This window comes from Rhizobium aethiopicum (genome assembly GCF_014197535.1).
Classification (GTDB): domain Bacteria; phylum Pseudomonadota; class Alphaproteobacteria; order Rhizobiales; family Rhizobiaceae; genus Rhizobium; species Rhizobium aethiopicum_A.
This window is the reverse complement of sequence record NZ_JACIFV010000001.1, coordinates 390,545-567,507: the sequence shown is the minus strand read 5'-3', so window position 1 is coordinate 567,507 and position 176,963 is coordinate 390,545. Positions and strand designations below refer to the sequence as shown.

Genomic DNA, 176,963 nt, shown 5'->3' with positions numbered 1-176,963 from the left:
CCATGGCGCCAACGATGCACCGGTGCTGGCCGTCCAGACGACCACCCAGAATGCCACCGTCGGCTCTGCCTTCTCCTTCACGCTGCCGACGACCACTTTCACCGATGTCGATAGCGGCGACACGCTCGCCTATGCGGCAACGTCCGCCGATGGCACGGCCCTGCCTTCCTGGCTAACCTTCAACGCCTCGACACGCACCTTCTCCGGCACGCCGACGACGTCAGGCACTTACGGCGTCAAGGTGACGGCAACCGATCTCGGCAGCCTTGCGGCCAACGAGACCTTCAATATCGCCGTGTCGACGGCGCCGACGACCTACAGCCTGTTCTCTGCTTCCAGCACGCCGAGCCGGACCTTCAACGATGGTCAGCAGCTCGAACTTGGCGTCAAGTTCACGTCGAACGTTGCCGGAGATGTCACCGGCATCAGGTTCTATCGCAGCGCCAATGACAACGGCCAGAATGTCGTCGACCTTTGGACCACGACAGGCACCAAGCTTGCCACCGCCACCTTCACCACCACCACCGCGAGCGGTTGGCAGACGGTGAACTTCACAAATCCCGTCACCATCGCCGCCAATACCACCTATGTCGCCTCCTATCACACGACAGGCGCTTACGTGGCGACCAGCAATTTCTTTACGGCCGCCGTCACCAACGGTCCGTTGACGGCGCCGGCCAGCGGCAATGGCGTCTATGCCTATGGCGGTTCCGCCACCGCAGGTCTTTTCCCGACCAACAGCTACAATTCAACCAACTACTACGCCGACGTCGTCTTCCGGCCGCAACTGGCCGCGTGATGCAAAGGATAAGGTTAGGATCGATTTCGAATGAGGCTGACACGACGCAAATGCGGATCGCAGAGAGGGACGCGGCCTCCGCTCCCATTCAAGCGACAGCGATGAACAAGGGCCGGCTCCCGGTGACAGTGCTCGCCGGCTTTCTCGGCGCCGGCAAGACGACGCTTCTCAGCCACGTGCTGACCAATCGTCAGGGCCTCAGGGTCGCCGTCATCGTCAACGATATGAGTGAAGTGAACATAGACGCCAGTCTCATTCGAGACGGCGGCTGCAACCTGTCGCATACGACGGAGGCACTGGTTGAACTCAGCAATGGCTGCATATGCTGTACCCTGCGCGATGACCTCCTGACGGAAGTGCGGCGACTCGCCGAAGAGGGGCGATACGACTATCTGCTGATAGAGGGAACCGGCATTGCCGAGCCGCGCCCCATCGCTGCCACCTTTTCCTTCCGCGACGAGAACGGCGTTTCGCTCTCCGATTTTGCCAAACTTGACACGATGGTGACTGTCGTCGACGCCGCCAGCCTTTTGGCTGATTACAGCAGCGCCGATCTGCTTCGCGATCGCGGCATGCAGCGGGACGGCGAGGACCGGCGGACACTCATCGACCTGTTGGTGGACCAGATCGAGTTTGCCGACGTTGTCGTGATCAACAAGATCTCGGACGCGACCGAGGAAATTCGCGCAGAAGTCCGCAAGACGGTGGCTGCGCTCAACCCGGATGCGCACCAGGTGGAGACGGACTTCGGTAAGGTTTCGCTTGCAACCATTCTCAGTACGGGCCTCTTCGACGAAGCAAAGGCCGCCGCTCACCCGTTATGGCACAAGGAACTGTACAGCCCCGGTGCTCATGTTCCGGAGACGGAGGAATATGGGGTATCGAGCTTTGTCTATCGCACCAGGCGTCCCTTCGACCCGACGCGGTTTAGGGCATTCCTGGACGAGCCTTGGCCGGGGGTCATCCGCGCCAAAGGTCATTTCTGGTTGGCCACGCGACCGCGTCACGTGGGTCTGATGTCGGCGGCCGGAGCGCAACGACGCTGTGAACCCATGGGGCTCTGGTGGGCGGCCGTTCCCCGGCAGGACTGGCCGAGCCACCAGCAGTTTCGCCAGCATATCGAGCGCCGATGGGACAGCGCTTGGGGCGATCGTCGGCAGGAACTCGTGTTCATTGGTGTCGATATGGACGAGACAGGCGTCCGCAACGCGTTGGACGACTGCCTGGCAAGCTCGGATCCGCGGGACTGGTCGGCTCTCGAAGATCCCTTTCCGGCCTGGTAGCACGGGCGGAGCCGGAGTTTACCGGCTCGACCAGCCGGACCGGCAAAACAAGACCGACCAGCTTCCTCTCACACAGAGTCCGCGGCTTAGCGGAAGCACCGGACAGCTCCAGAACCGGATATGCGGTGAGGATCATCATATCGGCGTATGGAGTACCTCCCACATACCCAAGATTGCTGTCGTACGTTCCGCTCCGAAAGCTGGCAGGATGAAGCCATTCAATGCTGGTCGACGGGAAATGGGGACGCCGCTCTTGCTGAGATTTCATGTGAGGAATCGCAAATACTTGACTGCTGTCGGAGGCACGCCGTGCATCAGTCACGCAACCTCGGCCTGGGCCGCACTGCTTGGAACTCCGACCGTAGTGTCTTCGAGCACTCAGGGTTCTTCCGGCTTTGCCAATCAAGGCAGCGCAACCGTCCAATCCTCTTTCATCGGCACAGTCACAACTTCGCTGATGTCATCAGGCGGCATGCAATCGTCCCCCGCACCGTCGACGGCGATACCGGCGCCTGAGGCAGATGGCGGCGCAAAAGACAGTTCCACGAAGACGGCGTCGGCTGCGACGGTCTTCGACACGACCTCCTCGACATCGCAAGACACCGTACTTGCCCCAGATCCGTACGAAGAGGCTGCGACACTGCCTGCCGCCCCCGCGCTGACGGGGATTACCAGCGATGCCGACACCGGAAGCGCCACGACGGCGGCGCCGGTGACGTCTTCCAGCAGTCTCGACACGACTTCGTTGCGGCTTCAGACCTCGATAGCATCCCTCTCGGTGGAGCCCAGCCAGGACGCTTCGGCTGAGACGACGGCGGTCTCAGCGCTGGCCGCACCGGCGGCGGCTCCGGCTGCGGTGACGCTCAACATTATCGCACTGGAAAATCTGAAACAGGGCAACCCGATTAGCGAGTGGGGCCTGGAAGGCGACGGCAAGGGCACCATTCAGGGCTTCGCCACCGAAATCAGCACGAATATCGGCCAGACGGTCGATTTCAAGGTCGCCACCGATTCCACGCATTACCGCATCGATATCTACCGGATGGGTTATTACGGCGGGGCCGGTGCGCGCAAGGTCGGCTCGATCGAGCAGCAGCTGACCACGGCGCAGATCCAGCCGCATCCGATCGTCGACATGTCGCTCGGTCTCATCGACTGCGGCAACTGGTCGGTCTCGGCGAGCTGGCAGATTCCGACCGATGCCGTCTCCGGCGTCTATTTCGCCAAGCTGGTGCGTGAGGACGGCACCGAGGATGCCAGCATCATCCCCTTCGTCGTGCGCGACGACTCCTCGCACAGCAATATCGTTTTCCAGACCTCGGACACGACGTGGCAGGCTTATAATGCCTGGGGCGGCGCCAGCCTCTATTACGGCGATGTCCCCGTCGATCCCGCTGACATGATCGGCTACCTGCCGCCGAACTGCAGCTGCGGCCTGACCGCAATCGGTCGCGCCTCGGCGGTCAGCTACAACAGGCCGATCATCACCAATACGAGCCCGGTCGGCGGCTCGCACGACTTCATTTTTGGCGTCGAGCATTCAGCCATCCAGTGGCTGGAGCAGAACGGTTACGACGTGTCCTATGTTTCCGGTGTCGATGCGACGCGTAGCGGTAGCCTGCTGCTGAACCATGATGCCTTCCTATCGGTCGGCCATGACGAATACTGGTCGGCCGAGCAGCGCACCAATGTGGAGGCCGCGCGCGATGCCGGCGTGAACCTCGCCTTCTGGAGCGGCAACGAAGTCTATTGGAAGGTTCGCTGGGAAAGCAGCATCGACGGCAGCGGCCAGGCCTACCGCACCATGGTCTGCTACAAGGAGACCTACGGCACGAGCACGGACCCGAGCAATATCGGCACCGGCACCTGGCGCGATCCGCGTTACGCCGATGCGGAGCAGGAGCCGGAAAATTCGCTGACGGGAACGATGTTTCAGGTGGACGGCTACCGCCAGGATACGATCTCCATCCCCTACGACTATTCGAACCTTCGCTTCTGGCGCAATACCGATGTGGCAGAGCTGCAGCCGGGCGAGACCTACAATCTGGTGCAGAACCTGCTCGGCTATGAATGGGACTCGGATGTCGAGAATGGATTCCGTCCGGCTGGACTGATCGACCTGTCGCTCTCCTCGGTCGCGGTCAACACTTATCTCCGCGATTACGGCTCGACGGTCGGCGACGCGGTGGCGACCCACAGCCTGACCATGTACCGGGCGGCAAGCGGCGCACTCGTCTTCGGCGCCGGCACCGTCTTCTGGTCCTGGGGGCTGAACGATCAGCATCAGGGGCCGGCAACGTCAACCGATCGCAACGTGCAGCAGGCGATGGTCAACATGTTCGCGGACATGGGCATCCAGCCGACGACGCTCGATGCGAGCCTGATCCTCGCGACCCAATCGACCGACATGCTGAAGCCCACCTCGTCGATTACCTCGCCCATATCAGGCGCAAGCTTCCTCGAAGGGCAGCATGTGACGATATCAGGAACGGCGCAGGATTTCGGCGGCGGCATCATTGCCGGCGTCGAGGTCTCCACCGATGGCGGCCAGCACTGGTTCAAGGCCACGGGCCGCGAGAACTGGAGCTATAACTGGGTCATCCAGGCGAGCGGCACCTATGCGATCCTGTCACGCGCCGTCGACGACAGCGTCAATCTGGAGGCGCCATCGGCCGGCAAGCAGGTCACCGTCACGCTGCCGGGCACACAGGGCCTGTGGACGCTGGCGGAAAAGCCCGCGACCGAAGTAGCGGTCGATCGCGATTCCGTCGAGCTCGGCCTGCGGTTCCAGGCGACGACGGCAGGCTCGGTGGAGGGCATCCGTTTCTACAAGGGCTTCTATAACATCGGCGAACACGTCGTCAGCCTCTGGAGCAGCACCGGAACGCTGCTGGCGACCGGCGTAGCGACAGGGGAATCGCTCTCAGGGTGGCAGACGGTGATGTTCTCCAGCCCGATCCAGATCGCGGCCGGCACGACCTATGTGGCCTCCTATCACAGCAATGGCTACTACTCGCTCACCCAGAACTATTTCAACGAGCCCTATGCCAGCGGCCAGCTGAAGGCCGTCGATGGCGGCGGCGTCTTCGCCTACGGCACTACGCCCAGCACATTCCCCGGCCAGAACCCCGGCGGCAGCAATTACTGGGTGGACGTGGTCTTCGATGCCGGCCCCAACAGCCAGCCGGTCGCGACCGACGACAGCGGGCTGATCATCGGCCACAACGGAACGGTTGTTATCTCCATTTCCTCGCTCCTGGCAAACGATACCGATCCCAATGGCGATGCGATGACCATCACGGCCGTCGGCAATGCCGTCAACGGCTCGGTCGCTCTCAACAAGCAGACCGGCGCCATCACCTTCACGCCGGCCAACGATTATTCAGGACCGGCGAGCTTCAGCTATACGCTGTCGGACGGGCGCGGCGGCACGGATCAAGGCAATGTCAGCCTGACCGTCCAGACGGGTTCGGCTGGCGAGACACTGTTTACGGCAAGTGAGGGACCGACCGGCGGCAGCTTCAACGACAATACGGCGTTGGAACTCGGCATGAAGTTCGTGGCTTCCTCGACCGGCACCATCTCGGGCATCCGCTATTACAAGGCTGCCGGCGATACCAGCGTCCATACCGGCTCCATCTGGAGAGCCGACGGCACGCTCGTCGCAACGGTCACCTTCACCAACGAGTCGCTCTCCGGCTGGCAGACCGCGAACTTCGCCACGCCGCTGCAGATCACGGCGGGTGCGACCTATGTCGCCTCCTACCACACGACCGGCACCTATGTGGCGACCTCGAACTATTTCAACACGGCGCATACCAATGGCTCGCTGACGGCGCTTGCAGGCAGCAATGGCGTCTACGCGGTCGGATCGGGCTCGCCCTTCCCGACGTCGAGCTACCAGTCGACGAATTACTGGGTCGATGTCGTCTTCAATCAGTCGACGGGCAATACGGTGCCGGTGGCCGCCAATGACAACGGCTATACGACCTATACCAATACGGCTCTGTCGATCGCCGCTGCAAACCTGCTGGCAAATGACAGCGACGCCGATGGCAACCCGCTTGTCGTCACCGGCGTCAGCGGCGCGGTCAACGGTTCGGTGTCATACAACAGCCAGACGCAGACCGTCACCTTCACGCCGACGGCAGGATATACCGGGCCGGCGAGCTTCAGCTATTCCATCGCCGACAGTCAGGGCGGCACGGCATCCGCCCAGGTTGCGCTTACCGTCAACGCCCAGGGGAGCGAGCAGAACCTCTTCAGCGCCAATGAAACGCCTGCAATCGTCTCCGTGAACGACAATCACCCGGTCAATCTCGGCATGAAATTTCAGGCGGACACGGCAGGCTGGGTCACGGGCATCCGCTTCTATAAGGGCGCCGACAATACCGGCCCGCATAACGGTTATCTCTGGACCGCCTCGGGCACGCTGCTTGCCAGCATCACCTTCAGCAACGAAACGACAAGCGGCTGGCAGACTGCCACGCTCACCCAGCAGGTCGCTGTCGCAGCGGATACGACCTACGTCGTTTCCTACAGCACGAACGGCAACTACTCGGCGACGGGCAATTATTTCAGCACCGAGAAGACGAGCGGCGACCTTAGGGCGCTCAGCGGTGACAACGGCATCTACGCCTATGGATCGAGCGGGTTGTTCCCGACGAGCAGTTACAACAGCACAAACTACTATGTGGACGTGGCGTTCAAACCGCAGCTCGCGGCGTAAAGGCGAGCGGGGGTATCGATGACGGGTGCAGACAATCGACTTCCGGTGACGGTCCTGGCGGGGTTTCTCGGCGGCGGCAAGACGACGGTCCTCAATCATGTCCTGAACAATCGCGAGGGACGCCGGATCGCCGTGATCGTCAACGACATGAGCGAGGTGAACATCGATGCCGATCTCGTCCGTGACGGCGGCGCCAACCTCTCGAGGACCGACGAAACCCTGGTCGAGCTTAGCAACGGCTGCATCTGCTGCACATTGCGCGACGATCTCCTGAGCGAGGTCCGCCGGCTCGCCTCCGCCGGCCGTTTCGACTATCTGCTGATCGAGGGCACGGGGATCGCCGAGCCCCTGCCGATAGCGGCGACCTTCTCCTTCCGCGACGAGAGCGGAGCAGCCCTTTGCGACGTGGCGCGGCTCGACACCATGGTCTGCGTCGTCGACGCGGTCAATCTGCTTGTCGATTACCGGAGCGACGAGTTCCTGGCCGATCGCGGCGAAAGGCGTGACGGGGACGATGAGCGCAAGCTCGTGGAACTGCTCGTCGAGCAAATCGAATTTTCTGATGTCGTCATCATCAACAAGGCGGGCGACGTGCCCTCGACCGACCTTGCCGAGGTTCGCCGGGTCGTCGCAGCACTCAATCCGGATGCCCGCGTCATCGAGGCGGTCTTCGGCCAGGTGCCGCTTGGCGCAATCATGGAAACCGGGCTCTTCAGCGAGGCCAGGGCCGCCCGCCATCCGCTCTGGCACAAGGAGCTTTACGGCTGGGGCGATCATGTGCCGGAGACAGAGGAATACGGCATTTCAAGCTTCGTCTATCGCAATCGCCGGCCTTTCGATCCGGCACGGCTCAGCCGCATGCTCGAGCAGCCACTGCCCGGCATCATCAGAGCGAAAGGTCATTTCTGGCTGGCGACCCGGCCGGACGAGATCGGCCTACTGTCGATTGCCGGCATGCAATGCCGCATCGGTACCAGGGGTTTCTGGTGGGCCTCGGTGCCGCGCGCGCACTGGCCGCGCCATCCGCAATTCCGCCAGTTGCTTGACCGGCATTGGGACGATGTCTGGGGCGACCGCCGCCAGGAGCTGGTCTTCATCGGCTCCGGCTTCGACGAGGGCGCCATCCGCACCGCGCTCGACGATTCCCTGACCGGGGAGGAGACGGGTTTCGATCCACAGACCGCCGTCGGCCTTCGCGATCCGTTTCCGGCATGGCGGCACGATACGCACGCATTGGACCGAAAAGTGTGAAGCGGTTTTCGGATATCCGATGCGTCGACTCAAAGGTGAACAGGTTTTGATTATCAACCAGAGGAGAGAACAATGAGCAGCGAACTTTATGCAGACGGTATCGGCGAAATCACCGTCACGGGAACGATCGTGCGCATCGACCTGATGTCGCTCTCGGCCACCGATCGCGACGCCAACAACAATCCGAAGCCGGTTTTCCGCCAGCGCATCATCATGCCTGTCGAGGCCTTCGCCAATGCGGTCGACCTCATGCAGAAGGCGCTTGGCGGCTTGGTAGAGGCGGGCGCGGTCCGTCGCATCGGTGACATGTCGGCTGCAGCCGCCAGCGATATCCAGTCGGTGCAGGGCGGCGCTTCGAACGCATCGCCGAATTTCAACTGACAACGGGACAGCCTCGGTCTCGTAGTGTTTCGGGTGGGCCATGAGTGGTTTTCTGCATACCAACCTGCATTGTCTTGCGCTCGTCGCGCGTCACCACGGCGTCGACCTTTCTCCTGAGCGATTGCAGCACGACTATTCCGTCGGCAACGATCCGGTGGCCGTGCGGCAAATGCTCAGAATGGCCAAGGACGCTGGCCTTAGGGCCAGGCATCTGACCCTCGACTGGCGAAGCCTGTTCCAGCTCGGCGAGGCTTTCCCGGTGCTTGCCGAACTTTCGAACGGCAACTGGGTGGTCATATCAGGCGCTCTCGGGGAGGGCGAGGATGAGCGGATCCGCGTTCTCGACCCGCTCGCTACCCGTCCCGAAGTCATTCTGCTGAGCGAGGAGCAATTCGCCAAGGCCTGGCTCGGATCGGTGGTTCTGCTGAAGCGCAACTATCGCATGTCGGATGAGGACCGGCCCTTCGGCTTCCGCTGGTTCGTCCCCGAAATCATCCGCCAACGCAGCTTCTTCCGTGACGTGGCCCTCGCAGCTTTCGTGCTCTACGGCCTGGGGCTGACGACGCCGATGTTTTTTCAGCTCGTCATCGACAAGGTGCTCGTGCATCAGAGCTACGCGACATTGACGGTTCTGACGGCCGGCATCGCGGTGGCGCTCGTCTTCGACGCGACGTTCAGCTTCCTGCGCCGCTATCTGCTGCTCTACGCCACCAACAGGATCGACATCCGCGTGGCGACGCGCACCTTCGGCCATCTGCTCAACCTGCCGATTGCGCTCTTCGAACAGGCCTCGGCCGGCGTTCTCGTCAAGCATATGCAGCAGACGGGGCGCATCCGCGAATTCCTCACCGGCCGGCTGTTCCTGACGCTTCTCGATGGTGTTTCACTCTTCGTCTTCTTGCCGATCCTGCTTCTCTACAGCGTTAAGCTGACGCTCGTGGTGCTCGGTTTTGCGGCGCTCGTCGGGCTCGTGGTGATGCTGCTCGTCGGGCCGTTCCAGCGTCGCCTGCAGGCGCTTTATCAGGCCGAAGGCGACCGGCAGGCCCTGCTGGTGGAAACCGTGCATGGCATGCGCACCGTCAAGTCACTGGCGCTGGAGCCGCGCCAGCGCAAGGTGTGGGACGATTATTCGGCGCAGTCGATCTCGGTGCGTTTCCGGGTCGAAAAAATCTCCACCATCGCCCAGTCGATGACCGGGCTTCTGGAGAAGCTGATGAGCGTGGCGATCATCGGGCTCGGCGCACTCGATGTCTTCAGCGGTTCCATGACGATCGGCGCGCTGGTCGCCTTCAACATGCTGGCCGGCCGCGTCTCGGGACCGCTGGTGCAGATCGTCACCATGGTGCACGAGTATCAGGAAGTGGCTCTGTCGGTGCGCATGCTCGGCGAGATCATGAACCAGCGGCCGGAGCAGGCAGGCCGCGGCCGAGGGGTGCGGCCGCATCTGCATGGCCGTATCGAATTCGACAGGGTCACCTTCCGCTATGCTCCCGATGCGGCGCCGGCGCTCGACAATGTGTCCTTCGCCATTCCGGCGGGCTGCGTCTTCGGCGTGGTCGGCAAGAGCGGCTCGGGCAAGACGACGATCACGCGGCTCATCCAGGGACTCTATCAGAGCCAGGAAGGGCTGGTGCGCATGGACGGCTATGACAGCCGCGAGATCGACCTCGTGCACCTGAGAACCAGCATCGGCGTCGTGCTGCAGGATAATTTCCTCTTCCGCGGCACGGTGCGCGACAATATCGCCGCCGCCAAACCCGATGCCAGCATCGAGGAGATCATGGAGGTCGCCCGCATTGCCGGTGCGCAAGAATTCATCGAGCGGCTGCCACGCGGCTTCGACACGATGCTGGAAGAAAATGCCGCAAACCTCTCCGGCGGTCAGAAGCAACGGCTCGCCATTGCGCGGGCGCTGATCACCGATCCGAAGCTCCTGATCTTCGATGAGGCGACGAGTGCGCTCGACCCCGACAGCGAGGCGATCATCCGCGAGAATCTGAGCCGGATCGCCGCCGGGCGCACCGTTGTCATCGTCTCGCACCGGCTTTCGACCCTCGTCGATGCCGATGCCATTCTCGTCATCGATCGGGGCAAGGTCGCCGATATCGGCCGGCACGACCAGCTGGTGTCGCGCTGCATGACCTATCGCCACCTGTGGGCACAGCAAATGAGGCAGGTCGCATGAACGCGCGTGTCAGAAAATCCGGCGCGAACCTGCCCGTAGCCTCAGACCATGGTCCCTCAGACAAGGGGCCGCCAGGCAGGGGCGGGCAGCTCGTCGCCCGCATGCCGCTGCCGCCGGCAATTGCTGAATTCCAGTCCGACGCCGTCGAGCTCGAGGAACGTGCTCCGCCGCGCGTTGCGCGCATGACGCTCTATTGTGTGACGGCACTGATTGCTGCGACCATCATCTGGGCCTCCGTTTCTGATATCGACGAGGTGGTGATTGCGCCCGGTAAGCTCGTCACCACCCAGCCGACCATCGTCGTCCAGCCGCTCGAAACCTCGATCATCCGCACGATCGATGTGAAGGCCGGCGAGGTGGTACATGCCGGACAGACGCTCGCAACCCTTGATGCCACCTTCAGTCAGGCCGATGTCGGCCAGCAGCAGGCGAAGTTCTCGGCACTCGACGCCCAGGTGAAGCGCATCGAGGCGGAACTTGCCGGCGACGACTACACGATGATGGCGGGAACGACGCCCGACGAGATGCTGCAAGTGCAGCTCTTCGGCCAGCGGCGGGCCTTCTACACGGCGCAGCTGCAGAATTTCGAGCAGCAGATCGCTGGCCAGTCGGCAGCGCTTGCCGCGGCCAAGAACCAGGAGGCCGTGCTCATCGACCGACGCGACACGCTCTCGCAGATCGAAGGCGCGCGCGAGCGGCTCTTTAACACGCAAAGCGGCTCGCTGATCACCATGCTCGGCTCGCGCGACGCCCGCCTCGACGTCGAATCCGATCTGACTGCCGTGCGCGGCAAGGCCGACGAGGCCGCGCATGCCTTTGCCAAGCTGAAAGCCGACCGGCAGGCCTTCATCGAGGATTTCCGCCGCGCCGCGATGGAACAGCTGGTGGAGCTGCGCGGCCAGCGCGACATGGCGGATGAAGAGCTGAAGAAGATGGAGCTGCGCCGCAACATGGTGTCGCTGACAGCACCTGCCGACGCCGTCGTGCTCGATCTCGCCCAGCGTTCCATCGGCTCCGTCGTGCGCGAAGCCGAACCGATCGTCACGCTGGTGCCGATCAACGTGCCGCTCGAAGCGGAAGTCTCGATCAACACCCGCGACATCGGCCGCATCGCCGTGGGTAAGGAGGCCCGCATCAAGCTGGACGCCTATCCCTTCCAGAAATACGGCACCGCCTCGGGCGAGGTTCGCACCATCAGCCAGGACACGTTTATGACCGGCCAGCAGCAGGAACAGACCGCCACCCCGAGCCAGCCGGCCGCCCCCTTCTTCAAGGCTCGCATTCTGCTTGCCGATACGAGGCTGAACGCCTCGGACGTGCCGGTCAGACTGCTGCCCGGCATGACCGTCTCCACAGAAATCAAGGTGGGCAACAGGACGGTGATCTCCTATTTCCTCTACCCGCTGCTGCGCGGCCTGGATGATGCCATCCGGGAACCGAACTGAGGAAGGGCCTCCGACACACGCCGGGGGCATCCGATTCCGATTAATCAGCCTACCGGCAAAGCGGCGAGAAAAGCGTGGATTGCTGCAGGGATATTGCCGAGATGGAGGAGGGGCGCATGTCCTTGCCCTCCGGCGGAATGAAGGATCAGTCCGGGGTGCAGTCGGGTCATTTCGCTCGCGGTTTCCTGCGACAGCAGCGGTGAATTTTCGCCGCGGATCAGCATCAGCGGAAAGCGGCTCAGGCTTTCGAATTGTGCCCAGAGATCGGGCAGCGGCCGGCTGAAATCGATCGATCTCAGCGCCTCGGCGATCGCTGGATCGAAATCGGCGACTGGCCTTCCGCCGACGTCGCGATATAGCGCAAGCGCCATTTCGCGCCAGTCCTCGTCTGCAAGCGCGGTAAACGAGGCGCCGTGATTTTCCCGCAATAGATCGGCCGCCTCTTTCCAGTCGGCCGGCGCCTTGCCGCTGTTGAGGTAGTCGCGAATGAGCGCCAGCCCACTCGCCTCGATCGCCGGTCCGATATCGTTCAGGACCACGGCTTCGAGAAGATCCGGCCGTGTCGCTGCGATCAAATGCAGGATTAGGCCGCCACGCGAGGTGCCGATGAAAATCGCCCGCTCGATGCCGAATGCCGTGCAGGCGGCAATGATGTCGCCGGTCTCGACGGCGAGATTGTAATTGGCCTTGTTCTCATCCCATGCGGAATTGCCACGGCCGCGCGAGTCGAGCGCGATCACCCTGCGCGCGCCTGTTCTGTCGCGGCTGAGAAGCAGCGCAAGCGGATGAAAGTCCCGGGCATTGCGGCTCAGGCCGGGCAGGCAGATCACTGGCAGCCGTTCGGCGGCTGCCGCCTTCTCGGGCCGGTAGTCGCGTGCATAAAGCCTCAGCCCATCGGAGGAAGAGTAAAATCGTTCCTGGAAATCGCCTGCATCCACGTTCGGCATCGCATCCTCGAGAGCTGTCTGATCCGGAAGGTGTAGAGCATGTCTCGCAAAATTGTGCAGCGATTTTGCGATAAAGACATGCGGAAAAACAAAGACCAGCCTGCTTTTCAAGCCGTGCCGAATGGCTTCAGGAGGCGCTGCGTCCGCCGATCAGGTCGCGCTCGATATCCGCCGGCTGGCCGAGGCGGGCTTTGTAGACTTCGTAATTCTCCATCACCCGCTGCACGTAGTTGCGCGTTTCGGGGAAGGGGATGCGCTCGATCCAGTCGACGATCTCGTCGACTGGCCTGCCGCGAGGGTCGCCGTAGCGTCCGATCCATTCCGGCACCCGCTTCGGCCCGGCATTATAGGCGATGAAGGTGAGGATGTAGGAGCCGCCGAAGGCTTCGATCTGCTCGCCGAGATAATGCGCGCCGAGCGTCGCATTATAACCGGCATCGGCCGTCAGCTTGTCCTTCGAAAAGGTGATGTTGTGGCGCTTGGCCACCGCCTGGGCCGTGCCGGGCAGAAGCTGCAGTAGGCCGCGCGCATTCGCCGCCGAAACGGCGGCCGGGTTAAAGGCGCTTTCCTGCCGGGCAATCGCATAGGCGAGCGCCTTGCCGGAGCCGGAGATATTGGCATTCGCCGGGATTACGCCGACGGGAAAAGCGAGTGCTGCGACGTCGATGCCGCGGCCATAGGCGATTTTGCCGACCTGCAGTGACAGATGATGATTGCCTGACTGCTCGGCCTGCGCCGCAAGGATCGCCAGTTCACCGGGACTTTGCAGCTGATCGGCGAGCGCGAGATAGAGGATGTCGGCCCGCCATCCATGGCCGGCTCCCTCGAGCCGGGCGATTGCCTGCACGGCCTCGCGCGCCTGGAAACTCTGGCGGTCGGCTGCGCTCGGGGTGGGATAGCTGACGTTGAGCGTCTTGCGTCCAAGCCTTTCGGCCGCGAGCTGCCCATAGAAGGTGCCTGGAAAATTCGCGGCCTTACCATAGAATTCGCCGGAGTTGCCGGGGCCGCCGGCCTCGGCTGCCCGCCCGAGCCAATACCAGGCGCGCGACACCGAGATGGGACCGTTCGAAGTCGCCAGAATCTTGCGGAAATGCTTTTCTGCCGTTGTCGGGTCCTGCAGCCCGCGCAGCGCGTACCACCCGGCATGGAACTCGGCCTCGACGATATCAGTCGGGCTGGTTGCCGCGGATCTTGCGACGATGCGATAGGCAGGCTTGAATTGTCCTTGATCGACGAGGCCGCGGCTGACGATCCGCTGCTCGTTCCACCATTCTCCGGAATTGACGAGTTCGCCTGGCTCGCGTGGCATCTTTTCCAGAAGCGCCGCCGCTTCGGTATATTTGTCCTGCTTGCGCAGATATTCGATCCGCGCGAACAGCAGGCCGGCATCGCCACGCCATTTTGGCTCGACGCTATTGAGCAGCGCGTCGGCATTGGCAGCTTTGGCGTCGACGGCGGCCCAGGCCTTGTAGAGGGACTGCGCTTCGCCCATATCGCCGAAGCGCTTGGCCTGCGCTACCCGGCCACGATACATCAGATAATCCATCCGCGCCTTGTGGTCGGCTGGCGTCAGCAGGGCGGAAAACTCGAGGAGGATCTTGTCTTCGCTCGCCTTGTCGAGCGCCTCAGTGCGCCAGACCTTGCGGATATATCTTGCTGCCTGCGCCTGCTTGCCTGACGCAGTCAGCGCCCGCCCGAGAATGACGGCGCCCTGCATCGTCTCCGGCGCGGTATCGCCGAAGGCGGCGAGCACGGCCGACGGGGCGGGGTTTTCGTCGTAGAGCGCACGTTCGGAATAGGCTCGCAGCCTGGAAAGGCCGGGCCATCCCTTGAGCTCCTGCGCAGCACTGGCGATTTCATAAGAGGGAACGCCCTTCAATCCGGAGACGGCGATCGCCCAGGTGAGGATATGGCGGTCGAGCGTACCCTCGCGCAGGCTGTCGCGGATCGACAGAGCCAGTTGCGGATTCTTGGCGGAAAGCGCATCGAGGCCGCTTTTCAGATCATTGGCGACGGCCGCGACGGCCGGATTGCGCGGGATGGCGCCGGTTGTCAGCGCTTCCGGTATCGATGTCTCGGGAACGAAGCCGATCGGCTTGATGCCGGGCGTCGGAATGCTTTCGCCGGGAAGCGGCGACGCGAGGCTGCCCCACGCGGCGGCAACGAAGCCGAAGGCGGTCAGAATCAGGACAGCTTTCTTCATCCGGGATCTCGCAATGAAAACACGCCCTGCCCATTTGGCTAGAGGCATCTTAACGAAGCCTTACCGTACCAGGTAAAATTCATTCACATCTGCTATCGGAATTTGCCCTAAACCGAACTCTCCGCGCTTGTCGCGATGATTTCGGCGCTCTATGGTGCGCAAAATATTCATGGAATGCGGCCGAAGCAAGGATTTGGTCGTGAGGAGCTTTGCATGTTCAATGGGTCCATCCCCGCCCTCGTCACCCCCTTCACCGATGCCGGACTGATCGACGAAGCGAGCTTCGCCGCCCATGTCGACTGGCAGATCAAGGAAGGCAGCAGCGGTCTCGTTCCGGTCGGCACGACTGGCGAATCGCCGACGCTGTCGCATGCCGAGCACAAGCGGGTCGTGGAACTCTGCATCGAAGTGGCGGCAAAACGCGTTCCTGTCATGGCCGGCGCCGGTTCGAACAATACGCGTGAGGCGGTCGAACTCGCCCAACATGCCGAAAAGGTCGGCGCTGACGCCGTGCTCGTCGTCACGCCCTATTACAACAAGCCGACGCAGAAGGGTCTGATCGCGCATTTTTCCGCGATTGCCGAGGCCGTCGCCCTGCCGATCTATATCTACAATATTCCCGGCCGTTCGGTGATCGACATGACGCCGGAAACGATGGGGGCTCTCGCCAAGGCACACAGCAATATCGTCGGCGTCAAGGACGCGACGGGCAAGATCGAGCGTGTTTCCGAGCAGCGTATCACCTGCGGCAAGGACTTCAGACAATTGTCCGGCGAGGACGCGACGGCGCTGGGTTTCAACGCCCATGGCGGCGTCGGCTGCATTTCGGTGACGGCGAATGTCGCCCCGCGCCTCTGCGCCGATTTTCAGGCCGCGACGCTGGCCGGTGAATACACCCGCGCGCTCGAATATCAGGACCGGCTGATGCCGCTGCATAAGGCGATCTTCCTTGAGCCCGGTCTCTGCGGCGCCAAATACGGCCTCGCCAAGCTCGGCCGGATGAGCCGCAATGTCCGCTCGCCGCTGCTTTCGACACTGGAGCCGGCAACCGAAGCAGCGATCGACGCCGCCATGCGTCACGCAGGATTGCTGAACTGAGGAGACCGGCCTTCACAAGGCCAGGTCGGTCCCTTACATAAGGACAAGCAATGAGGGCGCGGCTTTTCGCGCCCCGAAGGAATATCGTCATGGCCCCCAAAGGCAGCCAGCGCGTGGTGAACAAGGTCGTGGCCGAAAACCGCAAGGCCCGCTTCAACTACGAGATCATCGATACTTATGAGGCAGGTCTCGTGCTGAAGGGCACAGAGGTCAAGTCGTTGCGCGAAGGCAAGGCCAATATCGCCGAATCCTATGCGTCGGATGAGGATGGCGAGATCTGGCTGATCAACTCCTACCTGCCGGAATATCTGCAGGCGAACCGCTTCAATCACGAACCGCGCCGGCGCCGCAAGCTCTTGCTGTCGGGCCGTGAAATCCATCGCCTGCGCTCCGCCGTCAACCGCGAAGGCATGACGCTGGTCCCGCTGAAGATCTATTTCAACGACCGGGGTCGGGCGAAGATGGAGCTGGCGCTCGCCAAGGGCAAGAAATTGCACGACAAGCGCGAATCCGAGAAGGAGCGCGACTGGAATCGGCAAAAGAGCCGCTTATTGAAGGATAACGGCTAACCCATCGCGCCACAGCCGATCGGCTCGCGGCGCTTTCGATTACTCCCCGAAATCGCTGGCCGGGGCGACTTCGACCGGGCGCGGCGCCCGCTCCGCGGGATCGCGACCGATCTCAGCCTTCAGCGACAAGAGGTCGATGAAATGATCGGCCTGCCGGCGCAAGTCGTCGGCGATCATCGGCGGCTGCGTCGCCATGGTCGAGATCACCGAGACCTTGCGGCCTCTGCGCTGCAGCGCCTCGACGAGGTTCGTGAAGTCGCCGTCGCCGGAGAAGATGACCAGATGGTCGACGGTTTCCGACTGCTCCATGGCGTCGATCGCAAGCTCGATGTCCATGTTGCCCTTGATCTTCCGCCGGCCCATGGAGTCGGTGAATTCCTTGGCGGGCTTGGTGACGACCTTATAGCCGTTATAGTCGAGCCAGTCGATCAGAGGACGGATCGATGAATATTCCTGGTCCTCGATCAGCGCGGTGTAATAATATGCGCGCAGGAGGTAGCCGCGTTTCTGGAATGCCTTCAGGAGCTTGCGGTAATCGATGTCGAAACCGAGGCTCTTGGATGCAGCGTAGAGGTTGGCGCCGTCAATGAAGAGTGCAATTTTTTCGCGTGGGTCAAACATCGCTTACCAATTCCAATGAGAGAAATCGAAATTCGCAGGGCATCAAATTTCAATAAATACAACGGCTTATTGTGATTTTTGATTTGATGCGTACTTTACTAAGTGTTCATATAAGGGAGATTTAGGGCACGGTTCCGCATATTCCAAGCAACCTTTGGTGGAATTGTCACATTCTCCATGGAAATTTAGCTCGGCTGCGGATAAAGACGAGGGGAGCCGGAACGAAAAACTTGTATTTGCCCGGTTTTAATTGTATCGGGCGTGCTAATCCCGAAATGACGACCGTAAAGGACAGGCAATGGCCCGTGTCACAGTTGAAGATTGCATCGACAAGGTGGAGAACCGCTTCGAGCTGGTTCTGCTCGCCAGCCACCGCGCCCGGCTGATTTCCCAGGGTGCCTCGATCACCATCGATCGCGACAACGACAAGAATCCTGTCGTGGCGCTGCGCGAAATCGCCGACGAGACGCTTTCGCCCGATGATCTCAAGGAAGATCTGATCCATTCGCTGCAGAAGCATGTCGAAGTCGACGAGCCCGAGCCCGATCCGGCCAGCATGATCGCCGCCGGCGGCGCTGCTGCCGCCGACAGCGAGGAGCAGGACGACTTGCCGGAGACGATCACTTTCGATCAGATGTCGGAAGAAGAGCTGCTTGCCGGTATCGAAGGCCTCGTGCCGCCGGAAAAGAGCGACGATTATTAAGCGTCTCGACCGGATCTGATTCGGAAAAGAGCGACGATTACCAATCGTCAATCTTGCGCCTTTATTGCTTAGGCATATTATTGCCCATGTGTGCGCCAATCGTTGATTGGCGCGCTTTTATTTTTGTCGGAGTGGCTTTGGAATGATGCGGCAGTACGAGCTCGTGGAGCGGGTTCAGCAATACAAGCCCGATGCCAATGAAGCACTGCTGAACAAGGCCTATGTTTACGCCATGCAGAAACATGGCCAGCAGAAACGCGCGAGCGGCGACCCGTATATTTCCCATCCGCTCGAGGTCGCCGCCATCTTGACCGATATGCATCTCGATGAATCGACGATCGCGGTCGCCCTTCTGCACGATACGATTGAGGATACGACGGCGACGCGCGCCGAGATCGACGAACTGTTCGGCGAGGATATCGGCCGCCTGGTCGAGGGGCTGACGAAGATCAAGAAGCTCGATCTCGTCACCAAGAAAGCCAAGCAGGCGGAGAACCTGCGCAAGCTGCTGCTCGCCATATCAGATGACGTACGGGTGCTGCTCGTCAAACTCGCCGACCGCCTGCACAATATGCGTACCCTCGATCACATGTCGGCCGACAAGCGTGCCCGCATCTCCGAGGAGACGATGGAAATCTATGCGCCGCTCGCCGGCCGCATGGGCATGCAGGACATGCGCGAGGAACTCGAGGAGCTTTCCTTCCGGCACATGAACCCGGAGGCCTACGAGACCGTCACGAAAAGACTGGAAGAGCTCTCCAAGCGCAACGAAGGCATCGTCAAGAAGATCGAGGCCGAATTGCGCGACCTCCTAGTCGCAAGCGGCCTGACGAGCGCTTATGTCAAGGGCCGGCAGAAGAAGCCCTATTCGGTCTTTCGCAAGATGCAGTCGAAGTCGCTCTCCTTCGAGCAGCTTTCCGATGTCTACGGCTTCCGTCTGATCGTCGAAGACATCCCCTCCTGTTATCGGGCGCTCGGCATCGTCCATACGCGCTGGCGCGTCGTGCCCGGCCGGTTCAAGGATTATATCTCGACGCCGAAGCAGAACGACTACCGTTCGCTCCACACCACCATCGTCGGCCCCTCCAGCCAGCGCATCGAGCTGCAGATCCGCACCAAGCGCATGCACGAAATCGCCGAATTCGGCATTGCCGCCCACACGCTCTACAAGGACGGCGCCACCAATGCCGATGGCGACATTCTTTCGCGCGAATCCAATGCCTATTCCTGGCTGCGCCATACGATCGAGGCGCTCGCCGAAGGTGACAGCCCGGAGGAATTCCTCGAGCACACCAAGCTCGAACTCTTCCAGGATCAGGTCTTCTGCTTCACGCCGAAGGGCAAGCTGATTGCGCTGCCGCGCGGCGCCACCCCGATCGATTTCGCCTATGCGGTGCACACCAATATCGGCGACACGACGGTGGGCGCCAAGATCAACGGCCGCATCATGCCGCTGGTGACGCGGCTGGCGAATGGCGACGAGGTCGAGATCATCCGCTCCGGCGTGCAGGTTCCGCCGGCCGCCTGGGAGGAGATCGTCGTCACCGGCAAGGCGCGCGCTGCCATCCGCCGCGCCACCCGCATGGCGATCCGCAAGCAATATGCCGGCCTCGGCCACCGCATCCTCGAGCGCACATTCAATCGGGCCGGCAAGATTTTCTCGCGCGAGGCGATGAAGCCGGCGCTGCACCGTCTGGGCCAGAAGGATGTCGAGGATGCGATCGCCGCCGTCGGCCGCGGCGAGATGTCATCGCTCGACGTGCTGCGCGCCGTCTATCCCGACCATCAGGACGAGCGCGTCACCGTCAAGCCCTCCGGCGATGACGGCTGGTTCAATGTCCGCAGCGCCGCAGGCATGATCTTCAAGATTCCCGGCAAGGCCAAGGCCGGGGCCGAAGGCGGCCAATCGGAACTCGATGCCGATGTCGATGTGGGCCCGATCCGCGGCCTGTCCGGCAATGTCGACGTCAAGTTCGCCTCGACCGGCGCCGTGCCCGGCGACCGCATCGTCGGCATCATGGATCAGAGCAAGGGCATCACCATCTATCCGATCCAGTCGCCAAGTCTGCAGCGTTTCGACGATCAGCCCGATCGCTGGATCGACGTGCGCTGGGATCTCGACGAGGCCAACAAGTCGCGTTTCATGGCGCGCATCATGGTGAATGCGTTGAATGAGCCCGGCACGCTTGCCAAGGTCGCCCAGACTGTAGCCGGGCTCGACGTCAATATTCGCATGCTGAATACGGTGCGCGTGGCAGCCGATTTCACCGAGATGATGCTGGAAGTCGAGGTGTGGGATCTGCGCCAGCTCAACCAATTGCTCGCCCAGATGAAGGACCTGGATTGCATCGCCACGGTCCGGCGGCTCTATGAGTAGGCTTTTGTTAAGCCTGCCATGGACCTGATCGACAAAAATGCACATTTTATGATCGGTTTATAATCGTGACGGCACAGCAATAGGGCGAGGAATGCGTTGAGCGCATAGCTGTGTCCATGTTGCAGCGGTGGTAATTAACCTTTGGCAGGACTATCTTCTGGTCATCGAAAACGTAAACAGAAGATGAGACAAGGTAATGTTTGACCCTATCAGGAAAATCGCTCGCGCCCTTCGCGCTCCGACTGCTCAGGAACGTGAAATGGCATATTTGAACGGCTCGCTTGATCGTATCGATCTCGAGTTTCGTCAGCGTCAGGTCGACCGCGGTCTGTTCCGCAATCGCTGATACCACCTTTATACTTGGTCGAGTGAGGGACGTTACGTATAACGAGCGCCCCTCGGCATGAAGATGCTCCTTTGCAAGAAAAATGAAGGGGCTGTTTCGGGCGGTACCATTTGCCGCTCTTGTCATGGTCCGGTGCACTGCACTAAATAGCGACCATGTTGTTTCGCCGTCGCAAGCCTGCGGGTTTCAAGGAAAAGATGCGGGAGCTTCTATGGCCCCGAAAAGGTTTCCTTCGCCCGATCCGTTACCTGACAATGCGCATCCTGCGCCTGAGCGCTTCGCCGCATGCGGTTGCGGCCGGCGTTGCCGCCGGCGTCTTTGTCTCGTGGACGCCGTTCATCGGCGTGCATTTCGTCATGGCTTTCGTCATCACCTATTTCCTCTCCGGCAATATGGTGGCCGCGGCTCTCGGCTGCGCCGCATTCGGCAATCCGCTGACCTATCCTTTCATCTGGGGTATCACCTGGGAGATCGGCCATCTGCTGTTGAGCCGTGAGGATCATCTGGCCGGTCAGATGGTGGATCTCGCCGCGCTCTTTCACAAGCTGAACTTCACCGAATTGTGGAGGCCGGTGCTGGAGCCGATGCTGATCGGCGCCATTCCGCCGGGAATCGTGACCGCCGTTGCGCTCTATGCGCTGACGTTCTACACCGTCAGGGGTTTTCAGGCCCGCCGCCGCACGCGGCTAATAGAGCGGGCGCGCCTGCGCCTGGCGGGTCCGGCCGGCGACATGCCGAGCGTATGAACCGGTGCAGAATTCTTAGGCGACGGAAGGTTCCGGCATGATCATCGGCATTGGCAGCGATCTGATCGACATTCGTCGTGTCGAGAAATCGATCGAGCGCTTCGGCGAGCGCTTCACCAATCGCTGCTTCACCGAGATCGAGCGCGCCCGTTCCGACCGCCGGGCAAACCGCGCCGCATCCTATGCCAAGCGTTTCGCCGCCAAGGAGGCCTGTTCCAAGGCGCTCGGCACCGGCATAGCCCAGGGTGTCTTCTGGAAGGACATGGGCGTCGTCAACCTGCCGAGCGGCAAGCCGACCATGCAGTTGACCGGTACCGCCGCCGTGCTCCTGGAAGCGATGCTGCCCGCGGGCCATCGGGCCGCCATTCATTTGACAATAACCGATGATTATCCCTTGGCGCAGGCCTTCGTCATCATCGAGGCGTTGCCCGAGAGCCCATGATCGTGACCCCGGGAGCGTTTCAACGGGACCTCGGGAGCGTTTGGCCGCGACCTCGGAAGCGTTTCAACGCGACCACGGGAGCATTTGATCGCGACCGCGGAAGCGTTTCGACGCGACCTCTCGTCGCTTTTCATGTTGTCGCCATTGCCGCAACCGGCCGAAGCCGCTAGAGAGAACGGCAGAAAGAATTGCGCCTTTACGGCGTCTTGAAGGAATGAGACTGCGTGTCCGAAAAAGTCGATACCAAGCCGAACGCCCTCTGGGAAAATATCAAGGTCATCATTCAGGCGCTGATTTTGGCGATGGTGATCCGAACCGTGCTGTTCCAGCCCTTTACCATTCCGTCCGGCTCAATGATGCCGACGCTGCTCGTCGGCGATTATATCTTCGTCAATAAGTTCGCTTACGGCTATTCGAAATATTCGCTGCCCTTCTCGCCTGATCTGTTCAGCGGCCGCATCTTCGGCTCCGATCCGAAGCGCGGCGATATCGTCGTCTTCCGCTTCCCGCCGAATCCCGATGTCGATTATATCAAGCGCTGCATCGGCCTGCCCGGCGACCATATCCAAGTCACCGACGGCGTTCTCTACGTCAACGGCAAGCCGGTTCCTAAGGTGGCGGATGGCAGTTTCACCTCGGATTACAAGCTCGATCCGGGCGAGGACGTGCCGGTATTCCGCGAAACGCTGGATAACGGCAAGACCTACGACACGCTCGACCAGTCGCCGGTGTCGCGCGGCGACAACACCCGCGAATTCATCGTGCCGGAAGGCCATTATTTCATGATGGGCGACAACCGCGACAACTCGCTCGACAGCCGCTTCGACGTCGGCTTCGTGCCGGCTGAAAATCTTGTCGGTCGCGCCAGCGTCATCTTCTTCTCGCTCGGCAACGACACGTCTTTCCGCGAAATCTGGAAGTGGCCGACCAACATGCGCTGGGACCGCCTTTTCAAGGTCGTTGAATGAGTAAGGCGCAGACGCTTTCTGCGGCGGACCGCGCAAAGCTCGAAAGCCTAATCGGCCATGACTTCGCCGAAAAGGCACGCCTGGACCGGGCGCTGACCCATGCCAGCGCCCGCACGGAAAAGGGCGGCAATTACGAACGGCTGGAGTTTCTCGGCGACAGGGTCCTCGGGCTCTGCATCGCCGAGCTTCTGTTCCGCACCTTCGGCACGGCGGGGGAAGGCGAGCTCTCGGTTCGTCTCAACCAGCTCGTCAGCGCCGAAACCTGTGCCGCGGTCGCCGACGAACTCAATCTCCACCTTTATATCCGCACCGGCGCCGATGTGAAGAAATTGACCGGCAAGCGCATGATGAATGTTCGCGCCGATGTCGTCGAGAGCCTGATCGCCGCGATCTATCTCGATGGCGGTCTCGAAGTCGCCCGCCGGTTCATCCTGCGCTATTGGCAGGGCAGGGCGGTCAGGGCCGACGGCGCCAAGCGCGACGCCAAGACCGAGCTGCAGGAATGGTCACACGCGAAATTCGGCGTCACACCGATCTATCGGGTTGATGAACGCAGCGGACCGGATCATGATCCCCGCTTCAAGGTGACGGTGGAAGTTGCTGGCATAAAGCCGGAAACCGGCGTAGAGCGGTCGAAGCGTGCCGCCGAACAGGTTGCGGCGACCAAGATGCTCGAGCGTGAAGGCATTTGGCAGCAATCGTCTGCCGGAAACTGACGGGACAATGACACAAGAAGAAGATATCGCGGCCGAAGCTGCCGTAGAAGCCAATGGTCCGACACATTCGGGTTTCGTTGCGCTAATCGGGCCGACCAACGCCGGCAAATCGACACTGGTGAACCGCCTCGTCGGCGCCAAGGTGTCGATCGTCAGTCACAAGGTGCAGACGACGCGCGCGATCGTCCGCGGCATTGCCATTCATGACAATGCCCAGATCGTCTTCATGGATACGCCCGGCATCTTCAAGCCGCGCCGTCGGCTCGACCGAGCCATGGTAACCTCTGCCTGGGGCGGCGCCAAGGATGCCGATCTGATCATGCTGCTGATCGACAGCGAGCGCGGTCTGCGCGGCGACGCCGAAGCCATTCTCGAGGGCCTGAAGGAAGTCCAGCAACCGAAGATTCTGGTGCTGAACAAGATCGACCGCGTCAACCGCGAGGATCTTCTGGCGCTGGCCGCGAGCGCCAACGAGAAGATTGCTTTCGAACGCACTTTCATGATCTCGGCCGAAACCGGTTCCGGCTGCGACGACGTCATGGATTATCTGGCCACCACCTTGCCGGCGGGGCCGTGGTACTATCCGGAAGACCAGATCTCCGATCTCCCCATGCGTCAGCTCGCCGCCGAGATTACCCGCGAAAAGCTGTTCCTGCGCCTGCACCAGGAGCTTCCCTACTCCTCGCATGTCGAAACGGAAAAGTGGGAGGAGCGCAAGGACGGCTCGGTACGGATCGAGCAGGTGATCTATGTCGAGCGTGACAGCCAGAAGAAGATCGCCCTCGGCAAAGGTGGCGAAACCATCAAAGCGATCTCCACTGCATCCCGCAAGGAACTGGCGGAGATTTTGGAGCAGCCGGTTCATCTTTTCCTTTTCGTCAAGGTCCGCGAGAACTGGGGCGATGATCCCGAGCGCTTCCGCGAAATGGGCCTCGACTTCCCTAAATAGGGATGGCAACGATTTCATCGGGCAGCCTCCAGCCCCTTGTTTCTTAGGAAAAAATCCGTCTCGTTGCGGAACGAATCTAAGCTTCGCGCATTCATCGGTCGGCGACGCGCCAGACGGGTCGTCGTATCCGCGACCGCAGGGCAGGCATGGCAACGTCGAAACGCATCTATTCTTTCAAGACCCCGTGCGAGCTATGTCCTTTGCGGCCTCTGCCGCATTTCAGGGAGTTCAGCCGCGACGAGCTGGAATTCGTTTCACGCTTCAAGCGCGGCGAGCTTGCCGTCGATGCCGGCTCCACCATCCTTGTCGAGGGCGCCCACAGCGCCCATCTTTTCACCGTGCTGTCCGGTTGGGGCTTTCGCTACAAGATGCTGGAGGACGGGCGCCGCCAGATTCTGAATTACATCATGCCTGGTGACCTGATCGGTCTGCAGGGAACGATCGCCGGCGAAATGCAGCATTCCATTGAAGCGCTTTCACCCGTTTCCCTTTGTGTCTTCGAGCGAGATCGGTTGATGACGCTCTACAACAAACATCCTTCGCTCGCCTTCGACATTACCTGGATTGCCGCGCGCGAAGAACGAATATTGGATGAGCATCTCCTCTCCATCGGCCGCCGCACGGCATTGGAAAGAGCGGCCTATCTGATCGCTTTCCTGTATGAGCGCGGCAGGAAGCTCGATCTCTTCAACGGCCGCAAATTCATCCCCATCACTCAACAGCACATCGCCGACACTCTCGGTCTTTCCATCGTTCACACCAACAAGACGCTGAGAAAGCTTGGAGAACGCGGTCTGATCCGCTGGCAGGAACGCGGCTGCGAAGTCCAAAACGGTGAGGAGTTAATGATGATGGCCGGCTGGGAGGGGCTGGGAGAGGGCAAGCGTCCCTTCATTTAGCCGAACGCCCTATGTCTTTTTTAAATGCAGTTTAGCTGTTGGGAAAATAAGGTCGGTCGTCATCTTTCCTCCGATTTTGATTCTTATCGACCGGGCAGAAAAATGGTTTATTCAGAACTGGTGGCGGAATTCACCGATAGCGTGCCATGCGGGGCACCGGAGGGCAATGATGTTGGCGAAAAGGCCGGGGCGCTGCGACAAGCGCCCGACGAGGGGCACGGAATCATGAATGCACTCCGTGTTTTGGTTCTCGAGGACAGTCTGATCATCGCGATGGAGGCCGAGGATATTCTGCGCCTGGCCGGTGTCGACAGCATCGATATTGTCGGCAGTCTCGATCAGGCAAGAGCCGCCATCGCTGCGGAGAAATACGATTTCGCCCTTCTCGACGTCAACCTCGGTGAGGGCATGAGTTTCGGATTTGCACGCCATCTTCTCGATGCCGGCATTCCCTTCGGTTTCGTCAGCGGTTATTCCGATATACGGGACTTCCCGTGCGACCTTCAGCATATACCGCTGCTGGTGAAGCCGTTCGACGAAAAGGCGATGCGCGAATTCCTGCAGAGGCTTCTGCCGGCTGCGGCCTAACATAGTCCGTGACGGAGGCGGGATCTGCTTGAGAGCGCCTGATGTTATCACTTTGAAACTGCGGGCAATCCTTCGGGAAATCGATTCCGGTTTCCCGACTTATGCGCTACGATAAGATAATCGGTCGCAGGAACTTCTTATGCAGTGGCAGGACCAGGCAATCATTCTGGGCGTCAAACGCCACGGCGAGACGAGCGTCATCGCCGAAGTAATGACGCGTGGTCGCGGTCGTCACCTCGGCCTGGTGCGTTCCGGCCGTTCGCGCGCCATGCAGCCGGTGCTGCAGCCGGGCAATGCCGTCGAGGTCGTCTGGCGCGCCCGGCTCGACGAACATCTCGGCGAATTCCGCGTCGAGCCTGTGACGCTGCGCGCCGCCCGTCTGATGGAAACGGCCACCGCCGTCTACGGCGTCCAGGCGATGGGCGCTCTGCTGCGGCTGCTGCCCGAACGAGACCCGCATCCCCACCTCTTCGACGCTCTGCAGGTGATCCTCGATCACCTGTATAACCCGGCCGATGCCGGTGAGCTTTTCGTACGTTTCGAGTTGGCGGTGCTGAATGATCTCGGTTTCGGTCTCGATCTTGCCGAATGCGCGGCGACGGGCGCCCGGTCCGATCTCGCCTATGTCTCGCCGAAATCCGGCCGCGCGGTCAGCCGCAGCGCCGGCGCGCCCTGGGCCGACAAGATGCTGATCCTGCCGCCCTTCCTCGGCGTTGAAGCCAATCACGCGGCGGACTTCGACAGCCTTGCAGCCGCGTTCCGTCTGACCGGGTTCTTCCTGCATCGCCATGTTTACGAGCCGCGCGGCATCGAGGCTGCGGCAGCTCGTGACGGTTTCGTGCGGGCGGCGCTCAGGGCGCTTGATCCAACCTCGCGGACGCTTTCCGATCCGAACGGCGTCCCTGCCTGACCTGGTTTTTTACTGCTGCAAAACATCCTCCGGATTTGGCGGTTTACCTGCCGATGGGCGGCACCTATCTCTTGACTGCCAATCAAGGAGGATCCCATGCTGACCAAGACCGCATCACCGACGACGATCACGCTCTGGAACGGTCGCGAAATCCCGCGCCTCGGCATGGGATGCTGGGCGATCGGTGGCCCTTTCTACGCTGGTGACACGCCGCTTGGCTGGGGCGAAGTCGACGACAATGAATCCGTCGAAGCGATCGATCGCGCCATCGGCCTCGGCATCCGCTTCTTCGACACCGCCTCGAACTACGGCGCCGGCCATTCGGAGGAGGTGCTCGGCCGAGCGATCGGCAATCGTGACGACATCGTCGTCGCCACCAAGTTCGGCTTCGCGACCGATCCGGAGACGAAGCAGGCAATCGGCGCCTTCGCCGATGAGGCGTTCATTCGCCGCTCGGTCGAGACATCGCTGCGCCGTCTCAAGCGCGACCGCCTCGATCTGCTGCAGTTTCACATCAACGATTTTCCGCTGGAACAGTCGGATGCCGTCTTCGACACGCTGGAGGCGCTGCGCGCCGAAGGCAAGATCGACGCTTTCGGCTGGAGCACCGATTATCCCGATCGCGCCGCCCGCCATGCCGGCCGCGCCGGCTTTGTCTCGGTCCAGCATACGATGAACGTCTTCGATCCGGTGCCGGAGATGATCGCGGTGATCGAAGGGAAGGGCCTGATCTCCATCAATCGCGGTCCGCTGGCCATGGGGCTGCTCACCGGCAAGTTCACCGCCGACAAGCCAGTGGGCGCCAAGGATGTCCGCGGCGCGGCACTCCCCTGGATGGTCTATTTCAAGGACGGGCGCATGGCTCCGGAATTTGCAGCAATGCTCGATGCCGTCCGCGATCTCCTGACGTCGGGCGGTCGCACGTTGACGCAGGGGGCGCTCGCCTGGCTCCTGGCGAGGTCGCCGCGCACCTTTCCCATTCCGGGCTTCCGCACCGTCGCCCAGGTGGAGGAAAATGCCGGCGCGCTGGAAAAGGGACCGCTGTCGGCCGAGATCATGGCGGCTATCGACGCCGCACTCGGACATGCGTGAGAGACGGTGAAACTCCTCCCCACGCTCTTTGCGATGGATAAGGGACAAAGCGCCCTCAGCCCTTCCGCAATTCGACCTACCCTCGTGTGCGAACCTTGATCGCCCAGCCCTCCGGCCGCGCCTCGATGATCTTCACCTCGTCGCCGATCGTGATCCGTCCGCTGCCGCGCGGCGTGACATTCCAGCCGAAGAGCGGCCCTGGCACACGCCGGTCGGCGGACATGCGGATGCGGCCCATGGCCGGCATCGGGTTCGGCCCCTCGCGCGAACCGGTCAGCTGGTCCTGCGTCGTCATGATGCAGCGGGAACAGGGCTTGACGAGATCGAAACGAATGCCTGATATTTCGATCGCCGCCCAGCGGTCCTCCGGCCAGGCCTCGTCGATATCGATGACGATGTTCGGACGGAAACGTTCCATGCCGACCGCGCCTTCGCCATGCGCGTCGAGATCGGCATTCAGCGCCTTCAACGAACCCGTCGTCGTCACGAGGATCTGGTAGCCGTCGGTAAAGGTGACCGGCGTGCCATCGCCGGCCCATTCGGCATTCGCCGTCCGCCGTGCCTGCCCGTCGAAGAAGACCAGTCGCACCTCGCGGCCGAGCCATTCGGAAAGCTGCCGGTTGCTGTCGGGATCGGCGACGGCGGCGCTGACGGTCGATTTCCAGACGGTCACATCCATGCGGACTTCAGGCCGAGGCGGCGGCACAGACAGTTCGGACTTTCCTTCCATCAGCAGCCGAAAGGCGCCTGCTTCCGGTCGTGTCGCGATGCGCGCGAGATCAGGCAATTCGCGCTGAGTGATGAAGTGGCCCTGCGGGTCGGTGATCATCGCCCGCCGGTCGCCGGCAAGCCCGCAGGCGTCAATCTCGGCGGCAGGCAAGGCAATGCCGCGGGCGCTCTTGAGCGGATAGATGAAGAGGTCGCTGATATGCATGTCGTTCTCCTGATCTGATCCCCTAGATTTCATCCATGAAGGCCGCGAGAAAATCGCGCAGGCCCTTGTCGCGCGCGGCCGCAATCCGGCGGCCGGTCTCGGTCTGGAATCCCTCCGCCAGTTTGAACAGCTTCGTCTGGAAGTGGTCAATGGCATAACGCTTGTCGTCGAGCGCACGGTTCGCACCCGCAGGGTCGAACGGATCGTAGAGCCCCGATCCCATTCGTCCGCCGATATAAAAGCAGCGTGCGACGCCGACCATGCCGATCGCGTCCAGCCGGTCGGCATCCTGCAGGATCTTCGCCTCGAGCGTCTGTGGCGCCACCCCCGCGGAAAAACTATGAGCGGTGATGGCGTGGGCCGCGGATTCGATATCCGCTTCGCTCCAGCCGAGTTCGGAAAGGATCACCGAAGCCTTTTCCGCCGCCAAGGCCGATGCTTGTGCCCGCAAGGGCGAGTTCTTCTCGACGGCAACGCAGTCGTGCAGCAACACGGCGGCGGCAAGAATCCGCCCATCTCCGTCTTCTCCCGCATGGATACGCATGGCGTTCCTGAAGACGCGCAGGATATGGGCAAGATCGTGTGAGCCGTCGTCGCCTCCGGCCGCGTGTGCGATCAGCGCCGCTGCCAGCGTTTCATGAGGGGAAAAGGCTTCGGCCTCGAACATTGCGCCACCTCTTGTCGGAAGAAAAACGTCGAAGAGCGCCGGCCGAAAGCGAAGGGAGCTTCACAGGAAGCGACGCCGCTATGAAACCCGGGGATCTCGAAGCCGGTTTGTAGCGGCTTAACGTGCGAGTCGCAATCGAGGGAGGTCAGCGCTCGAGCGTCGGAAAAGCCGTCGCGCCGCTGCTCTTCGGCGGCAGGGAGAGAAGATGGGGCACGTCACGGACCGGGCGCGGCGGACTGATGTGATAGCCCTGAATCTCGTCGCATTCCTCGCATTCGAGCAGCGTCAGCTGGGCGGCCGTCTCGACACCTTCGACTGTGACGCGCATGCCGAGCGCATCGCCGAGCAGGATGATCGCGCGCATGATCGCATGTGCCTCCTTGTTGTCGACGATGTCGTTGACGAAGGATTTGTCGATCTTGATCTTGTCGAAGGGAAAGCTCGAGAGATAGCTCAGCGAGGAGTATCCGGTGCCGAAATCGTCCATCGAGATGCGGATGCCGCGGTCCCTCAGGGCATGCAGGATCGGCAGCACCTCGTTCAGGTTCTCCATCAGCACGCTCTCGGTGATTTCCAGTTCGAGCCGCGATGGCGACAGCCCGGCGGCGGCAAGCGCTTCGCTGACGTCCTGCATCAGGTTGCCGCTGCGGAACTGGATCGCCGAAACATTGACCGCGACCTTGATGCTCTCCGGCCATTGGGCAGCATCTCTGCAGGCCTGGCGCAAAACCCAGCGGCCGATATCGACGACGAGGCCGACCTCCTCGGCAAGCGGAATGAAATCCATCGGCGGCACGCGGCCTCGCACCGGATGGTTCCAGCGGATCAATGCTTCGAAACCGCAGGTTCGCCGCTCGGCAAGATCGTAGAGCGGCTGGTAATGCAGTTCGAATCCCTCATTCTCGACCGCGACTCGTAGATCTACCTCCAGCGCATGGCGCAACTGCATCTGTGCTTCCATTTCTCCGGTGAAGAAGCGCTCGCGTTTGCGTCCGTCCGCCTTGGCATGCGACAGCGCCACGCCGGCATTTTTCAGCAGGATATCGGGTTCCCCGCCATTCTCGGGAGCGATCGCAATACCCATGGAGACGCTGAGCGTCACCTGTTTCTCGCCGTTCAGAAATGGCTCGGAAAGCGCGCGGCGGATCTGGTCGGCCAGCGCCGTCACGTTTCTAGGCTGCTGCTTGCCCGTCTGCAGGATGGCGAACTCGTCCGAACCAAGGCGCGCCAGCATGTTTTCCGACCCGGCCCAGGCTCGGATCCGCTCCGCGACCTGCTGCAGGATCTTGTCGCCGACCGACACCCCGATCGTGTTGTTGATCGATTTGAACCGGTCGAGATTGAGATGGACGAGGGCGATCTGCTCGTGCGGCTTGCGCTCGGCGAGCGTCGCATCGACCTGCTCGCGGAAATACATCCTATTGGGAAGACCGGTCAGGGGATCGTGATGGGCGAGATAGGTGATGCGCTGGGCGGCCTTTCGATCCTCGGTGATATCGGCATGAATGGCGATGCTGCTGCCGTCGGAGAGGATGGTCACCACGCTTTGAATGATGCGGCCATCATGCATCTGCCATTCGCGCCGGCGGATGCTGCTGCTTCCTGTCTTGGCGAGGGAAGTTCGTGCTGTCTGCCGGACGGTTTTGGAGGCAGTGCTTTCGTTGCCGCGCATTTTGCCGATGAGTTCGGCAATCGTCGCGCCCGCGGCGATATCTTCCGGTGTCAGGCCAAAGAGCTGAGGGAAGCGGATATTGTAAAGCGTCAGCCGCTGGCCGGCGTCGAAAACGCTGAGGCCGAGCGGCAGGTTGTTCAGGACTATCTCGAACAGTTTTTTCTGTCCGTCGAACGCTTGACTGAGCGCCGATAGATTCCCTCTCAGCGTCTGGTTTTCCCTCAGAAGCGTTTCCGTGCTTCTCTCGATTGCCTCATAATCGGTTTCATAGCTGTGATAGGTTGCGATCACTAGTTCCATCAGACGCTGCGCGTCGATTGATCCGTCGGCCATGACAGCCTCCGTACATTGCCGCCAGAAGAGCGCTTCAGCCTTCATGGAAAAGCATCTTGGCCGACGGCCATAGCAAAAGCCGTCAGCGTCTGATGGACGTGCCTCAAAATATCGGACATGAAAACCTTTCTGAGAGAGACGATTGAAATCAATTTTTATGAGTGACGTACGGGGTAATGCCTGATGACTATTTTGGAGCGGGCGGATTAATATTCGGTTGCAGTGCAGCAGAGGTGCACGTCGTCAGACAGGTTGCTTTCTATATTGAAAATTACTGAAATACAAAAGCGGGCAGCCGCGGAAACCGGGTCCGAGCGCGCTCCGTTAATTTCTGTCAACCATTGTTAATGAGAAGTTAACAACTTATTGACGCACTGCGCAAATCAGTTTAACCACCGAGTCAACAGTGATTTCCCACCTCGTATTGCGTACAAACACCACCGGCAAAAGGCGGTGAATGGAGGTTTGTATGACCCGCACCACATCCGTTTCAGACACTTCATATGCGTATCTTGCGACGCTTTCGCGGCTTGATCTAAACGGCGACGGCGTATTGAGCCGCGGCGAACGTGCCGCCGATGAAAAGCCAGGCATCATCAAGGAACTCCTGGAGGAAGACATGGGCAGCGAGACTCAGCCCAAATTTTCCGGCAGCCTGATTGCGCTGATGATGGATACCCACGACAGCGGCACGACAAGCAGCATCGCCGTGCCCTATCCGCTGCAGCAGAGCGCGTCTGCGACCGGCAGCCAATCCGACGATCTCTACCGCAACACCTACGGCCAGTTCGATTTCGACGCCGTCGCCTGACGATGTCTGAATTCATCTAATCTGCAAGCCGGCCGGTTGGTCGGCTTTTCTCGTTGGATGGCCCGCAGAGGAACACCTTCCGGTCTGACACGTTCAGAAGGACAACCGGAAGGAAGGAGATCTCCATGAAAGCCATGCGCATCATCGCCGCCCTGAGCCTGCTGGCGATTGCCTTGCCGGCAGGTGCTCAGGACAAGCAGACGGCGGTCGCCAATTTCGTCGGCAAGGACGGCAAGGAAAATGGCCGCGCCCAGTTGACGGCCGCCGCCAATGGCGGCGTCCTGATCGAAGTGGAGATATCGGGTCTGCCGGCGAATAAATGGGTGGCCTTTCATGTTCATGAAACCGGCCGCTGCGACGCGGCGAGCCATTACGAATCGGCAGGCGGTCATTTCAACCCGGGCTCGGCCGAGCACGGCCTCCTTGCCGCCAAAGGGCCGCATGCCGGCGACATGCCCAATCAATATGTCGGACAGGACGGCGTGCTCAGAGCCCAGATCTTCGACGGCATGGTCACGCTTGATGGCAAGAAAGACGGCATTCGCGGCCGCGCATTGATGGTGCACGCCAATTCCGATGATTATCGCAGTCAGCCTTCCGGTGACGCGGGGGAAAGACTTGCCTGCGGAGTGGTCGAATAGGCCGACGATCGCCCCGCGCTGCAATGTTTCACTGCCGTGTCGGCTTTTCCGTCGCCGTGCCGTTGGATCTTTTCCCCAGCGCGGAATTTCCATCATCCCGCATGGCGGCCGGATCTCCCTTTTCTTCGAAGGCAAGTTTTACCCGCTTCACCATGTCGCGGCTGACCTGCCACCAGTCTCCGGTCTTTGCCCAGTAGCGCAGCGTTAGTGATATCGTGCTGTCACCGAGGCTGTCGATGAAAACGCTGGGTGCCGGTGACGGCAGCACTCTTGGGTTGCCTTTGGCAATGCCCATTAACGTCTCCATCGCCAGATCGAGGTCATCCTCATGAGAAATGCTGATTTTCAGGTCGTTCTGCCGCGTAGGTTCACGGCTGAAGTTGGTGATCGGCGTATTCCACAGCGTTGAATTTGGCGCCAGCCGATAGAGCCCGTCGCCGGTTCTCAGTTCTGTCGCAAACAATCCGACCTCGCGCACCGTGCCGGCCACGCTGCTGGTCTCGATATATTCGCCGACCCGGAACGGCCTGAGGATCAGGAGCATGATGCCGGCCGCGATATTCTGCAGCGTCCCTTGCAGCGCCAGCCCGATCGCCAGGCCGGCTGCGCCGAGGGCGGCGATGATCGAGGCGGTCTGGACGCCGAATTGGCCGAGCACGGTGATGAACACCAGAATCAGCAGCGCATAACGCACCACATTGGTGAAGAAGCGCGCCAGTGTCTCGTCGATGCCATGGATGCGCGACAGGCCCTCATAGGCCCAGCGGCTGACAAAGCCGGCCAGCGTCCAACCGATGACGAGCAGGATCAACGCCCCGAGGACGGAGAAGGAATATTGGACTGCAAGCGCGCTTGCCTGGCTGAGTGCCGTGCGGGTGGCGAGGAGGACATCGGCTGCTTGTTGTTCCATGATCAGGCCCTGTGGCTATTGCGGGGTCGAGGCCAAGATGGAGCGGAGGGCGGCAGCGTCAACCGCAGGCGTTGTCGCGGAGCCCAAGCAGGAACGGCGCGTTGCCGTCGGCATCGGCGCCACGTCCGATTGCCTTTACGGCGGCAACCAGCCGGCCGCCGCGGTCAAGCAATGTATCACCGATCTCGATCAGCCGGGCGTTCGGCGTCGCGAAAGGCGAGGCGGCGCGCAACCGACGGGCAAGTCCTTCCTCGTCCTGATCCGGCGCGATCGACAGCGCGGCGATGAGTGCGGCGGCCGGCGATCGTGACACGCCCATCCAGCAATGGATGAGCAGCGGGGTGTCCTGCCGCCACGATGCGGCAAACTCGATGATCGCCTGCACATGCGTTTCGTCAGGCGCCACGAGACCGCCCGTGCCCTTGAAAGCGATGTCGTTCATCGAAAGGGTCAGGTGACGATCGGGCGCGACCACACCCGGCCGATGAAAGGCCTGTTCTTTGGCGATCAGGCTGATCATGTCGCGCGCCTTGTGGCGCACCGCCATTTCGGCAATACGCGAGAGCGGCGAGACGACGATAAAGCTCACGATACTATCCCCCGCTCGGCTTCGATCGCCGTAAAGCGCTCGCAGAACAACCGCTGTGCCTCGACCGCCGGCAAAGGTTCGATCATCAGCATCTCCTTGCTGATGCCGCGCGGCTGGCCGAAGAATTTCTGCGCCTCGGCGGGCGTGAAGCCGGCAAGGACCGTCGCCTCGAAATAGGCCGCGATCGTGTCGGCCTTCTTGATCCGGTCCTTGAGATCGCGCGATGGATGAGGCGGCAGGCCGAAGCGCAGGTGCACCGCGGCCTCCAGCCGCATTTCCACCGCCTTATAGCCGCCGCCGACCACGGATTTGAACGGCGAAATCATGTCGCCGATCACATATTCGGGCGCGTCATGGAGCAGCGCCATCAGACATTCCTCCGGCCGCGCATTGTTGAAGCGGCGGAAAATATCTTCGACGACGAGGCTGTGCTGCGCCACCGAAAAAGCATGATCGCCTGATGTCTGACCGTTCCAGCGTGCCACGCGCGCGAGACCATGGGCGATATCGGCGAGTTCGACATCGAGCGGCGAGGGGTCGAGCAGGTCGAGCCTGCGCCCGGACAGCATGCGTTGCCAGGCACGCGGGGCTTTGGCCGTCACGCGCTGGCCTCGTCGGCGCTGGTGGGGAAGACAAGGCCGGACCATTGCGGCAGGGCAAGAGAGACCGACGTTTGGCCGGCCAGCAGCGGCGTGCCTTCCGCCATCGCAGCACCGGCGCGGTCGATTCGCACGATCGCAAGCCCGCTTCCGCCCTCGACCGAACCGAGTGTTCCCACCGGCTTGCCGGCGGCCGTGATCTCCGTGCCCGCTCGAGGCAAGGCCGTAGCGGCGGACACGGTGACAACGCGCCGCCGCGCAGTGCCGCGGTGCTGCATGCGCGAGACGACCTCCTGGCCGACATAGCAGCCTTTCTTGAAGGAGAGGCCGTCGTTCAGATCCATCAGCACGTCATGCGGGAAGGCATCCTGCAAGGCGAAGTCCAATCCGGAGGTGACAATACCGTGGCGGATGCGCAGCGCCTCATAGAGCGCGGGCGCGTCATCGCCATGCCTTCCTGCCCGGCGGCTGAGCAGGACACCCGCCTTGGCGAAGCGGCTGTCTCGGGCACCCCCGATGCGATCGGCATCCTCGCCCCAGCAAACGGTAATGCCATTCTCAGGCTGGGGCGCAAGCGTGACGGCGGCCCGCAGCCTGTACATCGTCAGGCGCTTCAGCAGCCCGTCGCTCTGGCCGGCATCCGTTTCGATCAGGTAGCCCTCGCCGTCCTGCCAGACCATGAAGTCGAACAGGATCTTGCCCTGCGGCGTCAGCAGGGCTCCCGGGCGTGCCTCGTCGGGCGCCAGCGAAACGATATCGGTGGTGATCAGGTTCTGCAGGAAGGATTGGGCGTCCGCACCGCCGACGGAGAGCAGGGAGCGGTCTTTCAGGAATACGGCTGGCATGGCGGAACCTGTCGCGTTGGTCGTCACTCAGAGGTATGACTTCGTGAAGTGGATCGCAAGCGCCATGCGACATGTGGAAGACGCATGCGAGGCGGCGTCAGTCGCCCGCCGTGAAGAACTTCCACTTGCCGTCGGGCGTAATGCCGAGGCGGTAGAAATTATAGCCACCGAATTCCTGCATGTCGGAAAGGTCGCCGGCGGTAACTATGCGCAGCAGCTCGACTCGCTCCGGCGGCGTCAGCGACTTCAGATCCTTCTCGGCGAAATAGGGCCAGACATACATGTCGTCTGATGTGCCCTGGCCGACATGGACGAAACCGGTCGAAACGATATCGAGCATGATGGCGAGAATTTCATCTCCGTCGGGATCGCCGGAGAGGTCTTTCAGCGTGCCGATCGGGTCGTCGGTCGCTTCACCCACCGTCACCTGCGTCTGGTCTTTGCCGGTGCCCATCAGCGGCCGCAGCCGTTCGAGATCGCCAGAGGCGGCGGCCTCGACGATCTGTTGGCGCATTTTGCGAACCGGCTCGGGCGCCTTGTTGATGTCGTAAATCACCTCGACCGGCTTGGATGCGTCCTGGGCGCCCGGCGTCTTGTCGACGCCCTGACTGTTCTGGCTGTTGACCAGCGGCTCGGCCATGGGAACGCCGGGTGTGGTGCCCTGGGGCTGGTTCTGCCCCTCAGTACTTCCTTGTGCGGGCGGCGCATCGCTGGGGGCCTGGCCGGGGATCTTGTGGAGTTCGGAAAGTGCGTAGGCTGAGGGCGCGAGGAGGACGTTGCCGGCGGCAAAGCTCAGCGCAAGCATCACCGGCGCGAGCCGAATTCGCGAAACTTTCTCTTTACCGATGCGCATCGAACTCTCTGAAAATAATTATTGCAGGGTGCGGTTGGCGGAAAATTCGCCGGCAAGCATACGGTCGCGCAGCGAATCGAGCAGAGCTTCGGCGCTGTTTTCCCCGTGCAATCGGATGGTTTCGCGCAGGGCATGCGCGATGGCGGCATCAGCTATGATCTCCGGCTCGATCCCGTCGGCCATGCCGTCGGCCCAAGCCTCGTTCTGGTACTCCAGAGCCGCCTGCATCTTTTCGTGGACGATCATGTCGTCGATGTCGTTGAGGCTTGCTTCCATTGTCTTTTCCTCAGAACTTCTCATGTCTTACTGCACCGTTAATAACACTAACAGCCTTTTCCCAAAACGACACGCCCGCATGCGAAAACAGGTTAATTAAACGTCAATTTCCAAAGCGCGAGGTAATTTCTGTGGCGAGTGTTGCACCTTCGTTACGGTAGCGCTCTTCTGCCACGATGGCCGCCGGGGTGCAATCCGTATAGACGGAAGCGAAGGCCCGGTAGCCGCGATTGAAGGCGGCGGTGAGCCTTTCCTTGCGCTGCGGCTCACTGCCGGTCTCCGAATCGAGCAGTTGCTTCATGCCTTCCCGCCACTCATCCCCGCCCGGCGCCTTGCAGAGCGTTCTCAGATAATGCACCGAACCCAGCACTTCGGCGAGTCGCGCCAGCTTGTCGTCATAGGGTACGGTCGCGACCGGCGGCGCAATCTCCTCCTGCGGCGGCGGCGTATTCTTGCCCTGAGCCATGGCGGGGCCGACAAGCACGATCAGGGACAGGACAACGCGTCGAACGGGAATCATGCCGCCAGTTGATACGTTGAGCGTGACGGCAACAAGGCGCGCCTGAAAGTTTCCACTTCTATTCACCGCCCGCCAGCCGTTCCGCGCATTCGAGCACGCTTTGCGGCACATGTAGCCGCCGGATCTCCTCCACCGTATACCAGCCAAGCGCCGCCGCATCGTCGGCGGCTTCCGCCACCATTTCCCGGTCGGCGTCGACGCAAAAGACCGAGAGGAAGAAATGGCTCCTGATGCTGCCGTCCGGCCCATGTGTCTTAAGGTCATAGGTCGAAAACAGCCGCGGATTATGCGCCGAGATGCCGGTTTCCTCGCGGAACTCCCGCAGCGCCGTCTGCTCCGGCGTTTCGCCCGGCTCGGCGCGGCCGCCGGGAAAGGCATACATGTCGGCAGAGGGCGGGTTGCGTCGCAATACCAGAAGGAATCGCCCGTCGCGTTCGAGAATGGCGGAGGAAGCGGCTTTGGCGGTGGAGGTCATGGCTGCTCTTGCTGTGACGGCCTATTCGATCCGACGGGCTGATGATTGCGGGCCGCGGCTGCGGGCCAGCCCGATTTTCGTGTGGGATAGCTCCCGAGACAAGCCCCAAAATCTGCGCAGCGGTTCCCGAGATAACGACATCTGTGCAACAAGGAGTCAAAATATTCGAAAGGGCTTTGCGTGATCTATCTCATTTACGCCTTTGCCGCCGTTTTCGAGGTCGCCGGCTGCTTCGCCTTCTGGGCGTGGCTGAAGCTCGAAAAGCCCATCTGGTGGCTGGCGCCGGGCATGATCTCGCTCGCGCTTTTCGCCTGGCTTCTGACGCTGGTGCCGAGCGATGCCGCCGGCCGAACCTTCGCAGCCTATGGCGGCATCTACATTCTTGCCTCGCTCTTCTGGCTATGGCTGATCGAAGGCCTTGTGCCCGATCGTTATGATATCGGCGGCGGACTGATCTGCCTTGCCGGGGCGAGCGTCATCCTCTTTGCGCCGCGAGCCTGAAACACGTCATGCAAAAGCAAGTGCGCCTTGACCGGACTCGGACCGGGTGCAAAGACAGGCCGATGTGTGGACGTTTCGCCCTGACAAGCTCCGTTGCCGATCTGAGCGACTTCTTCTCCGGTCTCGATCTCGACGATTTCCCGGCGCGCTACAACATCGCCCCGACGCAGCCGATCCTCGTCGTCATCGCAGGTGAGGGCAGGGAGCGGGGCAGCAACCTGCCCGACCGGCGCGCCGTGCTCGTACGCTGGGGCTTCACGCCGGGCTGGGTCAAGGACCCGAAGGATTTCCCGCTGCTGATCAATGCACGCGCCGAGACGGCGATCGGCAAGGCCTCGTTTCGGGCGGCGATGCGTCATCGCCGCGTGCTTATTCCGGCCTCAGGTTTTTACGAATGGCATCGCCGGTCCAAGGAGAGCGGCGGCAAGCCGCAGGCCTATTGGATCAGGCCGCGCCAGGGCGGGGTCGTCGCCTTCGCCGGACTGATGGAGACATGGTCTTCGGCCGACGGTTCGGAGGTCGATACCGGTGCGATCCTGACAACGTCAGCCAATGCGGGCATCTCCGCGATTCACGATCGCATGCCTGTCGTCATCAAGCCGGAGGACCTCTCGCGCTGGCTCGATTGCAAGACGCAGGAACCGCGCGAGGTGGTCGACCTGATGCAGCCTGCTCGGGGCGATTTCTTCGAGGCCATACCGGTTTCCGACAAGGTCAAGAAGGTTGCCAATATGGGACCGGACCTGCAGGAGCCGGTCGTCATCGAAAGACCGCTCGAGGCGCCTGCGAAACAAAAGCCGGATCACGGCCAGCTCAGCTTTTTCTAAAAACGGGATCGGCCGCTTCCGGCACGGCCGCCTGTTCGGCTCAGCCGCGATGCTGAAGGCATGCACGAGAGCCATGCCGCGGTTTCGGGATGACGGCATGGCGGAAACCGGATGACTGCTGTTCGAAGCTCGGCGCTTCAAGCGGATTTCTTGACACTGTCCGGCTTGTTCTTTGTCATCAGCGATGCCGCGGCAACGGCCTTCAAGCCGACCGGGCGATAGTTGGCGGCGAGGTCTGGCTTGGCCGCCTGTTGTTCGCCGGTACTGCTCTTCTTCGAAGTCACGATACTCTCCTTGCGTGTTGCTTCCCTGGGTATTTTGTACTTTTGCTTTTCGTCGGAAATAGCGACAAAACGGCGGCGTCGCTTATCAGGATTTGTGAACGCTCACCATAATTCGCGAGGCTTAACTGAAGCCTACGTTGGTTAATACTTACTGAAGGGAGCGGTTCCAAAAAAATCGCAAAGCGGTTTTCCCCCCGGGAAAACGCGTGGGCGTATATCCGGGAACTAGGTGACAACAGGAGAGATGCAATTCCGTGGCCCGGGAGAATACGGAAGCGCGCCGAGGTCAGATGTGCCGGCCGATATCGTCGTCGCCGACGCCGGGTTCCTCGATCGTCAGCGTCCCATATTTGCGCCGCCATCTGCGTGCGCCGAAGGGAAGGGAGACGAGATAGGCGGCAACGGTAAAGACCATCACCTCCCAGGTGTAGCTCATCAGCAGAGCCACATAGAGCACGACGCCGAGCATCATCGGCAGCACCAGATCGCGCCGCAGGCGGTTGCCTTCCGATTTGCCCGACCAGACCGGCAGCCGGCTGATCAGCAGGAAGGCGATGGCGACGGTGTAGATGGAAGAGAGATAGGCGAAGGTGCGGTCTGTCGCCAGACCGAGAAAGCCGAGATAGACCGGCAGCAGCACCAGCATGGCGCCGGCCGGCGCGGGCACGCCGACGAAATATTCCGATTGCCAGCTCGCCTTGTTTTCGCGCTCGGCCATGACATTGAAGCGGGCAAGGCGAAGGCCAGCGGCGATCGCATAAATCAGCGCTGCGATCCAGCCGAGCGAGCGGGCCTGGTCGAGCGCGAAGACATAGACGACGAGAGCAGGCGCAACGCCGAAATTGACGATATCGGCAAGCGAATCCATCTGCGCGCCGAACTTCGAGGTCGCCTTCATCAACCGTGCCACGCGCCCATCGATGCCGTCGAGGAAGGCGGCGAGCAGTACCATCGCGACGGCGAGCTCGTAACGGTTCTCGAAAGCGAGCCGGATGCCGGTCAGCCCGGCGCAGATCGCCAGAATGGTGATGAGGTTCGGAAAGACGAGGCGGAACGGAATCTCGCGCAGGCGCGGACCGCGGGCGGAATCATCCGGCCCGTTTGGCTCGAAAGGCGGAAAGGGTGTTTCCATGTCGCGTTCCAATCGTTCCTAGAGCAATTCCGGCAAGGGCGCGGGGTTCCGCGGCTTAGCCGCGGCGACTGATAACTGGACCCTTGGCCGAGGCGAATTCGGCGATGACCGTTTCCCCGGCAATCGCCGTCTGGCCGAGCGAGACGCGAGGCGCTGCACCGGCGGGCAGGAACACGTCGAGCCGCGAGCCGAAACGGATCAGTCCGAAACGTTCGCCGGCGTCCAGCGGCTCGTTGGTGTTTGCCCAGCAGAGGATACGCCGCGCCACGAGACCGGCAATCTGCACGACGCCGATCTGGCCGTGCCGGGTTTCGATCACCAGTCCGTTGCGCTCGTTGTCCTCGCTCGCCTTGTCGAGTTCGGCATTGACGAAGCTGCCGGAGCGATAATTGATGCTGACGATGCGCCCACGCATCGGCGCCCGGTTCACATGGCAGTTGAAGACGTTCATGAAGACCGAGATGCGCAGCATCGGCTCGGAGCCGAGGTCGAGCTCTGCCGGCGGGGTCACCATCTGGATCGCCGAGACCTTGCCGTCGGCGGGAGAGATCACGAGATCGTCGTCCTGCGGCGTCACCCGCTCGGGATCACGGAAGAAATAAGCGCACCAGAGCGTGAAGATCATGCCGATCCAAAAGAGCGGCTTGAAGATCCAGCCCAGCACCAGCGATGCGACGAAGAAGGCGGCGACGAAGGGGTAACCCTCCTTGTGCACGGGCACGATCGTGTTGCGAACCGTGTTGAACAGGCTCATGGCTGCCGGTCTCCTTGCTTTTCGGTTTTTGCTGGTTAGCGAAAAACCGGCTCCTGAGCAATGCTGCGACCCTGGCCCTGGTTCCGTCGTCGTGGTTCTGAACAACAAAAGCCGGTAACGCTACCCAACCACTAACGTAAATGCGGAATTGCTAAGGTTTTATGATCCCACTTTGTAGCTTTTGACCGGCTTCGGCCCGATGCGGACATCGTCTAGGATTTCCGCAGCAACAGAAAGCTGCCTCAAAATAGCTTGCGAATCGCATAAGTACGTGCTTATGTGTCCGCATGATCGAGAATGACTTTTTCCGAGCTTTGGCAGACCCGACCCGCCGTGCGATCTTTGAGAAGCTGGCGGCAGGGAGCATGAATGCTAGTGCCTTGCGCGAGGGCATGGAGATTAGCCAGCCGGCGATGTCGCAACACCTCGCGGTTCTGCGCAGTGCAAAGCTCGTGAGGGAAGAACGACAGGGTCGCTTCGTGAATTACGAAGTCAACCCCGATGGGTTGGCTCTCATCGCCCAGTGGCTCGCAAAATACCGCGCCTATTGGCCGGAGCGTATCGCAGCACTCAAAGTCTTGCTGAAGGACATGGATCAATGAACGAAGGGAAGACCAAGGAGCAGGATAGCGGCGTCGAGTTGGAGTTTGACTTGGGCGATCCGCCGCAAAAGGTCTGGCGTGCCGTCACCATTCCCGAACTTCGGGAAAGGTGGTTGCCGAAGGATGCGTTGGCTGATCCCGATGCGATCACCGTCACCCCCGGCCAGAAAGTTCGCTACAAGCTGCGTGACGATAACCCGCCTTTCCTTGAAAGCACCGTGACGTTCACGATCACCCCGAATGCCACTGGCGGCACCTGCCTTCGGATCGTCCACGAACTGACGGACGCAAGATTCGACGGAATGGCAAGAGCGCCGGCGAACAGCAACAGCCCGCCCCTCATGCTCGCCGCCTGACACGGCGAGCCTCCCCTTAAAATTCTGAAAGTCTGGAGGTCGCCGATGCGCGCAGCGATGCAACTCGTCCCTATGGTCATAGAACAGTCCAGCCGGGGGGAGCGATCCTTTGACATCTATTCCCGGCTTCTGCGCGAGCGGATTATCTTCCTCAATGGCGAGGTGAACGATACCGTTTCGGCCCTCGTCTGTGCGCAACTGCTGTTTCTGGAAGCGGAAAACCCCAAAAAGCCCATCAACCTCTATATCAATTCGCCGGGCGGCGCCGTGACCAGCGGCCTGGCCATATACGACACCATGCGCTTCATCCGTGCGCCGGTTCATACACTTTGCATGGGGACGGCCCGTTCAATGGGATCGTTCCTGCTGATGGCAGGCGAACCCGGCGAAAGAGCCGCATTGCCCAATGCCAGTATCCTCATTCATCAGCCCTCCGGCGGCTTTCAAGGGCAGGCTTCCGACATGCTGATTCACGCCGAGGAAATATTAAAGACCAAGCAACGCATGACGCGGCTCTACGCGGAGCATTGCGGACGTTCCTATGAAGACTTTGAGCGCGGGATGGATCGCGACCGCTTCATGACGGCGGAGCAAGCGCTTGAATGGGGTCTTATAGACCGTATTCTGAAAGTTCGCGAAGACACGAGCAGCCTATAAGCGATGACCGGCCAACATTCCACATTTACGTACGGGCTGAGTAACGCTGCCGCCTCCCGCTTCAGCTTGCCGGGGCAAGCCGCGCGATCACGCCCATCTCGTCGCTTTCGCGCACCTGCTTCAGATGCTCCTCCGCCTGTGTCGCCTCGCGCTGGCGGTTCCACATCGAGGCATAAAGGCCGTTCCTTTCGAGAAGGGCGGCATGGGTGCCGCGTTCGGCGATCTCGCCGCTTTTGAGCACGATGATCTCGTCGGCGCCGATGACGGTCGAAAGCCGGTGGGCGATGACCAAGGTCGTGCGGTTCTTCGAAACCAAGTCGAGGGCCGTCTGGATTTCCTGTTCCGTCGTCGTATCGAGGGCCGATGTCGCCTCGTCGAGGATCAGGATTGGCGGCGCCTTGAGGATGGTGCGGGCGATCGCCACACGCTGTTTTTCGCCGCCGGAAAGCTTGAGCCCGCGCTCGCCGACCTTGGTATCGAAACCTTCGGGCAGCGCCTCAATGAAATGGGCGATCTGCGCCACCTCGGCCGCTGCAAACACCTCGCCATCACTCGCCGATGGGCGGCCGTAGCGGATATTGTAGGCGACCGTGTCATTGAACAGCACGGTATCCTGCGGCACCATGCCGATATGAGAGCGCAGGCTCTTCTGCGTCACGGTGCGGATATCCTGGCCGTCGACCGTGATGCTGCCGCTCTGGATATCGTAGAATCGGTAGAGCAGCCGCGACAGTGTTGATTTGCCGGCGCCCGACGGCCCCACCACCGCGACCGTCTTGCCGGCCGGCACGTCGAAGGAAACGCCTTTGAGGATCGGACGCGCCGGATCGTAAGCGAACTGCACATCCTTGAAGGAGATCGCGCCCTGCCGGATCCGAAGCTCGGCAGCGTCGGGGGCGTCCTTGACCTCGGCCTTCACCTCGAGCAAGTCGAACATCTGCTCGATATCGGTCAGACCCTGGCGGATTTCGCGGTAGACGAAACCGATGAAATTGAGCGGTGCGGAAAGCTGCAGCAGCATCGAATTGACGAAGACGAAATCGCCAACCGTCTGCTCGCCGCGCTGCACCGCCAACGCCGACAGCACCAGCATGATCGTCGTGCCGATACCGAAAATGACACCCTGGCCGAAGTTCAGCCAGCCGAGCGACGTCCAGACGTCGGTCGCCGCTTTCTCGTAGCGCTCCATCGACTTGTCGAAGCGTTTGGCTTCCATCTCCTCGTTGCCGAAATATTTGACGGTCTCGAAATTGAGGAGAGAGTCGATCGCCTTGGTATTGGCGTCGGTGTCGCTGTCGTTCATCGAGCGGCGGATGGCGATGCGCCAGTCGGATGCGCGGATCGTGAACCAGATATAGGCCGAGACGGTAAAGGCTGTGACGGCAAGATAGGAAAAGCCGTAGCCCCACCAGAAGATCACCGCCGTCAGCAGGAATTCGATGACGGTCGGAACGGAATTGAGGATCGTGAAGCGCACGATCGTCTCGATGCCCTTGGTGCCGCGCTCGATGATGCGCGACAACCCGCCGGTCTTTCGCTCAAGATGGAAACGCAGCGACAGCTCGTGCATATGCACGAAGGTCTTGTAGGCGAGCTGGCGCACGGCATGTTGCCCGACGCTGGCAAAGAGCGCGTCGCGCAGTTGATTGAGGCCGAGCTGGATCAGCCGGGTGACGTTATAGGCGATGACAAGGGCGATGGCGCCGGCAAGCAGCGGCGGTACCGCGCCGGCAAGATCCATCCTGCCGTTCAGCGCATCGGTGGACCACTTGAAGAAATAGGGGACGAGCAGCAGGACGAATTTGGAGATCAGCAGATAGACCGACGCCCAGACGACACGCATCTTGAGGTCGGTCCGCCCGGCCGGCCACATATAGGGCCAGAGGTTGAAAAGCGTCCGCAGCAGGTGCGATTCCGAGACTGTCTTGCCGTTTGCCATGCCGTATCTCCAGTCCGGATGATTTGCTTCGATGTCCGGCAAGGCGTGGGGCAGGGGCGCGCCTCTCGCGCCCACCTGAATCCCGAACCGCCACCGGCAGATAGGGCGTCGGGCCGAGGAATGCAACACGTGCAGGGGCCGGGAAAAGTGAGGCCGGGCGTTTCTCCCGCCCGGCTTCATCATGTCGCGTTGCGCTTAAGCTGCCGCCTTTTCAGAGGTGCTGCTTGGAGAGCCGTTTACGGTGCAGTTCCTCGGCATTCGGCAGCGCGTCCTTCGGCAGGCCGAAAATCTGGCCGGGACGAATGCGATCCGGGTCGACGATCTTGTCCTCGTTGGCGATGTAGATCGTCGTATAGCGCACGCCGAGGCCATAGGTTCGGCGCGAGATCTGCCAAAGCGTGTCGCCACGGCGGATGATGACCGCCGCATTGTTTGCCGTCAGCGGCGCCTGTTCGAACGTCTTCGGCTGATTGCTCGCAGCATCGTTTGCGGCGGGCGCGGCCGGTGCGGGCGTGTCGGTTAGTTCACCGATGATCGCACCCAGTCCGTCGAGCCCAGCGCCGACTGATTTTGCATCCTTCGGCAGATCCTGCAGCACCTTCAGCGCCTTGGCGGCGGTTTGCGAGGAGGCGCCGGAGGCCTGCTTGAAGCTGTCGGACGCATCTGCCGCCGGGCGGAAGTCGGCGACAGAGCGCAGCGCGAATTCCGTTGCCGAGCGCGCCGCCGCCAGCTGTTCGGCACCTGGCAGCTTGCCATCGGCAAACAGCCCCGTCAAAAGCCCGAACGCCTTGCCGGCTTCGGCCTTGAGCTTGCCGAGTTCGCCTTCGTCGAGCGGTACCATCGAGGAAGCGCCGTTTGCATCGGCGGGGCCGGCTTGAGCAGCAACCCGCACCTGGTCGCCCGCCGGGCGGTTGAAATTCACTGCGGCCCGCACGATCACCTTGCCCGTGGGATCGACAACGTCGACGCGAATCTTATGATCGCCGACCGAGAGGGCCGCGACACCGTCGATGACGAAATGGCCGTCGGGTCCGGCCGTGTCCTGGCCGACAAGGCTGTCGTCGGCATAACCGAGGACCTTGGCGTTGGCGCGCGCCGTGCCGGCAATGAAGATCTTGTTGCCCTCGATCTCGACAGCGTTGACCATCACATCCGGCGCAGTGGCCTTGTTGGTTTCGCCAGCACCGGGAACGGCCGGCGCCGCATCTGTCCCGCCGGCGGAGGCGTCGGGCAGACCGGGCGTCTGCAGCGCCAGCTCACCGGTCGGTGCTGCTGTTGCGGCAGGCGCGTCGGCTGCAGCGGTCCCGCCAGTTGCCGGCCTGTCCGCAGCCGGCGCCAACGGATTGGAGGCCTCGGCGACTTCGGTGTCCCCTGTCGGCGCAGTGATGATGCGGCTCGCCGCGCCAGGCTTGGAGACCATCGCGAGCAGGTTTGCGGCATTGCCGTCCTTCGGCACGGAAACGGTGGCGACTTCTTCGGAAAGCGCGGTCTTGCCATCCTTGCCCGTCACCTTGAGCACGAGCTGGTGGTCGCCGGCCGGAAGCGGATCGTCGAGGACGGCGGCGAAATCGCCGCTCGGGCCGATATCGGCCGTCGTCACCACCTTTTCGCCGTCGAGTACTTCGAGCTTGCCGTTCGGCTCGGCGGAGCCGGCGATGACGGTCGATCCATCAGGCTCGACGCGCAGGACGTCGAAGGCCGGAAGTTTCGGGCCGGCATTTGCGGCCGCCGGGGTCGCGGCAGAGGCAGGTTCGGGGGCACCGGTCAGCGCAGCTTCGGCCCTGGCAATCGCGGCAGGCGCATCCGCCATATTTTCCGGCAGCGACTGCACGATGGCGAGCGCCTTGGCGCCGCCTTCTTTAATCTTGATGGCAATGGCTTGTGTTGCGGGATCGATGCCCTCGGGAACGGTGAAGCCCACAAGTGCGGTGAGCGCATTGACGGCCTTGGTCTTGGCGGCGGTGAAGACATCGAGAGCAGGGCCTTTGCCATCCGCAAACAGCGCCTTCAGCTCGCCGAGCGCCACGCCGGCGTCGGCCGAAAGGCGTCTGACCTGATCGGCGACCCCAGTCGAGTCGGCCACGGCAGAGCGTGATGTCTTTGCCGCTTCGTTAACCGTGTTCTTGAGCTCCGTGCCCGCCTGGTTGATGGCGTCGCCGACTTTGGATGCATCGCCGCCGATGCGCGGCATGACGAAGAATACCATCAGTAGGATTGCGATTACGAGCACTGCAAGGGCCAGCAAGCCGGCACGGTTCTTCATCATTATGTCTCCCAAGGCGGCAATTTGCCGTAGTAACCGAAATTGCTAGCGATTTCCGATGCTTTTCACAAGCATTCAACGCAATTTCGCAAGCTCGGCACGCTGCTTTTCAGTCAATTTTCTTGACTGCATTGAAATGGAATAGTTGTTTTGCCCTATGACCGAACAATCTGTATCGATTCGATCCATCTGCGTTTACTGCGGCTCAAGGCCGGGACGCGATCCTTCTCACATGGCGGCCGGGCGTGCTCTCGGAAGAGAGATCGCCGAATACGGCCTGCGCCTCGTCTATGGCGGAGGTACCAAAGGCATCATGGGCGCGGTTGCGAGCGGGGTGCTTTCAGGCGGCGGTCAGGTCACGGGTATCATCCCGGAATTTCTGATCGATATGGAAGCGACTCGCCATTCGCTCGGTCAGCTCAACGAACTTATTGTAACCCCTGACATGCACGCGCGCAAACATACGATGTTCGAGCGGTCCGATGCCTTCGTCGCGCTGCCCGGCGGCATCGGCACGCTGGAGGAGATCGTTGAGATCATGACCTGGGCGCAGCTCGGCCGTCACGAAAAGCCAATGGTCTTTGCCAATATCAACGGTTTTTGGGATCCGATGATGGAGCTGATGCGCCATATGACTGAAGAAGGCTTCCTGCACACCGCCCATCGGGTGCAGCCGCTCGTCGTCGACGACGTCGCCGGCATCATTCCGGCGATCATGGCCCAGGCCGCCCAGCTCGCCGCCGATCGTGAGGGCGAGGACGAAGTGATTTCAAAGATGTAGGCGGCGTAGCAGTCCTTGGAGCAATCCCGCCGTTTCGCCGGCAAATTCAGCTATACGCCGAAACAAGCTGCGTCACCTGAGATCGCATCCATCGATTGGCGGGATCATTGTCGCCTGCCGCCGACCAGACCATCGATATCGGGCTCACCATTAGATCGAGGGGAACTTCGGCCATCGCTAAGCCGAACAGACCGGCATACCGCTTCACAATTCTGGTCGGCAGAGTTGCGATCAGGGGCGCTTCGAGGACGGTGGTCAGCACGGTGAGGAATTCCGGTGCTGCCACAGAGACGTCGAGCCGCACGTTGATCCGCTTCAACGCATCATCAATGCAGCCTTCGATGGCGTCCTTCTGGGAAACCAGGGCATGCTTCAGGCCGACATAGGCGTCGCGGTCCAAAGTTTCGGGAAGATCAAGAAGCTTCGGATTGTAGCAACACATCAGCGATTGCTCGAACAGCAGGCTCCGCCGATGTCTGTTGTTGCCGTCATCGTAGCAGCCGACGCCGAGGTCGATGACATTGTCGTCCAAGAGCTTATGGACCAGCTCGGGGTCGACCGCTCGCGCAAGCACTTTGATACCGGGGGCCGTCTCGCTCAACATAGCGGCGAGACGCGGCACGAGCAGCACCTCAAGCTCGCTGGAAAAGCCGATGCGGAATATTTGCTCAGCCCGGCCCGGCTCGAAAGTCGCCGGCGTTACGATCGCCTGCTGCGTGCGAGTGAGTATCTGCTCCACGGCTTCGGCGAAACGCAGCGCCCGATGGGTCGGCTGCATGACCTGGCCGACACGCACGAACAACTCGTCCTGAAGCAAGGTCCGGAGAGTGCCGAGATTATGGCTCATGGCGGGCTGCTGGATTTTCAGCCGGACAGCCGCCTTCGTCACGCTCCGCTCCTTCATGAGGGCATCGAAGGCGACGAGCAGGTTGAGGTCGAAAGACCACAAATTGAAATGATCGATGGAGACAATTTCATTCATCGATTTGATCGTTGCATGAATTTTCCCTACTGTCCATAGGCAACAGACAGCGCTGTCCCGGTCCAGTTCAACTCGAAAGGAAATTCCATGAGCGATCTTGGAAAGGAATATCGTATTGCCGGCGTGACGGTCAGAAAGGTGCAGGAGCAGTATCTGCACAACGTTCCGCCCTCATTTCTCTACCCGACTGCCGGATCTGAGGAGATCAAGGCGGTCGAGCCACGTCTTTCCGCCGTCGATATGGAAGAGGGCCGCGATGCCCTTGTGGTGAGCATCCACAGCTGGCTTGTCACGACGCCCGACCACATCATCCTCATCGACACGGGGTCGGGTAACGATAAGGAAAGACCGCGCAATCTGGCCTTCCATCAGCAGACCATCCCGTTTCTCCACAGGTTGCGCCAGGCAGGTGTCGAGCCCGAAGACGTCGACTTCGTCATAAATACCCATCTTCACGTCGATCATTCCGGCTGGAATACCGTGCGCGAGGACGGAAGATGGATCCCCACTTTCAAAAACGCACGCTACGTCTTCCCGCGTGCCGAGCAGGAATATTATGCGTCGACGGCAAGCCACAACGACGTCAACATTCCCAGCGCCGGTGTCTATGAAGACAGCGTGCGGCCAGTGATCGAGGCGGGGCTTGCCGATTTCATCGACGGTGCAGGCGGTCCTTTCCTGGATCACTTTACCTTCTTGCCGACGCCTGGGCACAGCATCGGCCATATGTCCGTTCTGCTGAAGGCGGACGATCAAGCGGCAATCTTCGCCGGCGATGTCATGCACCATCCGATCCAGGTCGAACGGCCCGACCTCAACACGGTCTTCTGTGAATTCCTGGATCAGGCTGCCCAGTCCAGACGGCGCGTACTCGAACTCGCTGCCGATAATCACGCCATGTACTTCTCCACGCACTTTCCCGGTTCGTCTGCTGGATATGTAACCCGCGACGGCGCAAAATTCAGGTGGTCCTATGTCTGACAACAAGCTCGCATCTTCAGCTTTTGACGCCGGCGAGATCGTATTTGACGAGCATTACGTTGATAGCGGGACCGACGGCATCAAGCTTTATCTCCGCAATAAGCGAAGGAAGGACCACAAAGTCTTTCTCGCAGGGAAAACGATCGTGATGGTGCATGGGGCGACCTTCTCGTCCGGAAGTCTTTACGACGTACCCTTCAACGGGATGTCCTTCATCGACTTCCTCGCTCATCGAGGCTTCGATGTCTTTGCGGTTGATGTCCGGGGCTATGGAAAATCGACCCGCCCGCCGGAGATGCAGGCGGCGCCCGATCTCAACCCCCCGCTTGTCGCCACAGATACCGGCGTCGCCGACTTCGCAACGGCCATCGATTTCGTCCTCCGACTTCGCGGCCTGAAGGCTGTTAACGTCTTTGCAATGTCGTGGGGCGGTACCGTGGCCGGTGCATATGCTGCGCGCAACCCCGACAAGGTCGTCAAGCTCGCCTTGCTCGCGCCGCAATGGCTGAGTGACGTTGCCATCCCCATCGATCAGGGCGGCGCGCTCGGCTCCTACAGGCTTGTTCCGGTCCATGCGGCCCTGGCACGTTGGCTGGGCACCGTACCCGAATACGCGCGTGAACGTCTTGTGCCTGAGGGCTGGTTCGACCTCTGGGCCGCACTGACCCTCTCGGAGGAGCCGTCGCAGGCCGACAGAGAGCAAGGCAAACTCCGGGCCACGAACGGGCCGATCCAGGACATCCGCACCTACTGGAGAACTGGAGCCCCCTATTATCGGCCAAGCGAGATTCGCGCGCCGGTGCTGCTGTTGCACGGCGAATGGGACATCGACGTCCCGCTCGATCTGGCGCGGGCCTATTTCGAACAACTGACCGGTGCCTCCTACAGGCGATGGGCGGAAATCGGGGAGGCGACGCATCTCGCTCTTATGGAGAGCCAGCGCATGCAGGTCTATTCCGAGGTTGCCCGCTTCTTCGAGGAAGATTTCAAACCGGAATAGAGTCCGAACGACGTGGCTCCGGGATCGAATCCGGAGCCCGCTTCTCCATCAAGCCGGCCGCGCGTTCACCGTCCATCAAACCAGTCGTTCCCATGACAATTCTGATCACCGCCATCCTGGATGCCGGACGAAGTGCCGTCGACATCGCCATATTCACCTTTCTGCCGCTGATGATCGTGACATTTTCGCTGATGCGCTACCTCGAGGGCATGAGCGCACTGCGATCAATCGCCGGCAAGGCCAACCCGCTCTTTAGAGTTTTCGGCCTAGACGGTTTTGGGGCCTTGGCGATCATCCAGCTCAGCCTCGTAAGTTCGGCTGCCCCGGTTGCTGCCCTATCGCTGATGGCGCACAAAAGAACATCGGAGAAATTTATGGCCGCCGCCTTTGCGGCGGTGCTTGCGGCTGCGCCGGCAAATGCCAGTTTCCCTCTCGCAAGTATCGGTATCGACCCCGGCTTGATCATAATAAACGGCGTTTGCGGAGCGCTCGTTGCGTCCACTCTCGCCTATTGGATCGTTGGGCGCCGTTCCTTGCCCGGAAAGCCCTGTTCCTGCGACAGGGCGAATGACCACGACGTGGCGAGGCGCGATCTGCTGGCGGCGATAAATCGCGGTGGCACAGATGCCATCGGCGTCGTTTCTGCGATCCTGCCGGTGCTCGTGATTTCACTGGCTCTGGTAAGGCTTACCCAAAGCACAGGCGCACTTTCCGCCTTCACGTCCGCTGCGCAGCCATTGCTTCAACTGCTCGGCGCCTCGCAGCAGGATGTCCTCTTCCTGCTCACAAAGTGCCTGGCAGGATCGAGCGCAGCGGTCACCCTGTTGCTTAACGCCCACAAGGAACTGAGCCTTCCGCCGGAGAAAATCATTCACGGATCCGCATTTCTGCTAAACCCTCTCGATCTTCCCGGCCTTTCCATTCTTGTCGCTTCGGTGCCGGCGCTCCGCTCGGTGGCGGGGATTGCCGTCTTGAGCGCAATGACCGGAATTCTCGTCCGCACAGCGCTGCTATCCTGGCTTTGAGCCAACGCTCCGGCTTGCGATGAGAGAACGGCTACATCCTTCCGCGGCTTCCCTTCAGCATCGACCAGCTATAGAGGAACAGTCCCGCCCAGATCAGCGGGAAGGCGATCATCCGCGCCGTGCCGAGCGGCTCCCGGAAGACGAAGACCGCGATCAGGAAGATCATCGTCGGCGCGATATACTGCATGATACCGATCGTCGAGAGCTTCAGGAGCTTGGCGCCGTTGGCATAGATCATCAGCGGCACGGCGGTGATGACGCCGCAGCCGAGCAGCAAGGTCGTATCGGCAAGGCCGGTACGGTAGAAATGACCCAGGCCGCTGCCATATTCGAGATAGAGGATGTAGACGAGGGCCGGCCCGCTGAGGATCAGAACCTCGAGGAAGAAACCCTGGTTGGGCCCGAGCGGCAGCGTCTTGCGCAGCAGCGCATAAAAACCCCAGCTGACCGCCAGCGTCAGCGCCACCCATGGAATGCCGCCGCTGTCCAATGCGAGAATGGCGACGGCAAGGGCCGCAAGCGCGATCGCCGCCATCTGCAGCGGCTGCAGCTTCTCCTTGAGCAGCACCGCGCCGAGGAAAATGCTGAACAGCGGATTGATGAAATAGCCAAGCGCTGCATCGAGCGAATGGCCGGCGCCGATCGCCCAGACATAGGTACCCCAGTTGACGGTGATCAGCGAGGCGGTGAGCGCTGCCATCGCCAGCATGCGCGGCGAGCGCAGCGCTGTCGCAATATCACTGGTGCGCCCGAGCACGATCAGCACGATGCCCGCGAGCGGCAGCGACCATACGATGCGATGGGCGATCACCTCGGCCGGCGGAATATGCGCCACCGCCTTCATGTAGATCGGCAGGAAGCCCCAGAGCAGATAGGCGGTCAGCGCGAAGGCGAAACCGCGCGGACTGTCTTCGTTCTTGGCCAGCGGAACGGATACATCGGTCGACATCGGGCGTTTCCATCTTTGTTCTTCTTCTGATCCGGCCTAGCTTAAGCGCCGTGAATAGGCCAATTCATTTCGTTGAATGAAGGGTAAGGGGATTTGAAACGGATGGCGGAAGAATGAACGTATGATAGCGGCAAAGGCTGGTATCGCCTCCCGAAATCCGAATCCTGTTCCAGCTGCTCCGCGGGCAGGCGACAGGCGGACCAATCGAGGGAACAAACTGGCAAACCCGCTGATACGATCTGCGCATTCAGTTGACAGGCCCGGCAGGTTCTTTCATCTGGAGCGCCAAGCGCCAGATCAGGAGCCTCTTACATGACCCTTACCGTACGTCCGGCAACGCCTTCAGACGCGGCAACGATCCTAAGATTTGTCCGCGAATTGGCCGATTATGAAAAGGCGATCCACGAGGTCGAGGCGACCGAGGAGAGCACGCGTGCGGCGATCTTCGGCGACGGTTCGGTCACGCATGCGCTGATCTGCGAACGCGAGGGTCAAGCCATCGGCATGGCGGTTTATTTCTTCAGCTATTCGACCTGGCAAGCGAAGAACGGTCTTTATCTGGAAGATCTCTACGTAACACCGGATGCGCGCGGCTCGGGCGCCGGCAAGGCGCTTTTGCGGCGCCTGGCGCAGATCGCGCTTGAGAAGGATTGCGGCCGCTTCGAATGGAGCGTGCTCGACTGGAACGAACCCTCGATCCGTGTCTACGAGGCGATTGGCGCGGAGCCGCAGAAGGAATGGATCCGCTATAGGATGGCGGGCGAGACACTGGCTGCGTTTGCCCGCGGTTAGCCGAACCGGCGGAACAGATTATTCCGCCGCGATCTTGCCGGCCAACTGCCGGTTCTTCATCAGCTTGTAGATGACGGAATCCATCAGCGCCTGGAACGACGCGTCGATGATGTTCTCCGAGACGCCGACCGTCCACCAGCGCACGCCATCGCTGTCAGTGGATTCGATCAGCACGCGGGTGATTGCCTCCGTGCCGCCATTGAGGATACGAACCTTGAAATCGGCGAGCACCAGATCGTCGATCTCGTGCTGATACTTGCCGAAATCCTTGCGCAGCGCCAGATCGAGCGCGTTGACCGGGCCTTCGGCATCGGCAACCGACATCAGCGTCTGGCCGTCGATGGTGATCTTCACCACCGCCTCGGAGACGATCTTCACACGGCCAAGACTGTCGAAGCGGCGCTCGATCATGACGCGGAAGCCGTCGATCGAAAAGAAATTGGGAATGGTGCCGAGCGTACGGTGCGCCAAGAGTTCGAAGCTTGCATCCGCGCCCTCATAGGCATAGCCGGAAGCCTCGCGTTCCTTGACAATCGAGATCAAGAGATCGAGCTTCGGATCGTCCTTGGCGACAATAATGCCGCGCCGCTTGAGGGCATTGATGAAGTTCGCCTTGCCGCCCTGGTCCGACACCATGACCTTGCGGAAATTGCCCACGCTTTCCGGCGGCACGTGTTCGTAAGTGCGCGGATCTTTCAGCAGGGCGGAAGCGTGGATACCGGCCTTGGTGGCGAAAGCGGAGGCGCCGACATAGGGCATCTGGTGATCCGGCGAGCGGTTGAGCAACTCATCGAAGGCGTGCGAGAACCGGGTGAGGTTGAGCAGCCGCTCCTCGTCGATCGCCGTTTCGAAACGGGTGTTGTAGGCGCTCTTCAGCGCCAGGGTCGGGATCAGCGTCACCAGATTGGCGTTGCCGCAGCGCTCGCCGATACCATTCAAGGTGCCCTGGATCTGCCGGACGCCGGCTTCGACGGCAGCAAGCGAATTGGCGACCGCCTGGCCGGTGTCGTTGTGAGCGTGAATGCCGAGACAGCGGCCGGGAACGCCTGACGCGATCACCGCTTCGACGATGGCGCGGACCTCCGGCGGCTGCGTCCCGCCATTGGTGTCGCAGAGGACGACCCAGCGGGCGCCGCTTTCATAGGCCGTCTTCGCGCAGGCGATCGCATAGGCCGGATTGGCCTTGAAGCCGTCGAAGAAATGTTCGCAGTCGACGATCGCCTCCTTGCCTGCGCCGACCGCCGCCTTGACGCTTTCGGCTATGCATTCGAGGTTCTCCTCATTGGTGCAGCCGAGCGCCACGGCGACATGATAATCCCAGCTCTTGGCGACGAAACAGATGGCGTCGCTTTTGGCCTGCAGCAGCCCGGCGATGCCTGGATCGTTGGAGACAGAAACGCCAGCCCGCTTCGTCATGCCGAAGGCGACGAAGGTCGCCTGGCTCGTACGCTTCTCGCTGAAGAAGGCCGTATCCGTGGGATTGGCGCCGGGATATCCGCCTTCGACGTAATCGAGGCCGAACTCATCCAGCATGTCGGCGATCGCAATCTTGTCCTCGACGGAAAAGTCGATGCCGGGCGTCTGCTGCCCGTCCCGGAGCGTCGTGTCGAAGAGATAGATGCGTTCTTTCATGTCGTTTCCTCCCGGCGAGCGGGTGTTGTTGTACTGCGGATGCTGCCCCTCATCCGGCTGCCGCCACCTTCTCCCCGTTCTGACGGGGAGAAGGCATATGCCGCACCGCCTCGCAGGGCACGTCGCCTCTCCCTGCGAGCGGGGAGAGGGCTAGGGTGAGGGGCTGCCTGCCCAATGATCAGTCCGGCTTCCCGGCAAACCTGTCCGTCGCCCGGATCAGTCGATCGAGAATCGCCGGCTCCGAATAGGCATGGCCCGCGCCCTCGATCAGGTGGAACTCCGCCTTCGGCCAGGCCTTGTGCAGCAGCCAGGCATATTTGGCAGGGCAGGGCATATCGTAGCGACCATGCACGATCACGCCCGGAATGTCCTTGAGCCGGCCGGCATCCCGGATCAGCTGCCCTTCGTCCATCCAGCCGGCATTGACGAAGAAATGGTTCTCGATGCGGGCGAAGGCGTAGGCGAATTCCGGCTCTTCGAATTTGCCGCTGGTCGACGGCTCCGGCAGCAGCGTGATCGTTTCGCCTTCCCAGATGCTCCAGGCCCGTGCCGCCGAAAGGCGCACGTTTCTGTCCTCATGCGTGAGGCGGCGATGATAGGCATGCATCATCTCATGCCGCTCTTCCGGCGGAATGGGAGCGACGAAACGCTCCCACTTGTCCGGGAACATTTCCGACACGCCGAACTGATAATACCAGTCGAGCTCTGCCTTGGTCAGCGTATAGATGCCGCGCAGGATGAGCTCGGAGACGCGCTCCGGATGCGTTTCGGCATAGGCGAGCGCCAGTGTCGAGCCCCAGGAGCCGCCGAACACCTGCCATCTGTCGACGCCGGCCATTTCGCGCAGCCGCTCGATATCGGCGACGAGGTGCCAGGTCGTGTTGGCATTCAGTTCCGCATGCGGCGTCGACTTGCCGCAGCCGCGCTGGTCGAACAGCATGACGTCGTAGAGAGCGGGATCAAAAAGCCGGCGGTGCGCCGGCGAGATGCCGCCGCCCGGGCCGCCATGCAGGAAGACGGCGGGTTTGGCGCCGGGTGTTCCCGAGCGTTCCCAGTAGATGACATGGCCGTCGCCGACATCGAGATGCCCGGAGGCATAGGCTTCGATTTCGGGATAGAGCGTGCGCAGTCTCTCGGTCATATTTTCACGCCTTTCGCGGGCCAGGCCCGGGTGTCGTGGTCGGGATGCTGAAAGGAGATGATCGCCTCCTGTCGGGCATAGAAATCCGGATCCTGGTGCACGGGCGCATCGAATATCGTCTCGACCCATGGCAGGCGGGCGTCATAATTCACCTGGATCTGCGGCGCGAGATCGTTGCGGTCGTCGAAGGTGCCGATCGCAAGCTCAAGCCCACCTGGATGGCGATAGGTCATCGGCGTGCCGCAATTGCTGCAGAAGCCGCGGTCGATATTGACCGAGGATTGAAAGTAGCTCGGTTCGCCGCGCGTCCATTCCATCCCTTCCTCCGGTGCTGTGACCAGCGCGGAGAAGAAGCCGCCGAACTGCTTCTGGCACATGCGGCAATGGCAGATCGAGGCCCGTCCCAACTGGCCTGATATGCGGAAGCGCACGGCGCCGCACTGGCATCCGCCTGTTCTGATCTTATCCGTCATGGAATTCTCCGTGGCCAATGGGAAGTGTCGTGATCCGGGTGCTGATGATTGCTTGCGGCGATCGCGTTCTCGCGGTCGGGCGTATCTGGCTCGGCTTCCACCGGCAGTCCGTCGAGTGCGTGGAACCAGGACATCTTGCGGTCAGTGTTGGATTGCATCACGGGCCTGACCGCATCGGGATCATCAAGCGAGCCGAGCGCGATGTTGATGAAATCCTCTTCAGGAATATCGTAGAACAGCGGTGTGCCGCAATCGCCGCAGAATCCGCGCCGGACGAGATCGGAGGAGCGGAACCACTTGGGATCGCCGCGCGTCAGTTCGAAATTCTCGCGCTTGGCCGCCGCAAGCGGCAGGAAATAATTGCCGGCCGCCTTCTGGCACATGCGGCAGTGGCAGATATGGGGATAACCGAGTTCGCCCAGCGCGCGATAACGAACCGCGCCGCACTGGCATCCGCCGGTGTGTCTCGCAGTTTCCATCAAGTGCGATCCTCCGGCGGCCAGACCGGCGTGTCGTGGTCGGGGTGCTGATAGGAAATCAGTTCGTGCAGGAAGGAGCCCGCCGTCAGATCCGCCTCGGTCCGTTCTCCCGGCAGTTCGTGTAGATGATCGACGAAGCCGATCTTTCCTTCCACACCCCATTGAATGGTCGGCGGCAGCTGTGACGGATCATCGAATGCACCCGCCGCAATCGCCATTCCGTCAGGGGCCTCATAGGTCAGCGGGGTGCCGCAATCGCCGCAGAAACCGCGGAGGACGAAATTCGAGGAGCGGAACGTCTTGCGCTGCCCCCGGGTCCATTCGAAATCGGCGCCGCGCACCGAGACCAGCGGCGCATAATAGGCGCCGAACGCCTTCTGGCACATGCGGCAATGACAGATCGACGAATCCTTGAGCTCGCCGCTGACGCGGAAACGGATCGCGCCGCACTGGCAGCCGCCGGTATAGGTCTTGGTCATGGACGATCCTTCCGCAACGATGCCGATGAGAAAAAGAAGACCCCTCCCAACCCTCCCCACAAGGGGGAGGGCTCTCCTGTGGCACCGCCTTCGCTTCCGCCTTGAATAGTTGCGATTGCGGTGAGGCTACTTTCGAGCAGCGCGGCAACGTAGCCCCTCCCCCTTGTGGGGAGGGGTTGGGGAGGGGTGTTTGCGGCGAATTCCCCGATCACCGCTTGACCTCCCACGTCGTCACCCGCTCGCCGGTCGCCGGATCCTTGCCATCCTTCAGCTGGATGCCCTTTGCCGCAAGTTCGTCGCGTATCTTGTCTGCCTCGGCGAAATTCTTCGCCTTCAGCATTTCGAGGCGCACGGCGACCAGCGCATCGACCGCTGCTGCGAAGGCTTCGTCGATTTCGACTTTCTTCGGCAGCACCCCGAGGAGCGCCGCACTTGCGGCGAAGACGGCATCGTTGCCGGCTTGCGCCAGCGCATGCAGCGCCTGCACGGCGGCGACCGTATTCAGGTCGTCGGCCAGCGCGTTCAGAACGCTGACATCTGGCGCCGCATCGCCGACCTCCGCCGTCGGCCATTTGGCGAGCAGGCGCTCAGCTTCCTCCAGCCGCTTGATCGAGAAATCGATCGGCTCGCGGTAGTGCGTCATCAGCATGGCAAGACGCAGCACTTCGCCCGGCCATTTGCGGCCGCCAAAGGTTTCCGTGTGCATCAGCTCGTGGATGGTGACGAAATTGCCTTCGGACTTCGACATCTTGCGGCCCTCGACCTGTACGAAGCCGTTGTGCATCCAGACATTCGCCATCACCTCGGTCCCATGGGCGCAGCGTGACTGGGCGATCTCGTTTTCATGATGCGGGAAGATCAGGTCCAGTCCGCCGCCGTGAATGTCGAAGATATCGCCGAGGTAGCGCCTGCTCATCGCGGAGCATTCGATATGCCAGCCGGGCCGGCCGCGGCCCCAGGGGCTCTCCCAGCCGGGTTCGTTGTGGCTCGAGAGCTTCCAGAGCACGAAATCGCCGGGGTTCTTCTTGTGCGCATCGACGGCGACGCGGGCCCCGGCCTGCTGCTCGTCGAGCGGCCGCTTCGAAAGCTGGCCGTAATCGGCCATGGATTTGGTGTCGAACAGCACTTCGCCTGCCGCCACATAGGCATGCCCATTGCCGATCAGCTTGTCGATGATCTGGATCATCTCTGCGATATTGTCGGTGGCGCGCGGCTCGACATTCGGCTCGAGGCAGCCGAGCTCGGCGACATCGGCGTGAAACTGCGTCTCGGTCTTTTCGGTGACCGCGCGAATCGCTTCGTTCAGCGGCAGGCCGGGATGATCTCTGAGCGCCCGCGCATTGATCTTGTCGTCGACGTCGGTGATGTTGCGGGCATAAGTGACATGATCTTCGCCAAAGGCATGGCGCAGCAGCCGGAACAGCACGTCGAAGACGATGACCGGCCGGGCGTTGCCGATATGGGCGAAATCATAAACGGTCGGGCCGCAGACATACATGCGGACATTGTCGGGGTCGATCGGCGCAAAGACCGATTTTTCCCGCGTCAGCGTGTTGTACAGCTTCAGTTCCGGCGTGCGGCCCATTTCACTCTCCCAAATGCACGATCAGAAAAATACCGCGACCGGCAGGCCGGGGCGTTTCGCATCTTGACTATTGGGGAGACGAAAACGGCCAGGCCAGCGCGTGCGCTAGCGAATAATCTTTCCGCAGATAATGCAGATAACCGTTTTCATGCCGCGTTTTATGGCGCGGGAACGGCGTTTGGTCAAGAGGGGCAAGGAAGGATCAGCGGCAACTGAAGCGACTTATCCGGTGCGCTGCGTCCGCTGAGGCTCGTCTGCCATTTTCGTGGCGCAAATCGCGTATAGCCGCTTCGGAAGCTGCTGAAAATACGGGAGGAATGAGTGGGAAGCGTTGTTCGATGGACGATCGGTGCGGTTGCAATTCTGGTGGTCGCATCCGCCGCATATTTCGCATACGATTTCGGCATGCTTCGCTTCAACAATCCGTCCTTATCGCATTATCCGATCCAAGGCATCGATGTCAGCCATCACCAGGGCGATATTGATTGGAAGACGGTGGCCGCCCAGCCGAACGTGCGTTTTGCAATCATGAAGGCGACCGAAGGCGGCGATCACAAGGATTCCAAATTTGCCGAGAACTGGCAGCGTGCCGGAGATGCTGGGGTGGTGAGGGGCGCCTACCATTTCTTCACCTTCTGCCGCCCGGGCAAGGATCAGGCGCAGAATGTCCTGGCGACCGTGCCGAAGGCGCCGCGAACCCTGCCGATCGCCATCGATCTGGAATTCGTCGGCAATTGCAACAAGGTCCCGACGGTCGAAGAAATGGTGACGGAGGTGAATGCCTTCGTCACCGAACTGAAAGCGATCTTTCCGGAAAAGCCGATCTTCTACGTCACGCAGGAATTTTTCGATCAATATCTGAAGGGCAATGAGGCTCGCTTCCCCGAGCATTATGTTTGGCTGCGAAGCGTGTTCCAGGAGCCGACGCAGGAAGGCTGCGGTCGTTGGTCGATCTGGCAATTTGCCGATAACGGCACCCTGGACGGCATCCGGGGACCGGTGGACCTCAATGTCTTATGCCCCGCCGAAACGGGTTTCGCACATCTGTTCCCGGCCGTTGCCGCGAACTGAAGCGTCCGTTTATTCCGGCAGGCGGTAGTCGACGAGCTTGTTCTCGCGCACGATGAACAACTTGCCGGTCTCAGTCACGCCGGGGCCGAGCAGCGGCAAGATCGCCTTGGCGACCTCGGAGGGATGCGGCAGGCTCTGCGGATCTTCGCCGGGCACGGCCTGCGCCCGCATCGCCGTGCGTGTGGCGCCCGGATCGACGCTGGTGATGCGCAGCGGCGTCGATTGGCTCTCGCCGGCCCATGTCCGCGCCAGCGCCTCGACAGCGGCCTTTGATGCGGAATAGGCGCTCCAGAAGGGACGGCACTTATGTGCGGCCCCTGAAGACAGGATCACGGCGCGGCCGGCATCCGAGCGGGCGAGCAGCGGATCGACCGAGCGGATCAGCCGCCATGTCGCCGTCACGTTGATGTTCATCACCTTTTCGAACACCTTCGCTTCGATGTGACCGATCGGCGAAATGACGCCGAGCACGCCGGCATTGGCGACGAGGATATCGAGCTTGCCCCAGCGCTCGAAGATCGATCCGCCGAGCGCATCGATCGCATTCATATCGGCAAGGTCGAAGGGCACGAGGGTCGCGCTGCCGCCGATGGCTTTGATCGCATCGTCGAGATCCTCGAGCCCGCCGACCGTGCGTGCGCAGGCGATCACATGGGCGCCGGCTTTGGCAAGTTCCAGGGCCGTGAAGTAGCCGATGCCGCGCGACGCACCAGTGACGAGTGCGATCCTGCCCTCAAGATTGATGTTCATCTGTCCGGTTCCGGATTTGCTTGCGAAGGTGAGGGGCGCAATAGGCCCCTCGGAAGCGAAAGTCAAAGCGGCAGCGGCTCAGCCGTTGCTGGCAAGCATCGAAAGCTTGTTGCCCATGGATTCGCCGTTCTTGTCGAGCAGCCGGGTTGGATAGTCGCCGGTGAAGTAGTGGTCGGTGAACTGCGGGCGGGCCGGGTTGCGGTCCTCGCCGCCGACGGCGCGGTAAAGTCCGTTGATCGACAGGAAGGCAAGCGAATCCGCGCCGATATATTTGGCCATGGCTTCGACGTCGGCATATTGGTTGGCGAGCAGCTTGTCGGCGTCGGGCGTATCGATTCCGTAGAAATCCGGGAAAAAGATCATCGGACTTGCGACGCGGATATGGACTTCGCGCGCACCGGCCTCGCGGATCATCTGTACGATCTTCAGCGACGTCGTACCGCGCACGATGGAATCATCGACCAGCACCACGCGCTTGCCTTCGATCATCGCCCGGTTGGCGGAATGCTTCAGCTTGACGCCGAAGGCGCGGATCTGCTGCGTCGGCTCGATGAAGGTACGGCCGACATAATGGTTGCGGATGATGCCGTATTCGAACGGGATGCCGCTTTCCTGCGCATAGCCGAGAGCCGCGGGCGTGCCGCCATCCGGCACCGGCACGACGACATCGGCATCGACAGGCGATTCCTTGGCGAGGTTCATGCCCATGTTCTTGCGCGTCGTATAGACGTTGCGGCCGCCGACGACCGAATCCGGACGGGCGAAATAGACATATTCGAACAGGCAGAGACGCTCCGGCTGCGGCTTGCTGGGCTTGCGGGCATCGACGCTGATCGAGCCGTCAGCCTGGATTTCGCAGATGATGACCTCGCCGTTTTCCACGTCGCGGATGAACTTGGCGCCGATGATGTCCAGCGCGCAGGTTTCCGAGCAGAAGATCGGCTTGCCGTCGAGTTCGCCCATGACAAGCGGACGGATGCCGGTGGGGTCGCGTGCGGCAATCAGCTTGGTGCGGGTCATGGCAAGCATCGAATAGCCGCCTTCCATCTGGCGGATGGCGTCGATGAACCGGTCGGATGTCGAAGCATGGCGCGACCGGGCGATGAGATGCAGGACGACCTCGGTATCGGAGGTCGACTGACAGATGGCGCCGGTGGCGATAATCTGGCGGCGCAGCGTCAGGCCATTGGTGAAATTGCCGTTATGGGCGACGGCGATGCCGCCTTCTTCCAGTTCGGCAAACAGCGGCTGCACGTTGCGCATCGCTACTTCGCCTGTCGTGGAGTAGCGTGTGTGGCCGATCGCTATGCTGCCGGGCAGGCGGGCCAGGGTCATTGGATTGGTATAGTGGTCTCCCACCAGGCCCATATGGCGTTCCTGATAGAAGCGCTTGCCATCGAAGGAGACGATGCCGGCTGCCTCCTGTCCGCGGTGCTGCAGGGCGTGCAGCCCGAGAGCCGTGAGAGCTGCGGCATCGGGATGTCCCAGAATTCCGAAAACGCCGCATTCCTCATGCAGCGTATCTCCGTCGAGCGGATCGTCGATTGGGAAGGAATGGGACTGGTTCATTTCTGCGGGCCTCTGCTCTCACAAGAATGGATCGGCATTACCAATAGCACGATACCGGAAATCTCGCAGGTTTCCGATAGCTTCGTGCTGAACGACATCTGCATTCAAAGCCCGTTCAGCGGGCTCTGAAACGGCTTAGGTCCGGCGGAGCTGGAATGCCCGGCCGGACCCTTATTTCACGTCCCGCTCAAATGGCAATTGCCGCGAGGCGAGTCAAGCTGCTGAACACTGCGTCAATTCGCCGGCTGCTGCGCGCTGCCTGCAGGCGCGTCTTCCGCCGGCGCTTGATCGGCCGCCGGCGGCGTGGCGCCTTCGCTGCCCTGTGCCGGCGACTGCATCTTATCACGGAAGCTCGCCTGTATCATCTGGGCGAATTGCTCCGGCAGCACCGCCTTCAGCTTCACGACCATAGAATCCAGAAAGGGCTTCGACTTGGCTTCGTTGACCCAGGCCGGTCGATGGTCGACATCAACAAGCCAGTTCCAGAAGGCGACGGCGACGACCATCAGCAGCAGGCCGCGGGCCGCGCCGAACAGGAAGCCGAGGGTGCGGTCAAGCGCGCCGATGCGGCTGTCGATGATGAAATCGGCGATCTTCATGGTGATGAAGGAGATGACGATGAGCGCGATCAGGAAGACGACGGCTGCCGAACCGGCGATCGCGATGCGATCGTCATCGGTGTATTTCTTCGCATAGGGCAGCAGGTACGGGTAGAGATAGTAGGCGGCGGCGGCCGAACCGCCCCAGCTCGCGATCGAAAGGATCTCGCGGGAAAAGCCGCGGACCATCGCCAGCACGGCGGAGAAGAGCACGACGCCGATGACAATACCGTCGAAAATCGTAATGGGCATGTAAATTCAACTCCAGGACTGCCGCTCGGCGGCCGAGTCGCGCCTTGTCGTGTGCCTCCTATATCATCACCATTCCCGGCAATGAAAGGATCAAACCTCGTCTTCCACACGCAGCGCCCCCTTCGAACCGGCGATGCGCGCCACCAGATCCGGCAGGCTTTCGACCTCGCTCCATCGCCCGCCGGAACCCTTCGGCAGCTCGGCGGAGGCGGAAGGAAGCAGCGCAGCGGAAAAGCCCAGCTTCTCGGCTTCCTTGAGGCGCTGGGAGGTGTGCGCAACCGGCCGGATGGCGCCCGACAGGCTGACTTCGCCGAAATAGACGCAATCGGCGGGAAGGGCAATACCGGCGAGCGAGGAAACCAGCGCCGAGGCGACGGCGAGATCGGCCGCCGGTTCGGAGATGCGGTAGCCGCCGGCGATATTGAGATAAACGTCGTGCTGGCCGAGCCTGACGCCGCAATGGGCCTCCAGCACCGCCAGGATCATCGACAACCGGGCCGAATCCCATCCGACCACGGCCCGCCGCGGCGTGCCGAGCGAGGTCGGCGCCACCAGCGCCTGCACCTCGACGAGCACGGGCCGCGTCCCCTCCATGCCGGCAAAGACCGCAGCGCCAGGTGATTTTTCGTTGCGTTCGCCGAGGAAGAGCTCGGAGGGGTTGGCGACCTCGCGCAGTCCTTTGTCGGACATTTCGAAGACGCCGATCTCGTCGGTCGGGCCGAAGCGGTTTTTGACCGTGCGCAGGATGCGGTAGTGATGGCCGCGGTCGCCTTCGAAATAGAGCACGGCATCGACCATGTGCTCGACGACGCGCGGACCTGCGATCTGGCCGTCCTTGGTCACATGCCCGACGAGCACCATGGCGGCTCCCGTCTGTTTGGCGAAACGGATCATCGACTGAACGCCGGTGCGCACCTGCGTCACCGTTCCAGGTGCGGAGTCGGCAAGCTCGCTCCACAGCGTCTGGATCGAATCGATGATGACGAGATCCGGGCGTTTGCCCTCGGCAAGCGTCGCCAGAATATCCTCGACATTGGTTTCGGCCGCCAGCATCACGTCGGTATCGGCTGCGGCAAGACGTTGCGCTCGCAGCCGGACCTGCGCCACCGCCTCCTCGCCGGAGACGTAGATGATCTTGTGGCCGCGCCGGGCGAGGGCGGCGGCCGCCTGCATCAGCAGCGTCGATTTGCCAATGCCGGGATCGCCGCCGATCAGTACAGCCGAACCGCGCACGAACCCGCCGCCGAGCGCCCGGTCGAGCTCCGACATGGCGGTATGGATGCGCGGCGCCTCCTCGATCTCGCCCGACAGCGCCGTCAGCGTCACCGGCCGGCCCTTCTTCGGCGTCTTGCCGGGACCGGCGCCGATGCCGCCCATCGGGTCTTCCTCGACGATGGTGTTCCACTCGCCGCAATTGTCGCATTTGCCGGCCCATCGGTTATGAACCGCGCCGCAATTCTGGCAGATGAATTGTGTCTTGGCCTTCGCCATCAATCTTTCTTTCAGTCGCGTTCCACAAATGAAGCCATCGAATGCTTCACCGAATCATTGTCGTGCTCGAGATAATGGCTATCGCGATGGATCAAAACTAATGATTTCCCCATCAGCCTTCGCCGTGCCTATGCTTTTCGCCTCTGATCATCAGGAACGGTGGAAGATGTTCGACTATTCGCTCGCGCATTGGCTTGCATTTCTGTCGGCGGGTTTTGCTGAACCTCTCGCCAGGCCCAGACATCGCCTTCATCCTCGGCCATACGATGAGAGGAGGGAAACGCGCCGGTTTTTCCGCATTGTTCGGCGTCTGGTCAGGCGCGTGCCTGCATGTTCTGAACGCGGCATTGGGCCTTTCCGCGGTGCTTGCCGCCTCTGCCTTGGCATTCTCCGCGGTCAAATGGCTCGGTGCCGTTTACCTCGTCTGGCTGGGCATTCAAGCTCCGCGCGCCAGCGGCGACAATGGCCTGATCAATGCCACTGGTGAGGAAGTCCCGGCCGCAAGGATCTATCGGCAAGGGATACTGGTGTCGCTGCTCAATCCGAAAGTGGCGATATTCTTCCTTGCATTCCTGCCGCAATTCGTTGTCGAGGGGGCGGAGCCGGCATGGGCCCAGCTGATGCTGCATGGCGGGCTCATCATCGCCGTCGCCGCCTTCATCGAACCGCCGCTCGTGCTTCTCGGAGGACGCCTCGCCGATGCGCTCAGGCGTAATGCGAAAATCGGACGATGGCTCGATCGCAGCCTCGGCGCGCTTTTCGTGGCGCTCGGTGTGCGTCTTGCCCTAAGCAGTCGATGACAGCGAGGCCTATTCCTCGGCGACGTAGCGCCGTTCGTGGCGCAGCCCCATGCTGGTGAGGATCTCGTAGCCGATCGTGCCCGCCGCCCGCGCCACCTCGTCGAGAGGCATGTTCTTTCCGAACAGCTCGACATAATCGCCGGCGCGCACGGCGTTCTCGGGCAGGTCGGTGACATCGAAGATCGTCAGGTCCATGGTGATCCGGCCGGCAACCGGCACCTTGTGTCCGGCGATGAAGCCTTGTCCGCCTTGCGGCACAGCCTGGCGCAGAGGCACGCCGCCGCTTGATTGGCTGCGCATATAACCGTCGGCGTAGCCGGCGGAGACGATCGCCAGCCGGCTGTCGCGGCGAAGCTGCAGTGCCCGCCCGTAGCTGACGGTCTCGCCGGCCCCGACGGTTCGCACCTGGATGATGCGTGCTTCCGCGGTGGCGACCGGCCGCATCGGGTTCGCCATGCCGCTGACTGCCTCGCCGCCATAGAGCGAGATGCCGGGACGCGTCAGGTCGAAATGATAATCCTCGCCGAGAAAGATGCCGGCCGAGGCGGCAAGACTTGCATCGATGCCTTCATAGGCGGCACTAACCCTGCGGAATGATTCGAGTTGCTGCCGGTTCATGGCATGGCTGGGATCGTCGCCGCAGGCGAGGTGGCTCATGACCAGCACCGGCGCGAAGCTCGCCGGCCGCGAGACGTCGTCGGCAAGGGCGATGGCGTCATCGATGTGCAGCCCCAGCCGATTGAAGCCAGTATCGACATGCAGCGCGCAGGGATAATCGCCATAATCGGCAAGCACCGCCATCCAGAAGGCGAGCTGCTCGTCGGAGGAAATCACCGGCACCAGATCATTGTCGAAGAACCGCCGTTCCGTGCCCGGCCATATGCCCGAGAGCACGAAGATGCGCGCCTCGGGCGCATAGAGGCGAAGGGTCACGCCTTCATCGACGGTCGCGACGAAAAAATCCCGGGCGCCTGCGAGATAGAGCGCTTCGCCCGCATCCTCGATGCCCGTGCCGTAGGCGTCCGCCTTGACGACGGCGGCGGCGCGCGCTGCGCCCGAGCGGCGCGCCATGTCGCGCCAGTTTTCCGTGAGCGCTGTCAGATCGACGGTCAGCCGCAGGCCTGCGGAAGTGAAAAGATCGTCGTCTTCGAAGGGGATGGGAAAATCTGTCATGAATCGCCGTGAAGAAATGAAGGAGCCGTGTCGCCCAGTCTAGAGAGCATTGTGGCCAAGGAAAAGCGCAGGCGGTCACATATCACCCTTTGCCTTTCGTCCGATCACTTTTGTTCAAGACGCGTGCCGGCTTCCCCGCTAATTCTATTGGATGCACAACGTATCGCAGAAAGAGGCCGCGGAGGCCATGCCGCTGGCCAATGTGGAATCGGCCCGCTTCTGGCGGGATACCCGTTTCCGCGGCATGGAGTGCCTGAGCGCCACCTTTCTCACGCACGAGTACGCGCCGCATGCGCACGATACCTTCAGCATCGGCGCGATAGAAAGTGGCACCCAGATCGCCACCCTCAGCGGCAGGCGGGAGGAAACCGGGCCGGGCGACCTTTACCTCATCGACCCCGGTGTCATCCATGACGGCGCTCCGGGCGGTGAAGGCTACCGCTACCGCATGATCTATCCTGACACGAAGCTGTTCGTCGATATTCTGGAGGATGTCACCGGCAAGGCCTTCCAAGCAACGCCGTCCTTCTCCGGCGCTCTTCCACGCGATCCGCAGCTTGCCAACGCCTTTCATGCCGCCCACCGCACGCTCGAAAGCGGCGCGGGCGCGCTGGAGGCCGATGAAGGCATGTTCTCGGTTCTGGCGGCGATCTTTGCGCGTCACGGCAGGACGATTGTCGTGCCTGTCGATACGCAGGAGCGAAGCGCCGTCGCCCGCGCCCGCGAATACCTGGTCGAGAATTTCGATAGCGACATCGGGCTCGAGGAATTGGCCGGAGTGGCGGGTTTGAGCCGTGCTCACCTCATCCGCGCCTTCCGCAAGGAATATCACATCACGCCCCATGCTTTCCTGACCGATCGGCGCGTGCAGGTGGCCCGCCGGCTGCTGCGGCAGGGGCGCATGCCGGCCGATATCGCGCTCGAATGTGGTTTTGCCGATCAGGCGCATTTCACCCGGCATTTCAAGGCGCGCACGGGCGTAACTCCTGGCCAGTTCCGCCTGGGCTGATCACTTTCGTTCAATACGGCCGTGGCGGGCTGGGCTACTCCTCCGCGATCTTGATCAGGAGGTTGCCATGTTGCAGCACAGCCGGCCATCCGGCGAATTTCGTCTTGGCGAATTTCTCGCCGGTATGCGCACCATCTTTCCGCTTGTCGTCGCCGTCTTGCCGATCGGCCTGGTCTTCGGCGCGGTCGCCGCCACCAAGGGCCTTTCGCCGCTGGAAACGACACTGATGAGCGCGCTTGTCTTTGCGGGTGGTTCGCAATTCGTCGCGATGGACATCTGGGCGCATCCGGCAAGCTGGATCGGCGTCGGCTTCGCGGCCCTGCTGGTCAATATCCGCCACGTGCTGATGAGCGCGTCGATCGGCACGAAGATGCAGTCCTTCCCCGGCGTCAAACGTTATATCGCCATGCTCTTTCTCGCCGATGAGCTCTGGGCCATGGCGGAATTCCGGGCCGGCAGCACGCGGCTGACACCCGCTTGGTATGCCGGCATCGTCACGCCCTTTTACCTCACCTGGGTCGGCTCGTCGCTGACAGGCGCACTGCTCGGCGCCTTTCTCGGCAATCCTGCCGTCATCGGCCTCGACTTCGCCTTTCCGGCTGTCTTCGTCGTGCTGGTCATGGGCTTCTGGAAGGGGCCGGAAACCGGCGCGGTCCTTGCTGCCAGTGGTAGCGCTTCCGTTGCAGCCCACCATTTCGTGCCGGGGGTCTGGTATATCGCCGCCGGTGCGCTGGCTGGGCTGGCAATGGCCCTCTGGCAGGGCAGGGCGCGGGAGCAGGCGGCATGACGCTGGATTTCGATATCCTTATCGCCATCCTCGCGATGGCTGCCGCAACCGTCTTCACCCGCGTCAGCGGTCTCGTTCTGATCCGGCATGTCGAGATCGATGAGCGCCGGAGAACGGCGATCGAAGCCATTCCGCCGGCCGTGCTGATGGCCGTCATCGCCCCGACCGCCTTTGCGACCGGCTGGGCGGAGACGCTGGCCTGCGCGGCAACGGCAATCGCCGCGCGCCGCCTGCCGATGCTTGCAAGCGTCGTGGTCGGCGTCGCAACGGTTGCGCTGTTGCGGGCTGCAGGGCTCTGAAGAAAATCGACGCGGGAAACCGCGTCAATGTTCCTCGTATTGGATGAAGGAAGGATCTGCGAGGTCGGCGAAGCGCGTGAATTCCGCCTGGAAGGCTAGCTTCACCGTGCCTGTCGGTCCGTGACGCTGCTTGGCGATGATCACGTCAGCCGTGCCCTTCACCTTGTCGAACAGTGCTTCCCATTCCGGATATTTGGGATCGTGAGGATCGCGCGGCTCCTGGTTCTTGACGTAATATTCCTCGCGGAACACGAAGAGCACGACGTCGGCATCCTGCTCGATCGAGCCGGATTCACGAAGGTCGGAGAGCTGCGGGCGCTTGTCGTCGCGGCTTTCGACCTGACGCGACAGCTGCGACAGCGCGATGATCGGAACGTTGAGCTCCTTGCCGAGCGCCTTGAGGCCGGTAGTGATCTGGGTGATTTCCTGGACGCGGTTGTCGCTTGACTTGCCCGAGCCGGTCATCAGCTGCACGTAGTCGACCACAAGCACATCGAGGCCGCGCTGGCGCTTGAGGCGGCGCGCCCGCGCTGAAAGCTGGGCGATCGAGATGCCGCCGGTCTGGTCGATATAGAGCGGCACTTTCTGCATCATCATCGAGCAGGCGACGAGCTTTTCGAAATCGGCATCGTTGATGTCGCCGCGGCGGATCTTCGAGGAGGAGACTTCCGTCTGCTCGGAGATGATACGGGTGGCGAGCTGTTCCGACGACATTTCGAGTGAATAAAAGCCGACGACGCCGCCGTTTTTCGCCTTCATGCTGCCGTCCGACTGGACCTCGCCTTCGTAGGCGGCGGCGATATTGTAGGCGATGTTCGTGGCAAGCGAGGTCTTGCCCATGCCGGGGCGTCCGGCGAGGATGATCAAGTCCGAACGCTGCAGGCCGCCCATCTTCGAATCCAGCGAATGGATGCCGGTGGAAATGCCGGAAAGGCCGCCGTCGCGTTCCTTGGCGACGGCGGCCATGTCGATCGCCAGCGCCACGGCGTCGTTGAAGGACTGGAAGCCGCCATCGTAACGGCCGTTTTCGGCGAGCTCGAACAGCCGGCGTTCGGTATCCTCGATCTGCGACTGCGGCGGCATATCGAGCGGCGCGTCATAGGCGATGTTGACGACATCCTCGCCGATGGTGATCAGCGCCCGGCGCAGCGCGAGATCATAGATCGCCCGGCCATAATCCTCGGCATTGATGACGGTGACGGCATTGCTGACAAGGCTCGCCAGATATTGCGAAACCGTCATGTCGCCGACTTTCTCGTCGGCCTTCAGGAAGGTCTTGATCGTTACCGGATTGGCGATCTTGCCCATGCGGATGATGTCGCCGGCGACCTCGAAGATCTTCCGGTGCAGCGGTTCGTAGAGATGGATCGGCTTCAGGAAATCCGACACCCGGTAATAGGCGTCGTTGTTCATTAGAATGGCGCCGAGAAGCGCCTGCTCGGCTTCGATATTGTTGGGTGCTTCGCGGTAATGCTGCTCCGACGGAGCAACGGCTGCAATCTTTCGAGCGGCGTCGTTCATCATCATCCGTTCTGTCTTTTTCCAATTCCGGATTTGCAATTCCGGATGGAGAAAATCAAGGGGCTGCGAAAGGAGCGGGGCTCGTCTCGCCTAAATCCTGAACGCTGTGCCCATTGTTCGACTTCTCCACAGTCCCGGGAGCCACAATTCAGAAATACTGGCAGTGTCACCCGCGGGACACGGGACGGAGCCGACTCAGCTCATCCGTTCCGGAGAAGGATATGTTAGCCCGATGACATCGGGCACGCAGCAAAAACATCCGGGTAATCCCCCGCTAAAAAGCGACCAACGGCTCCGCGAACCCGGAACGTACGGAAAAGAAAAAGCCCGGCGCGGTGGCCGGGCTCTCCCTCTCACGGAATTTCCGTCGAGAATTATGCTTCGTCTTCGTCGAGGCCGTCAGCTTCCGGATCGAAGAAATCTTCCGGACGCAGTGCGTCTTCGTCGACACCGTAAATCGCGTCGACCGAAGTGAGCTCTTCGCCCTTGGCCTGACGCTCTGCCTCTTCGGCAGAACGGGCAACGTTCAGCTCGACGCTGATTTCGACTTCGGCATGCAGCTGCAGTTCGACCTTGTGCAGGCCGATCGCCTTGATCGGCGTGTTGAGATGAACCTGGTTGCGGCCGATGTTGAAACCTTCGGCGGCGAGGATCTCGACGACGTCACGGGCAGCGACCGAGCCGTAGAGCTGGCCGGTTTCGCCGGCGGAGCGCACGACGATGAAGGACTTGCCGTCGAGGACGTCGGCGACCTTCTGGGCTTCCGACTTGCGCTCGAGGTTGCGGGCTTCGAGCGTCGCGCGCTCGGCTTCGAAGCGGGTCTTGTTGGCGGCGTTGGCGCGCAGCGCCTTGCCGAGCGGCAGCAGGTAGTTGCGGGCAAAGCCGTCGCGAACCTTTACGGTTTCGCCCATCTGGCCGAGCTTGGAGATGCGTTCGAGAAGGATGACTTCCATTTTCTTGTTCCTTTCTGGTGTCTCAGATTTTCGTGTCGGATTGTTTGGAGGTATCGGCATCTTTCGCCGGGGTGAGCGCGATCGCCTTGCGCGTATCGCTGAGACCCAGGACGAGGATGAGGAGCGCTGGCAGCAGCATGAGCAGCGAAGCCAGGTAGCCAAGGATGAGGGCCGGTATGCGCCAGTCCTTGCCGCGAGTGCGGAAATGCAGCGAGGCGAAGCCGGAGAGCATGAAACCGGCGCCGAAGGTGCCGATAACGGTGGCGCCGACGAGTGCCGGAACGCCGCCGAAGAAGCAGGCAGCAAGCCCGGCCAGGAAGATAAAGATCGAATTGCGGTTCATCCGCAGCGACGAAGGAATATCCTCGCGCGGCCGAAGGCCCCGGCCGGATGCGGCGACGATGCGCACGGCGAAATAATAAGCGGCAAACAGCATGCTGACCCACATGCCGCCCTGCACGGCCGGTAGCATCAGCAGGATCAGCGATTTGGTCTGCGCGGTTGCCGCCGGATCGGGCATGAATTCCGGCTGCTGCTGCTTGACCGAGGTGATCAGCAGATCGACGATCGGGTCGGTGATATCAGGTCCATAGCCGATCATCACGCCGATGACGATGACGGCAAGCGTCACCAGCCCGCAGAGATGCAGCAGGATATCGGAGAGCGGATACCAGGCAAGCAGATGGTCGGGACCGCCGAGTTCGGAGGCGGGACGCGCGAGATTGGCAAGATGGCTGAGCCAGCCGGCCGGCAGCAGCGTCACCAGCGTCATGATAAGCGCGAAAGACGGGGAGATGAGGACCGCACCAAGCGCCGCTCCCGTGACGACGGCCGAAATCGCGGCGGCATTGCCCCAGCCAAGTCCGACGATCAGGATCGGCAGTGCCGAGGCCGTGTAGAGGAGCGCGCTGAAAAACGACGGCTGCATGCTCGCGCCCAGCACCAGCAGGGCGGCGGTCAATCCGGCGAGTGCGCCGATCAGCAGCGTTTTAAGATCCGGTCGTTTCAAGGTCGCTGTCCTGCTTCATCAAGCAGTTAGAGGCTGTTGCTGAATCGAATTCAGAAACGTCTCAACATGGGTTTTGAGAATTCCGATCCGCGCCCATCGCGAAAGGGAGAAGGGAAGGCACGAATGCCTTCCCCTAAATCTGGTCACATCGGCCGATTAAGCGACGACGTAGGGCAGCAGGCCGAGGAAACGGGCGCGCTTGATCGCCTGGGCGAGTTCGCGCTGCTTCTTCTGGGAAACGGCTGTGATGCGGGACGGAACGATCTTGCCGCGCTCGGAAATGTAGCGCTGCAGCAGGCGTACGTCCTTGTAGTCGATCCGCGGTGCGTTTGCGCCGGAGAACGGGCAGGTCTTGCGGCGGCGATGGAACGGACGACGGACCGGTGCGGAGGAAGCTTCAGACATTCTTATATCTCCTTATGCACGGTCTTCGCGGGGAGCGCGGTCCGGACGCGGGCCACGCTGGAAATCGCCGTCACGGCGCGGCGGACGGTCGCCGAATTCGCGACGCGGGCCACGATCGCCACCTTCACGCGGGCCGCGGTCGTCGCGGTCGCGCTTCTGCAGCATGGCAGACGGGCCTTCTTCGTGCTTTTCGACGGCGATGGTCATGTAGCGAAGAACGTCTTCGCTGATGCGCATCTGGCGTTCCATTTCCTGGATCGCGGCGGCCGGGGCATCGATGTCCATCAGGGCATAATGCGCCTTGCGGTTCTTCTTGATGCGATAGGTGAGGGACTTGAGGCCCCAGTTTTCGATGCGCCCGACCTTGCCGCCGTTAGCTTCGATCACACCCTTGTACTGTTCTACGAGGGCATCGACCTGCTGAGCGGAAATATCCTGCCGGGCAAGGAATACATGTTCATAAAGAGCCATGACAGCTTTGCCTTTCTTGCGTTTGGTTCAACCCGATATTCGGCGGCTAAGCCTCAACGACTGCTCCTGATTGGGCGGACCCAGGCAAGAAAAGCGTTTCCGAGACGGTCGAGAGCGGAGACACGGGAGGCTGGAACGCTTCCGTTCCGAACGATTTCCGAGAGGAAACCGGCCCTCCGTTCAGCCACCAGCCAGAAGACCGGGTTAACGAACAGCGCGGCTTATACGGATTTTTGCGCGAAACGCAAGCGCAATCGGAGATTCGAACCCGACGCTGCCGACCCGCAGCGTCGGGGCAATGCGAGGATAGATCAGAGCGTCAGCGGATACTGCCGGTGCACCTTGGCGATCTCCGCCAGGATATCATCCGAAAGTGTCAGGTCGGCCGCGCCGATATCGAGTTTCAGCTGCTCCATCGACGTCGCGCCGATGATGACCGACGTCATGAAGGGCCTCGATCGGCAGAAGGCGAGCGCCATGACGGCCGGGTTGAGGCCGTACCGGGCTGCGAGCGCCAGATAGGCCTTGGTCGCCGGCTCCTGCAGCGGCTGCAACCGGCCGCCGATATCGGGATTGATCGACGCGCGCGAACCCTTCGGCCTCAGACCATCGACATATTTGCCGGTCAATATGCCGCCGGCGAGCGGCGAATAGGCAAGCAGCCCGACATCCTCGTGATGCGAGAGTTCGGCGAGATCGAGGTCGAATTGGCGGTAGAGCAGATTGTACTCGTTCTGGACGCTGGCGACGCGCGGCAGGCCCTTCTGTTCTGACAGCGTCAGATATTTCTGGATGCCCCAGGTGGTTTCGTTGGAAAGGCCGATCGCGCGGATCTTGCCTTCGTTCACCAGCGCGCCCAGTGTTTCCAGGATCTCGAGCATATTGGCGACGGCCTTGTCGCGATCCTGGGTGAAGGGGTTGTAGCTCCAGTTCTGACGGAAGTGGAAGTGGCCGCGGTTCGGCCAATGCACCTGGTAGAGGTCCACATAATCGGTCCTCAGCCGTTTCAGGCTGGCCTCGAGCGCCAGGCGGATGTTCTTTGCATCCGCGCCTTCGCCGCCGCGCAGATAATCCCGGCCGCGGCCGGCGACCTTGGTCGCAAGCACGATATCTCGACGCTTGCCCGATTTGCTGAACCAACTGCCGATATAGTCTTCGGTCCAGCCCTGTGTTTCGGGCGAAACCGGCGTGGTCGGGTAGAGTTCGGCGGTATCGAAGAAATTGACGCCCTTCTCGACGGCGTAGTCCATCTGCGCATGAGCGTCGGCTTCGCTGTTCTGCGAGCCCCAGGTCATGGTGCCGAGGCAGATTTCTGAAACGGAAATGTCGGTTCGGCCTAGGGAATTGTACTTCATGGAAAAACCTTGGGAGAGAGAGGGGAGCCTAGGAAGGGTCTGGGCAAATCTAGGCTGGATTTGACGGAGCGCAAGAGCAAAATCCGGGCTTTTGCGCGGGCGCGAAAGGCTTTGCGGAGAATGGAGCGCCACTTGACTCTGCCGGAAAGAATGTCAATTGGAGGCAAAACAGCCTTGAGGGGCACAGTCAGGGACATGAACATGACCATCGCTTTCACTTTTCCCGGCCAAGGCAGCCAGGCCGTCGGCATGGGCAAGGATCTCGCCGAGAATTTCGCCGAAGCCCGTGCCGTTTTCGAAGAGGTTGACGAGGCGCTTGGTGAAAAGCTTTCCGACGTCATGTTCAATGGTCCCGAGGACACGTTGACCCTGACGGCGAACGCCCAGCCGGCGCTGATGGCGGTATCGATCGCCGTCATCCGTGTTCTGCAGGCCGAGGGGCTGGATCTGCAGTCGAAGGTCGCCTACGTCGCCGGCCACTCGCTCGGCGAATATTCGGCGCTCTGCGCCGCCGGCACTTTTTCGCTCGCCGATACGGCGCGGCTGCTGCGTATTCGCGGCAATGCCATGCAGGCGGCCGTTCCCGTCGGCGTCGGCGCCATGGCCGCGATCATCGGCCTCGAACAGGCCGATGTCGTTGCCGTCTGCGAGGAGGCGGCCGCCATCGGCGCCTGCCAGATCGCCAACGACAATGGCGGCGGCCAGATCGTCATCTCAGGCGAGAAGCCAGCCGTCGAAAAGGCCGCCGGCCTTGCGACCGACAAGGGCGCCAAGCGCGCCATTCTGCTGCCGGTCTCCGCTCCCTTCCATTCCAAGCTGATGGCGCCTGCGGCCGAGGCCATGCACGCGGCGCTGGCAACGGTCGCCAAGTCCGATCCCGTCGTGCCTCTGATCGCCAATGTCCGCGCCGCCCCGGTGACCGGCGCCGACGAGATCGCCAGCCTCCTGGTCGAGCAGGTGACCGGTCAGGTCCGCTGGCGCGAGACGGTGGAATGGTTTGCCGCAAATGGCGTAACGACGCTTTACGAGCTCGGTTCCGGCAAAGTGCTGACCGGTCTTGCCCGCCGCATCGACAAAACAGTTAATGGCATCTCCGTCAGCGGACCGGCGGATATCGAAGCGGCCGTCGCCGCCCTCATGGCCTGATTGATATCTCCAGATATAAGGAACCTTTCCATGTTCGATCTTTCCGGCCGCAAGGCTCTCGTCACCGGCGCATCGGGCGGTATCGGCGAGGAAATCGCCCGCCTTCTTCATAAGCAGGGCGCCATCGTCGGTCTGCACGGCACCCGCGTCGAGAAGCTGGAAGCGCTGGCGGCCGAGCTCGGCGAGCGCGTCAAGATCTTCCCGGCCAACCTGTCGGACCGCGACGAGGTGAAGGCGCTCGGCCAGAAGGCGGAGGCCGATCTCGAAGGTGTCGATATCCTCGTCAACAATGCCGGCATCACCAAGGACGGCTTGTTCGTGCGCATGAGCGACGAGGATTGGGATGCGGTCCTCGAGGTCAATCTGACGGCGACCTTCCGCCTGACGCGCGAGTTGACGCATCCGATGATGCGCCGCCGCTATGGCCGTATCATCAACATCACCTCCGTCGTCGGCGTCACCGGCAATCCGGGCCAGGCCAATTACTGCGCCTCCAAGGCCGGCATGATCGGCTTCACCAAGTCCTTGGCGCAGGAAATCGCCACCCGTAACGTGACGGTCAACTGCGTCGCGCCCGGCTTCATCGAAAGCGCCATGACCGGCAAGCTGAACGACAAGCAGAAGGAAGCGATCATGGGGGCTATCCCGATGAGGCGCATGGGCACGGGCGGCGAGGTCGCTTCGGCTGTTGCTTACCTTGCATCCTCTGAAGCCGCCTACATGACCGGCCAGACGCTGCACGTAAACGGCGGCATGGCGATGATCTGAAACGACAAACTGTTGGCATGGGGATATTTCCCGCAATAGCATGTTGAGCAATCACGAAGCGTTGATTTTCTGGCTTTGCGGCAGACTTAAACCATGTTAAGCGGGCCAATGACTGTCAACAGTCGTCCCGAGAAAGCAGACGAACCGGCGGGCTTTTCGCAAGCCTGGGACATCTCTGAAGCCGGGTAAACGAGTTTGCCGAGGATGTCTGAAAACATCGCAGGCTGAAACAGGGTAGGGGTGCCGCAACGGCATTCCGATCAGGACATAAGGTCGAGGAAACCGACATGAGCGATATCGCAGAACGCGTAAAGAAAATTGTTATTGATCATCTTGGCGTCGATGCCGACAAGGTCGTCGAGAGCGCCAGCTTTATCGACGATCTGGGCGCTGACTCGCTCGACACGGTCGAACTTGTCATGGCATTCGAAGAAGAATTCGGCGTCGAAATTCCTGACGACGCTGCCGACTCGATCCTGACGGTCGGTGATGCAGTGAAGTTTATTGAGAAGGCCCAGGCCTGATCCTGTATATTTGAGAAAGGGCGGGCCTGGAGTCCGCCCTTTTCTTTTCGGCATATTTCTCCATAGAACATAAGAGACGGGGGAAAGCACGCGATGAGACGTGTCGTCATCACCGGTACCGGCATGGTATCACCCTTGGGATGCGGAACTGAGGTGACGTGGTCGCGGCTGCTTGCCGGCCAGAACGGCGCTCGTCTGGTTACCGAATTCGAAGTCGACGACCTTCCCGCCAAGATCGCTTGCCGTATTCCGATCGGTGACGGTACCGACGGCACCTTCAATGCCGATCAGTGGATGGAGCCGAAGGAGCAGCGCAAGGTCGATCCCTTCATCATCTTCGGCATGGCCGCCGCCGATATGGCGCTTACCGATGCCGGCTGGCATCCCGAGACCGATGAGGATCAGATTGCCACCGGCGTGTTGATCGGCTCCGGCATCGGCGGCATCGAAGGCATCGTCGAAGCGGGTTACACCCTGCGCGATAAGGGCCCGCGCCGCATCTCCCCCTTCTTCATTCCCGGCCGCCTGATCAATCTCGTTTCCGGCCAGGTTTCGATCCGCCACAAGCTGCGCGGACCCAATCATTCGGTCGTCACCGCCTGCTCGACGGGTGCGCATGCGATCGGCGATGCCGCGCGGCTGATCGCGCTTGGTGACGCCGACGTCATGGTCGCCGGCGGCACGGAATCTCCCGTCAGCCGTATTTCGCTGGCAGGATTTGCCGCCTGCAAGGCGCTGTCGACCCAGCACAATGACGATCCGCAGAAGGCTTCGCGCCCCTATGACCGTGATCGCGACGGCTTCGTCATGGGCGAGGGCGCCGGCATCGTGGTGCTCGAAGAGCTGGAGCATGCCAAGGCCCGCGGCGCCAAGATCTACGCCGAGGTCGTCGGTTACGGCCTGTCGGGCGACGCCTATCACATTACCGCGCCTTCCGAAAACGGCGAGGGTGCCGGCCGCTGCATGGCGATGGCGCTGAAGCGTGCCGGGCTGACGCCGGCCGACATCGATTACATCAACGCCCACGGTACTTCGACCATGGCCGACACGATCGAACTCGGGGCGGTCGAGCGCCTGGTCGGTAACGCGGCGTCGAAGATCTCCATGTCTTCGACCAAGTCGGCGACGGGACACCTTCTCGGTGCAGCCGGCGCGATCGAGGCGATCTTCGCCACGCTCGCCATTCGGGACAACATCGCGCCGCCGACGCTCAATCTCGACAATCCCGAACGCGAGACGGCGATCGATCTTGTTCCGCACAAGGCGCGTGAGCGAGAAATCAATGTGGCCCTGTCCAACTCGTTCGGATTCGGCGGCACGAATGCATCGCTCGTGCTGCGCCGTTACGCGCAGTAAAGGGTCCGCCTTAGCAGGCCGGGTGAAAGCACAACGGCCGGCAGCGGCTTCGTTGAACGGTGGCAGAACCTGCTTTTGCCGCATTGCTTCGCGAAATAGCGGAATGAGGGCTGAGTTATAGAGGATTGCCGGTGAGCGATACGACGAACCAGAGCAACGATACCCAGGCGCAGAAGGGACCGATCATCCCGAAGTCGCCGAGCGAAGCCCTGCGTCCGGAACGTGTTCCCGAGCCGCCGAAACGCTCCAAGAACGCTCGCAGCCAGATCGTCCTTTTCCTGAACTTCATCATGACGATGACGGTGCTGGTCTGCGTCCTCGCCGTCATCGGCTTCTACTACGCGACCTCGACCTATCAGAGCCCGGGCCCGCTGCAGACCAACACCAATTTCATCGTCCGCAACGGCGCTGGTCTCGCCGAAATCGCCTCGAACCTCGAGCGCAACGCGATCATCTCCGATGCCCGTATCTTCCGATATCTGACGGCGACGCATCTTTCCGCCGGCGAGAGCCTGAAGGCCGGCGAATATGAGATCAAGGCGAGAGCCTCGATGAGCGATATCATGGAGCTGCTGAAATCGGGCAAGTCCATCCTCTATTCGGTGTCCTTTCCGGAGGGCCTGACGGTCCGCCAGATGTTCGACCGCATGCTGCAGGATCCTGTGCTGGAAGGCGACTTGCCGGCCGCACTGCCGGCCGAAGGCAGCCTGCGTCCGGACACCTACAAATTCTCGCGCGGCACCAAGCGCTCGGAAATCATCGAACAGATGGCGGCTGCACAGCAGAAGCTGGTCGATCAGATCTGGGATAAGCGCGACGCCTCGCTGCCGCTGCGATCCAAAGAAGAATTCGTGACGCTCGCTTCGATCGTCGAAAAGGAGACCGGCATTCCCGACGAACGCGCCCATGTCGCTTCCGTGTTCCTGAACCGGCTTGGCAAGGGCATGCGCCTGCAGTCCGATCCGACGATCATCTATGGGCTGTTCGGTGGCGAGGGAAAACCGGCGGACCGGCCGATCTATCAGTCGGATCTGAAACGGGACACGCCTTACAATACCTATGTCATCAAGGGCCTGCCGCCGACGCCGATCGCCAATCCCGGCAAGGATGCGCTGGAAGCCGTCGCCAACCCTTGGAAATCCCAGGATCTCTATTTCGTCGCCGACGGCACCGGCGGCCACGTCTTTGCCGCTACGCTCGACGAGCACAATGCCAACGTCAAGCGCTGGCGCAAGCTCGAGGCCGACAAGGGTTCGGACCCGAATATCGCCGTCGACGGCCAGCCGGAAGAGCAGCCGGGCGACAATGGCGCGGCTGTCGTGCCGCCGAAGAAAAAGAAAATCAACTGACAGTTTTCGGGAGGCTCCCATGGCTTTGCAGTCGATGACCGGTTTTGCGCGGCGCGAGGGAACGAGCGGCCGCTGGCGCTGGGCATGGGAACTGCGCTCGGTCAACGGCAAGGGTTTCGACCTGCGCCTGCGCCTGCCGCCCGGCCTCGAACGCATGGAGGCGGAGGTCCGCCGCCTTGCCGGCGAAACCTTCAGCCGCGGCAACCTGCAGGCAACCCTATCTGTCACCGCCGATGAGAACCGTTTCGAGGCGGTTCTGAACAAAGAGGCGCTCGCTGCCGTGCTCGCCATGCGCGAGCAACTGGTTGACGTGATCGATCCGGCGCCGTTGAAGCTCGATACGCTGCTTCTGGTGCGCGGGATCGTGGAGTTCCGTGAAGGCGAGGATGGCGAGGAGGCGCTTGCCGCCCGTGATGCCGATATTGTCGCCGGCCTGCTCGCTGCGCTTGCCGATCTCAAGGCAATGCGCGCACAGGAAGGGGCGGCGCTTTCCCGCATCCTTCTCGATCACGTTGCGACGATCGAGGGCCTGACGCGGACGATCGAGCTGGATCCCTCGCGATCTCAGCCGGAGATCGCCGCCCGGCTTGCGGCACAGGTTGCCTTGCTGATGGACGGCATGGCCGCGCTCGACCGTGACAGGCTGCACGCCGAGGCCGCTTTATTGGCGACCAAAGCGGATCTGCGCGAGGAGATCGATCGCCTGAAGGCACATATCGCCGCCGCGCGCGATCTCCTGGCGAAAGGCGGGCCTGCGGGGCGCCGGCTGGACTTCCTTGCACAGGAATTTAACCGCGAATCGAATACCATCTGCTCGAAGTCGAATGCCTCGGCGGTCACCGCCGCCGGCATCGAGCTGAAAGTCGTGATCGACCAGTTCCGCGAGCAGGTCCAGAATTTGGAGTAGGACATGAAACCGGCGAAATCTTCGCCCGTACAGATCGCCCGCCGCGGTCTGATGCTTGTCATTTCGTCGCCGTCGGGCGCCGGCAAGTCCACCATTGCGCGCACGCTTCTGGAGACCGACAAGCATATCGGCCTCTCCGTCAGCGTCACCACGCGCCAGCGCCGCCCGAGCGAAGTCGAAGGCGTGCATTACCATTTCAAGAGCGTGCGCGAGTTCGAGCGGTTGCGCGATAGCGACGCACTGCTCGAATGGGCCGAAGTGCATGGCAATTTCTACGGTACGCCGCGCGAGCCGGTCGAGCAGGCTATGGCCGAAGGCCGCGACATGCTGTTCGATATCGATTGGCAGGGCGCCCAGCAGTTGCAGGAGAAGATGTCGGCCGACGTCGTCTCGATCTTCGTGCTGCCGCCGACCATGACGGAACTGCAGTCGCGGCTGCACCGTCGTGCCGAGGATTCCGAGGAGGTCATTCAGACGCGTCTGGCCAACAGCCGCGCCGAGATCGCCCACTGGCGCGAATATGATTATGTCATCGTCAATGATGATCTCAACACCGCCTTCGACGCCGTCCAGTCGATCGTCAAGGCCGAACGCCTGCGCCGCGACCGCCGCCACGGCATGTTCGATTTCGTTCGCGAGCTGCTGGAAGAGACGCCGTCGATCTAACGAGCTGATTGCGCGGATTCGTGCCCTGATGCGGCGCTCGCCGGTGACGGCCATGCCGACACTGGAATTCGCTGACGTCAGGTTTGAGACAGCATCGCGCCAGGTCACCTGCCACGGCATTGAAATGGCGCGCTCGCACCCTCGGAAAATTCGCTGGACGCGCCTGACCTCTCAGAAGGGATAGTGCTGGGCAGAATCCTCCACGGTGATCCAGCGCAGGTCGGTGAATTCGGCAATCGCTGCCTTGCCGCCGAAGCGGCCGTAGCCGCTGCCTTTTACGCCGCCGAAGGGCATTTGCGCTTCATCGTGCAGCGTCGGGCCGTTGATGTGGCAGATGCCGGATTCGATGCGCGCCGCAACCGCCATCGCCCGCTGGATGTTGCGGCTGAAGACGGCGGATGACAGGCCGTATTCGGTGTCGTTGGCGACGCGGATTGCTTCCTCCTCGCCGGAGACGCGAATGATCGGCTTGACCGGGCCGAAGGATTCTTCCGAATAGACGCGCATGTCAGGAGTGACGTGATCGAGCAGCGTCGCCTCGACCACGGTGCCGGAGCGCTTGCCGCCGGCCACGAGTTTTGCGCCCTTGGCTGTGGCATCAGTGATCAGCTCCTCCATCTTCCTGGCGGCGTCGAGGCTGATCAGCGAGCCGAGAACGACATGTCCGCGCGGGTCGCCGGCCGGCAGCTGGCTGGCGCGGGCGGCCAGTTTAGCCACGAACTGATCGGCAATCGCCGTGTCGACGATGATCCGCTCCGTCGACATGCAGATCTGGCCCTGATGCATGAAGGCGCCGAAAATCGCGGCATTTACAGCGCCGTCGATATCGGCGTCGTCGAGAATGACGAGCGGCGCCTTGCCGCCGAGCTCGAGCAAAGCGGGCTTGAGATATTTGCCGCAGGTCTCGGCGATGATCTTGCCGACCTTGGTCGATCCGGTGAAGTTCACGCGCCTGACGGCCGGATGGGCGATCAGTGCGTTGACAATCTCGGGCGCATCCTCAGGAGCATTGGTGAGAATGTTGATGACGCCGGCCGGCAGGCCCGCTTCGGCGAGAGCCGTGGCGATCAGCCGGTGGGTGCCCGGGCATTGTTCGGATGCCTTGAGAATAACAGTGTTGCCGCAGGCGATCGGCATGGCGATGGCGCGGGTGGCGAGGATGACGGGCGCGTTCCAGGGCGCGATCGCCAGGCACACCCCGGCGGCCTGGCGAACGCCCATGGCGAGCGTGCCGGGCTTGTCGGAAGGGATGATTTCGCCTGAAATCTGCGTCGTCATGGCGCCCGCCTCGCGCAGGATGTTGGCGGCGAGCATGACGTTGAAGCCGGCCCAGGGGGCGGTGGCGCCGGTCTCCTCGATCATCAGCCGGGTAAACTCGGCCACTTTCGAATCCATGATATCGGCGGCCTTCATCAGGATGGCGCGGCGCTGGCCGGGGCCGGTCTTCGACCAGGCGCCGAAGGCAGTGGAGGCGGCGTCGACGGCGGCGGCGACATCCTCCAGGCTGGCAGCGGCGGCGCGGCTCGCAAGCTTCTCGGTGAAGGGATCGATCCGGTCATAGGTCCGGCCGCTGGAGGCTGGCCGGTCGGCGCCGTTTATGAGCAGGGAAATATTCATCGTGGGGTCTCCTGGCAAAAACTAGAAGCCGAGCACTTCGGCGTTGATGGATGCTTCGAGGCCGCCGTCGGCGGCAAGATTGGCGCCATTGATCCAGCGTGCGCCGTCCGAGCAGAGGAAGAGCACGGCGGGCGCGATGTCGGCTGATGTGCCGGCGCGGCCGACGCGGGTGATGTCGCTCTCGACCCTGGCGTCGCCGAGCACGGCACGGAACTGCTTGAGGATCGGCGTTTCCACCGGTCCGGGGCTCACCGCATTGACGCGGATGCTGCGGTGTTTGAACAAGGGCTGGTGGGCGGCGCGCATGGTCCAGAGCAGCAGCAGTTCCTTGGAGAGCGGGTAGCCTTGCTCGTCCTTAAGGCCGTGCTCGGCGACGACGACCGCGACATCCGGAAAGCCCTCGATCGAGGTCAGCGATTTGGCCCGTTCGAGATTGGCGCGCCAGCCGTAACCGGCGATCGAGGCGACGTTGACGATGGCGCCGCCTTCGCGCAGGCGGGGCGCCACGGCTTCCGACAAAGCGCGCAGCCCGTAGAAATTGACGGCGAGCGTTGAGACGACGCCAGTACTGCCGGAAAGACCGGCGACATTGGCGAGCGCATCGAGGCGCGCCGGCAGCTGCGCGACAATCTCGGCAACGCCCGATGGCGTGGAGAGATCGCCCTTGATGAAGGCGGCACTTCCATTTGCCGGTTCGCGCACATCGACACCGATGACCTCAGCGCCCATCTGGCCGGCTAATTCCGCCGTCCGGGCGCCGATGCCGGAGGCGACGCCGGTCACCAGGATTGTTTTACCAAAAAGCATGGATTTCACCTTTCGCAAGAAAACCGGGAAGCAGGCGGGTTCATTCTTCCCATTTGATTTTCGTCGGGCCCGGCAATTTCAGCCGGTAGCCGACGGGCAGAAGCTGGAAGTCGAAACGGCGCTCGACTTCGCCCCAGAGGCCGCGCGGCAGGTAGAGCGAGAAGATCAGCGCGGTGGCGCCAAGCCCGATCAGATACCAGACCCCAGCGCTGCCGAAGAAAGTCTCGATGACGAAAAACAGGATGGCGCCGAGGATGGCGCCCTCGAATTTGCCGATCCCGCCGACCAACACCATGAAGATCATGTAGGCCGTCCACTGGACGCTGAAATAGGTCTTCGGCTGGAAGGTCGTGGCGGTCGCCAGCCACAAGCCGCCGGCGATGGCGATGCCGAAGGCGGCGAGCACGAAGAGCAGCCGCTTGGTGGCGGTCACCCGCACGCCGACCGAGGTCGCCGCCTCCTCATTGTCGCGGATCGCCTGCATCGCCGCACCGGCGCGGCTGCGCATCAGCATGAAGAGCGCGCCGAGCAGGGCGGCCATGGATGTGAGCGCAAGCCAGTAGATCGCCGCCCGCCGCGTGCCGGTGTCATAGACATTGAGCGAGATCAGCGAGGTTCCGGTTTCCCCCTGGATCAGCCGGTCGAGATTGACCAGCAGATGGGTGAGTTCGGCCACAACCCACATGCCGATCGCAAACTCGCCGCCCTTCAGCCGCAGCATGAACAGCGAAAGCGGGATCGACAGGGCGCCGGTCACGATCGCGGCGGCAAAGACCGAGACGAAGGGATCGAGGCCCGCATCGGCGAGCCGAATGGTGAAATAGGCGCCGAGGCCGAAGAACACCTGCTGGCCAACCGAGACCAGCCCGCCGAAACCGGCGAGTGCATTCCACATGGCGGCCAGGATCACATAGATGAACAGGGCGGTCATCCGGTCGATCGCACCGGCGCCGAGCACGGCGGGGGCAAGGATCAGGAGGGCAAACACCGCGGCCATGGAGCCGAGCGCCAGCCGCGACGAGGTCGTCCAACGCTCGATTGATATTCCGTTGGAGACGAATGTCATGTCGAGCTCCGAAGGCGTGCGCGAAGGTTGAGGAGGGCGCTGGGTTTCAGAAGCGCTGCGATCTTGTCGAGAACCGGCAGGCGGGACCGGGACAGCCGGATGAAAAGCACCAGCAGGAACACGGCATGGCCGCCGATCAGAAAGCCCTGCGGATGCAATTGCGCGCCGAGCGACTGGGCAAGGCCGAGAACGATGCCGCCGGCAAGCGTTCCCCACAGCGATCCCGCTCCGCCGATGACCGCGGCCTCGAAGGCAAAGAGAAGCTGCGGACCGCCCGCATAAGGGCTGAAGGTCGCCCGCATCCCGAGAAAGGCGCCGGCAATCCCGATCGTGACCATGGTGATGGCGGTGGCGACCGCATTCACCCTGCGCGCATCGATGCCGACGAGCCCCGCCGTATCCGGATCTTCGGCCGTCGCGCGGATGGCGCGGCCCAATGTAAAGCGGCCGAGGAAGAATTGCAGCCCGCCGAGAATGAGGATCGCCGTTACCATCATCATCACGGCAAGCTTGCCGACGAAGATGTGGCCGGGCAGCTGCCAGGATGCATAGGAGAGATTGCCGATGAAGGGCGCGAGCGATCGTGTGTCGGCGCCGAACTGTTCGAACAGCAGATTGTCGATGACGATCGACAGGCCGAAGGTCGTCAGGATCGGCAGCAGCGTGCCGCCGCGGGCGCTGCGTTCGAGGATGAAGCGCTGCAGCAGCCAGCCGATCACCGCCATGACGGGCAGCACGATCAAAAGGCCGGCGAAAGGTGGAATGCCGGCCTTGGCGGCGAGCAGCCACAGCCCGTAGGCGGCGGCGACCGCCAGGCTCCCATGGGCGAGATTGATGATCCGCATGACCGAAAACATGAAGGACAATCCGCAGGCGATGACGGCGTAATAACCGCCAAGCAGGAGGCCCTGGATCAGGGTGTTGATCATGATGCGCTCCTTTCGCCGGCTGTCCGGTGCAGTCCGAAATAGGCCTTGGTGACCTCGTCGCGGGTGACGGCGGCTGCCGGCCTGTCGAGCACGATACGGCCTTCCAGCATGCAGATGATACGGCTTGCGACACTCATGGCGCGGCCGAGATCCTGCTCGACCAGCACGATGGTCGTTCCCGAAGTCAGCAGCGCCTGCAACTGGGCATAGACGCGGTCGACGACCAGAGGCGAAAGCCCGAGCGAGACCTCGTCCAGAAGAAGAATATCGGGATTGCTCATCAGCGCCCGGCCGATGGCGGTCGCCTGCTGTTCCCCGCCGGAGAGGTGCCCGGTCTTGGCGTGACGGCGGGACTTCAGGTTCGGGAAGGCGTCGAGGATGCGGTCGATGCTCCACTCGCCCTTGCGCCCGCAGCTCTTGCCGAGAAGCAAGTTCTCTTCCACCGTCATCTGCGAAAACAGCCGCCGGCCTTCCGGTACCAGGGCGATGCCCTTGGCGATCCGCTTGTGGGAGGGCACGGCAGCCAGATCCTCATCGCCGAGCAGGACGCGGCCGGAGGCGGGCAGATGGGCGCCGGCGATCGATCTGAGCAGCGTCGTCTTGCCGGCGCCGTTCGCGCCGACCAGCGCCAGCACCTCGCCTTTGGCGACATCGAAGCTGACCCCGCGCACCGCCTGCAGCAGGCCGTGGCGGACGTCGAGATTCTCGATGGAAAGAAGGCTCATGCGGGCGTCCCTCCGAGATAGGCCTTGACCACCTCCGCATCGCTCATGACAGTCTTCGGCTCGCCATCGGCGATGATCCGGCCGGCATCCATGCAGATCAGCCTTTCCGCCACCTGCAGCAGGATATGGACGATATGCTCGATCCAGACGATGCCGATGCCGCGGCGGCGCAATTCGAGGATGGTTTCGACGAGTTCGCTCGCCTCCCCATCGGTCAGGCCGCCGCCGATCTCGTCGAGCAGCAGCAGCCGCGGCTGCGTGGCAAGCGCACGGGCAAGCTCCAGCCGCTTGCGATCCAGGAGACCGAGGGTGTCGGCCGGGCGGTTGGCGACCCCGAGCATGCCGCAGAGCGACAGCGAATCCACCACACGCTCATAGGCCTCGTCGCGGCTTGCCGCATTGCCGTGCGAAGCGGCGACGAAGACATTTTCGAAAGTCGTCATGCCGCTGAAGGGTTTGGGAACCTGATGCGTCCGCACAAGCCCGGAGCGGCAGCGCTCCGCCGCCGTCCGGCTGGTGACGTCGGCGCCATCGAAGGTGATGCTTCCCGCACTCGGCGGGTAGGCGCCGGCGAGCACGCTGAGCAGGGTCGTCTTGCCCGCGCCGTTCGGCCCGACGATGCCGACCGCCTCGCCATCGCCCATGGAGAAATCCAGATTCTCCAGCACCACAAGCGCGCCGAACCGCTTGTGGATCCCCCTGGCCGAGAGAAAAGCTTCCCCCGGCCGCCTTTGAGCTTCTTGCCTCTGCACTGTTGCTATCCGTTATAGGCGGTGAGCTTGGCGCCGACCGGAACATTGGGATCGGTGGCGTTTTCGGTGACGACGTAGTCGAGCGCGAATTTCGAGCCCTCCGGCGCTTTCACCCACTGCGTGCCGATGATCGGCCCGGGAGAAACATTGGCGACGGGACCGCTGGTGAAGTCGACCTTGCCGGCGATCGTCGTCGTCTTCAGCGTGGCGAGCGCCTTGGCGACGGCCTCCTTGCTCTTGACGTCGGTACTCGCCTTCAGCGCATCGAAGCCGGCGTCGAGCAGCGCAAGGCTGGCGCCGAGCTGCTGCGTCCACTGCTTGCCGCTTGCCGTTTCGTAGCCGTCGGCGAGTTCGGTTCCGGAGACGCCGGTCAGCGTCGATTTGTAAGGGAAGGCCTTGTGCCAATAGGCGGCACTGCCGATGTTGAGGCCGAGATCGCCGAGTGCCTCGATGTCGGATGGAAAGAGACCTGTTTTGGCGACCTGGCAGATCTTGATCTGCTGGGTCAGGCCTTGCTGTGCCGCCTGACGCCAGAAGGCGGCGAAATCGGGCGGGATCGGGAAGGAGTTGAAGATCTCTACGCCTTCCTGCCGGAAGAGAGCGATCTGCGCCGAAAAGTCGGTGGTTCCGGTTTCATAGGCGCCGGGATCGACGATGGTGAAGCCCGCCCTGGCAAGTGCCGGCGCCAGATGGGTGCGGATCGCATTGCCGTCGGCATCGTTCGGATACATGACGCCGACCTTCTTGTTGGTCTCGATCAGGTTCCACTGCGAGACATAGGCCTTGTGGAACTCTTCGACGCCGAAACCGAAATGATAGGTCCATTTGAACGGCGAGGGCGCGCCGGGCTTGGCGCCGCGGCCGAAATACCAGGCTTCCCAGGGCATCACCGTCGACAGGCAGGGAATGCCTGCCGCCTCGCAGGCATCGGCCACCGGATTGATCGTTTCGGGCGTCGAGACGGCGAGCATCAGGTCGATCGCCTCGTTGTTGATCAGGTCCTTCGCCAGCTGGCCGGCGCGCGAGGGGTCGGATTGGGTGTCCTGGTCGAGAATCTCCACCTTCCAGGTCTTGCCGCCGGCCTGCAGGCCGTTCGCCAGCGCCTTGCGCGTCAGTTCGAGCACATAGCCGTCGGTCTCGCCGAAGCCGCCGAGAGGGCCGGTGCGCGGGCTGATGAATCCGACCTTCAACGTATCGCCTTGCGCGAAAACCGTGCGGCCGGAAAGCGCCAGCGCCGCACTGCCTGCGGCAGCCGATGCGATGAAAGAACGGCGGGTCAGGGACGCCGCGTTGAGTTTGCCATTGCGGAAAATGCCGTTCATGAAATCGTTCCTCCCTATTGATGCGGGCCTCCCAGCCCGTTTCCTGTGTTCATCCCGATCTGAAGTCAGATCGGGTAGTGTCGTTTTCCCCCAGCCATGGTGATCCATCTGAGCTCGGTGAATTCATCGATTGCGGCCTTGCCGCCGAAGCGGCCATAGCCGCTTGATTTGACGCCCCCGAACGGCATTTGCGGCTCGTCGGAAACCGTGGCCTCGTTGATGTGGCAGATGCCGGATTCAAGCCGCATGGCAACAGCCATCGCCGCATTGATGTCGGCGCTGAAAACCGCCGCCGAGAGCCCATATTCGTTGTCATTGGCAACCGTCACCGCCTCATCGACGCTGCCGACCCGGACGATCGCCGCAACCGGCCCGAAGCTTTCCTCGCGGTAGATGCGCATGGCAGGCGTCACGTGATCGATGACGGTCGCATCCATCAGCGTGCCGTCGGGCCGGCCGCCGCAGACGAGCGCAGCACCCTTCTGCAGGGCATCGTCGACGAGCGACTTCACGCGGCGCGCCGCTTCGGCGTTGATCAGCGTGCCGAGCGGCGTATTGCCGTCCCCGGGATGGCCCGCGATGAGGGTTTCGGCCTTCGCCCGGAATTTGCCGACGAAATTATCGGCGATCTCGTCCATCAGAATGATCCGCTCTGTGGACATGCAGATCTGGCCCTGGTTCATGAAGGCGCCGAAGGCGGCGGCACCCACTGCCTCGTCAATATCGGCGTCGGCAAGAACGATGAATGGTGCCTTGCCGCCAAGTTCGAGAAGGCAGCGCTTCAGATGCCGTGCCGCGCTTTCGGCGATGATCCTGCCGACACGGGTGGAGCCGGTGAAGTTGATGCGGCGCACAGCCGGATGGGCGATCAGGGCATCAACGACGGCGGCGGCATCGCTCGGCGCATTGGAGACGACATTGACGACGCCGCGGGGAAAGCCGGCGTCACACAGGATGTCGCCGATCAGGCCGTGGGTTTTCGGGCAGAGTTCGGAGGCTTTCAGGACGACGGTGTTGCCGCAGGCAAGCGGCATGGCGACGGCGCGGGTGCCGAGAATAATGGGCGCATTCCAGGGGGCGATGCCGACGCAGACGCCGGCCGGCTGGCGCACCGCCATGGCGAGGTTTCCGGGAATGCCTGAGGGAATGAGCTCGCCCGAGATTTGCGTGGTCATCGCCGCCGCCTCGCGCAAAATATCGGCGCCGAGCCGGCAATTGATCGCCGCCCATTGCGTCGTGGCGCCGGTTTCCCCGGTCATGGCGGCAATCAGTTCCGGCGAACGGGCATCGAGAAGTTCGGCGGCGGCGTTGAGCAGTCTGCGCCGTTCGCCGGGGCCGGTTTGCGACCAATCGGGAAAGGCAGCAGCGGCGGCATTGGCGGCCCGCGTCATGTCGGCGACGGATCCTGCCGAAGCGATCGTCGCGACATCGCCGGTCAGCGGATCGACGCGTTCGAAGGTGGCCCCGTGGGAAGCATCCATCGCCTCGTTGTTGATCATCAGCTTTGCCGAAAACACGGTTTCACCCATTCGTCACATGCTGGCGCCAAGTGCTGACGCCTGGATTATTGCCACGGGAGAAGACGAGCGGACGCAACGGCCTAGAGGCCGCTTAAGCGTTCCTGTGTCTGATGAAATGCCTCCTCCCAAAGGCTAATGACGATAAGGTTACGCCGATCGATGGCGGATGGAATGCGATTTATTGGGTTAATATTGTAATTATCCGGCGACTGCGGCACTATTTGCAGGAGCGGAGGAGCGGCTTTGGCCACGGACGGAGGCATTCATCACTATGCCAGGGGCGAGTGGCATGCGCCGTCACTGTCGCATCGGCGTATCCGTCTGCAGAAAGGCCTCTATACCGATTTCCACCATTTCCTGCTGCTCGGCGACGGGGCGGCCGACCTTCATTTCGACAGCGGCGAAGACCGGCCGCTGCACGGGCCGCTGCTTGCCTTCCTACCGCCGCAGGCACGCTGCGATCTGTCGATTGCTGCCGGGAGTGCCGCCCATCTCATCGGCGCCTCGGCGCAGATCATGGTCGACGCGATTGGCGACAAGGTGGAATCCTACTCGCTGCGTCTCCTCACCGAGCAGCGCAAGCTGGTCGAGGCACGGGACCCCTTGCTGGTGGCCGAAATCAGTCCATTGATTTCGGGCTTCGTGCGGGAACTCGGCGATCCCTCCCGGGCCTCCTGGATGGTGGTCTCGGCCTATCTCAGGCTGATCCTCATGACGCTGTGGCGCGGCAGCGACAGCGAAAGAAGCGAGCCGCGTGGGCAGGGCGAAACCGGATCGATCCTGCAGCGTTATCGCCAGCTGGTCGAGGCCGGTTTCCGCCAGCACCGGCCGATCAGCGATTATGCCGCGGAATTGGGCGTCACCGCCGACCGCCTGCATTCGATCTGTCAAAGGACGCTCGGCCGCTCGCCGATCCAGCTTCTGCACGAGCGCGTGGTGCAGGAGGCAAAGCTGAGATTGGAGCGTTCGGCCCGCAACATCCAGGAAATCTCCGACAGCCTCGGCTTTCGCGACCCGACCTATTTCAGCCATTTCTTCAAGCGCAAAACCGGCCTTTCCCCCGCCGGCTACCGTGAGATCGCCCGTGCTTCCGCCGGCTCGGAAAACAGCATGCTTTCCTCGGGTTATGCGGATTGGCCTTAGGTTTGCGCGCATTGCATCGCCGGGGTTGCCAAGGCTCCTTCTGCTCTGGCAAGCCGGCAAAGGGCGGAAGCAGGTTTCAGTCGCGCTTATATATCCGCTTCAGCGCAGCCAGCAGAGCATCCATTTCATCTTGCGAAAACAGGTCGATGAAACGCTGTTCGTGTGCATCGATCAGCTTGCGCGCCCGCGCGAGCATGGCGTGACCCGCCATCGTCAGATGCAGTTCCTGGCGGCGCCGGTCCGCAGCTGAAGGGCGGCGCTCGATGAGGTCGCGGCCTGCGAGCCGGTTGACGAGCGCCATCATGGTCGCGCGGTCGGTGCCGAGCGTATTGGCAAGGTCGATCTGCGATGCACCCGCATTGACTGCAAGGAGCTCCATCACCGCGAGCTGTTTTTGCGTCAGCGCCAGCTCTTCCATGGTTTCAGCGAAGTCGCGGTAGATCGCGACATGCGCCATACGCAGATGAAAACCGAGGAGATCGCCAAGCCGGCCGACGTCGAGAGACGGCGTCGCCGGAGCATCCTCGCTCTCAACATCATCCCGCGGTGGTTTTGTAGCCATTATTCATTCTCGCCTAGTCAAGGCGCTATAACCATCAAAATCAGCAGGTTAGTCAATATCCGCCCGAAGATTTCCCGGAGCTTGTCGGAGTGGATGGATTTGCCGCGAGCAGCCTCTTGCATCCTGCTCAAAAAATATTAGTATGTGTTGCATACAAATTTGTCGGCCGCGGAGGAGCGGCTGGCATCGGAGGAAAAATGGCGCGTTCCCTTTCCGGAAGGTCTTCGTCGGTCGATTGTGGACTGGTGGCGGAGGATCCGATCCTTTACTGCGCCCGTGTCGCGCCGGATCGACAGGCCGTGTTCGAGATCGCCACCGGCCGTCAGCTCAGCTATGCCGAGCTCAACATGCGGATCGCCCGATGTGCCGGTTTCCTCGATAATATCCTCGGAGCGCGCCGGGACGGGGCGCGGATCGCCATGCTGGCGCGCAACTCGATCGATTCGATCGTGCTGGCTTTTGCCTGCCAGCGCGTGGGCGCCGTTTATGTGCCGCTCAACTGGCGTCTCGGCGCCGCCGAACTGCGGCCGATCCTTGCCGATTGCGCGCCGGCGCTCCTGGTCTACGACGAGGAGTTTTCGGAAGTTGTGGCGAGCCTTGCAGATGCCGATCCTGACATGGCGGTGATCTCGACGGCAGATGGCCCAGCCGGGCTTGCGGCCCGCATCGAGGCGAGCGTCACGGCCGATCCGGTGTCCGAAGATGCGGATCGGGCGTGCGTCCTTCTCTACACCTCGGGCACGACAGGGCAGCCGAAGGGCGTCGTTATCACCGGCCGCAATGCTTTCTTTGCCGCCGTCAATTTTTCCTTCGTCGGAGAGATCGGGCCGGCATCGGTCGCTTTGTGCGATCTGCCCTTCTTCCATACGATCGGGCTCATCGCCGTGGCGCGAACCACATTGATGCTGGGTGGTACGCTCGTCATCTCCGACCGCTTCACCCCGGCGCGCACGCTGGCCGTCTTGCGTGAGCGTGCCGTCACCCATTATTTCGCCGTGCCGCAGATCGCCCTGGCTCTGCGCAACGATCCCGCCTATAGCGCCGCGGCTCTCTCTGGCCTGCATGCGCTCTTCGTCGGCGGCGCGCCGCTGACGCAGGCGCTGATCGAAAGCTATCTCGATGACGGCGTTGCGCTGGTCAACGGTTACGGCATGAGCGAGGCCGGAACGGTGCTGCATGTGCCGATCGACCAGCGCGCGGTGCAGGACAATCCCGGTAGTGTCGGTCTTCCCGCACCATTGGTCGACATCCGCATTGTCGGCGAGGGTGGCCACGACGTCGGCCCCGGCGAGATCGGCGAAATCTGGCTGCGTGGACTGGCGGTGACGCCAGGCTACTGGAACAAGCCTGCGGAAACCGCCGCCGCCTTCACCGACGGCTGGTACCGTACCGGCGATCTCGGCCGGCGTGAAGCAAACGGCTTCTATCGCATCGTCGACCGGCTGAAGGATATGTATATCAGCGGCGGTGAGAATGTTTATCCGGCCGAAGTCGAGGCTGTCCTCGCAAGCCATCCCGATATCCTCGACGTCGCGGTCGTCGGCATTCCCGACAACAGGTGGGGAGAATGTGGCGTCGCCTATGTCGTGCTGCGGCCGGGTGCCGTGGTGACGGGCGAAGCGATTGCCGGCCATTGCGCGGTAAGGCTCGCCGCTTTCAAGCGCCCGGCGCACATCCTCTTCGTCGAAGCCGTTCCCCGCACCGCCTCCGGCAAAGTGCAGAAACATGTCCTGCGCCAGCTGCATTCCGACGAAACCCTTCAACGACAGGCCTGATGAAGCGGCCCCGGCTTCCATGCCGAAACCAATGGAGTGATCTGATGACTGAAGACCAATCGCCGGTTCTGGTCGAATTCGATAACGGCATCGCTTTCGTGACCCTCAACCGACCGGAAAAGCGCAATGCGATGAATCCGGCCTTGAATGCACGGATGCTGGAGGTACTCGATGAGCTCGAGGGCGATGAGCGCTGCGGCGTGCTCGTCCTGCGCGGCGCCGGCGAGTCCTGGTCCGCCGGAATGGATCTCAAAGAATATTTTCGCGACAATGACGACAAACCGCGCGATGCTACATTGAAGGCGCGGCGCCAATCCGGCGGCTGGTGGGGCCGGTTGATGTATTTCGAGAAGCCGACGATCGCCATGGTCAACGGCTGGTGCTTCGGCGGCGCCTTCACGCCGCTCGTTTCCTGCGACCTTGCCATCGCCGCCGAGGAGGCGAATTTCGGCCTTTCCGAAATCAACTGGGGCATCTTGCCGGGTGGCAACGTCACCCGCGCAGTCGCTGAGGTGATGCGCCATCGTGATGCCCTCTACTACATCATGACCGGCGAACTCTTCGGCGGGCGCAAGGCTGCCGAAATGGGTCTCGTCAACGAGGCCGTGCCGCTCGCCGAGCTCGAACCCCGAGTCCGCAAGATCTGCGCCAGCCTGCTCGAAAAGAACCCGGTGACGCTGAAGGCCGCCAAGGACACCTATAAGCGGGTGCGCAACCTGCCGTGGGATCTCGCCGACGATTACATCTACGCCAAGCTGGAGCAGATGCTGTTTCTCGACAAGACCAAGGGGCGCGACGAGGGACTGAAGCAGTTCCTCGACGACAAGACCTATCAGCCGGGACTCGGCGCCTACAGGCGCGGCTGAGGGCGCGGATTGATCTCGGAAGGAGGATAGAATGAAGATCCATGCCGCGGTGGCGCGCGCGCCGCATATGCCGTTTTCGCTGGAAAGGCTCGATCTGGAGGAGCCGCGCGAGGGGGAGATCCTGGTTCGCGTCGTAGCGACCGGCGTTTGCCATACCGATATCGTCATGCGCGACCAGCATCTGCCGGTGCCGCAGCCGGTCGTGCTCGGTCACGAGGGCGCCGGCATCGTCGAACGTGTCGGGCCAGGCGTTGCCAAGGTGACGCCGGGCGATCACGTGGTCATGACCTTTAATTCCTGCGGTCATTGCCCGAGCTGCAACGATCACGAGGAAACCTATTGCCACGAGTTCTTCCCGCGCAACTTCTTCGGTGCGCGCGCCGACGGTTCGAGCGGGCTCTCATGCGAAGGAGAGCGGATTCATGGCAATATTTTCGGACAATCGTCCTTTGCAAGCCACGCGCTGTGCCATGAACGCAATATCGTGAAAGTGCCGAAAGATGCGGATCTGGCGCTGCTTGGCCCACTCGCCTGCGGTATCCAGACCGGTGCCGGCGCGGTGATGAATGCGCTCGACGTCGAGCCTGGAAAAATACTCGCAGTTTTCGGCATGGGCTCTGTTGGTCTGGCCGCCGTGATGGCGGCGCGGATCGTCGGCGCGTCGCGGATCATCGCTGTCGATGTCAATGAGACGCGGCTGGCGCTTGCGGCGCAACTCGGAGCGACCGACATCGTCAACGGCAAGGGGAGCGACGCGGTTGCCGCGATCATGGCGCTGACCGGCGCCGGCGTCGATTATTCGATCGATGCCTCCGGCGTGCCCGCCGTCATCGACCAGTGCGTGCGGGTACTGGCGCCGCGTGGTACATGCGGCATCGTCGGTGCCTCGCCGCACGGCGCTACATTGACGCTCGACCTCACCCATATCCTGTCCGGCGGCCGCCGGGTGCGCGGCATTGTCGAGGGCGATTCCAATCCCGACGTGCTGATCCCCTTATTGATCGACCTTCATCGCCAAGGGCGCTTCCCCTTTGACAGGCTCGTCAGCTTTTACGATTTCGCCGACATCAATCAGGCGGTGGAGGACTCGGAAAGAGGCATCGTGCTGAAACCGATCGTGCGCCAGCCGGCCGCCTGACATCGTTCGAGGGAGGAACCAATGAACAACGTCACCCCAATCGCCACCGATACCAGTTCTGACGTCATGAAGCAGCTGCTCGCCCGGCAAAGGGCGTCTTTCCTCAAGGAGGGGCCACCCAACATCGGGACCCGCATTAATCGCATCGACCGAGTCGTCGCCCTTCTCGTCGATCATAAGGATGCGATTGCGGCGGCTCTCTCGGACGATTTCGGAAGCCGCAGCGTCGAGGCGAGCCTGCTTCTCGACGTCTTCACCTGCGTCGGTTCGCTCAAATATGCCAAGGCCCATCTTGCCGAATGGTTGAAGCCCGAGCAGCACGAGGCTTTGTTCCCGGACGCGGTGGCCGAGGTGGTCTATCAGCCGAAGGGGGTGGTCGGTATCCTGAGCCCCTGGAATTTCCCCTATCAGCTCGCGCTTGCCCCACTTGCCGGCATCCTCGCCGCCGGCAACCGCGCCATGATCAAACCGTCGGAGGTAACGCCGGCGTCGGCCGCGCTGATGGCGGAACTCGTTGCCCGCTCCTTCGACGAAACGGAAATTGCGGTGGTGCAGGGCGGACCGGCGACCGGCACCGCTTTTACCTCGCTTACCTTCGACCATCTGATCTTCACCGGCGGCACGGCGATTGCCCATCAGGTCATGCGGGCGGCGGCAGAAAACCTGACGCCGCTGACGCTCGAACTCGGCGGCAAGTCGCCCGTCATCGTCGGCCGTTCGGCCGATCTCGCAGACGCGGCGCGTCGCATCATGACCGTCAAGACGCTGAATGCCGGCCAGATCTGCCTGGCGCCTGATCATGTCTACGTGCCCGAGGAAAGCGTCGAAGCCTTTGCCGAACATGCGGTGGCGGCGGTTGGCGCGATGTATCCGACGCTGAAGGAAAATCCTGATTACACCTCGATCGTCAATGCCCGTCATCACGCCCGCGTGCAGGGCCTGGTCGACGACGCCAGGGCCAAGGGCGCCCAAATCGTCGAGATCAATCCGGCTGGAGAGAATTTCTCGCAGCAATCGGCTCACCGCATGCCACCAACCCTGATCCTCGATCCCACCGACGATATGCGTGCCCTGCAGGAGGAAATCTTCGGGCCGGTTCTGCCGGTTCTTCCCTACCGCGATGTCGCAGACGTTATCGATCGCATCAACGCCCGGCCGCGCCCCCTTGCCCTCTACTACTTCAGCCAGGATGGCGAAGAGGAGCGCCGCGTTCTCGACAATACGACCTCCGGCGGAGTGACCGTCAATGACTGCATGAGCCACGTCACGGCGGAGGGCTTGCCCTTCGGCGGCGTCGGTCATTCCGGCATGGGCGCCTATCACGGCAAATTTGGCTTCCTCGCCTTCTCGCATCCGCGCGCCGTCTACCACCAGAGCAAGATGGTGGAAGCGGAATACATGATGCGTGCTCCATTCGGCGAGGCGATGCGCGGCTTTCTGGCCCAAGCGATCTGCAAGTAAGGTGCTCCTCATCAACCCAGCCGTCCGATCGCCAATGCGAAAGGACGGCCTTCGACCTAAGGCGCGTCCTTTGTGCATCCAACAGGAAATGTGGCGCTAAAGGCTATTTGCGAGAAGGCAGAATTCTTCGACTGAGAGGGTCTCCGCCCGCCGCGCCGGATCGATTCCCGCCTTGATGAGCAGGCTCTCGCCGCCAATTGGTTTCAGGCTCTGGCGCAGCATCTTGCGGCGCTGGCCGAAGGCGGCCTGCGTTACTTTTTCCAGATTGGCGACAGCGCAGGGGATGGGGTTCGCCCTGGGGATCAGATGCACCACTGTCGAAGTCACCTTCGGCGGCGGCGTGAAGGCTTGCGGCGGTACGTCGAAGGCCATGCGTGCCTCCGTTCGCCAGCCACAGAGCACGCCGAGACGGCCGTAATGGTCGTCGTCCTCGCCAGCAACGATCCGCGCGCCGACTTCCTTCTGAAACATCAGCGTCAGCGACTGCCAGAATGGCGGCCAGGCCCTCGGCAGCAGCCAGTTGACCAGCAGTTGCGTACCGACATTATAAGGCAGGTTGGCGATGATCTTGACGGGGCCTTCCGGCGCCAATGCTTCGAAATCCGTCTTCAGCGCATCGCCTTCGATGACCTCCAGGCGGCCGGGATAGTGATCGGCGATCTCGGCAAGCGCCGGCAGGCAGCGCGCGTCACGCTCGATGGCAATGACCTTCTTGGCGCCGAGCGCCAGTATCGCGCGGGTCAGCCCGCCGGGACCGGGGCCGACCTCGAAAACGGTGGTCTCTTCGAGCGCGCCTGCCGTGCGGGCGACCTTCTGCGTGAGGTTGAGGTCGAGCAGGAAGTTCTGCCCGAGCGCCTTGCGCGCATCGAGGCCGTGACGCTGAATGACGTCGCGAAGCGGCGGCAGGCCATCGAGTGCTGCCATCAGCGGCGGCTTTCCCAAGAGCGGCCGAGCTGGGCGGCAAGCTTCAGTGCTGCAACCAGGCTCTGCTCACGCGCCAGTCCCTTGCCGGCAATGCCGAAAGCGGTGCCGTGATCCGGCGAGGTTCGCACGAAGGGAAGTCCGAGCGTGACGTTGACGCTGTCGTCGAAACCGAGGGCCTTGGCGGGGATCAGCGCTTGGTCGTGGTACATGCAGATGGCGACATCATATCGCGCCCGCGCATCGTCATGGAACATCGTATCGGCGGGCAGGGGGCCGATCGCGTCGATACCCTCGTCACGCAGTTGCTCGATCGATGGGCGGATGATGTCCTCATCCTCCGTGCCGATCGCTCCGCCTTCACCCGCATGCGGGTTGAGGCCGGCGACGGCAAGGCGCGGCGCGTCGATACCGAAGCGCTGCCTGAGATCCGCATCGGCGATCCGGCAGGTTTCGATGATCAGTTCGCCGGTCAGTGCTTGCGGCACATCGCGGACAGGAATGTGGATGGTAACTGGAATGGCCCTGAGTTTCGGTCCCGACAACATCATGACCGGCGTCACCGGCCTGCCGGTCGCCCTGGCGGCAAGATCGGCGAGAAATTCGGTATGGCCGGGAAACCGGAAACCCGCCTCGTAGAGCACGCCCTTAGCGATCGGATTGGTGACGACTGCGAGTGCCTCGCCGCCGATGACAAGCGAGACTGCTTTCTCGATCGCCGCGATCGTGCCCTTCGCCGTTGCCGCATGCGGCTCGCCGGCCACCACCTCAATACCGGCCTGGACGCTCATGACGGGCAGCGCATCGGCAAATATCCCGGTGGCCTCGCCGGCCTTGGCGATCTCACGAATGGAAACCGCCAGATTGAGCTGGCGGGCCCGCAGAGCCAAGACATCCGGATCGCCGATAAGAAAGAACGGCGGAAGCCCGAGTTCACGCCGCCGGAGCCAAGCCAACAGGGTGATATCCGGTCCGATGCCGGCGGGATCGCCCTGGCTCAGCGCAAGCGGTCGTGAGAAGGGTATCGCCATCGTCGGTCAGCGATAGGCGATCTGCGCCTTCTTGCGCAGTTCGTCCAGGTATTTCTTGCTGTTTTCGTTTTCCGGCGGGCCGTTCTTACCGGCCTTGGACTTGTCGAGATCCTCCTGGCGGAAGACCATTTCGGCGGCCTGGTCGTCGGAGACCTGGCGCTGACTGCAGATCGCCAGATATTCGACGCCCTTCTCGGTGACGCGGGTGCCTGTGGTGTTGCCCTTGGCCTGCTCGACCAGAGGCTTCCAATCCGGCGGGATCTCGGGAGCAAGCATGCGGCCGAGATCGCGCACGGAAACATCGCGCATCGTCGCGGCAAAGGTCTTTGCCTGATCACAGCCAGGAAATTTCGAGCGCGATGCCTCGGCCTCGCCCTTGCGCTTGCCGGTGATGGCGCCGCGCTTGGCCTCGGGAATGACGAAGATGACCTGCTGCAGCATATATTCCGTCGTCACCGGCTTCTGCTTGTTGTTCTGCATCATGCGCGAGACGAGATCATAGTTCGACAGCCGCGAGGTCGAGCCGTAGCGCGCATTGACGACGCGCGGCCAGCTCATCTGCACGGCGATGAAGCCTTTGAAATGGTCGACGCCGACGCCGGCGCGATCGAGGATCTGCGACATCTGTTCGACGGAAAGTTTGTTGCCGGCCGAAAAGCGTGCGAAAGACGCATCGACGTCCTGTTGCGAAACCGACATATGGACGCGGGCAACCTCCTGACGCTTGAGCGTCTCGTCGATCAATTGCTCCGTGGCGGTCTTGGCGTCGGCCTTGGTATGCTGCAGGCGCAGGAAGGCCTGACGCTTGGCGACATCGCCGCTGGTGATGGCTGTGCCGTTCACCACGGCCTGGACTCCGCTTGCTGCAAGCGCCGGGCCGGCAAGGCCCGTCAGCAAGGCAATCGCTGCGCCGGCGAGAAAGGCGGTTATGGCTTTTTTCGCGTCAATCATCTGTTGACCTCCCAATAGCGCCGCGAGAGGTTGATCGCGGCGTCCTTACCACAGTGCGAGACACGCGGAAATCGCTTCCATCGCGGCGCGAAACTCCTATGCCTCGGATATCGACTGGCGGCAATGTCCTGCACAGGCTTACGGCGAAAGAATGACTTGAGGCCATGTTTACGCCGTCCGCCGGCTAGTTGGAGAGAGTGTCGGAGCCGATCTTGATGTCGCCGAGCGTGCGGAACGTCAGCCGCGCGCCGATCGTCCAGTCGCTTGCCGACTCGTCGTCGGAATCCCTGCTATCCGTATAGGCGATCGTGAAGATCGTGCATTCGTCCTCATAGGAAAGGCCGAGTGTCCGGCGGCTGATCACATCGTTGTTCAGATCCCAGGCGATGCCGCCGAAGATCGACCAATAGTCCTTGAACTTGACCTTGCTGCTGGTCTGGATCTCGTCGTTGTCCTCGGCGAAGCCATAGGCCGGCTGGGCGCTGAGATGCGTGTAAGTCACCTGCGTCTGGAAGGTGTCGTTCTGGTAGGCTGTCGTCAGGTCGCCACGGCGAAACTCGAAATCCTTCTCGTCGAGCCGGTAGGAGGCCGCAACGGAAACACCGTACGGCGTTTCGACACCGCCGAGTCCGACATAATCGGAGCGGTCGGTTTCGAGGCCCGAATTCGCGCCGACATTGACGAGGTCATCGGTCGCGAACGAGTTCTGGCCGGCGATCTGATAAGACTGGCCGAAAATGCCGTGCAGCTTGTAACCGCTGTCGAACGTCCCGGTATACTGGAAGCCGACATTGGCGCGGGTGCCGCCTTCGACGCGGTCGTAACCTGAGAATTTATCGCGGTCGAAGAGCGAGGTGGCATCGAAAACGAAACTTTGTGCATCCTCGTTCGGCAGCCGGCCGGCGAGCTGCTCGTCGGGGCGCGCATAGATCTGGACGATCGGCTCCAGAATATGCGTGCTGTTATCAGTCGTCATCAGGATCGGATACCGCATCTCCAGCCCGGCGGTGAACATCGAGCGGGTGGCGGATTCGTCGTCAAGATAATTGCCGGCGTAACCGGTCGGGTCGTTCATGTTCAACGCGAAAGCGTCGCCGCGCGCTGCCAGAAGTGGCGTGATCACCAGACCGGTCGGCGTGACATAGGTGCGTTTCCATTGAAGTTCGGCCGTCAGGCGCGAAGTCTGGCCCTTCAGGCCGCGGAACCGGTCGAATCCGTCGACGGTATAGAAGTCGTCGTGTGTGCGCGAAATATTCGTCAGGTTGACGTCCGCAGAAAGTTCGCCGCCTGCAAGCGGCTGAGGCGCGACATAGTGATAATCAAGCGCGGGATAGACGATGGCCTGCTGCTTTTCGGCCGTGTTCGTCCGATCGGCATCCTGGACGTCGAAATAAAACGCCCGCATGTCGAAATAATTCCGTTTCCCAAGCCCCGTCAGGTAGATCTGGTTCGTGCGATCGGTGCCGCTCAAGCCGCGCAGCTTGTAGGTTTTCGAGAAATTGTTGTCGCTCTGCACCATGACGTCCCAGCCGAACGTCCAGCGCGGATTGATGCGGAACTCCGCCTTTGACGCCACCATGCCGCGCTGCTCGGCTTCGGCATCGCTGGTGCCGGAGCTGAAATTGCCCGGCTTTGCCTGATCGATGCCGGCGACGCGCAGGATATGCGTGCCGTTCTCGAAGCGCTGACGAAATTCGCCTTCGACGAGGAAGCCCTGGGCCGTGTAGCCGGTCGCCGTGACCGTCGCATCCATGCTCGGCGAGATCACATAATAATAAGGAATGGAAAGACCGAAGCCGAGGTTCTGCGACAGGCTCATCGTCGGGAACAGGAAGCCGGACTTGCGCTTCACCGTATTGTCGGGAACCTCGATGAACGGCACGAAGGCAATCGGGTAACCGAGTAGTTCGAAACGCGCCCGCTCCAGGCGGATCGTATGGGTCTCGCCGTTCTGGATCACGCGCTTGGCCTTGACCTGCCAGAAGGGTGCGCGCTTCGGATCTTCGGCGCAGGGAAGGCAGGCGGTATAGACGCCCTTGTTGAGAATCATCTTCGTGCCGCCGACCCGCTCGCCGCTTTCGGCGACGATACGGGTATTGTCGGCGGTTTCGATGCGCAGCGAGTTCAGGAACCCGTCGGCGAAATTGTCGGTCACGTCTAGGTTGTCGGCATAGATGCGGTTGCCGTCCGGACTGACGAGCTCGACATTGCCGAGCGCCATCATCCGACCGGTCTTCTGATTGTACTCGACCTTCTGGGCGACCATTTTGTAGCCGCCATAGTTGATCTGCACGCCGCCGATCGCCGACACAAGTTCGGCGTCACGGTTATAGACGAGTTCGTTGGCCGAAAGCAGAAGCTTGGCCCCTTCGGGAATCTTATTCTCGATATTTTGTTCAGGCGTGCTGGCCTGGCCATAGGAGGCCGGGGCGCTGCCGAAATAGGAACATAGAGCCGCACCGACAAGCAGGGCAACCAACTGTTTACTAAAATACTTGCGGTCGCCTACCGCCACTAGCCGTCCTCCTGATGAAGCAAAATAGTCGCGCCCAAGGCCAACGCGACGACGACCGGTATCCACGTCGCCACGAAGGGAGGCACGACTCCACTGCTTCCGAATGCTTTAACAAGCACGGTGATGACATAAAGCATGAAGCCTGACAGGATTCCACCCAGAATCACGGAGCGGGATTGGTTGAACCGGCTAAATTTTAGGGACACTGTTGCAGCAATGAGAGTCATGGCCACCAGCAGCAATGGCTGAGACAACAGGGAGTTGAATTGCGTCTCCAAGGCCTTGGTCGAGATGCCGAAGGATTTGGCCGCCGCAATGCGATTGGAAAGGTCAAAGAAACCAATTGTTTCCGGCGCTGTCAGCCGCTCCTGAACGAAATCCTGTTTCAGATTGGTGCGAAGTTGGACCGAAGTTTTGCGCAGCGGGATTTCGCCAGGCTTGCGCTCGACGACGCCGTTAAGCTGCCAGTAACCATCTTCCAACTTCGCCGTGGCGGCATCCTGTCTCAGAATGACTCGACCGCTTGAATCGAAATGGATCAATACGGCGTCGATCAGCTTGGTTCCGTTCTCCTGGACCGTCTGGGCGCCGATGATGACGTCGTCGCGGCCGCTGATCTGGCGGAGCCACGGGATCTGCGGCGCCTTGCGCAGAACTGCGTTTTCGCCACGCCAGTCGGACTCGACCAGCAGCGCCTGACGCTGTCCCCAGGCGGCAAGCGGGTTGAGCGCCGTCATCGTCAGCACGCCGAGCGCAATTGAGCCCGCGATGAAGGGAAACATGAACTGCCAGACAGAGATGCCGGCCGCGCGCGTGACCACGAGCTCATATTTCCGATTGAGGCCGATCAGCACCGTCATGCCGACGAAGAGGGCGACGAAGGGGATTGTCTGCTGCAGGATGAGCGGCAGGCGCACGGCGGTCATCACGATGCCGCCGCCGATCGTGTAGCCGGGCAGGCCGGACATGCGTCCCGCCGTCTCGCTGAAATCAAGCAGGAAGGCGATCGCCGATACGCCGATCAGAAACCAGCAGGTCGTCGCCAGGTAACGGCGAAAGAAATAACGCGACAATGTCCCGAACATCATTGGGCCGCGCCCCCGCCGGACCTGCTGGTCGCGGTAAGCAGTCTTTCCTGCATGCGTCTCCAGGAAGCCGATATCCCGTCCCAGACGAACGAAGGCATGACCAGCCGCTTGTGCAGGCCGAGAAAGATGATCGAGATGATGCTGCTGACGATCGGAATGGCGTAGAGAACTGCGATATATTCCGGATCGGTGTCGATTTGGTTTGCCGCGTAGAAGGCAGCCCATCGTAGCGCGAAAGCATAGCCGAGCGCGCTCACCATCGGATGCAGCCGCGCTTCCCGGTGCGAGCGCGCATCGCCGGCGATCGCCAGCGAAAACAGTGCAAAGACGACAGGCAGGATCCAGTCCGTCAGCCGTCGATGCAGTTCGGCGCGGTAGCTCTGGGGGCGGATCGTATAGTCCTTATCGTTCGGATCCGGATTGAACAGGAACCACAAGTCACGATCGCTGGCTTTCAGCGTCGCCTGACCGCGGCTCTCCGTCATGTCGGAGAGGTCGAAGGAATAGGAATCGAAATTGATGACCGAGACGTTGCCGTCGGGCGTTTTGCGATGCACCTCGCCGTCGTGCATGATCAGCGTCGTGCCGGTATCGTCGACGGCGCCTTCCTTGGCATAATAGATCAGCTCGTAGGCCGGGTCCCGCTCGTCGGCGACGAACAGGCCCTTCAGCATGCGCCCCGCTAGGCGCTGCGAGATCTGCACATAGAGACCCTCGTCGAGCTTGCGGAAGGTCTTTTCCTCGATGACCGAGGAGAGGAGATCGGCGTAGGTTTCGGCGATCATCTGACGCGCCACGGTCTTTGCCCGCGGCTCGACGATGTTGTCGACGAAAAAGGAAAAGACGCTGATGACGGCGGCAAGCAGCAGGATCGGCCGGACCAGAATAGTGCGCCGTGCCCCGGCCGCGTCGATGACGGTCAGCTCGGAATCGTTGTTCATCGTCGTCAGCGTCTGGGTGATGGCGATGACGAGGGCGAAAGGCAGCACCACGGGAATGATCGACGGCAGGATCATCGTCGCGAGCTTGGCGAACGAGCCGATCGACTGGCCGCTGTCGGTGACGAGGTTGATGCGCTGCAGAACCTGTGTCGTCCAAATGATCGCCAGCACGGGCAGGAGCGCCACGAGAAACATCTGGCCGACGCGCCGCAATATGTATGTCTCGAGTAGTTTCATGCCGGCCCTTGAAAGCACCTGCACGCCCAAACGGCTTGCAGGAGAATCCCTCTACGCTCTTTGTCGCGCTTTTGCGACAAGCAGGTGTCAAAAATTCATTCAAATTTCAGAATTTTTTTGGCCCTGTTGCGACTCAGTTAGCGCCAGCAGCGCGGCGAAGACGACAAGCGAGGAGAGCCATCCGAGCGTCACGTCGGAAAGATAATGCGCGCCGAAGGATAGCCGCATGGCCGGTGTCAGGATCGAGATCGCGGCGACGGGCGGCACCAGCGCATAACGCAGCGATTTCGGGATGAAGAGCAGAAGGCAGAACAGCCATCCAGCGCTCGCCGCCTCGCCGGAGACGAAGGAGCAGTTCGACACGCATTTGCCGGCAAGCGAGCCGGCCTCGACAAAATGCAGGCTCCCGCCGAAAATATCCGTCTGCACCGGCCGCGGCCGACCCCAATGTTCCTTCAGGATAACATTGACGAGCAGCACCGGCCCGATCAGCATCGTTCCGAGCGCGACTTTGAGCTTGCGCGCCCGCTCGGCGTTGAAGGTCGCGCCGTGCTGCTGGTAACATTCGATCAGTTTCCACGCCATGACGATCGCCACGACATAGGGCAGGCGGAAGAAGATGGTTCGCAGCAGGTCGAAATTCCCCGAGTCGCGATAGGGAAAGCCGCCGCAGATGCTCCCGGCAGCGGCAGTCGCGTCACAATTTGCGCCCACGAAAAAAAGCTGGGAAAAATAAATGTCTATTCCAGGGAAGGCGCGAAAGATGGCAAGCAGCGCCCACCACGCCCAGAACAGAAGCAGGAATGCACCGAAAGTCGTTTTCGGCAGGCGGATCACCGGTCTCCGCCATCGATTTTTCGAAAAAACTGTCAACGCGATTATCTGCAAAATTGACGAAAACATGAGGGCCTGGACAGCCGCGGGCGACCATAACAAGTGTCGCGAGCCATTGACAGACCCGCCAAACGCGAAATTATCCGCCAGGGACGGATTTCAAGAATCCCAGCGGAGAAGACATGTCAGCAAAGTTCGAAATTTCATTCTCGAAGTCGGTAAAGCTCAATGGTGGGCTGGCGATCCTGTTGAAGACTGCCGAGGCCGACAGCGCCGCAGGCGCCGAAACGGCTGATCCGGCAGGCGTGATCGCCAAGGCTGCGAAGATCGCCCGATTCTCCGCGAAATCCACGGCCGCGCTCGATATTGTCGCCCCGGAAGGCGCACCCGTCGATCGCATCGTCGTCATCGGGCTTGGCAAGGCCGGCGAACTCGCCGCCCATGACTGGCTGAAGGCAGGCGGCGCTGCGGCATCGAAAATCAAGAATACTGACAAGGCCGCCATCTTCATCGACGTGCCCGGCCTCGAGACGAACGCACGCGCCGCCGCCGATTTCGCGCTGGGCATGCTGCTGCGCGCCTATAGCTTCGATGCCTACAAGACAAAGAAGAACGACGACGAGGAGAAGCCGGCAAAATCGGTCAAGGTGACGATCATCACCGCCGATGCGGCCGGCGCCAAAAAGGCGTTTTCCGATTCCGAAGCGATCGCCGGCGGCGTCAATCTCGCCCGTGACCTTGTCAACGAACCGCCGAACGCGCTTGGACCTGTCGAATTCGCCGCCAGGGCGAAGGAACTGGAAAAGCTCGGCGTCGAGGTTGAAATCCTGACCGAGAAGGAAATGCGCCGTCTCGGCATGGGCGCGCTGCTCGGCGTCGCGCAGGGCTCCGTGCGCCCGCCGCGTCTGGCGGTCATGCAGTGGAAGGGCGGCAAGAGCAAGGACCGTCCCGTCGCCTTCGTCGGCAAGGGCGTCGTCTTCGATACCGGCGGCATTTCGATCAAGCCGGCCGCCGGCATGGAGGACATGAAGGGGGATATGGGCGGCGCCGCAGCCGTGACCGGCCTGATGCATGTGCTCGCCGCCCGCAAGGCGGCCGTCAACGCCGTCGGCATCATCGGCCTGGTCGAGAATATGCCCGATGGTAACGCCCAGCGTCCGGGCGACATCGTCACCTCAATGTCCGGCCAGACGATCGAGGTGATCAACACCGATGCCGAAGGTCGCCTCGTGCTTTGCGATGCGCTCTGGTATTGCAATGATCGCTTCAAGCCGCAGTTCATGATCAATCTGGCCACCCTGACCGGCGCAATCGTCGTGGCGCTTGGCAACGTGCATGCCGGCCTGTTCTCCAATGACGACCAGCTTTCCGCCCAGCTGACGACGGCCGGCCTTTCCACAAACGAGAAACTCTGGCGGATGCCACTCGGCAAGGATTATGACAAGCTGATCGACAGCAAATTCGCCGACATGAAGAACACCGGCGGCCGTCAGGCCGGCTCGATCACCGCGGCGCATTTCCTCAAACGCTTCGTGCAGGACACGCCCTGGGCGCACCTCGACATTGCCGGCACGGCGATGGGCTCGCCGCAGGATGAGATCAACCAGTCCTGGGGTTCCGGTTTCGGCGTGCGCCTGCTCGACGAGCTCGTTCGCGCCCATCATGAATCCCGATGACCGACGTTCTCTTCTATCATCTGACCGAAACCAGGCTGGAAGACGCGCTTCCGCCGCTCCTCGACAAAAGCATCGAGCGCGGCTGGCGCGTCGTCGTCCAGACGAGCGAGGCCGCGCGGCGCGATGCACTCGATGCGCATCTTTGGACGTTTCGCGAGGAGAGTTTCCTGCCGCATGGGATCGACGAAGGCGATTTTGCCGAAAACCAGCCGGTGCTTTTGACGGTCACGTCGGACAATGCCAATGCGGCGACCGTGCGTTTCATCGTCGACGGCGCCGAGCCGCCGTCGGCCGATGCCTATGAGCGCGTCGTCTTCATGTTCGACGGCCACGACCAGGAGCAGCTGGAAGGCGCCCGCGTGCAATGGAAGAAGCTGAAAGGCGAGGGGCATAACCTCACCTATTGGCAGCAGACGCCGGAAGGGCGGTGGGAGAAGAAGGCTTGAGCGGGTCCTTGCCGTCGGAGCCGACCGGCAAGGACCTCAAATGACTCAGTCGTGGAAGGCCTCGACGAATTTCCGCTTTCCGAGCATGAAAGCATCGGCGACGTGGCGCAGGGGGGCGAGATCGACATCCGATTTGCCCGCCTTGATGATTTCGGCAAAGCGGCGATAGAGCGAGGGATATTCCTGTTCCGGTTCGGCGAATGTCAGCTTACCGTTGATGGAAAGCTTGGCGCCGCCCTCGGAGAGGACCATTTGGCCGGCTGCCGTTTCCGCGACGATGTCCCAGCTCTGCTTGCCGGTCTGGCGCCAGTCGAATTCGGCATGAACCGGCAGGCCGTCTGCATCGCGGAAGTGAATGTCGGCGGCGATCGGCGCATCGCGATTTTCCGGGAATTCCAGCACAGCCCCGGTGATGAAGACCTGCCGCGGCAGGATATGGGTGACGATCGACAGCGCATTGATGCCGGGATCGAAAACGCCGAGGCCGCCGGCCTGCCAGATCCAGTCCTGGTTCGGATGCCAATGGCGGACATCCTCTTTCCAGATCACATGCACGCTTTTGATCGTCGTTGAGGCAAGAAAGGCCTTGGCGGCTTCGACGGCCGGCGCATAACGCGAATGCCAGCTGGCAAACAGCGACGCACCCTGCTTGTTCGCCAGCGCCTCGAGGTCGGCCACTTCGCTCAGCGTTGCACCCGGCGGCTTTTCCAGGAAGACATGCTTGCCGGCAACGAGCGCCTTATACGCCGCTTCATAGCGGTATTGCGGCGGCATGCACAGCGAAACGGCATCGATCGTGGGCTCGGCGTCGAGCATCGCGTCGATCGTGGTGTAGCTGTTGATGCCTTCGACCGTGCCGTGACGGCTTGCCGTGGCGACGAGCTTGAAATCCGGGTTCTTGGCGATGGAAGGAAGGTGCTGGTCGCGGACGATCTTGCCGACGCCGACGATGGCGAGATTGATAGGGGACATGGTGCTTCGCTCGTGCCTGTATGAAAAGTATGATTTATTGAGCCTGTTTGTAGCAGAAAGAAGAGCGCCGACAAGCTCTGCTCCTCCATTCCTTTCGATCCTAACGCATGATGGTCTCGCGAAGGAAGCTGTAACCCATCGCCGCGCGGGCGGCGCGCTCCTCGGAACTGCCGTCGCCGCCATGCCCGCCCAAGCCGAATTCGTGGAAGAGCAGCTGATGTCCTTCTTCCTCCAGCCTCGCAGCAAAACGGCGCGCATGCGAAGGGTGCACGCGGTCGTCATTGGTGGAGCTTTCAACATAGATCGGCGGATAAGTGATCTCGCTGGCCGGCCTGATACTGTGAAGCGGCGAATAGCCGAGCATGAATTCCCGGTCCGCCGGCGTCTCCGGATCGCCATATTCGTCCATCCACGCCTGGCCGGCGCTGAACAGGTGGAAGCGCGTCATGTCGAGCACCGGCACCTGGCACCAGACCGCGCCGAAATCGTGCGGGTAGCGCGTCAGCATCACACCGGTCAGCAGGCCGCCATTGCTGCCGCCCTGGCAGGCGATCCGCGATGGCACGGTGTAGCCGCGAGCGACAAGATCGCGGGCGATAGCGACGAAATCGGCAAAGGCCCGGTCTCGCCCCTGCCGCTTGGCGCTGCGATACCAGTCAGGCCCGAACTCACCGCCGCCGCGGATATAGGCCTGCACATAGGCGCCGCCTTGTTCCAGCCAGCGGCCGGTTACGCCGGAGTAATTCGGCGACAGCGCAACGTCGAATCCGCCATAGCCGTAGATCAGCACCGGCAGTGCGCCCTTGGTCCACCGTCGTGGCAGCACCAGCCGGTAGGCGACCCTGGTCCCGTCCTCGGACACAGCCTCCAGCAGTTCCGATGACATATCGCTCGCATCGAAATAGCTCGGCGCCGCCGCTGTGAAGATCGGCTCTGGCTCTCTGCTGCGATCGGACAGTTCGAGGCGGTAGCAGGTCGGCGGCTGCAGGAATCCCTGGCCGACGATGTGAAGCGTGTCGTCGCCAAGATGCAGATCCGCATGGAGCGGCCTGACATAAGCCGTCTGCATCTCTGCCGGCAGCGGGATTTCCCGCTGTTCGGCATCGGGCTGTGTCAGGTCGAGCACCAGAAGACGCGGCCGCAGCCGGTCGGAAACGATGAAGACGCACCATTCGCGCATCAGCATCATCTGCGAAATCGACTGGCCCTCACCAGGCTGAAACAGGATCCGTTCCGGCCCGAGCAGCGCCTGCGAGGCGGGATCGAAGGATTGTAGCACGAGGCTGCCGGTCGCAACGCGCTCGTCGGTCTTTGCCCGCCAGAGGCAATGATTATGATTGAACTGAAAATCTGCCTCCTTGGGCAGATCGATGTGCCGTTGCGCGCCATCATCGGCGGTGAGGAAAGCGCTCGCCACACCGATTTCGTGTCCGGCGATGAAAATGTCGATCAATCCGGCATCGGCCGATGCGCCCGATAGCGCAGGGTCGATGACGAGATTGAAGCCATAGACATCCTCATCGGCGGCTTCGAACATGATGGCGGCATCTTCCGGGCGCTGCCCGCGCTTCAATCGCCGCCCGACGCGCGGCCATCCCGAACGGGTCGCCGAAAATCGGTCGATCGAGCCGAAATAACAGATCTCATCGCGGCTCAGCCAGGTAGCATGTGACCGCGCGGCGGGCGTGTCGAAACCGCCCTTCACGATCTGTTTGCGCTCGGCGTCGAATTCGAGCAGACGGACCAGGTCGGAGCCGCCGTCCGAAAGCATCAGCAGGACGCGCGTCGGCTCCCACGGGCAGGTGACGGCGCCGCGCCAGCTCCAGCGCTTGCCCTCGCTGCCGCAGAAGGCGTCAAGATCGAAGACCGGCTCCCAGGTGGCATCGGGCAACGGCGGCTGGTCGGCCGGCAGGCGCAGCCAGAGGCCAAGCGGATTATCCTTGGACTGGCGAAAGTCGAACAGCCATCCCCCGCGGCGCATCGGCACGATCAGCCTGTCCTGCCGCTCGATCAGCGCTTTGATCGCGTCGCGATCTTCGGCAAATTGCGGCGTTCTCAATGCCGCGTCGGAGAGCGCATTATGTTCGGCGATGAACTGGCGGGTGCGTGGATCTTCGTCCGTTTCGAGATGAAGGTTCATGTCTGAGCTGCCGGCTTCGTTGATTTTGCATAGATTTAGCGCATGATGCGGATAAACGTGAGCGGTTTTCTGCTTCACGCTCTGACTTCCAAGTGGCTCATCCCTGGCAAGCGAGCGCGCTCACATGGAGTGTTTACTGTCCAAATCCGGCGTCATGAGCCTTTTTCAGCGCGTCGCATCCTCCAAGCTCTTTCGTAGCAGTCGATGCCCATTCCTGCACTTGTTCGTCGGACATCGTTAACTTGGGGTTTCCATTTTGAGCGAGCAGTTTCAGGCCTGCGCCCTCCATTTTTGCGATAGCTGCCTCGACGTCTTTGTAGATCTCAGTTCCTGAATCGCAACCCTGCTTCTCGATATACCCTAGAAATCGGGGGCGCATCGGGCTCGGTTCTGCCCCGCAATATTTTTCCGCGAGAACATGAGCGATAAGCGCGTATTCAAGTCCCATGAATCGGGACTCGACTGCTTCGTTGGGGTTGAAACTGTTTCTGCAGAAATTTGCAGATTCAGCATGGGCAGCAGCGAACGGCGCGGAAGCGAATAACGCGCCACAGAGATAGCGAAACAAATCACTCTCCTCCTAACATCCTCTCGACTAAAAGTAGCGGCGTTGCGGTCTGGTCAACACTCGCCGAAAAGGCATTTCTTAGCGGGTCGCTATGAAATCGGCCGAGGCGACGAGGTCGTTCGGTACCTGCGGCTTCTTGAACTTCAGCGTCACGACTTTGTAGCCTTCGGCTTCGAGTTTCGAAAGCAGGGTCGGCAACATCCTCGCGGTGCGCTTGTGGATGTCGTGCATCAGAACGATGCCGCGGCCGCGCTTGTGCAGCAGGTTCATCGTCCGCTGCGTCACGGACAGGGGTGTGCTGGTGAAATAGTCCTTGCTGTCGATGTCGACATCCATGACGACCATGTCGCGCATTGCGATGGCGGCGCGCAGCCTCTGGCTCTCGGCGAGATAGGGGAAGCGGAAGAAGGAGACGTCTGTTCCCGTCGCCTTGGTCACCGCCAGCTCGCCCTTGAGCACCTCGTCCATTGCCGCATCGAAGCTCAGCGAGGTCAAGTTGGCATGGTCATAGGTGTGACTGCCGATCGCATTGCCCTCCATTGCCACCTTGCGCGCCAGCGCCGGATGCATCTCAGCCATCTCGCCGACCATCATGAAGGCGCCCTTGACGCCGAACTGGTCGAGAATCGCCAGCACCTTGTCAGTCCGGCCGGGGATCGGGCCATCGTCGAAGCTCAGAATGACTTCCTTGTCGTTGAGCTTGAGATCGACAAGCGAGGAGACCTCCAGCGTCCGTCCGGAAAGGTGATGCGGGCCGGCAAAGAGCGGCGTTGCATCATCATTGGCGGGCTTGCCGGAAGGCATTCGTCCCTCGGGCGCAACCACCGAAGCGGTTTTGATCGAGGTGTCGGGAGCTTGTCTGGTCGTGCTGCAGGCGGAGAGGGCGGCCGCAAGGGCGATGCAGGAAAGGACGAAAAATCGATGCATAGAAAGGGCTCAACAAATCAGTAATGAATGTTGAGACAACCTTTCGAATTATGGTTAACGATCGGTTGAGATCGGCGGGAATTCTCGTAACGCGTCGCAGTCCGCGGCGTTTCCTAAAAGACTGTGGCTATCCTGCCATTGCCTCTTCATATTCGGACGACAGCATCAGCCACTCTTCCTCGGCAGCAGTGAGTTTTGCCGCGGCCTCGCCGCGCTGTTTTGCCTTTTCGGCGGCTTTGGCGGGCGTCTTCTCATAAAGAGTCGGATCCGCAAGCTCCGCATCAAGAGCCTGAATCTGTTTCTCCAGCTTCGCCGTCAAGGATTCGATTTCGTTGATCTTTTTCTTCAGCGGTGTCAGCGAGGCGCGCTTTTCCGCGTTGAGCTTGCGCTGGTCGGCCTTCGAAGTCGTATCGTCGCTGGTCTGCGGCCTGTCTTCCTTCTTTTTACCGGAACTGAGGATGAGGTCGCGATACTCGTCCATATCGCCTTCGAAGGTGGTGACAGTGCCGCCGTTGACCAGCCACAGCCGGTCGACGGTCGCCTCGATCAGGTGGCGGTCGTGCGAGATCAGGATCACCGCGCCGTTGTAATCGTTCAGCGCCTCGATCAGAGCGCGGCGGCTGTCGATATCGAGATGGTTGGTCGGCTCGTCGAGGATCAGCAGGTTCGGCGCATGGAAGGCGGCGAGCCCCATCAGCAGGCGTGCCTTCTCGCCGCCGGAAAGATCCTTGGCGGCGGTAGCCATCTTTTCGGTCGCAAGCCCCATCTGCGCAACGCGGGCGCGCACCTTGGCCTCCGGTTCGGCCGGCATCAGCCGGCGCACATGTTCCACCGCCGACTGCTCGGGGATCAGATCGTCGAGCTGATGCTGGGCGAAAAAGCCGATCTTCAGGCTCGGTGCGAGCTTCACTTCGCCGCTCTCCGGCGACAGTCGCCCCGAGATGAACTTGGCGAAGGTCGACTTGCCGTTGCCGTTCGAACCGAGCAGGGCGATGCGATCGTCGTTGTCGATGCGCAGGTTGAGGTTCTTCAGGATGGGCTTGCCGGGCTCGTAGCCGACGGCACCGCCCTGGATTGCGACGATCGGCGAGGCCGGCTGCTTCTCCGGCTCGGGGAAGGTGATCGGCTGCACATGATCCTCGATGACGGCAGCGACCGTCCCCATCCGCTCGAGCGCCTTGACGCGCGATTGCGCCTGCCGGGCCTTGGAAGCCTTGGCCTTGAAGCGATCGATGAAGCTCTGCAGATGTTTGCGCGCTGCCTCGTTCTTCGCCCTGGCCTTCGTCTGCAGCTCGTCGGCTTCCGCCTTCTGCCGCTCGAACTGGTCATAATTGCCGCGGTAGAAGGTGAGCTTCTTCTGGTCGAGATGGACAATGGAATTGACCGCATTGTTCAGGAGATCGCGGTCGTGGCTGATGATGATGACCGTGTGCGGGTAGCGGCGGATATAGTCCTCCAGCCACATCGTGCCTTCGAGGTCGAGGTAGTTGGTCGGCTCATCGAGCAGAAGCAGGTCCGGCTCGGCAAACAGCACGGCGGCGAGTGCCACGCGCATGCGCCAGCCGCCGGAGAAGGAGGAGGCGGGGCGGGCTTGCGCCGCCTGGTCGAAGCCGAGGCCGGCGAGGATGCTCGCAGCCCGCGCTTCAGCCGAATGCGCATCGATATCGACGAGGCGCATCTGGATTTCGGCGATGCGATGCGGGTCGCTTGCCGTTTCCGCTTCGGCAAGCAGAGCCGCACGTTCCTTGTCGGCGGCAAGCACGATCTCGATTAGGGAATCCTCGGTTCCCGGCGCTTCCTGGGCCACCTGACCGATACGCGCTGCCTTCGGGATCGACACTGCCCCGGTCTCCGAGCCGAGATCGCCGGTGATGACGCGAAACAGTGTGGATTTGCCGGCGCCATTGCGCCCGACGAGACCGGCCTTGGCGCCCGAAGGCAGCGAGAGACTGGCATTGTCGAGAAGCAGGCGTCCGGCGATGCGGGCGGAAATATCGATAATCGTGATCATGGCCGGCGTTTTGGCCGAAACCGCCCGCCAAGGCAAGACCGCTTATCCCCCGGCGAGCTTGCTCGTCCGGCCGCGAGCTTGCTCGTCCGGCGGCGAGCAGCTCGTCCCCCGGTGAGCAGGCTCGTCCGCACCGACAGCGATGATACGCCTCAGCGGCCGAAAGCCTGCACCGGCAGGCGGCGGTTCGATTGCGCGGCAAGCAACGCGACGCGGGCATTGGCCTGGAGCTGTCCCGGTGTTGCCGCATCGGCGCTGAGCGCCAGGCCGACCGAGATGGTCAGCCTGCCGCTGTCACCCTTGTCGGAGGTGGCGAAGACGAGATTTTCTTCGACCGAGGCGCGCAGGCGCTCGGCGATAGCAATCGCATCCTGCATGCCGACATTGGCAAACAGCAAGGCGAATTCGTCGGCTTCGGTGCGGGCGACGAAATCGTTCTTCTTCACCGATTTTCGAAAGAGGGCCGCAAGCTTCTTCAAGAGCTTGTTGCCTGCCTGAGTGCCGTATCTGTCGTTGAGCTCGGTGAAATCGTCGATATCGACCATGATCAGCGCGCTGCCGGCGGCACCCTCTTCACGTTCGTAGAGTTCGGTGATCTGCCGGTTCAGCGCGATGCGGTTCGCAAGGCCGGTGATCTTGTCGGCGACGGTGGCCGATTGCATTGCCGCAATGCCGCGCTCCAACATTTCCAGTCTGTCGATGTCGTCCTGCAGTCTGGCACCGGTTTCCATCTCCGCCGACATTACCGTTGCAAGCGAGGCGGAGAGGTAATCGACCTCGCCGATGAAGGCGGCAAGGCTCTGGTCCTCATCACCGCCGACAGATTTCAGGATCGTGCCGCAGGCGCGGGCAAAGGCGTCTCTGTGCCGCAATCCCTCGGCAAGCCTTTCCGCCACCGCGCGCAGCGTCCGGCTGGCTTCGTTGCGCGACGTCTCGCCCGCCAGCCCGCAATGGCCGACCAGGCGGCATTTCAGTCCGAGTTCGTCGAGCATCGCCTGTTGCGGCTGCGCCCCGAGCGCGGCGATATCCTGTGCAAGACCAGGATTGTGCCCGATGATGGCCTCATGAAAGAGTTCGTAGTTGCGCGGCAGCGCGGCGACGTTGAGCCGCGCCATGTGCTGCGCGATCTTCTGGATATCCGTCATTGGCCCTGGGCGGATGGACTCGCGCGCCACCAGTGCGTTTGTGCTTGCATTCTGCATGACGATCCCTCGCGCCCGGTCTCATTTCTCTCACGTTCTGCTATGCTCGCAAGCTTTTAAGAGAGGCTGAATTTACGAAGGGAAGCGCCGGATTGGCGATGGGAACCGGCGAAGGCGGTTAATTCAATCTTGATGGAGACCGCTGCCTCACATCCACTCGCGGCCTTCGCTGCGTAGAAAGTAGATAAGGTCCAGCCCGAGGCTCGGTTTGCCCAGCGCCGTCAGCGTCATATGGCACTGGCCGCGGTGATGCGTCTGGTGATTGAAAAGGTGCGCGAGCGCGCTCGACAGTGGCTGAGTGATCCGGATCGGCTGCGTCACCGGGGCATAGGTGAAGTCACCGGCAAGGTTTGCCTCATCGAGCGTACTTGTCCAGGCAATGATGCGCTCGTCCTCCGCCTTGCGCGCGGCGGCAAGCGCGTCCAGCTCTTCGAAAAGCACGGCATCGAGGGTCACCGGCGCTTCGCCGATGCCGGTGAAGCGCTTCATCCATATGCGGTCGGCGACGAGCAGGTGATTGAGCGTGCGATGCAGCGAGCCGAAGAAGGCGCCGCGGTCGCTGCGGAATTCCGCCTCGCTGAGTTCGGCCGCAGCCGCATAGACTTGGGCATTGGCCCAGCGGTTACAGGCCGCGAACATCCTGAAATGTCTAAGCATATTTTGCCCCTGACGTTGCTGGGGCAGTCTAGCCGGTTTCCTGAGAAATCCGAGTGATGGCGCCATGAAATTTCCTGATTTGATCACGCTCGCTTTCTGTCGTCGAATGCAGGCAGATCAGACCTCGAAAGGATTATCATGACCAGAGCCCTCTATTCCCTCTGCGGCGCCGACGAAGGGCGCTTCTTTTCGCCCCATTGCTGGAAGGCGGTGATGGCGCTCGCGCATAAGGGGCTCGATTTCGAGGAGATCCCGACAACCTATGCCGGCATCCGCGAAATCGGCGGCGGCGTCTCATCGACCCTGCCCGTGCTCGACGACAACGGCCGGCTGATCTCGGACAGTTTTGCCATCGCCCTCTATCTCGAAGAGTCCTATCCGGAGCGGCCGTCGCTGTTCAATGGCGAGGGCGGCAGGGCGCTGTCGCGCATAGTCGAGGGCTATTCGCAGATGATCATCCACCCGGCGATCATGCGCATCGCCCTTCTCGATATCCACGCGATCCTGGACGAAGGCGACAAGGCTTACTTTCGTCAGAGCCGCGAGGTCAGGCTCGGCAAGCCGCTGGAAGTCTTTGCCGCCGACAGCGAGGCGGAGAAGGCTGCCTTCGGCGCCAAGCTTGAGCCGCTCCGTCACATGCTGAAATTCCAGCCCTTCGTCGGCGGGCAATCGCCGCTCTTTGCCGATTATATCGTCTTCGGCGCGCTGCAATGGCTGCGCGTGTCCGCAGGGCTGGCCATGCTGACCGCCGACGATCCCGTCGTCGCCTGGTTCGAACGCTGCCTCGATCTTCACGAAAGCCGCGGTAGGACTGTGACAGCGGCGTGAAATTGCCGCCGACCCCTTGTTTTCGGGCGTTGGGGCGGGTAAAGACCGCCCACTTTTCCCGAGAAAACAGAGGATTTGACTATGGCGATTGAACGCACCTTCTCGATGATCAAGCCTGATGCAACCAAGCGCAACCTGACGGGCGCCATCACCAAGATGCTCGAAGATGCCGGCCTGCGCGTCGTCGCCTCCAAGCGCGTGTGGATGAGCCGCCGCGAAGCCGAAGGCTTCTACGCCGTTCACAAGGATCGCCCCTTCTTCGGCGAACTCGTCGAAGGCATGACCTCCGGCCCGACCGTCGTCCAGGTTCTGGAAGGCGAAGGCGCGATCCTCAAGAACCGCGAAATCATGGGCGCGACCAACCCGGCAAACGCTGACGAAGGCACGATCCGCAAGGTCCACGCCCTTTCGATCGGCGAAAACTCTGTGCACGGCTCCGACGCCCCGGAAACGGCTGCCCAGGAAATCAAGTACTGGTTCTCCGACACCGAAATCGTCGGCTGAGGCCGCGCTTCGGCATTGCCTCGCAATGCCTTGAATTGACTCTTGAAAGCCGGGGCCTTGCCCCGGCTTTTTCTATGATGGGCACTTGTCGGTGTTCGAGAAATCGACGCTGCCGTCAGGCTTGAAGACTTCCGGGTTCTTGTCATAAAGCGCACCGACGACGAGCGGCTTACTCGGCAGCACCGTCTGGTCGAGGTCCGAGCGGAACTCAGTCGTCAACTCCTGCAGCACCTTGCCGTCCTTGTCGATCAGCCGGACATTTACCGAATAGGGGCGGTCCTTGCGCACGCAGTGCAGGTTTTCACTCTGCAGCGCGATCTTGTCGTCGATCGGGTAGATTTTCTGTTTCAGCACTAGCGGGTCGCCGCCTTGCGGATTTTCGAATTCGGCAATGATCAGAGAGCTGTCGGGGATTGGCCCCGTCTTCTTCAGCGTCAGCAGATAGGTGGCGCTCGCCACCCGATAGTTGAAGACGAAGAGGTGGCCGGTGACTTCGACGAGGTTTTCGGCCTGACGCTGGCAGGCGGAAAGCAGAAGCCCCGTGGCAGCCGCCGCTACGATCAGATGTTTTCTCATGGCGTCTCCTCCTTCTTGCGGCGGTAGTGACGGTTCGCCTTGGCGCGGTTGCCGCAGACAGCCATGTCGCACCAGGCCCGGCTCCTGTTCTTACTGCGGTCGATGAACAGCCAGCCACAATTGCCGCAGATCTTCATGCGCTCAGGGTCGGGCATGGCGATCAGCCGCAGCACCGAATGGGCGGTGGCTGCGGCCAGGCTGCCGGGGCTTGCGTCGCGCAACGTTCTCGCCGTCGCTTCCAGCAGCGCGGCCAGCAATCGGTCGTCGCCGCCCTTGAGTATACGCTTGCGGAAATAGAGGTCGATTGCTTCCCGCAACACGATGAAATCCGCCTCGTCTTGTGCTGCCAGCGGCGCGATCTCGCCGAACAGGGCGCGTTCGGCGCAGAATTCGGCGGCGGCGCGCGGGAAGTTCCGCATCTGCTCGCGGCTCGCGAAGCGGTCGATCCGCCGCTTTGGGTCGTCGCGCAGCACGACGCTGTTGGCGACATCGAGCGCCAGCGCGCCGCCGGCAAAACGGTGAGGGGTCCAGGAAAAGCTCATGGCGAAATTATAACTGGCGAAATAGGTTTTACCAGTTATAATTTGCCGACGCGGAGTCCTCGGAATGGCCTATCTTCTGCAGCAGTTGGCGAATGCGGTGCCGCTTGCCGCCCTCTATGCCGCGCTCGCCTTCGGTTATGCCGTTGCTTTCGGCGTGACCAAGCGGGCCGATATCACCTATGGGGCGATCTTCGCCTTCTCAGGCCAGATCCTGCTGCTTTTTACCGAACTCGCTTATATCAGGTTCTGGCTGGTGCTGCCGGCTGCCCTTGCCATCGGCGCCTGCGCTGCGCTTGTCTATTCGCTGGCCGCGGGCATCTGGATCGGCCGCTCGATCATGCTACCGCTCGCCAGCAAATCGCCGAATACAGTGATCGTTGCCGCCCTCGGCATCATGATCGTGCTGATGGAAACCGCCAGACTCGCCGCCAATACGCGCGCCATCTGGCTGCCGCCGTTCCTGAACGATGTCGTCGTCTTCTGGAACGACGGTTCATTCAAGGTGACGCTCACCTATATCCAACTGATCGACACGGCGCTGATGTCAGCCATCGTTGCAATCGGTGCGCTGATCCTCAGGCGCACGGCCTGGGGCCGCCTCTGGCGCGCCGTCACCGACGATCCTCTGGCCGCCGAGCTCTGCGGCACCAGCGCCAACATTGTCTTCCTTGTCGCCTATGCGGCAGCCGCGCTCGTCGCCACCCTCTGCGGCATCCTCGCCACCTTCTATTACGGATCGATGGATTTCGGCGCGGGTCTGATGTTCGGGCTCAAGGTGCTGCTGATCGCAGCCGTGGGCGGCTATTCCGATCCGCTGCGCTCGGCTGCCGGCGCCGCCGGGCTTGCCGTCGTCGAAACCCTGTGGGGCGCCTACGGGCCTTTCGTCTGGCGCGATCTCGTCATCTTCTCACTGCTCGTCCTGCTGCTGGTTATGAGCCGCAGGGAGCGAGTGGTTCTCTGATCATTTCCACTTGTCGCGCGCCGCATCGTCGGCATCTTTCGCCGCCACCCAGTCGCTCGCCGTGCCGTCCGAACCATGTTCTTTCTTCCAGAAGGGGGCGGCGGTCTTCAGGAAATCCATGACGAAATTGGCGCCGTCGAACGCTGCCTGCCGGTGCGGCGCGGCCGCAACGACGAGCACGATATTCTCGCCCACGGCGATCTTGCCGTAGCGGTGGATGGCAGTCAGACCAAGAAGGGCGAAGCGCTCGACGGCGAGCTTGCCGATGCGGCTCATCTCGGCTTCAGCCATGCCGGGATAATGCTCGAGTTCGAGAGCCGCCAGCCTCCCGCCTTCATCGCGGCAGAGGCCGGAGAAGGTCACGACGGCGCCGATCCCGGCTTTGTCCTTGGAGAGCAGATCGACTTCGGCTTGCAGGTCGAAGTCCTCGCGTTGGACGCGGATGGTGGGGGTGATGGTCACCGCGACCTCCGCCTTCTCCCCAGCGGGGAGAAGATGTTCGAAGGACAGATGAGGGGGGTGAGCGGCAAACGCCGCGAACGCACTGAGCGCAAGCGAAGGGCAATATCTGCGGCGGTGGCCCCCTCATCCGCCCTTCGGGCACCTTCTCCCCGAGGGGAGAAGGGGGAATATGCCGCATCCATCCTCATCCCCCCGTCATCGGCGGAAAGATCCCGATCTCGCGTGCGGCGCCAATCGGCTCGTCATGCTCGACATGTTCCATATCCAGCGCCACACGAATGACCTCGGGATATTGAAGTGCGGCTTCATATTCCTCGCCCAGCGTCTTCAAATGATTCAGAAGATCGGCGACGGTGACGACGGAGGAGGGGAGGTCGATCTCCTCCTCGCCCTTGCCGATGCGTTCGCGCACCCAGGCGAAATAGACAAGCCGCGTCATTCCTCGTCATCCACGATATGTTTCAGCCCGGCACGGAAATAGTCGTAGCCGGTATAGATGGTCAGCAGTGCCGCGATCCACAAGAGCGCGATGCCGGTGTTCGTCGTATAAGGGAAAATCTCGTCGCCGGCCGGGCCGGCGAGCAGGAAGGCGATGGCGACGAGCTGCAGCGTCGTCTTCCACTTGGCGATCCGTGTCACCGGCACGCTGACCTTCAGCGCCGCCAGATATTCTCGCAGGCCGGAAACCAGGATCTCACGGCAGAGAATGATGATTGCCGCCCAGATGGACCAGCCGGCGATGGTCTGGTCGGCTGCGACCAGGAGGAGGATCGAGGCGACCAGCAGCTTGTCGGCGATCGGATCGAGCATCCGGCCGATATTCGACGTCTGGTTCCAGATCCGCGCGAGATAGCCGTCGAGAAAATCGGTGATCGAGGCGATGATGAAGATCCACAGCGCCACCCAGCGCGCCGTATTGCTGATCGACAGTCTGCCCTCGACGAAGAAGCAAAGAACGATCAGCGGCACGGCGAGGATGCGGCCGTAAGTCAAAAGGTTGGGAAGGCTGTACGCACGCGATGCCATGGATCGTTTCTCTGAATTGATGCGCCGCTGCAGCGCCGCGTCTTTACGAAAACCGATTTCGATTTTCGGGTCGATGTAGATGACGGCTTTGGCCGGGGACCGTCAACATTCTTTCTGTCTTTTCACCGCCATTGCGTGGAATTTGCGACGGCCGCCGCTTATTTCGCGGCGTCCTCGTGGAAATGGTTATAGACCTGCTTTGCCACGGCTTCCGAAATACCTTCCACTGCCATCAGGTCGGACAAAGCGGCGCGGGAAACCGCCTTCGCCGTACCGAAATGCTGGAGCAGCGCGCGTTTGCGTGACGGGCCGATGCCGCCGATCTCGTCGAGCGGGTTCTTGACCATTTCCTTCTTGCGCCGCGCCCGGTGCGAGCCGATCGCAAAACGATGGGCTTCGTCGCGCATGCGCTGGATGAAATAGAGCACCGGATCGCGCGGTGGCAGTGTGAAGCTCTCGCGCCCGGGCGGAAAGAAGCGCTCCCGCCCGGCGTCGCGGTCGACACCCTTGGCGATGCCGATCGCCGTCACGCTGTCGGTGATGCCGAGCTCGGCTAGGATGGCGCGCACGGCCGTCATCTGCCCCTGGCCGCCGTCGATGAGGATCACGTCGGGCCAGGCAGGGAAGGGCATGTCGGCGGCGTCGGCAGCTGCTGCCTGCGCCGTCCGGTCAGGAATGCCTTCCTCCTTGATCAGCCGCGAGAAGCGCCGCGTCATCACCTCCTTCATCATGCCGAAGTCGTCGCCGGGGGTGATATCGGTCGATTTGATGTTGAACTTGCGGTATTGGTTCTTCACGAAGCCTTCCGGCCCCGCCACCACCATGCCGCCGACGGCGTTAGTGCCCATGATATGCGAGTTGTCGTAGATCTCGATGCGCTGCGGCGCATAGGCGAGCCCGAAGGTTTCCTTGAATCCTTCGAGCAGCCGCGACTGCGACGCCGTCTCAGCAAGCTTTCGCCCATGCGCTTCGCGCGCATTACCGACCACATGCTCGACGAGATCGCGCTTCTCGCCGCGCTGCGGCACGAGGATGGAAACCTTGTGGCCGGCCTTTTCGCTGAGCGCTGCGGCGAGCAGCTCCAATTCCTCGACCGTCTCCGACAGCATGATCTGTTTCGGCACCGGCTTGTCGTCGTAGAATTGCGCGAGAAAGGCATTCAGAACTTCGGCGCTGGATAGTTGCGGGTCGGCCTTCGGAAAATAGGCGCGGTTGCCCCAGTTCTGCCCGGTGCGGAAGAAGAACACCTGGATGCAGGAGACGCCGCCTTCGTGGTGGATTGCGAAAACGTCAGCCTCCTCGACACCGGCCGGGTTGATGCCCTGGTGGCTTTGGACATGGGAAAGTGCCGCAAGGCGGTCGCGATAAATCGCCGCCCGTTCGAAATCGAGGTCTTCGGCCGCCTGGTTCATGGCTTCCGCCATATGCGACTTCACCTTCTGGCTCTTGCCGGACAGGAAATCTTTCGCCTCCTGCACCAGCTCGGCATACCCCTCGTCGCTAACCTCGTGCGTGCAGGGCCCGGAACAGCGCTTGATCTGGTAGAGCAGGCAGGGTCGCGTGCGCGTTTCGAAGACACTGTCGGTGCAGGTGCGGATCAGGAAGGCGCGCTGCAGCGAATTGATCGTGCGCCCGACCGCGCCGGCCGAAGCGAAAGGCCCGAAATAATCGCCTTTCCGCGCCCTGGCGCCGCGATGCTTGAAAATCGCCGGCGCCCGGTGATCCCCAGTGATGAGGATATAGGGAAACGACTTGTCGTCGCGCAGCAGCACGTTAAAGCGCGGCCGCAAGCGCTTGATCAGATTCGCTTCCAGGAGTAGCGCTTCGGTTTCCGTGCGCGTCGTCACGAATTCCATGTTCGCCGTCTGGCGCACCATCTGGGCGATGCGGTTGGAATGCACACGGCCGACGGCGTAGTTGCCGACGCGCTTCTTCAGGCTGCGCGCCTTGCCGACATAGAGCACGTCGCCCTCGGCATTGAACATGCGGTAGACGCCGGGGCTGTTCGGCAGGCGCTTGACGAATTCGCCGATCAGTTCGGCGCCGATGAGCCCGGTTTCGTTGAGGCTGCCGGCGTTCCAGTCGACAGCTGCCGCAAGAGGCGAGGCGGAAACGTCGCCTTCCACCTCGATTTCTTCTTCGCTCTCATCCGTATCATCGTAGAGAACGCCGCCATCCGGCAGCTTTCGTCCGTTCATTCCTTAATCTCCGCCACATCGGGCGTCTGCCAGGCAAGGTGCTGGCCGCCGTCGAGGGCAATCATCTGGCCGGTGATCGAGGGGGTGTCATAAAGGAAGCGAATCGTTTGTCCGAATTCTTCCAGTGCCGGCCCTCGCTGCAAGATAAGGGCTGAGACCTGCGCTTGGAAGTCCTCCAGTGACTGCCGCTCGCTCGGCATCGAGGGGCCGGGGCCGATCGCATTGACGCGGATGCGTGGCGCCAGTGCCTGGGCAAGCGTCTGCGTTGCCGTCCACAGCGCGGACTTGGAAAGCGTATAGGAGTAGAAGCTGGGCCTCAGTGCCCAGACCCGCTGATCAATGATGTTGACGATCATCCCTGCTGCCTCGGCGGGCACCTGCTGCGCGAAGGCTGCCGCAAGGATCGACGGCGCACGCACATGCAGGTCGAAGTGCAGAGCCCATGTGTCGGCGTTGAAACTACGCGCGGAATCATGCTGGAAGACCGACGCATTATTGACGAGCAGATCGAGAGGCCCGAGCGCTTCCGACGCCTTCGCGACCAGTTCGCCCGCCTCGCCGATATCGGTAAGATCGGCCTTGAGCGAGATCGCCTTCTGTCCTTTTCGCCGCAGTCCCGCCGCCAGTTCCTCGGCCTCGCCGATCGAGCCGTTCGCGTGGATTGCGACGGAAAAGCCATTTGCAGCAAGGTCTTCGGCGATTGCCCGGCCTATTCTCTTGGCAGCCCCTGTTATAAGAGCCGCGCGAAGTCTTTTGTCGTTCAAAATCGTGCCTTCTGATCCCGCGAGTCTATTGCCAGACTATATAGGGGCGGGCGGAGATTATATAAATAGGCCGTGTCGCTTGCCTCCGCGAGCGAAATATTCTATGTATTATTTAAGACTTCGATTTATTAAAATAAGTATTTTAAGTTTAACTTATGAGTAAGGTTAATGAAATGTATGTTGCTCGCAAGCAACATCGAATTTCCGCCATCCGGCAGCCACAATGATATCACAATTTGGCTCTTTCAAATCCGCAATTCAGTTCCAATTTCAGTCTCGATCCGGAAGGGACATCTGGCAATTTCCCCGCCAATGCTTCGCTGAGAGACAGATGATAAGCGGCGCGGGACTGAAAGGAGAAAAGTATGCGTGTACTCATTGCTGGCCTCATGGCCTCCGCTTTTGCAATCGCGGGCGTTTCGGCAGCTCAGGCGGCTGATGCCGTCGACCAGGTTCCGGAAGCACCGGTCGCCCAGGAAGCCCCGGTCAAGCCGGCCGGCAACTGGGAAGGCTTCTATCTCGGCGGCGCCGGCACCTACAACATGGGTGACTTCGGTTCCGATCGCCACACCTACGGTTTCGGCGGCCAGGTCTTCACCGGTTACAACTGGCAAGCAGGCCAGATCGTTTACGGCGTTGAATCCGATCTCGGCTACAGCGGCGATGACGTCTCCTCGGGCGGCGTCAAGAACAAGTATGGCTGGAACGGCTCCGTCCGTGGCCGCGTCGGCTACGACATGAACCCCTTCCTGCTCTACGGTACGGCCGGTCTTGCCCTCGGCAACGTCAAGGTTTCCGACGGCACGTCGGACGAAAGCAAGACGAACTACGGTTATACGGTCGGCGCCGGCGTCGAAGCCTTCGTGACGAACAATATCACGACGCGCTTGGAATATCGCTACACCGACTACCAGAGCAAGGACTACGATCTCGACTCCGGCAGCTTCTCGCGCGGTTACGACGAGAACAGCGTCAAGCTCGGTATCGGCGTCAAGTTCTAAGCCGATTGAACATCCCAATATGCAGAAGCCGGGCTCATCGCCCGGCTTTTTTCTGTCCGCTGTCCGGTGCTCCGTTTCAGCTCGAATCAGGCGCTGGCTCTGAGCTCACGATGAGCAGGGAATTTCTTTTCGAACTGCGCCAGCCAGTCGACAAGGGGCGCGTGATCGGCTTCCCACTGGTCCTTGAAGCGCAGGTCGAGATAGTCGAGCATGGCGGCCAGCGCGAAATGTCCGCCATTAAGCTTCTTGCCGAGTTTCGGCGGCTTGGCGCTGAGGTGAGCGAGCCCGGCCGTCACCTTCTTCCATTGCCGGTCGATCCAGGGCTGGTGAACCTTCTCCTCGTCACGGAAGCGGCGTTCGTAGACGATCGTGAGCAGGCAGTCGCAGATGCCGTCGCAGAGCGCTTCGAGAATCTCCGCATCCGTGCGTTTGCCATCTTTGGAAGGGTAGAGGCCACCCTTTGTCAGCCGGTCGAAATAATGCATGATCGCCACGCTGTCGAAGATCGAGGCTCCGTCGTCGGTCAGAAGCGTCGGGATCTTGCCGAGTGGATTGTTGTCCATCAGGATCGCCGGCCCGGTATTGGTATCGACCCGGATGGCATTCAACTCGATTCCCAGAAAATGCGCGGCCATCCGCACCTTGCTGGAATAGGGCGAGGCGGGTGAACAGAGGAGCTTCATGGGACACCTGATAAGACTATGGGGCAGCGGGACGGACTATCCCCGATGCGGATTGGCCGGTCAATCGTCCTTGACCGTCTTGTTTTCGCCGCGCAGCCAGAAGGCGCGATGCGAGGCGAAGCGGTCCTGGGCGAGATGGTCCTTCAGCGCCGGAAGCATCTGGTGCAACTCATCCTTTAATGTGAAGGGCGGATTGACGACGACGAGGCCGGAACCGGTCAGTCCGGTCATGCCGCGGTCGCTGCGCACGGTGAGTTCGGCGCAAAGCATCTTCGGGATGTCGAGCGCCTGCAGAGCCTCGTGGAATTCCTTGATTGGCGCGCCTTTCTTTAATGGGTACCAAAGGCAATAGGTGCCGCCGGGAAAGCGGCGATAAGCCTTTTCCAGTCCCTTGGCCAGGCGTTCATACTCGTCCTCTTCCTCGAAAGGCGGATCGACCAGCACGATGCCGCGCTTCTCCTTCGGCGGCAGATGCGCACCGAGCGCCAGCCAGCCGTCGAGTTCGGTGATGCGGGCATGGTGATCGCCCTCGAACAGCCGGTGCAGGCGGGCGTAATCCTCGGGATGCAGCTCCATCGCCGACAGCCGGTCCTGCGGCCGGAACAGCATGCGCGCAAGTTTCGGCGATCCGGGATAGAAACGAATGCCGCCCTCGGGATTGAGTTCGCGGATTGCCGCGAGGTAGGGCTCCAGCAGCTCGGAAACCTGGGGCCCGAGTTCGGCCTCCATCAATCTGCCGATGCCAGCCTGCCACTCGCCGGTTTTCTGCGCTTCCTCGGAGGAGAGGTCGTAGAGGCCGATGCCGGCATGCGTGTCGAGCACGCGGATGGCGCCCTCCTTCTTCTGCATGTAGCGGATCAGCCGCGCCAGCACAGCATGTTTCAGCACATCGGCAAAATTGCCCGCGTGGTAGATATGGCGGTAGTTCATTTTCGCTGATGCCCGTACGAATTCGTATCATGGGGAGTTTTTCTGGCTTTTGGCCATGCAGGCCTTGGCATATACAAATGCCATGAACATTGCGACCCCCATCGACGCCAAATCCCCGAAGCTGGACAGCAAGATCGGCCACACGGCCTGTCCGCACGACTGTCCCTCCACCTGCGCGCTGGAGGTTGAGATATCGGAGGACGGACGCATCGGCCGCGTGCGCGGCGCCGGCGACCATTCCTATACGTCGGGCGTCATCTGCGCCAAGGTCGCCCGGTATGCCGAGCGGCTCTACCATCCCGACCGCCTGATGCACCCCTTGCGCCGCGCCGGCCCCAAGGGGGCAGGGCAATGGCAGCAGATTTCCTGGGACGATGCGCTGGATGAAATTGCCGCAGCCTTCGTGAAGGCCGAGGCGAGGGACGGCAGCGAGGCGGTCTGGCCCTATTTCTATGCCGGCACCATGGGCTGGGTGCAGCGCGATTCCATCGATCGCCTGCGTCACGCCAAGCGCTATTCCGGCTTTTTCTCGTCGATCTGCACCAACCCGGCCTGGACCGGCTTCACCATGGCGACCGGCGTGCTCCGCGGGCCCGATCCGCGCGAGATGGGCCGCACCGATTGCGTCGTCATTTGGGGCACCAATGCGGTCTCGACGCAGGTCAACGTGATGACCCACGCCATCAAGTCACGCAAAGAGCGTGGCGCCAAGATCGTCGTCATCGACATCTATGACAATCCGACGATGAAACAGGCCGATATGGCCTTGATCGTCAGGCCTGGCACCGACGCTGCTCTCGCCTGCGCCACAATGCACATCGCTTTTCGCGACGGCTATGCCGATCGCGACTACATGGCGAGATATGCCGACGATCCCGAAGGTCTCGAAGCGCATCTGAAGACGAAGACGCCGCAATGGGCCGCTGCCATCACCGGCCTGTCGGTCGAGGAGATCGAGGCCTTTGCCCGCCTCATCGGCACGACGAAGAAGACCTTCTTCCGCCTCGGCTACGGTTTCACCCGCCAGCGCAACGGCGCGGTCGCCATGCATGCAGCCGCCTCGGTCGCCACCGTTCTCGGCTCCTGGCAATATGAGGGCGGCGGCGCCTTCCATTCGAACAGCGATATCTTCCGCATGAACAATGCGGAACTGACCGGCCGGTCGATGAAGGATGGTGATATCCGCATGCTCGACCAGTCGCAGATCGGCCGCGTGCTGACAGGCGACGCGGTTGCGCTGCGCCATCGCGGTCCGGTGACGGCGATGCTGATCCAGAACACCAATCCCGCCAACATCGCTCCCGAGCAGCGCCTTGTCGGACGCGGCTTTGCCCGCGACGATCTCTTCGTCGCCGTCCATGAACATTTCATGACCGAAACGGCCGAGGTCGCCGATATCGTTATCCCGGCGACCATGTTTGTCGAGCACGACGACATCTATCGCGCCGGCGGCCAGAACCACATCCTGCTGGGACCGAAGCTGGTCGAGCCGCCACCGACCGTGCGCACCAATCTCTTCGTGATCGAGGAACTGGCAAAACGCCTCGGCGTCGCCGATCGCCCCGGTTTCGGCTTTACCGCCCGCGAGATGATCGACCGCATCCTCCAATCAAGCGACCTGCCGGACTACGACCATTTCCTCGAACACAAATGGTTCGATCGCCAGCCGGCTTTCGAGGACGCCCATTTTCTGAACGGCTTTGCCCATCCGGACGGCAGGTTCCATTTCCGCCCCGACTGGATCAACCAGCCTGCACCGAACAAGCCGCCGGCCGCCATCGGCGCGCTCGGGCCGCATGCCGAACTGCCGGCTTTCCCCGATCAGGTCGATGTCATCGAACTTGCCGATCCAGAGCATCCCTTCCGTCTCGCCACGTCGCCGGCGCGCAACTTCCTGAATTCGAGCTTTTCGGAGACCAAGACGTCTCGCCAGAAAGAAGGCCGTCCCGAGGTGATGATCAATCCTGTTGATGCCGAAGCCAACGGCATCGCCCATGGCGATCTCGTCCGCATCGGCAACAGCCGCGGCGATCTGCGCATCCATGCCCGCATCACCACCGAGGTGAAGCCGGGCGTGCTGATTGCCGAGGGGCTCTGGCCGAACAAGGCGCATGTCGACGGCGAGGGCATCAACGTTCTGACGGGCGCCGACCCGGTCGCGCCCTATGGCGGAGCGGCCGTACACGACAACAAGGTCTGGCTTCGCAAGGACGCAGCATGATGCAGCCGAAATCACGGGTAAAGATTGTCGCCGAGGAAATACTATCGAATGGGTGGACGCGGTTGAGCAGCTATCTGCTCGACTATATCGACCGTAACGGCGCGACCCAGCGGTTGAAGCGGGAGGTCTACCACCGCACGCCGGCCGCCTGCATTCTGCTTTATGATCCGAAACGGGATCTCGTCGTCCTTGTCCGCCAGTTCCGTCTTGCTGTGCATCTGAACGGCGATCCCGCCTGGGTGATCGAAGTGCCGGCCGGCCTTCTCGACAACGATCATCCAGAGGCGGCGATCCGCCGCGAGGCGATGGAGGAGACCGGCTATCGCCTGCGCGAGGCGCGCTTCCTCTTCAAATGCTACATGTCGCCGGGCGCCATTAGCGAAGTCGTCCACTTCTTCGCAGCCCTGATCGACACCGCCGACCGCGTCGCCGAAGGCGGCGGCCTGGACGAGGAGCATGAGGATATCGAGGTCCTGGAAATCCCCCTCAACGAAGCCGCGCGGATGATCGAGACCGGCGAGATTTTCGACGCCAAGACGATCATGCTTTTGCAATGGGCCGCGTTGAACCAGGATAGGATCAGATAGCAGGTGGGGGGATCGTCCGATCACCCATGTCAGCTCCGGCATTAACTGCCGGCGCTCGTAAATTCATACGTTTGTCACGAAGCGGTTCTATCCGCTGCGGTTTGTCGATCATCGGATGCGGTCAGGAGAAAGCCCATGTGGCTCAGCAATTTCACTCTCGTTCTCCCGGGCGAGGTGGTGAGCGAAGGTTCCGTGCGTGTTGAGGACGGCGCCATCGCCGAGATCCGGCCGGAGCCGGTTGCCGGGGCTGCGATCGATGGCGGTGGGCGGTTGCTGATGCCGGGCTTCGTCGACCTGCATGGCGACATGATCGAGCGCGAGATCGCGCCGCGGCCGAACGCGACGATGCCGATCGATTTCGGCATCCACGAACTCGACAAGAAGCTTGCCGCCGCTGGTGTGACGACAGCCTTTGCCGCGGTCTCTTTCGCCACCGAAAGCGTCTATGGCCACGTCCGTTCGCTGGAGACGACGTCGGCGGTAATCGAGGGCATCAACCGGCTGCGCGACGATCTTCTGATCGACCACCGCGTCCATGCGCGCTATGAAATCACCAATGTCGGCGCCGCTCCCGCACTCGAGCGCCTGCTGAATGCCGATCAGATCGACATGGTGTCGCTGACCGACCACACGCCGGGCCAGGGCCAGTACAACAATCTGCAAAGCTACATCCTCAGCATTTCCGAGCGCCGCGCCATTTCAGAGGACATGGCGGCGGAGATCGTCGCCAAGCGCATCGCCATGCGCAGCAATCCCGAGATCGAGGCGACGCTGAAGGAAATCGTCGCGCTGTCGCTGAAGCACAAGCTGTCGCTCGCCTCGCATGACGATGACAGTGTCGAGAAGGTCGCCGAGATGCATGACCTCGGCGTCACCATCAGCGAGTTTCCGGTCACCGCTCCCGCAGCCGAAGAGGCGCGACGCCGCGGCCTCTGGACGCTGATGGGCGCCCCGAACGCCCTGCGAGGCCAGTCGATGTCAGGCAATCTCAGCGCCCTCGACGCTGCAAGGGCCGGTCTCTTGAGCATCATCGCCGCCGATTATCATCCCGCCGCCTTCGTGCCGGGCATCTTCAAGCTCGCCGACATGGTGGAAGGCGGCCTGCCGGCCGCCGTCGCCATGGCGACCGCTAACGCCGCCAGCTCCGCCGGCTTGTCGGACCGCGGCGAGATTGCCATCGGCCGGCGCGCCGATCTGGTAGCGATCGAGCCCGGCGACATCAATCGCATCCGCGCCACCTTCTGCGCCGGTCGGTTCGTCTACAGCGATGGCACGCTGCATCCGCTCCGCGCGCTGGCGGCTTAGCAAATGTCGCCCAAGACTGCGGTTTGAGGACAAGGGCAGCATAAACAATGAGAGATGCTTGCCCAATATGGGCGAGCCGCGCAGTGAGATCAGAAGGAACGGAAGGGCCACGGCATGTTCTCTTCTCCCCTCGGGGAGAAGGTGCCGGCAGGCGGATGAGGGGGCTGCACGGCATGCCCTCACGTAACGTTGGGCAACGCCGTACTCCAACCAACCTGAACGTGTTCAAGACAACGCCGGCGCGATCGAACCCGCATACGCATTGTAGGAACGATCGGTTTCGGCGGCCCCCTCATCCGCCCTACGGGCACCTTCTCCCCAAGGGGAGAAGAGGGAATCGAGACGTTGCGGCATGTCATTCGTCGCAAACAGGAGTGGCGGCAGTTAAATATGGGCAGCCATCGAACCGTGACATTGGCACAAGCTCTAGAATAACGACGTTGGCTGACTTTATCTGCAATCTAAGCACAGTCGCCGATCAGCGAAATCAATTGCGTCTTAGGGGCGACGGCGGAAACCTCAGCAGCCACCGCCTTGCCGCCTTCCATCGTCACACGACCCTCGGCAAAGAGCCGCAGCGCCTGCGGGTAGATCTGGTGTTCGACGGTGAGCACCCGCGCGGCAAGACTTTCGGCCGTGTCGCCGGAAAGAACCGGCACAGCGGCCTGCCCGATAGTCGGCCCCTCATCCATGGCTTCCGTGACGAAATGCACCGTGCAGCCGGCGATGCGCATGCCGGCGTCGATGGCGCGCTGATGCGTGTGCAGGCCTGGGAACAGCGGCAGCAGGGAAGGGTGGATGTTGAGCATCCGGCCTTCGTAACGCTGGATGAAGGTCGCCGTCAGCAGCCGCATGTAGCCTGCGAGGCAAAGGATATCGGGGGAAAGCGTATCGAGCGCGGAGAAGATCGCCGCCTCATGCGCTTCCTTGCTGGCATAGTCCCTGCGCGGAAAGGCGAAGGTGGTGATACCTTCGGCAGCCGCCTTGGCAAGGCCGCCGGCCTCTGCCTTGTCCGAGATCACGCCGACGATCTCGGCCGGATAGTCGGCGGCCTTGGCCGCCGCAACCAGCGCCATCATGTTGGAGCCGCCACCCGATATGAAGACGACGACGCGTTTGCGCGGCGTGCTCATAGGGCAAGCGTGCCCTTGTAGACCGTGCCGGCAGCGCCTTCGTCGCGAGCAATCATCCGGCCGAGCGTGACGACCTTTTCGCCTTCGGCGTCCAGTGCTGCGGAAACTGCCGCGACATTCTCTCCAGCGACGACGACGATCATGCCGACGCCGCAGTTGAAAGTGCGCAGCATTTCTTTCGCCTCGACGCCGCCGGATTTGGCGAGCCACGAGAAGACCGGCGGCACCTTGACGGCGGCAAGATCGATCTCGGCGGCCAGATGCTTCGGCAGCACGCGCGGAATATTCTCCGGGAAGCCGCCGCCGGTGATATGCGCCAGCGCCTTCAGCGCGCCGGTTTCGCGGATCGCCTTCAGAAGCGGCTTCACATAGATGCGGGTCGGCTCGAGCAGCGCTTCGCCGAGCTTCCTGCCTTCGGCGAACGGCGCCGGAGCATCCCAGCCGAGGCCGGACAGTTCGACGATCTTGCGCACCAGCGAAAAGCCGTTGGAATGGACGCCGGAGGAGGCGAGGCCGAGGATCACGTCGCCTTCGGCGATATCGCCCGAGGGCAGCAGCTTGCCGCGTTCGGCCGCACCGACGGCAAAACCGGCGAGATCATAATCGCCGGAGGAATACATGCCGGGCATTTCGGCCGTCTCGCCGCCGATCAGCGCGCAGCCTGCCTCGCGGCAGCCCGCGGCAATGCCGCCGACGATCGCCGCGCCCTGGTCGGGGTCTAGCTTGCCGGTCGCGAAATAATCGAGAAAGAACAGCGGCTCGGCGCCCTGGACCACGAGGTCGTTGACGCACATGGCGACGAGGTCGATGCCGACGGTGTCGTGGTAATCGGCGTCGATCGCGATCTTCAGCTTGGTGCCGACGCCGTCATTGGCGGCGACGAGGACCGGATCGGTAAAGCCCGCCGCCTTGAGATCGAAGAGCCCGCCGAAGCCGCCGATCTCGCCGTCGGCGCCTGGACGGCGCGTCGAGCGCACCGCCGGCTTGATCTTCTCGACGAGGAGGTTGCCGGCATCGATGTCGACGCCCGCATCGCTATAGGTCAGGCCGTTTTTTCCAGACTGGCTCATGCTGATCTCCGATGGCTATTTCCAGGCGGCAGACGCGCCGCGTCATCTGCCGGTCGCAATTGCATGACAGGGGCATTTATGCAAGCGCTGCATGGGAAAAGCCCCCAATTTCCCGTGTCTTTAAGCGGCCTTTCCGGGATTTGGCGTGACAGGGTTGACCATCTTTGCGCCTGCATCCTATGTGCTGAATGGCCGCGTCGGACAAGAAGCGGCGTTCGGCGGCGTCGAGCGAAACGGGGAAGCAATGCCACAGCATGTCAGCGGCAACAGTCTGAAGCGCCAGATCTTCTTCTGGCTGGCTGTGCTCGTCTTCTTCATCGCCTTTCTCTATGTGTTCAGCTCGATCCTCTTGCCGTTCATCGCCGGCATGGCGATCGCCTATTTCCTCGATCCCGTCGCCGACCGGCTGGAGCGCCTGGGCCTCAGCCGCATGATGGCGACCGTCGGCATTCTAATTGCTTTTGTCATCGTCTTTGCGCTGGCGCTGATGATCCTCATTCCCGTGCTGATTAGCCAGTTCAATGATTTCGCCGAGCGCCTGCCTGGTTATATCAGTCAGCTGCAGAAATTCATCGCCCAGTCGCAGCATTCGCTGCTGCCGCCGTGGATCAGGAGCCAGGTCGGCACGATCAAGGATAATTTCTCCGGCATCCTCTCCGAAGGCATGGGCTTTCTGACGGGGCTCTTCGCGCAGATCTGGAATTCCGGCAAGGCGATCGTCGACGTCATCTCGCTGCTGGTCGTCACCCCTGTCGTCGCTTTCTATATCCTGCTCGATTGGGACCGCATGGTCGCCAAGGTCGATCAATGGATTCCGCGCGACTACGTGAAAGATGTCCGCCAGATCGCCAGCGAGATCGATCAGGCAATCGCCGGCTTCATCCGCGGCCAGGGCTCGCTCTGCCTCATTCTCGGCATCTATTATGCCGCCGGCCTTTCCCTTGTCGGGTTGAATTTCGGCCTCTTGATCGGCCTCTTCGCTGGGATGATCAGCTTCATTCCCTATGTCGGCTCGCTGGTCGGCCTCGTTCTCGCCGTCGGCGTGGCGATCGTGCAGTTCTGGCCGGATTATCCCTGGATCGGACTTGTGCTCGTGGTCTTCTTCAGCGGCCAGTTTCTGGAAGGCAACATCCTGCAGCCGAAGCTCGTCGGCTCCAGCGTCGGCCTGCATCCGGTCTGGCTGATGTTTGCGCTGTTTGCTTTTGGCGCGCTCTTCGGCTTCGTGGGTCTTCTGGTCGCCGTGCCGGCTGCCGCCGCCGTCGGCGTCCTTGTCCGCTTCGCGCTTTCGCGTTACCTTCAGAGCGATCTTTATTTTGGCGGGTCATCAGGCGGCCGCGCTCAGAAGACGAAATCAGTACCCAATGAATGACGTGAAGAACGCTGATCCGAAGCGCAAGGCCGGAGAACAGCTTCCCTTGGCCTTTTCACATGACGTTGCAACCGGCCGCGACGATCTCCTGATCTCGGAGCGTCTCGCCGCCGCGGTCTCGATCGTCGATGCATGGCCGAACTGGCCGTCGCCGGTCGTGATCCTTGCCGGCCCTGTCGGCTCGGGAAAATCGCACCTGGCCGGCATCTGGAAAGAACACAGCGGAGCGGAGATCATTCACCCCAAGGCCGGCTCCAATGCCGCGGTCACGGCGGCGAACGGCCCTGTCCTGTTCGAGGATGCCGATCGCCTCGGCTTCGACGACAACACGCTCTTCCACGTCATCAACAGCGTGCGCGAAAACGGCACCAGCCTGCTGATGACAAGCCGTCTCTGGCCGATGTCGTGGCCGGTTCTGCTGCCGGATCTGCGCTCTCGCCTCAAGGCTGCCACCGTCGTCGAGATCGGTGAGCCGGATGAAGCCCTGTTGTCGCAGGTGATCGTCAAGCTCTTCGCCGACCGGCAGCTTTATATAGATGACAAACTCGTGCTCTATATCGTCAACCGGATGGAGCGGTCGCTGAATGCGGCCCAGACGATCGTCGAAAGGCTCGACCGGCTGGCCCTGTCGCGGGGCACGAAAATCACCCGAGCTCTTGCTGCCGAAGTATTGAATGAATTGGGAAATTCGGAACCGGCCGATTGACTGTCACAGTTACGTCGTGAAACTGATATAATTGCCGTCGCGATTGAAAACGGGGTAAGCCGACCATGGACAGCGCAGTCGCAGAACATCAGGAACTCACTCCGGAAACCAACGACAACGTGCCCCCGCTGGAAGAGTTGCTGGCCAGCCCCGAGCGCTTCATCAACCGCGAATTCTCCTGGCTGCAGTTCAACCGCCGTGTCCTGGAAGAGACGCTGAATACCGAACATCCGCTGCTCGAGCGCGTCCGCTTCCTGTCGATTTCGGCAGCCAACCTCGACGAGTTCTTCATGGTGCGCGTCGCCGGCCTCGAGGGCCAGGTGCGCCAGAACATCGCCATCCGCAGCCCCGACGGCAAGACACCGGCCGAACAGCTCGATTCGATCCTGCAGGAGATCGACCATCTGCAGATGGAGCAGCAGGCCTCGCTCGCCGTGCTCCAGCAGTATCTCGCCAAGGAAGACATTCTGATCGTGCGCCCGGGCGCCTTGAGCGATGCAGACCGCCAGTGGCTGGCGGCCGAATTCGAACAGGCGATCTTCCCGGTGTTGACGCCGCTATCCATCGATCCGGCCCATCCGTTCCCCTTCATTCCCAATCTCGGTTTTTCGATCGGCCTGCAGCTCGTCAGCAAGAACGGCCGCGAGCCGATGACGGCGCTGCTGCGCCTGCCGCCAGCGCTCGACCGCTTCGTCCGCCTAACTGATGACGGGAACACGATCCGCTACATCACGCTGGAAGACGTCGCCAACATCTTCATCCACCGTCTCTATCCGGGCTATGAGGTGCAGGGTTCCGGTACGTTCCGCGTCATCCGCGACAGTGATATCGAAGTCGAGGAAGAGGCCGAGGATCTCGTCCGCTTTTTCGAAACGGCACTGAAGCGGCGCCGCCGCGGCAAGGTCATCCGCATCGAGACCGATTCCGAAATGCCGGCCTCGCTGCGTCAGTTCGTCGTGCAGGCACTCAGCATCCCCGACAATCGCGTCGCCGTTCTGCCGGGGCTCCTGGCGCTGAACACTCTGTCGGAGATCACCAAGGCGCCGCGCGACGATCTCCGGTTTCAGCCCTACAACGCGCGATTTCCCGAGCGCGTCCGCGAACATGCCGGCGACTGCTTCGCCGCCATCCGTGAGAAGGACATGGTCGTCCATCACCCCTATGAATCCTTCGACGTGGTGGTCCAGTTCCTTCTCCAGGCTGCGCGCGATCCTGACGTTCTGGCGATAAAGCAAACGCTTTACCGCACCTCGAACGACAGCCCGATCGTCCGCGCTCTGGTCGACGCCGCTGAAGCCGGTAAGTCGGTGACAGCACTGGTGGAGCTCAAGGCTCGCTTCGACGAAGAGGCGAATATCCGCTGGGCGCGCGATCTCGAACGCGCCGGCGTGCAGGTCGTATTCGGTTTCATCGAGCTCAAGACCCACGCCAAGATGTCGATGATCGTCCGCCGCGAGGAAGGGAAGCTCAGGACCTATTGTCACTTGGGAACCGGCAACTACCACCCGATCACCGCCAAGATCTATACGGATCTCTCCTATTTCACCTGCAATCCCGTCATCGCCCACGACATGGCTAATATCTTCAACTTCATCACCGGCTATGGCGAACCTGAAGAGGGCATGCAGCTTGCCGTCTCGCCCTATACGTTGCGCTCGCGTATCCTGCGTCACATCGAGGAAGAGATTCAGCACGCCAGGAACGGCAAGCCAGCGGCGATCTGGATGAAGATGAACTCGCTTGTCGACCCCGACATCATCGATGCGCTCTATCGCGCCAGCCATGCCGGCGTCGAAATCGATCTCGTCGTGCGCGGCATCTGCTGCCTGCGTCCGCAGGTGCCCGGTCTCTCCGAGAAGATCCGCGTCAAGTCGATCGTCGGCCGCTTCCTCGAACACAGCCGCATCTTCTGCTTCGGTAACGGCCATGGCCTGCCGTCGGACAAGGCGCTGGTCTACATCGGCTCGGCCGACATGATGCCGAGAAATCTCGACCGCCGCGTCGAGACCATGGTTCCGCTGACGAATCCGACTGTTCATGAGCAGGTCTTGTCACAGATTATGCTCGGCAACGTGATTGACAATCAACAAAGCTACGAGATATTGCCCGACGGTACGTCGCGGCGCATGGAAGTGCGCAGGGGCGAGGAACCGTTCAATGCGCAGCAGTATTTCATGACCAATCCGAGCCTGTCGGGCCGTGGTGAAGCTCTGAAATCAAGCGCGCCGAAACTGATCGCCGGTCTGCTCGAAGGCCGCAACAACAAGTAAAACTGGACCATATGGTTGAATCTGAAGCCCAGGGGCGCCTTCCAGGGATCGCCCCGGTCTCCGTCGTCGACATCGGATCGAATTCCATTCGTCTTGTCGTCTACGAAGGCCTGTCCCGTTCGCCTACGATCCTCTTCAACGAAAAGGTCCTCTGCGGCCTCGGCAAGGGCATAGCCGTCACCGGCAAGATGGACGAAGAGAGTGTCGCCCGGGCTCTGGCGGCGCTGCACCGTTTCAAGGCCCTGTCCGATCAGGCGCGGGCCGCCACCATGTATGTGCTGGCGACGGCCGCCGCCCGCGAGGCGAGCAACGGCCCTGATTTCATCCATCAGGCCGAGACGATCCTGCAGCGCCACGTCCGGGTGCTCTCCGGTGAGGAGGAGGCTCGTTTCGCCTCGCTCGGCATCATCAGCGGCTTCTTCAATCCTGACGGCATTGCCGGCGACCTCGGCGGTGGTTCTCTTGAGCTGATCGACATCAAGGGCAAGGAGGTCGGCAAGGGCATCACGCTGCCGCTCGGCGGTCTGCGCCTGTCGGAATATGCCGGCGGCTCGCTCTCCAAGGCGCGAACCTTTGCCCGCAAGCAGGTGAAGACGGCAAAACTCCTGGCGAAAGGCGAGGGGCGCACCTTCTATGCCGTCGGCGGCACCTGGCGAAATATCGCGAAGCTGCACATGGAGATCACCAATTATCCGCTGCACATGATGCAGGGTTATGAGGTGTCGCTCGAAGCGATGATACTGTTCCTCGATCAGGTGGCCACCGCGCGCGATTCCAAGGAACCGGCCCTTCAGGCGGTCTCCAAGCATCGCCGTTCGCTGCTGCCTTTCGGCGCCATCGCCATGAAGGAAGTCTTGAGCGTCATGAAGCCGTCGGTGATTTCCTTCTCGGCGCAGGGCGTGCGCGAGGGATATCTCTATTCGCTGTTGTCTGAGGCCGAGCGCCGCGCCGACCCGCTGCTGGCCGCTGCAGGCGAATTGGCGATCCTGCGTGCCCGTTCGCCGGAGCATGCCCGCGAACTGGCGGAATGGACCGGCCGCATGATGCCCTTGTTCGGCGTCCAGGAAACCGAAGAGGAAAGCCGCTATCGTCAGGCCGCCTGTCTGCTTGCCGATATCAGCTGGCGCGCCCATCCCGACTATCGCGGCCTGCAGGCGCTGAACGTCATCGCCCACTCCTCCTTTGTCGGCATCAGCCATCCAGGCCGCGCCTTCATCGCGCTCACCAATTATTACCGTTTCGAGGGCCTGCATGACGACGGCGCCACCGGTCCGCTGGCGCAGATCGCGACCCCTCAGTTCATCGACCGCGCCAAACTGCTCGGCGGCATGCTGCGCGTCGTCTATCTCTTCTCCGCCTCCATGCCCGGCATCGTCAAGAACCTGACCTTCCGCAAATCGTCAAGCCCGGACTTCGACCTCGAATTCATCGTACCGCCGGAATATCGCGATTTCGCCGGCGAACGCCTGGACGGCCGCCTGCAGCAGCTGTCGAGGCTGACGAACAAAAGGCTGGCGTTCCGGTTCGAGTAGAGAAGCATTCTTTCCGTGGGCTCTTCCGGCGGTGCGGTCCGTTCGCACTCCCTCATTCCTGTGCTCGTCACAGGAATCCAGCCACCGCGCGTCCTCGCGGTGAATGACTCAATAAGACTGTTAGAAATAGTCTCTCGCGCTCAAGGACTTGGGCGCACTGGATTCCTGTGACGAGCACAGGAATGAGGGAGAAACTTGGGTATCCGCAGCGAAACAAGAAGGGCGGCACCTTCGCGCCGCCCTCCTGATTCCGTACCAAAACCCCAATTACTTCGCGTTTAAGAACGCACCAACTTCAAGCAGGCTGAACTCGTTGTCATCAGCCTTGTCGACGGCGCGGCCGGCCGAGAAGGGCAGGTTATTGTCGTTGCCGATAACGATGTGCGTGGCGTCGACGCGGTCGACGTTTTCGATCGTGACGAACGGCATGTCGTAGACGCCGTCCTTGTTGCCGGCCTTCTTCTTGTTGTCGGGGTCCTGGATGTTCAGGAGGTCGATATAGCCGATCTTGCGGACGGCCTTGCCGACATTGGCGTCGTTGAACTCGATCTTGTAGACGCGCTTCAGCACCGCCGGAGCTTCGAAGCAATCCGGCTTCGGCTGCTTCGGGTCGGCGCAGGCCTTATCGCTGGTGCCGGCGCCGCTGTCGCGCTCGATGACGAGAGCGGTGGAGTCGTCAAGCATGTTGAAATCACCGATCGATACACCCTTGTCTTCGAACGGATAAAGCCAGCTGCGGCCGGTCCACTTCTTGGAGGCAGCCTCGAATTCGATGACGCGGATGGCCGTGTGGCCGTCAGCCGTTTCCATTGTGCCGTCATCCCCGTAGATGGCGCCTTCGAGCAGGCCGTAGAGCTTGGATCCGTCCTTCGACATGGCAAGGCCTTCGAAGCCGCCGGAGCGCTTCAGGTTGAAGACCGGCATCTTGGCGGCCGGATTGCCCGGCAGCTGGATCAGCGGGTTGTCGGGCGAAAGCACCGCCTTGCCGTCGAGCGTCGTCGGGATCACGTCCGTCAGGCGACCTTCGGTATCGACCTTGAGGATGTAGGGACCGAACTCGTCGCCCAGCCAGAAGCCGTCGGCAACCGGCTGGATCGATTCGATGTCGAAGTCGGCACCGGTGAGGTAGCGCTTTTCCGTGCCTTCGAGCACGATCGGGAACGGGGCGATCTTGTTCGGATCGGAGAGGAAGAGGTTCTTGACGACCTCAGCCTTGTTGCCAGTCCAGTCGAACTTCATCTGGTGCAGGAACAGCATGGAGTCGGACGAGTTGGCTTTGGAACCGAAGCCATTATCGGAGAGCGTCCAGAAGGTCCCGTCGGCCATCGTCTTGATGCCCGAGAAACCCTGGATCGGCTGGCCGTCGAACTGAAGCTTGAGGTCGGTCACGCGCGCGCCGTCCTTGCCGGGAACGCTGCCGAGCGCTTCGGTGCGCTTGCGGTCCGGCGTCGTGAACTTGCCGGAATGCTTGAGGAATTCGGGGGCGTCGGCCGGAGCCGGGACCATGGTGTTGGCTGGCAGGATCGCCTGGCCGCCGAGCTTGGCCGGGAACTGCTGCTGGTCGGCCGAAACGGGGCCGGCAATCAGGATGAAAAGCGATACGGAAGCAGAAAGGATGTTCTTCATAATATCCCCACGGAACGGATGCGAATGGCTTCCGCTTAACAGGGCTTCCGTGTCAGCGAATTGACGGTTGGGTGAAGCTTTGGTGACGGCTGATAAATGGACTTGCTCAGCCGTGCAGAACGACTGCGGGCGTGTTCAGAACGGTCACCGCACGCGAGGACAGCGCCATGACGCCGAGTGCCTGGCCGCGTCCCTTGACGGCATGGATCCCGAGATCTTCGCAAGAAATGTCGTCGGGAAAAGTCATGCGCCGGGCCAGCTCCGCCGAGATCAGCACCTGCCGGTTCAGGCTGCGGCAGAGCGTCTCCAGCCGGGCGGTCGTATTCACCGTATCGCCGAAATAGCTGATCTTGTGGTGATCGACGCCCACTTCCGCCGTGATGATCTCGCCGCCATGAAGGGCAACGCGAAGCTTCGGCACCTGACCGTATTTTTTCCGCCAGCCGGCGGCATTGGCTTCGATATCGGCGAGGATATCGAAGATGCAGCGAACGCAGCGCGCATCCTTGACGCCGCGGGCAAGCGGCCAGGTAATGATCGCCGCATCGCCGACATAGTCGTTGATCATGCCCTTGTGGCGCCGCACCGGTTCCGCGAAGGTCGCAAACAGTGAGCTCAGCAGCTGCTGTGCTCTGAGGTCGCCATGCTTTTCGGCAAAAGCAGTCGAATCGACGAGGTCGATGAAGAGGAAGACACGCTCTTCCTTGACCGGATTGCGATAGCGGCTGATGAGCATGCTGACGAATACTTCGCGGCCGAGCAATTCCCGCACGCGCAGGATGAAGATCAGTGCCGAGCAGACGGCAAGCGCATAGAGGAAGACCTCGAACGGCATGATGACGAGGTCGACGAGCGACGACGGCGTCAGCATGCCGAGCGACCAGAGCAGGAGGCCGGCGCAGGCGAAGCCGATGCTCATCAGGATCTCGTAGATCACCAGTTCCGTGATGATGAACAGGAAGGTCGGCAGCCTCTGGATGCGTCGGTAGAGGGTACGAAACAGAACTTTGCGCTCGAAGGCGAGAATCGGCATGCCGATAAAGAGCGCGAAGATCGCCCCGATGACCGGCGTCTGATTGGAGTAGAACATCAGATCGTAGACGACGCCGCTCGCAGCCAGCACGATCGCGATCAAGATCCAGTTCTGCGTTGGAGATATTTCCCGCATGCCGCCTCTTCGCCTGAGGTTTCCTCCAGTCATTGTTTCAGCTGGGAAAAAAGCGTCAAGCGAATTCGATTTGGTTTCAGAGGCTGACGGTTTCAACCTTTCGGCCGGCGAAACGCAGCCCGATCTGACCCTGGATCAGCTGCAGCGCCGGCTCGCCGAAAAGATCGCGCCGCCAGCCGTGCAGGGCAGCGACATCGGCCTTCTCGCCATCGGCGGCAATCTTGTCGAGATCCTCGCTGTTGGCGATCACCTTCGGCGCCACGCCATGTTTTTCCGAGATCAGCTTCAAGAGCACCTTCAAGAGTTCGACGGCGGCAGCTGCGCCCTCCGGGGCCTGTGCCTGACGAGGCACATGCGGCATCTCGGCTTTCGGAAGGGCGAGCGCCGCATTGACCGCTTCGACGACCGCCGTCCCGGCGGCCGAACGCTCCCAACCATTCGGAATGGTGCGCAAGCGGCCGAGCGCTTCTGAATCCTTGGGCTGCTGCTGGGCGACCTCATAGATCGCATCGTCCTTCAAGACGCGCGATCGCGGCACGTTGCGGGCCCGCGCCTCGCGCTCACGCCAGGCGGCGACAAATTTCAGGACCGCCAGCTCCTGCGGCTTGCGCAGGCGCATCTTCAGACGCTGCCAGGCGTCGTCGGGATGCATGTCGTAGGTTTCACGCGCCTCGAGAATGTCCATTTCCTCGCGCAGCCACGATGTGCGGCCTTCGCGATCGAGTTCGGCCTTCAGCGACAGGTAGACGTCGCGCAGATGCGTGACGTCGGCCAGCGCATATTCCAGCTGCTTTTCGGAGAGCGGCCGGCGGCTCCAGTCGGTGAAACGCGACGACTTGTCGATATGGACGTTCTTGATGCGGCTGACCAGCTGGTCGTAGGAGACGCTGTCGCCGAAACCGCAGACCATGGCCGCGACCTGCGTGTCGAAGATCGGATGCGGAATGAGATTGCCGCGGTTGAAGATGATTTCGATGTCCTGGCGCGCCGCGTGAAAGACCTTCAACACTTTCGTGTCCGCCATCAGCTCGAAGAACGGGGCGAGGTCGATGCCCTTCGCCAGCGGATCGACGAGAACCTCCAATGTCGGGCTTGCCATCTGGATCAGGCAAAGCTCCGGCCAAAAGGTCGTCTCACGCAGGAATTCGGTATCGATGGTGATGAAGTCGGACTTGGCCAGCTCTTTGCAGGCGGCCGCCAATTCGGCGGTGGTTTCGATCATATCATTTCATTCGCAAGGAAAAGGTCGGTTGAACCTTCCTTCTCCTTTCGCTTCGATATGTCAATACAACAGCATAAGCTTCGAGCATTGCTGAAGAAGAATCACGTCCAAACTGAGGCAAGGCGAATGCTTCAGCTCACTCTGATATAGCTGGTCATTCCCGTCTTCTGATGTTCGATGATATGGCAATGCAGCACCCAGTCGCCGGGATTGTCGGCGACGAGGGCCAATTGCACCTTCTCATCCGGCTGGACGAGGTAGGTGTCGGACACCAGTGGCATCACCTCGCGCGTCGAGGAGGAGATCACCGTGAAACTCATTCCGTGCAGGTGGATCGGATGCGCGTGCGGCGTGGTGTTCTCGAGGTTGAAGACATAGCTCCTGCCGAGCTTCAGTTCCGCCAGCGGCGCCGTCGGATCGGGCGTGTCCCCGGGCCAGGGCACCTTGTTGATCGCCCAGAAGCTGTAGCCGAGCGTGCCGCAGATGCTCTCCACGGCGGCATTTTCCGCAGTGGCGCTCAACACCAGCGGGATCTGTTCGGCAGCGGTAAGATCGGCCTTCGGAACAGGATTCTGGCCAAGCGGCCCGAGATCGCCGATATCGCGCTTCAGCGATGCCCCGACCGCACGCAGGCTGGCGATCGTCTTCGGCGCCGTGCCGCGAATATCTTCCAGTGTCGCGACGGCGCCTTCATCGTCCGGCATGCGCACCACAAGATCGAGCCGCTGGCCCGGCCCGATCTGCAGAAGGTCGAGAGGGAAGCGTTTCGGCACCGGATTGCCGTCGATGGCGATAACGGTCGCATCGGCGCCCGCCATCTTCAGCGAGAAGATGCGCGTCACGTCGGTGATGGCAATGCGCAGCCGCACCAGCCCGCCGGCCGGCGCATCATATTGCGGCTCCCGGCGCCAGTTGGCCGTACGCACCGTGCCGTAGGTGCCGCTCTTGGCAGCGTCGCGCGGCCGGAAGGGCGCGATGAACTGCCCGTCGCCTCCGAGCCGCCAGTCGCGCAGATTGAGCAGCACCTCCGCGTCGAACTCCGGATCGGCCGGATCCTCGACGACGAGCATGCCGGTCATGCCGTGTCCCATCTGCGTCAGCGTGTTGCAATGCGGATGATACCAGAAGGTGCCGGCATCCGGCGGCGTGAAGACATAATCGAAGCTGTCGCCGGTATAGATATAGGGCTGCGTCACGAAGGGCACGCCATCCATGCGGTTGTCGATGCGAAGCCCGTGCCAATGGATCGTCGTCGGCTCATCGAGCCCGTTTTTCAGCCTTGCCGCGTAGGGCCGCCCCTTGGTCATCCTCAGAACCGGCGGCATGCCGTCATGGCCCCAGCTCATGACATCCCTGGTCGGACCCGCCTCGGTCAGCAAAGCCTCGGTTTTCACAGCCGTCAGCAGCTGCGGCTCCGGCGCCGCCTCGGCAAGCCCGAATTTGCCCGCAACGGCGATGCCGGCGCTATAGGCGCCGGCGACGGCGGATGCCTTCAGAAGGTTGCGGCGGGTCAGCAGAGGCATGCGGAGGCTCCAGGATGAGAATGCCGACCCTTTTAAAGTTGAGCCGCATCTTCATCAATACGGGAAACGCGGCCAAACTGCCGCAGCCTGCGGGTCGCAGCCTCGCCATAAACGCATGCCAAACCGAGGGGCGGGGCGCGCTAAGCCTTGACAAATCGGAGCGTCCATGCGCTTTTCCGCCCGATTTTCTTGTCGGCGCGGGAAGGGTCCTCGAACCCCTGCTGCCGTCTTCAGCCACATGCCAGGATTTGAGATCATGCATCGCTACCGCAGCCACACATGCGCCGCCCTCCGCAAGACGGATGTCGGCTCGACCGTCCGCATCGCCGGCTGGGTCCATCGCGTTCGCGACCATGGTGGCGTTCTCTTCATCGACCTTCGCGACCATTACGGCATCACCCAGGTCGTCGCCGACCCGGATAGCCCCGCCTTCAAGACGGCGGAAACCGTGCGTGGCGAATGGGTCATCCGCATCGACGGCCTCGTCAAGGCCCGTACCGAAGACACCGTCAACAAGACCATGGCGACCGGCGAAATCGAGCTCTACGCGCAGGAGATCGAAGTGCTCTCCGCCGCCAAGGAATTGCCGCTGCCGGTGTTCGGCGAACCCGACTATCCGGAAGACGTTCGCCTCAAGTATCGCTTCCTCGATCTTCGCCGCGAAACCCTGCACAAGAACATCGTCAAGCGCACCCAGGTGATTTCGGCCATGCGCCGTGAAATGGGCGGCGCGGGCTTCACCGAGTATAGCACGCCGATCCTGACGGCCTCCTCGCCGGAAGGCGCGCGCGACTTCCTCGTGCCGAGCCGGATTCATCCCGGCACCTTCTACGCTCTGCCGCAGGCGCCGCAGCAGTACAAGCAGCTCTTGATGGTCGCAGGTTTCGACCGCTACTTCCAGATTGCGCCGTGCTTCCGTGACGAAGACCCGCGCGCCGATCGCCTGCCGGGCGAATTCTACCAGCTCGACCTCGAAATGAGCTTCGTCACCCAGGAAGACGTCTGGAACACGATGGGTCCGCTGATGACCAAGGTGTTCGAGGAGTTTGCCGAAGGCAAGCCGGTCACCAAGGAATGGCCGCGCATTCCCTATGACGAGGCGATCCGCAAATACGGCTCCGACAAGCCTGATCTGCGCAACCCGATCGTCATGGAAGCGGTGACCGAGCATTTCGCCGGTTCCGGCTTCAAGGTCTTCGCCGGCATGATCGCCTCCAACCCGAAGGTCCAGATCTGGGCGATCCCGGCCAGAACGGGCGGCTCGCGCGCTTTCTGCGACCGCATGAACGCCTGGGCGCAGAGCCAGGGCCAGCCGGGCCTCGGCTACATCTTCTGGCGCAAGGAAGGTGAGAAGCTCGAAGGCGCCGGACCGCTTGCCAAGAACATCGGCGAGGAGCGCACCGATGCGATCCGGACCCAGCTCGGTCTCGGTGACGGCGACGCCTGCTTCTTCGTCGCCGGCGAGCCGGAAAAATTCTATAAGTTTGCGGGCGAGGCCCGCACCAAGGCCGGCGAAGAGCTCAACCTCGTCGACCGCGACCGCTTCGAACTCTGCTGGATCGTCGACTTCCCCTTCTTCGAATGGAGCGAGGAAGAGAAGAAGGTCGATTTCGCCCATAACCCGTTCTCGATGCCGCAGGGTGGCCTCGACGCACTGCAGAACCAGGATCCTTTGACGATCAAGGCCTTCCAGTATGACGCCGTCTGCAACGGCTTCGAGATCGCCTCGGGTTCGATCCGCAACCAGTCGCCGGAAACCATGGTTGCCGCCTTCGAGAAGATCGGCCTCACGCAGCAGGACGTCGAGGACCGCTTCGGCGGCCTCTACCGCGCCTTCCAGTATGGCGCGCCCCCGCATGGCGGTGCTGCCTTCGGCATCGACCGCATCATCATGCTGCTCGTCGGCGCGAAGAACCTGCGCGAAATCTCGCTCTTCCCGATGAACCAGCAGGCTCAGGACTTGCTGATGGGCGCACCGAGCCCGGCAACGCCGACGCAGTTGCGCGAGCTTGCGATCCGGCCGATCCCACCGGTCAAGAAGGACTGAGTTCGGCTCATTGTCGAATGAGAAAGCCCGGCGATCGCAATCGCCGGGCTTTTTATTTGTGCCGGATGCCTGCATATGCCTGAAATAGAAAGGCTCGGCAGCGGAACTGCCGAGCCTGCTCTCATGAAAAAAGCCAAGCGATTAGTCGTTGGCCGAAACCTTGACGCCGAGCACCTGCGGCAGCGTGTTCGGAGCGCCCATTGCAGCACCCACAATTGTCGGGAACGGCACCGGCTTTTCGGGAGCGGCCTTGACGGTCAGGCTCTTCGGGTCGTCGAGGAAGGTGTTGACCGCGGCCGAAACGGCGTTCTGCAGTTCCGGGATATTAAGCTGCGCCAGCATGATCGGCGTCATCGCCTTCAGCGAATCCGCCATCTGCTTGCCGGACATGTTCTGCTGCGAACCCGCATAATCCAGCGCACGTTTGGTGATCGACGCATCTTCGAAACGCACCTGTGCGGCCTCGAAGGACAGCTGCTGCATCAGGCCGAGCATGGCAAGGCCGAGCGCCTGCTGCGACTGTTCCTTGTTCGGATTGGCTTCGGATTCCTTCATCGCATCCTGCATCGATTTCATGAAAGCCATCGTGTAACCCGAGATCTTGAAGCCAAGATTCAGCTTGCCGATGTTGGTGAAGTCGAAGGCGAATTCCGAAATATCGATCGTGCCGGGGGCGAGTTCCCAGGCGCCCTTCATGGTAATATCGCCCTGGACGTGCTGCAGGGCGAGCTTCTCGATCGCGTCCTTGCTCTGCGCGTCTTCGGCCTTGCTGAGATCGGCCTTCATGCTTTTGAAGGCGCCGTCGAAATCGAAGCCGGATTCGTCTTCGCGCAGCGTCAGGTTCATGTCGGTTTGGAGCAGCGAGAACACTTCCGCACCGTCCTTGACCACCTTCAGCGGGCCGGTATGGGCGGTTTCGTAAAGCATCATGGTATCGAGCGTATCGCCGCCAGCCGTTGCCGGCACGGAGATGCCGCCGAGCGTCAGCTCCTGCGCCGTCACGGTCACGCCGTCTTGGGTCTTGTTGATGTCGGGGAAGGCAGCTTCTTCGATGTAATAGCCGCCGTCCTCGTCTTCTTCGACGCCGGAAAGGGTGATTTCGCCGATGGGCAGGCTTTCGCCGCCGGTCGGCTTGAGGGTGACATTCTTCAAGGTCACGGTCGTGCCGTCGATGTCGATGTTCTCAGCTGCAATGGTCCCGCCCTGTGCGGCATAAGCGGCATTGATCTTGTTCAGCAAATCGGTGCCATCGAGAGCGAAGGCCGAGCCGGCGAGCGAGAAAAAGGCGGCGCCCGACAGCATCAGCCGCGTTGTCCGGTAAAAGTTCATGGGTGATTCCTCTGGTGGCGTGTGGCGGTTCTAAAATCTGCAGTTACGCTACTACGGATTGGGCCCGCTTTATATTTACGGACTTCTAAATTTCCGTTGAAAGGAACGGCAAACGAAGTCCAAATTGCGGCGGAACGTTTGTCTCATCCTTTGATGTCGGTGCCAAGACTTCATCCACAGCTGCAATGGCCCGGATTCCTTGCCCGCCGGCCACTTCTGGGCTAGTCAGAACCCATGGGACAAGAGATTTTGCCGCCCTCCGGCGGAGACGACGACAACATCCAGCCGGTCGACCTCAAGGCGGCGCTCGAGCAGCGCTATCTCGCCTATGCGCTGTCGACCATCATGCATCGCGCGCTGCCTGACGTGCGCGACGGGCTGAAGCCCGTCCATCGCCGCATCGTCTATGCCATGAACGAGATGGGGCTGAGGCCGACCTCGGCCTTCCGCAAATGCGCCAAGATCGTCGGCGAGGTGATGGGTAACTACCACCCGCACGGCGACCAGTCGATCTATGACGCGCTTGCCCGTCTCGCCCAGGATTTCTCGCAGCGCTACACGCTGGTCAACGGCCAGGGCAATTTCGGCAATATCGATGGCGACAGCCCCGCCGCCATGCGTTACACCGAATCGAAGATGACGGCGGTCTCCGAACTGCTGCTCGAAGGCATCGATCAGGACGCCGTCGATTTCCGCGACACCTACGACGAATCGAATTCTGAGCCGGTTGTGCTTCCTGGCGCCTTCCCGAACCTGCTCGCCAACGGCTCCTCCGGCATCGCCGTCGGCATGGCGACCTCGATCCCATCGCACAATGCCCACGAGCTTTGCGACGCCGCCCTGCATCTGATCAAACATCCGGATGCGACCGTCGAAAAGCTTGTCGAGTTCGTCCCCGGCCCGGATTTCCCCACAGGCGGCATCATCATCGACAGCCGCGACAGCATCATCGAGAGCTACCGCACCGGCCGCGGCGGTTTCCGCGTGCGGGCGAAATGGCAGACCGAGGATCTCGGCCGCGGCGGCTTTCAGATCGTCATTACCGAAATTCCCTTCCAGGTGCAGAAGTCGCGGCTGATCGAAAAGATCGCCGAGCTGCTGATCGCCCGCAAGCTGCCGCTGTTGGAAGATATCCGCGATGAATCGGCCGAGGACATCCGAGTCGTCCTGGTGCCGAAGTCGCGCAGTGTCGATCCGACGATCCTGATGGAATCGATGTTCAAGCTGACGGAGCTCGAAAGCCGCTTCCCGCTCAACATGAACGTCCTGTCCATGGGACGCATCCCCAAAGTCATGGCACTGAACGAGGTGCTCAAGGAATGGCTGGACCACCGCCGCGAGGTCCTGCAGCGCCGGTCGCGCTTCCGTCTGGCCGCAATCGAAAAACGTCTTGAAATCCTCGGCGGTCTTCTGATTGCCTACCTCAACATCGACGAGGTGATCCGGATCATCCGCGAGGAAGACGAGCCGAAGCCCGTCATGATGGCGCGATGGGATCTGACCGACAATCAGGTCGAGGCGATCCTCAACATGCGGCTGCGCGCCTTGCGCAAGTTGGAAGAGTTCGAGATTCGCAAGGAGTTCGATGAACTCACCAAGGAAAAGAGCGAGATCGAGGCGCTGCTTGCTTCCGACGACAAGCAGTGGCAGACGGTTGCCTGGGAAATCGGCGAGGTGAAGAAGAAATTCGCCAAGGCGACCGAGGTCGGCCGCCGCCGCACCCAGTTCGCCGAAGCGCCTGAGGCCGATGAAGAGGCGATCCAGCAGGCGATGATCGAGAAGGAACCGATCACCGTCGTCATTTCCGAAAAGGGCTGGATCCGCGCCCTGAAGGGCCACATCGCCGACACGGCGACGCTGACCTTCAAGGAAGGCGACGGCTTGAAAATGGCCTTCCCGGCGCAGACGACCGACAAGATCCTGATCGTCACGACAGGCGGCAAGGCCTTCACGCTCGGTGGCGACAAGCTGCCGGGCGGTCGCGGCCATGGCGAACCGTTGCGTATCATGGTCGACATGGACAACGACCAGGCGGTGCTGACCGCCTTCGTCCACGATTCCTCGCGCAAGCAACTGATCGTCTCGACGGCCGGCAATGGCTTCGTCGTTCCAGAGGCGGAGCTGGTCGCCAATACGCGCAAAGGCAAGCAGATCATGAATGTCGCGCTGCCGGAGGAAACGCAGCTGCTGGTGCCGGTTAGCGGCGATCATGTCGCCGTCGTCGGCGAAAACCGCAAGCTGCTGGTCTTCCCGCTCGCGCAGGTGCCGGAAATGTCGCGTGGTAAGGGCGTGCGCCTGCAGCGCTACAAGGATGGCGGCATTTCCGACGTCCGCTGCTTCGCGATCTCAGACGGCCTCGTCTGGGAAGACAGCGCAGGCCGCACCTTCACGAAGAGCAAGGACGAGCTCGCCGAATGGCTGGGCGACCGCGCCAGCGCCGGCCGCACCGTACCGAAGGGCTTCCCGCGCAGCGGCAAATTTGCCGGCTGAGGCTTTACAGCGCTGCGCGCCTGTTCAGGTGCGCAAAGGACTGCCGTAACACCTTGATTTTCTGTCGAATTAAATTCCGCGCTCGGCTCTTGGCGGGCGCGGGAACTTCTCTATCTCATTGCTGTTATCAAAAATAAGAGAAGGCCGGTTGCGTGGGCGGACGGAACGGCTGTGGTTCGTTGCGCTTCGGGAAGGCGCGCGTGCCCCTACCGGAGGAAAATCGATGCCCGCCAGCACCATCAAATTGCATGTCAGCCAGACCTACAAGGCCCCGCCCGCTGTGGTCTACGACGCCTGGCTTAACCCCGAAATTGCCCGCCGCTTTCTGTTTGCGACCGATGATGGTCACGTCATCCGTGCCGATATCGATCCGCGCGTCGGCGGCCGTTTCTTCGTCGTCGACCGCCGCCCGACCGGCGACGCCTTCCATCAGGGCGTCTTCCTGGAATTGAAGCGCCCGCAACGCATGGTCTTCAGCTTTTCCGTCGAGGAGCACGACCACAATTGCGATCGCGTCGAAATCGACATCGAGCCTCTCGGCGGCGGCAGCCGCCTGACATTGACCCACGAAATGTGCGCCGAATGGGCCGCACACGAGGAGAAAACACGGCAAGGCTGGGCACATGTCGTCGAAGCGCTCGGCAGGGAACTGGAACAGCAGCAGTTGAAGGCTACCGGTTGAGCGGCACGCTGAAGTCACGCAGAAAGCGCGTCGCACCTTCCTCGTCAATCTCGCCGGCGGCGATGGCAAGGACGAAAGCGTAGAGATTGGCGTCGGTGGTCTCGATCTCGTAGCCATTTTCGAGAAGGAATACACCGGCGGTGACGATCGCGATGCGTTTGTTGCCGTCGCCGAATGCGTGGTTGCGGGCAAGGCCGAAAAGATATGCGGCGGCGAGTTCGATGACATCGTCGCAACCGTAATTGGCCTTGTGCATCGGCCGGCCGAGGGCGGATTCCAAAGCGCCTTCGTCACGCAACCCGGCAAGCCCGCCGAAGCGCTCGATCTGCATTGTCTGCAGAGTCTCCACCAATGGCCTTGTCAGGAATTTGAAGGCCATTATTCGGCCAGCTTCTTCAAAGCGACCTTATACTTGTCCATGAAATGTCGTGCCGCCCCAAGCTGACGAGACAAATCTTCGTCAGCCGGCCTCAAATTGATGCCGCCCTTTTCCACTTGCAGTTCCAGCGAGTCGCCTGTTTTTAATCCGAGGCGTTCGAGGACCTCTTTGGGAATGATGACACCCTCGGAATTTCCGATCTTACGGATCGTGACGTTCATCGCTCTATCCCCTGTGGTAACGCCGTTATAACACGGTGCCGAGTGGGCGACAATGTCACATCATGAGACTTGCCTGGCGCTCTTGCGTCGCGCCATCCAGAGGGAATGCGCGGCTATTGTCGCCGTCAGGATGCCGCCGCCGACGAGCGTCGTCGTTACGGGCGTTTCGGCAAAGATCAGCCAGACCCAGATCGGCGCGAGCACCGTTTCCAAGAGATAGAACATGCCGACTTCAGGCGCGGACAGATAGCGTGGCCCTGTCGCCAGGCACCAGAAGGCGACCGGCATCACGATGGCGCCGTTGAAGAGGATCCAGCCGGGATGGGCGATAGAAAGCCCTGAGGGCAGAGCCTGCGTGAGGCCGAGTACAGCCGGCAGGATGGCGGCAAGCAGCGGCACGAAGCCCATTTGCCGGCGCGAGGCACGCCCGACCGTAATGGCTGCGGCAAGAATGAGCGCGCTGAGAAGCGCCATGGCGTCGCCAAAAACATGGCCGCTGGAAAGTCCTTCGCTCACGATCAATCCGACGCCGAGGACCATGAACAGCATGGCGACCAGCGTTGCGGCCGGGGGCTTCTCCTTGAGGAAAATCCAGGAAAGAAGAGCCCCGAACATCGGGTTGAAGGCGACGATGAAGACGACATTGGCGGTGGCCGTGTTGAAGACGGCCAGCACGAAGGTGAGGGAAGAGAGACCGTAGAGCAGACCGGCGATCAGACCGGGTCGCCCTGGAACGAGCACCGGCCACTTGCCCGAAACGAGGCGCATTGCTCCGAGGATGGCGAGCGTGGCGATAACCGTTGCTGCGCTCCGCACTCCGAGAATCGACCAGATGTCGCCGTCGCCAAGGCGCACGAGCGGGATATCCATGGAAAGCGCCAGCCCGCCGATCGCCGTCAGCAGCAGGCCTTTCCGATGATCAGTGGGGAACATTCAGTCGTGGGTGCTTTCGGGCATGGAGGAGGGGTCGAAACGTTCCCAGCCGCGCGGGGTCAGATGCTCCTGCGGCTGGAAACGGGTCTTATAGTCCATTTTCCGTGATCCCTGAACCCAATAGCCGAGGTAGACATGCGGCAGACCGAGCGCTTTCGTGCGCCTGACATGGTCGAGAATCATGAACGTGCCGAGCGAACGCCGCTCGAGCGCCGGATTGAAGTAGGAATAGACCATCGACAGGCCGTCGCTCATCGTGTCGGTCAGTGCGGCGGCAAGCAACTCACCCTTCGGCCGCTCCTCCAGCCCGGAGCCTTCCTCGCGCCGGCGGTATTCGATGATTCGCGTGTTCACATGCGTGTCTTCCACCATGATCGCATAATCGAGCACGGTCATGTCGGACATGCCGCCCTGCTGATGGCGGAAATCGAGATAGCGCCGGAAGAGTGAATATTGCTCGCTGGAAGGCTGGGCTGCGAATTCGGTGGCGATGACGTCGGAATTGGCGGCAAGCGCCCGTTTCATCGATTTCGTCGGTTCGAATTCCTGCGCGAGAATCCGCACGGAAACGCAGGCGCGACAGGATTCGCAGGCCGGGCGGTAAGCGATGTTCTGCGAGCGGCGAAACCCGCCCTGGGTGAGGATGTCGTTCATTTCGGCGGCCCGCGGGCCGACCAGATGGGTGAAGACCTTGCGCTCCATCTCATGCGGCAGATACGGACACGTAGCCGGAGCCGTCAGATAAAACTGCGGGGATGGCGTCGTCTGCGTATTCATGTGTCGCGGAAATTTCCTTGTCGAGACAGTGCCGTTTTCTGACAGCATGACCTAAGAATAGAAAACGTCAACAGCGCGGCGGCCTTCGCCGTATATTTCAGTCTTCTAATTTTGGATATGGAGCGTCGTCATCCCCGGTACAGGGGAAGGCGGAGACTTTTTCGTCTCCGCCGCCAGGATCTCAGGCAGGCAGGTCTCAGGCAGTGCGCACCGTCACCGTGCCGACCAGGAGGTCGTGGATGAGACGGCTGCGCTCGATAAACAGGCCGGCAAGCAGGATGAGCGGCGTCAGTACCGAGTTGAGGATCCAGAACAGCGCCAGATGCACGATCGCTGTCAGGAAATCCATCGGCCGTCCATCGACGCGCACGATCGCGATCCCCATTGCCCGCATGCCGAGCGAAGCCTGGCTCGGCCCGCCTACCGTCAGGCCGAAGTAAAGGCCGGCGACGATGACGAAGAGGGCAGGGTAGAGGAAGAAGCCGAGGCCGAGCGTGACGATCGACAGGAAGAACAGAACGATCGCGGCGGGAATGCACAGCAGCGCGACGATGAGGTAATCGAGGATGAAGGCAAAGACACGGCGGCTCAACACGCCGCTATAGGCGCGCCAGTCCTCCGGTGCGGCATAAAGCGGATTGGGGTTGTAGCTCATCTCAATCTCCTCTCGCAAAAGCGACGCCGCTGATATGGTGTCGGCGGGGCGAAATACAATCATTCGCCCCGAAATCACCTCTTTGCGAGAATTTTCGCCACCTCGACCGCGAAATAGGTGAGGATACCGTCGCATCCCGCCCGCTTGAACGACAGCAGCGTTTCGAGCATCGCCCGCTCGCCGTCGATCCAGCCGTTCATCGCTGCGGCTTTGATCTGCGTATACTCACCGGAAACCTGGTAGGCGAAGGTCGGCAGGCCGAAGGCCTCCTTCATCCGCCAGCAGATGTCGAGATAGGGCAGGCCGGGCTTGACCATCAGCATGTCGGCGCCTTCCTCGACGTCGAGGGCGGCGTCGCGGATAGCCTCGGTGCCGTTGGCCGGGTCGATATAATAGGTCTTCTTGTCGCCTTTCAGCAGCCCGCCGGTCGAGATCGCCTCGCGATAGGGGCCGTAGAAGGCGGAAGTGAATTTCGTCGCGTAGCTCATGATGCCGACGCTCTGGTGGCCGGCGGCGTCGAGCGCCATGCGGATGGCGCCGATGCGCCCGTCCATCATCTCCGACGGCGCGATGATGTCGGCGCCGGCATCGGCCTGCATCACGGCGGCGCGGGACACCTGATCGACCGTCTCGTCGTTGACGATCTCGCCGTCTCTCAGAATGCCGTCATGGCCATGGCTGGTGAAGGGGTCGAGCGCGACGTCGGTGATGACGCCAATATTGGGCACCGCCTTCTTGATCGCCGCCGTGGCCTGGTTGATCAGATTGTTGGCCTCGAGGCTGTTCGAACCCGTCTCGTCGCGCAGCTCCATCTCGATATTGGGAAAGGTCGCCAGCGCCGGAATGCCGAGATCGGCCGCTTCGCGCGCGGCCTCGACGGCCTTGTCGATGCTCATGCGATTGACGCCGGGCATGGCCGGGATCGGATCGATGATACCGGAGCCCGGCACGATGAAGATCGGCCAGATCAGGTCGTCGACCGTCAGCCGGTTCTCCTGCACCAGCCGGCGCGTCCAGTCTGCCTTGCGATTGCGCCGCATGCGGCGATGGCCGGTGATGTCGTCGACGAGATGCGTCTTATCCTGCATGATATCTATCCCTGGCCCATTCCATTTATCGGAGCGCTCATTATCATGGCGCCCGGAAAATCCAAACCGGACGATTGGCCGCGGCGGAAAAACTGCTTGTAACGATCCGATCCCGAACCGATGTTTGCGCCATGGAAACCGATTCCCCGACAATACCGAAACGCACTCTGGCGGATCTTCTCTTCATCCTGTTCCTGAGGTTGGTGGCCGTATCCTGCTTCTGGTTCGGGCTGCAATATTGGGCGATGCTCGTCGGCTATTCCCTGGTCGGCGCCGGCCGCTTCGATCTTTTGAGCCTGCCGTGGAAGGTGGCGAGCACCAGCCTTGCCGTGCTTTTCCCCGTCGCCTCGCTCGGCCTCTGGCTCACCGTCTCCTGGGGGCCGGTTATCTGGGTGCTGGCAGCAGGCGGGCAGATCCTGATGTATGGTCTGCTGCCTGACATTTTCGGGCCCAACAAGCTGATCATCCTGCTGCATCTCATGGTCGCCGCGGTCTACTGCATTTTCCGCCTGTTGCTCTGGCTGGAAAAGCGCCGGCACCGCCGCCAGGTAAGTGTTGATTTACCCTGAGACAACGTGGAGTTTCCGGTAAGGCTCCATTAAGCCTGCGGTTTAAGTCGAATTTTATATGTATTCGATAGGGTCTCACTCAAGGCGGGAAGAAAACGACACCGCCAAACAAACAGTGAGGCAGTCAATATGAACACGAAAATCAAGCCGCAGGCGGTATCCAACTTCCGTGACCAGCAGGATCAGGGCATCCGTGATCTTTACATGGAATCCCTTCATCTTGTCGAACGTCTTCATCGCCGTCTTCTCGACGTCATCAAGGACGAGTTCGACCGTCAGGGTCGCAGCGACGTCAACGCCATCCAGGCGCTGCTCCTTTTCAACATCGGCAATTCCGAGCTGACTGCCGGCGAGCTGCGCTCGCGGGGTTATTATCTCGGCTCCAACGTTTCCTACAATGTCAAGAAGCTGGTCGATCTCGGCTTTATCAACCACCAGCGCTCCCGCATCGACCGCCGCTCGGTTCGCATCAGCCTGACCGAAACCGGCCAGGACATCGCCGAAACGGTCGCCAAGCTCTACGAACGCCACATCGCCTCGATCGACAAGGTCGGCGGCATCGGCACCGACGAGTTCACCCAGATGAACAAGCTGCTCCAGCGGCTCGACCGCTTCTGGAACGACTCGATCATGTATCGCCTCTAAGACCCTCGACCTCCTTTCAGGGTTGAAGAAAACCGGATGCGTTCCCTGCGCGTCCGGTTTTGCCGTTTGCGCGCCGCGTGGCATCTTTGCAACGCATGGCAGGCAAGCGTAAGGGCCGGTATTCAAGCCGTTTTTTAGCCGTTATTAACCGGCACGATTTACCTCGTCACATGGTTCATTGCGTGATGACTCGGCCATAGGCAGCTATCTGCGGTCTAGGCAACACGAATTGGCCATATTGGTGTGGCAGCGGAAGTTAGCAACCGGCGCTTTCAATGAACCAGGAACATTCAGGCTTTCGCATCGCAATCTTGTGATGCGGTGGGCAGGATTTTCCGACGTGCCGGGAGAACGAATGGATAGGGATCTGCGTTGAAAACGCAGTGATATCGCAAAGCGCCGCGCTTCCTTGCATGCGGCATTCAGTGGTTGGGACTATGTCGAAGAAAAACGGAAATGAAGCTCTCTCGCGCCGCGCCTTCCTTGCGTCCGCGGCAACGGTTGGCGCCAGCGCGATGGCCGCGCCGGCCTTCGCGCAGTCGGCGCTCGATACGCTGATCAACGCGCCGCGCCGCGGCAACTGGGACGACCAGTTCGATGCGAAGGCGGCTTCGCGCACGGCGACCGCCGTCGTTTCCAACACGCCGATCCTCGGTCCCCAGTCGGTCGCGAGTGCCCAGCAGGCGATCATGCAGTATCAGCAGATTGCGGCCGCCGGCGGCTGGCCTGAAGTCAATCCCGGTGATCAGCGCCTGCAGCTCGGCGTTTCCTCTCCCGCCGTCCAGGCGCTGCGCCAGCGCCTTGCGATCACCGGCGACCTGCCGCGCGAAGCAGGCATGTCGAACGCCTTCGATTCCTATGTCGACGGTGCCGTCAAGCGCTTCCAGGCGCGTCACGGCCTGCCGTCCGACGGCGTTCTCGGCGAATTCACGCTGAAGGCGATGAACATTCCGGCCGATGTCCGCCTGCAGCAGTTGAACACCAACCTGGTCCGCCTGCAGACCTTCCCGGAAGATCTTGGCCGCCGCCATCTGATGGTCAACATTCCGGCCGCCTATGTCGAGGCTGTCGAAGACGGCAGCGTTGCGACGCGCCACACCGCGGTCGTCGGCCGTCTCAGCCGGCCGACGCATCTCGTCAATTCGAAGATCTACGAAGTCATCCTCAACCCCTACTGGACCGCACCGCGCTCGATCGTCGAAAAGGACATCATGCCGCTGATGCGCAAGGATCCGACCTATCTCGAAAAGAACGCGATCCGCTTGATCGACGGCAAGGGCAACGAGGTTTCTCCGGAGACTGTCGACTGGAACGGCGAGGCGCCGAACCTGATGTTCCGCCAGGACCCGGGCAAGATCAACGCCATGGCGTCGACGAAGATCAACTTCTACAACAAGAACGGCGAGTACATGCACGACACGCCGCAGCAGGGCCTATTCAACAAGCTCATGCGTTTTGAATCGTCGGGCTGCGTCCGCGTTCAGAACGTGCGCGACCTGTCGACCTGGCTGCTGCGCGAGACGCCGGGCTGGAACCGCCAGCAGATGGAGCAGGTGATCGCAAGCGGCGTCAACACGCCGATCAAGCTCGCCACCGAAGTTCCGGTCTATTTCGTCTACATCTCCGCCTGGGGCATGCCCGACGGCATCGTCCAGTTCCGCGACGACATCTATCAGATGGATGGCAATGCCGAGCTCGCGCTCGACACCACGGCCGGCATGGAACAGCCGGTTCAGTAAGCGGCGACCTCAGCATCGTGATTTTGAGAACCGCGCCTCGGGGGCGCGGTTTTTTATGCCGGGCAGGGCGCTGCGTCATGCGGCCGCCATTCATCGCGCTGTCGCAAAATGGCCGGAGCGCGCGCTTTGCTCAGCAAATGTCGTTCTTCGTATTGCCCTTGCCACGGCGGAAGGCTAATACCTCAGCGCATTCCAGTTGAGGAGCCCGCCCATGACCAATGCTTCCACCGAATCCTTCTTCAATCGCTCGCTTGCGGACGTCGATCCGGAAATCTTCAGCGCGATCGGAAAGGAACTCGGTCGCCAACGGCACGAGATCGAACTGATCGCTTCCGAGAACATCGTCTCCCGCGCCGTGCTGGAAGCCCAGGGCTCCATCATGACCAACAAATATGCCGAGGGTTACCCCGGCAAGCGCTATTACGGCGGCTGCCAGTTCGTCGATATCGCCGAGGAGCTGGCGATCGAGCGCGCCAAGAAGCTGTTCGGCGTCAATTTCGCTAACGTTCAGCCGAATTCCGGCTCGCAGATGAACCAGGCCGTGTTCCTGGCGCTGCTGCAGCCGGGTGACACCTTCATGGGCCTTGACCTGAATTCGGGCGGCCACCTCACGCATGGTTCGCCGGTCAACATGTCCGGCAAGTGGTTCAACGTCGTTTCCTACGGCGTGCGCGAAGGCGACAACCTGCTCGATATGGATGAAGTCGCCCGCAAGGCCGAAGAGCACAAGCCGAAGCTGATCATCGCCGGCGGCACCGCCTATTCCCGCATCTGGGACTGGAAGCGCTTCCGCGAGATCGCCGACAGCGTCGGCGCCTATTTGATGGTCGACATGGCTCACATCGCCGGCCTCGTCGCCGGTGGCCAGCATCCGTCGCCGTTCCCGCATTGCCATGTCGCGACGACGACGACCCACAAGTCTCTGCGCGGCCCGCGCGGCGGCGTCATCCTCACCAATGAAGAGGATCTCGCCAAGAAGTTCAATTCGGCCGTCTTCCCGGGCCTGCAGGGCGGTCCGCTGATGCACATCATCGCTGCCAAGGCGGTCGCCTTCGGCGAGGCGCTGCAGCCGGAATTCAAGGAATACGCCGCTCAGATCGTCAAGAACGCCCGGGCGCTGGCCGAAACGCTGATCGCAGGCGGCCTCGACGTCGTCTCCGGCGGCACCGACAACCACCTGATGCTCGTCGACCTGCGCAAAAAGAACGCCACCGGCAAGCGCGCCGAGGCAGCGCTCGGCCGTGCCTACATCACCTGCAACAAGAACGGCATCCCCTTCGACCCGGAAAAGCCTTTCGTTACGTCAGGCGTGCGTTTGGGCGCACCGGCCGGCACGACGCGCGGCTTCAAGGAGGCCGAATTCCGCGAGATCGGCAATTTGATCGTCGAGGTTCTCGACGGCCTGAAGGTTGCCAATTCCGATGACGGCAACGCCGCCGTTGAAGCCGCCGTGCGCGGCAAGGTGGTCAACCTCACAGACCGCTTCCCAATGTATGACTACATGGGATAAGGAGTAGCGATGCGCTGCCCCTATTGCGGTTCGGAAGATACCCAGGTCAAGGATTCGCGTCCGGCGGAGGACAACACGTCCATCCGCCGGCGGCGTATCTGTCCGGATTGCGGCGGCCGTTTCACTACCTTCGAGCGGGTGCAACTGCGCGAGCTGATGGTGATTAAGAAGACCGGCCGCAAGGTTCCGTTCGATCGCGACAAACTGGTGCGCTCCTTCGAAGTGGCGCTGCGCAAGCGCCCCGTTGAGCGGGATCGCATCGAGCGTGCTGTTTCCGGCATCGTCCGCCGGCTCGAAAGCTCCGGCGAAACCGAGATCTCCTCCGAGCAGATCGGCCTGCAGGTGCTTGAAGCGATGAAGAGCCTCGACGATGTCGGCTTCGTGCGCTACGCCTCGGTCTACCGGGATTTCTCGCTTGCCGAGGATTTCGAGAAGGTCATTTCCGAAATCAACGCCAAGATCGCCCGCGACCCGCTGGATAGATGAGCCATGAGCGTCACGGCGGATGACGAAGGTTTCATGGCGGCTGCGATCCGCCTGTCGCGTCAGCATCTCGGCCGCACCGCCACCAACCCTTCTGTCGGCTGCTTGATCGTTCGTGATGGCGTCGTCGTCGGCAGTGCGGTCACGGCGCTCGGCGGCCGCCCGCATGCCGAGCCGCAGGCGCTCGCCGAAGCCGGCGAACGTGCCCGCGGCGCTACCGCCTATGTGACGCTCGAACCCTGCTCGCATCACGGCAAGACGCCACCCTGCGCCGAGGCGCTGATCGCCTATGGCGTGGCCCGCGTCGTCATCAGCGTCACCGATCCCGATCTGCGCGTCTCCGGCCGCGGCATCGCCATGCTGCGCCAGGCCGGCATCGAGGTGGATGCCGGCGTATTGGAGACGGAGGGCCGGCGTTCGCTGGCCGCCTATCTCACCCGCCAGACGAAGAACCGCCCCTATGTGACTCTCAAACTTGCCGTTTCCGCCGATGGCATGATCGGCCGCGAGGGGGCCGGGCAGGTGGCGATCACCGGTCCGCAGGCCCGCGTCGAGGTGCAGGCGCTGCGCGCCGAAACCGACGCGATCCTGGTCGGCATCGGCACGGCGATATCGGATGACCCGCTGCTGACGGTGCGGACCCCAGGGCTCGAAGCCCAGTCGCCGATCCGTATCGTCCTTGATCCGTCTCTCGCGTTGCCGCTGACGAGTAAGCTGGTTCAGACGGCGCGGGAGGTGCCGGTCATCGTGGTGGCGAGCGAGGAAGTTTCGCCGTTGGCGGCGGATGCTGAGGGATTACCCCCCTCTGCCCTGCCGGACATCTCCCCCACAGAGGGGGAGATCGGCAAGGAGCGCGATCTGACGTCCCAAGCAGATTCATCATCACCAGCAACAGAAGATGTAGGGCAGGGAGCTACCCCCCAGCCAATCTCTCCCCTTGTGGGGGAGATGCCCGGCAGGGCAGAAGGGGGTGCTCTGCCCACCGACCCCGCCGACATAAATTCCCGCCGCGCTGCGCTCGAAGCCGCCGGTGTCGAAATCGTCTACTGCAATCCCTATCATCCCGAGGTCTTGCTGCCGGCGCTTGCCACGCGCGGCATTTCCTCGCTTCTGGTCGAGGGCGGCGCAAAAACCGCGCGGCTTTTCCTCGACGCCGGCCTTGTCGACCGCATCCAGCTTTACCAGTCGCCTGTCGTCATCGGTAAGGGCGGTATTGAATCCCCGTTGCAGGCAACCGACATACCATCCGGTTTCATGCATATGAGCACGCGAATGTTTGGCGACGATCGCCTGGACGAATACGAAAGAGGGCTTTGATGTTCACCGGAATAGTCACCGACGTCGGCACAGTTGAAGCCGTTTCCCCCCTGAAGGAGGGCATCAAGCTGCGCGTCGGGACCACTTATGATCCCTCTACCATCGATATGGGCGCGTCAATCTCCCATTCCGGCATCTGCCTCACCGTGACCGGCCTGCCTGATGAAGGCAGCAATGGCCGCTGGTTCGAGGTGGAAGCTTGGGAAGAAGCGCTGCGGTTGACGACGATCGGCACCTGGCGGGAAGGCAGCCGCATCAACCTCGAACGGTCGCTGAAGATCGGCGATGAACTCGGCGGCCACATCGTTTCCGGACATGTCGACGGCAAGGCGGAAATCCTCTCGGTGACATCGGAGGGTGACGCCACCCGCTATCGCCTGCGTGCGCCCGAACATCTGGCGAAATTCGTCGCCCCCAAGGGGTCGATCGCACTCGACGGCACTTCGCTGACCGTCAACGCGGTCGACGGCTGCGATTTCGACGTCCTACTCATCCGCCATACGCTCGAGGTCACCACCTGGGGCGAGCGCAAGGCCGGCGATTTCGTCAATTTCGAAGTCGACACCATGGCGCGTTACGCTGCCCGGCTGGCGGAATTCCCGAGCGCGCAAGGAGCAGGAAACCTCTGATGCATACGGGTGAACGCATAACTCCGACCATTTTCGGTGTTATGTGCGGTTTGAAAGGGACAGCGCGTCTGGCCGGCCGGATAGTTCACCAATCCGGGGACAGCTTCCTCAGATACTGGCCGTAGGCGCTCTTGCCGAGCTTCTCCGCGAGCCTGGCGAGTTCGGCCTGCGAGATGTAACCCATGCGCCAGGCGACTTCCTCGGGACAGGCGATCTTGAAGCCCTGGCGTTTCTCGAGCGTGCTGACGAAACCCGCGGCATCGTGCAGGCTGTCCGGCGTGCCGGTGTCGAGCCAGGCATAGCCCCGGCCCATCAACTCCACGAAAAGCTGGCCGCGCTCGAGATAGGTGCGGTTGACATCGGTGATTTCCAATTCGCCGCGCGGTGACGGCTTCAGGTTGGCAGCGATATCGACCACCTGCTGGTCGTAGAAATAGAGGCCGGTCACCGCCCAGTTCGATTTTGGCTCCTTCGGCTTCTCCTCGATCGACAGCGCATTCATCTTTTCGTCGAAGCCGACGACGCCATAACGTTCCGGATCGGTGACGTGATAGGCGAAGACTGTCGCGCCTTCGCGACGACTCGTGCCGGATTTCATGATTTCCGGCAGGCCATGCCCGTAGAAGATGTTGTCGCCGAGAACGAGTGCCGAGCTGTCGCCGTGCACGAAGTCGGCGCCGATGATGAACGCCTGGGCGAGGCCGTCCGGGCTCGACTGTACGGCATAGGTCAGCGAAATTCCCCATTGCGAGCCATCGCCGAGAAGGCGCTTGAAAGCTTCGACGTCGTGAGGCGTGGTGATGATCAGCAACTCTCTGATGCCAGCGAGCATGAGCGTCGTCAGCGGATAGTAGATCATCGGTTTGTCGTAGACCGGCATCAACTGTTTCGAGACGGCCTCTGTGATCGGATGCAGACGTGTGCCTGTGCCGCCGGCGAGAATAATTCCCTTCATGCCCATCTCCTTAAAGACCTTTATTCAAAAGGTCTTGCATGACCACCATCATGGACTGCTTCCACTCCGGGAGCCGGATTCCATATATTCTGGCGAGCTTGTCGCCGTTGAGACGCGAATTGGCGGGACGCTTCGCCGGTGTCGGATAATCCGCCGTCGGGATGCGTTCGACCTCGACCTTTTTGCCGCCGGATTTAAGAAGCTCCGCGAATATCTCTTCAGCGAAGTCCGCCCAGCTTGCTTCGCCGCTGCCGGTCAGGTGAAAGGTGCCGCGCAGCGATGGCGCAGGATCCGCTACGATGCGGGCTGCGATCGCAAGAACCGCGTCGGCGATGTCGAGTGCCGAGGTCGGGCATCCTGTCTGATCGGCGACAACGCGAAGATGATCGCGCGTCTCGGAAAGCCGCAGCATCGTTTTCAGGAAATTGCTGCCAAAGGGCGAATAGACCCAGGCGGTGCGCAAGATGACGTGGTTCGGGTTCACCGCCGCGACGGCTTTCTCGCCCGCGAGCTTCGAACGCCCATAGACCGAGATCGGCGCCGTCGCATCCTCTTCGGAATAAGCGGAAGCCTTGTCGCCGCTGAAAACGTAGTCGGTCGAAATATGGATGACCGGAGCCCCGATCCGCGCGGCAGCCTCGGCAACCGCCCCGGCGCCTGCCGCGTTGACGGAAAACGCAAGCTCGGCTTCGCTTTCGGCTTTGTCGACCGCCGTATAGGCGGCGGCCGAGACGATTACATCCGGGCGCAGAGCCGAGAAGGCGGCTGCAATGCTTGTGGGATCCGCGAGGTTCATTTCCGGGCGCCCGACCGCACTGATTTCGACGCCCGTTTCGGCGCCACGTCTGAGCAGCGACTGAACGAGCTGGCCCTGTTTGCCGGTGACGGCAATGCGCATCGCTTATTGTCCCTTGAAAACGCCGAGGCGTTCGCCGGAGTAGACGTTTTCGCGCAGCGGCCTCCACCACCATTCGTTTTCCAAGTACCAGTGCACCGTCTTCTCGATACCGGTTTCGAAAGTCTCTTGCGCCTTCCAGCCGAGTTCGCTTTCGAGCTTCGAGGCATCGATCGCATAGCGTGCGTCGTGGCCGGGGCGGTCCGTGACGTTGGTGATCAAACGCGCATGCGGTGCCTTGTCACTGTAGACGCCGTCGAGAATAGCGCAGATGCGATGAACGACATCGATGTTCCTGCGTTCATTGCGGCCGCCTACATTGTATTTTTCGCCGGGGCGCCCTCTGGATGCGATCGCAAAGAGCGCGCGGGCGTGGTCTTCGACATAGAGCCAGTCGCGAACATTCGCGCCATTGCCGTAAACCGGAAGAGGCTTGCCCTCTAATGCGTTCAGGATCATCAGCGGAATGAGCTTTTCCGGGAAATGGAACGGGCCGTAATTGTTGGAGCAATTGGAGACGACGACGGGCAGGCCGTAGGTGCGGTGCCAGGCGATCGCCAGATGGTCGCTCGCGGCTTTGGAGGCGGAGTAGGGCGATGATGGATCATAAGGCGTCGTCTCCTCGAAGAGGCCCTGGTCGCCGAGCGAGCCGTACACCTCGTCCGTCGACACATGCAGAAAGCGGAAGGCACTCTTGCTGCGCGCGTCAAGCCCATCCCAATAGTGCCGTGCGGCATCCAGCAGGCTGAATGTGCCGAGGATATTGGTCTGAATGAAATCGGCAGCGCCGGAGATCGAGCGGTCGACATGGCTCTCTGCGGCGAGATGCATGACGATATCAGGGCGGAAGGATGCGAATGCTTCCTGCATGCTGGCGTGATCGCAGATGTCGGCGCGCAGGAATTGATAGTTCGGCGCCGATTCGACGGATTTCAGCGATGCCAGATTGCCGGCATAGGTCAGCGCGTCGACATTCAGCACCTCGGCGCCGATCTCGCTGACAAGATGGCGCACCAATGCCGATCCGATGAAGCCCGCTCCGCCCGTGACCAGTATGCGCATCGACGATCAATCCTTGGGTTGCTGTGCTGAATAGGAAAAATGGCTTGGCAGATCGGCGAGCCGCGGCAGCGTCTTATCTTTGTCGGACGACACCATCTCTCTCTCATCGAACGGCCAGCGAATGCCGATCATCGGATCGTTCCACGCGATGCCCCGATCATGCTGCGGGCTGTAGGGTGCGGTGACCTTGTAGCTGATGACGCTGTTCGGCTCGATCGTTACGAATCCGTGTGCGAAACCGGCGGGTATCCAGAGCTGCTTGCCGGTTTCCGGCGAGAGTTCCTGAGAGAGCCATTTGCCGAAACTCGGCGATCCCTCCCGGATATCGACGACGACATCCATGATACGACCGGCAAGGCAGCGCACCAGCTTGCCCTGGGCAAAGGGCGGGATCTGGAAATGCAGCCCTCGGACGGTTCCAGCCTGCGCCGAAAGCGACTCATTGTCCTGGATGAACATGACGTCCGCCACATTTTCCCGGAACCAGGCATCCTTGAATACCTCGGAGAAGTAGCCGCGGTGATCGCCGAAGCGTGGCGGCGTGATTGCAACAATGCCCTCGATGGCCGCGGTCTCAGTGCGCATGACTTACCTTTTCTGCGGCCTTCATGACGCTCATCAGCATGTCCGCCTGCGAGCGGCTCCGCATGGCCGCAAGGCCGGCCGCGGCAATGGCATCGCGCTCGTCTGCATCTGCGATCAGCTTGGAGCAGCGCTCGATCATGTCGTCATAGCGCTCAATTGCCAAGCCGCCGATGAAGGGCTGGAGGTCTGGATCGCGGCTATCGCCTTCCGTCAGTACGCAAACGCGATTGGCGAGCAGATAGGAAATACGCACGATCTCGAAGACGCCGCTCGCATAATGATGAATGTTTATGACGATCTTGGCGCGGGCAATCGCCGCATCACGTTCCGCACCATAGATGTTGAAGAGGTGCGCGACCTTGAGCCCGCTGTCCTTCAGCGTCTTCAGGATATGGTGGCGGCGTTCGTTCATCGAGCCGTAGAAGAGGACGTCGATATCCTTCACGGGGTTGTGCTGAATCTGGCTCAGGCAACCGCTGTAACCGATTTCGAGGACACCGGCGTGATCGATACCCTTGGCGGCAAGGTTTTCGCGGTTGCGCGGGCTGTAGTCGAGCACCGGCATTGCCCTCAGGATCGACGTATAGCGCGAATTGATCCAGCTGCTTTCTTCGGACACCTGCTCGAGGTTGATGATGACGCTGTCCTTCGGCAGATGGCCGACGATTTCCGCGGGGAGAAGATTGCCGCCGTAGATGATCGGCGCACGGCCGGCGAATGCGTTCATGTCGCGGACGATCGGTGCCGAGCCACCGAGTTCCTCGAACGCGCCTTGCAGCCCGAGCGCGACTTCATCGAAGGCGTGGCTGTGATTGTAGTTTTCGGGCGTCACGATCCAGATGCAATGACGGTCCTTGTGTGCCTGCCACCCGCCGGCAAAGGGCTGCAGCGGATCGCGGAGCGGCTCATCGATTTTCGGCGCGGCTGGTATAGCAGACCTTTCCGTCCGCACCGGCTGCTGCGGCATCGGGGAGGCGCCTGAGGCCTGCGGAGCATAGGCGCGCATCAATTCGCGGCCGCCGATGAATTGGCCGCGCGGCATCCAGCCCGGCGGATCATCAGCCATCCAGATCAGATGCGGCTGCTTGATAAGCGGCTGGCGGCCTTCCTGCCACGAGGTCAGCAGAGCCTCGTCACGGCTCTTCAGAAAGGCTTCCTTGGCGGCAAAGAGGCCATGCAGCATCCGGCCGAGGCGGGTGCCGAACTTCCATTCGAAATCGACAAGAGCCGGTACGAAGGCGGCGATTTTCAATCCGGAGGCGGCAGCCTGTTGGACATAAAGCCCGAGCAGGCGCTCGATCACGAAGGGGCGCATCTTCGCATTGGCATCGCGCGAATAGTGTGCCGTACCGGCATAGGCAGTACCCGCCGGCGTGCCGGCGCGCGCTTGGTGTTCCAGCGATTCGAGAATGCGCTCGCAAAAAGCGAAATACCCGGACCAGAATTTCCGGTTGCCGCAGAAATAGTTGCAGAACGCGAAGGCAGTCTTGTCCTGCGGCGGCGCGATCGGATAGCCGAGGTCTTGGATGTGCAGGAAGATCGGGTCCATACCGGGATGACCGCCAAGCAGCGAATGTTCCCAGACGTTGCTGTAAATCGCCGCGTGGCCGATCAGCGGATTGTAAAGATAGGCATCCGCACCGTCTGCCCTGGCCTTTTCCGCCTCTGCGACAAAGGACGGGAAGCTCGTTACCGACTTCATCTCGAATTTGCTGGAGAGCAGCCCCCAGAATACGTCATCGCCGAGGCCGATCGCCTCGTGATGCTGATGCAGGGTGCGGAAGAGTTCATATTCGCGGGTCGTGGCCTGCGTATTGAACGAGATATCGAGCGGCATGGCCGCTGCGTCGATCTGGCTGCGCTGCGAAGGGTCGAGATAAGGCTGATAGATAATGACAGATCCCGTCCCGGCAGCTTTCTCCGTGAGAAGCGCCAGATCAGGAAGACCGGCCGGCAAAGAAGAAATGGGCTGATTGATCGTCAAGGTATCGTCCTTCGCGAATGGCTGCCGTCTTCGTGATTCACGGTACGGCATTCGTATGGGTGTCGACTATTGGACGTGAAGCTTGCGCCACACTGTTGGCGGGGATTTCGCTGGTCAGCCTGGCAACAGGTTAAGCCCTGATGTTCGTACCAGGCCAATTGAGTGCTAGTGCCCAACTCTGGACGGCGTCATGAAAAACGAAAAGATCTATGTAACGAAGCCCAGCCTGCCGCCGCTCGAAGAATTCATTCCTTCGCTGGAAGCGATCTGGAACAATCGCATCCTGACCAATGGCGGACCATTCCACGAGCAGCTGGAGCAGGAGCTCTGCAGCCATCTCGGCGTGAAGCACATCAGCCTGTTTTCCAACGCCACCGTTGCATTGCTGACGGCGCTTCAGGCGCTCCGCGTCACGGGCGAAGTCATCACCACGCCTTATTCCTTCGTGGCCACTTCGCATTCGCTTCTCTGGAACGGCTTAAAGCCCGTCTTCGTCGACATCGACCCTGTGACGCTCAATCTCGATCCAGCGAAGATCGAGGCGGCGATCACACAGCAGACGACGGCGATCATGCCGGTGCATTGCTACGGCCACCCTTGCGACGTCGATGCGATCCAGAAGATCGCCGATCTCTACAATCTGAAGGTCATCTATGATGCCGCGCATGCCTTCGGCGTGGAGGACGAACGGGGAAGTGTTCTCAATCACGGCGACCTTTCCATCCTGAGCTTCCATGCGACGAAAGTTTTCAACACATTCGAAGGCGGGGCCATCATCTGCCCGGATGTCAAGACGAAGACCCGCATCGACCAGCTGAAGAACTTCGGTTACGTCGATGAAGTGACAGTGGTGGCGCCAGGCACGAACGGTAAGATGAGCGAGTTCAACGCTGCGCTCGGCCTGTTGCAGCTGAAATACATCAAGTTTGCACTCGAAAGGCGTGAGCTCATCGACAGTGCATACCGCGAGCGGCTCCGCGGCGTTGCGGGCATTGAATGCCTGGACCGTTCCGGTGAGACCGTCTCCAACTTCTCTTATTTCCCGATCCTCGTCCGCCCTGGCTATCCCATTTCACGCGACGGGCTCTACGAGCTACTGAAGGAAAACGGCATTCATCCGCGCCGCTATTTCTATCCGCTGATTTCAAGCTTCTCGATGTATCGCAGCCTGCCTTCCGCCCAGCCGTCGAACCTGCCGGTCGCCAGCGAAGCAGCACTACAGGTGCTCTGCCTTCCCATCTATCCGGACATGGAGATGGAGATCGTCGACAAGGTCTGTGAGCTGATCGAGTCGGTTTAAAAACACGATATTCCGGATGTCATACCGCATCGCAGATGGAAACGATCTGCGGTGCGATATCGTGCGCCAACAGGTGGCCTACCTTGTCAGCAGATTTTGAAGCGCGGACTCTGCCTGCAAAACAAGAAATCGCATAACCGCGCATTGCAGGCGGCTATCCATACGAAAGCGGCGTGACCATCGACCACGCCGCTTTCTTTATCCTGTAGAGGATAGATTAGAGTGCCAGTTGCGGAGCCTGGATTTCGAGCCGCTCTGTCACAGCGCGCCGTACGCCCCGCGGCTCAATCTCGATCCAGCGCTTTTCAAGCCGCGAGCATTCGATCGCTTCCAGCAGCCGCAGTCCTTCTTCCGCCTCATCGAGCCCGAGAACATAGGGATGGGGCAAGCGTGCGCTATTGGTCTTGCGTTGCAGCAGGGCGTCCGCAAGGTCGGCATAATAATTCGCGAAGGCTTCGATGAAGCCCGAAGGATGACCTGCCTTGAACCGCTCATAGCGGCTAGCGTTGGCGATCATGATATCCGGGCTGGCGCGATCGAGGATCTGCTTGCGGCCGTTGCGGTCGTAGAAATGGGCAATCTCGGGGGTTTCCTGAAGCCATTCGACTGATGCCTTGGAGCCATAGAGCCGCACACGCAGGCCGTTGCGTTGCCCGAGCGCTGTCTTGCCGTACCACATGCTGCAATGCAGGCCGCCGGCGCAGCGCACGAGCGCCTGCACATTGTCGAGCACCTGCGGGAAGTTGCCGAAGCTCTGGCTGGTCGCGCAGACTTCCTCCGGCTCCCGCTGTGTAAGAAAATGAAGCAACGAGTGCACATGAACGCCGAGATCCAGCGAAACCGTCGGCACGGGACCGTCGCGCAAGCGCCAATCCTGTGGCGTCATCGGCGTCCCGTCACGGCGGAAACGGAGGAAGCTCTCCTGCGGCATCTCAATATGGATCTGCTGCAATTCGCCGAAAACACCATGCTCGACCATGCCGCGGATTTCGCGGAGCATGGGGTATCCCGTGTAATTGTAGGTTACGGCCAAAAAGGTCCCGTTACTGCGCGCATTGTCGATCATGCGGGTCTCGGCGCTCGAACCGGCAAGGGCTTTTTCCGAGATCACCGGAATACCCGCCTCGAGTGCGGCGACAACCTGATTCGTATGCTGCTGCGTCGGCGTAAGCACGACGAGAGCATCGATGTTGCCGGATTCTTTCGATAGCAAGCTATCGAAGTCGCCATGGCAGCGCTCCGGCAAAATGCGGTACTGTTCCGCTGTCTCGCGATTGATCTCCTGGTGGCGGCTGAAGCAGCCGGCGACAAGATCGAATTTCTGATCAAGTTCGATTGCATCGCGATGAGCGCGACCCACAGCAGAATTGACGGCGCCGCCCAGAAAGCCGAGGCGCAGCTTTTCCGGTACTCCCTGGCTTGATCGGCTCATGCGAGGTCTCCTTGCATCGTTTGGAGCGAAATGAACGTTTTGAAATCCGGAGCCACCTTCAGCATCTCGCCTTGCGTCTCGAAACGGGCGTAGAGGATGGCGAGCTTGTCGAGCGGTGCCGATTTCATCGGCTTGCCGGTGGTCTTGAGCTGTGCGATGCGGACATCGGATGATGGAATGGAATGTGAGAAGGAAAACGGCGTCGAGGGAGTGTCGGAGGTGATGGTGTGGCGCCCAAAAAACAGCGGCGGATTGAAGCGCGGATTGACAGAAAATTCCTCGCCCAGCAGCAGCGTTATGACGAGGTCGGCATAATCGATGCCGAGAGACTGATCGACAAGTGAGCCGTAAAGATCACCCGGGCAGCGCCGCATGCATTCGACGATCCAGACATCGTCGCCATTCGACAGGAACTGCGTATGGATGAGGCCGTCCTGCAGTCCGAGCAGCTTGACGACACGCGCCATAATGGCACGCGTCTTCGAACGGACAGTTTCGGAGAGCCGCGACGGATGATTCGATGAATCGACCTGGTATGGGTAGACTGTGCAATATTCGTCGACGAAGACGTCGAAGATGATTTCCTGGTCCTTGATGAAGGCGGAATGGCTGTGCAGGCTGCCTTCGACGAATTCCTCGATAACGATCTCCGCCGCGCGCGAGTTGCGCCGGGCGTCGGCGACGGCGTCGGTAAGTTCTGTCCTGTCGAAAACCTTCGTGACACCACGACCGCTGAAACTGTCGCTTGGCTTCACCAGCAGCGGGTAGCGCAGTGCGCCGGTCTCGACCGGCGAGTCGCCGTGCAGGCGCACCGAATGTGGGGCAGGGATATCGTACTGCTCGGTGAAGCTGCGGAACGCCTGCTTCGTGTGAATGATGGTCGCGGTTTCCATCGAATCGAAGCGCGGGAATCCGAGCTTTTCGGCGACGAAGGTGGTCGACATATAGGCAACGTCGTTGCCGGTCGGCACGATGAAATCGAAATCGCCGTTCTCGACGAGGGAGAGCAGCACGGTCGGATCGCTGTAGTCGATGAGATGCGACTGATCCGCATGCGCGTGGCAGGGCTCATCCGGCCGGTTTCCGCACACGGAAATATGCAGGCCGCGCCTTTTCAGGGCGAATAGAAGGGGAACTGCGCTGAAGTTGCTGCCGACCAGCAATGCTCTCTTGGTCATTCTCAAATCCCTCCCACATCCCCTGACGAGTCAGGGGCGTTGCGCATCAACCGCTGGAGCAGCAGATTGACAGCTCTCTTCCATCCGCTTCCGGTGTTCAGAGACGCGAAAACGGATGCGGTGATCAAATCATAGGCCGCGGGCGTTTCCCGAGGCTTGCTGAGCGAGGCGGTGGACTTCCCATCGCTTCGATCAGAGTTCAGCGCTACAGGATGACTTTCTGCAGAATGCGTTGGGGGCTTATGCCGAGGGCCTCAATTTGATCGTAAATTTCCGGTGCGCTTTGCACGGCGCCGATCATGATCGGCAGGTCATCCGACAGCGCCGAATGAGGAGCGCGCACTTCAATGCCGCCGAGCCTCTGGCCGATCATTTCGGGGCGCGGATCGATGAAATAAGCGATCTTGCTCGTTTTAAAGAACTGCGACTTGCGGCGAATGATCTGAGCCTGTCCGCCGATGCCCCAAACCACAACGCCCTCAGGATGGACCGGCTCGAATGCCGTTTCCAGCACCGAAGATTCCAGCTTGGATTTCAGCAATTCCAGGGTATCCGGCGTAACCGTCAAGATCCGCTGCCAGACGAGATCGTCGAGGAAAATGAGGCGCGCGCCGCGAACTCTCAGCAGATGGTGAAGCTCTACGATGGACACTAACTGGTCATCGGTCACGCGATCGGTTTTGAAATCGCAGCTGATTTGGAAGTTGCAATCGGTCAGGCCATTCTCGACGATCAGGTCGGCATATTGCCGGAGTTCGTCCGAGGAGCTGTTTTCCGGCAAGAGAATATATTTTATGACGACGTTGCGCGAAGAGCAGGCAGCATAGCGGCGGAGGTTTTCGAAGACCCGCGCGAAATGTTTGTACTTGCGGATCTCATTGAAATTATTGCTGTTTCCGGCGTCGATGCTGGTAACGATATGGGCTTGGTCCTTCCTGAGAAGGTCCGCAAGGGGCTCCGAATACATCGTCGCGTTGGTGATGACGCGCTGCTTAACATTGGAAATGCCCTCAGCCAGCTTGCTGAGAAGCTCGTCGAAGCGCGGCTCGACCGTTGGTTCGCCGCCGCCCCAGACGATATATTCCATGTTCTCGAGGGCCTTCGCATCCTTTAATGTGTCGATAAATGCACCCGCATCATAAGCGGGCTTCTTGCCGCCAAAATACGTCTCGCTGCAATAGGTGCAGCGCATGTTGCAAAGCGAGTGATGCTCGAAGGAAAGATACTTGACGCCCTGATTGAGCGGCCGGCCCCAATCCTCGAATTTCAAGAAGGGACAACCGCGGCATTCATCCGAGTTGTCTCGGTTGATCTCGAGGAACAGGGCATCCTTTGCCTGCTTGATATCGCTGTAGGTGAACTCGAAATCCTTGCCGTTACCGCCAAAAAGAACCACATCGCCTTTCAGCTCGCCTTCATAGGTGAAGCGCTTGCAGCAGGTGCGCACCTCGCCGGGCCCGAGCAGAATGGAATGATGAAGGTCGTAGCAGCTCCAGAGCTTCGGCGCGATCTCCGCGAAGGCTTTCAGCATATCCTCGGTCGTATCGCCTTTTTCCATGCCGTTCATAAAGGCATCGAAGGTGATCCGGTATTTGGTGCGGAAGCCGGATGGTTGAACCGGCAGGGGATAGGCGAGCTCGGCAAGCTTCATTGAGCGCACGACACGGCCGTGAAGCGTGGAGAGGATCTTGCCGGCATCCTCGAGCTTGACCACCTTGCCGGGCAGCAGCCTGAGCAGGCGAGACGCGGTCACGTTGATGATGCCTGTCAGGAAAGGATTTTTCAGGTCAGGCCACATCGGCGTGTCCGCCACGAGCGCATGCATGGCATCGAGCGCATCGAAGAAGCCGTCGACATGACGGGTGCTGAGCGAATTGACGATTGAGCCCTGTGTATCGAGTTTGCGGTAGATCTGCCTGTCGAGACTCTTGATCGAACGCGCGCGCATCAGCGCGTGAAACATGTAATCGACGTCCTCGTGAAGGCCGCCGCGGAACATAATGTTATTGTCGAGGAGGAAACGGCGGCGGAACAGATGGAAGATGACTGATCGATCAACGCGATCCTGAAGATAATCCGCCAGCCTGTCGGCGCCCTCGACTCGGGCGAGATCCTCGCGGATGCTGGCTTTCAGGCTATTGCCGGTTTCTGCGTCATAAAGGCTGGAGTTGAACGCGAGGATATCCGTGAGGTCTTCGACGGATGCCTGAAGCATCTCTAGAAAGTTGTTCTCCACGACGTCGTCGGCATCGACAAAGCAAATCCATTCGCCTTTTGCTCTGAGTACCCCTGCATTCCTTGCGATGCCGGGTCCGCCGTTGCTGTCGAGGCGCAGGACACTAACGTTATTGTGCCCACGAGCTATCTCTTCGGCTTTAGCGATTGTGTCGTCCGCCGAGCAATCGTCGACGACAATAATTTCAAATGCCGTCTTCCCCTGCTGATTTAAGAGGCTCCGCAGGCATCGCTCGATGACGTTTGATGCGTTGTAGGCGGGGACGATGACCGAAAAAGACGCCTGCACGATCTGCTCGCGTCCGCCGAAACCCGCCATTGTAGCATCCATCAACTGCATCATTTGAAACCCTCTGCCTGCATGGTCGCGCCATGTCGACCATCAATTAAATCGTGAGAATTGTGCGAAACGTGCGGGTACACCGAAGCTCCCTGGGAGCGAGTGGCCCAAACCGCTACGCGCTCCATCGCCCGGCATCATCAAGCAGCGCACTCAGGCGAGCGATCCTCGCATCGAGCTCCGGAAAGGCGGCGCGCCAGTACTGGTAGACATTGATCAGATTGCGATAGGAGACCGGCAAATCCTGCGGGCCGAGGAATCCGTTGGCGTGCGCATAGTTCAGAATGTCTTCGTAAAAGATGATGGCGTAGATGAAGATCGGGTTCGTGGTGTGGTTTGATTTGGAATTGGAATGCTGCCGGAAATAGGAAAGCGGGTGCGGATGGGCGACGAACGCGCCTTCCTTGGCGAGCTCCATCCAGCCTGAAAGATCAAGAAGGCCGCGGAAGACGCCGTTTTCGGGCCTGAAAAGCCGGAACTCGCCATTCTCGTCAAAGCAGTCCGCCTTACGCATCATCACGGTCGAATATTCGCCGATAAGGTTGAGGTGATGCATCGCTGTCAAGCGGATGAAATCCCGGCCTTCAATGATCTTCAAACCCTGAGCAACCTGGAAATGGTTGATTAGATTGATGAAGTTGTTCCTCTCGTCGATCACGTGCCGCGGTGAAAAGGCAAGTTTCGTCCCTCTGCCGCGCGTCGCCTCCAGCGCTTCGAGAAGAAACTGCACGCAGAAAGGGCTAAGCACGTCGTCATCGAACAGAAATTTGATGTATTCGCCCTCAGCGAGACCGGCGAGCCTCATGATATTGGTGTATTCGCCAGGGTGGGGATTGCGGCTATAAGTAATGAGGCTGGAATACCGTGAACAGATAGCCTCGATGGCGTCCGTCGGGCAATCGTCCGAGACGATGATTTCGACATCCGTATAGCTTTGCGCGATTGCGCTCTTCAGGGCGAGTTCAAAGAAGTCAGGCTTGTAGGCCGGTATACAGATCGACACGCGCGGCAAATGTTTCTCCCCTTGAAACGCTTCTCTCCAGCCTCAGCCGGCGAGAGCGGTGATCGCCTCGCCGAAGGACCGAAGCAGACCGCTTGCCATGACCATAGAACTCGGGCGTTACGCGAGGCTTGCGCAGAAGAGGCAGCAAAATCACGCCGCGGATCTCGCCCGATAGACAAATGATTGCTGGAGAAAGGTGGCACGCTCTCGGGCATTCGCAACTCTGCGTTCCGCGAGCATCGGGCCTGTGCGGTGGACGACTCTGCGCTTAGTTGCCCGCGGGAGGGAATTCCCTAACGCGAAAACTGAATGATCTCGCCGTTGTATTGCGTGCGCGTGGTCTCGCGGAAACCGAGTTTGGCTGCGACCCGCAGCGAGGCGTGGTTCTCGGGACTGATGATGCAGCTCATCGGCTTTCCCGGAAAATGCGCTTCCGCCCAGCCGATCAGAACGGTCAGCGCCTCTGTGGCATAACCGCGGCCGTGGGCTGCGGGCATCAGCGCCCAGCCGATCTCCATCGTTCCTTCGATCGACGGTTCCATATCGCGCCGGGCTTCGAGGAAACCAGCTTCGCCAATGAACCTGCCGCTTTCCCTTTCCACGATCGCCAGAAAGCCGAAGCCCATATGGTGCCACATGCCGGCCCAGCGCAACATGCGGTTCCAGCTCTGCTCGCGCGTCGACGGCGCGCCGGTAATGAAGCGAACGACGTTTTCGTCCGCCCATAGCGCCGCATGCGCCTCGAAATCGGCGAGGCGGTGAGGGCGAAGCGTCAGCCGCTCCGTTTCCAAGGTGGGTATGTCGATCACGATGAATCCTTGTGTAAGTCGTGTTCAGGCGCCGGGCTCGCCGTCCCAATAGTCGAGATCGCCTTCGGTCCTTCCGACATGGCGGAAGCGCCCGGTTTCTGTCGCGTCCCTGTTGGTCTTGGCAAGGAACTTTCCGGAATCGGGATATTCGACGATCTCAGTTTTCGCCATCGTCGAAATGCCGAGATAGACGAGCGTGGCTGTGCCGGTATTGATAAGCTGATGCGCCGTTTCCGGCCCGCCCGCAGGTGCGCCGAGCACGTCGCCCGCCCGGACCGGATGGCGCTCGCTGCCGAAACGGTATTCGCCGGTGCCTGCGATCACGTAGAACAGCTCGTCTTCGACGTGGTGATTGTGGAAGGGGCAGCTCGATTTGCCCGATGGCACCTCATTGTAGCTGATGCCGAGGTCCGCAAGACCGAGCAGCGCGCCGAACGAGACGTCGGCGCCTTCGTAGAACGCGCCCTGTTTC

The 176,963-nt window shown here is 61.5% G+C and carries 167 protein-coding genes and 1 pseudogene (1 of these 168 cut by a window edge); 74 read left to right on the top strand and 94 right to left on the bottom strand.

All coding sequences use genetic code 11. The features are described 5' to 3' along the window. From GGD53_RS31575 to GGD53_RS02835, 7 genes are all read left to right on the top strand, one after another. Window positions 1-799, top strand: a 799-nt coding sequence (locus GGD53_RS31575) for a DUF4082 domain-containing protein (RefSeq protein WP_246717685.1), incomplete at its 5' end; no start/stop codon positions are given. Between the two features lie 101 nt (window positions 800-900). Further along, complete coding sequence (locus GGD53_RS02860) at window positions 901-2,082, top strand: GTP-binding protein (RefSeq protein WP_184453359.1); 1,182 nt, start codon at window positions 901-903, stop codon at window positions 2,080-2,082. A 208-nt stretch (window positions 2,083-2,290) separates the two neighbouring features. Next, window positions 2,291-6,811 (top strand): DUF4082 domain-containing protein, encoded by a 4,521-nt coding sequence (locus tag GGD53_RS02855; protein WP_184453357.1) that lies wholly within the window; start codon window positions 2,291-2,293, stop codon window positions 6,809-6,811. Window positions 6,812-6,829: 18 nt separating this feature from the next. Then, window positions 6,830-8,062, top strand: coding sequence for a GTP-binding protein (locus GGD53_RS02850; protein WP_184453355.1), 1,233 nt, complete (start codon window positions 6,830-6,832; stop codon window positions 8,060-8,062). Window positions 8,063-8,134: 72 nt separating this feature from the next. Then, window positions 8,135-8,443 (top strand): hypothetical protein, encoded by a 309-nt coding sequence (locus GGD53_RS02845; protein WP_184453353.1) that lies wholly within the window; start codon window positions 8,135-8,137, stop codon window positions 8,441-8,443. Between the two features lie 40 nt (window positions 8,444-8,483). Continuing rightward, complete coding sequence (locus GGD53_RS02840; RefSeq protein ID WP_184453351.1) at window positions 8,484-10,628, top strand: peptidase domain-containing ABC transporter; 2,145 nt, start codon at window positions 8,484-8,486, stop codon at window positions 10,626-10,628. Beyond that, window positions 10,625-12,073, top strand: a complete 1,449-nt coding sequence (locus GGD53_RS02835; protein WP_184453349.1) for an HlyD family type I secretion periplasmic adaptor subunit — start codon at window positions 10,625-10,627, stop codon at window positions 12,071-12,073. Before GGD53_RS02840 ends, GGD53_RS02835 begins: the two co-directional genes overlap by 4 nt. A gap of 44 nt (window positions 12,074-12,117) precedes the next feature. Here the strand turns inward: GGD53_RS02835 and GGD53_RS02830 are convergent, their stop codons facing one another. Continuing rightward, the gene (locus GGD53_RS02830) at window positions 12,118-13,020 is read right to left on the bottom strand and encodes an alpha/beta fold hydrolase (protein ID WP_184453348.1); all 903 of its coding nucleotides are present in this window, start codon (window positions 13,018-13,020) and stop codon (window positions 12,118-12,120) included. A gap of 127 nt (window positions 13,021-13,147) precedes the next feature. After that, on the bottom strand, window positions 13,148-15,223 hold the full coding sequence (locus GGD53_RS02825) for a lytic transglycosylase domain-containing protein (protein WP_184453347.1): 2,076 nt from the start codon (window positions 15,221-15,223) through the stop codon (window positions 13,148-13,150). A gap of 213 nt (window positions 15,224-15,436) precedes the next feature. Between GGD53_RS02825 and dapA the strand changes: the two genes are divergently transcribed. After that, the gene (dapA, locus tag GGD53_RS02820) at window positions 15,437-16,321 is read left to right on the top strand and encodes a 4-hydroxy-tetrahydrodipicolinate synthase (protein WP_184453346.1); all 885 of its coding nucleotides are present in this window, start codon (window positions 15,437-15,439) and stop codon (window positions 16,319-16,321) included. A gap of 89 nt (window positions 16,322-16,410) precedes the next feature. Beyond that, entirely contained in the window at window positions 16,411-16,890 is a 480-nt protein-coding gene (gene smpB, locus GGD53_RS02815; protein ID WP_004675044.1) for an SsrA-binding protein SmpB, read from the top strand. 39 nt (window positions 16,891-16,929) lie between these two features. Here the strand turns inward: smpB and GGD53_RS02810 are convergent, their stop codons facing one another. Beyond that, the gene (locus GGD53_RS02810) at window positions 16,930-17,511 is read right to left on the bottom strand and encodes an NYN domain-containing protein (RefSeq protein WP_064801515.1); all 582 of its coding nucleotides are present in this window, start codon (window positions 17,509-17,511) and stop codon (window positions 16,930-16,932) included. Between the two features lie 298 nt (window positions 17,512-17,809). Between GGD53_RS02810 and rpoZ the strand changes: the two genes are divergently transcribed. The 12 genes from rpoZ (at window position 17,810) to GGD53_RS02750 (ending at window position 28,247) form a co-directional block, all read left to right on the top strand. Then, window positions 17,810-18,214 carry a DNA-directed RNA polymerase subunit omega gene (rpoZ, locus tag GGD53_RS02805; RefSeq protein ID WP_011424719.1) on the top strand — a complete coding sequence of 135 codons (405 nt, stop codon included), beginning with the start codon at window positions 17,810-17,812 and terminating at the stop codon, window positions 18,212-18,214. A gap of 142 nt (window positions 18,215-18,356) precedes the next feature. Then, entirely contained in the window at window positions 18,357-20,591 is a 2,235-nt protein-coding gene (locus GGD53_RS02800) for a RelA/SpoT family protein (protein ID WP_184453345.1), read from the top strand. A 196-nt stretch (window positions 20,592-20,787) separates the two neighbouring features. Next, the gene (locus tag GGD53_RS02795) at window positions 20,788-20,937 is read left to right on the top strand and encodes a DUF3563 family protein (protein ID WP_184453344.1); all 150 of its coding nucleotides are present in this window, start codon (window positions 20,788-20,790) and stop codon (window positions 20,935-20,937) included. A gap of 155 nt (window positions 20,938-21,092) precedes the next feature. Next, window positions 21,093-21,683 (top strand): DUF2062 domain-containing protein, encoded by a 591-nt coding sequence (locus tag GGD53_RS02790; RefSeq protein ID WP_184453342.1) that lies wholly within the window; start codon window positions 21,093-21,095, stop codon window positions 21,681-21,683. A gap of 37 nt (window positions 21,684-21,720) precedes the next feature. Beyond that, window positions 21,721-22,125 (top strand): holo-ACP synthase, encoded by a 405-nt coding sequence (gene acpS / locus GGD53_RS02785; protein ID WP_184453340.1) that lies wholly within the window; start codon window positions 21,721-21,723, stop codon window positions 22,123-22,125. Window positions 22,126-22,349: 224 nt separating this feature from the next. Further along, on the top strand, window positions 22,350-23,093 hold the full coding sequence (gene lepB / locus GGD53_RS02780; RefSeq protein ID WP_064801523.1) for a signal peptidase I: 744 nt from the start codon (window positions 22,350-22,352) through the stop codon (window positions 23,091-23,093). Next, the gene (gene rnc, locus GGD53_RS02775) at window positions 23,090-23,809 is read left to right on the top strand and encodes a ribonuclease III (RefSeq protein ID WP_085777592.1); all 720 of its coding nucleotides are present in this window, start codon (window positions 23,090-23,092) and stop codon (window positions 23,807-23,809) included. Before lepB ends, rnc begins: the two co-directional genes overlap by 4 nt. Before the next feature lie 7 nt (window positions 23,810-23,816). Next, window positions 23,817-24,758 carry a GTPase Era gene (gene era, locus GGD53_RS02770; protein ID WP_184453338.1) on the top strand — a complete coding sequence of 314 codons (942 nt, stop codon included), beginning with the start codon at window positions 23,817-23,819 and terminating at the stop codon, window positions 24,756-24,758. A 146-nt stretch (window positions 24,759-24,904) separates the two neighbouring features. Next, the gene (locus GGD53_RS02765) at window positions 24,905-25,657 is read left to right on the top strand and encodes a Crp/Fnr family transcriptional regulator (protein ID WP_184453336.1); all 753 of its coding nucleotides are present in this window, start codon (window positions 24,905-24,907) and stop codon (window positions 25,655-25,657) included. A 102-nt stretch (window positions 25,658-25,759) separates the two neighbouring features. Continuing rightward, a complete protein-coding gene (locus GGD53_RS02760; protein WP_042118173.1) occupies window positions 25,760-26,245 on the top strand; it encodes a response regulator in 486 nt (161 codons plus the stop codon). Window positions 26,246-26,384: 139 nt separating this feature from the next. Beyond that, window positions 26,385-27,155 (top strand): DNA repair protein RecO, encoded by a 771-nt coding sequence (gene recO, locus GGD53_RS02755; RefSeq protein ID WP_184453334.1) that lies wholly within the window; start codon window positions 26,385-26,387, stop codon window positions 27,153-27,155. A 96-nt stretch (window positions 27,156-27,251) separates the two neighbouring features. Next, window positions 27,252-28,247 (top strand): aldo/keto reductase, encoded by a 996-nt coding sequence (locus GGD53_RS02750; protein WP_184453332.1) that lies wholly within the window; start codon window positions 27,252-27,254, stop codon window positions 28,245-28,247. Window positions 28,248-28,323: 76 nt separating this feature from the next. Here the strand turns inward: GGD53_RS02750 and GGD53_RS02745 are convergent, their stop codons facing one another. From GGD53_RS02745 to GGD53_RS02735, 3 genes are all read right to left on the bottom strand, one after another. Next, the gene (locus GGD53_RS02745) at window positions 28,324-29,181 is read right to left on the bottom strand and encodes an MOSC domain-containing protein (protein WP_184453330.1); all 858 of its coding nucleotides are present in this window, start codon (window positions 29,179-29,181) and stop codon (window positions 28,324-28,326) included. 22 nt (window positions 29,182-29,203) lie between these two features. Continuing rightward, on the bottom strand, window positions 29,204-29,848 hold the full coding sequence (locus GGD53_RS02740) for an HD domain-containing protein (RefSeq protein WP_184453327.1): 645 nt from the start codon (window positions 29,846-29,848) through the stop codon (window positions 29,204-29,206). Window positions 29,849-29,993: 145 nt separating this feature from the next. Next, a complete protein-coding gene (locus GGD53_RS02735) occupies window positions 29,994-31,898 on the bottom strand; it encodes a putative bifunctional diguanylate cyclase/phosphodiesterase (protein ID WP_184453325.1) in 1,905 nt (634 codons plus the stop codon). Between the two features lie 424 nt (window positions 31,899-32,322). Between GGD53_RS02735 and GGD53_RS02730 the strand changes: the two genes are divergently transcribed. Together GGD53_RS02730 and GGD53_RS02725 are read left to right on the top strand one after the other, a co-directional pair. Further along, window positions 32,323-32,664 (top strand): hypothetical protein, encoded by a 342-nt coding sequence (locus GGD53_RS02730; protein ID WP_085777601.1) that lies wholly within the window; start codon window positions 32,323-32,325, stop codon window positions 32,662-32,664. 125 nt (window positions 32,665-32,789) lie between these two features. Further along, window positions 32,790-33,305: a superoxide dismutase family protein gene (locus tag GGD53_RS02725; RefSeq protein ID WP_184453323.1), complete on the top strand. Its 516-nt coding sequence runs from the start codon at window positions 32,790-32,792 to the stop codon at window positions 33,303-33,305. Between the two features lie 28 nt (window positions 33,306-33,333). Here GGD53_RS02725 and GGD53_RS02720 read toward each other — a convergent pair whose 3' ends face one another. The 8 genes from GGD53_RS02720 to GGD53_RS02685 form a co-directional block, all read right to left on the bottom strand. Beyond that, window positions 33,334-34,215, bottom strand: a complete 882-nt coding sequence (locus GGD53_RS02720; RefSeq protein WP_184453321.1) for a mechanosensitive ion channel family protein — start codon at window positions 34,213-34,215, stop codon at window positions 33,334-33,336. Window positions 34,216-34,273: 58 nt separating this feature from the next. Then, a complete protein-coding gene (locus GGD53_RS02715) occupies window positions 34,274-34,804 on the bottom strand; it encodes a tyrosine phosphatase family protein (protein WP_184453319.1) in 531 nt (176 codons plus the stop codon). Further along, window positions 34,801-35,373, bottom strand: a complete 573-nt coding sequence (locus GGD53_RS02710) for a YfbR-like 5'-deoxynucleotidase (RefSeq protein ID WP_184453512.1) — start codon at window positions 35,371-35,373, stop codon at window positions 34,801-34,803. The genes GGD53_RS02715 and GGD53_RS02710 overlap by 4 nt, the downstream gene beginning before the upstream one ends. Before the next feature lie 29 nt (window positions 35,374-35,402). Beyond that, the gene (locus GGD53_RS02705) at window positions 35,403-36,248 is read right to left on the bottom strand and encodes a YgfZ/GcvT domain-containing protein (RefSeq protein ID WP_184453317.1); all 846 of its coding nucleotides are present in this window, start codon (window positions 36,246-36,248) and stop codon (window positions 35,403-35,405) included. Between the two features lie 97 nt (window positions 36,249-36,345). Next, window positions 36,346-37,101, bottom strand: coding sequence for a hypothetical protein (locus GGD53_RS02700; protein ID WP_184453315.1), 756 nt, complete (start codon window positions 37,099-37,101; stop codon window positions 36,346-36,348). 18 nt (window positions 37,102-37,119) lie between these two features. Next, window positions 37,120-37,377, bottom strand: coding sequence for a hypothetical protein (locus tag GGD53_RS02695; protein WP_020920882.1), 258 nt, complete (start codon window positions 37,375-37,377; stop codon window positions 37,120-37,122). Window positions 37,378-37,480: 103 nt separating this feature from the next. Next, window positions 37,481-37,897, bottom strand: coding sequence for a TIGR02301 family protein (locus tag GGD53_RS02690; RefSeq protein ID WP_184453510.1), 417 nt, complete (start codon window positions 37,895-37,897; stop codon window positions 37,481-37,483). Between the two features lie 58 nt (window positions 37,898-37,955). Continuing rightward, the gene (locus GGD53_RS02685; RefSeq protein WP_184453313.1) at window positions 37,956-38,372 is read right to left on the bottom strand and encodes an NUDIX hydrolase; all 417 of its coding nucleotides are present in this window, start codon (window positions 38,370-38,372) and stop codon (window positions 37,956-37,958) included. A 180-nt stretch (window positions 38,373-38,552) separates the two neighbouring features. Between GGD53_RS02685 and GGD53_RS02680 the strand changes: the two genes are divergently transcribed. Together GGD53_RS02680 and GGD53_RS02675 are read left to right on the top strand one after the other, a co-directional pair. Beyond that, the gene (locus GGD53_RS02680; protein ID WP_184453311.1) at window positions 38,553-38,873 is read left to right on the top strand and encodes a YnfA family protein; all 321 of its coding nucleotides are present in this window, start codon (window positions 38,553-38,555) and stop codon (window positions 38,871-38,873) included. 62 nt (window positions 38,874-38,935) lie between these two features. After that, window positions 38,936-39,700 (top strand): SOS response-associated peptidase, encoded by a 765-nt coding sequence (locus tag GGD53_RS02675; protein WP_184453306.1) that lies wholly within the window; start codon window positions 38,936-38,938, stop codon window positions 39,698-39,700. A gap of 137 nt (window positions 39,701-39,837) precedes the next feature. On the opposite strand, the gene GGD53_RS02670 is transcribed toward GGD53_RS02675, so the two are convergent. The 3 genes from GGD53_RS02670 to GGD53_RS02660 form a co-directional block, all read right to left on the bottom strand. Then, a complete protein-coding gene (locus GGD53_RS02670) occupies window positions 39,838-39,984 on the bottom strand; it encodes a hypothetical protein (RefSeq protein WP_176439441.1) in 147 nt (48 codons plus the stop codon). A 286-nt stretch (window positions 39,985-40,270) separates the two neighbouring features. Continuing rightward, window positions 40,271-41,116, bottom strand: a complete 846-nt coding sequence (gene pssA, locus GGD53_RS02665; protein ID WP_184453304.1) for a CDP-diacylglycerol--serine O-phosphatidyltransferase — start codon at window positions 41,114-41,116, stop codon at window positions 40,271-40,273. Between the two features lie 55 nt (window positions 41,117-41,171). Continuing rightward, window positions 41,172-41,975: a phosphatidylserine decarboxylase gene (locus tag GGD53_RS02660; RefSeq protein WP_281413893.1), complete on the bottom strand. Its 804-nt coding sequence runs from the start codon at window positions 41,973-41,975 to the stop codon at window positions 41,172-41,174. 182 nt (window positions 41,976-42,157) lie between these two features. On the opposite strand from GGD53_RS02660, the gene GGD53_RS02655 reads away from it, so the two are divergent. From GGD53_RS02655 to GGD53_RS02645, 3 genes are read left to right on the top strand one after another with little or no spacing between them, the layout of a single operon-like run. Then, window positions 42,158-42,472: an ArsR/SmtB family transcription factor gene (locus tag GGD53_RS02655; protein WP_184453300.1), complete on the top strand. Its 315-nt coding sequence runs from the start codon at window positions 42,158-42,160 to the stop codon at window positions 42,470-42,472. Further along, window positions 42,469-42,828, top strand: a complete 360-nt coding sequence (locus tag GGD53_RS02650; RefSeq protein WP_184453298.1) for an SRPBCC family protein — start codon at window positions 42,469-42,471, stop codon at window positions 42,826-42,828. The genes GGD53_RS02655 and GGD53_RS02650 overlap by 4 nt, the downstream gene beginning before the upstream one ends. Window positions 42,829-42,873: 45 nt before the next feature. Further along, on the top strand, window positions 42,874-43,485 hold the full coding sequence (locus GGD53_RS02645) for an ATP-dependent Clp protease proteolytic subunit (RefSeq protein ID WP_184453295.1): 612 nt from the start codon (window positions 42,874-42,876) through the stop codon (window positions 43,483-43,485). A gap of 61 nt (window positions 43,486-43,546) precedes the next feature. On the opposite strand, the gene GGD53_RS02640 is transcribed toward GGD53_RS02645, so the two are convergent. Together GGD53_RS02640 and GGD53_RS02635 are read right to left on the bottom strand one after the other, a co-directional pair. Next, complete coding sequence (locus tag GGD53_RS02640; RefSeq protein ID WP_184453293.1) at window positions 43,547-45,424, bottom strand: ABCB family ABC transporter ATP-binding protein/permease; 1,878 nt, start codon at window positions 45,422-45,424, stop codon at window positions 43,547-43,549. Window positions 45,425-45,635: 211 nt separating this feature from the next. Next, window positions 45,636-47,690 carry a LysM peptidoglycan-binding domain-containing protein gene (locus GGD53_RS02635; RefSeq protein WP_184453291.1) on the bottom strand — a complete coding sequence of 685 codons (2,055 nt, stop codon included), beginning with the start codon at window positions 47,688-47,690 and terminating at the stop codon, window positions 45,636-45,638. 154 nt (window positions 47,691-47,844) lie between these two features. Here GGD53_RS02635 and GGD53_RS02630 point away from each other — a divergent pair, with 154 nt between their 5' ends. After that, window positions 47,845-48,468 (top strand): TIGR00730 family Rossman fold protein, encoded by a 624-nt coding sequence (locus GGD53_RS02630; RefSeq protein ID WP_184453289.1) that lies wholly within the window; start codon window positions 47,845-47,847, stop codon window positions 48,466-48,468. 46 nt (window positions 48,469-48,514) lie between these two features. Here the strand turns inward: GGD53_RS02630 and GGD53_RS02625 are convergent, their stop codons facing one another. Continuing rightward, on the bottom strand, window positions 48,515-49,450 hold the full coding sequence (locus GGD53_RS02625) for a LysR family transcriptional regulator (RefSeq protein ID WP_184453287.1): 936 nt from the start codon (window positions 49,448-49,450) through the stop codon (window positions 48,515-48,517). Between the two features lie 87 nt (window positions 49,451-49,537). Here GGD53_RS02625 and GGD53_RS02620 point away from each other — a divergent pair, with 87 nt between their 5' ends. The 3 genes from GGD53_RS02620 to GGD53_RS02610 all read left to right on the top strand — a co-directional run bounded on the left by GGD53_RS02620 (window position 49,538) and on the right by GGD53_RS02610 (window position 52,456). Further along, the gene (locus GGD53_RS02620) at window positions 49,538-50,431 is read left to right on the top strand and encodes an MBL fold metallo-hydrolase (protein WP_184453285.1); all 894 of its coding nucleotides are present in this window, start codon (window positions 49,538-49,540) and stop codon (window positions 50,429-50,431) included. Further along, window positions 50,424-51,431 carry an alpha/beta hydrolase gene (locus GGD53_RS02615; RefSeq protein ID WP_184453284.1) on the top strand — a complete coding sequence of 336 codons (1,008 nt, stop codon included), beginning with the start codon at window positions 50,424-50,426 and terminating at the stop codon, window positions 51,429-51,431. The genes GGD53_RS02620 and GGD53_RS02615 overlap by 8 nt, the downstream gene beginning before the upstream one ends. A 92-nt stretch (window positions 51,432-51,523) precedes the next feature. After that, entirely contained in the window at window positions 51,524-52,456 is a 933-nt protein-coding gene (locus GGD53_RS02610) for a hypothetical protein (protein WP_184453281.1), read from the top strand. 31 nt (window positions 52,457-52,487) lie between these two features. Here the strand turns inward: GGD53_RS02610 and rarD are convergent, their stop codons facing one another. Continuing rightward, on the bottom strand, window positions 52,488-53,405 hold the full coding sequence (gene rarD, locus GGD53_RS02605; protein WP_184453279.1) for an EamA family transporter RarD: 918 nt from the start codon (window positions 53,403-53,405) through the stop codon (window positions 52,488-52,490). Window positions 53,406-53,717: 312 nt separating this feature from the next. On the opposite strand from rarD, the gene GGD53_RS02600 reads away from it, so the two are divergent. Further along, window positions 53,718-54,197 (top strand): GNAT family N-acetyltransferase, encoded by a 480-nt coding sequence (locus tag GGD53_RS02600; RefSeq protein WP_184453277.1) that lies wholly within the window; start codon window positions 53,718-53,720, stop codon window positions 54,195-54,197. Window positions 54,198-54,215: 18 nt separating this feature from the next. Here the strand turns inward: GGD53_RS02600 and cimA are convergent, their stop codons facing one another. The 6 genes from cimA to cysS all read right to left on the bottom strand — a co-directional run bounded on the left by cimA (window position 54,216) and on the right by cysS (window position 59,986). Continuing rightward, window positions 54,216-55,829, bottom strand: a complete 1,614-nt coding sequence (gene cimA / locus GGD53_RS02595; RefSeq protein WP_184453274.1) for a citramalate synthase — start codon at window positions 55,827-55,829, stop codon at window positions 54,216-54,218. A 178-nt stretch (window positions 55,830-56,007) separates the two neighbouring features. Then, window positions 56,008-56,970, bottom strand: a complete 963-nt coding sequence (gene pip / locus GGD53_RS02590; RefSeq protein ID WP_184453272.1) for a prolyl aminopeptidase — start codon at window positions 56,968-56,970, stop codon at window positions 56,008-56,010. Next, complete coding sequence (locus GGD53_RS02585; RefSeq protein ID WP_184453270.1) at window positions 56,967-57,443, bottom strand: GFA family protein; 477 nt, start codon at window positions 57,441-57,443, stop codon at window positions 56,967-56,969. The genes pip and GGD53_RS02585 overlap by 4 nt, the downstream gene beginning before the upstream one ends. Then, window positions 57,440-57,922, bottom strand: a complete 483-nt coding sequence (locus GGD53_RS02580) for a GFA family protein (RefSeq protein ID WP_184453268.1) — start codon at window positions 57,920-57,922, stop codon at window positions 57,440-57,442. The genes GGD53_RS02585 and GGD53_RS02580 overlap by 4 nt, the downstream gene beginning before the upstream one ends. Continuing rightward, complete coding sequence (locus GGD53_RS02575; protein ID WP_184453267.1) at window positions 57,922-58,401, bottom strand: GFA family protein; 480 nt, start codon at window positions 58,399-58,401, stop codon at window positions 57,922-57,924. The genes GGD53_RS02580 and GGD53_RS02575 overlap by 1 nt, the downstream gene beginning before the upstream one ends. Window positions 58,402-58,609: 208 nt before the next feature. Further along, window positions 58,610-59,986, bottom strand: coding sequence for a cysteine--tRNA ligase (cysS, locus tag GGD53_RS02570; protein ID WP_184453264.1), 1,377 nt, complete (start codon window positions 59,984-59,986; stop codon window positions 58,610-58,612). 321 nt (window positions 59,987-60,307) lie between these two features. On the opposite strand from cysS, the gene GGD53_RS02565 reads away from it, so the two are divergent. Then, window positions 60,308-61,057 (top strand): glycoside hydrolase family 25 protein, encoded by a 750-nt coding sequence (locus GGD53_RS02565; protein WP_184453262.1) that lies wholly within the window; start codon window positions 60,308-60,310, stop codon window positions 61,055-61,057. Window positions 61,058-61,066: 9 nt separating this feature from the next. Here the strand turns inward: GGD53_RS02565 and GGD53_RS02560 are convergent, their stop codons facing one another. The 4 genes from GGD53_RS02560 to radA all read right to left on the bottom strand — a co-directional run bounded on the left by GGD53_RS02560 (window position 61,067) and on the right by radA (window position 65,718). After that, on the bottom strand, window positions 61,067-61,807 hold the full coding sequence (locus GGD53_RS02560; RefSeq protein WP_184453260.1) for an SDR family NAD(P)-dependent oxidoreductase: 741 nt from the start codon (window positions 61,805-61,807) through the stop codon (window positions 61,067-61,069). 78 nt (window positions 61,808-61,885) lie between these two features. After that, window positions 61,886-63,376, bottom strand: coding sequence for an amidophosphoribosyltransferase (purF, locus tag GGD53_RS02555; RefSeq protein ID WP_184453258.1), 1,491 nt, complete (start codon window positions 63,374-63,376; stop codon window positions 61,886-61,888). Window positions 63,377-63,609: 233 nt separating this feature from the next. Then, complete coding sequence (locus tag GGD53_RS02550; RefSeq protein ID WP_184453256.1) at window positions 63,610-64,227, bottom strand: CvpA family protein; 618 nt, start codon at window positions 64,225-64,227, stop codon at window positions 63,610-63,612. 90 nt (window positions 64,228-64,317) lie between these two features. After that, complete coding sequence (gene radA / locus GGD53_RS02545) at window positions 64,318-65,718, bottom strand: DNA repair protein RadA (RefSeq protein ID WP_184453254.1); 1,401 nt, start codon at window positions 65,716-65,718, stop codon at window positions 64,318-64,320. Window positions 65,719-65,884: 166 nt separating this feature from the next. Here radA and GGD53_RS02540 point away from each other — a divergent pair. Continuing rightward, window positions 65,885-66,518: pseudogene (locus tag GGD53_RS02540) on the top strand (LysE family translocator). A 9-nt stretch (window positions 66,519-66,527) separates the two neighbouring features. On the opposite strand, the gene alr reads toward GGD53_RS02540, so the two are convergent. Continuing rightward, on the bottom strand, window positions 66,528-67,691 hold the full coding sequence (gene alr / locus GGD53_RS02535) for an alanine racemase (protein WP_184453252.1): 1,164 nt from the start codon (window positions 67,689-67,691) through the stop codon (window positions 66,528-66,530). A gap of 187 nt (window positions 67,692-67,878) precedes the next feature. Here alr and GGD53_RS02530 point away from each other — a divergent pair, with 187 nt between their 5' ends. From GGD53_RS02530 to GGD53_RS02520, 3 genes are all read left to right on the top strand, one after another. After that, entirely contained in the window at window positions 67,879-68,700 is an 822-nt protein-coding gene (locus GGD53_RS02530; RefSeq protein ID WP_184453250.1) for an AraC family transcriptional regulator, read from the top strand. 67 nt (window positions 68,701-68,767) lie between these two features. Beyond that, window positions 68,768-69,487 (top strand): AzlC family ABC transporter permease, encoded by a 720-nt coding sequence (locus GGD53_RS02525; protein WP_184453247.1) that lies wholly within the window; start codon window positions 68,768-68,770, stop codon window positions 69,485-69,487. Next, complete coding sequence (locus tag GGD53_RS02520) at window positions 69,484-69,786, top strand: AzlD family protein (RefSeq protein ID WP_184453244.1); 303 nt, start codon at window positions 69,484-69,486, stop codon at window positions 69,784-69,786. The genes GGD53_RS02525 and GGD53_RS02520 overlap by 4 nt, the downstream gene beginning before the upstream one ends. A gap of 24 nt (window positions 69,787-69,810) precedes the next feature. On the opposite strand, the gene GGD53_RS02515 is transcribed toward GGD53_RS02520, so the two are convergent. The 6 genes from GGD53_RS02515 to GGD53_RS02490 form a co-directional block, all read right to left on the bottom strand. Then, complete coding sequence (locus GGD53_RS02515; RefSeq protein WP_184453508.1) at window positions 69,811-71,307, bottom strand: replicative DNA helicase; 1,497 nt, start codon at window positions 71,305-71,307, stop codon at window positions 69,811-69,813. A 374-nt stretch (window positions 71,308-71,681) separates the two neighbouring features. Further along, window positions 71,682-72,260, bottom strand: coding sequence for a 50S ribosomal protein L9 (rplI, locus tag GGD53_RS02510; RefSeq protein ID WP_184453242.1), 579 nt, complete (start codon window positions 72,258-72,260; stop codon window positions 71,682-71,684). Between the two features lie 22 nt (window positions 72,261-72,282). Then, complete coding sequence (locus GGD53_RS02505; protein WP_184453240.1) at window positions 72,283-73,269, bottom strand: DUF2232 domain-containing protein; 987 nt, start codon at window positions 73,267-73,269, stop codon at window positions 72,283-72,285. A 156-nt stretch (window positions 73,270-73,425) separates the two neighbouring features. Continuing rightward, window positions 73,426-73,674, bottom strand: a complete 249-nt coding sequence (gene rpsR / locus GGD53_RS02500; RefSeq protein ID WP_004680498.1) for a 30S ribosomal protein S18 — start codon at window positions 73,672-73,674, stop codon at window positions 73,426-73,428. Between the two features lie 12 nt (window positions 73,675-73,686). Continuing rightward, window positions 73,687-74,145: a 30S ribosomal protein S6 gene (gene rpsF, locus GGD53_RS02495; RefSeq protein ID WP_004680499.1), complete on the bottom strand. Its 459-nt coding sequence runs from the start codon at window positions 74,143-74,145 to the stop codon at window positions 73,687-73,689. A 311-nt stretch (window positions 74,146-74,456) separates the two neighbouring features. Beyond that, the gene (locus GGD53_RS02490; protein ID WP_184453238.1) at window positions 74,457-75,500 is read right to left on the bottom strand and encodes an aldo/keto reductase; all 1,044 of its coding nucleotides are present in this window, start codon (window positions 75,498-75,500) and stop codon (window positions 74,457-74,459) included. 201 nt (window positions 75,501-75,701) lie between these two features. Between GGD53_RS02490 and fabD the strand changes: the two genes are divergently transcribed. The 7 genes from fabD to gmk all read left to right on the top strand — a co-directional run bounded on the left by fabD (window position 75,702) and on the right by gmk (window position 82,216). Next, window positions 75,702-76,646 carry an ACP S-malonyltransferase gene (fabD, locus tag GGD53_RS02485; RefSeq protein WP_184453236.1) on the top strand — a complete coding sequence of 315 codons (945 nt, stop codon included), beginning with the start codon at window positions 75,702-75,704 and terminating at the stop codon, window positions 76,644-76,646. A gap of 30 nt (window positions 76,647-76,676) precedes the next feature. Then, on the top strand, window positions 76,677-77,414 hold the full coding sequence (gene fabG, locus GGD53_RS02480; protein WP_008522356.1) for a 3-oxoacyl-[acyl-carrier-protein] reductase: 738 nt from the start codon (window positions 76,677-76,679) through the stop codon (window positions 77,412-77,414). A gap of 287 nt (window positions 77,415-77,701) precedes the next feature. Then, a complete protein-coding gene (locus GGD53_RS02475) occupies window positions 77,702-77,938 on the top strand; it encodes an acyl carrier protein (protein WP_003547058.1) in 237 nt (78 codons plus the stop codon). A gap of 93 nt (window positions 77,939-78,031) precedes the next feature. Beyond that, window positions 78,032-79,294 (top strand): beta-ketoacyl-ACP synthase II, encoded by a 1,263-nt coding sequence (fabF, locus tag GGD53_RS02470; protein WP_184453234.1) that lies wholly within the window; start codon window positions 78,032-78,034, stop codon window positions 79,292-79,294. Window positions 79,295-79,425: 131 nt separating this feature from the next. Continuing rightward, window positions 79,426-80,643 (top strand): endolytic transglycosylase MltG, encoded by a 1,218-nt coding sequence (mltG, locus tag GGD53_RS02465; protein WP_184453232.1) that lies wholly within the window; start codon window positions 79,426-79,428, stop codon window positions 80,641-80,643. 19 nt (window positions 80,644-80,662) lie between these two features. Then, a complete protein-coding gene (locus tag GGD53_RS02460; protein ID WP_184453230.1) occupies window positions 80,663-81,550 on the top strand; it encodes a YicC/YloC family endoribonuclease in 888 nt (295 codons plus the stop codon). Window positions 81,551-81,553: 3 nt separating this feature from the next. Beyond that, entirely contained in the window at window positions 81,554-82,216 is a 663-nt protein-coding gene (gene gmk, locus GGD53_RS02455; RefSeq protein ID WP_184453228.1) for a guanylate kinase, read from the top strand. Between the two features lie 171 nt (window positions 82,217-82,387). Here the strand turns inward: gmk and GGD53_RS02450 are convergent, their stop codons facing one another. The 8 genes from GGD53_RS02450 to GGD53_RS02415 all read right to left on the bottom strand — a co-directional run bounded on the left by GGD53_RS02450 (window position 82,388) and on the right by GGD53_RS02415 (window position 90,963). Beyond that, window positions 82,388-83,833: an aldehyde dehydrogenase gene (locus tag GGD53_RS02450; RefSeq protein ID WP_184453226.1), complete on the bottom strand. Its 1,446-nt coding sequence runs from the start codon at window positions 83,831-83,833 to the stop codon at window positions 82,388-82,390. 21 nt (window positions 83,834-83,854) lie between these two features. Beyond that, window positions 83,855-84,640, bottom strand: a complete 786-nt coding sequence (locus tag GGD53_RS02445; RefSeq protein ID WP_184453223.1) for a coniferyl-alcohol dehydrogenase — start codon at window positions 84,638-84,640, stop codon at window positions 83,855-83,857. 40 nt (window positions 84,641-84,680) lie between these two features. Further along, window positions 84,681-85,706 (bottom strand): branched-chain amino acid ABC transporter permease, encoded by a 1,026-nt coding sequence (locus tag GGD53_RS02440; RefSeq protein WP_184453221.1) that lies wholly within the window; start codon window positions 85,704-85,706, stop codon window positions 84,681-84,683. Beyond that, window positions 85,703-86,635 (bottom strand): branched-chain amino acid ABC transporter permease, encoded by a 933-nt coding sequence (locus tag GGD53_RS02435; protein ID WP_184453219.1) that lies wholly within the window; start codon window positions 86,633-86,635, stop codon window positions 85,703-85,705. Before GGD53_RS02435 ends, GGD53_RS02440 begins: the two co-directional genes overlap by 4 nt. Beyond that, window positions 86,632-87,360 (bottom strand): ABC transporter ATP-binding protein, encoded by a 729-nt coding sequence (locus GGD53_RS02430; RefSeq protein ID WP_184453217.1) that lies wholly within the window; start codon window positions 87,358-87,360, stop codon window positions 86,632-86,634. The genes GGD53_RS02435 and GGD53_RS02430 overlap by 4 nt, the downstream gene beginning before the upstream one ends. Beyond that, window positions 87,357-88,112 (bottom strand): ATP-binding cassette domain-containing protein, encoded by a 756-nt coding sequence (locus tag GGD53_RS02425; RefSeq protein WP_184453215.1) that lies wholly within the window; start codon window positions 88,110-88,112, stop codon window positions 87,357-87,359. The genes GGD53_RS02430 and GGD53_RS02425 overlap by 4 nt, the downstream gene beginning before the upstream one ends. A 5-nt stretch (window positions 88,113-88,117) precedes the next feature. Next, window positions 88,118-89,434 carry an ABC transporter substrate-binding protein gene (locus GGD53_RS02420; RefSeq protein WP_184453213.1) on the bottom strand — a complete coding sequence of 439 codons (1,317 nt, stop codon included), beginning with the start codon at window positions 89,432-89,434 and terminating at the stop codon, window positions 88,118-88,120. 65 nt (window positions 89,435-89,499) lie between these two features. After that, a complete protein-coding gene (locus GGD53_RS02415; protein ID WP_184453211.1) occupies window positions 89,500-90,963 on the bottom strand; it encodes an aldehyde dehydrogenase in 1,464 nt (487 codons plus the stop codon). Between the two features lie 234 nt (window positions 90,964-91,197). Here GGD53_RS02415 and GGD53_RS02410 point away from each other — a divergent pair, with 234 nt between their 5' ends. Further along, the gene (locus tag GGD53_RS02410) at window positions 91,198-92,097 is read left to right on the top strand and encodes a helix-turn-helix transcriptional regulator (RefSeq protein WP_184453209.1); all 900 of its coding nucleotides are present in this window, start codon (window positions 91,198-91,200) and stop codon (window positions 92,095-92,097) included. A 76-nt stretch (window positions 92,098-92,173) separates the two neighbouring features. Here GGD53_RS02410 and GGD53_RS02405 read toward each other — a convergent pair whose 3' ends face one another. Next, window positions 92,174-92,659, bottom strand: a complete 486-nt coding sequence (locus GGD53_RS02405; protein WP_184453207.1) for a MarR family winged helix-turn-helix transcriptional regulator — start codon at window positions 92,657-92,659, stop codon at window positions 92,174-92,176. A 197-nt stretch (window positions 92,660-92,856) separates the two neighbouring features. Between GGD53_RS02405 and GGD53_RS02400 the strand changes: the two genes are divergently transcribed. From GGD53_RS02400 to GGD53_RS02385, 4 genes are read left to right on the top strand one after another with little or no spacing between them, the layout of a single operon-like run. Further along, window positions 92,857-94,434, top strand: a complete 1,578-nt coding sequence (locus tag GGD53_RS02400) for an AMP-binding protein (protein ID WP_184453205.1) — start codon at window positions 92,857-92,859, stop codon at window positions 94,432-94,434. Window positions 94,435-94,478: 44 nt separating this feature from the next. Then, window positions 94,479-95,300: a p-hydroxycinnamoyl CoA hydratase/lyase gene (locus GGD53_RS02395; protein ID WP_184453203.1), complete on the top strand. Its 822-nt coding sequence runs from the start codon at window positions 94,479-94,481 to the stop codon at window positions 95,298-95,300. A 31-nt stretch (window positions 95,301-95,331) separates the two neighbouring features. Next, complete coding sequence (locus tag GGD53_RS02390; RefSeq protein ID WP_184453201.1) at window positions 95,332-96,438, top strand: NAD(P)-dependent alcohol dehydrogenase; 1,107 nt, start codon at window positions 95,332-95,334, stop codon at window positions 96,436-96,438. A gap of 21 nt (window positions 96,439-96,459) precedes the next feature. Next, a complete protein-coding gene (locus GGD53_RS02385) occupies window positions 96,460-97,899 on the top strand; it encodes a coniferyl aldehyde dehydrogenase (RefSeq protein WP_184453199.1) in 1,440 nt (479 codons plus the stop codon). A 96-nt stretch (window positions 97,900-97,995) separates the two neighbouring features. Here GGD53_RS02385 and rsmA read toward each other — a convergent pair whose 3' ends face one another. The 7 genes from rsmA to lpxF all read right to left on the bottom strand — a co-directional run bounded on the left by rsmA (window position 97,996) and on the right by lpxF (window position 106,456). Beyond that, complete coding sequence (gene rsmA, locus GGD53_RS02380; RefSeq protein WP_184453197.1) at window positions 97,996-98,823, bottom strand: 16S rRNA (adenine(1518)-N(6)/adenine(1519)-N(6))-dimethyltransferase RsmA; 828 nt, start codon at window positions 98,821-98,823, stop codon at window positions 97,996-97,998. Continuing rightward, a complete protein-coding gene (gene pdxA, locus GGD53_RS02375; protein WP_184453196.1) occupies window positions 98,823-99,851 on the bottom strand; it encodes a 4-hydroxythreonine-4-phosphate dehydrogenase PdxA in 1,029 nt (342 codons plus the stop codon). Before pdxA ends, rsmA begins: the two co-directional genes overlap by 1 nt. Before the next feature lie 6 nt (window positions 99,852-99,857). Next, window positions 99,858-100,802: a peptidylprolyl isomerase gene (locus GGD53_RS02370; protein WP_184453193.1), complete on the bottom strand. Its 945-nt coding sequence runs from the start codon at window positions 100,800-100,802 to the stop codon at window positions 99,858-99,860. 184 nt (window positions 100,803-100,986) lie between these two features. After that, complete coding sequence (locus GGD53_RS02365) at window positions 100,987-103,317, bottom strand: LPS assembly protein LptD (protein WP_184453191.1); 2,331 nt, start codon at window positions 103,315-103,317, stop codon at window positions 100,987-100,989. Then, window positions 103,317-104,405, bottom strand: a complete 1,089-nt coding sequence (gene lptG / locus GGD53_RS02360) for an LPS export ABC transporter permease LptG (RefSeq protein WP_184453189.1) — start codon at window positions 104,403-104,405, stop codon at window positions 103,317-103,319. The genes GGD53_RS02365 and lptG overlap by 1 nt, the downstream gene beginning before the upstream one ends. Beyond that, window positions 104,402-105,583 (bottom strand): LPS export ABC transporter permease LptF, encoded by a 1,182-nt coding sequence (gene lptF, locus GGD53_RS02355; protein WP_184453187.1) that lies wholly within the window; start codon window positions 105,581-105,583, stop codon window positions 104,402-104,404. The genes lptG and lptF overlap by 4 nt, the downstream gene beginning before the upstream one ends. Before the next feature lie 99 nt (window positions 105,584-105,682). Beyond that, window positions 105,683-106,456: a lipid A 4'-phosphatase gene (lpxF, locus tag GGD53_RS02350; RefSeq protein ID WP_184453185.1), complete on the bottom strand. Its 774-nt coding sequence runs from the start codon at window positions 106,454-106,456 to the stop codon at window positions 105,683-105,685. Window positions 106,457-106,599: 143 nt separating this feature from the next. On the opposite strand from lpxF, the gene GGD53_RS02345 reads away from it, so the two are divergent. Both GGD53_RS02345 and GGD53_RS02340 read left to right on the top strand, forming a co-directional pair. After that, window positions 106,600-108,093, top strand: a complete 1,494-nt coding sequence (locus GGD53_RS02345; protein ID WP_184453183.1) for a leucyl aminopeptidase — start codon at window positions 106,600-106,602, stop codon at window positions 108,091-108,093. After that, window positions 108,090-108,539, top strand: coding sequence for a DNA polymerase III subunit chi (locus GGD53_RS02340; RefSeq protein ID WP_184453181.1), 450 nt, complete (start codon window positions 108,090-108,092; stop codon window positions 108,537-108,539). The genes GGD53_RS02345 and GGD53_RS02340 overlap by 4 nt, the downstream gene beginning before the upstream one ends. Window positions 108,540-108,584: 45 nt before the next feature. Here the strand turns inward: GGD53_RS02340 and GGD53_RS02335 are convergent, their stop codons facing one another. The 7 genes from GGD53_RS02335 to GGD53_RS02305 all read right to left on the bottom strand — a co-directional run bounded on the left by GGD53_RS02335 (window position 108,585) and on the right by GGD53_RS02305 (window position 117,013). Further along, entirely contained in the window at window positions 108,585-109,511 is a 927-nt protein-coding gene (locus GGD53_RS02335) for a Gfo/Idh/MocA family protein (protein WP_184453179.1), read from the bottom strand. A gap of 100 nt (window positions 109,512-109,611) precedes the next feature. Beyond that, window positions 109,612-111,651, bottom strand: a complete 2,040-nt coding sequence (locus GGD53_RS02330) for a prolyl oligopeptidase family serine peptidase (RefSeq protein ID WP_184453177.1) — start codon at window positions 111,649-111,651, stop codon at window positions 109,612-109,614. A gap of 133 nt (window positions 111,652-111,784) precedes the next feature. Continuing rightward, a complete protein-coding gene (locus GGD53_RS02325) occupies window positions 111,785-112,219 on the bottom strand; it encodes a hypothetical protein (protein WP_184453175.1) in 435 nt (144 codons plus the stop codon). Between the two features lie 78 nt (window positions 112,220-112,297). Next, on the bottom strand, window positions 112,298-113,146 hold the full coding sequence (locus GGD53_RS02320; protein ID WP_184453173.1) for a polysaccharide deacetylase family protein: 849 nt from the start codon (window positions 113,144-113,146) through the stop codon (window positions 112,298-112,300). Window positions 113,147-113,273: 127 nt separating this feature from the next. Further along, the gene (locus GGD53_RS02315) at window positions 113,274-115,157 is read right to left on the bottom strand and encodes an ABC-F family ATP-binding cassette domain-containing protein (protein ID WP_184453171.1); all 1,884 of its coding nucleotides are present in this window, start codon (window positions 115,155-115,157) and stop codon (window positions 113,274-113,276) included. Window positions 115,158-115,306: 149 nt separating this feature from the next. Then, window positions 115,307-116,356 (bottom strand): GGDEF domain-containing protein, encoded by a 1,050-nt coding sequence (locus tag GGD53_RS02310; RefSeq protein WP_184453169.1) that lies wholly within the window; start codon window positions 116,354-116,356, stop codon window positions 115,307-115,309. Between the two features lie 147 nt (window positions 116,357-116,503). After that, the gene (locus GGD53_RS02305) at window positions 116,504-117,013 is read right to left on the bottom strand and encodes a DinB family protein (protein ID WP_184453167.1); all 510 of its coding nucleotides are present in this window, start codon (window positions 117,011-117,013) and stop codon (window positions 116,504-116,506) included. Between the two features lie 138 nt (window positions 117,014-117,151). Between GGD53_RS02305 and GGD53_RS02300 the strand changes: the two genes are divergently transcribed. Continuing rightward, window positions 117,152-117,841: a glutathione S-transferase family protein gene (locus GGD53_RS02300; RefSeq protein ID WP_184453165.1), complete on the top strand. Its 690-nt coding sequence runs from the start codon at window positions 117,152-117,154 to the stop codon at window positions 117,839-117,841. Window positions 117,842-117,922: 81 nt separating this feature from the next. After that, complete coding sequence (gene ndk, locus GGD53_RS02295; RefSeq protein ID WP_004680549.1) at window positions 117,923-118,345, top strand: nucleoside-diphosphate kinase; 423 nt, start codon at window positions 117,923-117,925, stop codon at window positions 118,343-118,345. A gap of 72 nt (window positions 118,346-118,417) precedes the next feature. Here ndk and GGD53_RS02290 read toward each other — a convergent pair whose 3' ends face one another. Together GGD53_RS02290 and GGD53_RS02285 are read right to left on the bottom strand one after the other, a co-directional pair. Further along, entirely contained in the window at window positions 118,418-118,921 is a 504-nt protein-coding gene (locus GGD53_RS02290) for a hypothetical protein (RefSeq protein ID WP_184453163.1), read from the bottom strand. Then, window positions 118,918-119,463, bottom strand: a complete 546-nt coding sequence (locus GGD53_RS02285) for a CGNR zinc finger domain-containing protein (RefSeq protein WP_184453161.1) — start codon at window positions 119,461-119,463, stop codon at window positions 118,918-118,920. The genes GGD53_RS02290 and GGD53_RS02285 overlap by 4 nt, the downstream gene beginning before the upstream one ends. Window positions 119,464-119,527: 64 nt before the next feature. Between GGD53_RS02285 and GGD53_RS02280 the strand changes: the two genes are divergently transcribed. After that, a complete protein-coding gene (locus tag GGD53_RS02280) occupies window positions 119,528-120,424 on the top strand; it encodes a branched-chain amino acid ABC transporter permease (RefSeq protein ID WP_184453159.1) in 897 nt (298 codons plus the stop codon). Here GGD53_RS02280 and GGD53_RS02275 read toward each other — a convergent pair whose 3' ends face one another. The 5 genes from GGD53_RS02275 to GGD53_RS02255 form a co-directional block, all read right to left on the bottom strand. Then, window positions 120,425-120,886, bottom strand: a complete 462-nt coding sequence (locus GGD53_RS02275) for a molybdenum cofactor biosynthesis protein MoaE (RefSeq protein ID WP_184453157.1) — start codon at window positions 120,884-120,886, stop codon at window positions 120,425-120,427. Between the two features lie 184 nt (window positions 120,887-121,070). Continuing rightward, window positions 121,071-121,325 carry a molybdopterin converting factor subunit 1 gene (gene moaD / locus GGD53_RS02270; protein WP_184453155.1) on the bottom strand — a complete coding sequence of 85 codons (255 nt, stop codon included), beginning with the start codon at window positions 121,323-121,325 and terminating at the stop codon, window positions 121,071-121,073. Beyond that, on the bottom strand, window positions 121,322-121,912 hold the full coding sequence (gene pgsA, locus GGD53_RS02265; protein WP_184453153.1) for a CDP-diacylglycerol--glycerol-3-phosphate 3-phosphatidyltransferase: 591 nt from the start codon (window positions 121,910-121,912) through the stop codon (window positions 121,322-121,324). The genes moaD and pgsA overlap by 4 nt, the downstream gene beginning before the upstream one ends. A 158-nt stretch (window positions 121,913-122,070) precedes the next feature. Next, entirely contained in the window at window positions 122,071-124,110 is a 2,040-nt protein-coding gene (gene uvrC, locus GGD53_RS02260) for an excinuclease ABC subunit UvrC (RefSeq protein ID WP_184453151.1), read from the bottom strand. Beyond that, the gene (locus GGD53_RS02255; RefSeq protein ID WP_184453149.1) at window positions 124,107-124,874 is read right to left on the bottom strand and encodes an SDR family oxidoreductase; all 768 of its coding nucleotides are present in this window, start codon (window positions 124,872-124,874) and stop codon (window positions 124,107-124,109) included. The genes uvrC and GGD53_RS02255 overlap by 4 nt, the downstream gene beginning before the upstream one ends. A gap of 365 nt (window positions 124,875-125,239) precedes the next feature. Between GGD53_RS02255 and GGD53_RS02250 the strand changes: the two genes are divergently transcribed. After that, complete coding sequence (locus GGD53_RS02250) at window positions 125,240-125,875, top strand: outer membrane protein (RefSeq protein ID WP_184453147.1); 636 nt, start codon at window positions 125,240-125,242, stop codon at window positions 125,873-125,875. 86 nt (window positions 125,876-125,961) lie between these two features. Here the strand turns inward: GGD53_RS02250 and GGD53_RS02245 are convergent, their stop codons facing one another. Together GGD53_RS02245 and GGD53_RS02240 are read right to left on the bottom strand one after the other, a co-directional pair. Next, a complete protein-coding gene (locus GGD53_RS02245; RefSeq protein ID WP_184453145.1) occupies window positions 125,962-126,558 on the bottom strand; it encodes a glutathione S-transferase in 597 nt (198 codons plus the stop codon). A 60-nt stretch (window positions 126,559-126,618) separates the two neighbouring features. After that, window positions 126,619-127,488 (bottom strand): 23S rRNA (adenine(2030)-N(6))-methyltransferase RlmJ, encoded by an 870-nt coding sequence (locus tag GGD53_RS02240; RefSeq protein ID WP_184453143.1) that lies wholly within the window; start codon window positions 127,486-127,488, stop codon window positions 126,619-126,621. A gap of 55 nt (window positions 127,489-127,543) precedes the next feature. Between GGD53_RS02240 and GGD53_RS02235 the strand changes: the two genes are divergently transcribed. The 3 genes from GGD53_RS02235 to GGD53_RS02225 all read left to right on the top strand — a co-directional run bounded on the left by GGD53_RS02235 (window position 127,544) and on the right by GGD53_RS02225 (window position 131,601). Continuing rightward, window positions 127,544-129,709, top strand: coding sequence for a molybdopterin-containing oxidoreductase family protein (locus tag GGD53_RS02235; RefSeq protein ID WP_184453141.1), 2,166 nt, complete (start codon window positions 127,544-127,546; stop codon window positions 129,707-129,709). Then, on the top strand, window positions 129,706-130,296 hold the full coding sequence (locus tag GGD53_RS02230; RefSeq protein WP_184453139.1) for an NUDIX domain-containing protein: 591 nt from the start codon (window positions 129,706-129,708) through the stop codon (window positions 130,294-130,296). The genes GGD53_RS02235 and GGD53_RS02230 overlap by 4 nt, the downstream gene beginning before the upstream one ends. Window positions 130,297-130,431: 135 nt before the next feature. Further along, window positions 130,432-131,601 (top strand): alpha-D-ribose 1-methylphosphonate 5-triphosphate diphosphatase, encoded by a 1,170-nt coding sequence (locus tag GGD53_RS02225; protein WP_184453137.1) that lies wholly within the window; start codon window positions 130,432-130,434, stop codon window positions 131,599-131,601. 461 nt (window positions 131,602-132,062) lie between these two features. Here the strand turns inward: GGD53_RS02225 and purN are convergent, their stop codons facing one another. Then, on the bottom strand, window positions 132,063-132,734 hold the full coding sequence (gene purN / locus GGD53_RS02220) for a phosphoribosylglycinamide formyltransferase (protein WP_184453135.1): 672 nt from the start codon (window positions 132,732-132,734) through the stop codon (window positions 132,063-132,065). Continuing rightward, window positions 132,731-133,804 carry a phosphoribosylformylglycinamidine cyclo-ligase gene (gene purM, locus GGD53_RS02215; RefSeq protein ID WP_184453133.1) on the bottom strand — a complete coding sequence of 358 codons (1,074 nt, stop codon included), beginning with the start codon at window positions 133,802-133,804 and terminating at the stop codon, window positions 132,731-132,733. The genes purN and purM overlap by 4 nt, the downstream gene beginning before the upstream one ends. 244 nt (window positions 133,805-134,048) lie before the next feature. Between purM and GGD53_RS02210 the strand changes: the two genes are divergently transcribed. The 4 genes from GGD53_RS02210 (at window position 134,049) to ppx (ending at window position 139,681) form a co-directional block, all read left to right on the top strand. Continuing rightward, window positions 134,049-135,173, top strand: coding sequence for an AI-2E family transporter (locus tag GGD53_RS02210; protein ID WP_184453506.1), 1,125 nt, complete (start codon window positions 134,049-134,051; stop codon window positions 135,171-135,173). After that, complete coding sequence (gene hdaA / locus GGD53_RS02205; RefSeq protein ID WP_184453131.1) at window positions 135,166-135,879, top strand: DnaA regulatory inactivator HdaA; 714 nt, start codon at window positions 135,166-135,168, stop codon at window positions 135,877-135,879. The genes GGD53_RS02210 and hdaA overlap by 8 nt, the downstream gene beginning before the upstream one ends. A gap of 65 nt (window positions 135,880-135,944) precedes the next feature. Then, on the top strand, window positions 135,945-138,149 hold the full coding sequence (locus GGD53_RS02200) for an RNA degradosome polyphosphate kinase (RefSeq protein WP_184453129.1): 2,205 nt from the start codon (window positions 135,945-135,947) through the stop codon (window positions 138,147-138,149). Window positions 138,150-138,160: 11 nt separating this feature from the next. Next, window positions 138,161-139,681 (top strand): exopolyphosphatase, encoded by a 1,521-nt coding sequence (gene ppx / locus GGD53_RS02195; RefSeq protein WP_184453127.1) that lies wholly within the window; start codon window positions 138,161-138,163, stop codon window positions 139,679-139,681. 267 nt (window positions 139,682-139,948) lie between these two features. Here the strand turns inward: ppx and GGD53_RS02190 are convergent, their stop codons facing one another. The 4 genes from GGD53_RS02190 to GGD53_RS02175 form a co-directional block, all read right to left on the bottom strand. After that, window positions 139,949-141,307 (bottom strand): esterase-like activity of phytase family protein, encoded by a 1,359-nt coding sequence (locus GGD53_RS02190; protein ID WP_184453125.1) that lies wholly within the window; start codon window positions 141,305-141,307, stop codon window positions 139,949-139,951. A 106-nt stretch (window positions 141,308-141,413) separates the two neighbouring features. Then, entirely contained in the window at window positions 141,414-142,475 is a 1,062-nt protein-coding gene (locus GGD53_RS02185) for an adenylate/guanylate cyclase domain-containing protein (protein ID WP_184453123.1), read from the bottom strand. Window positions 142,476-142,551: 76 nt separating this feature from the next. Beyond that, window positions 142,552-143,697: a ribonuclease D gene (gene rnd, locus GGD53_RS02180; RefSeq protein WP_184453121.1), complete on the bottom strand. Its 1,146-nt coding sequence runs from the start codon at window positions 143,695-143,697 to the stop codon at window positions 142,552-142,554. A 131-nt stretch (window positions 143,698-143,828) separates the two neighbouring features. Beyond that, entirely contained in the window at window positions 143,829-145,220 is a 1,392-nt protein-coding gene (locus GGD53_RS02175) for a multicopper oxidase family protein (protein WP_184453120.1), read from the bottom strand. Between the two features lie 256 nt (window positions 145,221-145,476). On the opposite strand from GGD53_RS02175, the gene aspS reads away from it, so the two are divergent. Continuing rightward, the gene (aspS, locus tag GGD53_RS02170; RefSeq protein ID WP_184453118.1) at window positions 145,477-147,267 is read left to right on the top strand and encodes an aspartate--tRNA ligase; all 1,791 of its coding nucleotides are present in this window, start codon (window positions 145,477-145,479) and stop codon (window positions 147,265-147,267) included. Between the two features lie 141 nt (window positions 147,268-147,408). Here the strand turns inward: aspS and GGD53_RS02165 are convergent, their stop codons facing one another. Continuing rightward, window positions 147,409-148,596: a hypothetical protein gene (locus GGD53_RS02165; protein ID WP_184453115.1), complete on the bottom strand. Its 1,188-nt coding sequence runs from the start codon at window positions 148,594-148,596 to the stop codon at window positions 147,409-147,411. A gap of 234 nt (window positions 148,597-148,830) precedes the next feature. Between GGD53_RS02165 and parC the strand changes: the two genes are divergently transcribed. Both parC and GGD53_RS02155 read left to right on the top strand, forming a co-directional pair. Continuing rightward, a complete protein-coding gene (parC, locus tag GGD53_RS02160; RefSeq protein WP_184453113.1) occupies window positions 148,831-151,086 on the top strand; it encodes a DNA topoisomerase IV subunit A in 2,256 nt (751 codons plus the stop codon). A 223-nt stretch (window positions 151,087-151,309) separates the two neighbouring features. Further along, window positions 151,310-151,768 (top strand): SRPBCC family protein, encoded by a 459-nt coding sequence (locus GGD53_RS02155; RefSeq protein ID WP_184453111.1) that lies wholly within the window; start codon window positions 151,310-151,312, stop codon window positions 151,766-151,768. Here GGD53_RS02155 and GGD53_RS02150 read toward each other — a convergent pair. The 6 genes from GGD53_RS02150 to hemB all read right to left on the bottom strand — a co-directional run bounded on the left by GGD53_RS02150 (window position 151,758) and on the right by hemB (window position 155,821). Further along, the gene (locus GGD53_RS02150) at window positions 151,758-152,147 is read right to left on the bottom strand and encodes a type II toxin-antitoxin system death-on-curing family toxin (RefSeq protein WP_184453109.1); all 390 of its coding nucleotides are present in this window, start codon (window positions 152,145-152,147) and stop codon (window positions 151,758-151,760) included. The genes GGD53_RS02155 and GGD53_RS02150 overlap by 11 nt on opposite strands. Then, window positions 152,147-152,368, bottom strand: a complete 222-nt coding sequence (locus GGD53_RS02145; RefSeq protein ID WP_184453107.1) for an AbrB/MazE/SpoVT family DNA-binding domain-containing protein — start codon at window positions 152,366-152,368, stop codon at window positions 152,147-152,149. The genes GGD53_RS02150 and GGD53_RS02145 overlap by 1 nt, the downstream gene beginning before the upstream one ends. Window positions 152,369-152,428: 60 nt before the next feature. Further along, window positions 152,429-153,301 (bottom strand): DMT family transporter, encoded by an 873-nt coding sequence (locus GGD53_RS02140; RefSeq protein ID WP_184453105.1) that lies wholly within the window; start codon window positions 153,299-153,301, stop codon window positions 152,429-152,431. Then, a complete protein-coding gene (locus tag GGD53_RS02135) occupies window positions 153,302-154,078 on the bottom strand; it encodes an arginyltransferase (protein WP_184453103.1) in 777 nt (258 codons plus the stop codon). Between the two features lie 196 nt (window positions 154,079-154,274). Further along, a complete protein-coding gene (locus GGD53_RS02130; protein WP_064801688.1) occupies window positions 154,275-154,733 on the bottom strand; it encodes an RDD family protein in 459 nt (152 codons plus the stop codon). Window positions 154,734-154,807: 74 nt separating this feature from the next. Then, entirely contained in the window at window positions 154,808-155,821 is a 1,014-nt protein-coding gene (gene hemB, locus GGD53_RS02125) for a porphobilinogen synthase (RefSeq protein WP_184453101.1), read from the bottom strand. A 131-nt stretch (window positions 155,822-155,952) separates the two neighbouring features. Between hemB and GGD53_RS02120 the strand changes: the two genes are divergently transcribed. From GGD53_RS02120 to GGD53_RS02090, 7 genes are all read left to right on the top strand, one after another. Then, window positions 155,953-156,390, top strand: a complete 438-nt coding sequence (locus GGD53_RS02120; protein WP_064811669.1) for a DUF6163 family protein — start codon at window positions 155,953-155,955, stop codon at window positions 156,388-156,390. 129 nt (window positions 156,391-156,519) lie between these two features. Continuing rightward, on the top strand, window positions 156,520-157,035 hold the full coding sequence (gene ldtR / locus GGD53_RS02115; protein WP_004673822.1) for a transcriptional regulator LdtR: 516 nt from the start codon (window positions 156,520-156,522) through the stop codon (window positions 157,033-157,035). A 437-nt stretch (window positions 157,036-157,472) separates the two neighbouring features. Next, window positions 157,473-158,774: a L,D-transpeptidase family protein gene (locus tag GGD53_RS02110; protein ID WP_184453099.1), complete on the top strand. Its 1,302-nt coding sequence runs from the start codon at window positions 157,473-157,475 to the stop codon at window positions 158,772-158,774. A 211-nt stretch (window positions 158,775-158,985) separates the two neighbouring features. Beyond that, window positions 158,986-160,284, top strand: a complete 1,299-nt coding sequence (gene glyA, locus GGD53_RS02105; protein WP_184453098.1) for a serine hydroxymethyltransferase — start codon at window positions 158,986-158,988, stop codon at window positions 160,282-160,284. Window positions 160,285-160,293: 9 nt separating this feature from the next. Continuing rightward, complete coding sequence (gene nrdR / locus GGD53_RS02100; RefSeq protein WP_003547190.1) at window positions 160,294-160,770, top strand: transcriptional regulator NrdR; 477 nt, start codon at window positions 160,294-160,296, stop codon at window positions 160,768-160,770. Between the two features lie 3 nt (window positions 160,771-160,773). Further along, window positions 160,774-162,084, top strand: coding sequence for a bifunctional diaminohydroxyphosphoribosylaminopyrimidine deaminase/5-amino-6-(5-phosphoribosylamino)uracil reductase RibD (gene ribD / locus GGD53_RS02095; protein WP_184453097.1), 1,311 nt, complete (start codon window positions 160,774-160,776; stop codon window positions 162,082-162,084). Continuing rightward, complete coding sequence (locus GGD53_RS02090; protein ID WP_184453096.1) at window positions 162,084-162,713, top strand: riboflavin synthase; 630 nt, start codon at window positions 162,084-162,086, stop codon at window positions 162,711-162,713. Before ribD ends, GGD53_RS02090 begins: the two co-directional genes overlap by 1 nt. Before the next feature lie 85 nt (window positions 162,714-162,798). Here the strand turns inward: GGD53_RS02090 and rfbA are convergent, their stop codons facing one another. Genes rfbA through GGD53_RS02065 form a run of 5 tightly spaced genes read right to left on the bottom strand, consistent with a single transcriptional unit; the run spans window position 162,799 to window position 168,194 of the window. After that, window positions 162,799-163,668: a glucose-1-phosphate thymidylyltransferase RfbA gene (rfbA, locus tag GGD53_RS02085; RefSeq protein ID WP_184453095.1), complete on the bottom strand. Its 870-nt coding sequence runs from the start codon at window positions 163,666-163,668 to the stop codon at window positions 162,799-162,801. A gap of 10 nt (window positions 163,669-163,678) precedes the next feature. Then, a complete protein-coding gene (rfbD, locus tag GGD53_RS02080) occupies window positions 163,679-164,566 on the bottom strand; it encodes a dTDP-4-dehydrorhamnose reductase (RefSeq protein WP_184453094.1) in 888 nt (295 codons plus the stop codon). Between the two features lie 3 nt (window positions 164,567-164,569). Next, complete coding sequence (rfbB, locus tag GGD53_RS02075) at window positions 164,570-165,625, bottom strand: dTDP-glucose 4,6-dehydratase (protein WP_184453093.1); 1,056 nt, start codon at window positions 165,623-165,625, stop codon at window positions 164,570-164,572. A gap of 6 nt (window positions 165,626-165,631) precedes the next feature. Then, the gene (gene rfbC / locus GGD53_RS02070; protein ID WP_184453092.1) at window positions 165,632-166,210 is read right to left on the bottom strand and encodes a dTDP-4-dehydrorhamnose 3,5-epimerase; all 579 of its coding nucleotides are present in this window, start codon (window positions 166,208-166,210) and stop codon (window positions 165,632-165,634) included. After that, window positions 166,200-168,194 (bottom strand): glycosyltransferase family 1 protein, encoded by a 1,995-nt coding sequence (locus GGD53_RS02065; protein WP_184453091.1) that lies wholly within the window; start codon window positions 168,192-168,194, stop codon window positions 166,200-166,202. The genes rfbC and GGD53_RS02065 overlap by 11 nt, the downstream gene beginning before the upstream one ends. 190 nt (window positions 168,195-168,384) lie before the next feature. On the opposite strand from GGD53_RS02065, the gene GGD53_RS02060 reads away from it, so the two are divergent. After that, complete coding sequence (locus GGD53_RS02060) at window positions 168,385-169,494, top strand: DegT/DnrJ/EryC1/StrS family aminotransferase (RefSeq protein ID WP_184453090.1); 1,110 nt, start codon at window positions 168,385-168,387, stop codon at window positions 169,492-169,494. Between the two features lie 217 nt (window positions 169,495-169,711). Here GGD53_RS02060 and GGD53_RS02055 read toward each other — a convergent pair whose 3' ends face one another. The 6 genes from GGD53_RS02055 to GGD53_RS02030 form a co-directional block, all read right to left on the bottom strand. Further along, the gene (locus GGD53_RS02055) at window positions 169,712-170,926 is read right to left on the bottom strand and encodes a Gfo/Idh/MocA family protein (protein ID WP_184453089.1); all 1,215 of its coding nucleotides are present in this window, start codon (window positions 170,924-170,926) and stop codon (window positions 169,712-169,714) included. Beyond that, entirely contained in the window at window positions 170,923-172,104 is a 1,182-nt protein-coding gene (locus GGD53_RS02050) for an ATP-grasp domain-containing protein (protein ID WP_184453088.1), read from the bottom strand. The genes GGD53_RS02055 and GGD53_RS02050 overlap by 4 nt, the downstream gene beginning before the upstream one ends. A gap of 205 nt (window positions 172,105-172,309) precedes the next feature. After that, complete coding sequence (locus GGD53_RS02045) at window positions 172,310-174,658, bottom strand: glycosyltransferase (RefSeq protein ID WP_246717694.1); 2,349 nt, start codon at window positions 174,656-174,658, stop codon at window positions 172,310-172,312. Between the two features lie 136 nt (window positions 174,659-174,794). Continuing rightward, complete coding sequence (locus tag GGD53_RS02040; protein WP_184453086.1) at window positions 174,795-175,691, bottom strand: glycosyltransferase family 2 protein; 897 nt, start codon at window positions 175,689-175,691, stop codon at window positions 174,795-174,797. A 284-nt stretch (window positions 175,692-175,975) separates the two neighbouring features. Beyond that, on the bottom strand, window positions 175,976-176,491 hold the full coding sequence (locus tag GGD53_RS02035) for a GNAT family N-acetyltransferase (protein WP_184453085.1): 516 nt from the start codon (window positions 176,489-176,491) through the stop codon (window positions 175,976-175,978). Window positions 176,492-176,515: 24 nt separating this feature from the next. Further along, window positions 176,516-176,963 carry the 3' portion of a cupin domain-containing protein gene (locus GGD53_RS02030; protein ID WP_184453084.1) on the bottom strand. It continues 56 nt past the right edge of the window, so 448 of the gene's 504 nt are visible here — the last part of the coding sequence; its start codon lies off the right edge, out of view; its stop codon occupies window positions 176,516-176,518.

Coding starts and splice junctions, on each gene's coding strand:
- GGD53_RS02310 (WP_184453169.1), bottom strand. CDS start 116,356: ATGCAGAATGCAAGCACAAACGCACTGGTGGCGCGCGAGTCCATCCGC.
- rfbA (WP_184453095.1), bottom strand. CDS start 163,668: ATGAAGGGAATTATTCTCGCCGGCGGCACAGGCACACGTCTGCATCCG.
- moaD (WP_184453155.1), bottom strand. CDS start 121,325: ATGACGCGGCTTGTCTATTTCGCCTGGGTGCGCGAACGCATCGGCAAG.
- rfbB (WP_184453093.1), bottom strand. CDS start 165,625: ATGCGCATACTGGTCACGGGCGGAGCGGGCTTCATCGGATCGGCATTG.
- GGD53_RS02830 (WP_184453348.1), bottom strand. CDS start 13,020: ATGCCGAACGTGGATGCAGGCGATTTCCAGGAACGATTTTACTCTTCC.
- smpB (WP_004675044.1), top strand. CDS start 16,411: ATGGCCCCCAAAGGCAGCCAGCGCGTGGTGAACAAGGTCGTGGCCGAA.
- GGD53_RS02700 (WP_184453315.1), bottom strand. CDS start 37,101: ATGCGCATCGGTAAAGAGAAAGTTTCGCGAATTCGGCTCGCGCCGGTG.
- acpS (WP_184453340.1), top strand. CDS start 21,721: ATGATCATCGGCATTGGCAGCGATCTGATCGACATTCGTCGTGTCGAG.
- radA (WP_184453254.1), bottom strand. CDS start 65,718: ATGGCGAAGGCCAAGACACAATTCATCTGCCAGAATTGCGGCGCGGTT.
- GGD53_RS02600 (WP_184453277.1), top strand. CDS start 53,718: ATGACCCTTACCGTACGTCCGGCAACGCCTTCAGACGCGGCAACGATC.
- GGD53_RS02305 (WP_184453167.1), bottom strand. CDS start 117,013: ATGCTTAGACATTTCAGGATGTTCGCGGCCTGTAACCGCTGGGCCAAT.
- GGD53_RS02110 (WP_184453099.1), top strand. CDS start 157,473: ATGTCGAAGAAAAACGGAAATGAAGCTCTCTCGCGCCGCGCCTTCCTT.
- rpsF (WP_004680499.1), bottom strand. CDS start 74,145: ATGGCTCTTTATGAACATGTATTCCTTGCCCGGCAGGATATTTCCGCT.
- GGD53_RS02740 (WP_184453327.1), bottom strand. CDS start 29,848: ATGTTCGAGGCCGAAGCCTTTTCCCCTCATGAAACGCTGGCAGCGGCG.
- GGD53_RS02655 (WP_184453300.1), top strand. CDS start 42,158: ATGATCGAGAATGACTTTTTCCGAGCTTTGGCAGACCCGACCCGCCGT.
- GGD53_RS02190 (WP_184453125.1), bottom strand. CDS start 141,307: ATGAAGAACATCCTTTCTGCTTCCGTATCGCTTTTCATCCTGATTGCC.
- GGD53_RS02150 (WP_184453109.1), bottom strand. CDS start 152,147: ATGGCCTTCAAATTCCTGACAAGGCCATTGGTGGAGACTCTGCAGACA.
- GGD53_RS02235 (WP_184453141.1), top strand. CDS start 127,544: ATGCAGGCCTTGGCATATACAAATGCCATGAACATTGCGACCCCCATC.
- GGD53_RS02130 (WP_064801688.1), bottom strand. CDS start 154,733: ATGAGCTACAACCCCAATCCGCTTTATGCCGCACCGGAGGACTGGCGC.
- GGD53_RS02720 (WP_184453321.1), bottom strand. CDS start 34,215: ATGGAACAACAAGCAGCCGATGTCCTCCTCGCCACCCGCACGGCACTC.
- GGD53_RS02200 (WP_184453129.1), top strand. CDS start 135,945: ATGGACAGCGCAGTCGCAGAACATCAGGAACTCACTCCGGAAACCAAC.
- GGD53_RS02250 (WP_184453147.1), top strand. CDS start 125,240: ATGCGTGTACTCATTGCTGGCCTCATGGCCTCCGCTTTTGCAATCGCG.
- GGD53_RS02445 (WP_184453223.1), bottom strand. CDS start 84,640: ATGCTTTTTGGTAAAACAATCCTGGTGACCGGCGTCGCCTCCGGCATC.
- dapA (WP_184453346.1), top strand. CDS start 15,437: ATGTTCAATGGGTCCATCCCCGCCCTCGTCACCCCCTTCACCGATGCC.
- pdxA (WP_184453196.1), bottom strand. CDS start 99,851: ATGGCGATACCCTTCTCACGACCGCTTGCGCTGAGCCAGGGCGATCCC.
- GGD53_RS02315 (WP_184453171.1), bottom strand. CDS start 115,157: ATGATCACGATTATCGATATTTCCGCCCGCATCGCCGGACGCCTGCTT.
- GGD53_RS02335 (WP_184453179.1), bottom strand. CDS start 109,511: ATGTCCCCTATCAATCTCGCCATCGTCGGCGTCGGCAAGATCGTCCGC.
- glyA (WP_184453098.1), top strand. CDS start 158,986: ATGACCAATGCTTCCACCGAATCCTTCTTCAATCGCTCGCTTGCGGAC.
- GGD53_RS02635 (WP_184453291.1), bottom strand. CDS start 47,690: ATGATGAAGAACCGTGCCGGCTTGCTGGCCCTTGCAGTGCTCGTAATC.
- rpsR (WP_004680498.1), bottom strand. CDS start 73,674: ATGTCTGAAGCTTCCTCCGCACCGGTCCGTCGTCCGTTCCATCGCCGC.
- recO (WP_184453334.1), top strand. CDS start 26,385: ATGCAGTGGCAGGACCAGGCAATCATTCTGGGCGTCAAACGCCACGGC.
- GGD53_RS02415 (WP_184453211.1), bottom strand. CDS start 90,963: ATGGGTGAAACCGTGTTTTCGGCAAAGCTGATGATCAACAACGAGGCG.
- GGD53_RS02290 (WP_184453163.1), bottom strand. CDS start 118,921: ATGAGAAAACATCTGATCGTAGCGGCGGCTGCCACGGGGCTTCTGCTT.
- ppx (WP_184453127.1), top strand. CDS start 138,161: ATGGTTGAATCTGAAGCCCAGGGGCGCCTTCCAGGGATCGCCCCGGTC.
- GGD53_RS02435 (WP_184453219.1), bottom strand. CDS start 86,635: ATGATCAACACCCTGATCCAGGGCCTCCTGCTTGGCGGTTATTACGCC.
- GGD53_RS02705 (WP_184453317.1), bottom strand. CDS start 36,248: ATGCCAGCCGTATTCCTGAAAGACCGCTCCCTGCTCTCCGTCGGCGGT.
- GGD53_RS02135 (WP_184453103.1), bottom strand. CDS start 154,078: ATGAATACGCAGACGACGCCATCCCCGCAGTTTTATCTGACGGCTCCG.
- GGD53_RS02320 (WP_184453173.1), bottom strand. CDS start 113,146: ATGCATCGATTTTTCGTCCTTTCCTGCATCGCCCTTGCGGCCGCCCTC.
- GGD53_RS02760 (WP_042118173.1), top strand. CDS start 25,760: ATGGTTTATTCAGAACTGGTGGCGGAATTCACCGATAGCGTGCCATGC.
- GGD53_RS02620 (WP_184453285.1), top strand. CDS start 49,538: ATGAGCGATCTTGGAAAGGAATATCGTATTGCCGGCGTGACGGTCAGA.
- GGD53_RS02045 (WP_246717694.1), bottom strand. CDS start 174,658: ATGGCGGGTTTCGGCGGACGCGAGCAGATCGTGCAGGCGTCTTTTTCG.
- pgsA (WP_184453153.1), bottom strand. CDS start 121,912: ATGGCATCGCGTGCGTACAGCCTTCCCAACCTTTTGACTTACGGCCGC.
- alr (WP_184453252.1), bottom strand. CDS start 67,691: ATGACAGATTTTCCCATCCCCTTCGAAGACGACGATCTTTTCACTTCC.
- GGD53_RS02175 (WP_184453120.1), bottom strand. CDS start 145,220: ATGCCTCTGCTGACCCGCCGCAACCTTCTGAAGGCATCCGCCGTCGCC.
- rpoZ (WP_011424719.1), top strand. CDS start 17,810: ATGGCCCGTGTCACAGTTGAAGATTGCATCGACAAGGTGGAGAACCGC.
- GGD53_RS02795 (WP_184453344.1), top strand. CDS start 20,788: ATGTTTGACCCTATCAGGAAAATCGCTCGCGCCCTTCGCGCTCCGACT.
- GGD53_RS02765 (WP_184453336.1), top strand. CDS start 24,905: ATGGCAACGTCGAAACGCATCTATTCTTTCAAGACCCCGTGCGAGCTA.
- GGD53_RS02685 (WP_184453313.1), bottom strand. CDS start 38,372: ATGACCTCCACCGCCAAAGCCGCTTCCTCCGCCATTCTCGAACGCGAC.
- purF (WP_184453258.1), bottom strand. CDS start 63,376: ATGAACCAGTCCCATTCCTTCCCAATCGACGATCCGCTCGACGGAGAT.
- fabF (WP_184453234.1), top strand. CDS start 78,032: ATGAGACGTGTCGTCATCACCGGTACCGGCATGGTATCACCCTTGGGA.
- GGD53_RS02440 (WP_184453221.1), bottom strand. CDS start 85,706: ATGACATTCGTCTCCAACGGAATATCAATCGAGCGTTGGACGACCTCG.
- GGD53_RS02515 (WP_184453508.1), bottom strand. CDS start 71,307: ATGAACGACGCCGCTCGAAAGATTGCAGCCGTTGCTCCGTCGGAGCAG.
- rfbD (WP_184453094.1), bottom strand. CDS start 164,566: ATGCGCATTGCCGTCACCGGCAAACAGGGCCAGCTCGTTCAGTCGCTG.
- GGD53_RS02245 (WP_184453145.1), bottom strand. CDS start 126,558: ATGAAGCTCCTCTGTTCACCCGCCTCGCCCTATTCCAGCAAGGTGCGG.
- GGD53_RS02560 (WP_184453260.1), bottom strand. CDS start 61,807: ATGAACATCAATCTTGAGGGCAGGATCGCACTCGTCACTGGTGCGTCG.
- parC (WP_184453113.1), top strand. CDS start 148,831: ATGGGACAAGAGATTTTGCCGCCCTCCGGCGGAGACGACGACAACATC.
- nrdR (WP_003547190.1), top strand. CDS start 160,294: ATGCGCTGCCCCTATTGCGGTTCGGAAGATACCCAGGTCAAGGATTCG.
- GGD53_RS02185 (WP_184453123.1), bottom strand. CDS start 142,475: ATGCGGGAAATATCTCCAACGCAGAACTGGATCTTGATCGCGATCGTG.
- GGD53_RS02625 (WP_184453287.1), bottom strand. CDS start 49,450: ATGAATGAAATTGTCTCCATCGATCATTTCAATTTGTGGTCTTTCGAC.
- GGD53_RS02430 (WP_184453217.1), bottom strand. CDS start 87,360: ATGAGCCTTCTTTCCATCGAGAATCTCGACGTCCGCCACGGCCTGCTG.
- fabD (WP_184453236.1), top strand. CDS start 75,702: ATGACCATCGCTTTCACTTTTCCCGGCCAAGGCAGCCAGGCCGTCGGC.
- rfbC (WP_184453092.1), bottom strand. CDS start 166,210: ATGCGCACTGAGACCGCGGCCATCGAGGGCATTGTTGCAATCACGCCG.
- GGD53_RS02050 (WP_184453088.1), bottom strand. CDS start 172,104: ATGACCAAGAGAGCATTGCTGGTCGGCAGCAACTTCAGCGCAGTTCCC.
- GGD53_RS02800 (WP_184453345.1), top strand. CDS start 18,357: ATGATGCGGCAGTACGAGCTCGTGGAGCGGGTTCAGCAATACAAGCCC.
- GGD53_RS02225 (WP_184453137.1), top strand. CDS start 130,432: ATGTGGCTCAGCAATTTCACTCTCGTTCTCCCGGGCGAGGTGGTGAGC.
- GGD53_RS02525 (WP_184453247.1), top strand. CDS start 68,768: ATGTTGCAGCACAGCCGGCCATCCGGCGAATTTCGTCTTGGCGAATTT.
- GGD53_RS02725 (WP_184453323.1), top strand. CDS start 32,790: ATGAAAGCCATGCGCATCATCGCCGCCCTGAGCCTGCTGGCGATTGCC.
- GGD53_RS02745 (WP_184453330.1), bottom strand. CDS start 29,181: ATGCATATCAGCGACCTCTTCATCTATCCGCTCAAGAGCGCCCGCGGC.
- fabG (WP_008522356.1), top strand. CDS start 76,677: ATGTTCGATCTTTCCGGCCGCAAGGCTCTCGTCACCGGCGCATCGGGC.
- GGD53_RS02550 (WP_184453256.1), bottom strand. CDS start 64,227: ATGCCCATTACGATTTTCGACGGTATTGTCATCGGCGTCGTGCTCTTC.
- GGD53_RS02345 (WP_184453183.1), top strand. CDS start 106,600: ATGTCAGCAAAGTTCGAAATTTCATTCTCGAAGTCGGTAAAGCTCAAT.
- hemB (WP_184453101.1), bottom strand. CDS start 155,821: ATGCAGGATAAGACGCATCTCGTCGACGACATCACCGGCCATCGCCGC.
- purN (WP_184453135.1), bottom strand. CDS start 132,734: ATGAGCACGCCGCGCAAACGCGTCGTCGTCTTCATATCGGGTGGCGGC.
- GGD53_RS02280 (WP_184453159.1), top strand. CDS start 119,528: ATGGCCTATCTTCTGCAGCAGTTGGCGAATGCGGTGCCGCTTGCCGCC.
- GGD53_RS02840 (WP_184453351.1), top strand. CDS start 8,484: ATGAGTGGTTTTCTGCATACCAACCTGCATTGTCTTGCGCTCGTCGCG.
- GGD53_RS02710 (WP_184453512.1), bottom strand. CDS start 35,373: ATGCTGTCCGGGCGCAGGCTCGACCTGCTCGACCCCTCGCCGCTCGAT.
- GGD53_RS02060 (WP_184453090.1), top strand. CDS start 168,385: ATGAAAAACGAAAAGATCTATGTAACGAAGCCCAGCCTGCCGCCGCTC.
- aspS (WP_184453118.1), top strand. CDS start 145,477: ATGCATCGCTACCGCAGCCACACATGCGCCGCCCTCCGCAAGACGGAT.
- gmk (WP_184453228.1), top strand. CDS start 81,554: ATGAAACCGGCGAAATCTTCGCCCGTACAGATCGCCCGCCGCGGTCTG.
- rarD (WP_184453279.1), bottom strand. CDS start 53,405: ATGTCGACCGATGTATCCGTTCCGCTGGCCAAGAACGAAGACAGTCCG.
- GGD53_RS02165 (WP_184453115.1), bottom strand. CDS start 148,596: ATGAACTTTTACCGGACAACGCGGCTGATGCTGTCGGGCGCCGCCTTT.
- GGD53_RS02140 (WP_184453105.1), bottom strand. CDS start 153,301: ATGTTCCCCACTGATCATCGGAAAGGCCTGCTGCTGACGGCGATCGGC.
- GGD53_RS02475 (WP_003547058.1), top strand. CDS start 77,702: ATGAGCGATATCGCAGAACGCGTAAAGAAAATTGTTATTGATCATCTT.
- GGD53_RS02695 (WP_020920882.1), bottom strand. CDS start 37,377: ATGGAAGCAAGCCTCAACGACATCGACGACATGATCGTCCACGAAAAG.
- GGD53_RS02240 (WP_184453143.1), bottom strand. CDS start 127,488: ATGAACTACCGCCATATCTACCACGCGGGCAATTTTGCCGATGTGCTG.
- lptF (WP_184453187.1), bottom strand. CDS start 105,583: ATGAAACTACTCGAGACATACATATTGCGGCGCGTCGGCCAGATGTTT.
- GGD53_RS02855 (WP_184453357.1), top strand. CDS start 2,291: ATGAAGCCATTCAATGCTGGTCGACGGGAAATGGGGACGCCGCTCTTG.
- lptG (WP_184453189.1), bottom strand. CDS start 104,405: ATGATGTTCGGGACATTGTCGCGTTATTTCTTTCGCCGTTACCTGGCG.
- GGD53_RS02460 (WP_184453230.1), top strand. CDS start 80,663: ATGGCTTTGCAGTCGATGACCGGTTTTGCGCGGCGCGAGGGAACGAGC.
- cimA (WP_184453274.1), bottom strand. CDS start 55,829: ATGAAAGAACGCATCTATCTCTTCGACACGACGCTCCGGGACGGGCAG.
- uvrC (WP_184453151.1), bottom strand. CDS start 124,110: ATGAACGGACGAAAGCTGCCGGATGGCGGCGTTCTCTACGATGATACG.
- rnd (WP_184453121.1), bottom strand. CDS start 143,697: ATGATCGAAACCACCGCCGAATTGGCGGCCGCCTGCAAAGAGCTGGCC.
- era (WP_184453338.1), top strand. CDS start 23,817: ATGACACAAGAAGAAGATATCGCGGCCGAAGCTGCCGTAGAAGCCAAT.
- rnc (WP_085777592.1), top strand. CDS start 23,090: ATGAGTAAGGCGCAGACGCTTTCTGCGGCGGACCGCGCAAAGCTCGAA.
- GGD53_RS02285 (WP_184453161.1), bottom strand. CDS start 119,463: ATGAGCTTTTCCTGGACCCCTCACCGTTTTGCCGGCGGCGCGCTGGCG.
- GGD53_RS02210 (WP_184453506.1), top strand. CDS start 134,049: ATGCCACAGCATGTCAGCGGCAACAGTCTGAAGCGCCAGATCTTCTTC.
- GGD53_RS02790 (WP_184453342.1), top strand. CDS start 21,093: ATGTTGTTTCGCCGTCGCAAGCCTGCGGGTTTCAAGGAAAAGATGCGG.
- GGD53_RS02155 (WP_184453111.1), top strand. CDS start 151,310: ATGCCCGCCAGCACCATCAAATTGCATGTCAGCCAGACCTACAAGGCC.
- purM (WP_184453133.1), bottom strand. CDS start 133,804: ATGAGCCAGTCTGGAAAAAACGGCCTGACCTATAGCGATGCGGGCGTC.
- GGD53_RS02850 (WP_184453355.1), top strand. CDS start 6,830: ATGACGGGTGCAGACAATCGACTTCCGGTGACGGTCCTGGCGGGGTTT.
- pssA (WP_184453304.1), bottom strand. CDS start 41,116: ATGGAAACACCCTTTCCGCCTTTCGAGCCAAACGGGCCGGATGATTCC.
- GGD53_RS02055 (WP_184453089.1), bottom strand. CDS start 170,926: ATGAGCCGATCAAGCCAGGGAGTACCGGAAAAGCTGCGCCTCGGCTTT.
- GGD53_RS02405 (WP_184453207.1), bottom strand. CDS start 92,659: ATGGCTACAAAACCACCGCGGGATGATGTTGAGAGCGAGGATGCTCCG.
- GGD53_RS02390 (WP_184453201.1), top strand. CDS start 95,332: ATGAAGATCCATGCCGCGGTGGCGCGCGCGCCGCATATGCCGTTTTCG.
- GGD53_RS02640 (WP_184453293.1), bottom strand. CDS start 45,424: ATGGCAAACGGCAAGACAGTCTCGGAATCGCACCTGCTGCGGACGCTT.
- GGD53_RS02230 (WP_184453139.1), top strand. CDS start 129,706: ATGATGCAGCCGAAATCACGGGTAAAGATTGTCGCCGAGGAAATACTA.
- cysS (WP_184453264.1), bottom strand. CDS start 59,986: ATGGGCCGCACGCCGGAACTGAAGCTGTACAACACGCTGACGCGGGAA.
- GGD53_RS02610 (WP_184453281.1), top strand. CDS start 51,524: ATGACAATTCTGATCACCGCCATCCTGGATGCCGGACGAAGTGCCGTC.
- GGD53_RS02420 (WP_184453213.1), bottom strand. CDS start 89,434: ATGAACGGCATTTTCCGCAATGGCAAACTCAACGCGGCGTCCCTGACC.
- GGD53_RS02580 (WP_184453268.1), bottom strand. CDS start 57,922: ATGGAAACTGCGAGACACACCGGCGGATGCCAGTGCGGCGCGGTTCGT.
- GGD53_RS02615 (WP_184453284.1), top strand. CDS start 50,424: ATGTCTGACAACAAGCTCGCATCTTCAGCTTTTGACGCCGGCGAGATC.
- GGD53_RS02520 (WP_184453244.1), top strand. CDS start 69,484: ATGACGCTGGATTTCGATATCCTTATCGCCATCCTCGCGATGGCTGCC.
- GGD53_RS02690 (WP_184453510.1), bottom strand. CDS start 37,897: ATGATTCCCGTTCGACGCGTTGTCCTGTCCCTGATCGTGCTTGTCGGC.
- GGD53_RS02395 (WP_184453203.1), top strand. CDS start 94,479: ATGACTGAAGACCAATCGCCGGTTCTGGTCGAATTCGATAACGGCATC.
- GGD53_RS02735 (WP_184453325.1), bottom strand. CDS start 31,898: ATGAAGGCTGAAGCGCTCTTCTGGCGGCAATGTACGGAGGCTGTCATG.
- ribD (WP_184453097.1), top strand. CDS start 160,774: ATGAGCGTCACGGCGGATGACGAAGGTTTCATGGCGGCTGCGATCCGC.
- GGD53_RS02450 (WP_184453226.1), bottom strand. CDS start 83,833: ATGAATATTTCCCTGCTCATAAACGGCGCCGACCGGCCAGCCTCCAGC.
- GGD53_RS02090 (WP_184453096.1), top strand. CDS start 162,084: ATGTTCACCGGAATAGTCACCGACGTCGGCACAGTTGAAGCCGTTTCC.
- GGD53_RS02585 (WP_184453270.1), bottom strand. CDS start 57,443: ATGACGGATAAGATCAGAACAGGCGGATGCCAGTGCGGCGCCGTGCGC.
- GGD53_RS02750 (WP_184453332.1), top strand. CDS start 27,252: ATGCTGACCAAGACCGCATCACCGACGACGATCACGCTCTGGAACGGT.
- GGD53_RS02120 (WP_064811669.1), top strand. CDS start 155,953: ATGGAAACCGATTCCCCGACAATACCGAAACGCACTCTGGCGGATCTT.
- rplI (WP_184453242.1), bottom strand. CDS start 72,260: ATGGAAGTCATCCTTCTCGAACGCATCTCCAAGCTCGGCCAGATGGGC.
- GGD53_RS02860 (WP_184453359.1), top strand. CDS start 901: ATGAACAAGGGCCGGCTCCCGGTGACAGTGCTCGCCGGCTTTCTCGGC.
- GGD53_RS02575 (WP_184453267.1), bottom strand. CDS start 58,401: ATGACCAAGACCTATACCGGCGGCTGCCAGTGCGGCGCGATCCGTTTC.
- GGD53_RS02730 (WP_085777601.1), top strand. CDS start 32,323: ATGACCCGCACCACATCCGTTTCAGACACTTCATATGCGTATCTTGCG.
- GGD53_RS02630 (WP_184453289.1), top strand. CDS start 47,845: ATGACCGAACAATCTGTATCGATTCGATCCATCTGCGTTTACTGCGGC.
- GGD53_RS02490 (WP_184453238.1), bottom strand. CDS start 75,500: ATGAAGTACAATTCCCTAGGCCGAACCGACATTTCCGTTTCAGAAATC.
- rsmA (WP_184453197.1), bottom strand. CDS start 98,823: ATGGCAGCACTCGATGGCCTGCCGCCGCTTCGCGACGTCATTCAGCGT.
- ndk (WP_004680549.1), top strand. CDS start 117,923: ATGGCGATTGAACGCACCTTCTCGATGATCAAGCCTGATGCAACCAAG.
- GGD53_RS02385 (WP_184453199.1), top strand. CDS start 96,460: ATGAACAACGTCACCCCAATCGCCACCGATACCAGTTCTGACGTCATG.
- ldtR (WP_004673822.1), top strand. CDS start 156,520: ATGAACACGAAAATCAAGCCGCAGGCGGTATCCAACTTCCGTGACCAG.
- GGD53_RS02400 (WP_184453205.1), top strand. CDS start 92,857: ATGGCGCGTTCCCTTTCCGGAAGGTCTTCGTCGGTCGATTGTGGACTG.
- GGD53_RS02675 (WP_184453306.1), top strand. CDS start 38,936: ATGTGTGGACGTTTCGCCCTGACAAGCTCCGTTGCCGATCTGAGCGAC.
- GGD53_RS02835 (WP_184453349.1), top strand. CDS start 10,625: ATGAACGCGCGTGTCAGAAAATCCGGCGCGAACCTGCCCGTAGCCTCA.
- pip (WP_184453272.1), bottom strand. CDS start 56,970: ATGACCGAGAGACTGCGCACGCTCTATCCCGAAATCGAAGCCTATGCC.
- GGD53_RS02810 (WP_064801515.1), bottom strand. CDS start 17,511: ATGTTTGACCCACGCGAAAAAATTGCACTCTTCATTGACGGCGCCAAC.
- GGD53_RS02845 (WP_184453353.1), top strand. CDS start 8,135: ATGAGCAGCGAACTTTATGCAGACGGTATCGGCGAAATCACCGTCACG.
- GGD53_RS02300 (WP_184453165.1), top strand. CDS start 117,152: ATGACCAGAGCCCTCTATTCCCTCTGCGGCGCCGACGAAGGGCGCTTC.
- GGD53_RS02825 (WP_184453347.1), bottom strand. CDS start 15,223: ATGAAGAAAGCTGTCCTGATTCTGACCGCCTTCGGCTTCGTTGCCGCC.
- GGD53_RS02145 (WP_184453107.1), bottom strand. CDS start 152,368: ATGAACGTCACGATCCGTAAGATCGGAAATTCCGAGGGTGTCATCATT.
- GGD53_RS02645 (WP_184453295.1), top strand. CDS start 42,874: ATGCGCGCAGCGATGCAACTCGTCCCTATGGTCATAGAACAGTCCAGC.
- GGD53_RS02340 (WP_184453181.1), top strand. CDS start 108,090: ATGACCGACGTTCTCTTCTATCATCTGACCGAAACCAGGCTGGAAGAC.
- GGD53_RS02370 (WP_184453193.1), bottom strand. CDS start 100,802: ATGATTGACGCGAAAAAAGCCATAACCGCCTTTCTCGCCGGCGCAGCG.
- GGD53_RS02650 (WP_184453298.1), top strand. CDS start 42,469: ATGAACGAAGGGAAGACCAAGGAGCAGGATAGCGGCGTCGAGTTGGAG.
- hdaA (WP_184453131.1), top strand. CDS start 135,166: ATGAATGACGTGAAGAACGCTGATCCGAAGCGCAAGGCCGGAGAACAG.
- GGD53_RS02530 (WP_184453250.1), top strand. CDS start 67,879: ATGCCGCTGGCCAATGTGGAATCGGCCCGCTTCTGGCGGGATACCCGT.
- GGD53_RS02330 (WP_184453177.1), bottom strand. CDS start 111,651: ATGAACCTTCATCTCGAAACGGACGAAGATCCACGCACCCGCCAGTTC.